Raw genomic sequence first — 230,686 nt, forward strand, 5'->3', positions numbered from 1 at the left:
CCCGGTGAGTTATCTGTATTTGTCGGTGTTGTTGTTCACGATTGGTGCGGCTGGAGTGTTGTTGCGGCACAACGCGATCGTGATGTTCATGTGCGTGGAGTTGATGCTCAATGCCTGCAATTTGGCGTTCGTCACGTTTTCGCGGATGCATGGCCACCTCGACGGACAGGTGGTGGCGTTCTTCACGATGGTCGTCGCCGCGTGTGAAGTGGTAGTCGGGCTGGCGATCATCATGACCATCTACCGCACCCGACGCACCGCCAACGTCGACGACGCCAACCTCCTGAAAGGCTGAGCCGCGATGACCTTGATCTGGCTCATCGTGTTACCCCTGGCCGGGGCAGCCGTCCTACTACTGGGCGGGCGCCGCACCAACGCCTGGGGACATATTCTGGGATGCGCGACGGTGATCGCCTCCTTCGGCTGGGCGGTGATGCTGTTCATCGATCTGGCCCTGGCGCCACCTGCTGAGCGCCTCGTGCACGACACCCTGTTCACCTGGGTGCCCGTGGCGGCCCTCCACGTCGACTTCGGACTCCAACTCGACGCCCTGAGTGTGTGTTTCGTGCTGCTGATCACCGGCGTCGGCGCCCTGATCCACCTCTACTCGATCGGCTACATGCACGACGACCCCGACCGGCGCCGATTTTTCGCCTACCTGAACCTCTTCGTCGCCGCCATGCTGCTACTGGTCCTGGCCGACAACTACCTAGGTCTGTACATGGGCTGGGAAGGCGTCGGCCTGGCCTCCTACCTACTGATCGGCTTCTGGTCCTACAAACCCGCCGCCGCCGCAGCAGCCAAGAAAGCGTTCATCGTCAACCGAGTCGGCGACATCGGCCTGGCCTTGGCGATGATGATCATGTTCACCCACATCGGCACCCTGTCCTTTGCCGGGGTATTCGCCGCCACCGCGGGCCTGTCCTCGGCCACCCTCAACTGGATCGGAGTGCTACTGCTGCTGGCCGCCTGCGGCAAGTCCGCGCAGGTCCCGCTGCAGTCCTGGCTCGGTGACGCGATGGAAGGCCCCACCCCGGTCTCCGCGCTGATCCACGCCGCGACCATGGTCACCGCCGGGGTGTACCTCATCGTCCGCTCCGGACCGGTATTCAATCTGGCCCCGACCGCGCAAACCTTCGTGGCGATCATCGGCGCGGTCACGCTGCTGTTCGGCGCGATCATCGGCTGCGCCAAAGACGACATCAAAAAAGCCCTCGCCGCCTCCACCATGTCCCAGATCGGGTACATGGTGCTCGCCGCCGGTCTGGGCCCGGCCGGGTACGCGGTGGCGATCCTGCACCTGCTCACCCACGGCTTCTTCAAAGCCGGCCTGTTCCTCGGTGCCGGGTCAGTCATGCACGCCATGGACAACGAAACCGATATGCGCCGCTACGGCGGCCTACGCACACTCATGCCCGTCACGTTCGTCACCTTCGGCCTCGCCTACCTGGCCATCATCGGGATCCCCCCGTTCGCCGGGTTCTTCTCCAAAGACGCCATCATCGACACCGCCTTCAACACCGGCGGAATCAAGGGCTGGCTCCTAGGCGGCGCGGCGCTGCTCGGAGCCGGGATCACCGCCTTCTACATGACCCGCGTCATGCTCCTCACCTTCTTCGGCGACAAGAGGTGGCAACCAGAGACCCACCCCCACGAATCGCCGGTAGCCATGACCGCACCCATGATCGTCCTCGCGATCGGATCCGTCGGCGCCGGCGCCCTACTCGCCATCGGCGGCACCCTGGAGCACTGGCTCGCCCCCGTCGTCGGCGCCGTCCCCGACACCCAGCACCCCACCCCCATCTGGACACTGACCACCCTCACNGCCATCGGCGGCACCCTGGAGCACTGGCTCGCCCCCGTCGTCGGCGCCGTCCCCGACACCCAGCACCCCACCCCCATCTGGACACTGACCACCCTCACACTGACCGCCGTCGCCACCGGCATCGCCACCGCCTACCGGATGTACGCCACCCGAACCGTGCCGGAGCTCGCACCAGAGGAGGTATCGGTGTTGACGGTCGCGGCCCGCAACGACCTGTACGGCGACGCGTTCAACGAGGCGGCGTTCATGCGCCCCGGTCAGGTGCTGACCGCAGACCTGGTGGTGGTCGACGACAGGGGTATCGACGGCGTGGCCACCGGCTTGGCGGCGCTCGTCGGCGGTGCGTCGGATCGGCTGCGTGGTCTGCAGACCGGTTTCGCCCGGTCCTATGCGCTGTCCATGCTGGCGGGCGCGGCACTGGTGGTCGCGGGGGTTCTGGTGGTGCGGGTATGGTGACCGACTTTCCCTGGCTGACCGTGCTGTGGGCGGTGCCGATGCTCGGCGCCGCGATCATCATTCTGTTGCCTTCGGGGGCAAGACAATTCGCGAAGTATGCCGGTATCGCCGTCTCGCTGGTGGTGCTGGTGATCGCGATTGTCCTCGCTGTTGCGTTCAAGCCGGGCGGCGAGCAATACCAGTTCGTCGAGGATCACGTGTGGATCCCGACGTTCGGCACCGGTTACATCCTGGGCGTGGACGGAATCGCGCTGGCGCTGGTGGTCCTGACCGCGGTGCTCGTGCCCGTGCTGTTGCTCGCCGGCTGGAACGACGCCCGCGACCAGACCGGGCTGGCCGGGCGTTCGGAGCACAGCTACGTCGCACTGACGCTCGCGGTCGAGGGCATGGTGCTGATCTCGCTGACCTCCCTGGACGTGCTGCTGTTCTACGTGTTCTTCGAGGCGATGCTCATCCCGATGTACTTCCTGATCGGCGGATATGGAGCCAGCCGCGCCGAGTCTTCCAAAGCAGCGGTGAAGTTCCTGCTGTACAACCTGTTCGGCGGGCTCGTCATGCTGGCCGCGGTGATCGGGCTGTACGTGGTGACCGCGAACAGCGACACTTCCGCGCGATCGTCGCCGCGGTCTCCAGCGGCCAGCTCGGCGTCAACCCCGCCATCATGAACGCCCTGTTCCTCGGCTTCATGTTCGCCTTCGCGNTNAAGGCGCCGCTGTGGCCGTTCCACCGCTGGCTGCCGGACGCCGCCGTCGAATCGACGCCCGCCACTGCGGTCTTGATGATGGCCGTCGTCGACAAGGTCGGGACCTTCGGCATGCTGCGCTACTGCCTGCAGCTGTTCCCCGACGCCTCNACGCTGTTCCGGCCCTTCATCATCACGCTCGCGGTGATCGGAATCGTGTACGGCGCCATCCTGGCGATCGGGCAAACCGATGTCATGCGGCTGATCGCCTNAACGCTGTTCCGGCCCTTCATCATCACGCTCGCGGTGATCGGAATCGTGTACGGCGCCATCCTGGCGATCGGGCAAACCGATGTCATGCGGCTGATCGCCTACACCTCGATCAGCCACTTCGGCTTCATCATTCTCGGCATCTTCGTGATGACCAGCCAGGGCCAGTCCGGCTCCACCCTGTACATGGTCAACCACGGCATCTCCACCGCGGCGCTGTTCCTGATCGCCGGATTCCTGGTGTCCCAGCGCGGAACACGACTGATCGCCGCCTACGGCGGTGTACATGGTCAACCACGGCATCTCCACCGCGGCGCTGTTCCTGATCGCCGGATTCCTGGTGTCCCAGCGCGGAACACGACTGATCGCCGCCTACGGCGGTGTACAAAAAGTCGCCCCGATCCTGGCCGGCACCTTCCTGGTCTCCGGGCTGGCCACCCTGTCGCTACCCGGTTTGGCGCCGTTCATCAGCGAATTTTTGGTCCTGATCGGCACTTTCACCCGCTACCCCGCCTTCGCCGTGATCGCCTCGACGGCCCTGGTGCTCTCCGCGATCTACATCCTCTGGCTCTATCAGCGGATGATGGGCGGCCCGGCGAACCACGCCAACGACGGTATGCAGGACCTGCGTCCGCGCGAGATCGCCGTAGTGGTACCACTGATCGCGCTGCTGCTGCTTCTCGGCGTCTACCCGAAGCCGGCGCTGGACATCATCAACCCGGCCGTCGAGCACACCCTGACGACCATCAACCAGCACGACCCGGCGCACCGGATCGCGGAAGGGCCGGTGAAATGAGTCTTCCCACACCGAGTGTCGAATACGGGCAGCTCTCCCCCATCCTGATCGTCCTCGGAGTGGCCGTCGCGGGTGTGCTCGTCGAAGCGTTTCTGCCCCGCAAGGCGCGGTACCGCGCTCAACTCGTACTGAGCATCGGCGGCCTGGCGGCCGCCTTTGTCGCCGTCGTGCTGCTGGCACTTGGCCTGCACGGCTCACCGGGCCGGCTCGCCGTGATGGGGGCAATCGCCGTCGACCCGCCTGCCTTGTTCCTGCAGGGCACCATCCTGTTGATCGGCGTGCTCGGGGTGCTGCTGGTCGCCGAGCGGCGCATCCGGGTGGGTGCTTCCCACGATTCGGAATCTGCCGGGCTGGACGCCTTCACCCCACAGGCCGCCGCGGTCGCGGGCAGCGTCGCGGAAAAACTGGCGACGAAAGCCGGTGTGGCGCAGACCGAAGTGTTCCCGCTGACGATGTTCGCCGTCGGCGGCATGCTGATCTTCCCGGCGGCCGATGACCTGCTGACCATGTTCATCGCTCTGGAAGTGCTGTCGCTGCCGCTGTATGTGCTCTGCGGACTGGCCCGACGCCAACGGCTGCTGTCCCAGGAAGCCGCGCTGAAATACTTTCTGCTGGGCGCGTTCTCGTCGGCGTTCTTCCTCTACGGTGTCGCCCTGCTCTACGGGTACAGCGGCACCCTCTCGCTGACGGGTATCGGGGACGCGGTTCTCAGCGGCGGGGGTGACACGTCGCTCGCGCTGATCGGCACCGGCCTGCTCGCGGTCGGTGTGCTGTTCAAAGTCGGCGCGGTGCCGTTCCATTCGTGGATACCCGATGTGTACCAGGGTGCGCCGACCCCGATCACCGCCTTCATGGCCGCCGGCACCAAGGTTGCCGCGTTCGGCGCGATGCTGCGCATCTTCTACGTCGCACTCCCCGATCTGCGGGCCGACTGGCGACCGGTGCTGTGGGTCATCGCGATCCTGACGATGATCGTCGGGACCGTCACCGCCATCACCCAGACCGACGTGAAACGCATGCTGGCCTACTCGGCGGTCGCGCACGCCGGGTTCATCCTCACCGGTGTCATCGCGCTGAACGACAGCGGACTGTCGGGCACGTTGTTCTACCTGTTCGCTTACGGATTTAGCACTTTGGGCGCCTTCGCGGTGGTCAGCCTGGTCCGCGACCGCAACGGTGAGGAAGCCACCACGATCGCCCAGTGGGCCGGCCTGGGTCGTCGCTCACCGCTGGTGGGGGTGGTGTTCTCGCTGTTCCTCCTCGCATTCGCCGGCATTCCCCTGACCAGTGGATTCGTCAGCAAGTTCGCGGTGTTCAAGGCGGCGGGCGAAGGTGGGGCGATCCCCTTGGTCATCGTCGGTGTACTCGCCAGCGCCATCGCCGCGTACTTCTACGTTCGGGTGATCGTGTTGATGTTCTTCACCGAATCGCCCGCCGATGCGCCCGAGGTCGTGGTGCCGAGTTCACTGAGCATCGCCACGGTGACGATCACCGCGGCGATCACGCTGGCACTCGGTGCGCTGCCGCAGCCGCTGCTGGACTTGGCCGATAACGCGGCACACTTCCTGCGCTGAGGGGCTGCCACGCTAACGTCAGGCCATGACTTCCGTCGTCATTGCCGACCACGGCGCCGTACGCGTGCTGACCATGAACCGGCCGGAGGCGCGAAACGCGTTGAACCGGGACCTGATCGAGGCGCTGTTCGCGGCACTGGTGGAGGCCGACACGTCGGCTGACATCCGAGCCGTGGTGCTGACCGGGACCGACCCGGCGTTCTGCGCGGGCGTCGACCTCAAGGAGGCGCAGCGCCTCGGCATGGAGTACTTCGCGAAATTCCAGACGCAGAATTGCATCACCAAACCGGCCGAGATGGCGACCCCGATCATCGGGGCCGTCAACGGCGCCGCCTTCACCGGAGGCCTCGAGATGGCGCTCGCCTGCGACTTTCTGATCGCCTCTGAGCGCGCGATTTTCGCGGACACCCACGCCAGGGTCGGCATCCTGCCCGGCGGTGGCATGACCGCCCGGCTCCCGCAGCGGGTGGGTGCGGCCATGGCCCGCCGACTGTCGATGACCGGCGAGGTCGTCGATGCACACCGTGCCGAGCGCATCGGCCTGGTCACCGAAGTGGTCGCCCACGATCGGCTGCTGGACCGGGCCGTCGAGCTCGCCACCCAGATCGCCGAGGTGCCCACCCCGATCATGACCGGGCTCAAGGAGATGTACGTCCGCGGTTCGGCCCCGGTGACCGATGCCGCTCTCGCCGCCGAACACGCGATCACGAAAACCATGCGGCCGGACACCGCAGGACTCGACGCCCGCCGGGCCGAGGTGGCCGCCCGAAACAAGAGCCAGTTACTGTAAGTGATTCAGTAGCGGCGACGGAAAGGCGCAGGCATGGGTCAGGCGCAGGTGACACCGTACTTTGAGCGCGAGGGTGAGACCTTCGTGCCCAACGAGATCGCCCAAGGCGGCTGGGGTCCCACCCTCGGCGGCCAGGTGGTCGGCGGATTACTGGCCCGCGAGATCGAGCGCGTCACCGCGGATGCCGAGTTGCAGCCCGCGCGGCTGACCGTCGACATCATGCGCCGGGTCTCGATGGAACCGGTGCGCGCCACCTCCACCGTGGTCCGCTCCGGGCGCCGGATGCAGGCCGTCGACGCCTCGTTGATCCAGGGCGGCGAGGAGGTGGCCAGGGCCTCCGCCCTGTATCTCCGGCGCGGCGAACAACCTGACGAACAGGTGTGGACCACCCCGGTGGAGATGCCCCCGGTACCCGACGAGCCCGAGGAATGGCCGTCGGCGATACCGATGTTCGTCGCGCCCTATGGACGCGAACCCGACTCGAACGGTAAGGGCTTCGCGTGGCAGCACGACGGCAGGCGCTACGCCTGGGTCTACGACTTTCGGGAACTGGTGCGCGGTGAAAAGCTCACCCCGTTCGTGCGCGCCGCGATGGCCGTCGACGTCACCGCGAGCCTGACCAACTTCGGCCTTTCGGGGTTGGCCTTCATCAACGCGGACTACACGATGCTGCTGAGCCGACTCCCGGAGGGCGAATTCATCGGAATGGCGTCACTGACGCACTACAGCGCCGGCGGGGTGGCCATCGCGACGGCAAGTCTGTTCGACCGGCGCGGCCCCATCGGCAGCGGCGTTTCGACCGCGATCGCCAATCCCAACTTCAAACCGACCGGCTCACAAGCGATTCCCTAGAGCGAAGCCGACGACACGTCGAAACCGGCGAAGCTGCCGTCCAACACCTCACGATGCCCGACGGTGCGGCCGGTGACCACGGTCGGATCGACCAGCGCCAGGCGCACGACGGCTTCGGCGAAGTCTTCGTTCACACCCACGTTCGAGTCGAATTCCTTGATGTAATAGGACAATCCGGGCGTGATCATCGGCTGCGACGGCGACAGCGCGTTGACTGCGATGTTGTGCCGCTGCAAATCGTAGGCCGCGCACGACGTGAGGTGCTCCAGCGCGGCCTTCGACCCGCCATACCCAGGCAGGACGCCGCTCGAGGTGTCGCCGAACGGGCCGCTGCCCGGCAGCCGGGAAGCCACCGAGGAGATATTGACGATGGACCCGAGACCAGCTTCGATCATGTCGGGAGCGACCAGTTGCATCAGCTCGTAACCCGCGAAGACGGAGATCTCGAAGTGCCGGCGGAACGCCGATACGGGGATCGCGACGAAGCCGGGCCAGTCCGGTTTGGCATCGCCGTCGGGCCTGGGCGCCTTCGGTCGCGGCGGTGCGTCGGTCCGCGGTGGCCGCCCCGGTGCGGTGAACGCCGCGTTGTTGACCAGCAGTGTGATCGGGCCCAGCGCGGCCCGGGCTTCCTCCACGAGACGCGGAATGTCCTCGGGGTCAAGCAGATCCGCTCGAATCGGAACCGCGGTACCGCCGATCGCCTCGATGGCGGCCACTGTCTCGCCGATGGTCCCTGGCAACCGCTCGTCCCAAACCTGCTCGGTGCGAGCCACCACCGCTACTGCAGCGCCCTCGGCTGCGAGCGCCACCGCAATGGACGCGCCCAGTCCCCTGCTCGCGCCCGTCACGATTGCGGTTCGTCCTGCAAGTCGCTTCACACGTCCTCCTTCGGTGTCCTGACCCCGTGCACGACGATCGCGGCCGTTCCGTTCACCCACTCGTCGTCGAGGTCGGTCTCGGGATCCAGCAGCAGTCGTAGCAGGGTCGCGCCGCCCATCAACTCGACGAGGCGGCCCGGGTCGACATCGGCGTGCACCTCGCCGCGCTCGACCCCTTCGGCGATACGGATCCGCACCGCGTCGAACAGTCCGACGAAGCGACCCATCACGCGCGCGTTGAGTTCGGCGTCGGCGGTCATGTCGGCGACCAGTCCCGGCAGTGCGGCCCGCACCACCGGGCTGGTGAAGACATCCCTCGCAGCGGCGATCATCGCCCGCACATCCATGGCGATATCGCCCGTCGGAATCGCCAGCACACCCGGGCCCGTGGGGAATGCCGCCTCGTGCGCGAGTTCCGCCTTGCTGGACCAGCGCCGATACAGGGCGGTTTTCGTGGTACCCGCGCGCTCGGCGATGGCTGCCATCGTGAGATTCGAATAGCCAATTTCGACAAGCAGTTCCGCAGTCGCGGCGAGTATGGCAGCGTCGATGCGAGGGTCGCGGGGCCGTCCCGCGCCCGATGCCTTGTCAACGATGGATGGGTCTGCTTTCATAACGCTACCCACCGTATCGTAATTACCTCGCGAAGGAAGTACCTGTGGCTACTGAACCGGCTGTCGAAGATGTCGGCCGACTGCAACGCTCAAGCCGCGATGTCACCACACTGCCCGCGGTGCTCTCGCAGTGGTTGTCGACTGTCATGCCCGGCGGTGTGACGCCGGATATCACCGTCGAGAGCGGCGTCGACTCCAATGGGATGTCCTCGGAGACCATCATCCTGACGGGACGATGGACCGAGAACGGCGAAGCGCAGGAACAGAAGTGGGTAGCCCGCGTCGCCCCCACCGAGGCCGATATCCCGGTGTTCCCCTATTACCACCTGCATCACCAGTTCGAGGTGATGCGCCTGGCGGGTGAGCTGACCGACGTGCCCGTGCCCCGCGTGCGCTACCTGGAGAACACCGGCGAGGTACTGGGCACGCCGTTCTTTCTGATGGATCACGTCGACGGTATCGTGCCGCCCGATGTCATGCCCTACACCTTCGGCGGGAACTGGTTCTTCGACGCGCCCGCCGACAAGCAGCGCGAACTACAGGACGCCACCATCGAGGTATTGGCGAAACTGCACTCGATTCCCAACGCCGAGAACACCTTCGGATTTCTGGCCGAAGGCACCGACGAAACACTGACACCACTGCAGCGCCACTTTGAATGGCTGAGATCCTGGTACGAGTTCGCTGTCCCCGGCATCGGCCGCTCGCCGTTACTCGAACGCAGCTTCGCCTGGCTGGAAGCTAACTGGCCCGAGTCGGCCGACGCCGAGACGGTTCTGCTGTGGGGCGACGCCAGGGTCGGCAATGTGCTCTACCAGGATTTCCGGCCCGTCGCGGTGCTGGACTGGGAGATGACGACACTGGGGCCGCGGGAGCTCGACGTCGCGTGGACAATCTTCGCGCACATGGTGTTCCAGGAACTCTGCGGACTGGCCGAAATGCCGGGCCTACCCGATGTGCTGCGCGAGGAGGACGTGCGCGCCACCTACGCCAAGCTCGCCGGCGTGGAACTCGGCGACCTGTCCTGGTTCTACGTGTACTCGGGGGTGATCTGGGCGTGCGTGTTCATGCGGACCGGTGCTCGGCGCGTGCATTTCGGTGAGATGGAGATGCCCGAGGACGTCGAGTCGCTCTTCTACCACGGGTCGTTGCTGAAGAGATTGATCGGAGAAGCCTGATGCTCGGACCGATGGATGAGTACCCGATACACCAGGTTCCGCAGCCCATCGCGTGGCCGGGCTCGTCGGACCGCAACTTCTACGACCGGTCCTACTTCAACGCCCACGACCGCACCGGCGACATCTTCGCCATCACGGGCATCGGCTACTACCCGAACCTGGGCGTCAAGGACGCGTACTTCCTGGTTTCCCGCCGCGAAGGCGGCAAATATGGCGGAAGCGGTGACACCCAGACCGCGGTGCACTTCTCCGACGCCATCGACCAGGACCGGATCAACCAGCATGTCGGCGCCTACCACCTCGAGGTGTCCGAGCCGCTGCACAAGATCCGGATCGCCTTCGACGAGACCGAGGGCATCGCCGCCGACCTGACCTGGGAGGGGCTGTTCGACGTCGTGCAGGAGCAGCCGCACATCATGCGGACCGGCAATCGGGTCACCCTCGACGCCCAGCGCTTCGCCCAGCTCGGCACATGGAGCGGCTCGCTGGCGATCGACGGTGAGGAGATCATCGTCGACCCGGCGACCTGGATCGGCAGCCGCGACCGGTCCTGGGGCATCCGGCCGATCGGCGAAGCCGAGCCCGCCGGTCGGCCCGCCGATCCGCCCTTCGAAGGCATGTGGTGGCTCTACATTCCGATGGCCTTCGACGACTTCGCCATCGTGATCATCATCCAGGAGGCGCCCGACGGCTTCCGGTCGCTCAACGATTGCACCAGGATCTTCAAGGACGGCAGGGTCGAGCAGCTCGGTTGGCCGCGGGTGAAGATCCACTACCGCTCCGGTACCCGCATCCCGACCGGCGCCACCGTCGAGGCGACCGCTGGTGACGGCTCCGCGCTCCGTTTCGATGTCGAATCCAAACTGCCGGTGCCGATTCACGTCGGCGGCGGCTACGGCGGCGACTCGGACTGGATCCACGGGGTATGGAAGGGCGAGAAGTTCACCGAGCGGCGGACCTACGACATGACTGACCCGGCGATCGTCGCCAGGGCAGGCTTCGGGGTGATCGATCACGTCGGGCGCGCGGTCTGCACCGACAGCAGCGGCATCGCCAAAGAGGGGTGGGGCCTGTTCGAGCACGGTGCACTCGGACGGCACGACCCCTCGGGCTTCGCCGACTGGCTGACCGTCGCGCCTTGACATCTCTGCGATTTCGGCGTGCTCCTGACCACTCAGCGGTCGTGAGCACGCCAAAATCGCGAGAGGATGGAGCCGTGACAGACACAGCGGATGTCGTGGTGGTGGGTGCCGGTTTCGCCGGACTGACGACGGCCAGGGAGCTGGCGCGACTCGGGTACAGCGTGCTGGTGTTGGAGGGCCGCGACCGGGTCGGTGGCCGGTCCCATACGGGCGCGGTGGCCGGTCTGCCGGTGGACCTCGGCGGCACCTTCGTCGGTCCCACCCAGGACGCAGTCGCCGAACTGGCCGCTGAACTGGACTGCGAAACCATCCCGACATATCACCAGGGCAAGAACCTGATCAATTGGCGCGGTCGGGTCCGCTCGTATGCGGGCACAGTCCCGAACCTGTCGATCGGCGGCCTTCTCAACGTGTGGCGGGTGCGCTGGCAGTTCGCCAGGGTGGCCCGACAGGTGCCGATCGGCGAGCCGTGGACGGCTCCGCGGGCAGCGGAGCTGGATGCCCAGTCACTGGGTCAATGGCTGCGGTCGGTGCGGGCGTCGTCGACGACCAGGGACCTGCTGGCGATCATGGCGAGAGTCACCTGGGGGTGCGAACCCGATGAGGTGTCGATGCTGCACGCCGCACGCTACGTCCGGGCGGCCGGCGGTCTGGACCGGATGCTCGACGTCACCGACGGCGCCCAGCAGGACCGCTTTCCCGGCGGCACCCAGCAGATCGCGCTGAAGATGGCAGCTGAGCTGGGCGAGCGGGTGCGGTTGAATGCCAACGTCATTCGTATCGAGTACGACGACGACGGTGCCACCGTGGGTTACGGACCCAACACCGTGCGGGCGACCAGAGTCGTCGTGGCCATCCCGCCGCAGCACCGCGGGGCGATCACCTTTACCCCTGAGTTGCCGTCCGAGCATCGACAACTCGTCGAGTGCTGGCCACAAGGACACCTCAGCAAGGCCTATGCGGTGTATGACACTCCGTTCTGGCGCGCCAACGGCCAATCCGGCGAATCACTTTCGGACACCGGACCCGTTTTCATCACCTTCGACGTCAGCCCGCCGTACACCGGCGACGACCCGGGGCCGGGTGTGCTGCTGGGATTTGTCGATGCCAGGGAATTCGACACCTGGCCCGCCGAGCAGCGCCGCGAGCGCGCACTGGCGGGGTTTGCCGCACTGTTCGGCGAGCAGGCGCTGCACCCGATCGACTACCTCGACCACAGTTGGGGCACTGAGCCATTCGCGCCTGGTGGCCCGACGGCGGCAGTCCCACCTGGGTCGTGGACGACGGTGGGCCCGTGGTTACGCCGGCCTGTCGGGCCGATCCACTGGGCAGGTACCGAAACCGCAGACGAGTGGACGGGTTTCCTGGACGGCGCCGTCAGGTCAGGGCGACGGGCGGCCGCCGAAGTGGCTGCGGCCCTGCCAGTTCGACGCTGAGTTACGTTGCGGCCCAGAGCAGGTCGGCAAGAGTATGACGCTGGGGGCGTCGGCACAGCCGACGCCCCCAGTGATGACAACAACTTCTAGGCGAGAACCGCCTCAGCGCTTATGACGCCGCGCCGGTGGCTCCATGCACACCTGCGGTCCCGCCGGCGCCACTGCCGCCGGTGGCGCCTTTTGCGCCGGTGTTGCCCGTAGCACCGGTGGCGCCGTGCGCTCCGGTTGCTCCGGTGGTTCCATTGGCCCCGGCGCTGCCGGCGGTGCCTGCCTTCCCGGTACCACCGAATATTCCGCCGGCACCTGCCTTACCTGCCGCAGCTCCGGTGCCACCCGCTCCACCGGTGCCACCGGCTGCGCCGGTCCCACCGGCCCCGCCTGTCCCGCCGCTGCCTCCGGTGCCACCCGCTCCACCGGCTCCACCGGTGGCGCCTGAGCCACCGACGCCTCCTGTTCCACCGACACCGAGAACACCACCGCCGGTGCCTGCACCACCGGCACCACCGGCACCACCATTGCCGCCGTCGGCACCGGTACCACCTGCGCCGCCGGCCGCCCCGACTCCGCCGGTGCCACCGTTCGCGCCTGCCTGACCAACGCCGCCGGCACCACCGGTGCCGCCCGTGCCGCCGTTACCTGCTGCGCCGCCGGCACCGAAGAGCCCACCGGTGCCGCCATTGCCACCGGCACCTGCGGGTCCGCCTGCGGTGCCGCTGCCGCCGACATTCGTGCCGTCGGCGCCTACACCACCTACGCCACCTGCACTACCGGTACCACCATTGCTTCCGGCGGCACCGACTCCGCCGCTGCCGCCGGCGCCACCGGCGCCACCCGTCGCTGCGCCGGCGGTATTGACCGCCGCACCACCGGCGCCACCGGCGCCGCCCGTCGTGGTACCGGTTCCACCATTGCCACCCGCCGCGCCAGCTCCGCCGACTGCGGTTACACCGGCCGTGCTTGCCGCGCCGCCGGCTCCGGCTTCGCCACCATTGGCGCCAGGAGTGCCGTTACCACCGTTTGCTCCCGCGCCGCCGACGCCGGACACACCTGCGGTGCCACCCGCCCCGCCGAGGCCGCCGGGATTTCCGTCAGTGCCTGCGGTTCCGGCACCACCGGTACCGGCCACCCCCGCTGTGCCCGCATTTCCGGAAGCACCACTCGGTGCCGGGTTTACACCGTTCGCTCCCGTCGTGCCCGCCGTTGTTCCGGCCGTACCAGTGGCCCCCAGTGTCGCTGTGCCCGTGCCCGCCGCACCGATAGTGCCGACTGTGCCTGCGCCACCGACGCCGCCGGCGCCGCCATGGCCGAATAACGCCAAGCTGCCGGCATTTCCGCCGTTACCGCCTGCTGCGCCAGTTCCTCCGGCGCCGCCGGTCCCACCGCTACTGAACACCCCGAGGATGCCGGAGCTTCCACCGTTGCCGCCCACGGCGCCGACCCCGCCGGCGCCACCACCGCCACCGCCACCGAACAGCAGTCCGCCGCCACCGCCGTTACCGCCGACCACTCCGTCGGCGCCCGATCCGCCGGTACCACCGAAGCCGATGAGGAGCCCGGCGTTGCCACCGTTGACCCCGGTACCCGCTGCACCGTTGGTGCCGTTGGCGATGAAGATGTTGACGATCGGAATCTGCCCGGCGAAGCCGATGAGGTTGTAGAGCGGGTCACCGGCGACCGGGCCGATGAAGGCTGCAGCAAGCGCGTTCGGAGTGGGCACATTAGGACTGAGCGCGAAGCTGCTCCCAATCGTGCTTCCGACGGAACAACCGGTGGGCACCAGCAGGCATGCGCTGGCCACCGACGGCGACAGTGACGGTGTGACTGTTGGTGCCGCCTGCGCCGAGCCGGCACCGAGGGCCAAGGCGGCCCCGGCTCCCGCGAGGGCGATACCGACGGCGAAGGGATAGACAGAATTTTTCATTTCAAGCTCCTTTGGCGGCTCACGAAGAGCCGGGACTGCAGATTTTGACGGCTCGCGCCTTCACATCGCTGGCTGTCGCGGCGCTGGCCGCGCATCGCTCCCTCTGGTCTCAGTCCACGTGTATGGATGTAAGCATACTAATATGCGTGCTTACATGCAATACACTTTCTTAGAGCTACGCTCTTGCGATATCAGTCGGTACGCGTGGGACGGAAACAAAGTGACGATTGCTCCCAACCCCGATCGAGGGGCGCAAGTGACCTGGTGGGAGTACGTCGTCACGGTGACCGGCGACACGGCCCAGAAGGATATTGCTGCCGCGACCGGCATCGATCAATCAAGCATCTCGCGATGGCAACGGGGAACCACAAAGCCCCGCGCCGAAGCTGTGGTGGCCCTGGCACGCGCGTACGGCCGATCTCCGGTCGAAGCATTGGTGGCTGCCGGATACCTGGCCAGCGACGAACTCGGCGTGGTGGAACTGACCACGCTCACAGGGGATTTGCGCGGCGCGTCGGTCGATTCGCTATTGAGCGAACTACGACGCCGGGTGCTCGCCGGCAACTCCGAGGACCCGCAGAGCTGGCCGTCCGGCTGGTCCGCCGATGACACGAGAATGGGCCGGGACGAGGATGGCGAGCAGACTGGAAACCTCAGCGGCTGAGAGATCTTCCGGACGGACCCGCGACATCACCTGTCTCAGCTCCCACCGAAGATGCGGTCCGGTCTTGGCAAATTCTGGCTCCGGGACTGTGCCCACTTCTGAGATTTCAGCACTCACATCAAACATCGCCCTTCAACTAGTTCAAGGGCAGACCGGGCCAGTTACCACTCCCGCCCACCCGTCCAGCGAGGTCCAGGCTCGACTCCCTCATAGTGCCACGGGGTGATACTCCTTGCCGGCAAACGCCGATACTGTGAACCGCAGGACCGCCTAGCCCGGCATGGAGTGACGTTCATGCTGCACAAATGGCTACCACTCCCTCTAGAGCCGGAATTGTCATGAGCGTCACTGGCTAATGGCGTTACCATCGGCTTGCGATCCTCGTCAGGCTACTCAACCGCGTCGCGCCCACCGCATCGGCAAGCCTCGGCGTCAGACCGTTTACCAGGGTGGATCGCTGGTCAAGAACTGAGCTTCGTCGCGGCCGAAGCAGATTCGGCCAACGCGCGCAGCGCCGCGTTGACTTCGGCGGGGCATTCCAGGATCGAACAGTGGCCACCGGACAGTTCGAGCAGATCCACCAAATTCGGCGCCCGCTCGGCGATCCGCCGCGAGGAGTCCAGTGGCAGCAGGCGGTCGCGTTCGCTGCCGATGACCAGTGTGGGCACGGTCAGCCCGTCGAGCGGGATATGGCGCTTCTCCAGTGAGTCGATCAGCATCTTCGCGCAACCGCCCCGGCCCGCAGCCGGGGTGGTCGCGTACAGCTCGTAGACGAAGGATCCGATCTCACGATCGGCGTCGCGCCCGACGGCGAGGGCCGCGACGAAACGCCGGCTGGACGCCTCCGCGGCCCGGACTACCGGCATGCCACCGAACCGCTTGATCAGCTGCCGTCCGATCACCTCCCGGCCGCCGGCCAACCGGGGCGTGACGGCCAGGAGTTTCACCTGCCGGATGATCTCGCCGGTGGTGGTGTTGATCAATGCGACGGCGTCGGCACGGCGCGAGACCCGGTGTCGGTAGCGATCAGCCCAGGCGCTGATGGCGATGCCGCCCATCGAATGGCCGGCGATCACAGCACGCTCCCCCGGCGCCAGCGTGGCCTCAAGGACGGCGTCGAGGTCCGACGCCAGGTGGTTGAGGCTGTAGTGGCCGCGGCCGGGGACGCCGCTGCGGCCATGACCGCGATGATCGAAGGCGATGACGCGGTAGTCCCGGGACAGGTCGGCGATCTGCTCGTGCCACACCCGGATGGCACAGGTGATGCCGTGCGCGAGGACGATCGGATAACCGTCCTCAGGACCGAAGACCTCGGTGTGCAGGCGGGTGCCATCGGCGCCGCGCACGATCACCGGACGGCTGGGCGGCAGCTGAACGGGCCGTGCCTGAGTTTGCCGGCGCATGGTGGGGCTCCCCTCGTTCGTCGCCGCAGCACCTTTGCCGCAACGGCTGCGAGCTTAGCCAACCAATCAGTTGGACGGGGCGTCGAGGATGGTGGCAGTGTCGGCGCCGGCGACCACCGAGGCCGACAGATCGGCGAGGCGCTGCTGTGTGCGCCGCGCATGGGCGCGCAGCAACTTGAAGGCGGTGTCCATATCGACGGCTCCGCGTTCGGAGAGCACGCCCTTGGCCTGTTCGATCACCACCCGGGTGTTCAGTGCGGTCTGCAGCTGCTGGTTGACCAGTTCGGAGCGGGTCAGGATCCGTTGGTGCAGGATTCCGATGGTCGCCACGTCGGCCAGCGCCTGACCCACCGCGACATCGGTCGGCGGAAGCGCGCCGGTGTCGGTGCGGAACAGGTTGAGCGCACCCACCCGTTCGTCGCGCAGCCGCAGCGGTAGCGCGGACACCGAACCGAAGTTGTACTCGGCGGCGCGTTGCGAGAACGCCGGCCAGCGTTGCGGATCGACCGACAGGTCTTCGACGAACACCCCCTGCCCGGTCCGGTAGGCCTGCAGGCAGGGACCCATGTCAGCTTCCACCTGAAGTAATTCCAGGAGGCGGGTCTGCTCGCTGCTGGAGGCAAACACGTGGAGTTCGCCCGCCCCATCGCCGAGCAGAATTCCGGCAGCTGCGATCGGCAGCAGAGTCATCGAACTATCGATGAGCTGCTGCGCCAGCTCGACGACGTCGTAGTCGGCGACGAGAGTGTCCGCCAGCCCGACAAATGCTGATGCCAGGCGTTCGTAGCGATCCATCGCAATTCCTTCCAGCCAGATTTTCGCATGTATGTCAGGGCAGATAGAACATTTCCGAGTTCGCTATGCCGGAACCATCGGATCTGGGTCCAAGTCATCGTCGTTATCGGAATCGGAATCGAAACGCAGCCGCCGGCAGACGACGTCATGGGCCACCTCCCGAATTAGGCGGCGGTGCAGGTAGGCATACGCCTGCAATCGAACGTAGGCCTCCCTCGCCCCGACGCCGAGTTGAGCGATGATCATGCCGGTCGCCTGGTGCACCTCACGGCTGCTCAGCGGCTGATCCCACCACGGACCCAAGGGCTCCGCGAGACGACCTGTGCGCCCCACCGTGAGCAGGATCGCGGTGATCAGATCCGCGACCACGACCGCATCGGCGAAGTCGGCGTCGGCCATGGGCTCTTCGGAATCGCGGTACAGGTCGAGCACACCGACCTTGATGGCCCCGACCTGCAGGGGCACCGCGTACAGTGCACCGACCCCCGAGGCCGCGGCTTCCGAAGAGAACACCGGCCAACGCTCGTCGGTCACGGACAAGCTGGCCGCGACCACGGGGCCCCCGGTGGTGATGGCCTCCCACGCCGGGCCCTCGCCAAGACTGACCTGCACCCACTCAACGCGCTCCGCGATGTAGTCGCTGGCGCAGAGGACTTCCAAACCGACATCGCCGACCTGCACAGTGATCCCGGCGTGCTGCACCGGCAGCGCGATCACCGCGGCCTCACACAGGCGGACCGGCGCGTCACCACGATGGGAGGCTTTGTCGATCGCCGCCAGGAACCTTGCTCGGGCACCAAGCGGGTCCGGCGCGCTCATGGCGGTGGGCGCCGACGTGTAACGGGAGCACGACGCAGGTCCATGGGAACGACCACCCTAACCGCGGAGGGCGCCATTGCCTGCATGCCTGCCGGCACACGCGCCACCGTCGACCTTACTGCCGGAACCTGCGGGTGAGGTCACCAAATACGGTACGCAGTCCGCGTCGCCGTTCGGCGAGATAGTCGTTGGGAAGCGCCAATCGGAAGATGGTCCGCAGGGTGAGCAGATACTGATGCGCCAACGGCCCGGTGGTGTAGGGCAGATCGTACTTGTCGCAGAGCTCGCGGACACGCTCGCTGACCTGGGCCAACCGGTTGCTGGGTAGGTCGGGAAAGAGATGGTGCTCGATCTGATAGCAGAGGTTTCCGCTGGAGAACGCCATCAGCCGGCCCGCGTTGAAATTCGCGGCACCCAGCATCTGACGCAGATACCACTCCGGTCTACCCTCCCCCTCGATCGATTCGGGGGTGAAGGTCTCCGCTCCGTCGGGAAAATGCCCGCAGAAAATGACCACGTAGGCCCACACATTGCGAGCCACGTTCGCGGTGACATTGGCCGACAGCGTTCGTCGCCACCGCGACCTGCTCAGCGCCGGAAACAGCAGGTAGTCCTTTGCGCACTGGCGGGCGATCTTCGCCTTGAAGGCACGGGTCTGCTCTGCCCGCTTCTCCGGCGCCTCCACTCGGTCCTGCTCGGAGTAGAGATCGTGCAGCGCGATGCCCCATTCGAAACCGATGGCCAGCAACAGGTTTCGCAGCGGCTGGATGAGGTGTTGCCGCTCCCATGGCTGATCGCGGGTGACTCGGATCACACCGAAGCCGAGGTCGTCATCGACGCCGAGCACATTGCTGAACACGTGGTGGCGGTAGTTGTGCGAGTACCGCCACTGCGCCGAGACTCCGACCATGTCCCACTCCCAGCTGCTGGAGTGGATCTCCGGGTCGTTCATCCAGTCCCACTGGCCGTGGCCGACATTGTGGGCAATCTCCATGTTCTCGACGCTCTTGGCGTAGGCCAGTGCGGCGGTGCCGATCGTCCAGCCGGTGCGTGACCGGCTGGTGGCGATCAGCAGTCGGGCGGCGATATCCAGCGTGCGCTGAAAAAGGATGGTCCCCCGGATGTAGCGCCGGTCCTTGGCTCCGAGCGATTCCTCGACGTCTTGACGGATCAGATCGAGTTCGGCGCCGAGCGCTTCGATATCGGTGCTGCTCAGATGCGTGTACGCGGCGATGTCACTGATTGCCATGGAGGGTCCTCGGCCGTCTGGTCGTTCTGATCAGCGGCGGAGTCCAGGCCACCGTGTGTGCTTGTACGAGCCAGCGTAGTAGCAATTGGTCCTCGGGCGCAGACTACGACTGATCTATCCGGAGGTCCGCCGGCGACAGCACAGCTGCTCGACGCGCCCGGCCGACACCGACGGATCGGCATCGACACGCACTCAGCCACTTCTCAGCACTCTCCCATGTCAGCAATGATGTTGTCAGACACGGGCATTCGCACTCATCAGCACAGGGACTGCTCACCCGTACTGTCGGCGGAGCACCCCGCAGCACCCCGCAGCACCGCGGAGAGCCGCGGAGAGCCGCTGACGTCAGAAAACGATGGTCTGGTTTCCGTAGCGGATGATGCGGTCCTCGCAATGCCACAGCACTGCCCGCGACAGCACGGCCCGCTCGACGTCGGCGCCGAGCCGGACCAGATCGCTGACGCCGTGACGATGGTCGACGCGCACGACATCCTGTTCGATGATCGGGCCCTCGTCGAGTTCGTCGGTCACGTAATGGGCCGTCGCGCCGACGAGCTTGACCCCGCGTTCCTTGGCCTGCCGATACGGTGCGGCGCCGATGAACGAGGGCAAGAATGAGTGGTGGATGTTGATCAGCGGACAACCGACCTCGACCAGGAACCGAGGCGACAGGATCTGCATGTAACGCGCCAGCACCACCAGGTCGACGTTGCCTCGCAGAACATCGAGTTGTCGTTCTTCGGCCTGCGCTCGCACATCTTTGGTGGCTGGAACGTGCAGGAAGGGGACGCCGAATGGGCGAACTCGGTCCGCGAGGTCGGCATGGTTGGAGATCACCATCACGACAGACATGTCGAGTTCGCCGCGGCGGTTGCGCCACAACAGATCCAGCAGGCAGTGGTCGTCCTTGGAGGCCATGATCGCAACCCGTTTGGGCTTGGACGCTTCGGTGAGCCGGAAGTCCATCTCGAACTGCGTCGCGACCTGTTCGGCGAAGTCACGCTCCAACCCGTCTCGCGCGGCGGCCAGTCCGGGGAGGTGAAAAATGGTGCGCTGCATGAACGTTCCGCCCGACTGTTCCGTAGCATGCTGATCGAGCGAGACGATATTGGCACCGGATCGAGCTAGGAAGGCACTGACCGCCGCCACCAGCCCGGGCCGGTCACCACAGCGCAACAGCAGGCGGCCAACGTCTTTGACCGCGCCCCCGTCGAGACGAGGATAGCGCCCGGCATCGGTCTGGATGTCCATGAATCTCCTCCTCCCGCCGCACCTGAGCGGCCATCGAATTGACAGTGTGCAGCATGACAGCCCCTGGACGGCAAATCACCGGGCCCTGTGCAAGCCGGACGCGATGGTCTCACGCCACTCAGAGGTTGTTGTCCGCCCCTGCCCTCGGACGCCTCCGGATCTCTGTCTCAGCCAATTCCTCGACCGGGTCAGCCGTGGCGCGCGTGCGCGCAGCAGCGACCAGCGCAGCGCCGACCTGAGGGCAGTGCATCACCGAAAAGTACTGGCAGACAGACAAAGACGACCCCCGGAACCCGGGGGTCGTCTTTCGGTCGGCTGTCAGTACGTCGGGACGAAAACGCCGTTCACCCAGACGCCCCAATGCTGCCAGCCGGTGTCCCAGACCTGCGGGTTGCCCGCAGCCCAGGCCGGCGGAGCGGGCTGAGGCGGCGCCCACGCGGGTGGCGCACCTGCCTCCGGTCCCGCCGGCGGCAGAGGTACGGGCGGGTACGGATCCGCGCTTGCGGTGGCGGCACCGAGTCCCAGGGCGCCTGCGGTCAGACCGCCGACGACGGCGGCGCTGGCGACGATGCGGTTGAGCTTCATGGGTGGAAACCTCCATTTGGTAGTGGTGCGAACTTCTTCGCTACGACCCAATCGGTCTTCTACCCCGTCCGGCGATATCGGTAAACCCCTGCATGGGCACCGTGAGAGGCGCGTCACACTCGCCGCGATATTCAGGCCGAGTCGTCGTCGACGCCGACCGAGTCACGACGTTCCGCGGCGGCCAATAACGCCGCCCGGTAACCATCAGCGATGTCATCGATGGCCGCCACGGCCTCTTCGGTGAGTTCCTGCCGGATGCCGCTGGTCGCATGCGCGAAGGGCACAAACGCGCGGAGCAGATCAGGGAGGTTGAGCTGTAACTCCAGCTCAACGGCCTCGTTGTCGGCGTCTTCACCCGCCAGCAGTAGCCTCAGGCGCGCCGCACTCCACCTCAGCGGGTCGCCGGTGCCCTGCTCGATGCAGTGCGACAACAGCGTGCGGTGACCGAGCTCTTGGAAAGGCACCCCGTCCGGCGAAGCGAAAAATGATTCGCTCACGTCTGGCTCGATCGCTGAATTCCGATGCGGTGCAGCGGAAGTAGCCCGGGCAACCGGCATCAGCCGGGCCACCCACTGCACCAGCGCACGGCTGCCCGGCCAGGTGTCCGACTCCACCTGCATCACCCTCGGCAGATGGCGCTCGAGCGCCATGGCCAGACTGCTGTGAGCCTCATGCAGCTCGACGCCGACAAAGGTGGTGTCGGGATCGGTGTTGGCCGCTTCGGCGACGGCGAGGATCGAGCCGATCGGCTCCGGTACAAAGAACGCGTCCTTGACCGCCGACATCGAGAGGTGGTCGATGAACACGCAGCACGTCAGGTCCTGCCCGTCGGCAAGTCGAACGCCGAGAAGCAGCTCGTCGCCGTCACCGAGAATGTGCGACATCCGTACCGCCCTGTCCACGCCGGTTTTCCCGAGCTCAGCGAGCCAGCGCGGCAGGTCGTCATCGCGTCGATCGACTTCGCGTCGGCAGCGGTCGCGCAGGTCATCATCGGCGACAAGCTCGCGCAAGACCGCCAGTAGCGCGGTGGTCTCCAGTACCTGGAACTCGACGAATGCCGAGATGAGTTCGTCGAGACCGGTCGGAACCTGCGCCTCGGAGGGTCGCAACAAAACCGGCTGGCGAGGGGCGGTAGCCGCGATCACCATGCTGACCAGCCCCAGCAGTTCGATCGGTTGCCCGGTGTCCAGCGCTTTGCGGACTTCGTCGAGCAAAGGAGCTTCTTGGGGTATCGGCGCCTTTGCCGGTGTTGGCTGCCCAGCCCTGCTGCGGCGGGCGTCCCGCCGCGCTTGTTTGGCTGCGATTCGCTTCCGTCTATCGGTCATTGCCGGACCATACCCGGGAGGTCAGATACCGATTTTGAGGGAACGCGAGGTCATCGACCTCGGGGATTGGCAAGATCCCCCAATAGGTAAGTACATTTTCACAAAGGAATTGCGTACTGCGATTGACTGGTCCAGCCCAGGGCGAGCCCACCTCGATCCGCTGGAGGTTTTTTCCTTGTCCGTCACAGAGCCTGCCGAGCTGATCCCGTGACCGACCGCGACGATCAGCGCAGTGGGAACTCGACGCCGGAGCACGACCTGGTTCCCGTCGGCACCCCCATTGACCTCGACAACTGCGCCCGAGAGCCGATCAACATCCCCGGCAGCATCCAGCCGCGCGGTGTACTCGTGGTCGTGCGCGAGCCAGACTTCGAGGTGCGCCAGCTCAGCGCGAACGTCGAGGAATTGCTGGGCAAATCGGTCGACGAAGTTCTGGGCCGGCACCTGTCAGCGGTAATTGGCGTCGAACAGGCCGCCAAGCTCGTTCAGGCGGCGTCGACATTCGGCAGTTTGAGTACGCGCAATCCGCACGAGTGCCTCATCGACGTCGCCGGCGAGCTGAAGATGTTCGACGCGATCCTGCACCGGGAGCCCGGCGGTGTGTTGTTGATCGAACTCGAGATCGCCGACGGGGAACGGCCCTTCTCGTACCCGAACACCTACCAGGCGGTGCGCAGCTCGATCGAAGAGCTCAACGCGACGGCAACGCTGAGCGAGTTGTACGACACCGCCGCACGCGCGGTCCGGGACCTGACCGGATTCGACCGCGTGATGGTGTACCGCTACGACCAGGAGTACAACGGTGAGGTCGTTGCCGAAGCCAAGCGGGAGGACCTCAACTCGTTCCTCGGTCTGCACTACCCCTCCACCGACATCCCGGCGCAGGCCCGCGCGCTGTACGAGAAGAACTGGATTCGGCTCATTTCGGACGTCGATTACACGCCCGCACCGCTGGTTCCGGCCATCGATCCGGACAGTGGGGCACCACTTGACCTGACGTACGCCACGTTGCGCAGTGTGTCCCCCATCCACGTCGAATACCTCCAGAACATGGGCGTGCACGCGTCGATGTCGATCTCACTGCTGCGGCACGGCCGGCTGTGGGGGCTGATCGCCTGCCATCACTACAGCGGTCCCCATCTCCCGCCGTTCGGTTCCCGAGCGGCCGCGGAGTTCCTCGGCTCGACGCTCTCGCTGCGGCTCGTCGACCGGTTCGAAGACGATCGCCTACACAAGCGACTGCACGCGCAGGCAGTGCTGGGCAAGCTCACCGTCGCCACGCTGAACGACGCGATACCACTCTCGGCAGCGCTCCTCGGCGACCCGAACCTGCTCGATCTCGTGCCCGCCGACGGTGTCGCAGTCCAACTGCAGGGTGAGCACCGGGTGCACGGGTCCGTGCCGCCGCCGGCGGTGGTGGCCGCCGTCGCCGCATGGGCGCGCCGCGCCGACGACGAGATCGCCGGTACCGACCGTCTGTCCACCGAGTTACCCGCACTCGACATCGATCCGCAGTTGGCTGCGGGCGCACTCGCGCTCAACCTGCCAGAGGGTCAGTACGCCATCTGGTTCCGCAGCGAGGTGCTGCGCTCGGTGGACTGGGGTGGCGACCCGCACAACAAGGCGATCGCAGTCGGTGAAGGGGACCACGTCCGGCTCAGTCCACGGAAGTCCTTCGAACGGTGGCGCGAAACCGTGCACCAGCGCAGCGAGCCGTGGTCGCCCAGCGAGGTCGAGTCTGCCGAGTTGTTGCGCGGACACCTCGTCGAGTCGCTGTACCGCCGTACCCGCGAGACGCTGCGGATGGCCGACACACTGCAGCGCAGCCTGTTGCCCAGCTCGATCCCGACGCTCGAAAACTGGCAACTGTCAGCGCATTACGAGCCCGCCGTGGGCGGGCGCGTGGGCGGTGACTGGTATGACGCGTTCACCATTCCCGACGGCCGGTTGGTGGTGCTGCTCGGCGACGTCGCCGGCCACGGCCTGACCGCAGCCGGCACAATGGCGCAGTTGCGCAATGTCCTTCGCGCACACCTGTTCACCGGGGCCGCACCGGCCGAAGCCCTCAACCGGCTCAACGACTTCTGCACGCACATGATGCCGCGGACGTTCGCCACCGTCATCGTCGCGCGAGTCGACCTCCGCACCGGACACGCCGAGGCGGCCAGTGCCGGTCACTTGATGCCGTTCATCACGAATGCGGCACCGACAGCCAACCCTGCCCCGATCGTGCTATCGCCTCCGATCGGCGTCCGGGGGATGACCTACGCACCAAGCACATTCACCGTCGACCCCGGGCACGGGCTGATCATGTACTCCGACGGTCTGGTGGAACGACGCGACTCGACTATCGACGACGGCCTGGACAGGTTGGCCGAAACTCTGCTGGGCTTCGGTGATTCGCCGGCGTCTTGGCTCTCGACGGCGATGGCGTCGAGCGATACCGATGACGATGTCACCATCCTGACGCTGCGTCGCGAGGATTAGCTGGCGCGCCGATACGGTTCCGCTTCGATGACGACCAATTCGTCGTCCGCGGTCAACAGGATGCGGTCGCACGCGTCCCCGGCTGTCGGCGCCGCCCACGAGTGGCCGCCCGGCAGCTGGTAGCGGTAGAAGGTGACGTAATCGCCACGACGTAGCGCGTCGATCGTCGTCGACAGCGCCGCCAAGGCCTCCGGCACCATCGAACCGTACAAAGCGCCGAAGGACTCCGCCTCCTCAAGGAGGTACTGCCGCAGCTCGACCTCATTGCCCCGCCGCTTACCCCATGTCATGGCTCAGCCAGTACCCGGTGGCCGGCTCGGCTAAACCGGGCGATTCTCGCGTCCTACGCGCTATCGCTCATCAGCCCACAACGCACCGGAGACGCGTTCGGCTTCGCGGATCCCGGATTCGAGATCGAGGGTCGCCACGAGAAGCTCCGGAGTGTCGCGCTGTCCCACCCGGGCTGCCTGCACCGCCACCGATCCGTCCGGCGCGATGATCTTGCTCTTGCCGAGCAGGTCCTGGCCGCACTGATTCGCCATCACCCACCACTGACCGTTGAGCAAGGCGTTGGCGGGGTAGAGCACGTCCCACCACGGCTCGGCACCCACTTCGTACGCACACGGTGCGATGACGACGCGTGCACCGAGCTGGTTCAGCTGCCTTGCATACGCCGGACGGTCACCGTCGAAGCACGTGCTGAGCCCCACCGTTGCCACCCCGTCGACGTGTACGACGGTCGGTCGATCACCGGCCGCGAAGACCTTTTCCTCACCCAGCGGCGTGTACAGGTGCACCTTGCGATGCACCGCAGCCAGTCGGCCGGCCGGGTCGTAGACGACCGCGGTGTTGTAGAGGAGATCACCGTCGAGCTCAGGCACTGTGCCGGCGAAAAGCCAGACGCCGTGCGCGCGGGCGGCACCTGACAGCGCGGCGCCTCGGGGGCCGTCGATCGGCTCGGCGGCCTCCCGAGCATCGCGAGCGAGCGTCGCCGGATCGTATCCGCACGGCCAAAGCTCGGGTAGCACAACCCAAGTACAGCCTTGGTCGGCGAGCGCACCGACGAACCCGAGTGCGTCGCGCAGATTGTCCTGATGGGAATTGCATCGCGGCAGCCATTGGGCCAACCCGATGGTGACGGTGCTCGTCATGGCAGCTCCGCCCCGTCCGTCAATCCGCGCCACGGCCGGGTCAGGTTCTCCGGTTGCAGGATCTTCGCCAGATCGGTGGGTGTCAACAACCCCCGGTCCAGGACCAGCGAGGCGATGTCAGTATCGGTGCTCAACGCGTCGGCCGCCAGTCGGGTCGCCGCCTCGTATCCGATGTACGGGTTGAGCGCGGTGACCAGACCGATGGAGCGATCGACCGTCGAACGCATGTGTTCGACGTTCGCGGTGATGCCGACCACGCACCGACGCCGCAGCGTGTCACAGGCCGCGGTCAGGTGCGCCAAGGACTCGAAGAGGCTGTGGGCGATGATCGGTTCGAAGGCGTTGAGTTGGAGCTGTCCGCCCTCGGCGGCCATGCTGATCGCGATGTCGTTACCGACGACTTCGAATGCGACCTGATTGACCACTTCGGGGATCACTGGGTTGACCTTGCCCGGCATGATGCTCGAACCCGCTTGCACCGGTGGAAGATTGATCTCCCCGAAGCCGGCTCGGGGCCCCGATGACAGCAGTCGCAGGTCATTGCAGATCTTCGACAGCTTGACCGCTGTCCGCTTCAGGACGCCAGAGAGTTGCACGAAGGCACCGACGTCCTGGGTGGCTTCGACGAGATTCGACGCGGTCACCAGGGGCAATTCGGTGACGGCGCAGAGTTCTTCACAGACCAGGCCGGCGTAATCCAGATGAGCATTGAGACCGGTGCCGATCGCGGTGCCACCGAGGTTGATCTCGGAGATCAGGACGAGGGCCTCCCCCAGCCGGTCCGCGTCTTCGCCGACCATCACTGCGTAGCTGCCGAATTCCTGACCCAGCGTCATCGGGACCGCGTCCTGCAGCTGGGTGCGCCCCATCTTGAGGTGTCCGCCGAACTCGACTGCCTTCTCGGCGAAGGCCGATACCAACTCGGTCATGGCCAATTGCAGCCTGTGCACGGCGAATTGAAGACCGACCTTGACCGCGGTGGGATAGACATCGTTGGTGCTCTGCCCGAGGTTGACGTGTTCGAGCGGATGCAGGCGGGGGTAGTCGCCACGGGAGTGGCCGAGCAGCTCAAGACCACGGTTGGCGATGACTTCGTTGGCGTTCATGTTCGTCGAGGTGCCTGCGCCGCCCTGGATGACGTCGACGACGAATTGGTCGTGCAGTTTTCCGGCCTTGATCTCCTCACAGGCCGTGACGATCGCGTCGGTTCGCTCAGCGCTGAGCAACCCGAGTCGATGGTTCGTGCGTGCGGCGGCAAGCTTGACGCAGGCCAGCGCGACGATCAGTTCTGGATAGCGCGCGATCGGAGTGCCGGTGATCGGGAAATTCTCCAGCGCACGTGCAGTGTGCACGCCGTAATACACATCGCCAGGCACTTCGTAGTCGCCGAGTAGATCGTGTTCGCGCCGCAGTTCCGTCGAGGTCACGTCGGGCTGCCGATCAGATGTCGCCGGGTATCGGGGTCGGTGGCCGCATCGAGCAGAGTCATTGCCAGGGCACGCGCACCGTCGACCGCGGCGCGATCGGCAGCCGAAGACACCGCGGCAGCGGCGAATTCGGGTTGGTGGTTGACCGCGGGCAACGAATCGATCCCGATGTAGGGGTGGATGGCCGCCACCTGCTGCGAGACATTGCCCATATCGGTCGAGGCACGGTTCATCAACGAATCGGCCCCTGAGCTGAAGCGACGGCCTTGCTGCTCGGCGCGGCGCACGTAGTGGTCGAGCAGTCGTTCGTCGGTGCGGAACTCGGCGTAGGGCTTGCTCTCCGGGGTGACGGTCAGCTCGCAGCCGGTGGCCAGGGCACCGGCCTCGAAGCACCGGTTCACCCGCTGCTCGAGGTCGGCGAGCTCGGCGAGTGACCGGGCGCGGACGTACCAACGTCCTTCGGTGCGTTGGGGAATGGCGTTGGGCGCCTCTCCCCCATTGGTCATGATGCCGTGCACGCGGGTGTCGTGCGGAAATTGTTGGCGCAGCATACCGATGGCGACCTGGGCGATGGTGAACGCATCGGCGGCGTTGATCCCGCGGTCGGGATAGGCCGCCGCATGCGCAGACTTGCCGTCATAGCGGATGTGGCTGTGCGACACGGCATACGGTTCGGCGCGAGCCACATCGACAGGACCGGGATGCACCATCGCGGCGGCGTGCACTCCGGTGAACCCACCGCGGTCGAGCATTTCGATCTTGCCTCCCCCGCCCTCCTCGGCAGGTGTGCCGAACACCGACAGGGTGATGCCGAGATCGTCGACATAAGGTGCGAGCGCCCTGGCCGCCCCGGTCGAGATGGCGGCGATGACGTTGTGCCCGCAGGCATGTCCCATGCCGGGCAGCGCGTCGTATTCGGCACACACCGCGAGATGCAATGGGCCGGTGCCGCGGCGAGCCAGGAAGGCCGTCGGCAGATCCGTGAAGTTCTCCTGCACGGTGAACCCGGCGTCGGCGAGATCGCTGGCGACGCGGGCACAGGATCTGACTTCCTCCCAGGCAATTTCGGGATGTGCGTGCAGATCGTGAGACAGCGCCAGGATCTCGTCGACCGCACGGTCACCGGCAGTGCGGATCGCGTCTTCCAGTGTGGTGCTCACAGGTCTCCCGGTACCCCGTAGGACGGTGCGGCGGTGGGATCGAGTCCACGGGTGCGGTAATCCGCCTTCTGCGGTGCCCACACCGCCCACAGTCGGTGCAGTTCGGCGATCGGGTCGTCGTGCCAGTCGACCCGCAGGTCGGTGACGGGCCACGGCACGTCCTCGGTGACCTGCAGCCCGGCCGAGTGCACCGGACCGGCTTCCCCGCCGGCGGCGAGCGCGGCGTCCAGGCCGTCGAGCAACCGTTGCTCGAGCGCCGACGCCGTCGACGTCGAATAGCCGTCCACCAGAGCCTGAATGACACTCTCGTGGCGCAACATATTGCCCGCTGCCGCAACGCTTTCCGCCCGCACCTCATGGCGGATCCCCAAGGCCTGGGCACCGGTGTGGATCGCGGCTCCACCGTTGCGGTCGACCACGATCAGCTGCCGGTACTCGGGGTGTTGCTCGGCGGCGAGGGCAGCGTCGAGTGCCCTCCGCGCATCCGCGCCCCCGGCCAGCGCTTCCAACGCGACGAATCCCAGGTGCGGGTTGGTCACGTTCTGGCTGGCCACCGCTCCGACCCCGGCCCGCAGATGCACGCACCGCGATGCCACGGCAGGACTCGACGAGCAGACCACCATTCCGAACGTCGTACCGTCGCGAACTACAAGCGAGAACGTCACGACGGGTCCGCGGGTTGGCTGATCACCGCGGTGGCGTCGATCTCCACCAGCCATTCGGGACGGGCGAGGGCGTCGACCACCAGTCCGGTGGAGACGGGGTACACGCCTTTGAGCCAGCGCCCCATGACGCGGTACACCACTTCGCGGTACCGGATGTCGACCAGGTACACAGTCACTTTGACGATGTCCTTGAGGCTGCTGCCCGCTTCGTCGAGCAACATCGCGATGTTGGCCATGGCCTTGTCGGCTTGTACTTCGACGTCGCCGATGCCGACCGATTCCCTGGTGTCGAGGTCTTGGCCGATCTGCCCGCGCAAGTACACCACGCCGCCGGCGACCACCGCCTGACACAGGTCGTTGTCGAGGTTCTGTTCGGGGTAGGTGGCCTTGGTGTTGAATGGCCGGATCCGGCGGTGAGTTGCCCCCGGGGGTGTCGCGTCGCTCATATGTGTGCGCTCCTTTCTGTCAGCGCTCGGCGAGCGCCGGCGCGTCGTAGGTGAGGTAGCCGCGCTGAATCGCGATCTGGTCGGCGAGGTACTTGGCGTCGTGCCACACTCCCCAGATGAAGCTGGATCCGCGGCGCGATTGCCAGGGCAGTCCGAGGAAGTAGATCCCGGGTTCGGTCGACACGCCCCGCTGGTGCACTGGCTTGCCTCGCTCATCGAATGCGTCGACCTGCAGCCAGCCGTAATCGAAGGCGAAGCCGGTGGCCCAGATGATCGACGTGACGCCGGCGGCGTCGAGGTCGAGTTCGCGCAGCGGGTTGCTCAGGCAGTCCGGATCCGGCAGGAACTCACGGGCCTGCGGCTCCTCGGGCAGATCGAGTCCGTTGCGGATGACGTAGGCGTCCGCTTCGTCGAGCATGGACAGGTAGTTGGCGTCCCCGTTGTCGATATTGGTACGCAGGTCATCGGCGAAGTGCATGACGCCGTCGACAAAGGGTCCGGCCAGCCCTGTCAGCGTGACGCCGGTGCCCGCGAGCTCCCGAAAGTCGACGGTGTGTCCACCGTGGGCTCCGCTGACAGCGATCGTGACGTGCTCGGCGCCCAGCGGGGGCGCCGCCAGATCCCACTTGCCCAAAACGCCTAGCCACCAACAGAAATCGCGGCCGCGGTAGCTGCGCGGTGGCCGGTCGTGAGGGCCGACAGCCAGGTAGACCCGCCGGCCCGCTTGCCGAAGTTCGTCGGCGATCTGGACACCGGAGGACCCGGCGCCGACCACCAGGACCGCCCCGTCGGGCAGTTGTTGCGGGTTGTGGTAACCGCTGGAGTGGATCTGGTGCAGACCCGCCGTCTCCGGCACCACCGGCGGGATGATCGGTTTCTGGAACGCACCCGTGGCCGCCACCACATAGCGGGCGTCGATCGTCCCTTCCGAGGTGTCGACGCGAAACCCTGGTTTGCCGTTGATCTTTCGCACCGAGGTCACGTCGACGCCGGTGCGGATGGGGGCGTCGATCCGGTCGGCATAGCTGACCAGATAGTCCGCCACCTCTTCTTTGGTGGGGAAGCCGTCGGGGTCGGTGTCGAATTCCTGGCCGGGAAAGCGGTCATGCCATGCTGGCCCGTTGGCCACCAGGGAGTCCCACCGCCACGAGCGCCAGCGCTCGGCGACCCGGTCGCGCTCCAGCACGAGATGCGGGATGTCCTTGGCTCCGAGGTGCTCACTCATCGCGATCCCGGCCTGGCCGGCGCCGACGATGAGGACCTCGACTTCTTGGTTGGACAACATAACCTCCACGAACTGGGCTGCGTTTACTCGCCTCTCCATCGTTCAACGGCCAGTTGCATCTGTACAGCGCATAGATCCGATGTATGGCATCGGGATAACCGATCCACGCACGTCAGGTGTTCGGTGGGCTCGCGAACAGGTTGCGACACAAGTCGGCGACCACACTGGCCCGCCGGGTGGGCCTGGCCGCGACCGCATCAAGCAGGACAACGGTCAGACTCGGCACAGTGCCACTGATCGGAACAACGGCGACGGCATGCCCGTCCAAGGCTGTCGAGACGGCGGCGCGGAGGTTGAGTACGCAGTAGGCCAGCTCACGGCCCACCAGCGCACGGCAGGTCTCGACGGTCGTGGACCGATAGCGGATGTTCGGACTGACACCTGCTGCGGTGAAAACGCTCTGGAAATAGTCGCGGCTGTGCGGCAGATCGAGCAGGACCATCGGTTCCTCGGCCAGTTCGGCCAGATCGACATGGTCGCGGGTCGCGAAGCGATGTGACCCGGCCACCAGTGCGTAGGGCGGCAGGCTGAACAACGGCCACCGGCGCAGGCGCGCATCATCGACCAGGTCGTAGCCGATGCCGAGCTCGAAGGTGCCGTTGGCAACCCCTTCGGCGAGTTCGGCGAGATCCGTCTCCGTGGTGTGCAGGTACAGCTTCGGCAGCTTCTCGGCAGCGACGGCCAACAGCTCCGGCAACAGGTAGGGCGCCACCACCTGGAAGCAGCCGATCGACAGCGTGCCACTCAGCGACGTGCCAAGCCCCTGCGCGGCAGCCCGCAGATCAGCGGCCGAGGCCAGCAGCCGACGACTCTCGATGAGCAGTTCGCGCCCCGCCGGCGTCAGACTGATACCTCTGGCGTGGTGGCGGACCAGCAGCTGTACCGACAGCGCATTCTCCAGATCGGCCAGCGCCGCCGACATCGCGGACTGGGACAGGTGGACCGACGCCGCGGCGCGGGTGACGCTGCCGGCCTCAGCCACCGCGACGAAGTATTCGAGCTGCCTGAGCGTGTAGTCCGGCATGCCACTCCCTCGCATCGAGAAAACTGATCTTAAGCTTCGGAAACACCGGCTGTACAGGTTAGTGCTGGAGCGGCAGGGTGATGTCGTGACATCTACCGAAGAGACCCCGGCCACGCTGCACGACTGGACTCGACACGCGGCGGCACTGACCCCGCGCGACGGCATCTTCGTCGACGGCTCCTTCCGTCCGGCCCAGTCCGGCGCGACGTTCGACTCCGTCGACCCTTCGACGGGCCGAGTGCTCGCGTCGGTGGCCTCGGGGCAGGCCGAGGACGTCGACGTCGCGGTCACCGCTGCGCGCCGGGCGTTCGACGGCGGCGACTGGTCACACGCCTCGATCTCCGAACGCAAGCGGGTGCTGGTGCGGCTCGCGGAGTTGATCAACGACAACAGCGTCGAGCTGGCGCTGCTGGATTCTCTTGACATGGGCAAGCTCGTCACCGAGGCCCACACCGTCGACGTGCCCTCGGGCGCAGGCCTTTTCAGCTACTACGGTGAGGCGCTCGACAAGATCAACGGCGAGATCGCCCCTACCGAACCCGGCAATCTGGCCCTGGTCACGCGCGAGCCACTGGGCGTCGTCGCAGCCGTCACACCGTGGAACTTCCCGCTGGACCTGGCGATCTGGAAGGTCGCACCGGCACTTGCCGCCGGGAACTCGGTGGTCCTCAAACCTTCGGAGCGAGCACCGCTTTCGTCACTGCGACTCGCCGAGCTGGCATCCGAGGCCGGCCTGCCCGACGGTGTCCTCAACGTCGTCCCCGGCTTCGGCGACACCGCGGGCGCCGCCCTCGGCCTGCACCCGGGCGTCGACGTCCTGGCGTTCACGGGATCCACCGCCACCGGGCGTCGGTTCCTGCGCTATGCCTCCGAGTCGAATCTCAAACAGGTGTGGCTCGAATGCGGCGGTAAGAGCCCCAACCTGGTGTTCGCCGACGCCGACCTGGATCAGGCAGTCGACATGGCCGCCTTCGGCGCGTTCTACAACCAGGGCGCCGTGTGTTCGTCGAATTCCCGCCTGCTGGTGCATAAGTCGATTGCCGAACAGTTCGTCGCCGATCTGATCGAGCGGGCCGCCGCGATGCTCCCCGGCAACCCGCTGGACCCGGCCGCGACGCAGGGCGCCATCGTCGACGAAGCCCACACCGCCCATGTGCTGGGATTCATCGACCGGGCCAGGACCAACGGTGAGATCCGCGTGGGCGGCCAGCGCAGCACCGTCGACGGCCGCGGCTGCTTCATCGAACCGACTATCGTCACCGGCCTCGACTCCTGCGCCGAACTCATCACCGACGAGGTGTTCGGCCCCGTCCTCGCGGTGCAGACGTTCGACGACGAGGACGAAGCCATCCGGATGGCGAACGACACCATCTACGGCCTGGCCGCCTCGGTGTGGACCAACGATCTGCGGCGGGCCCACCGGGTCTCCGCGGCGCTGCGTGCCGGGACCGTCTCGGTGAACACCGTCGACGCCCTGAGCGCACAGACCCCGTTCGGCGGGTTCAAGCAGTCCGGCTTCGGGCGCGACCTCTCGCTGCACGCGCTGGACAAGTACACCGGGCTGAAGACCACCTGGATCAAGCTGTAGTCAGACGCGCTGCGTCGCAGCCGCTTTCACAGGGCTGCGACGATCAGCGCGGATCAGGTCACTGGCACGTTCCGCGACCGTCATGATCGTTCCCACGGGGTTGACCGAGGGAATGGTCGGGAAGATCGATGCGTCGACGATCCGCAACCCGTCGACACCGCGCACCCGCAGTTCCGGGTCGCACACGGCCATGGGGTCGTCGGAGGCACCCATCCGGCAGGTGCCTGACACGTGATAGACGGTCTGATGCGTCGCGCGCAGCGCCACCGACAGGTCCTCGTCGGACGTCAGGTCCGAGCCGGGGAACACCTCTGGTCCGATCCACTGCGACATCGGGGATTCGGCGGCGATGCGCCGTGCCAGTCGGATGGCTGCGATCAGGGTCGCCTCGTCGGCGCCGTCGGCATCGGTGAAGTACCGGTAGTCGATGCTGGGCGCCGCGGCGGGGTCCTCGGAGGTGATCCAGACGCGTCCACGGCTTTTCGGCTTGGCGACGTTCGGTGCGATCGAGACGATCCGGTCTGGGAGCTCGACACCGTAGGTGACGGCGTGATCGGCCACCGCTTCCACCGGGAAGTGCATCAAGACATCCGGTCGGGCCGGGCCGTCCTCGTGCAGGCGCACCGCCGCACCGGCATCCCATCCTGTTGCACAGGTCCCGGGGACCTCGCGCACGGCCTGCCACACGATCAAGCCCTCAGCGTGGTCCATCAGGTTCTCCCCCACCCCGGGGCTGTCGACGACGACCTCGACGCCGGCGTCGAGGAGCACCTGCCGGGGGCCGATGCCGGAGAGCTGCAGCAGTTTCGGGGTGTCGATCGCGCCGCAGCAGACGATCACCTCACGCGTAGCGTCGAACCGGTGCTCGGTCCCGTCGCCGTCGGTGGCGAGCACACCGACCGCGGCCCCGTCCTCGACGAGCACCCGGTTGGCGTGTATACCGTGGCGGACCGTGAGGTTGTCGCGGGTGCGAATCGCCTCATGCAGGTAATGCACCGATGTCGATGACCGGAGATGACTTTCAGGGGTGTAGCCGATCTCGAAGAACCCTGCGCCCCTGCCTGTTCGAGCGAAGTCGTCATCACTGTTCCAGTGTGTCCGCGCCGGCAGGCCCAGTGCCTGCCGTGCCGACTCGACGACATCGGCGACGTAGGGATTTCGGTCCTTGTCCGCCACCGGAGTGATCGGGGTGGCCAGCCGGTCGTAGTACGGGTGAACCGATGCTGGATCCCAGCCCTGGGCGCCGAGAGCGACCCACTCGTCGAGATCGGCGGGCAGGGGCCGCCAGGTGATCATCGTGTTGGCGGTCGAGCAACCACCCAGGATGCGCATCCTGGCCTGCCGGATGTGTGAGTTACCCCGGTCCTGGGCGATGCTGCGATAGTCGAGGTCGTACTCCCCTTCCAGCATCTCCGCCCAACGGCGGATGTCGAGCGCACGTGGCTCACCCTCATCGGTGGGCCCGGGCTCCAGCACCGTCACCGTTACGTTCGGATCTTCCGAAAGTCGGGCGGCGACAATACATCCCGCGGTGCCGCCGCCGACGACGAGGTAGTCGGCCGTCGTCATACGGCGCTTCCGGCCCGCAGGGGGTCATGGCCGGACTGGGCACGCAGCTTGGGCTTCATCAGCACGTAGTACAGCGGGCAGATCACTGCCAGGCCGACGATCCAGGAGATGTCGACCTTGTCCATGCTCTCGGCGATAAAGCCGGTGAACAGGGTCGTCGACAGGAACGGGATCTGCACCAGGATGCCGGCGAAGTAGCAGCCGATCGCGATCCAGTTGAACCGGCCGTATCGTCCGCCGTCGCGCTCGAACAGTGCGTCGATGTCGTAGTCGCCGTGGCGCAGCAGGTAGAAGTCGACGAGATTGACGGCAGTCCATGGGATCAGCACGCACAGCAGCAGAGCCAGGAAGTTGGCGTAGTTGGCCAGGAAGTCCTCGGCGCTGAGCAACGCGGGCACCAGTGTGATCGAGAACAGGACGACGGACACCACGGCCCGGCTGCTGGCGCCGGCTTTCCACTTCGGGAAGAAAGTCTGTCCGACGGTGATCGTGGACAGCGTCCCGCAGTACAGGTTCATCGCGTTGGTGGCGGTGATGCCGATGGCGAAGATCGCGAAGATGCCCGTGCTGACGCCGTGGGTCAGCGTGGACAATCCGGCCAGCGTGTCATCGTCGGGCAGCGCAGCGCCCACCAGGACGCCGAGCAGCATCGGCAGCACCGAGCCGAGCACGCAGCCGGAGTAGGTCCCCCAGAAGGCCGCCCGTTGTCCGGTGTCACGCGGCATGTAGCGGGTGTAGTCCGAAACATAAGGTGCATAGGCGATCTGCCACAGGGCGGCCACCGACAGCGTGGCCATGAAGCCCGCCCAGGTGAATCCGCCCGAGTGCCACGTCTCGGCCGGAACACCGTTCACGCCGATCATCCAGACGAACGCCACGATCAGCGCTCCGCCGGCGACCACCGACAGCACGGCTGTCACCTTGTGGATCAGCCGGTAACCGACGATCGTGGCGACGACGCTGATCACGCCGATGATCACGATGGCGACGTTGGTGGGCAATCCGGTGACCTGGGCCAGGGCCTGGCCACCGAGGACCGCGTTGGAGGCGAAGAACCCGAGGTACATGAACACCACCAGGACGACGACCAGCAGGCTGCCGTAGGACCCGAACTGCGCGCGGGTTTGCAGCATCTGCGGGACGCCCATCTGCGGTCCCTGGGCAGCATGCAGTGCCATCACCACTGCGCCGATGACGTTGCCGAGCACCACCGACAGCGCGCCGGCCCACAACGGCAGACCGAACACCGTGGTGGACAGGGCGCCGGTGATGATCGTCAGCAGCATGATGTTGGAGCCGAACCACACCGTGAACAGGTCACGGGCTCGGCCGTGCCGCTCGTCGAGCGGGATGTGCTCGATGGTTCGACGCTCGATGGACTCCGGAGATGATGCGGGTTCAGTCATGGGCACCGGCTTTCGAGAAGTGAGTCGCTGCGGCGGGTGACCGCGATCACCTCAGTATTGGACCTTGCGTAGGACAGGTAAATCACAAAGAACCGGCACTTTGGATCGGTTTTGACGATGTAGTAGCCGCGCCGTCACCCGGAACCGGTTCGTCGGTGGGCTTGGCCACCCGCAGCGGCCGGGCCACGATGTATCCGACGAGGCCGAGCGCCGCCAGCGCCGCGAGCGTGCCGAGGGTGAACAGTTCGAACACGCCGGCGCTGACCCCCCATATCTGTTCGAAGTCGTAGTCCAGGCCGAACAGCCGGTCGAGCGTGCCGGGGAAGACGGCGACCCAGCTGCCCAGCGCCACCCAGGCGAAGCACAGGATGCCCAGCAGCCGGAATCCGTTGTTCGAAACCGGCACTCTGAATGGCCTTGGAATATCGGGGAAAGCCGTCCGTAGTCGGATCGCCGCGGGGATCGCGAGGAGGTAGCTGAGCAGGAACGTGGAGATCGCGATGGACAGCACCACCGCGAATACCGCGGCCGCGGAGCCACTGAGGGCCATGGCGGCGAGCATGAACACCGTGCCGACCACGCCCGAGAGAAGGTTCACACGCACCGGGGTGCCCAGCTTGGGGTGGAATCGGCCGAAGAAGCCACCGAAGAACGATCCGTCAGCGGCGGCCATCGCCTGCATCCGATCGCTGATGATCATCCAGGCCGATCCCTGCGTCATCAGCACCAGGGCGAACGTGATCGCAGTGAGGGTCAACATCAGTGGTGCCGCCGAACCGTAGACGCCGTAGACGATGGCGACGGCATCCATCAGACCGCCGATACCGGTGATCTGCTCGGCAGGCACGACCAGCAGAATCGCGGCGATCGGCAGGAGATACGCCGCAGCCGCGATGGCAGACGACCGGGCAATCGCGATCGGAACGTCGCGCCCGGGGCGCTTCATCTCCCCCGCGGCGCTGTTCCCCGACTCGAAGCCCAGATAGGAGAACAACAACAGCGGGGTGACGCCCAGCAGACCCGCCAGAGTCGGCGAGAAGTCACTGGCAGTCAGGCCCGCGAAGCCGTGGCGTGCGGCATAGATTCCGGCGGTTACGACGAAGCTCAGCAGGAACACGATTTTGAGGATGGCACCGACGTTGGGGATCCACTTGCCGTGCTTGAGGCTGATGACCGCCGCCAGGACGGTCATCCAGATGAACACCGTCTTGAAGGCGTAGTCGGTCAAGGATCCGTGTTCGAAGGGTGTCACGTACTGACTCCACACCTCCGCGGCGATGAACGTGCACGACCCGCCGACCCAGACCGGCTGCGTCACCCAGGTGAGCAAGGAGGCCATTGCGGCCATCGGGCGGCCGAAGGCACGCCGCACCCAGACGTAGACTCCGCCTTCTTCGGTGAACGTGCTGCCGATCTCGGCGAAAATGAGGCCATAGGGCACGAGGAAGAAGACCGCCAGCACCAGCGCCCAGGTGAAGGTCTGCCCACCGAAGCTGGACACCTGACCCAGCACTTCGATCGACACGACCGCTGCGACGATCAGGAAGATGATGTCCAGCCGGCCGAGGGTCTTCTGAAGGTGCTGGGACTCGCTCGCGGCCCGAGCGGTCTGCTCGCCGGCAGAGACCTCGAACTGTTTGTCTTTCACCATATTTCACTCCTTGCATCATCCGAGTGAGCGGGATCACTCCTGTGTCACGACACTGCGGCTCAGGCGCGAAACTGTAAAGCGCTATTTTCCTGTATCGAAGATCGGAAAATTCGATACATGTTGGTGCGCAATGTATTTGAGTGATGCCATGCCAAATCGCCCGTGGCCCACACTGGGCCACGGGCGAAGCGACATCCGGTTATGACACGCGAGCGGCGAGCTCGTCGAGCACTCGGCGCACCCGACCGACCAACGTGTCGATATCGTTGCGACTGAACACCAATGGCGGTGAGAACTGCATCAATGGGGTGCCTTCGTGGTCCACCGCCGCACGGCAGAGGATACCCGCGTCCAAAAGTGCGGGCTGCAGAATGGAGTAGACGAAATCGTTCGCGCTCGTCTCGGCCGACCACGTGCACCGCGACTTGTCAGTCACCAACTCCAGCGAGTAGTGATAGCCGAGGCCACGGACATCACCGACGAGCGCCTGATCGAGAAGCGTCTCGAGCTGCGCGCGGAAGTACTCCTCGTTGCGCTTCACGTTGCCGAGCACATCTTCGCGTTCCATGACGGCGATGTTCGCCAGCCCGGCCGCGCATGCGGCTGGATGCCCACCGAAGGTGAGTCCGTGCAGGTACATGCCGTCGGGTCCGTTGTTCACCGCGTCGAGGATTCGGGATGTGGTGATCATGCCGCCGAGCGGAATATGGGCTGAGGAAACACCTTTGGCAAACGTGATGATGTCGGGACGAACATTGAACCGGGTCGAGCCGAACCATTCGCCGAGCCGGCCGAAGCCGCAGATGACCTCATCGGCCACCAGGAGGATTCCGTGGCGGTCGCAGATCTCGCGCACGCCTTCGTGATATCCCGCCGGTGGGACCAGGGAACCGCCGGCGTTCTGCAGGGGTTCCAGGAAGATCCCCGCCACCGTGTCGGGGCCCTCCTGGACGATCAGCGTTTCGATCTCGTTGAGCAGGAGTTCGGTGAACTGCTGTTCGGTCTCGTCTGCGCGACGCTTGTATCGCTTGCTGTTCGAGACGTGGCGCGAGCCGTACATCAACGGCTCGAACTGCTTGCGCAGGTTGGTCATACCGTTCAATGACAGCGCCGCGTAGGAGGTCCCGTGATAGGCGACCCGCCGTGAGATGAACTTGATCCGGGAATGCTCGCCCTGCGCCTGGTGGTACTGCCTGATCAGTTTGATGGCGGCCTCGTTCGACTCGCCTCCGCCGGAGGTGAAGTACACCCGGTCCAGTCCAGGTGGAGCCAGTTCGGCGATCTTGGCGGCGAGCTTGACCGCAGGCGGATGTGCGGCACCCCAGTTGGTGTAATACGGCAGTTCGGCCATCTGCTCACGAACCGCGTCGCCGATCTCATCGCCGAAGCTGTAGCCGACGTTGACGCAGAACAGTCCCGCCAGCGCGTCGATGTACTCCTTGCCCTGGTCATCCCAGAGCAGACTTCCGCGTCCCCGCACCATGATCGGCGGAGGTGCGTCGGTGTAGACAGATCCGGCGGTGAAGCTCATGACGAGGTGGCGCTGGGCGAGCTGGCCCAGGTCCTCGGTGGTGGCAAGCGAGGTGTCCGAGTGCGCGATGGTGTCGGTCATGGATGTCCTTCCAGAGTGGCTTTCGTCAGCGGGCGATGGGTAGTTGTCGGGCGATGTCATCGACGATCGCGATTTGGTAGTCGACGACTCGGGCGGTCGGTTGTTGCGCGATGAACGTCTCCTCGAACGGGTCGACGACCTCGGTGTGCACCCCGGAGAGCGTCTCGATGATGGCCAACCCACAGAAGGGCACTGCGGACTCGGCATAGCCACCTTCGTGCACCACGACCAGCCGGCCGTCGCACACGGAATGTGCCACGTCTTTGACCAGCCGGGTCATCTCACGGAACGACCCGGCGTACAGCAGTTGTCGCGCCAGCGGATCCACGGCGTTGGCGTCGAGCCCACTGGCCACCACGATCAGATCGGGGCGGAACTCCTCCAGCGCAGGGATGACGATGCTCCGCACCGCATGCAGGTAGGTCTCGTGGCCAGACCCGGGCGGCAGCGGCACGTTGATGTTGAAGCCCAGCCCTGCCCCCTCTCCACGTTCGGCCACGGCGCCGCTGTCGGTGGGAAAGCAGTTCTCCTGGTGTAGCGAGATTGTCAGGACGTCGTCGCGCTGGTAGTAGATATGTTGAGTTCCGTTGCCGTGGTGAACATCCCAGTCGATGACGGCGACCTTGCCGAGACCGTGACTGGCCTTGGCCGCCTCGATCGCAAGCGGAATGTTGGCCAGTAGGCAGAATCCCATTCCACTGTCGGGCAGGCAGTGATGCCCCGGTGGGCGTGACAGCGAGTATGCGTTGGGCAGTATGCCGTCGAGCACGTCGGCGACGGCCCGCTTCGCCAAACCCGCCGACAGCGCGGCGATCTCGAAGCCGCCGTGGGAGAACAGCGCCTCCGGGCCGATCTCGCCGCCGCGGCCTGCGCTCAACTCCTGAAAGCGGTCGATGTACCCGGCGGTGTGCACGCGCAGCAGATCTTCGCGGGTGACCGGCTCGGCGCTGCTCACCGCCAGCTGGGCGCTCAGGCCCGATACGTCCAGCAGCGACTTGAGGCGCCGCTTCGACTCGGGCGATTCCGGGTGACCGCCGCCGGCCAGTGGTTGCAGCCACCCTCCCACGGGCAGAAAGAGCACCGCCTCCCCCGTGCTGTGCCACAGGCAGCGCTCGTCGTGAAAGAAACCCGATTGCTCAGCCATCGCCGTCCTCATCCATCATTCTTTGCGCTTAGACGCAAAGAATGCACCCGTGGCGATGCCACGTCAAGCCCTGAGGAAGGTTTCGGCTAGAGGTGGACGCCGGTCGCCGAGCGTGCGTAACTGCGCAGCAACCCCGTCGCCGCGGACGCGTCCAGCGAGGAGTTCCCGCCGTTGAGGTACATCCCGAAGGCGTCCTCGAGTGCCACGAAATTCTGCGCAATCGCCTGCACCGGCTCGGTGAGTGTGAAGTCGCCGGATGCACCGCCGGCCTCGAGAACCGCGACGTAGAGCGAGACCTCCCGCTCGAACAGCAGAGTCATCAACGTTCCGTGCGTGGGATCTCGCCCAGCGTTGACCGAGAATTCGTAGAGAGCCCGGCTGAGCACGTCATCGTCGCCGGCCGGTAATCCGGATTCGATCAGATTGGCGAGTCGGTCGACAGGGCTCTCGAGCTTGTTAATCGCCTCCAACCGCTGCCAGTAGTAGCGGTCCACGGCGACGCGGTACACCTCGTCGATGAGGTCGTCGATCTCGGGATAGTAGTAGGCGACCAGGCGCGGAGAGACGTCTGCGGCTTCGGCGATGTCCTTGACGCGAACCGCGCCCAAGCCGCGCTCGGCGATCACGTCGATCGCCACTGCGGCCAGCTGACTGCGCCGCGCGTCCTGATTTCGCACCCGCGCCACGCCACGCTCCTAGCTCTCCCAGTGCCCTGCCTCACCTACGGTACTTCACCCCATTATCGTTTACCTGAAGCGCAAGGAATGGTCACATCAGCGCCAGATGTCGGCGGAGCCGGAACCTGTACAGCAGGCCCGGTCACCGCCTGGGGTGTAACGTTGATCCCGTTGGGAATTCAGCCAGTCCGGGATGAGGACGGCGTCCGCTGTTACCTCGCCGAGCATCTGCTCGTGCCAGTACGTCCGAGACACTGCCTTAGGGAATTCCACGTTGATCAGTCCATCCTCCCTTCGTTGTTCAGCCGCCCCCGCGCGCCGGGTTGCCACTTCTCCGAGCTTCGGCGTCCTCAGCACCTATCCACCGACCCGCTGCGGCCTCGCCACTTTCAGCGCTGCACTCGCCGACGGACTGTCCGTGCACGGCGCCGATATCAGCGTCGTCCGGGTTGCCGACGGATCACCGGCGGCCGACCCGAGGATCATCGGCGAACTGGTGAGCGACTCCCCCGCATCGGTGGCGGCCGCAGCGCAGCTACTGAATCGCAGCGACGTCGCGATCGTGCAGCACGAGTACGGCATCTACGGCGGTCCCGATGGAGACGACGTCGTGGACGTCCTCGCGGGACTGACGGTGCCCTCGATCGTCGTGGCCCACACGGTCCTGAAAGATCCGACACCGCACCAACGTTCGGTCCTCGAAGCAGTCGCCGCCCTGGCGGACCAGATGGTCGTGATGTCCGAGGCAGCCAGCCAACGCCTGCGCCTCGGATTCGACGTCGATCCCCGCAAGGTGGTGACCATCTCTCATGGTGCCTTCGTGCCACCCGATCTGGCTTCGCCGGCACGGCAGGACAGGCCGACGCTGCTGACCTGGGGACTGTTGGGGCCGGGCAAGGGCATCGAGCGAGTCATCGACGCCATGGTGGCGCTGCACGAGCTGCCGTCGCGGCCCCACTATGTGGTCGCCGGTCGAACACACCCGAAAGTACTTGCCGCAGAAGGTGAATCGTATCGCGAGGCCCGCGCCGAGCAGGCCCGCCGGCGAGGAGTGGCCGGTTCCGTGTCCTTCGACGCCGGGTATCGCGACCGCGCGTCGCTGACGCGGTTGGCGCAGGCCTCCGCAGTCGTCGTCCTGCCGTACGACTCCACCGACCAGGTCACCTCCGGGGTACTGGTCGACGCGATCGCCACCGGGCGCCCAGTGGTGGCCACCGCATTTCCGCACGCTGTCGAACTACTGGCCAGTGGTGCAGGCGCCGTTGTCGCCCACGATGATCCCGACGCATTGGCAGCGACTCTGCACACGCTGCTGACGAAGCCGGACATCGCCGAGGCCATGGCCGCCGAGGCGATCCGGCTCGCCCCCACCATGGCCTGGCCCGTTGTCGCCAACGCGTACCTGGACGTTTCGCGCTCCTTACTCGCCCAGCGCGGGGCGCTGGTATGACGACGCTGCTGACTCCTCGATTCGACCACCTGCTGGCGATGACCGACGAACTCGGCACCTTCGAGCACGCATTCTTCGCCGAACCGCGGCCCGAACACGGCTACTGCACCGACGACATGGCCAGAGTGCTCGTGGTGACAAGCCGGGAACGGGAGCCGTCACCCGCCGTGCAATGGCTCGTGCACCTTGCCCTGCGGTTCCTGGGCGAAGCGCAGGCTCCCGACGGCGGCTATCGCAATCGGATGGACGCCAGCGGACGGTGGACCGACGAAGCCACCGTAGAAGATTGCTGGGGACGCAGCATCTGGGGACTGGGCACCGCCGCCGCGCGAAGCGATCTGACCGGTGTCCGTGACACTGCGATCGCCCAGTTCGATCGAGCTCTGCAGCGACGATCGCCGTGGCCCAGGGCGATGGCCTTCGCTGCACTGGGAGCCGCGGAAGTTCTCACTGTGCTGCCGGAGCATCAGGTGGCCCGGCGCCTTCTTGCCGACTACGCGGGCACCGCGACCGAACCGCAGGGCGAATCCGACTGGCAGTGGCCCGAACCGCGACTCCGGTACGCCAATGCCGTTCTGGCCGAAGCACGAATCGTCGCCGGGCGCGCACTGGGGCACCCGGTGTTACTTCAGCGCGGCCTGCGGATGCTGGAGTGGCTGATCGAGGACCAGACCACGGGCGGTCACCTCTCGCCCAGCCCTGCCGCCGGCCGGGGGCTCGGTGATCCACGGCCGGCTTATGACCAGCAGCCCATTGAGGTATCCACTCTCGCAGACGCCTGCGCGCGTGCCGCCGAAGGCGACTCGCGGCAGATCTGGTCGACGGGATTGAAGGCCGCCGTGGGCTGGTTCGAAGGCGACAACGACATCGGGCAGCCGATGTGGGACCCCGCGACCGGCGGCGGCTTCGACGGCCTGCACGCCAACCGGGTGAATGCCAACCAGGGCGCGGAATCCACCCTCGCCCTGCTCTCGACGCTGCAGCACGCCCAACGACTGATGATGACGGCGCAGTGACGTCGTTGCACCCCGCGTTGGCTACCCGGACCCCGGTGCGGCTGGCGGCGGACAAGTCGCGGGTCATCACCCGCTTGTTCGTGCCCGGGCAGGAAGGCTTCGAACTCCAGGACTCACGGACCGGTGCGGTGTTGCGACGCATTCTGGCGCTGGACGACGACGACGTCCGGTCGTCGCTGGCGGATGTCTTCTCGCGGTTCGAGGACCGCCATCGCGATCTGGAAGGCACGTTCCGGCGACACTCCCGCGAACTGGCCGATCGGTTGACCCCGACCGACGACCTCTCTGATCCGCGTTCACTGCTCGTGGGTGCCGCGTTCACCAGCGAGTACGCCATCGAAGGTGCGGCGCTATGCAACCCGAGCATGGTGGCCCACCCTGATCAGTCCGGAATCGACTCGGGCAGTGTCCGCTTCGTGATGAGTGTCCGCGGCATCGGCGAAGGACATCAATCCTCGATCGGATTCCGCACCGGAGTCGTGGACGCCGGCGGCGGCGTCGCGATGGATCAGACCGCGCGATACGCGACCATCGGCGTCACCGAGGGCGCCGAGTTGAGCGCAGCCGTCTTCCGCAGTGAACTCGCCCGGCTGCAGGACGCCGGCGAGGCCGCCGACTATGTGCTCGACGCGCTCGGCGGTCGCTTCACCCGCGACGCTCTGGACGGACAGCTCGCTCGACTCGGAGGTAATCTGCGCACCCGTGGCCGCGGCGCGGCCACCATCGACGTGATCCGCGGCATTGCCGACCGGACGTACCGGGTCAGGTTCCCCGACGAGATACCGCTGACCGAGCGCATTCTCTGGCCTTCGACGCAGGCCGAGGGCGCCGGGATGGAGGATGCGCGCTTTGTGCAGTTGCGCGACGAGGACGGTTCGCTCACCTACTACGCGACGTACACGGCCTACAGCGGTTCGGAGATCAGCCAGCAACTGCTGGCGACCGACGACTTTCAGAGCTTCACCTCAACGCCCCTCGTCGGACGCGCCGCCACCAACAAAGGCTTGGCCCTCTTCCCCCGAAAGATCCACGGACGCTTCGCAGCTCTCTCCCGATCAGACCGCGAGTCGAACGCGATCGCTTACTCCGACGACTTGAGTGTCTGGGCCACGACGCTGCCGTGTCAGCAGCCCGTCGAATCCTGGGAGGCACTGCAACTCGGCAACTGCGGGCCCCCGATCGAAACCGACGCAGGCTGGCTGGTGCTCACACACGGCGTCGGCCCGATGCGGACCTACAGCATCGGCGCCATCCTGCTGGACATCGACGACCCGACGAAGATCCTCGGCCGTCTGCGCACCCCGCTGTTGAGCCCCACCGCGGCCGAACAAGACGGCTATGTCCCCAATGTCGTCTACTCCTGCGGCGCTCTCCTGCACGCGGACACGCTGGTGATCCCCTACGGGATCGGCGACGCTGCCATCGGAATCGCCACCGTCGCTTTACCCGAACTGCTCGAGGCACTCACCGACGGACTACCTCAGCCTGCGGAATAGATCCGCGCATCCCACCCGGCCAAGTGAAGCGACGTCGAGTCCGCCGTGGCGGCGGTGCCGGGCAGGTTGCCGAGCAACAGGTCGGCGGCGATCCACTCCGCAGCGATCTCCACCGTCCTTGGCTCGCGTCCGCAGTTGGCGATCACCAGGAGACAGCCGACCGGGGCGCGCCGGGTGTAGGCCCAGATCTGCGGGTCGTCCTCCAGCAGCGGAGTGAAATCACCGTCTCGAAGGATCGGCCACTCGTGACGCAGCCGGATCAGCGCCTGGTAGTGCGTGAAAACTGAATCACGCTCGGCCAGTTGGGCATCCGCGTTGAGCCAGGCGTGGTTGGGGTTGACGGGCAGCCACGGGTTTCCGGCGGTGAAGCCCGCATTCGGCCCGGCGTCCCATTGCATCGGCGTGCGGGCGTTGTCACGGCTGATCTTGGCAAGCCCGACCAGTGCCGCCTCCGTGTCGCCACCGCGTTCGACCACGTCGCGGTAATAGTTGATGGCCTCAAGATCCTGGTGGTCCTGCGCAGTCCGGAAGGGATAGTTGGTCATGCCCAGTTCCTCACCCTGATAGACGAACGGGGTGCCGCGCATACCGTGTAGAACGGTCGCCAATGCCTTGGCCGACGCCGCCCAGTACTGCGAGCCGTCGTCGCCGAATCGGGACACGACGCGTGGCTGGTCGTGGTTGTTCCAGTACAGACTGTTCCACCCGACCTCTGCCAACGCCAGCTGCCAGCGGTACAGCGCCTTCTTCAGGATCACCAGGTCGAGACCGCGGTAATCGAACTTGCCCGCCGGGCCCTGGTCGACGGATACGTGTTCGAACTGGAAGACCATGTTCAGCTCGCCCCGAGCGGGATCGGTGTAGAGCCGCGCCTGTTCCGGCGTCACTCCCGGCATCTCACCGACCGTGATGAACTCACCCTCGCGCCCACCGAATACCTCGCGACTCAACTCGGCAAGATACTCGTGAACGTGCGGACCATCGGCGAATTCAGCTATTGCACTGACGAATTGCCGATCTGGCACTGCTGTGGCGTCGGGCAGGCCGGCCACCTTGGAGATGAAGTTGACGACATCCATCCGGAACCCGTCGACACCGCGGTCGAGCCACCAGGTCATGACGTCGCGGACAGCTGCCCGCACCTCCGGATGCTCCCAGTTCAGATCCGGTTGTTTGCGGTCGAACAGGTGCAGGTAGTACTGCCCGGTCTTCCCGTCCCACTGCCAGGCCGAGCCGGAGAAGAACGAGCCCCAGTTGTTGGGCTCGGCACCGTCGCGCGCGTCGCGCCAGAAATACCAGTCCCGCTTGGGATTGTCACGCGATGAACGCGATTCGACGAACCACGGGTGCTCGTCGGAGGTGTGGTTGACCACGAGGTCCATCACCAGCTTCATCCCGCGTTCGTGGACGTGGGTCAGCAGCGCGTCGAACTCGGCGAGGGAGCCGAACACCGGATCGACATCGCGATAATCACTGATGTCGTAACCGTTGTCGACCTGCGGAGAACGGTAGACCGGAGACAACCAGATCACGTCCACCCCGAGCGTCTTCAGGTAATCGAGTCGCCCGATGATGCCGCCGAGATCGCCGATACCGTCACCGCCCGAATCGGCGAAGCTGCGTGGATAGATCTGGTAGACGACGGCGGTCTTCCACCAGTCGGCGGTCATCGGCTGACTCACGACCGGTTCGCCATTGCGTCACGGTATACCGCTACGTACTTGTCGACCATCGCGTCAACGCTGAACCGGTCGGCAGCGTGTCGGGCGATTTCGGCTCTGTCGAGGGTGCCGGCGGTCCGCACTGCGGCCACCGCTGAGTCGATATCGTTGACGAGACAACCGGTCACCCCGTCCTCGATGAGCTCGCTCATCGAGCCTCGTGAGTTGGCGATCACCGGCGTGCCGCAGGCCATGGCCTCCGCGACGCTGTAGCCGAACGGCTCGTCGAAGTCGATCAGGTGCAGCAGCGCGTGCGCCCCACCCAGTACTTCGGCGCGCATCGCCGCGTCGACGGCACCGAGGTAGCGCACTCGGTCACCGTCGACGTGCGGTGCCACCTCGGTCTGGAAGTAGCTTTCGTCCTGAATGATCCCGGCGATATCGAGTCGACGGCCACATCTGCGCGCGACCTCGATCGCGGCCGCGGTGCCCTTGTCAGGATGGATCCGCCCGAAAAACAGTAGATGCTCGCCGGGATCTGGATGGATCGCGAAGTCGTCGATGGCGATGCCGTGATGGATGGTCGCGGCGTAGCGCAGGTTCGGATTCCGGTCGGCGTCGCTGATCGACACATAAGTCGTGGTCTCGTCGTAGCGCTGATAGACCGGCACGATCCGAGCCGAGGAGAATCCGTGGATCGTGGTGATCACCGGGGTCGAGACCAGCCCGCTGTAGGTGAGCGGCAGGAAATCGAAGCCGTTGTGAATGACGTCGAATTCCTCCGCACGTTCGAATACCGACGCAATATGCACGCACTCAACGACTTTCGTGTCGATGGTGGTGTCTTCGGACCAGCCGCACGGGGCGGTGGCAGCCAGCGTGGCCGCCGTGAGCGAATCCGCGGTCGCGAACAGCGTTACGTGGTGCCCTGCCGCCACCAGTCCCTCGGTGAGCAGCGACGCGAACTGTTCCCAAGGCCCGTAATGACGAGGTGGCGTTCTCCAGGCAATCGGGGCAAGCACGGCGATTCGGATCGGGTCGGTCGCTGCGTCTTGATGAGGATTATCGATGCGGCCAGTCTACGTGCCAAGGCTTTTCGCAGCGTTCGACAGACTCAGGGCCGAGTCGCAGAATCGGAACGTCAAATTGCGCATCGCTGCCGACGAGCTTGATCGACACCCTTCCGGTTGACACCAGGGCCGACCGCTCCTAAAGTCACGCAAACCGGTTTGCCAAACCGGTTTGCATACGAGAGTGGTTCACATGCCCGTTTCCATCGCCGACGTCGCGCAGTGCGCTGGAGTCAGTCGCACGACGGTCTCGCATGTCCTCAGCGGAAACCGCCCGGTCAGCGAAGAAGTGGCCAACCGCGTCCGGGCGGCGATGACCGAGCTCGGCTACGTCCCGAGCCGGACAGCCCGCAACCTGGCGCGGGGCTCCACACAGACCGTAGGACTGCTGGTGCCCGATATCAGCAACAGCTTCTTCGCCGACCTCGCCAAAGGGGTCGAAGCCGCCTGCATCGAGAACGGCTTCAACGTCCTGCTCTGCAACACCGGTTGGAACCGCGAACGCGAAGTGTTCTACCTGGAGACACTGCGCTCGCGTGCCGTCGACGGCGTCCTCTACGCCTCCGGCGCGACCCCAGCGGCATCGACACTGGCGGAACTCCTGGCCGGGTTACCTGTCGTCGCCGTCGACGAGGCACTGCCGGGCGTCACCGTGTCCTCGGTCTCCTCCGACAACCGCCAGGGTGGCCGCGCTGCCGCCGAACACCTGCTGTCCCTTGGTCACCGCAGCGCCGCCGTGATCGGCGTCAATAGCGAATTAGCCAGCAGTGCAGAGCGGTTGGATGGATTCCAGCGGCAGTGGAAGAAGGCGACCGGCCAGCGCGCCATGGTCATCGAGGGCTCGTTCGACGAGGACAGCGGTGCCCGGGCAGCGCGTGACCTCATCCCTGCGATCCGCGCAAGGGAGGTCACAGCGATCTTCGCGACCAACGACCTCAACGCGCTGGGCGCAATGACGATCTTGCGCGAGGCAGGGATCGGCGTTCCCCACGAATGCTCGGTCATCGGCTTCGACGATTTCATCGCCGCCCGCCACGCATTTCCCCCGCTGACCACCATCCGCCAAGACGCGACGCTGATGGGTACCAAGGCGGCGCAAGCACTGCTGACCCAATTGTCCGGCGAAGGGGCCCGACGACACACCGTGTTACCCGTCGAACTCGTCGTGCGGAGCAGCACTGCCGAATCACCCTCAGCTCAATAGGTTCTGGCCGAAGCAGATCAAGGAGTAGATCATGCGCATCCACAACATCGTGACCGGGGAACTCGAAAGCTCACTGGCGGTGAGCCTGCTCAACGCGGGCGCACACCCCGACCTGGACCCAGAAGCGGTCAAGCCCTTCGGATTCCGCGATGACATCGTGCGACTCAACGGAGACATCACCTCCGGGGTGATGGTCCCCGTCCCGGTGTGGCTGATCGAAGGAGCCGACAAGACGATCCTCGTGGACACCGGACTCGGCGACGTCGACGAGGTCGGCACCATGCAGAGCCGCTACGGAGTCGATTTCGTCGCCACCCGGACCTCCGATCAGGACCTGGTGGCCGGCCTCGCCCGACACGGGGTCACCCCCTCCGACATCGACATTGTGGTCTTGACGCACCTGCACTTCGACCATATCGGCAACAATCACCTTTTCCCGCGTGCCAAGTTCTACGTGCAGCGCGACGAACTCCCGCAAGGCATCGCGCCGCCGTCGTTCTGCATGTTCTATTACCCGGAGTACTCCTACAAGATCACCGAGATTCGCGACCGCCTCGTGGTCATCGACGGTGACGTCGACATCGCCGACGGCGTCCGGCTGGTCAAGATCGGTGGCCACACCCCGGGCTGCATGGTCGTGATGGTCGAGACCGGGTTGGGCACGGTGTGTCTGACCAGTGACGTCATGTACAACTACCGCAACCTCGAGCTCAACTGGCCGATGGGTTCCTTCTGGAACCTGCCCGAGTTGATGCGCGGCTACGACCGAATCCGGCGTGAAGCCGATCTCATTGTCCCCGAACATGACTGGCAGTTCCACCAGCTGTTCACGACCGGAACCATCGAGTAAAGGAAAACAAAACAATGCGCGTTCTGCTCCTAGGCGAATCCTGGCACGTCCACCTCATCCACCAGAAGGGCTTCGACAGCTTCACCAACAGCGAATACACCGAAGGCGGAGCCGAGTTCAAGGAGGCTGTGCGCAACCGCGGCTGGCAGGTGGACCACATTCCCGCACATCGCATCGCCGACGATATGCCGCAGACGGTCGAGGGTTTGGCCGCGTACGACTGCGTCGTCATCAGCGATGTCGGTTCCAATACCTTCCTGCTCACGCCGTCGGTGTTCAAGAATTCCCTTCCTGGGGTCAATCGGCTGCAGCTGATCGCCGACTACGTCCGCCAGGGCGGTGCCCTGCTGATGGTCGGCGGCTACCTGTCGTTCTCCGGGATCGAGGGCAAGGCTCACTACGCGCGCAGCCCCATCAGCGACCTCCTGCCGGTGGAACTGTTGGTCGGCGACGACCGCGTGGAAGCTCCCCAGGGTGTCAAACCCGTAGTGGTCAAAGAGCATCCGGCATTGCCAGCGAGCCGCGACTGGCCCGCCGTCCTCGGCTACAACGCCACCATCGCCAAGCCCGAAGCCGAGGTTCTGGTCACCGTCGACGACGCTCCGCTGGTCGCAGTCGGCACAGCCGGAGACGGTCGCGTCGCAGTGTTCACCTCGGATCTGGCGCCGCACTGGGCGCCGCCCCCGTTCCTGGCATGGGATGGCTACGGCGATCTGTGGCACCAGCTCTTCACTTGGCTCAGCGCCGGCGAATGACCCACAGCTAGGCCCCGATCCCCCCACTCCCGACACGAGACACCAGGACAACCGATGACCAATCAGTTCCTCGAAGATCGCTCGTTCGACTACGTCCCGCCCAATGAACGCACCGGCAACCTCTGGTCCCAGACGCAGCTGTGGTTCATGATCAACGCCTCATTCCTGACGGCGTCGACAGGCGCACTGGGCGTTCTGGCGGGTCTGGGCCTGGGGTGGTCCACCTTTGCCATCATCTCCGGAAGCATCTTCGGGACGCTCTTCCAAGCCTTCCACGGTGCCCAGGGCCCGCGGATGGGTCTGCCGCAGATGATCCAGTCGCGGGCGCAGTTCGGCACCCGCGGGGCGGTACTGCCCCTGGTGGCGGCGACGTTGGTGCAGTTCGGTTTTGCCATCTTCTACGTTCAGACCGGCGCGTTGTCGATCAACGTAGTCACCCCATCCATTCCGCTATGGCCATTGGGGCTACTCGTGGGCGTCGCCGCGCTGACCGTCGCCACCATCGGCTACCGGCTGGTGATGCGGGCAGAGAAGATCGTCTCCTACCTGATGGTGGCAGCGCTGTTGGTGCTGAGCTTCTGCGCCTTCGCCTATCTGCCGATCGGCGACTACTTCTCCGACACCCACTTCGAACTCACCGCGTTCCTGTTGCAGTTCGGCGCGTCGGCCACCTTCCAGATCGCCGTCGCACCAGTGGTTTCGGACTACACCCGGTACCTACCTGAACGTGTGTCGGGCGCCAAGGTGTCAGCGACCGTCTTCGGCGGCACCCTGGTCTCGGCGATCTGGATCGAATTTCTCGGCGCCGTCCTCGCCATCGCCTACCCGGAGGCCAGCACGGTGGCGGCCTTCGACCAACTGGCCCGCACCGCCTCCAGCGGTCTCGCCGTTGCAATCATGATCGTGTCGCTGTTCACCTGCCTGAACGCTGTCGCCGTCGCGTTCTACAGCGGATCCGTCGCATTCTTGACCGCAGTGGAAGGATTCCGCCGCTTCACCTCGACCTTCCGCGTGCGAGCGCTGTGCATCGGGTCCCTCGGATCGCTGGCGATCATCGCCAGTCTGTTCCTGCCTGACAACGCACTGAACACGTTCGGGGTGTTCCTCGCGGTCCTCACCTACTTCCTGATCCCCTGGACCGCGGTCAACCTGACCGACTACTACCTGGTGCGCCGCGGAATCCTCTCCATCTCAGATATTCTCAAAACCGACGGCGGTATCTATGGCGTCTGGGGCAAGACGGGGATGATCAGCTACGCCGCCGGATTCGTCTGCATGATCCCGTTCTTCAGCACCACGGTGTGGGTCGGGCCGGCCGCTGCCGCGATGGGTGGTGCCGATTTCTCCTTTGCGGTGGGGCTGTTGGTCTCGGCGGGCCTCTATCTGTTACTGACCCGAAACTTCGATCGCCAGGCTGAATTCGAGCTCGTCTCTCGCTCGCCGCTGAACACCATCGAAGACACTTCGGCCACTGTTGGAGTACACAAGTGACGACCCTGCGCCTGGAATGGCCCCAGTGGCAAGGAGGCGAGCCGCAGGGCGTCGAGCACTACACCGCGGGGCTCGACCGCGACGAGAGTCGCATGGCCTACGGGATCGGCGGTCAACTGACGGCATTCCTCGCCCCGCCCCACGCCGGACCGACGTCGCGCATCCGGGTGCCCGACTACAGCGTCGACCTGCCCTTGGAGGACGGCATCGTCGGCAAGTTCGAGGTCCTGCGTCAGCATGACGAAGCCCTAGAACTGATGCGTCTAGCAGATGCCGACCGCGTCGTCACTCTCGGCGGGACCTGCGCGGTCAGCCTGACACCATTCGCGTACCTGGCGTCGCGGTATCCCGATGACCTGGCCGTGATCTGGCTCGACAGCCACGCCGACAGCAATCTGCCCGGCGGCCCCAACTGCGGCTTCAACACCATGGTGGTCACACACCTGAGCGGACACGGCGACCCCGAGGTCCTTGATCGTCTGCCGGCGACACTGCCTGCGGAACGCATTCTGCTCGCCGGGGTGCACGGCTGGGACGACCAGGACAGCCACACCCACGAATCCTGGGGTCTGTCTCTCGTACCACCCGCCACGACCGAGGTCTTTCACGGCGCCGTGCTGAAATGGCTGCGCGACAGCGGTGTTCGTCACGTCGCCATCCACTTCGACCTCGATGTCATCAACAGTGACGAGCATGCGTTCGGGATGGCGTGGGAGAAGGACGGCATCTCCAAGGCCACCGCGCTCGGACTGATCGACTTGGTGGCCGCCGAATTCGACCTGGTCGGGCTCACCGTGGCCGAATTCGTTCCCCGGGAAGCGGTCACGTTGCGGTCGATGTTGCAGAACCTGCCGCTACTCAGCCCCGGATGAGCCCACTGGTGGCTGTGGCGGGCAGCATCAACCTCGACTACACCGTGCATGTCGAGCAGCTGCCGAGCCCAGGTCAAACGGTGCTCGGCAGCGATGCGACCCGCGGATTGGGCGGCAAAGGCGCCAATCAGGCTGCTGCCGTCGCCCAGCTGCTGGGCACCTGCCGGATGATCGGCGCTGTCGGGGACGACCCGGAGGGTGCGTGGCTGCTCGAGCGGCTCACCGGCTTCGGGGTGGACGTCGACTCCGTGACGCGCGACGACGCCCACCCGTCCGGGGTCGCGCTCATCGGGGTTAGCGCCGACGGCGAGAACAGCATCATGGTTGCACCCGGGGCGAACGGGCACGTGATGGTGTCGCAGGACTCCACCGCCGATGCAGATGCCCTGCTGCTGCAATTTGAGATTCCTCTGACGACGGCGACCCGGGCTGCCACCGAGTTCGACGGCTTCGTCGCAGTGAATCCATCTCCCGCCCAGCATATTCCGGTGGCACTGCTGGAACGGGCCGATCTCTTCGTGGTCAACGAGGGTGAATACCGCGACCTGCCGGAATTGCGCGACGCGCCCCTGGTGGTCATCACCCGCGGGTCTCGCGGCGCAGATCTCCTCCGCCACGGGCAGGTGAGGCACCACGTCGACGCGGCGCCAGTTGCACACGTGGCCAACACAGTTGGAGCCGGCGATGCCTTCTTCGCCGCGCTCGCCAGCACACTCATCCTCGACATCTCTGCCGAGTCGGCACTGCAGATCGCGTGCCTGGTCGCCGCCGACGCCGTGGCGGCTTCTGGGGCCCAGCCGGAGCTGTCGCGGTTGGAAAGGTATCTCGCGCGAGCGAACCAGGGCGCCAACACCAGTCAGTCGGGGTGTTGACCTGCTCAGTGCACCTTCACTGAGATTCCGACGGTTCGGGGCGTAGCACGCATCGGGTGCCGTCGTAAATCGTGGCCATGCACTTCGTGCAGTGCACACACAGCCCTTCGCTGCGCGTGCCGGCGTGAAACTGGTTGATCAGCTGGGGATCGCGCAACAGAGCCCGCGCCATCGCGACGAACTCGAATCCTTCGGCCAGGGCGGTTTCGACAGTGGGCATGGTGTTCACGCCACCGAGCAGGATCAGCGGCATGGTCAGCGCCTCGCGGAACTGGCGGGCCAACGGCAAGAAGAACGCTTCTTCGAAAGGGTAGGTGCGGAACATCCGACGACCGATGAGCCGCAACCCCAGCCGGGCGATCGCGGGCTGCGAGGCGATGAACTCCGCCATCGGGACATCGCCGCGGAAGTAGTACATCGGGTTGAGCAGCGAGCTGCCACCGGTCAGCTCCAACGCATCCAGATGCCCGTCGGACTCCAGAAGGCCTGCTGTCAGCAGACTGTCGGTCAGCCAGAAGCCGCCCCGCACCCCATCATCCATGTTGAATTTGGCGATGACAGCGACGGTGTCACCGGCTTCTCTACGCACCCGCTCGACGACCCGGCGAGCCAGTTCGGCGCGGCGCAGCGCGTCACCGCCGAAGCTGTCGTCGCGCTTGTTCAGGTTGGGGCTGAAGAACGAGCTGACCAGATAGCCGTGCCCCAAATGTACTTCGATTGCGTCGAAACCGGCGTCGACGGCGTTTCTTGCTGCAGCACCGAAGTCACTGATGACCTCGTCGAGCTGCGCCGTGGTGGCCGCGTGTACCAATCCCATTGCCGGAGCACTGAATCGGGTCGACGGCGCCAGCGTTGGGGCTCGGTTGGACCGAGTGTTGGCGACCAGACCCGCATGTCCGATCTGGGCGGACACCAGCGTGTCGTGGGCGTGTACCGCATCGGTCAACCGGCGCAACGCAACAGCTCTGCGAGCGTCGAGCACCACGGTGTCGCGATGCACGCGCCCCCCGGGTGAGATCGCGCAATACGCCACGGTCGTCATCGCCGCTCCCCCGCGCGCGACCTCGACGTGGAAATCGACCAGGTCGTCGGTGACCTCGCCACGTGGCATCCGGCCCTCGAAGGTGGCCGCCTTGATGAACCGATTCTTCAGCGTCAAGGGCCCGAGGCGAGCGGGCGTGAATGCCTCGGATTTGCGGGTCGCATCAATGGTGACGGGCATGGGAGTTAGTTTCGGTGCCATTGGCATCGTAATATAACAGGGCCGGACCAGCAGGCATAGCCGATTTCGAAAACGGAGGATCACACTGGCTGCCGTGGAGGACGACAGGTCGATAGGACGCCCGCGGGACAGTTCGATAGATGAGCGGGTGTTCGCAGCGACCCGCGCGCTGCTGCTCGAAGTGGGCTGGGACGAGTTGAGCATGCGGCTGATCGCGGCCCGCGCTGGAGTGAGCCGGTCGAGCCTGGACCGCCGGTGGTCGTCAAAGGCGGAGGTCGTTCTGCACGCGATTCTCGGTGCGACGCCGGATCTCGCGCCCTTCGCAGGCACCGACCGCGCCGGCTGGGTGGAGTGGGTGGCCCGCGGCAGCCGCCAACTGTATGCCCGTGCTGAAGTCAGAGCCGCGATACCCGGACTGCTGCTCGCGATGGCCGAAAACAACGAGCTCCGCGATCGGTTGTGGGCCGACTTCAGTGGACCCGCGGTGGCATTGTTCACCAGCGGGCACGACGACAATCCCGTAGCCGCCGAGCGCGACGCCCGGGCCGCACTCGCGATGGCCGCCGGCGCAGCCCTTTTCCTGACCACCATCGCCACCCAGGACGACACCGACGCGCTGCACGCGCGAATCGCTGACATCCTCATTGCTGCCGTGGCGCCGCGGGAATGACCCTCGCTCGGCAGGTCCCTCGGAGCCTGAACTGCCGTTAGCGGACATCGTCGAACGACCCGAATAGGCACGGACGAAACGTGACAGCCCTGGGGACGCGCGTCGTCAGTCGAAGATCTTGCCCGGATTGAGAATTCCGTAGGGGTCGAGCGCGGCCTTGACTGAGCGATGCATCGCTAATACAACGGGGTCGACTTCCTTGGCCAGCCCGTCCTTCTTCAACAGGCCCACGCCGTGTTCACCGGTGACGGTGCCACCGAGTTCCAGCGCGGCGTCGATGATCTCGGCGAACGCCGCCTGAGCGCGAACTCGGGCGGCGTCGTCATCGCGGGGCGTGATGAGCAGCGGGTGCAGGTTGCCGTCGCCGGCATGCGCGATGTTGGCGATCGTGATGCCGTACTCGAGGCCGATCCGTTCGATTCGCGAAAGCATCTCCGCAACATGGCGTTTCGGAACGCACACGTCTTCGGTGAGCACCGGGCCCAGCCGCTCCATGGCGGGGTACGCCAGCCGCCGGGCGGCGAACAGGGCGTCGGCCTCCTCCTGGTCGGTGGACACGGCCGACCAGGAGGCCCCGGCCTCATCGAAACACGCGAGCATCTTCTGCGCCTCCTGCTCACCGGCTGGGTCCGGGGTGTCGACGCGGCCCAGTAGCACGGCGTTCGCGTCCACCGACAGCCCCATGTTCTTCCAGGCGTCGACGGCGAGGAGACACTGCCTGTCCACCAGTTCCAGGGCCGACGGCGTCAATCCCGCCGCGGCGACCGCGCTGACCGCGCGGCCGGCGTCGACGACGGAATCGAAGTAACCGGCGATGGTGCGCTGCGGATCCTGCAGCGGGCGAAGCTTGACCACGATCTCGGTGATGATGCCCAGTGTTCCTTCCGAACCGACCATCAAGCCCGCAAGGTCATAGCCGGCCACGCCTTTGGCGGTCCTGCGCCCCAGTCGGACGACGTCACCGGTCCCGGTGACCACCTGCATTCCCATGACGTAGTCGCGTGTCACCCCGTACTTCACACAGCACAGGCCGCCGGCGTTCGTCGCGACGTTGCCGCCGATCGTGGACCACGGCGAGCTGGCCGGGTCAGGCGGATACCACAGACCGTGCTCCGCGCAGGCCGCGCGAAGATCGTCGTTGACGACGCCGGGCTCGACGACGGCATACCGCTCCAGCTCGTCGATCGTCTTGATCGCCGTCATTGCGTCCAGGGCGATGACGACGCAGCCTGCGGTGGCGTTCGCGCCACCCGAGAGTCCGGTGCCGGCACCGCGGGCCACCACGGGTGTGCGATGGGCGAGGCAGGCCCGGACAACGGCCTGGACTTCCTCGGTGCTGGAGGGACGGACGACGGCGATCGGCGAGGAGTGCGGCGCCCACTCCGCTTCGTCATGCTCGAAGGAAGCCATTACCTGCGGGTCGAGTAGTAGCCGGGCGGCCGGCACGCTGGCCCGCAGCGCAGCGATCAATGGCTCGTTGACTGACACTCATCGACGGTAGCCCCGTAATACCGCAGACGAAATGGGGCACGTACGACGTCAGCGTCCGGCGGAACTCCGCAAACGCTTCGCGCGCCGCTGAGCATCCCGGGATCGAGTTATTTCATCGGAGACATACATCACTTGACAAAGGTGGAATCGCAGCTCAGGGGTCCGGACTTATAGCTACCAGTTGCCACCTCTACACAGAAGCGATGGCACCAGGCGTCAAGAACGGGGACTACCTCATGACAACACCGCAACCGGCCCGCCCGGGTAGCAAGACCGCGCAATCGGCGATCTTCTCGGCACTCGCATTCGCAGCCGTCGCGACCGGTCTGGTGGCCGGCCCCGCAGCAACCGCCAACGCCGCCGACGACTCGTGCGCCAACGTCGAGGTGGTCTTCGCCCGCGGCACATTCGAAGGACCTGGTGTCGGCGCCACCGGCCAGGCGTTCGTCGACTCCCTGAGCGCGCGCCTGCCGGGCAAGTCCATCGACGTCTACGGGGTCAACTACCCCGCATCACTGGACTTCGGCCAGGCCGTCGACGGAGTTGCCGACGCCAGCAACAGGATTCAGTCGATCGCCAACCAATGCCCGTCGACCAAGATCGTTCTCGGCGGATACTCCCAGGGCGCCGCAGTCGCCGGATACACCACCAGCAGCGTCGTCCCGGCCGGCGTGGCGTTGCCGGCCGGCCTGTCCGGCCCGATGCCCGCATCCGTCGCTTCGCACGTCGCGGCGGTGGCCTTGTTCGGGACCCCCGACCCCTGGTTCCTGGGTGTGGCCGACCGCAGCGCTCCCCCGATCACCATCGGCGACCTCTACGCGGCCAAGACCGTCCAGATGTGCGCCGCCGGTGACCCGGTCTGCTTCCCAGGAGGCCTGGATCGCTCCGCCCATAGCTCCTACAAGAGCAACGGAATGACCGATCAGGCAGCCGATTTCGTTGCCGGCAAGCTGGGTGTTCCCGCCCCCGCCCCAGCAGGGACTGTGGTGCAGGCGGCTGCCGAGGTCGCCCCCGCCAACTGATCACGACCACCGCACCAACTATCCGGGCGACACGGGGGGACCCGCCGTAACAGTGATGACGTCACCGTTAGGCCGCTGCAGCTGCCCGGTGTGGCGGTTCAACGGCAGCGGCAACGGCTCCAGCGGATGACGGCGGACGTCGAGAATCTGGTAGCCGACGAGTACCACCAAGGCAGCGACGAGGATCGCCGAGGCGCCGGCGTTGCCCAACCCCACTCCACCGTGGTCGCGGCTCCTGCTCAGGATGTTCCCCACCTCCGCACCCCAGGGGCGCGTCAAGATGAAGGCGATCCAAAACAGCAGCATGGCGTTGATCTTGGTGAAGTAGTGGGCGGCCAGAAGGATCAGCATCGCCGCGGTCAACACGAGCGCGGCGGGGAGCAATCCCACACCTAGCCCCTGGTCGCTCGCCAGGTAATCCCCCGTAGACGTGCCGAGGCTGTTGGAGAAGATGACGGCGACCCAGAACAACACCTCGCCGGTGAGGGTAGCGACGTTCTCGACGTTGAGGGTCTGGCCGCTGCGCCACCAGATCAGCATTACGGCAGCCAGCCCACTCCCAAGGATCAGCGCCCCGGTGAGCTGCCCGAGGCCCGATGTGTAGTTGATGAAGTCCGAGATCGTGGTGCCGAGAGTGCTGGTGAGCACAACCACGATCCAGAACAGCGCCGGGTGAAAATGGCCGGCCCGCAACTGAATTGCCAGAGCGACGAGCAGGACGGCGAGTAACAGCATCGCGGCGCGCAGGGTACCTAGGCCCAGTGTCTGGGAGAAGAAGTCACCCGCCGTCTCACCCAACGTGGTCGCCAGGATCTTGATCGCCCAGAACAACGCCGTGATATGCGGTAGTTTGCGCAGCACATACTTGCCGGGCGTGAGGTGCGTGTCCTGGTAAACCTGAAGGTTGCCCGCCACGTCTGTCTCCTCCGACCGGATGTGATGGTCTGAAGTGTCGCAGGCTGGCGCGCAGCAATTGCCTCTACACAGCGAATTCCCAGTTAGTTGGCCAGCTTTCGCTTCACGGCGTTGGGCGGAAGCTACGCCTACCGGCGCGCCCACCAACGACGTACGGTTTGGGTCACGGGACCGTGCCGGCATCACCCGCTGCGCGTTGTAGGACTCTGCGCCTCTTGTATGGCAGGCGCGCAGACACCAGGGGTGTGGGGGTCCGCGCAAGCACCCCTGGAATCGAACGTATCGAAGCCAAACACATCCGAGCTGTGAGTCTGGCAGGCGGACTGGCTACGATGCGGTGACCTGGGAGAGCAATGAGCATTGTTCGCGTCAACTTCCTGCCTGAGTTCTATCTCGGTGAGGACGCGGTGCTGCTGACGTTGGACGGCAGCGGCGTCGACGAGATGAAAGACGCCGTGGAAGAGGCGAGAAACAACGGCTCGTCGCGGTTTGTGCACGATGGTGTCGACCAGGAGTTTCACATCGAACCCGGCGCAGCGACTGTCGAACTCAGTCCCTCCCGAGTGGTGTGGCGGCTTGATCAGGCAAAAGCGGCTGAGATTTCCCAGGATTTGGTTGCGCTGGGCGTTCCGAGGGACAGCGGTCGAACTGCCGGCCATTTCTATATCGATATGACCAGTCCCGCAGAGACTCTGGTCATATCACGCGACGAATACACCGACGTCGTCTATCCAGGTGTGACGCCACAGTAGGCGCAGTTATTGCTAGCAGCGGCTCAACTTGGCCCCGCATCCGCAGCAGACATCCGCAGTAGATAGGACTGTCCGGGCACCGACACCGCAACTCACTGCAACTCTAGACCGACCTTGTGATCCACCTCATAGTTGGCGCGAGCACACCCCGCCACCTGCAAGGAGCGACACCGATGTCGACAACGCACGTCCCGCCGAGCGCAGACGACGCCGGTCACACTCCCATCGCCGTCCTACCCGACCAGGTGCAGCACAATGCTGACCGCAATCGATGGGTGGCGTTCGGACTGGCCAACCTCGCGGTGGTGGTCGGACTCGCGCTTTCAGGGTGGTATCTGCTCGCCGACCCCGAGACCAGCCCGTGGAACTTCTATCCGCTGCCATTCAACGCGGCGTTATTCTGGGCCATCCTGTTCGTAGTGTTCATCGGATTCAATTCCGAGTTCGCAGGTTTCGACCGCTTGGCACAACCGTGGCGGGGGTGTGCGATCGCGCTGAGTGCCGTCGCGTTCGGGGTTGCGATGACCTGGATACTCGCGGCAGGCCTCGGGAGCATCGACCCCGACTTCGCGCCGGACCGAGCAGGCGGGCTCGGTTACTTCACCGGCGCGCTGTTCGTGTTGTTCGGCTTCGGAACGTTCGTGATGGCCGTGCTGAACTGGCAACACTGGCCGTGGCCACAACTGGGGCTCAAACAACCCGCCGTCGGCCTCGCCGAGATCGCCGCTGTCGCCGGCCCAACCCTGTTGCTGTACTTCGTCATTGGCCTGCCCGCGGCCAGCGTCGGCGACGCACATCCGATGATGTCGCTGGACAGCGTCCTTGGCTGGTTCTACAGCGTCGTCGTATCCGTCCTGCTGACCGGACAGACCTTGGACAACTGGCCATGGCGCCTCGCAGGCGGCCCGGCGCGGGTGGCACTTGCTTCGACGGCGGGAAATCTGACGCTGGGCACCGCGTTCTACTTCGTCGCCGTATGGCTTGTCGAAATACTGTTCGGCTCGGCGACCACTGATTCGCTCGGCAGCGGTGTTGCCCAGTACCCGGCACAACTCGGCGTCTGTTGGGCATTCTGGATCATCTTCTGGGCCAACGCTTTCGGCAATCGCCCCACCAGCATGGGTAACGCTGCGAACTACGCCATCCGCACTGCCGTGACGTTCGGACTCGGCGTTCTGACCTTTGTGCTGTACTACCGATTCGCTGCCGAGCATATTCTTCACGAACCTGCCGTCGCGCCGGGGATCAGCGGTAACGCTCTGGGTTTCATGGACTGGATGGTGCTGATGACGTTGCTCTATGTGGTCGGTTTCGAATCCCTTGGGCTGCGGCGACTCAAGAGTGATGGGCTGTAGCGCGACAGCTGCTCTGCCCGCCAAGGTTATCCGGGCTTTTCTCCACCGCGCGGCCCAAGTTCAATCGCGGGATAGCTGCGATCTCGGTCTATCCCCCAGCCTGACCAGAAGCTAGCCGAGTGGTGATGCGCCACGTGCTTATCCACCGGGTGGTCCGACCAGACATGAAAACGGCCCCCGGAGTAATCTCCGGGGGCCGTCCCATTTAGTAGCGGGGACAGGATTCGAACCTGCGACCTCTGGGTTATGAGCCCAGCGAGCTACCGAGCTGCTCCACCCCGCGACGGGTAAACACAAGGTTACTGGTCAGCCGCGAAGCCTCCAAATCGGGTGCTCAGAGACCGTTTTGCCCCTCGCGAGCGCGCATCGCTGTACGAAACGGGCGATGAATTACGTACCAGGGTGCGCGCTCGCGGGAAGCTGGGACGGCAGGGCGCTCACATCGGATACCTCGCCACCTGCCCGACGCGCAGCACACCAGCCGGGTCGTAGCGCTCGGCGAGGGCAGCCAGCCAGTACAGGGTGTCCTCGTCGTAGCAGCGGGCCAGCCGTTCGGGGTCGGATGAGGCCGCGAAGTTCGGCAGCTGACCGCCGGTAGACCAGGGTGCGAGCGCATCGATAATGGCCGCCGCATTGGCGGGCACCAGGTCGGCGATCGGCGGCACCAGGGCCCCGATTGTCGTCAGCGCGAACGCCGCACCGCGATGGCAGAACGCGCTGCGGTGCTGGGCCGGCTGAGCCAGCACCCCACCGAGCATGCGCAGCTCGACAACTGTCTGCATCGAGCCCGCATCGGGGCCTGCGACGGCCAGCAGCGCCTCGACGGCCTCCGGGGCCAGCTCCCGCAGCAGAGCATGGTTCTCGTGCGCAGGCGTCGGATTAGGGGGGTCCGCATGCACCGCACCGATCGCCGCGTACGGCAACACGGTGACGGCGTCGATCACCGGCTCCGTCACTTCCCGCATCGGAGCCAGCAGTCGCGCCCCCTCAAACGCGCTGCCGAGCGCCACATAGCGCACCGCGACAGTGAATCGGCCAGCCAGCGGCGACGGCACGTCGGGTAGTTCCGGCAGCTGCAGCAACGCGATCGAGGTGCTGACCGACTCGGGCAGTCCAACACACCAGCGTTGCCATGCCCGCAGTACCGCTGCGGCATCGGAGCCATCGAAATAGAGTGCGCCACCATAAAATTCGGTAATCGGAAGGAGCTCAATCTCGACAGCGGTGACGATGCCCAGTGTCGACTTGCTGCCGCGCAGACCCCAGAACAGATCACCGTGCTGCTCGGGCGTCACACGCAGCATCTCACCGGAGCCGGTGACCAACTCGAAGGCGCGGACGTAGTCCGAGGACAGCCCGATGCTGCGGACCAGCGGTCCGATCCCGCCACCGATCAGGAAACCGACCACGCCGACACCGGGAGCCGAGCCGCAGGCGGGCGCCAAGCCCAGCGGGGTGACGGCGTCGAGCACGTGCTGCCAGGTGGCGCCGGCACCAACCCAGGCGGTGCGGTTACGCGAGTCGACGACGCAGCCATTGAGGGCGCCGGTGTGCACCAGGATGCTCTCGGCGCCGATCGGCACCGCACCGTGGCCGGTGGCCTGCACGGCCACCGTCAGGCCGTGGGAAGCAGCCACCCGAACCGTCGCAGCGACGTCGTGCGCAGACGCGGCGAAGACGGCGGCGCACGGGGCGACGGGCACAGCCGCGTTCCACGGCATGATGCGCTGATAGTCGGGATCCTCGGGGAGCGCTACGACACCGGCGATCCCGTGCCGCAGGCTGGCGGCCAGATCACGATCGGTGGCGGGGGCGAGACTCATAGGGCTTCTCTTCCTGGTTGTGCCGTGGGGGTGCCCCAACACTCACCGAACGGCCTTGGCGCATTCTTGGTGCGCACCCATCAAGGCGATCCAAGAAATCTCCAAGAGCGTCAGCGGGCGGCCAGCTCTCGCGCGGCAGCAGCCACCCCGCGCATGCCGACCCGCTCAGCCTCGAGGGCGACCGCCTCGGCCAGCGACCGGTCACCGTCCAGTTCGGCGCGCAGTAGCCGGCAGCGCAGCAGCGCGGGCACTCCCCCGGTCCGCATCGCCATCGCCTCGCCGATGGCGACCTGTTCCCGCGCCAGGTCGATATCGCCGAGTAACACGTACAACCTGGCGATGGCCAACGGAACCGGGCCGACGGTACCGACGTGCCCCAGCATCGCGACGCGGTCTGCGAACGGGGCGAGCTCATCGAGCAGACCGGGCGCGAAGTCGACCAGCCCGTGATCGGCACAGAGGTGCGCGCGAAGCGCAGTGAAGCCCAAGCTGGTCCACACGTGCGGATTCCCCGGACCACGGGAGAGCACCTCGGCGGCCTCGACCCGCGCCGCCGGCCCGGTCTGGACCGTCAGCAGCGCGGCACGCGCGACCTCCAACATGCTCTCTCCCCCGGCGTCGATCTCGTCTCCGAAAAGAGCTGCCACATCTACCGTTTCGCCGGTCTCCCGCAACAGTGCCGCCGCAGCGATGATGCTGCTACCTGCGCCGTAAAGCTCGGTCTGCTCGTGGACCTGTAGCGCGATGCCGTGATGACGCTGCGCCTCGACCAAATCACCACGCCACACCGCCAGGACGGCTTCCATCCAGCGCAACTGCGCCCGCAGCACCGGCAGCCGCAATTGCTCGCTACCTTCGATTCCGGCTCGCAGATGCCGTTCGGTCGCCTCCGCGTCACCGAGGTTCATCGCCGCCATGGTCGCCACCGAGTGCGCGATCACCGCGTCTTCGCGAATTCTATTGTGCTGCAGCATGATCAATTCCTGAATCCACTGCAGGATCTCGGCGCTGCGTTGCGCCACCCCCGAGTAGGTGATGATGCGTCCGACCAGGACATCGGCAATGACGTCGGAATCGCCTGCCTGCTCGGCAAGTTCGGCAGCCGTATCGAGCAGAACGGCGGAGACCGTGGGATCCACCTGGTAGCAGTTGCCCACCGCCAACGCGGCGCGGACCCGCGCGCCCGCGGCGGGATCGTCGTCGCACAGTTCGGCGGCACGGTTGAGTAGCGCCAGCAGCTCAGACGGATCGCCACCCGGAGCCAGCCAGGGCCAGCTACCGCTGACGCGCAGCAGTGCCGCCGCCACCCGGCCTGCCGTGGCCGCCCGACCGGCGCGAAACGCCTCCGCCAGCCCGGTGGAGGCACTGTCGAGAACCGTCTGCCCGCGACCGGCACGGCCAAGCGCCTCCAACAGCTCTACGGTCAGGCCATCACGCGTGGCGTCGTCACGCTCCGCGGGCGGCAGTTGGTCATAGGCATCCAGCGCAGCCTGCCACCAGAGCGCGGCGATATCGGAGCTCCACTGTTCGGTCGCGTGCTCGGCGGCCAACCGGCATGCAGCCACCACCACCGCCGGGTCCACCAACGGCAGCGCGGCGATCAGATGCTGGGCTCGCCGGCTCACCGCATCATGAGAGTTGTTGCCGGCCAAAACCTCCGCGACCTTGGCGTGCAGTCGCTGACGGCGCAACGCGGGCAGCGAGGACAGCAGATGCTCACGCAGCAACCCGTGAGCGAACTCGTAGCCCGCGCCGTCGTGGGCCGAGACAAGGATTCGCGCATCGGCGGCCTCGTCAAGGTAGTCGGCGAGTGTCTCCATATCGAGCCGGGTGGTCTCAGCCAACAATCCGAACGCCGATCCCTCCAAAGTGTCGCCGACCACGGCGGCGGCGCGCAGCACCTGCAGGACCGCTGCATCGAGACCGGCGAGCCGGCGGTCGAGCACCGATTTGATCGCCGACGGGATATCACCAGCACTGCGCTCCTCGCGCGGAAGTCGCGCGTACTCAGAGACGAAGAAGGGGTTTCCGCCGGTGCGGTCGGCGAGGATCGCGGCCTCGGCGTCGGTCAGTTCATCCTGCGGGTCCTCGGCGATATCGTTGGCCAGTGCCGTCACCTCGCTGCGGCTCAGCGCAGGAACATCGATGTGCCGGTTGCGATCTCCGCGCGCGACCGTCCCGAGTAGCCGGGTCAGCTCGGCGCTGTGGTCACCGTCGCGCACTGTCATGATGATCGCGACGGGATGCTCACGGAGGGCGCCGGCGATATAGGCCAGGCAGCTGGCCGACGTCGGATCGGCCCACTGCGCGTCGTCGATCACGACCACCAACGGTGCTTCTGCCCGCCCAGAGTCTTGCAGCAGAGTGTGAATACGTTCGTAGACAAGGAATCTCGCCGTATCAGGATCGGCATCGGCCGGAACCTCGAGCACCGCATCGGCATCCGCGCCCAGAGCGCGGATCAGCTGCCGCATCGGCCACCAGGGCGGGGTGCCGCGCTCGTCAGGGCAGCTCACCCACACCACTCGCCCCTGCGCCGCCGATACCCGGACAGCAGCTTCTTCGGCCAGGCGAGTCTTCCCGATCCCCGGTGGGCCGGTCAGCACCAGCCAGCAGGTGGCTCCACCACCTGCGTCGACGAGAGCTTTTGACAGCAAAGCCAATTCGCGAGCACGACCGATCATCGCACGCCGCGGCAACCCGGCAGGATGCTCCGGTGTCGCCGGGGCCGGGGCGGGCGACGACAGATCCTCGGCTCCGGTCCATGCGGGTGAGCGCGGCCACGCCGCCAGCTCCGGGGACTGCCGCAGAATGGCGGTCTGCAGATCCCGCAGTCCGGCGCCGGGTTCCAATCCGAGCTCGGAGTCGAGGTGGGCGGCGTGCGCGGCGAAGGTCTCGAGCGCCTCCGGTCCGCGCCCGGCCCGATACAACGCCAGCATCAGTAACCAGCAAGCCCGGTCCCGCAACGGATCATCGGCGCGCAGCCGGGCCGCATCGACCAACGCCTCAGCACTACGGCCGAGCGCGAGCAGCGCGGTGACGCGGTTCTCCCGGCACTCGGTGCGCAACTCGTCGACACCGGCCGATTCCTGTCTGACCCAGTCCTCGTCGCGCAGATCCTCCAGCAGCGAGCCCCGCCACAGCGCCAGCGCGGCGTCCGTTGACGACAGCGCGTCGCGCCACTCTCCGGCGCTGATCGCCGCACGCGCAGCCACACAGTGGTCGGTGAACGTGATCAGGTCGACGTCGTCGGCCCCGTTGACGGCAAGGAAATAGCCGGGCGCCTGCCGCACGATGGGCGACGCGGCACCGGTATCGGGCCGTAAAGCCTTGCGCAGGTTAGAAATATAGGCCTGCAGGCTCGCCGTCGCGCTACCGGGCACCTCGTCACCCCAGACCGCGTCGATCAGGCGGTCAGTGGACACCACCCGCCCCTGCGCCAGCAGCAGCGCCCCCAACACGGCGCGCTGCTTGGGCGGACCGATATCCACCGTCGCGGCGCCGTGGGTGACCTGCAGCGGGCCCAGTAACCGGTAGTGCACCGGCGAGCTACTTGGCGGTGCGGTACGCGTTCATGGCGTCATCGAGACGCTGCAACGCCTCGCCGTACTGCGCGAAGTTACCGCTCTGCTGCGCCGCCTGCATGCCGTCCAGCGCCGACTGAACCTCTTGCAGTGCGGTCGCTTTCGCCGTCGAGAGCTGCACGTTGCCACCAGGTGGCGGCGGTACCACGGCCATCGGTGGCGACGGCACCTCCGGCGAATTCGCGGCCGGCGGTGGCGTCCCCGGCGTGGCAGCCGGCACCTGTGCGGCCGGCGGCGCACCGGGCACCGGTGCCGGACCCGTCGCTGCCGCCCCGGCGCCGGCACCGAAGATGCCGTCGAGGGCGTCACGCACCGTCGGGCCGTAGCCGATCTTGTCGCCGTAGAGCATGGCCACCCGGATCAGGCGGGGATATGACGACGCAGCGTCACTGGCACCCGGTGATGCGTAGACCGGTGCCACGTACAGCAGCCCGCCCTGGCCCACCGGCAGGGTGAGCAGATTGCCCCACCGGATGCGGTTCTGGTTGTCGCGACCGATCACACCGAGATCCTGGCTGACCGCGGTGTCGGTACTGATCGCGTTGAACGCCAACTTGGGCCCGTTGACCTGTGTGGGGATGGTCAACACCGTGATCTTGCCGTAGGTGGCAGGGTCCGAGCTGGCACTGATGTAGGCCGCCAGGAAGTCCCGCCGGAACCGGTTCATCGCGCTGGTCAGCTGGAAGGACGCCGAATTGTCATTCTGCGCAATGTCCTTGGCGACGATGTAGTACGGCGGTTGGTAGCTCGATGCGGTGGGGTTCGGATCAAGGGGCACGTCCCAGAAATCCGAGGTCGAGAAGAACGTCACCGGATCGTCGACGTGGTACTTGGCCAGCAACTGCCGCTGAACCTTGAACAGGTCCTCGGGGTAGCGCAGGTGCTCGGCGAGGTCCGGGCTGATATCGGACTTGGGCTTGACCGTTCCGGGGAACACCTTCATCCACGCCTGCAGCACCGGATCGGTCTCGTCCTGCGCATACAGCGTGACCGTGCCGTCGTAGGCGTCGACAGTGGCCTTCACCGAGTTGCGGATATAGGACACCTGCTTGTCCGGCAGCAGCCGGTTCGCTGCGATCTCGTTGGAGTCTGCGGTCGCGCTCGACAGCGACGTCAGCTCCGAATACGGGTAGTTGTCCAGCGTCGTGTAGCCATCGACGATCCAGACCATCTTCTTGTTGACGATCGCCGGGTACACCCCATTGTCGGTGTCCAGCCACGGCGCCACCGCTTTGACCCGCTCGGCGGGATCGCGGTTGAACAGGATCTTGCTGTTGGGCCCGATCACGTTCGAGAACAGGAAGTTGCGCTCGGCGAACTTTGCAGCGAACACGCTGCGCGCCAACCAGTTTCCGACCGGCACACCGCCGGATCCGGTGTAGGTGTAGTTCTTCGTGTCGGTGTTGGTCTCATAGTCGTACTCGCGGTCGGTGCCGTTCGCGCCGACGATCGCGTAGTCCGAGGGCGCCGAGGCGATGATGGGGCCGTAGTAGATCCGCGGCTGATCCAGTGGCGCCGGTCCGGGCGAAACCACGGTGCCATTGGCGCCGACCACGCTGGCGAGGAACTCCGGGTAGCCACCGTTCTGGTTGGGATCGTTGGCGATACCGCGGACGGTGTTGGCCGGCGAAGCGATGAACCCGTTGCCATGGGTGTACACGGTGTGGCGGTTGATCCAGTCGCGCTGGTTGTCGATCAACCGGTCCGGGTTCAGTTCACGTGCGGCGACCACGAAATCACGCAGATTGCCGTCAGCGCTGGTGTAGCGATCGATGGACAGCTGATCGGGGAAGCTGTAGAAGTTCTTGCCCTGCTGGAACTGGGTGAAAGCCGGACCGACGATCGTCGGGTCGAGCAGCCGGATGTTGGAGATCGTGGAGCGGTCCGACGCCACCTGCTGGGCATCGGTGGGCGCATTGCCGCTGTAGTCGCGGTAGGTCACCGACTTGTCGGTCAGCCCGTAGGCCTGTCTGGTGGCCACGATACTTCGGCTGATGTATTCGCTTTCCTTCTGCGCCGCATTGGGTTTGACGCTGATCTGCTCGACCACCAGCGGCCAGCCGGCGCCGACGATCACCGAGCTCAGCAGCAGCAACACCAGACCGATGGCCGGAATCCGCAGGTCCCGCAGTACCAGCGCCGAGAACACCGCCGCGGCGCAGATCAGTGCGATCGCCAGCAGGATCAGTTTGGCGGGCAGGACGGCATTGATATCGGTATAGCCGGCGCCGGTGAACGGCTTACCGCCACGGGTGTGGCTGAGCAACTCGAAGCGGTCCAGCCAGTAGGCCACCGCCTTGAGCAACACCAGGACCCCGACCAGGGTGACCAGCTGGATACGGGCCGCGCGACTGAGCGCACCGCTGCGGCCGGCCAACCGGATGCCACCGAAGATGTAGTGCCCGATCAGGTTCGCGATCAGCGCCAGGAAGACCGCCACGAACACGTACGACAGCAGCACGCGGTAGAACGGCAGATCGAAGGCGTAGAACCCCAGGTCCTTACCGAACTGTGGGTCGGTGATACCGAAATTACCGCCGTGCAGGAACAGCTGGACCTGCACCCAGTACGTCTGCCCGATGACCCCGGCGAAGATGCCGATCGCCACCGGGATGCCGATGCCCACCAGCCGCAACCGGCCGATCACAGCGGTGCGGTACCGCGCGACGGGATCGTTGGGCCCGCTGGAGGGCACGAACACCGGCCGGGCGCGGTAGGCCAGCGCCATACCGGCGAACACGATCGCCCCCACCAGGATCCCGGTCACGAAGAACAGGCTGAGCTGGGTGAGCAGTTTGGTGGTGAACACCGAGCGATAGCCGAGCTCGCCGAACCACAGCCAGTCGACATAGGTGTCCACAAACCTCGGACCCACCAGCAGCAGTAGCACGACGACAAGAGCGATCGCGATCAAAATCCGGCTACGCCTGGTCAGCTTCGGCATCCTCGCGGCGGGCCGCATCCCCACGTTTTAACTCCTGATCGTGTTGGTGCTGCCGCCGGCAGACACTGGCTGTATCGGCCTAACTCTACGCAAACAAAATCCAGCGAACGCGGAGCCAGTGATCAGCAACGCGGTGGTTCGCCACCGGCTGAAACGGCGTGGAGGGCATCGATGGCCCCGGTGAGGGTGCCGACTTTGACCAGTTCGAGGCCGTCGATGCTGCCCGACTTGGCCTCGTCGCAGTTATCGGAGGGCACCAGGAACACCGTGGCGCCGGCGTCGTGCGCGGCCTCCATCTTGTGGGTGATCCCGCCGATCGGGCCCACCTCCCCATCATTGGAGATGGTGCCGGTACCGGCGATGAACTTCGCGTCGTTGAGATCGCCCGTGGTGAGCTTGTCCACCACGGCCAGGCTGAACATCAGGCCCGCAGACGGGCCGCCGATATTGGCCAGGTTGAAGTCGATCTTGAATGGCGCCCACGGCGCGTCGAGCACCGATACGCCCAGGTAGCCGTAGTCACGGTCAGGGTTGGAGCCGAGCGTGATCGTCGCGACGCCGGCCGGGGCGTTCTTGCGGCGGTAGTCGAGGACGATGTCCTCGCCGGCCTTGGTCTTCTTCAGCAGCGCGGTGAACTCGTCGAGGTTCGATACCGGCGTCCCGTTGACCGCGTCGATCGCATCGCCGGTCTGCAGTATGCCTTTGGACGGCCCGGAATCGGCGACGTTCTCCACGGTCACCGCCTTGGCGTACTTCAGGTAGTTCAACGCGGCGTACTCGGCGCTGCTCTCGGACTGTTTGAAATCGGCGTCGTTGGCCTTGTCCACCTCGTCGCGCGATTTGTCCGGCGGGTACACCAGATCGCGGGGAATCAGTTGCTCACTGCCGGACATCCACAACGTCAGCGCCTGCCCGAGAGTCAGCTCGTCGCGCTGCGACACCGTCGTCATGTTCAGGTTGCCCGACGTCGGCTTGGTCTCGGTACCCTCAATGTCTACGACGGGCTTACCGTCGAAATCACCAAGGGTGTTGAACGTCGGCCCCGGCCCCAACGAAACGAAGGGCACCGTCACCACGGCAAGCAGTACGCCGAAGGCGACAATCGGCACGAGCGCCACCATCAGCGTCAGAATCCGCCTGTTCACGCCGCCAAGACTAGGGCAAGGCCGACGGCGGCCCGATGAGCATCGGTTCGCCCGAGCTTCTCTGAGAGCGTGACCGGGCGCCGCGCACCGCCTGCGCGTGGTGAGTACCGTTGAGGTCATGGCTGACCTGCCCTTTGGCTTCTCGTCCGGCGGAGACCCCGACCCCGACAAGCGCAAGAAGGACGAATCCGATTCCGGATCGAGTTCGGGTTCCGGCCCGTCCGGGCCCTCTGACCCGTTCGGCTTCGGCGCCGGCGGCAGCAACTTCGACATGGGCGACCTGGGCCAGATCTTCACCAAGCTGGGTCAGATGTTCAGCGGTGCCGGCGGCGCGATGGGCGGGGGCACCCAGTCGGGACCGGTGAACTACGACCTCGCCCGCCAATTGGCGTCGAGCTCGATCGGCTTCGTCGCGCCCATTCCCGCCAGCACCGTCTCGGCGATCTCCGACGCGGTACACCTGGCCGAAACCTGGCTCGATGGGGCGACCGCCCTGCCGGCGGGCACCACCAAAGCCGTCGCCTGGACTCCCAACGACTGGCTCGACAACACCCTGGATACCTGGAAGCGGCTATGCGATCCGGTGGCCGAACAGATCTCCACGGTCTGGGCGTCCGCGCTGCCCGAAGAAGCCAAGAGCATGGCCGGTCCACTGCTGTCGATGATCACGCAGATGGGCGGGATGGCGTTCGGCTCGCAGCTCGGTCAGGCGCTGGGCACACTGTCCAAAGAGGTGCTGACGTCCACCGACATCGGACTTCCGTTGGGCCCCAAGGGCGTTGCCGCGCTGATGCCCGACGCCGTCGAAGAACTGTCGAAGGGTCTCGAGCTGCCCCGCGCCGAGATCCTGACGTTCCTGGCCGCTCGTGAAGCCGCGCACCATCGGTTGTTCAGCCACGTCCCGTGGTTGGTCAGCCAGCTGCTGAACACCGTCGAGACATACGCCAAGGGCATGCAGATCGACATGAGCGGCATCGAAGGCTTGGCCCAGGGCTTCAATCCGGCTGCGATGGCCGATCCGGCCGCAATGGAGCAGCTGCTCAGCCAGGGCATGTTCGAGCCCAAGGCCACCCCCGAGCAGACCGCCGCGCTGGAACGGCTCGAAACACTGCTGGCCCTTATCGAGGGCTGGGTGCAGACAGTGGTCACCTCGGCCCTGGGCGAACGGATCCCCGGTGCCGGCGCGCTCAGTGAGACGCTGCGCCGCCGACGCGCTACGGGTGGACCTGCCGAGCAGACCTTCGCCACCCTCGTCGGCCTCGAACTGCGGCCCCGCAAACTACGTGAAGCCGCCGCCCTGTGGGAGCGCCTGACCGATGCTGCGGGCATCGATGTCCGCGACGGCGTCTGGCAGCACCCCGATCTGCTGCCCGATACCACCGACCTCGACGAACCGGCCGGGTTCATCGACCGCATTATCGGCGGTGACACCAGCGGCATCGAAGAGGCACTGGCCGAGTTCGAAAAGGACTTCACGACACCGGACACCCCGGAAAAGCCGCAAGACCCACCTGTGGATAGCTGACATCGGGCCTGTCGGCGCCGTGACACAGTCGGCGTATGACAGGGCAATACAGCCTGGACCCGGCGCTGCCGGTGCTGGTTCGGCCCGACGGGGCCGTCCAAGTGGGCTGGGATCCGCGCCGGGCCGTCCTGGTGCGCCCGCCCCGGGGCCTGACGGCTTCCGCGCTGGCCGGGGTGCTGCGGTTGATGCAGAGCACCGTCGATGCCGACGAGCTGGTCCGTGAGGCGATCAGCCGCGGACCAGTCGATACCGCTGAGTTCACGGGTCTGATCGACGCGCTGGTGAAAGCGGGCGTGGCCAGACCGGCGCCGACACACCCGGTGGGACGGACGGCGTCGATCCGGATCCACGGGCGTGGGCCACTATCGGATTTGCTGGTCGATGCGCTGCGCTGCTCCGGCGCGCGGATCAAGCACAGCAGCCAGCCGCACGCCGTCGTGCGACCCGAGGCCACCGATCTGGTGGTGCTGTCGGACTATCTGGTCGCCGAACCCCGGATGGTGCGCGACCTGCACGACGCTGGTATCCCCCACCTGCTGGTCCGAGTGCGCGACGGCGTCGGCCTGGTCGGGCCGCTCGTGGTTCCCGGGGTTACCAGCTGCCTGGGATGCGCTGACCTGCACCGCAGCGACCGGGACGCCGCGTGGCCGGCGGTCGCAGCCCAGCTGCGCGACACCGTCGGCACCGCCGACCGGGCCACCATGCTGGCCACCGCCGCGTTGGCTCTCAACCAGGTCGACACCGTGATCAGTGCCATCCGCGGGCCGGCCGGTAACCCTGGCGACCGGCCCGCACCGTCGACGCTGTCAGCCACTCTCGAATTCGACGTCTCGACGGGCTCGATCGGGACCCGGCGCTGGCCACGGCACCCGCGGTGCCGATGCTGACCGCCGGTGTTGCCAGCTCCCGATGAGGGCCCGGCCGCGCGTCGTGGATGATGGTGTGGTGGCAGATATCAAACGCGGTGGCATGGCGCGGAACGCGAAGCTGGCGTCGTTGCCAGTGGGCTTCGCCGGTCGCGCCGCGCTGGGGTTCGGTAAGCGCCTGACCGGCAAGTCGCGCGATGAAGTGAACGCCGAAATGATGGAGAAAGCGGCCAATCAGCTTTTCTCCGTGCTCGGTGAACTCAAGGGCGGCGCGATGAAAGTCGGCCAGGCCCTGTCGGTGATGGAAGCGGCGGTCCCGGAGGAATTCGGCGAGCCCTACCGCGACGCGCTGACCAAACTCCAGAAGGATGCCCCGCCGCTGCCCGCGGCCAAGGTGCACCGCGTGCTCGACGCCCAGCTGGGCACGAAGTGGCGTGATCGGTTCACCTCGTTCGACGACATGCCGGTGGCGTCGGCAAGCATCGGCCAGGTCCATAAGGCGATCTGGTCCGACGGACGCGAAGTCGCCGTCAAGATCCAGTACCCCGGCGCCGACGAAGCGTTGCGCGCCGACCTGAAAACCATGCAGCGCATGGTCAGCATCTTCAAGCAACTCTCCCCCGGCGCCGACGTACAGGGCGTCGTCGACGAGTTGATCGAACGTACCGAGATGGAGCTGGACTACCGGCTCGAGGCCGACAACCAGCGGGCATTCGCCACGGCCTACAAGAATCACCCGCACTTCGTCGTGCCCGCGGTGGTGGCCAGTGCACCCAAGGTGGTGATCGCCGAGTGGATCGAGGGCATACCGCTGGCACAGATCATCCGCACCGGCACGCAGCAGCAGCGAGATCTGATGGGCTACAGGCTCTTTGAACTGACCGATGATGCACCGCGACGGCTGGAGATGATGCACGGCGACGCGCATCCGGGAAACTTCATGCTGATGCCCGACGACAAGATGGGCGTGCTCGACTTCGGTGCCGTCGCTCCCCTGCCGGGTGGAATGCCAAGAGAACTCGGCTCGATACTGCGCTACGCCGTCGACAAGAACTACGACAAGCTACTGCCGACGATGGAGAAAATCGGCTTCATCCAGAAGGGGCAGCAGGTCTCTACGCGCGAAATCGACGACATGCTGCAGCAGTACGTGCAGCCGTTGGAAGTCGACGAGTTCCACTACACCCGCAAGTGGTTGCAGAGAATGACCACGCTGAACTTCGACCGCGCGGCCGGTCAGATCAAAGCGGCCAGGCAGATGGACATCCCACCGAAGCTGGCGATCCCAATGCGGGTCATCGCCTCCATCGTGGCGATCTCCTGCCAGCTCGACGCGCACGTGCCCGTACGCAGCATCGCCGAGGAACTCGTCCCCGGCTTTTCGGACCCCGCCTGACGTTCGCGACTGTGCGGCCCCTTCCGGGACCGCACAGTCGCTCAGGCACTCAGTCGCTCAGTCGTTCAGGCGGCGACCGCCTGATTGCCTTCTTCCTCAACGGGGCTCGTTCCTCACCCCGCATCGTCAGGCGGCGACCGCCTTACGCGGACGACCCCGCGGGCGCTTGCGCGCAACGATCGTGCCGCGATCGAAGATCTCCCCGCCCCACACGCCCCACGGTTCCTGGCGGTCCAGCGCCGCAGCCAGGCACTGCCGACGAATCGGACAGTCCTCGCACAGCAGCTTGGCGCGCTCCAGGTCACCGGGATTGTCGGCGAACCACAGATCGGGCTCCCCGACGTGGCACGGCAGCTCCGGCAGCTTCGGCTCTTCTTGACAAGCACGGACTGTCAGGGCTGACATGTCCTTCACCTGCTTCCTGGTCTCGTGGCTTCTGTCTTCCAAGAGATCCGGGACCAGGTTTTCGAGGGATTCTCCCTCGAAAAACACTGTGGCCACGGATCCGGGTGACTTCGGGTCCGTGGCCATGTGGCTTGTTTCGCGGGCTGTTAGGTGGAGCCCCGATTCACGGACGCGTCAGTCGCGGTGGCGGTGCGGCGCTTACGCGGCTGCGTAATAGCGGCGACCGCCCATGCGGCATGGGCCGCCTGACCCGCATGCGCGGAGGCAGGCATGGTCTGGGCGACGGCCGAACCGATATTCATCGGTGCGACGCGGAGGAACCCTGCGCTGTATGCCAAACCGGCAACGGATACGGCTTTTTGGCTAGTGATCACAGCGAGCTTCCTCCTTCCATCGTTGTTGTGACGCGACCATGAATGGTGCGGGTTTTAGGGTAACGGGTCGCCGCTGAAGCGACAAGCAATTTTCTGACCTGCGAGTTTTCGGTTTCAGGCCCGGGCGCGGACCAATTCGAGGACATCGGCACCGAACTGTTCGAGCTTGCGGGCGCCGATCCCCGGGATCGCGGTAAGCGCGGCGTCGTCGGCGGGCAGTAGTTCGGCGATCGCGATGAGCGTGTTGTCGGTGAACACCACATAGGCGGGCACCTTCAATTCCTTCGACGTGCGCAACCGCCAATCCTTGAGCTGGATCAGCAGTTCGTCGTCGATCTCGGCCGAGCAGGTTTCACACCGCCGCAGCATCACCGCAGCCGGCGTTTTCAGCTGGTTGTTGCAGATGCGGCACCGAGACGCCGGACCGCGCTGACGTCGCGGCTTGCTGGGACCGGTGTCGGCGTCCGTCTGTGGCGCGATGCCGTTGAGGAAGCGGGACGGTTTGCGGGTCTGCCGTCCCCCCGGAGTGCGCGACAGTGCCCAGCTCAGCGCCAAATGCACGCGCGCGCGGGTGACTCCGACGTAGAGCAGCCGCCGTTCCTCTTCCACCGCTTCGCTTTCGGGGCCGTGCGACAACGCATGCGAGATCGGCAGGGTGCCGTCGGCCACCCCGACGAGGAACACCGCATCCCACTCCAGCCCCTTGGCGGCGTGCAGCGACGCCAGCGTGACGCCCTGCACCACCGGTGGATGGCGCGAATCGGCCCGCACACGCAGCTCGGCGACCAACGCGGGCAACTCCAGCTCTGGGCGCGTCGCCACCTCCTCGTCGACCAATTCGGCCAGCGCGGTCAGCGTCTCCCAGCGCTCGCGCGCCTTGGTGCCCGTCGGCGGCTCGGCGGTCAGGCCCAGCGGTTCAAGCAAGGTGCGGACCACGCCGGGCAGCCCACCTTCCGGCGTCTCGGGTGCCCGCTCGGCTGCGCGTTGCAATGCCAGCAGGGCCTGTCGAATCTCCTGGCGGCTGAAGAAACCCTCACCGCCGCGCACCTGGAAGGCGATACCCGCCGCCGTCAGCGCCTCTTCGTAAACCTCCGACTGCGCGTTGATCCGGTACAGCACGGCGATCTCGGCGGCGGGCACACCGGTCTGGATGAGTTTTTTGATCGATTTCGCGACCGCGGCGGCCTCGGCGACCTCGTCGGGATACTCGGAGAACGTGGGCACCGGGCCGGGATCGCGCTGCCCGATGAGGTGCAGGCGACTACCGGCCACGCGGCCACGCGCAGCCGCGATGACCCGGTTGGCCAGCGACACCACCTCCGGAGTGGACCGGTAGTCCCGCTCAAGGCGCACCACCGCCGCTTCGGGGAACTGCCGCGAAAAATCGAGCAGATAGCGCGGGGTGGCCCCGGTGAACGAGTAGATGGTCTGGTTGGCGTCACCGACCACCGTCAGGTCGTCCCGGCCGCCCAGCCACGCCGTCAGCACACGCTGTTGCAGCGGTGTCACGTCCTGGTATTCGTCGACGACGAAACAGCGGTAGCGGTCGCGGAACTCCTCGGCGACCGCGGCGTCGTTCTCGATGGCGGCCGCGGTATGCAACAGCAGGTCGTCAAAGTCGAGCAGCGTCACCTCGGCGCGGGCCTTCTGGCTTTCATACCCGGCGTAGACCTTGGCGACCCTGGCCGCGTCCAGCGGGATGTCCCGGCGAGCCTCGGCGACCGCGGCCGGATACTGCTCCGGGGTGATCAATGACGCCTTCGCCCACTCGATTTCACTCGCCAGATCTCGCACGTCATCGGTACTAACCTGGAGTTTCGCGCGGCTGGCGGCCTGAGCGACGACGGAGAACTTGGAGTCGAGCAGCTGCCAGCCGGTGCTGCCGACAACCCGCGGCCAGAAGTACGACAACTGGCGACGCGCGGCGGCGTGAAACGTCAGGGCCTGCACCGCGCCCACCCGCGCAGCGGTCTCCGAGGCGGCGTCGATACCGCGCAACCGGCTGCGCATCTCCCCCGCGGCGCGTGAAGTGAACGTCACCGCCAGCACCTGGCCGGCGGACACGTGTCCCGCCCCGACGAGATGGGCAATGCGATGGGTGATGGTGCGGGTCTTACCTGTTCCGGCACCGGCCAGTACGCACACCGGGCCGCGGCCGGCCAGCACCGCTTCCCGCTGTTCGTCGTCCAGGCCGGCGATCAGGGCGGTATCGGTCGGCATGGCGTTCATCATCGCAGGGATGGGCGACAAGCTCCCGATCGGCGGCCGTGGCCCCCGGTGTGTCGATCGCGCAGAATCGGGCACTATTGAAGGCATGACGGTTAGCGAACTCACCATGTACACCACGACCTGGTGCGGCTATTGCGTGCGATTGAAGACGGCGCTCAAGGCCAAGGGCATCACCTGGGACGAGGTCGACATCGAGAAGGATCCCGCCGCCGCAAAATTCGTGCAGGAAGCCAACGGCGGGAATCAGACCGTGCCGACCGTGAAGTTCGCCGACGGCTCGACGATGACCAACCCCAGCCTCCGCGACGTGCAGGGCAAGCTCGCCGAACTCTCGGTGAGCTAGCCCCTTGGGCCTACTCGGCCCAAGCCCAGGACTCGATGATCTCCCTGGCGATCGAAATCGAGCCGGGCAGAAGTAGTTTCGACTGCGTGCCCTCGGCGCTCGACCAGTCGCCGATGCTCAGCGCGGCGCGGACCTCGTCGCGGGTGAACCAGGCTGCCTCGGCGATCTCGCCGTCGTTGAACGAGAACTCCTGCGCTGGATCGGCCTGTGCGTGGAACCCCACCATCAGGGAGCGCGGAAACGGCCAGGGCTGGCTACCGAGATAGCGGACGTCGTGCACGTCCAGGCCGACTTCCTCGGCGATTTCGCGGGAGACACACGTTTCGAACGATTCGCCGGCCTCGACGAAACCGGCCAGCAGCGAGAACATCCGCTCCGGCCACATCGTCTGGCGGGCCAACACCACCCGGTCGGCGCCGTCGTGCACCAGGCATATCACGGCCGGGTCGATGCGGGGGAACTCTTCGAGACCGGTCACCGTGTTCACCCGAGACCAGCCGGCCTTGACCGACTTCGTCGGTGATCCGTCGATCGCACTGAATCTGGCACTGTCGTGCCAGTTCAGCAGCGCGGTCGCCGAGGACACCAGCTGGGCGCTGACATCGTCGAAAACCGTTCCGGCGCGGCGCAAGTCGAGCACGTTGGCGTCGACGCCCTCCTCGGGTACGGGCAGCTCGGCGCGGATCGCCCAGACGTGCCGGCCGCCTTCGATACGACCGAGGAAGACAGCCTCCGCAGGCGGTTCGCCGCCCAGGCCGGTGGTGTCGCTGAGCAAGACCCGTCCGTCGGCGATCAATACCTGGCCGCGACCGTCCACCCGCAGCACGGCGGCGTCAGCCCACCCGGCGATCGCCGCGTCGATATCGGTGCGCAGCTGATCGGAACGGTCGGCGCCGACCCGCGAGAGCAGCGGGACGTTGCGGAGCTGGAAATCAACCACGGTCTTCTCCCGCACTGCGGATGTAGAGCAGCCGGTCACCGGTCTCCAGGGCGTCGACATCAGGATCGTCGACCCGCATCAATTTCTCGTCACGCACGACGCCGAGCACGATATCGGGCAGATGCCGCGGCGAACCACCGACTTCCTTGTGCTCGACTTCCCGTTCGGCGATGGCGAACCCGGCATCCGGGGTCAACAGGTCTTCCATCATCTCCACGACACTGGGCGTGGTGGTGGCGATACCGAGCAGGCGCCCTGCCGTCTCCGATGACACCACCACCGAGTCCGCACCGGACTGCTGCAGCAGGTGCTGATTCTCGGACTCGCGGATGGAGGCGATGATCTTGGCTTTCGGCGCGAGTTCGCGGGCGGTGAGTGTGACCAGCACGGCGGTGGGATCGCTGTTGGTGGCCACGATGATCGCCTTGGCGTGCTGCGCACCGGCCAACCGCAGCACATCGGCTTTGTTGGCGTCACCGCGGACGGTGACCAGGCCGGCCTGGTTGGCCCGGTCGAGTGACGTTTGGTCGGTGTCGACGACGACGATCTCCGCGGGCGGGATGCCGTCGCCGACCATCGCGGCCACCGCCGTCTTACCTTTGGTGCCGTAGCCGATCACGACGGTGTGGTTGCGCACGGAGTTCCTCCATCGCTGGATCTTGAGGGCCTGGCGCGACGCCGCGGTAAGGGTTTCCACTGTCGTACCGATGAGGACGATCAGGAACGCCACCCGCAGCGGCGTGATCACCAGGACGTTGATCAGTCGCGCGGACGGGGTGAACGGGGTGATGTCTCCGTAGCCCGTCGTCGAAAGCGACACCGTGGCGTAGTACAGGCAGTCCAGCAACGAGAGCTGGTTTTCCTGCACGTCGCGATAGCCGTCGCGGTCGAGGTAGACGATGAACACCGCCAGGAAGAGCGCGGCTAGCGCGTACGCCACCCGGGTGACGATCTTGCGCGCTGGGCTGACGAAGCGCTCAGGGATGTGCAGGTAATCGACGAGAGCGGCATCGGGCTTGGCGGTCAGCGTCTCGTCGAAGCTGCGGAGCCGTCGCCGCAACCTACTTTCGGCCACTGTGGACCCGTTCGCCGGCACGCACGACACAATGTAACCATGACCCCGACCACATCCGTCGCCCAGAGCACTGCCAGTCAGCGACCCGCCTACATCACCGGCGCAATACTCGTCGGCATGGGCGTGCTGCACTTCCTGGCCCCAAAGCCGTTCGACACGATCGTTCCGGCCGAGCTGCCTGGTACGCCACGGTTCTACACACACGCCTCCGGTGTGGCCGAAGTAGCGACCGGCGCGCTGATCCTGGCGCCTCAGACCCGGCGGCTGGGCGCGACCGCTGCGGTCGCTTTGTACCTGGCGGTCTTCCCAGCCAACGTCAACATGGTCCGGCTGTGGTGGGGCAAGCCGTGGCCGGTGCGCCTCGGTGCGATCGCCCGCCTGCCCCTGCAGATTCCGATGATCACCACTGCGCTGAAGATCAGGCGGGCTGCTCCTCGCTAACGGGACCAGCGAGGCCTGGATCGGCTGCGTGCAGCAGCGCCTCGAGTTCGGCGCGGTCCGCGAGCACCGGCGGCTCCACAGTGCGACCGCTGCGCACGTAGTGGAAGACCGCGCGCACCGAGGCTTCGGGGCAGCCGTGCAGCCCGGCCCAGGCCTGCCGGTACACCGCGAGTTGCACGGCGGCCTGCCGCTCGGCATCTGCGTCGTGCGGTGGCTCCCCTGTCTTCCAGTCGAGGACCGTGACGCCGCCGTCCTGGTCGGCGAAGACGGCGTCGATGCGCCCGCGGATGACGCGCCCGGCCAGCACCATCTCGAACGGCACCTCGATATCGATGGGCGTGCGTGCCGCCCAGCGCGATGCCATGAACGCGGCCTGCAGCTCAGCCAGGTCGTCGGAATCGGCGCGCGCGATGTCGTGATCGACCGCACCGGGCAGGTCGTCGAGGTCGAAGAGGCGATCGGCACCGTAGAAGCGCTGCACCCAGTCGTGAAAAGCCGTGCCGAGCATGGCATGCGGATCCGGCCGCACCGGTATCCGCCTACGCAGGCGCTGCGCAGCACCGAGCGGGTCACGGCCCAGATCCACCAGGCTGCTCACCGAGAGCTGCGCAGGCAGTGCCGTGGGCGCCGGCGCATGGTCCTGGCTGCGTGCGCGCTCGGCCAGCAGGGCATCGACGTCGGCGGCCCAGCCGTGCGGGTCAGATAGCGGTGCGGACTCCGGTGCTGCCATCGCCGCGGCGACCAGAACGGCACCGCGGCCGATATCGGTGCGGGCGGGCTCCGACAGCCCGGCGGGCCAGATCGCCTCGACCACGTTGTCGCGCAACGGGTTGGGCTCGCCGTCAGCGGGGGCCGGCGCCCAGCACTGCACTTCACCGCAGGGCCTGCCCTCGGCTGCTGACTGTTCGATGATGTCCTTGAGCTCGCACAGGAAATCTGACGGCCCGCGGGGTTTGGTGTCGGTGGCGCCCCAGTGGTGGCCGGACAGTAGCAGCGTGTCCTCGGCACGGGTGATCGCCACGTACAACAGCCGGCGTTCCTCGTCGACCCGGCGCTGATCAAGGAGCTTGCGGTGTTCGGCGATGGTGTCCGACAACTGCTTTCGATTGGTGACCGCAGAGGTGTCGAGCACCGGAACTCCGTGCGGTCCCAGCTGTGCCCGATCGCCACGTAGCAGTGGAGGAAGGTCCGCGGCGTCGGTGAGCCAGGTGCGGTTCGACGCGGTGGACGGGAACACCCGCGCCGACAGGTGTGGCACGGCGACGATCTGCCATTCCAGCCCCTTCGCCGCATGCACGGTCAGCACCTGTACCCGATTCTGCGCAACCGTGACCTCCGCGGGCGCCAACCCGTTCTCGACGGTTTCCGCCGCATCCAGGTAGGCCAGTAATCCGTGAATATCGTTGCGCGCCCGGTTGGCTCGCTGGGCATAGCCGTCGACGACGTCGGCGAACGCGTCAAGTTGTTCGCCGCCGGTCCACCCGTCCGCGGCGGTGTGCAGCGCGCGGACTTCGACGTCGACGCCGAGCACCCGGCGGACCTCGGCGACCAGATCGTTCAGTGGATGGTCAAGATGACCGCGCAGTGCGGTCAGCTCATCGGCCAGAGCGCAGATCCGGCCATATCCAGCAATGGAATACGCGTCAGCGGTACCGGGATCGTTGATGGCATCGGCCAGGCAGGCGGTATCCGCATCGGGCGCCAGCTGGGCCACGATCTGTTCGGCGCTGGCGACCGCGGCGGCGGGGCGGTGGTCGAGGCTGCGCGCGCGACGCCACAACGCGGCGATATCACCTGCACCCAGGCGCCAGCGCGGGCCGGTGAGCACCCGCATGGCGGCGGCACCGGCGGACGGGTCGGCGACCAGTCGGAGCATGGCCACCACGTCGGCGACTTCCTCGACTGCCAGCAGCCCCGCCAGTCCGACGACCTCCACCGGCACCCCGCGAGACCGTAGCGCGTCGGCGATGGGACCGGCGTCGGCGTTGCGCCGGACCAGCACCGCCGCCGTGGTCGGTGAGTCACCGTCGGCCTGGAAGCGGCCGGCGATATGGTCGGCCAACCAGTCTCGCTCTGCTGCCACATCGGGAAGCAGCGCACAGGCGACCGTGCCGGGCTCGGCACCGGGGCGGGCCCGCAGCTCACGCACCGCGACCGAGCGGCGCCGGGCTTCCGCGGACACCGCGTTGGCCACCTGCAGTGTGCTGGGCGGATTGCGCCAGCTGGTGCGCAATTCCAGGGTGGGCGCCGGGTTGCCGTCCGAGGTGGGGAAATCGGTGGTGAATCGCGGCAGATTGGTCGCCGACGCACCGCGCCAGCCGTAGATCGATTGGATCGGGTCCCCGACCGCGGTCAGGGCAAGACCGTCGTCGACGCCGCCACCGAACAAGGCGGACAACGCAATTCGTTGTGCGTGACCGGTGTCCTGGTATTCGTCGAGCAGCACCACCCGGTACTGCTGTCGCAGCTGGGCGCCGACCTGCGGCGCCTGGACGGCGAGGCGGGCCGCCGCCGACATCTGCATGCCGAAGTCCATCGCCTTGTCATCGTGCAGCCGTTGGTGCAGCGCGTCGATCAGAGGCACCAGTTCGGTGCGCTCGGTCTGGGTGGCCAGCATCCGCAGCAGCCATTGGCTGGGCCCGCGATCACGCTGGTGCGGCCCGGCGGGCAGGGCGTGAACAAGCCGTTCCAACTCCAGATGGGTATCACGCAACTGGTCGGTCGTCACGAGGTGTTCGGCAAGCTGACCGGACAGCCGCAGCACCATGGCGGTGACGGAGGCGGGTGTCTTCTCGGTGTCCAGTTCGCCGGGGTACCGGCAGACGACGTCAAAGGCCAGCTGCCACAATTCGGTTTCACTCAGCAGCCGGGTGTCCGGTTCGACCGGCAGCAGCAGGCCGTGCTCACGCAGCAGTGCGCCGGCGAACGCGTGATAGGTGCTGACCCGAACGGTCTCCGAGGCGGCGTCGGCCGCAGGCGGTGTGACTCCGGACAGCCCCGCTCCAGCGAGCCGGGCCAGACGCGACCGGACCCGGCGCAGCAACTGGCCGGCCGCCTTGCGGGTGAACGTCAGGCCCAGGACCTGACCGGGATCGGCGTAGCCGTTGGCGACCAGCCAAACCACCCGTGCCGCCATGGTTTCAGTCTTTCCGGCACCGGCGCCGGCGATCACGACCAGCGGACCGGCCGGGGCCGAGATGACCGCGGCCTGCTCATCGGTGGGCTGATGAAGGCCAAGCGCCGCAGCCAACTCCGCGGGGCTGTAACGAGGTGCGGGTGTCACTGAATCTCCTCGGACGTCGGCGCGGTGTGCGCTGGGCAGGCGGGCCGCACCGGGCAGTGCGCGCAGCCGTCGTTGCGACGCGCTACGAACTGCGGACCTGCGGTCGCCGCCGCGGCGCGCTGCACCTCGCCCCGCCAGTCGGCCAGTGCCTGCGGAGTCAACGGATCCTGGGTCCGCTCGGTGGCGCCGTTCGCACCGGTCTTGGCGACGTAGACCAACCGACCGCCACCCGGTTGATCGCCTTGTGGCAGTAGACCTTCGGCGACGGCAAGCTGGTAGGCCGCCAGCTGGGCGTGGCGTTGCGCATCGTCCTTGCTGACCGGACTCTTACCGGTCTTGACATCGATGATGACCAGCCCACCGGCGGCGTCGCGTTCCAGCCGATCGACCCGCCCGCGCAGGCGCACGTCTGGGCCTTCCGCCTCGCCGCCCTGGGTTGTCACCACGCCGTCGACATCGACCTCGGTGCCCACCTCGGTCAGCTCTGCGCGTGTCTGCTCACGCCACTCGGTGAAGGTCGCCAGCATGAGCTGGTGGCGAGTCAGCTCGTTGCGCGCGAACCAGTCCGATTCGAACGGCAGCTGCTGCCAGAGCGCCTCAAGCTCGGCCATCAGCTGCGACTCGCTCTTACCCCGTTGCGAGATCAGCGCGTGCACCAACGAGCCCAAAGTGGACCGCAATTCGCGGGCATCGGCTCCGCCGTGGCGTTCCATCAGCCAGCGCAGCGGGCAGTCCTGCAGAGTCTGCAACGTCGACGGGGACAGCGAGACAACCGCGTCCGGGCCGTCATCCCACAGCCGCGTTTCGGTGCTGACCGGCACCAAGGAATGCCAGGAGCTCGGGTCAGCGCCGGGCACCCCGGCAGCGGCCAGTTTCGCCAATTGCGCTGCAGCACAATCTCTTGTGGTGTCATCGACGGCGCCGGTCGGTGCACAGACCACACTGCGCAGCTTGCCTACGACGGCGGCGACCGACAGCACCGGCGGCGCCACGACCGGCGCCGGAAGTTCGGCGGGGCGGCCATCTACGGTGGCGAAGCGGGCGATGTCGTAGAAGAACGGCGACGGTACGACCATCTCATCGGAGTCATCCGCGGCACCGTCGACTGCGGTGACCACCAACCGGTCGCGGGCGCGGCCCATGGCAGTGATCAGCAGGCGCCGCTCCTCGGCGACCAACGGCGCCGTCAGCGACACATCGCCGGTGATTCCGGCGAGCACATCGAGTAGCCGCTGCGTACCGAGGATGCCGCCACGCGGAACGGTGTTGGGCCACAAGCCTTCCTGTAAACCCGCGATCACGACGACGTCCCAGTCGCGATCCAGCGCCTGATGTGGACTGAGCACGCAGACAGCCTCCGGCGTCTCGACCGGTTCGCTGGCGGCCGCGGGCAGCTGTAACCCGGCAATATGGTCGGCCAGGCCCGACACCGAGGCACCCGCGGTGCGCGCGGCGAACTGATCGGTGATGTCGAACAGCGCGGTCACTGCGTCCAGATCCGCCGCAGCGCGCAGGCCGCCGGTACCGCTGCGCTCACTCGCGGTCAGCAGGCGCCGCGCCAGGCCGCTGCGCTGCCAAGCCTGCCAGAGCGCTGCCCGGGGATCAGCTCCGGCGGCCGCCGTCGCGGTCAATACCGCCGCGATCCGGCGCAATGGCTTGGCATGCGACGCGGACAGGGCATTCGGGATCCCGTTGCTCAGCGTCCCGACCAGCAGTTCACCGAACTCGCGTGGCGGCTCGGCACCGTCGATGCGGCGCAGCGCCCGCCTAAGCTGGCGCAGCGTCACCGGGTCGATCCGGCCGATCGGCCCGGTGAGCAGCGTCAACGCATGATCGCCGGTGAGACCGGTGGCGGTGGCGTCGAGCACCGTGAGCAGCGCCCGCACCGTCGCGTTGTCCAGCAGTGGACCATGCGTCGTCGACGGCGCCACCGGGACGCCTGCGCCGGCCAATGCCCGCGGCAAGGCCGCCGCCCGCGGAACCGAGCGCACAATCACCGCCATCTGCGACCAGGGCACCCCGTCGATGAGGTGCGCCCGCCGCAGAGTGTCGGCGACCAGGGCTGCTTCGGCATGTTCGGAGGCAGCCAGCAGCGCGCTGACCGCGCCCGGTTCGGTCCCGGCACTGGCGATCTCACGACTTGGTGCCGCGCCCGGCAGCTGGCCGAGAACTCCGGTGATGGCCCGGGCGATCGCAGGGCTGCAGCGCTGGGTGATGCGCAAGGTGACCGAGGGCGGCGAGTCGGCCAACAGCAACGCCGGATCGGCACCGCGGAAGCCGAAGACCGTCTGGTTCGGGTCGCCGGCGAACACCGCCGTCTCCGCTCCGGCGGCGAGTAGGCGGACCAACCGCGCTGCCTGCGGATCGAGATGCTGCGCATCGTCGACCAGTAGCGTGGAGATCCGGGCGTGCTCGGCGGCCAGCAGGTCGGGATCCGTCGCGAACGCCTCCAGCGCAGCACCGACCAACTCGGCCGCACCGAGTGCGGGCACGGTGGCTTGCGGAGCGGCCATCCCTACTGCCGCCCGCAACAGCATGACCTGCTCGTACTGCTGAGCGAACCGGCCCGCCGCGGTCCATTCCGGGCGCCCCGCCAGCTTGCCGAGCCGCTGCAGCTGCGCAGGATCCACACCTCGTTCGGCGCAGCGAGCCAGCAGATCCCGCAGTTCGGTGGCAAAACCGGTGGTGCCCAGCGCCACCCGCAACTCGGGCGGCCAGGCCAGCGCACCGTCCTCGATATCGCCGGCCAGAAGCTCCCGGATGATGCCGTCCTGCTCAGCGCCGGTGATCAGCCGCGGCGGCGGATCCCCAGCGCGTTGCGCCGCCAGCCGCAGCACCGCGAAGGCGAGGGCATGGACCGACCGCACCAACGGCGCACGCACCACCGCGCGATCAGGCGCGACCGGGTGGGCGGCGAGCAGTTCGGTGGTCAGGGAGCTACGGGCGCGCGCGCCCAACCGGCCCGAACCGGTAAGCAGGAGAACCGATTCCGGCTGGGCACCCGCGGCGATCCTGGCCGTCGCCACGTCGATCAGCAGGCTGCTTTTGCCGGTACCGGGACCACCGAGAACGCGGAAGATCCCGCGCGGTTCCGGGTCGAGGACCGCGGATACGTCTTCTCCCCAGCACCGGGCACCGGTGCGGGCTGTCGTGACGGCAGGACTGAGCATGCACGCATGACATCACGGAGGTCCGACATTCGCCCGACCGCGATTCCGGGTGAAAGCTGGCAGGATCGAGGAGTGACCGACGATCTTCAGGTGTACCGCTACGGGCCGCCCGGACCATTGGCCGTATTGGCTGTTCACGGCTTGACCGGCCACGGTCAGCGCTGGGCGCCACTGGCCAACCGGTATCTGCCCGACGTCACCGTCGCCGCCCCCGACCTCATCGGGCACGGCCGCTCCCCCTGGTCAGCACCGTGGACTATCGAGGTCAACGCCACCGCTTTGGCCAAGGTCATCGAGTCCGACCAGCCCGCCGGACCTGTTGTGGTGGTGGCGCACTCCTTCGGCGGCGCGGTCGCCCTGCAGTTGGCGGTCATGCGGCCCGATCTCGTGAAGGCGCTGGTGCTGTTGGATCCCGCGGTGGGTCTCGACGGCGGCTGGATGCGCACGATTGCCGACGCGATGTTGGCCTCCCCGGACTACCCCGATCGGGCCGAGGCGCGGGCGGAAAAGATCAGCGGGTCCTGGGGAGAGGTGGATGCCTGGCTGCTGGACAACGACCTCGACGAGCATCTGATCGCCCTGCCCAACGGTCGGTTCGGCTGGCGGATCAGCCTGCCTGCCGTCATGTCGTACTGGAGCGAATTGGCGCGCCCTATCCCAATACCGCCCAAGGGTATTCCGACCACCGTGGTGCGAGCGACCAGGACCTCGCCGCCGTATGTCTCCGCTGAATTGACCACCGCGCTGCGAGACCGGCTCGGTACCGATTTCGCCCTGCGCGACTTCGACTGCGATCACATGGTGGCGCAGGCCAAACCCGAAGAGACCGCGGCGCTCATCCGGGAAAGCCTGCAGGACTAGCGATGGCCGCGATCACCGACGAGCAGGTCGAGCGCGTCCGCGCTCTCGTCGCATCGATCCCGTCGGGCAAGGTCGCGACGTACGGCGATATCGCCGCTGCGGCTGCGCTTTCCAGCCCGCGCATCGTCGGCTGGATCATGCGCACCGACTCCTCCGACCTACCGTGGCATCGGGTGATTCCTGCGTCGGGCCGCCCGGCGGCACACCTGGCCACGCGTCAGCTCGAGCGTCTGCGCGCCGAAGGTGTCTTGGCTACCGACGGCCGGGTGCCGCTGCGCGGGGACCGGTGCGTCAGGCATGTTTTCGACGACGAGCCGTCAGCCCGCTAGAGCGCCAGCCGCACCAGAGCTGCGGTGCGGGCCAGGCCCGGGAACGCCGACGCCGTCGCACGCGGGTGCAGTGCATGCACAGCTAGCCGGAACATCAAGGCGCGCAAAAGCATCTGCGGAAACTCCGGTAGCGCATTCCAACGCTCGATCAGCCCGTCGTCGGCTTCGCCCCACGCCAGCGAGTCGACGACTACGACGCCCGCCGCCCACGCCGCGGGCCGCCAGTAGGGGGTGATGTCGGTGATTCCCGGCGCAGCCGTGCCCGCGAACAGCACCGTGCCGTAGAGATCACCGTGCACAAGCTGATTCGGGCTCTTCGTCGGCTTACGCAGGACTGCCAGCTGGTTGATCAGATCCACCGAACGTTGACCGTCCGCCGACCCCGGCGATACCCGCGCACCCGCGGGCAGCGAATGCAGCGGACGCTCCTCCCACGCTGCCCGATCGGCGGCGATGAAGACGTCCACGTCCCCCCACGGCGCCACCGGCGGCTGGGTCAGGAATCGGGGCCGCTCTAACTTCGCGGTGGCCTCATGCAGGCGGACAGCCGAGGAGACGACTTCGTCGTGCCTGGGCTCCGGTGTTCCCGAGACGAACGTGTCGCCGCGCCAGCCCGCGACGACATACCGGCCGTCGGTGGACCGCACCGGGCGGGCCAGCCGGACGCCGTCGACGAACAGGGTCTCCCGGACTTTCGCCGACCACGCCGCACGGGCGTGGTCGGCAACCATGGACAACACCACTTCCCCGCAGCGCCAGCCGCCCTCCCAGCCGGCGCCGAGGGCGATCGGCTGCGCGCCATTGAGCCCAAATGCCGCCAACACATGCTCAGGCGGACGCTCACCACTCACCCAGCCACCCTATAGGGGACCCAGCCGGAATCGTGGCGCTGACCAGCTGTGTCGCGAATCCGCCGGAGCCGCTTTTACCCAGGCGACAATATGAAGCAGGTCAGTACATCACCATGTCGGGCTCGTACTGCTCGGCCCACGCGGTGATACCGCCCTGCAAATGCACGGCGTCGGCGAAACCGGCTTTCTTCACTGCCGCCAGCGCCTCGGCGGACCGAACGCCGGTCTTGCAGTACAGCACCTGAAGCCGGTCCTGCGGCAACTTCGACAGGCCGCTGCCCGACTCGAGGCTGGATTTGGGAATGAGCTCCGCACCGTCGATGTGGTTGATGTCCCACTCGACGGGCTCGCGGACGTCGATCAGCGCCAGCTTCCTACCGGAATCGAGCAGTTCCCGCAGTTCCCGCGGAGTGATCGTGGAGCCGGCGGCGGCCGCGGCGGCATCGCCGGAGACGACCCCGCAGAACGCCTCGTAGTCGATGAGGCCGGTGATCTTCGGGGTCGCCGGGTCCTTGCGGATCGTGATCGTGCGGTAAGTCATGTCGAGCGCGTCGTACACCATCAGCCGCCCGAGCAATGTGGACCCGATGCCGGTGATGAGCTTGATCGCTTCGGTGCCCATCACGGAGGCGATCGAGGCACACAGGATGCCGAGCACGCCGCCTTCGGCGCAGGACGGCACCATTCCCGGTGGCGGAGGCTCGGGATAGAGGTCCCGGTAGTTCAACCCCAGCCCAGCCGGGGCGTCCTCCCAGAACACCGAAACCTGACCCTCGAACCTGTAGATCGAACCCCAGACGTAGGGCTTCCCCGCGAGTACCGCGGCGTCGTTGACCAGGTAACGGGTGGCGAAGTTGTCGGTGCCGTCGATGATGAGGTCGTACTGGGCGAAAAGATCGACAGCGTTGTCAGGTTCCAGGCGCACCTCGTGCAGTCGGACGTCGACGAACGGGTTGGTCTCCCGGATCGAGTCACGCGCGCTCTGCGCCTTCGACCGGCCGATATCGGACTGGCCGTGAATGATCTGGCGCTGCAGGTTCGACTCGTCGACGACGTCGAATTCGACGATCCCGATGGTGCCGACGCCGGCGGCAGCCAGGTAGAGCAGCGTCGGCGACCCCAGGCCGCCGGCACCGATCACCAGCACTTTCGCGTTCTTGAGGCGTTTCTGCCCGTCGACACCCAGGTCGGGAATGATCAGATGCCGGCTGTAGCGCGCCACCTCGTCGCGAGTCAGCTCTGCAGCCGGCGCGACCAGCGGAGGCAACGTTCTCGTCGGGGCAGACACCGATAGCTCCTCGATTTCACGGTCAGGGATCTCACCATCAGATCAGGTACCCCTGTCAACGGCAACGAACGTCGAGGCCTTCCTCAGCGGCTCGTTCCTCGCCGCATCGGTCGTCACGCCGGTGCCAGATTGCCCGACTCCTCAGCGGCTCGTTCCTCGCCGCATCGGTCGTCACGCGATCGGATACGGCCAGGGGTTGAACCGGCACGTCCGACCATCGGCCTTGACCCATTCGGGATCGAACTTGGAGGCGTCGTCGTCGGAGGTGGAGAACGTCTGCTGCATCATGACCGGCGCCAGGGCGCCGTTCTCGGGGCACGGCTCGTGATGCTCGTAGCCGATCGCGTGACCGACCTCGTGATTGATCAGATACTGCCGGTACGAGCCGACGTCCCCCTGGAAGGGCACCGCACCGCGCACCCATCTGGCCTCGTTGATGAACACGCGCGGCTGCGCAGCGCCACCATCAGCGGGGCTGTAAGACGGGTTGTAGCAAGAAGATTCAAGTGGAATGTCGTAGCCGCAACCCTCCCGAACCGTCATCGGCGACGTCAGCGACACACGGAAATCCGGTTCCCCACTGTCGATCCGGGTGAACGCGAACTGCGGGTCGTGAATCCAGCTCTTCGGGTTGCTCAGTGTGCGACTGACCATCTGAGCGAAACCGTCGTCGCCACCGAAGGACGTGGTGTCCAGACCGTCCTCGACCTCGACGGTATAGGTGAATACCTTCGCGGTACCCTGACCCGCCTGCGGTTCAGCGCCGGGCACGATATGCCACGTCTTGGCGCCCGCCTCGGTGAACGGTCCGCCGTCGGGCAGGATGCCGGTGGGCAGATTGGCGTCGAACTGCGTCAGGCCGCGCGGGGGTGCCCCGATGATCTTGGTGCCTTGCACGCCGATGGTCGGCGGACCGTGTACCTCGTCGCTCGGCGCAGGCACCAGTGTCTGCGGTCCGGTCACAGTCTGATAAATAACCATTCCGGTGATGACTGCGAGGATCGGCAGCGCGTAGGCGCGCCAACCGTAGGTGGAGATGAACCGCCCCAGCCAGGTCTGTTTCCGCCACCGTTGGTGCTCGTCGCGATTGGACCTGACGCGACCAGAATCGCTGGCCAGCGGGTCGCGTTGGGCGCGTAGCGGCTCTCGCCACTCGTTACGCAGCACCGGTGTGCGGCTCCCCCCGCGACGCTCGGGGTCGTTGGTCACTGACCAAGAATGGCATAGACAACCACACCGGCACTTCTCGGCGCGCCCGGCCATGCCACGCGACCTGCCCATCGATGTTGCAACAGCGTTCAGTAGTAGGGTCAGATCTCATGAGTGGCTGCGTGAGAACGCGACCGGCCTGCTCACACCAATGCAGATAGAGGACTACATGAGCGATCTCGCCAATGCGGCCGGCCGGCGAGGTGCGGGAGGAAACAGGCGCGGCAACCGGCTACCCCGTGACGAACGCCGAGGGCAACTACTGGAAGCCGCCAGTGAGGTTTTCGTCGACCGCGGCTATCACGCCGCGGGAATGGACGAGATCGCCGATCGCGCCGGGGTCAGCAAGCCCGTCCTGTATCAGCACTTCGTCAGCAAGCTGGAGCTGTACCTGGCCGTACTGGCCCGCCATGTGGAGAACCTCGTCTCGGGCGTGCGCCAAGCGCTGCGGACCACCACCGACAACCGCCAGCGCGTCCGCGCTGCGGTCCAGGCGTTCTTCGACTTCATCGAGCATGACGGCCAGGGCTACCGGCTGATCTTCGAAAACGACTACGTCACCGAGCCTCAGGTCTCAGTGCAGGTGAAGGTCGCCACCGAGGCGTGCACTGACGCGGTGTTCGACCTGATCAGCCACGATTCGGGGCTGGATCCGCACCGTGCCCGGATGATCGCCGTCGGACTGGTCAGCATCAGCGTCGACTCGGCACGCTACTGGCTGGACAACGAGCGGCCGATCACGAAGGACGACGCCGTAGAGGGCACGGTGCAGTTCATCTGGGGCGGTCTGTCCCACGTACCCCTTACTCGTTCGTAGCGGTTACTCGGTCGTAGTGGGCGCGGTCACCGGACCACTGCCGATGCCGAACCCGACGCGACGACTGTCGGCGGCACCGATCTCCACATAGGCGATCCTGGACGCCTGTACCAGGAACCGCTTGCCCTTGTCATCGCTGAGGCTCAGCAGTTCCGAACCCTTGGCCAAGGCGGCGCTCACCAGCTTTTCGAGCTCATCGGGTGTCTGCGTGCTGTTGAACACAAGCTCGCGAGGGCTATCCGTGACACCGATCTTGACCTCCACGCGTGACCCTTTCGATTCGTGAGCGCTTACAGCAAGCAGGCTAGTGGACGCAGGGGCCGAGGGTTCGCAGCAGGCGTTCGCGGTCAGCGAATCCCACATCCGACCTGGAGTGATAACAATTCGATTTCCTTCTGCGCGCGCCGCTCCGACACGCCCGGACGGCCACGGCACGGACGAGTACCGCCCGATACGATCGTGAGAAGGAAGTGACAGAAGTGACCAGGGTGAAGAAATGGTCTCGGTGATGACGCAATGAGCAAGCCCTATTGGAGCGGACCAGGCACCCTCAAGGGGTCTGGCGATAGCGGCTACCGCGACCACGCCGATCACCGCCACACCAGCAAAAACACCACCGGCGTCACCGACTCGTACCACGGCTACTACCCCGAGGAAGACCTCAACTACCCGGCCGAGGACTACGAGGACTACGACTCGTATGAAGGTTCGTACGCGTCCTACGACCAACACGACACGAAATGGCGTTGGGTCGCCATCTGCGCGGCGGTCGTCCTGCTGGTCGCCGTCGCCGCCACCGCCGTCCTCATGTACGGCAGCGACTCGTCGACCAAGTCAGCCATCCCCACCCAGCAGGGCTGGCGTGAGCTCACGCCGTCGACCACCCCGCGGACCGTGATCGCCACCGTGCCCCCCAGCACACCCTCGGCAGCGCCGCTACCATCCGAGACCGTCGTCACCGTGACTACGACCCCGGCCGACACCGCGCCGCCGGCACCCCCCGAAACCCCGGCAGCAGCCGTACCGGCGCCCAACACGATCACATACACGGTCACCGGCAGCCGTCAGCTACTCGACCTGGTGAGCGTCATCTACACCGACGAGCAGGGCTTCCCGCGCACCGACGTCAACGTGGCGCTGCCCTGGACCAAGACAGTGGTCCTCAATCCGGGGGTGGAGATCAAGTCGGTGACCGCAACCAGCCTGCTGGGTCACCTGAACTGCGCCATCACCGACTCGTCCGGCGCGATCCTGTCCGTGCAGACCAACAACTCGATGATCGCGACCTGCACGCCCTAACTAGGCCAGCCCGCTAGGCCAGTCCGAGCTGCTGCATCCGCTCGGCGTGCGTGCGCTGCAGACGGTCGAAGAACTCGGTCATGTGACCCAGGCCGCCGCCGGCTCCCGACATCACCAGGTCTACGAGCTCGTCGTGATCGGCCAGCACGTACTGGGCCTGGGTGATGGCCTCACCGAGCAGGCGGCGTGACCACAGTGCCAGCCGGCTGCGTTGCCGCTCGCTGTCCGCGATCGCCGCTCTGACCTCCGCGACGACGAACTGCGAATGGCCTGTCTCGGACAACACGGCGCGCACGACACCCGCGACGTCATCCGGCAGGATGTCGGCGATCTCCATGTAGAAGTCGGCAGCCATTGCGTCACCGACGAAGGCTTTCACCAGGGCTTCGAGCCAGGTGCTCGGCGTCGTCAGCCGGTGGTAATCCTCGAGTGTGGCGGCATAGCCGGACATCGCGGGCACGATGTCAACTCCCCTGCGCGCCAACGCATCTCGCAACATCTCGTAGTGCTGCATCTCGGCGGCGGCCATGCTGGCCATATTGATCCGACCGGCGAGGTTGGGCGCCATCTTGGCTTCTTCGGTGAGTCGGTAGAACGCCGCGACCTCGCCGTAGGCGAGCAACGCGAACAGTTCGTCGACACCCGGATGGTCCGCCGAAATTGTCGACTCCGAGGAGGACGGGTCGGCCGCGGGCTGCGTCGAACTCATGGGCTCACTGTAGTGGGTCCGCTTCCTGGGCCGGAGGATGCGCGTGTGGCGCAGACAGCCGAGCGAATGCGACCAGCTAGTATGGAAGCGGGTAGCGGCGTTTTTACCGCTCCCGGAAGTGTGCGTGCACGCAGTTGGTCCGCCTGGTTTACAGCTTGAGTCTCAGGCGAGGGCCCAACGAATCGGTGTCATCGCAGGGGCCTCACCCGGCGCCTGTGGGTCTCGTTCCTGTCAGAACTCGTGCGCGCGTGTGAGACGCGACGACTGAAATGACTCGGACCGAGACTGAAAGGCATGACCTAGCCGCATGACCGTACTCAAACACAGCTTTGCCACCCTTGGTGTTCGCGAGGAGATTGTCCGCGCACTGGCCGAAGACGGTAAAGAACACCCGTTTGCCATCCAGGAACTGACGATGCCGCTGGCGCTGGCCGGCGATGACCTGATCGGCCAGGCCCGCACCGGAATGGGCAAGACGCTGGCGTTCGGGGTTCCCCTGCTCAACAGCATCACCACCGACACCGAACGGCCGCTGACCGGCGCGCCACGTGCCCTGATCGTGGTCCCGACCCGTGAACTGTGCCTGCAGGTGCACGGCGATCTCTCCGGCGCAGCGAAATATCTGCGGGTCGGAGACCGCGCACTGTCCGTGGTGCCGATCTACGGCGGCCGCCCCTACGAGGCGCAGATCGAGGCCCTGCAGAAGGGCGCCGACGTCGTCGTCGGCACCCCGGGCCGCCTACTCGACCTCGCCAATCAGGGGCACCTCCAGCTCGGCGGGCTCTCGGTGCTGGTGCTCGACGAGGCCGACGAGATGCTCGACCTGGGCTTCCTGCCCGATATCGAGCGCATCCTGCGGCTCACCCCGGACAGCCGCCAGGCGATGCTGTTCTCGGCGACGATGCCCGACCCGATCATCACGCTGGCCCGCACGTTCATGAATCAGCCCACGCACATCCGTGCCGAGGCTCCGCATTCCGCAGCCACGCACGACACCACCGAGCAGTTCGCCTACCGCGCGCATGCGATGGACAAGGTCGAGATGGTCAGCCGCATCCTGCAGGCCAACGGCCGGGGCGCGACGATGATCTTCACCCGCACCAAGCGGACCGCGCAGAAGGTGTCCGACGAACTCGCCGAACGCGGTTTCAAGGTCGGCGCCGTGCACGGCGACCTGGGCCAGGGCGCCCGCGAGAAGGCATTGAAATCGTTCCGGACCGGCGAGATCGACGTGCTGGTCGCCACAGACGTCGCAGCTCGCGGTATCGATATCGACGACATCACCCATGTCATCAACTACCAGTGCCCCGACGACGAGCAGGCCTACGTCCATCGCATCGGCCGGACCGGCCGCGCGGGCAAGACCGGTATCGCGGTCACGCTCGTCGACTGGGACGAGATGGCGAAGTGGACGGCCATCGACAAGGCCCTTGCGCTGGACTGCCCCGACCCGGCGGAGACGTACTCCAGCTCGCCGCACCTCTACGAAGAACTGAACATCCCAACCGAGGTGAAGGGCACCGTCGGCGGGCCGAAGAAGCAGGCACCGCGGCGCCCGGCGCGTGATGAGGCCGGCGCCGACTCGGCGACGGAAAAGCCGCGCACCCGCAACCGCCAACGTCAGCGCACCCGTGGTGCCGCCAAGGCTGGCACCGGACACGTCGAGACGACCACCGAGTCGACCGGGCCGGACAGCAGCGAAGCTCAAGACGGCCAGGCCGATAACGCCGGCGGCGAGGCAGGCCCCGCCGGTCGCCGTCGCCGCCGTCGTCCCCGCAAGCCCGCGGATGCCGCCCCCGGCGCGTCCGTGAACGCTGGCTAAATCGGCGCCATCCATGGTCGCGCCTGAGCGCCGGACCAGGGGCGATATCGTCGCTGCACTGGCCATTGCCATCGTCGTCGCCCTGGCGGCTGGGATCATCTGGTGGACCAGTGATGCCAGGGCGACCATCAGTCGACCGGCCGCGGACCGCAGTACCTCCGCAGTCGCCGCCACCGCAGTCCCTGCGACGCTCAAGCAGCTGTGGACCGCGGCCAGTCCGTACACCACCGCCCCGGTGGTCGCCGGCGGCGCGGTGGTCACCGGAAACGGCAACACCGTGGCCGGGCTCGACCCGACCACCGGCGCGACGCGCTGGACCTTCGCCCGCGACCGCGAACTGTGCGGGGTGTCCTACCTGTACTTCTATGCGGTCGCGGTCTATCCCGACGGCCGCGGCTGCGGCCAGGTCAGCACCATCGACGCGACCGACGGCACCCGTGGCCCCACCCGCTCCGGCTATGCCGACAAACACGTCGAGCTGTCCTCGGACGGAACGACTGTGCTCGCCGCCGGCTCGACCCGACTGGAGCTGTGGCGCTCGGACATGGTCCGGGTGCTGGGCTACGGCGAGGTCGACGCCCGCGTCCTGCCTGTGAGCACTGGCCTGGGTAAGGGCTGCACCCTGTTGTCGGCGGCAGCCAGCACGGCAGCGGTGTCGGTGATTCAGTCCTGCCCCGGAGAACAGAACGTGCGGCTGACGTTGCTCCTGCCTGCCGACCAGGACGACCAGCCCAAGCTCAAAGACATTCCGCAAGAAGGGATTACCGCTGCGTCCGGAGCCCGGGTGCTCGCGGTCTCCGACACCACGACGGCGGTATATCTACCGCTACCCTCCCCCCGGGTGTCGGTCGTCGACGACACCGGAACCGAACTGTCGAGCACGCCCGTTCCCGAGGCCCCGTCCGCGGCGGACGGCCGGCTCGGACCCGCGGGAGACGTGACGCGGGCGGGCGACTTCTTCACCTGGTGGACCGGCGATCGGGTGATGGTGTTCGACGCCGACCACCTGAGCTACCGCTACACCGTGGCAGCAGACGGTCCCGTCGTTCCACTGGGACCCGCGACGATGATGGCGAAGAAGCTACTGATCCCGGTCACCAACGGTCTGGGTGTCTACAACGCGGAAACCGGCGCCCGCGAACGCATCATCGCGGTGCAGCGCCCGCCGGCCGATACCGCGATCGTGCCCGCCGTGTCCGGCCCGATCGTGCTGGAGCAGCGCGGCCGCAACGTCGTGGCGCTGGGCTGAGAAGCTCAGATCTCCGGGGTGTAGGTCGCCAGTTGTTTGCCGGACTTCCAGTGCTTCAGCAGTCCCGCCGCCAACTCCTGGTAGGCGACCGCACCCTTGTTCTTGCGGCCGGCGATCACCGACGACCCCGACGCGCTGGCCTCCGCGAAGCGCACCGTGCGCGGGATGGGCGGCGAAAGCACCGGTAGGTCATAGCGGTCGGCCACGTCCAGCAGGACGTCGCGACTGTGGGTGGTGCGCGAGTCGTAGAGCGTCGGCAGCGCGCCGAGCAGTTTCAGGTCGGGGTTGGTGATCTGCTGGACGTCGGTGACGGTGCGCAGGAACTGCCCCACACCGCGGTGGGCCAGCGTTTCACACTGCAGCGGCACGATGACGTCATCGGCAGCAGTCAGTCCGTTGAGGGTGAGTACACCCAGTGATGGCGGGCAGTCGATGATGACGACGTCATAACCGTCCAATTTGGCCAGCGCCCGCTTCAGCGCGTACTCGCGTCCCGCGCGCATCAGCAGCATCGCCTCGGCACCGGCAAGATCGATGTTGGCCGGCAGCAGTGACATCCCCTCGGAGGTCTCCACCACCGCCGCGCCCGGTTCTACGTCACCGAGCAGAACCTCGTGCACCGATACCGGTAGTTTGTCGGGGTCCTGGCCGAGGGAGAACGTCAAACAGCCCTGCGGATCAAGATCGACCAGCAGTACCCGTCTGCCCTGCTCGACCATCGCCGCCCCCAGCGACGCCACTGTTGTGGTTTTGGCCACCCCACCCTTCTGGTTGGCCACCGCGAGTACATGTCTCCCCGTCACGGTTTCCATCCTGGCACGGTCATGGACCAACGGTAACGCGACGGAGCCTGCACGGGTCGGGCACAATCGGTGACCGTGAGCGTCGACAAGCATCGATTGTTGCTACTGCGGCACGGTGAAACCGAATGGTCCAAGTCGGGGCAACACACCGGCCGGACCGAACTGGACCTGACCGAAAACGGTCGAGAGCAGGCAAAGGTCACTGCTGAGGCGCTCGCGGAGCTCAAGCTCGACAATCCGTTGGTGTTCAGCAGCCCACGCAAACGCGCACTCATCACCGCCGAGATCGCGGGTCTGACCGTCGACGAAATCTCACCATTACTGGCGGAATGGGATTACGGCGATTACGAAGGCCTCACCACTCCACAGATTCGCGAGACCGTGCCGGATTGGATGATCTGGACATACGGCGCCAAGGGCGGCGAGACCGTCGAGCAGGTTTCTGAACGCGCCGACAAGGCTGTCGCGTTGGCGCTGGAGCACATGGCGGACCGCGACGTGGTGTTCGTCAGCCACGGGCATTTCTCCCGCTCGGTGATCACCCGGTGGATCGAGCAGCCGCTGAACGAAGGCATCCGTTTCTCGATGGCGGCGGCGTCGGTAGCCGTGTGCGGCTTCGAGCACGGGGTCCGGCAGCTGACCGCGCTGGGGCTCACCGGGTACTCGCACCCGTGCCTGCCGCCCACGTGACGCCCGAACCCACCTTTGTGCTGGCCGGTCCGACCGGCACGCTGATAGCCGAAGGCATCAGCACCCCGTACCCCTCGGTGTCGGAGGCTGCCGCCGCGCTGCGCGACGACGAGGTGCCGATCATCGTGGGCGCGTTGCCTTTTGATCTGGACGCACCCGCAGCGCTGCAGGCCCCGCAGTACGTGGATTTCAGCCACGGGCTACCGCACTGGCCGATGGAAGCGATGCCTAACGTTCGTCTGGATGCGACGCTGCCGGCACCGGAGGAGCACCGGGCCCGGGTGTCCAGGGCGGTGCAGCAGCTGCGCGCGCCGAACAGCGAACTGCACAAGGTGGTGCTGGCGCGCGCCCTACGGATGGTCGCCGACAGCCCGTGGGACGTCCGGACGATCCTGCAACGCCTGGTCGCTGCCGATCCGGCGGCAAACGCCTACCTGGTGGACCTCTCCCCCGCCGGTCCGGAGTTTGGCGGGGCTGCACTGGTCGGTGCCAGCCCGGAGCTGCTGGTCGCCCGGAACGCCGACCAGGTCACCTGCCAACCGTTCGCCGGATCCGCACCCCGCTCGGCCGACCCCGACACCGACCGCGCCAATGGGGCAGCCCTGGTTGAATCCGGCAAGAACCGCCACGAGCACCAGCTGGTGATCGACGCGATCCGCGCGGCCCTCGACCCGCTGTGTGTCGACCTGCAGATCGCGACCACCCCGCAACTACACGCCACCGATGCCCTCTGGCATCTGAGCACCCCGATCAGCGGACGCCTGCGCAGAACATCAACCACCGCAATCGATCTCGCACTAGCACTGCACCCGACGCCGGCAGTCGGCGGAGTGCCCGCCGACACCGCCGCTGCGCTGATCGCGGAACTGGAGGGCGACCGCGGATTCTATGCGGGCGCTGTCGGCTGGTGCGACGCCGGCGGCGACGGTCGCTTCGTGGTGGCCATCCGCTGCGCCCTGCTGTCGGCCGACCGCCGCACCGCACTGGCCCACTCCGGCGGTGGGATCGTCGCCGAGTCCGATCCCGACGACGAAGTCGACGAGACCACAACAAAACTGACCACCATCATGACCGGACTGGGGGCGAACACATGACCGAAACCATGCCTGAACGTATCCGAAGGGCGGTACCCGGCGACGAGGTCCACATCACCGCGATGATCCGCGAACTGGCCGAGTTCGAGCGCGCCATCGAAGAGTGCGTCGTCACCGAAGAGCAAATCCGCACAGCACTTTTCAGCGAGAAGCCGGTAGCCTATGCCCATATCGTAGAGGTGGACGGCGCAGTCGCGGCCATGGCGGTGTGGTTCCTGAACTTCTCCACCTGGGACGGGGTGGCAGGCATCTACCTGGAAGATCTCTACGTCCGCCCGGCATTCAGGCGCCGCGGTCTGGCGCGCACGCTGCTCGAGGCGCTGGCCCGAGAGTGCGTGGAGCACAACTACACCCGACTCTCGTGGGCGGTGCTGAACTGGAACGTCAACGCCATCGCGCTGTACGACGAGGTCGGCGGTAAACCGCAGACCGAATGGACCACCTACCGGGTGTCGGGCTCGGAGCTGAACTCGTTGGCCTCGTCCGGCGGTTAGCGGTCGTCCGGCCGGATCATGGTGAACATCGCTTCCGGCGACACCTCGGCATAATTGCCAAGACCACCGGCGCGCAGAATCGGGGATGGGGCCGAGGTGTCATAGACCCCGTCCACCAACAGCTCTCGGTCGATATGCACAGCCACCACCTGTCCGAGCACCAGCCAGGTGTCGATATTCTTGTGCTCCATATCGGTGAGCTGAATCAGCTGCGTGAGTCGGCACTCGAAATTGACCGGGCTCTCCAAGACTCGCGGTGCCGAAATGAGCGCAGCGGGAACGGCGGTGACGCCACCGCGGACGAACTCGTCTTCGGACGCGGGAATGGATGCCGATGTCTCGTTCATCGCGTCGGCCAAGAGCCGGGTCGCCAGGTTCCAGACGAAGTTTCCCGTCGCCTCGATGTTGGCAACCGAGTCCTTCCACCCGACCGACGCGAAGCCGACCAGCGGCGGACGGTAGTTGAAGCCGTTGAAGAAGCTGTACGGCGCCAGATTCCTGACGCCGTCCGCGCCGAGGGTCGAGATCCAGCCGATGGGGCGCGGCCCGACGATCGCGTTGAACGGATCGTGCGGAAGTCCGGTGCCATCCGCGGTCCGATAGAAATGTGCATCGTCACGTGCCATATGTGCTCCTAGTGTTATTCGGCCAAGAATGCTGAGCGCCACCTCCTTCCAGCGCACCGGACTTCAGGTCGCAATTCTCGATCGCGACGTGAACTTCCATGTGCAACAGTGAATCCGACGGAGGTATCTGCCAGAACCCCGCTGACAAGACCTTCGACTACCGGCTACCGGGAAATGGCGATTGAGGCTGAATCGCCGTGAGATCTTCCCCGCCGACCGCCGCTGCGGCCCTAACTCGGCGGCTCACCGGCGTCCCGGGTCGACGACGCCCATTGCACGGCAGCCGGGCTGAACAACAAGCCCAGCGCCAACACCGCTGCCACGGCGATCAGCACCGCGTAGACCAGCTGATGGGAGCCGTACACGTAGTAGGCCACGCCCAGCAACAGCAGGTTGGCGAACACCGCGATGCCGCGACCCCAGCGACGGCCGGTGACCAGCGCCCAACCGGCAGCCAGCACACCGCCGCCGACGATCACGAACCAGGCCGCCGTGCCGTAGCCGTTGACGACGTGCTGATCGGCGCCACCGAGCGCACGCACCACGAGCACGACAGCGGCCACCACCGCGAGTACCCCCTGCGCTGCCACCAGATAGCCGGCATACCGGACGGGAGTTGGTGTCACGGGGTGAGCCTGCCCGCCAGGTAGCGCACCGCCATCTCGTAACCCAGCGGGCCCGCTCCCGCGATCACCATCTCCGCGACGGCCGACACATACGAGTGATGCCGGAACGGCTCCCGCCGATGGATATTGCTCAAATGCACTTCGGCAACCGGCAATTCGACCGCGATCAGCGCATCGGCAATGGCAACCGAGGTATGGCTATAAGCACCGGGGTTGATGATGATCCCCGCGCAGTCGGCCCGGGCGGCGTGGATCTGGTCGATCAGCACACCCTCGTGGTTGCTCTGCACTGCGCGCACGGCCAACCCGAACTCGGCGGCCAGCACGGCGACCCGTTCGTCGATCTGCGCCAGCGTGGTGGCCCCGTAGATCTCAGGTTGCCGAGTGCCGAGCAGGTTCAGGTTCGGTCCGTTGACCAGGAGCAGGCGTCGTTCGGTCACCTCCGTACGGTACCGACGCCGCCGTGCTGCGCTGCCAGGCGCACCGGCGAACTCGAAGAACACCGCGCCGACGGTGCACTCGCCGAGCGCCCGGATATCGCTCTGAGCTGACTCTCGATGCAACGCAGTCTCCGCAGACGTCCCGATAGGCTGAGTCCTCGTGCGCGCCGTGCTGATCGTCAACCCCAACGCCACCTCGACCACCTCGGCAGGCCGGGATCTGCTGGCCCACGCCCTGGAGAGCCGGGTGAGCCTGACCGTCGAGCACACCAACCACCGCGGTCACGCCATCGAAATCGGCGAACAGGCCGTCAAGGACGGTGTGGACGTAATCATCGTGCACGGTGGCGACGGGACCGTGAACGAGGTGGTCAACGGACTGCTGGGGCGACCCGGTCCCCTGCCGTTGGGGCACGTGCCCGCGGTCGCGGTCGTGCCCGGCGGGTCCGCCAACGTCTTCGCCCGCTCACTCGGTATCCCGTCGGACCCCATCCTGGCGACCAACCTGCTGATCGACTTGCTCAGCGACTATCGGCGCAACCGAACCTGGCGGCGGATCGCCCTGATGGACTGCGGCGAGCGCTGGGGCGTCTTCACCGCGGGCATGGGCGTCGACGGCGAGGTGGTCGCGGCAGTGGAAGCCCGCAGGCGTAAACACAAAGGCGTCACGGCCATGCGCTACATCTCGGCGGCAGTCCCGACGGTGCTGCGCAGCGCTCGCCGCGATCCGGTACTCACGCTGCAACTACCAGACCGCGAACCCGTTTCTGGTGTGCACTTCGTCTTCGTGTCCAACGCCAGTCCATGGACGTATGCGAACACCCGGCCGGTGTGGACAAACCCGGACTGCACCTTCGAAACCGGCCTCGGGGTGTTCGCGACCACCAGCATGAGTGTCTGGCGGAATCTGGGGCTCGTGCGGCAGATGTTGGCAAAGCGGCCCAAGTTGAACGCGAAGCATCTCATCCGCGACGACAATGTCGATTTCGTCCGCGTGACGGCCGACACGCCGGTCGCCAGCCAGATCGACGGCGATTACATCGGTATGCGAGAAGAAATGACCTTCAGGTCGGTCCCGCAGGCCCTGGCCGTGGTAGCACCACCCCATCGAGACCCTGCCTGACCTGCGGCGATTCAATTGCCAGAGGCAATTCAGGGCGCAGGTGGGTTTAGTGTAGTACAAACGAATGAGGGCTCGGGTAACGGACCTCGCTAGTGACGTTGCACACGTGTTAACTCCGCACTCTTGACATCTGTTCTGCCTGTGAAACGATCAGATGCAACAGTGCAGAAACATTTCGTACGCACGCGTTAACAGCCGAAGACACAAAACCAGGTGCGCATGACTGCGCCCACAGTTAAGGAGTAATAGCCATGGATTGGCGCCACAAGGCGGTCTGTCGCGACGAGGATCCGGAACTGTTCTTCCCGGTGGGAAACAGTGGCCCGGCTCTCGCGCAGATTGCTGACGCGAAGCTTGTCTGTAACCGTTGCCCGGTCACCACTGAGTGCCTGAGCTGGGCTTTGGAGTCAGGCCAGGACGCCGGCGTCTGGGGCGGCATGAGCGAAGACGAGCGGCGCGCACTCAAGCGTCGCAACGCCCGGACGAAGGCACGTACCTCGGTATAAACCCGAGAACAAATTCATAGTCACGGCCCCGACAATTGTCGGGGCCGTTACTTTGCCCACATTTCCCTGTTATTGTGCGGCAAGTCGTGTACGGCGACCAATTGGTACTCGCAGCACGACATCGGTGCCTCCGGTGGCAAGGTCGTGCATTCCCAATGAGCCGTCCAGTTCCGCGGACACCAAGGTACGCACGATCTGCAATCCCAGCCGGTCCGACTTCTCCAGGCTGAACCCGTCGGGGAGGCCCTTGCCGTCGTCGTGGACGACGACGTCGAGCCAGCGTGCCGAGCGTTCGGCACGGATGATCACGCAGCCCTGTTTGGTCACCGGGTCGAAGGCGTGTTCGATGGCGTTCTGCACCAGTTCGGTGACCACCATGACCAGAGCGGTAGCCCGATCGGCGTCAAGCACACCGAGTGCGCCGACCCGGCTGATCTTGATGGGTGCATCCACCGACGCGACGTCGTTCATGATCGGCAGGATCCGGTCGATCACCTCGTCGAGGTTGACTTCCTCGTCCACCGACATCGACAGCGCGTCGTGCACCAACGCGATCGACGACACCCGGCGCACCGACTCGATCAAGGCTTCGCGCCCCTCGGCGTTGTTGGTCCGGCGGGCCTGCAGCCGCAGCAGTGCAGCGACCGTCTGCAGGTTGTTCTTCACCCGGTGGTGGATTTCGCGGATGGTGGCGTCCTTGGACAGCAGCGCGCGGTCCCGTCGCTTGACCTCGGTCACGTCGCGGATCAGCACCGCCGCACCGACCGCACTGCCGTGCACCACCAGAGGCAAGGTCCGCAGCAACACCGCGGCGCCGCCCGCGTCGACCTCCATACGCATGCTGGACCCGCCGGCCAGCGAGTCACGGACATGCGCGGCGAGCTCCTGCGCCTCGAACGGATCCGAGATCAGCGGCCGGGTGATGGCCACCAGATTGTGGCCTTCCAACTCCGAGGTCAGCCCCATCCGGTGATACGCCGAGAGAGCATTGGGGCTGGCGTAGGCGACCGTACCCGTGACATCGAGGCGGATGAATCCGTCACCGACGCGGGGGCTCGATCGCGACATGGCGAGATCACCGACATTGGGGAAGGTGCCCTCGGACAGCATGTGCACCAGGTCGCCGGCACAGTCGAGGTACGCGATCTCCAGTGGGCTTGACTTGCGCATTGCGGCAAGGGCGGTCTGGTGGGTCAGCACGGCGACCACATTGTTGTCGTGACGGACCGGGACGGCTTCAACGTTCAGCCCGGTCTTGCCGATCGCGAACTGCCTCCCGGCGTCGTCTTCGCGTCCGATCGCACCGGACTGGAACGCGGCCGCGACCAGCGGGAGGTCCTCAGCGATGGAGATCGTGCCGACGGCATCGGTCAGTAACACGGTGGGAGCGGTATTGGGCCGGCACTGGGCTACGCACACCAGAGCGCCGTCATCGCGGCGTACCCACATCAGGTAATCGGCGAAAGACAGGTCTGCCAGCAGTTGCCACTCGCCCACCACGGCGTGCAGGTGATCGACCGCGCTACCCGGAAGGATGGTGTGCTCGGCGAGCAGATCACCGAGCGTAGACATAGGCCGCCTAGCTGATCACGGCAATGAGATCGCCGGCCTGGATGACATCGCCGACTGACACGCTGACCTCGGTCACAGTGCCCGCTACCTCTGCCAGTACCGGAATCTCCATCTTCATCGACTCCAGCAGCACGACGGTGTCGCCTTCACCGATCTGATCGCCTTCGTGCACCACCACTTCAAGCACGCTGGCCACGATCTCAGCACGAACATCCTCGGCCATCTTCACCTCATTCGTTCCGGGTCATTCCGGCGCTCCCGCGCAACATCCAGACTGCCGCTCTATCGAACCATAAGGGCGCGGGGATAGAGCACCATCTGCTGCGTGAGACACTAGTGGTAGTGCTCGCCACCGCCTGCCGGTGCGGCCAAAGCAATCGATTCACTCAACTTGGAGGTACCTCATGGCTAAGCGTGGACGTAAGAAGCGCGACCGTAAGCACAGCAAGGCCAACCACGGCAAGCGTCCCAACGCTTGAGCTGAGCTTTAACCCCTGATGATGGTGGTGCGGCTGATCTCCAGCCGTAACCGCTGTCGCAGGCCCTCAGGGGCCCGCTCGCCACTGCATTTGGTGGCAACCAACGTCTTGATCCGCTCCTCGACCCCGTAGTGCCGCAGGCACGTCGGGCATTCGTCGAGATGGTGCTGCAGCTTCTGCTTCGTCTCCGCAGTGCATTCACCGTCGAGCAGAGTCCACACCTCCGCAATCACTGCCGCACATTCGGGGTGATTGGGATCGACGGGACCTACCGGAGGCTTCCAGTTCTCTTCGATACTCACGACGACACCTCCTCAGGCTCGTCTAGTTGGTGGCCTCGGATGAAACCACGCTCCTTGGCCACATCTTCGAGTAATACGCGTAACTGGCGCCTGCCCCGGTGGAGCCGGGACATCACCGTCCCGATCGGTGTATCCATGATCTCGGCGATCTCCTTGTAGGGAAAACCCTCGACGTCGGCGTAGTACACCGCCATCCGGAACTCTTCTGGCAACGCCTGCAGCGCTGCTTTGATCTCCGTGTCCGGCAGTGACTCGAGAGCTTCCACCTCGGCCGAACGCAAGCCCGTAGAGGTGTGCTCGGCGTTGGACGCCAACTGCCAGTCGGTGATCTCGTCGGTCGGATACTCCGCCGGCTGCCGCTGCTTCTTGCGATAACTGTTGATGTAGGTGTTCGTCAAGATCCGGTAAAGCCACGCCTTGAGGTTGGTGCCCTCGCGGAATGACCGGAAACCGGCATAGGCCTTGACCATGGTTTCCTGAAGTAGATCCTCGGCATCTGCGGGGTTGCGCGTCATCCGCAGCGCACCGCCGTAGAGCTGATCCAATAATGGAATCGCGTCGCGCTCAAACCTCGCGGTGAGTTCGGCATCCGTTTCCGCTGGTGGAGGCGGCTCAGCCACGCTCACACCGTTAACGCTATCGATGTCGGCCATCTTGAAAGACACAGTCCCTTCCGTCCCGGTAGAACCGATGAACGCCGGCTGTGGCAACAACGTCGATGACGCCACTGCCACTGGACGCTCAAGGCATACCGTCGACACCAGACTCCCCTGTCTTCCAATCCTATGTGCAGTGACCGACAAGCCCGCGATTGCGGGGCCTGACTTGACTCCAACAACAGCGTTCACGACCCCGCTAATTCCCGACTGTCAACCGATTAACGCCCGGCTACCCTGTTCGTCGTGGCACGAGCGGCAACTCCGGCGATAGCGGCGCTGGTGGCCGCAAACATCCCGCATACCGTCCTGCAGTACGAACACGATCCCCGGAATCAGGCCTACGGCGCCGAAGCTGTCGCAGAACTCAGCGTCGTCGCCGGTGTGAGTCCCGAACAGATCTACAAAACACTGGTGCTGGCGATCCCCACCGGATTAGCGGTGGCCGTGCTGCCCGTCCCCGCCAAGCTCTCGCTGAAATCCGCCGCTGCCGCGCTGGGAGTGGGGAAAGCGGCGATGGCCGACCCGGCGGCGGCCCAACGAGCTACTGGCTACGTGCTGGGCGGCATTTCGCCGCTGGGCCAGCGCAAGGCGCTCCCGACAGTCGTCGATGAGTCGGCCCTGCTGTGGGATCGAGTGCTGTGCAGCGCCGGTAAACGCGGCCTGGAGATCGCTGTCGCACCCGGGGATCTGATCGAACTCGCCCACGCGGTGACCGCCGACATCGTCGCCGCCTAGTGTGACGCCGCCTAGTGTGACGACATGTCCCTCAACGGCAAAACCATGTTCATCTCAGGCGCCAGCCGTGGCATCGGCCTGGCCATCGCCAAGCGGGCGGCCCGCGACGGCGCCAACATCGCGCTGATCGCCAAGACCGCTGAGCCTCACCCCAAACTAGAGGGGACGATCTACACCGCGGCGAAGGAGATCGAGGAGGCCGGCGGGCAGGCGCTCCCGATCGTCGGCGACATCCGTGACGGTGAGTCCGTGGAATCTGCGGTGGCGCAAGCGGTGGCGCAGTTCGGCGGCATCGACATCTGCGTCAACAATGCGTCGGCGATCAACCTGGGTTCGATCACCGAGGTACCGCTCAAGCGGTTCGACCTGATGAACGGCATCAACGTGCGTGGCACGTACGCGGTCTCGGCCGCCTGCATCCCGCACATGTTGGGCCGGGAGAACCCGCACATCCTGACGCTGTCGCCGCCGATCTTGCTCGACCAGAAATGGCTCAAACCGACCGCCTACATGATGGCGAAATTCGGCATGACACTCTGCGGTCTCGGCATGGCCGAGGACCTGCGGGCCGACGGGATCGCGTCGAACACGCTGTGGCCGCGCACCATGGTCGCCACCGCCGCCGTGCAGAACCTGCTCGGCGGCGACGAGGCGATGGGCCGCGCCCGCAAGCCCGAGGTGTACTCCGACGCCGCCTACGTGATCGTGAACAAGCCGGCCCGCGAGTTCACCGGCAAATCTCTGCTGTGCGAAGACGTGCTGGTCGACTCCGGGGTGACCGACCTCTCGGTGTACGACTGCATCCCCGGCTCGGAGCTCGGCGTCGATCTGTGGGTGGAGACGCCGAATCCGCCGGGCTACGTCCAGGATCAGACCTAGCTCACGTGGGACAGCTAGCCCACTTGGTACAGAATGCCGCGGCTGATGGCCTCCCGCACCACCGGCATCGCGGCCTCGGCAAGGGCGCCGGCGTCGACTCCGTGCACCGCCGCCAACAATTCGACGAGGCCGCCCAGCGGTAATTCACCGCGGCAGCCCGCCAGCATCGCGGTGAACACCTCGTCGACGCCGAGTACCGCGCCCGGCCCGCCGGGCCTACGGACCACGGCGCCGACCTCCTGCCAGCCCTCGGCGCCTGGCAGGGAATGCTGCTCCAGGAAGACCGGGGCCGTGGACAGCCTGGCGGCCAGCAGGTCGTCGTCGGTGTGCTCAAGCAGATAGCGGCGGCGGGCAAAGAACGCGTCGACTTCCGGCCCGGTCAGTTCCTCCCCTGCGCCGGTGATCTCTTCGAGGACGTGTTCGGTCCGGCCGCCGGCGGCACGCAGGCAGATCATTCCCATCCCCACTCCGGCGATGCCTTCATCCTCGAACCAGTCGAGCCATTGCGCGCCCCGCTCGACCGCCTGTTCCGCCGTCTCACCGGCGTCGGCCAGCCAGAGCGAGACATAGGTCACCGGGTCGGCGAATTCACGCTGCACCACCCAGGCGTCCAGTCCGTTCCCGGCCAGCCAGCCACCGACCCGCTCACGCCAGTCCTGGCCGGGTCGGACCATCCAGTTGGCCATGATCTGAGCGGTTCCACCGGGTCTGAGATGATCGGGAATCTTCCCGATTATGTTCTGACACAACGCATCTCCAGCCATGCCGGAGTCCCGGTAGAGGAAGTCGCGCGAACCGGCGCCCACGACGAACGGCGGATTGGAGACGATCAGATCGAACCGCTCCCCCGCGACCGGCTCGAACAGGCTGCCCTCGCGAAGATCCCACACCATCCCGTTGAGCCGCGCGGTCACCGCGGCGAGCGCCAACGCGCGGGGGTTGGTGTCGGTGGCGACGACCTCGCCGGCGTGCGCGCTCAGATGCAGGGACTGGATACCGCTGCCGACGCCAAGGTCGAGAGCGCGCGCCACGGGCGTCCGGACGACCGCGCGCGCCAGCGACAACGCCGCCCCGCCGATACCGAGCACGTGGTCATGGCGGACCGGACCTTCACGACCAGAGCTGTCCCGGTCGGACACCACGAGGTAGTCACGGGCCCCGTCGCTGTGCGGCCTGATGTCGAGGAGCGCGCGGAGCTGCCCCTGCGGAGTCAGCTCCACAACGTCGTTCGCGACCAGCGCAGCGACGCCGGCCGAGGGGAACGCGGCTGCCACCCGTTCCGTCGTCTCATCCAGGCCGAGAAGAAATAGTCGCACCAGCGCCGCCCGGGGCACCATGGCGGCGGCAGCGTTACCGGTGGCACGGATCGCCGGCCACACCGCGCCCCTGCTCAGGGCAGCGTCAGCGTCCGCGCCGAGGAGATCCGCCACCCCGTCGACGGTGTACCCGGCGGCGCGCGCGTCGGCGCCGAGTGCGTCGACGACGTGACCATCGGCCAACGGGTGGCGCGCCCCGGTCACAGCAGCGTCCCCTGCTCGGGCTCCGGCTGCGCGGGCTCGATGAGTTCCGGCCCGTTGTTGCGGACACTGTTGACCAGCCTCGACACCTGCCGGACCTCGATTCGGTCCAGATCGCCGTGCCCGCGTAGTAGGCCTTCGTCGATCGGGGCATCGGGATCCAGCCACCGGTCCCAGTCGGCCATGCTGATGGTCAACGGCATCCGGTCGTGGATGTGGGCGAGCTGAGCGGCCGCCTCGGTGGTGATGATGGCGCAGCTGAGCAACGGTTGATCGATCGACGAAGCGTTGTCTCCATCTTTCGGTCGCCAGGTGGACCACAGCCCGGCCATGAACAGCGGCTCCCCGTCACCGCCGTACATGTAGAACGGCGTCTTTGTCGCCTTCTTGCCCGAAGCGAGTTCGCCGTTCGGCCGCCACTCGTACCAGCCGTCCATCGGCACCAGACAGCGCTTGGCCTTGGCGGAACTGCGGAACGCCGGTGACGTCACAACCGTCTCGGCACGGGCGTTGATCAGCAGCGGGCCCTTGCTCTCCGGGCCGCCGTCCGATCCGGTCTTGGCCCAGGGCGGGATCAGGCCCCAGCGCATCGACCGAAGCCGGCGGGTCGACTCGTCGTCGGGATCGGAGTGCCGCTTGACGACGGTGGTGATGGTGGTGGTCGGTGCCACGTTGTAGTTCGGGCCGTTGTAGTTCGGGTCCGAGGCGTCCTTCTGTTCCGCCGCGGCCGTCTCGTCGAGCGCCCTGATCTTTTCGGCAAGCAACGCCGGGTCGGTGGTGACCGCGAATCGTCCACACATAGCCGCCAATGGTTCCAGATCACCTCGGAGGAAGTCAGACAAGGCAGGATGGACCTGTGACTGACCTCAAGGCGTGGATGGCGCCCCGTACCCCGTCGCCCGTCCATGCCACCGTCGCCATCCCCGGCTCGAAGTCACTGACCAACCGCACGCTGGTGCTGGCTGCGCTGGCCGCCGCGCAGGGTCAGGGCACCTCGACGATCAGCGGCGCCCTGCGCAGCCGTGACACCGATCTGATGATCGGCGCCCTGCGCACACTGGGCCTCGATATCGACGCCGTCAATGCCACCGGCACCGACCTGACCGTCTCCGGCCGGCTGTCCCCCGCCGCCGGCGCCACGGTCGACTGCGGGCTCGCGGGCACGGTGCTGCGGTTCGTGCCGCCGGTGGCGGCGCTGAGCGAGGCCGTCGTCGAATTCGACGGTGACGAGCAGGCCAGAGGGCGGCCGATCGCCCCCCTGCTCGACGCGCTGCGCGTACTCGGCGTGGACGTCGATGGCGCGGCGATGCCGTTCCGGGTCACGGGTACCGGCGCGGTCCGCGGCGGCACCGTCGAGATCGACGCGTCGTCCTCATCACAGTTCGTCTCGGCGCTGCTGCTGGCCGGCGCAGCGTTCGACGACGGGCTGACCGTGCAGCACACCGGTACCTCGGTGCCGTCGGCTCCGCATATCGCGATGACGGTGTCGATGTTGCGCCAAGCCGGCATCGACGTCGACGATTCGACCGCCAACCGCTGGCACGTCGCACCAGGCCTGGTCGGCGCCCGCGCATGGGAAGTGGAACCGGATCTGTCCAACGCTGTGCCGTTCCTGGCCGCGGCGGTGGTCAGCGGTGGCACTGTGCGGGTCACCGGATGGCCGTCGCCCAGTCTGCAACCCGCAGAGACCATTCTCGGCATCCTGGGATTGCTGGATGCGACTGTCTCGCAAGCGGATCTGCATCTGGAAGTACAGGGGTCCGCGCTCTACGGCGGTTTCGACGTCGACCTGCACGACGTCGGCGAGCTGACCCCCGCGGTGGCGGTGCTGGCCGCTCTCGCAGCCCCCGGTGCTGTCTCGCGCCTGCGTGGTGTCGCGCATCTGCGCGGACACGAGACCGACCGGCTGGCCGCCCTGTGTAACGAGATCAACGGTCTCGGGGGCAACTGCCAAGAGACCGCCGACGGCCTCGTCATCACCTCTGAGCCGCTGCACCCGGGAACCTGGCACTCCTACGCTGATCACCGGATGGCGATGGCGGGCGCGATCATCGGGCTACGGGTCGACGGTGTCGAAATCGATGACATCGGCACCACCTCGAAGACCCTGCCCGAGTTCCCGCAGCTGTGGGCCGACATGTTGACGGGCCAGATTTGAGCGGTATCGACTATGACGAGTCCGATGTCCGGATCCGACCGGGCAAGGGGTCAAGGCCGCGGACCAAGACCCGGCCCCGACATGCCGACGCCCACGCCGCGATGGTGGTGACGGTCGACCGCGGACGCTGGGGCTGCGTGCTTGACGGAGACCCCCTACAGCCCGTAACAGCCATGCGGGCAAGGGAATTGGGCCGTACCCCGATCGTGGTCGGCGATGACGTCGATATCGTCGGCGACCTGTCGGGTCGCCCTGATGCGCTGGCCCGCATCGTCCGCCGCGGAGAACGCCGAACAGTGTTGCGCCGCACCGCAGATGACACCGATCCGAGCGAGCGGGTGGTGGTCGCCAATGCCGATCAGCTGCTGATCGTGGTGGCATTGGCCGACCCGCCACCACGAACCGGCTTTGTCGAACGCGCCTTGATCGCCGCGTATGCGGGCGGCCTTAAACCCATTCTGTGCCTGACGAAATCCGATCTGGCACCGGCGGAGCCGTTCGCCGCACAGTTCGCCGACCTCGACATCACCATCGCCACAGCTGGCCGCGAGGATCCGATCGAGGTGGTCGAGCCCCTGGTGGCCGGCCTGCTGACCGTGTTGCTCGGGCATTCCGGCGTCGGAAAGTCGACTTTGGTGAATCGCCTGGTCCCGGATGCAGCACGGGCCACCGGTACTGTCTCAGGCGTCGGCAAGGGCAAACACACCTCGAGCCAATCGGTCGCGTTGCCACTGCATGGCGGCGGCTGGGTGATCGACACTCCCGGCGTGCGATCTTTCGGTTTGGCGCACATCGAAACCGACGATGTCCTGTTGGCGTTCTCCGATCTGGCCGAGGTGATCGCGGAATGCCCGCGCGGCTGCGGCCATATGGGGTCGCCGGCCGACCCGGAATGCGCGCTGGACACCTTGACCGGACCGGCCGCTGGCCGGGTCGCCGCCGCCCGCCGGCTATTGGGCGTGCTGAAGGAGGCGGAATCGACACATTCGTGACGCCTGCCGGAATCCCTGTCCGGCGGGGTTTGTTTGTTCTGTTGCCTGACAGGGCACGCCAACAAGTGCCGCAATAATCCAGAGTAAGGAAGTTCACCAGTGAGCAATGTGCCCGCGATCCAACTGAATGACGGGTCGCACATCCCGCAGCTTGGTTTCGGTGTGTACCAGGTCAAGCCGGACGAGACTGCCGGTGCTGTCAAGCAGGCGCTGGACATCGGTTACCGACACATCGATACCGCCGAGATGTACCAGAACGAGAAGGGGGTCGGGCAGGGTGTCCGGGACTCCGGCCTTGACCGCCGTGAGGTCTATGTCACCAGCAAGCTGAACAACGGCTTCCACAAACCCGATGACGCGCGCCGCGCATTCGACCAGACCCTCAAGGCGCTCGAATTCGACTACGTCGACCTGTTCCTCATCCACTGGCCGTTGCCCACACTGTATGACGGCGATTTCGTCTCGACATGGAAGACGTTGGAGGAGTTCAAGAAAGACGGCCGGGCGCGCAGCATCGGCGTCTCCAATTTCCAGACCGCGCACCTGGCTCGGCTCGCGGCCGAGTCCGACACCGTGCCGGCGGTGAATCAGATCGAAGTGCATCCGTACTTCACCAACGAAGAGGTGCGGGCCTACGGCGCTGAGCACAACATCCTGACCGAAGCGTGGTCACCGATCGCCCAGGGCGCGGTCCTCGACGACCCGGTGGTCGAGCGGATCGCCGCCGCGACCGGTAAGTCGCCTGCCCAGGTGGTGCTGCGATGGCACATCGAGCGCGGCGACATCGTGTTTCCGAAATCGGTTACACCGCAACGCATCAAGGAAAACTTCGCGATATTCGACTTCGAGCTCGGCGATGACGACATCGACGCGCTGTCGGCGCTCGACAAGGGCGAGGCAGGCCGCACCGGACCCAACCCGGACACGTTCGACTACGTGCCTTCCTGATACACCACTCGCACAACGACACAGCGGGCCTGCGCATCACGCGCAGGCCCGCTGTGGTTGTCGTGGTCGGTCAGGCAGCGAGCTTGCGGTCGCCCGCTGCTCCGCTTTTCTTTCCGGCGTTGTCGCGGCGCCACTTTCGCACCGTGGCAATGGCGGACTTGAGTCCGCGCCGGCGCCCTGTGGTGGGATCCGTCGTCGCGAAATCCGAGTCCAAATTGCTGAACATCCGCTCGCTGCGAGTCTCCGGTGCATCGTCGGCGGTGTCGCGCAGGTACTTGTCCGGCAACGACAGCTTGGCGATGGTGCGCCAGGACTTACCGTATTGCAGCAGGAACGAACCCGTCGTATAGGGCAGGTCGTACTTGTCGCAGATCTCCTTAACCCGGAACGACATCTCGTGATATCGGTTGCTGGGCAGATCCGGGAACAGGTGATGCTCGATCTGGTGGCACAGGTTGCCGCTCATGAACCGCAGCAGCCAGCCTCCCTCGAAGTTCGCGCTGCCGAGCATCTGCCGGAGGTACCACTGTCCCCTGGTCTCACCCACCATGTCGGTTTTGGTGAACTTCTCGGCACCATCGGGGAAATGGCCGCAGAAGATCACGGCATTGGCCCAGACGTTGCGAATCACGTTCGCGACAGCGTTGGCCTTCAGCGTCGAACCGAAGGTGGCCAACGGGGACAACGACGTCAGCGCCGGGTAGGCCACGTAGTCCTTGGCCAGCTGGCGGGCGGCCTTGATCCCGAACTCGCGCACTCGCACCATGGTGGCGGCACGATCGTCGCGACCCTTGGAGATCTTGCCCAGCTCCAGGTGCTGCAACCCGACGCCCCACTCGAAGCCGACGGCCAGCAGCGTGTTGAACAGGAGGTTCCCGTACAGATTGAACGGGCTCCACTTCTGGTCGCGCGTCACGCGGATGACGCCGTAGCCCACGTCGTCGTCCATCCCGAGGATGTTCGTGTACTTGTGATGCATGAAGTTGTGAGTGAACCGCCAGTGCTTGGAGGACCCACTCATGTCCCACTCCCAGCTTGAGGAGTGAATCTCTGGGTCGTTCATCCAGTCCCACTGGCCGTGCATGACGTTGTGGCCGATCTCCATGTTCTCGATGATCTTGGCCACGCCCAATGTCACGGTTCCCGCCCACCATGCCGAACGCTTGGAGCTGGCGGCCAGCATCAAGCGGCCCGCTACCTCCAGGGCGCGCTGGCTGGCGATGGTGCGGCGGATGTACTTCGCGTCCCGCTCTCCGCGGGAATCTTCGATGTCCTGGCGGATGGCATCGAGCTCAACGGCCAGGCTCTCGATATCAGCGTCAGTGAGGTGCGTAAACGCCGGAACGTCAGTTACTGCCATTGTTCTCCTCCTTGCCGGTACCTACGATAGCGTAACCTACGACGACGTAGGTTACTAGTGAGTAAATGTCACACGTCCAGCGTGCAGTCACCCGATGCGGTCGACACGCACGTCTGAACCCGGGTGCCCGGTTCGTGCTCGACCCCGGTGCGCAGATCGCGGACGTGGCCTTCGACCAGGCTCACGACACAGGACTGGCAGATACCCATCCGACAGCCGAACGGCATCTGCACGCCGACCTGTTCGCCGGCATCCATCAGCGGAGTTGCGCCGTCGGCGACGATCGTCTTCCCGCTGCGCGCGAACGTCACGGTGCCCCCCGCTCCATGGGGAGCGGCCCGTGTCACCGCGAACCGCTCCAGGTGCAGATTGCCTTCGATCCCGGCGGCCGCCCAGACCCGCTCGGCATCGTTGAGCATCGCTTCAGGACCGCAGGCCCAGGTCTGACGAGTGCGCCAGTCCGGCACCTCGTCATCGAGCCGGTTCAGGTCAAGTCGCCCCTGGCTGCGCGTGGTCCGAACCGTCAGGTGGTAGCCGCTGTGGGCGCGGGCCAGCTCCTGCAGTTCCGCACCGAACATGACTTCGTCAGCAGTGGGCGCCGAGTGGAGGTGCTGGATATCGGTGACCTGACCGCGGCGTTCGAGCGTGCGCAACATCGACATGACCGGGGTGATCCCCGAGCCTCCGGTGAGGAACAGCACCGAGGCAGGCGCCGGGTCGGGCAGGACGAAATTGCCCTGCGGCGCGGCCAGCCTGACGATGGTTCCCGGCGCGACGCCCCCGACCAGGTGGCTGGACAGGAAACCTTCCGGCATCGCCTTGATCGTGATCGTGATCGTGCGGGCACCGGTCACCGGACTCGACGTGAGCGAATACGACCGCCACCGCCAGCGGCCGTCCATCAGGACCCCGATGCCGACGTACTGGCCTGGTTCGTAGTCGAAGGTGAAACCCCAGCCGGGCTTGATCACCAGCGTGGCCGAATCTTCGGTCTCCCGGCGGACGTCGAGGATGCGGCCCCGGAGTTCACGCGCGGACCACAGCGGATTGGCCAATTGCAGGTAGTCGTCCGGCAGCAGCGGCGTGGTGATCCTCGCAGCGATCTTACGCAACGCGTGCCAACCCGGATGCTTGTCAGCACCGGCGACGGTGGCCGGAACCGTGTCGACAACCTTGGCGCTGATCTTGATGGTGTTCTTGGCCATGATAGAACCTACGGTACCGTAAGTTACGGTGTCGTATCTACCCTAATCAGAGAAATTCCAGCAGAAAAGGCAGTTCCTGCGTCGCATACCAGGCCATGTCATGGTCCTGGGCATCTCCGACGATCAGCTCCGCGTCCTCGTCCCCCAGATCAGCGGCGTCGATGACGTCGATCGCAGCCCGCACCGCCGGTTCGGCCGCGGCCGTATCGACGAAGGCGGCGACCACATCGTCGAACGCCACCGGGCCGCCGAGCCGGACGACGGCGTCGTCCAGGTCGGGGCGCAGCGTCGCCGATTCGACATCGGCGACCAGCACGGCGCGGCGAACGGGTAAAGCCCCGTCGGCGGGGGCCGGCTCATCGTCATCGAAGCTGAGGAGCCGAATCGACGCCAGGGCCGCTTCTCGCAATGCCACCTCGGCCAGTTCCTCGTCATCGCCGTCGGCGTAGGCCTCCCGCAGGGTCGGCGTCACCGCGAACGCGGTCCCACTGACCGGGAACATCGAACCGTCGGCGACGAACTGCTGCAACATTGCCAGCGTCGCCGGGAGGTAGACCCGCATCAGGCGAGACTAGCCGAGGGTTTACTCCCGATCGCCGATCAACGTGGCGACGTGATCATCGACATAGGTCGACAGCGACCGGGACGGGCGCACGTAGTTACCCGAGAGCACCGGCCGTTCCGGCAGCTCCACCTTCGGCAACTCGACATCGTGGTAGTCGATGGTGGACAGCAGGTGCGACATCATGTTCAGCCGGGCGTGCTTCTTGATATCGGATTCGACCACGTACCACGGACTCAGCGGGGTGTCGGTGTGGACCATCATCTGGTCCTTGGCCCGTGAATAGTCTTCCCAGCGGTAGACCGATTCCAGGTCCATCGGGCTGAGCTTCCACTGGCGGACCGGATCGTTCATCCGGGAGCGGAACCGACGCAGCTGCTCGTCGTCGGACACCGAGAACCAGTACTTGCGTAGCAGAATCCCGTCCTCCAGGAGCATCTGCTCGAACACCGGGGTCTGCCGCAGGAACAGCGTATGTTCTTGCGGGGTACAGAATCCCATGACCTGCTCTACCCCGGCACGGTTGTACCAGGACCGGTCGAACAGCACGATCTCACCCTTGGCGGGTAAGTGCGCGATATAGCGCTGGTAGTACCACTGTCCGCGTTCGCGGTCGGTCGGCGCGGGCAAGGCGGCGATCCGCGCGACGCGGGGGCTCAGATATTCGGTGATCCGTTTGATGGTACCGCCCTTACCCGCGGCATCACGGCCCTCGAAGACGACCGCGACCCTGGCACCCGAATGCCGCACCCATTCCTGAAGCTTCACGAATTCTGTTTGTAGACGGAACAATTCGGCTTCATAGACATCATTCGGGATTTTCTTCGGCTTGCCCTTCGCCGACTTCTTGTCCTTGCCCATCGGCGAATCGTACTCCGAACTGTTTACTGTGCAGCTTCCAACAGTTCATCCAGGGATTCGCGCAGCAGCGCCGGCAACACGTCGACGTCACTCATCGCATCCCGATCGGCATTGATCCCGAAATACAACATGCCGCAATAGGAGGTGACGCCGATGGCGAGCACCTGGTTGTGCAGCAGCGGCGGAACTGCATAGGTCTCCAGGAGTTTGGTGCCCGCGACATACATCTGCGATTGTGCGCCAGGCACATTGGTGATCAGCAGGTTGAAGACCCGGGCGGAGAAATCGGTGGCCACCCTGATCCCCATCGCGTGCAACGTCGGCGGCGCGAAACCCGACAGGGTCACGATGGTGCGGGCATCGACCAATGTGGCCGCGGTAGAATGGGATTCGGTGGCGTGCGCGATCTGTGACAGCCGCACCACCGCATTGCCTTCTCCCACCGGCAGATCGATCAAAAACGGCGCCACCTCACTGACGGCTTGACCGCGTCCGACCATCGTCTCCGACTCCGACGAGGTGTACACCGACATCGGCGCCATCGCGCGCACCGTCGAGGTCGGGGTGACCGGTTCACCGCGGGACAGCAACCAGTTACGCAGGGCACCGGCGATGACCGCCAGCACAACGTCGTTGACATCGCAGTCATAGCGGGCCCGCAGGTGCCGGTAATCCTCCAGGCGGCCGGTGGCAACAGTGAAACGCCGGTTGCGCGACACCGTGGTGTTCAACGGGCTGCTCGGCGCGGTGCCTCTGGCGAAGGTGCGCGCGACGTCGGCAACGCGGCGACCGGCTTCGACGAGCTGGCCGGAATTGGTGACGACGTCAGAGACCGCGGACTGCACGGCGCGCAGCTGCTGACGCGGACGGGACATCCAGTCCCCGACCGCGCCGATCAGCAACGACCCGGTGCCGGGTTCTCGCGCCGGTATCCAGATGTCCTCCCCGAAGGAGGGTGCACGCTGGGTCCGGTCGGCGATGACGTGCCCGATCTCCAGCGCCGACATTCCGTTGACCAACGCCTGGTGGGATTTGGTGTAGATCGCGACGCGATTCTTCGTCAGGCCCTCGACGAGGTACATCTCCCACAGTGGTCGCGACTTGTCTAACGGTCGCGATCCCAGCCGGGCGACCAGGTCGTGCAGTTGGGCGTCGCTGCCCGGCGAGGGCAGCGCCGAACGCCGGATGTGATAGGTGATATCGAACTCGCGGTCATCGATCCACACCGGCCGCGACAGGCCGAGCGTGACCTCCCGCACCTTCTGCCGGTACCGCGGGATCTGCGCCAGACGTTGTTCCACGGTGGCCAGCAGCGCGTCGTAACTGAGGCCGTTGCGGGGCCTGCGCAGAATCGACAATGAGCCGACATACATCGGTGTCGCGGTGTTCTCCAGCTGATAGAACGACGCGTCGGACGACGACAACCGGGTGACCATCGCGGCGTCGTCCCCCTCCCCTGTACGGAAGCTGCGTCAGTCACGGTAACCGGAGCACCTGTGAGCGCGCATCGTGGGTGGAGACGCAGAATTCCGGGATGTGCCATGATCAGGGCCTTCGGCTGCCAATCTCCAGCAGACCCGTCCGTTGAGTCGCGTCCATTGGAGGGCATCAGATGAGCGTTTTCACGTCACATTCCCGCGGGGCCATCGTCAGGCCCGTGGTCGACTACGAACCACCGGTCGTGGGCACCGGGCCGTGCGCCCCGGCACTCGCCGCCTCTTTACACCGCCCCACGAACCGGGCCCGGCACCTGGGCCAGCGCACGCCGGACGTCGCGCCGCCGTCCGACCGGTTCCGGCATGCGGCGGCTTTCGCCGATGCGGCGTTACGGAGCGTCCTCGAAGTGATCGACAGGCGCAGACCAGTGGCGCAGCTGCGCCCGCTGCTGGCCTGCGGGCTCGCCGAGACTGTCGGGACGTTCAGCCGAGCCGCGCAGGTACGCCAGGCCGCGGCCCTGCTGCGCCGGGTGCGGCTGCAGGCCGCCGACAATGAGGAATGCGCATTCGAAGTGTCCGCGTCTTACTCTCGCGGGCCACGTACGCACGCGATCGCCTGCCGTGTCGAACGGGTCACCGCGCCGCGGGGTGAGCGCTGGCAGGTTGTCGCCCTGCACATGGGTTAGTGCTTATGAGGTCCGCACCACCGTCGGTGCTCTCAGGTCAGACGGCGAGGCGTCCTCGGTTTCGGTGCGGACACCCTTGTGCAAGTGACCACTAGCGGGTGAGGAACACGACGCCGCGATATCCGTCCGCTCCCCAGCTGCACATCGAGCCGAGGTCCGCGAGCCTGACGGGAAGGTCATGGGAATCGACCCATGTCTCACCGGCCGGTGTGTCGATCCACGGGTCTTGCACGATCACGACGGAATGACCATCGGAGGCGTGGGCGGTAATCCAATGCGGCTCGTTCTGACCGTGCATCGGGATCTGAGTGATCAGCAGCAGTGCGACCTCACCGCCGGCGATCCGCGCGGCGATCTCCGCGACCTCGATCCGGTCCTCGCGCAACGGGATCTGCAACTCGGCCGCGTGCCGCATCGAGTCGCTTTGCAGCTCCAGGCGGAACTCGCGTTCGAATCCGACGAAATCCTCGACGAGCACTGGGTTGTCGGAGTTGAGCGTGACTTCGACAACCCGCTCTGCGCCGACGTGGCGTTGCAAGGCGACGGCAAGCCCGATCGGCTCACACGCGGGGAAGTTGCTTGCCCCGCGCCAGAAGTCGATTTCCAGTCGGCGGTCGGTGTGATCGCCGGCGAACCCGGGCCGGCCCGCCAGCTCGGCCGCCAGCAGCGCGGCGACGGCGCCGCAGGTGAAGTCCGTCGTTTGGGCGTAGTACCTGGCTTCGGGATGCGGCACCGATTCGAGCCACAGCGCGTATCCGCGAACCGACTCGGAGCCCCTGGCAGATGTCGGCGGTCGCATCGGAACGAATCCCCGCGTCAGGGCGAACGGCGGCAGCTCGGCGCCGGCAGGTACCTCCCATTTCGCGACCACCGCTGCCTGTGTCCGGGCCAGCTCCACCACCGCGTCCAACAGCGCCGCACCGGCCACGCCGTCGTCATCGCACCACAGATCGACGATCTTGCACGCTGCGGTGGCGGGGCGACCGGTCACCAATGCGGCAGCCACCGTTGCGTCGTCGTGCGACAACGTGACAACGCAGGGACGGTAAGGTTCACGGTTTACCTCCCACCGCGAGACACGCTCGGGGCCAAGGGTTTCGCCTAGTCCGGCGCCGAGAAGTTGACCGATGGCGTCGGCGCCGACGGTGATCGATTGTTGCAGCTGTGTCATATCAGTCCTGTTCTGAGCCTGCGACCGCTACCGCGTTTTCGCGCTGAGCGGCCGTTACGAGCGTGCGAGTGTATTCGTGGCTGGGAGAATTGAGCACGTGATCGCAGCTGCCCTGCTCCACCACGCGGCCGTTGCGCAGCACGACGACGTCGTCGGCGAGTAACCGGACGACGGCGAGGTCATGGGAGATGAACAGCAGCGTGAGACCGAGCTCGCTGCGCAGGTTCAGGAGCAGGTCAAGAATCTGCGCCTGGACCGAAACATCCAGTGCTGAAACAGATTCATCGCAGATCAACAGCCGCGGCCGAGGTGCCAATGCGCGGGCGATGGCGATGCGCTGCCGCTGCCCCCCGGACAGCTGCGCAGGCCGTCGGGCGGCGAAGTCCGCGGGCAGCCCGACGATATCGAGCAAGGCCGACACCTCCTCGGCCGGACGTCCCGCGATGTGGAGGGCCTCACGCAAGATCGCGCCCACCGTCATCATCGGATTCAGCGAAGAGTAGGGGTCTTGGAACACGATCTGCATCTGTTGCGGCGTGCGAGAGCCTCGACCGGGCGCCAGCACGGCCCCGTCGAACTCGACCGTGCCGTGGTCGTGCCGCTCCAGACCCGCGATACAGCGCGCCAAAGTTGACTTACCCGAGCCGGATTCGCCGACCACGCCGACGATCCGGCCGGCACCGACGTGAACGTCGACATCCTGCAGTACAGCCCGTTCACCGAACTTCTTGCCGAGTCCTGATACGCGCACCAGGTCCTGGGCCGGTCCGCCGGAACGACTGGGGGCAGAGTCCATCCGCAGACTCGGGTCGGCGTCGATGAGCGCGCGGGTGTACTCATGCTGCGGCGCGCCGAGAACGGCTTTCGTCGGTCCGCGTTCGACGACCGCGCCCATCTGCATGACGAGCACCTCGTCTGTACGTCCCCGAATCAGACCGAGATCGTGGGAGATCAGGATTATCGAGAGCTGGCGAGACAATTGGACCGAACGCAATAGATCGAGTATCTCGGCCTGGTTGGACGCATCGAGTGCGGTGGTCGGTTCGTCGGCGATCAACAGCCGGGGATTCGCGGCCAGCGCGGCCGCGATGGCGACCCGCTGCCGCATCCCGCCTGAGAGCTGATGGGGGTAGGCGCGCGCCACATGCGGCGGCAGCTTCACTTCCGCCAGCCGTTCGGCAATATCCGAATCACGTTGGCGACGACCGATCGAGCGGCCCTGAGCCGCCCGCAACGTCCACGCGATCTGATCTCCGCACCGGTGGACCGGCGACAGGCTGGTGAACGGATCCTGCAGTAACAGCGACACCGTGGCACCACGCACCGATCGCCACAGCTTCGCGCCGGCGTCCAGCGCAACAACGTCGGCACCCACCCGTAACGATCCCTCGGCGCGGAATCCTCGGGGAAGAAGCCCGACAAGGCTTTTCGCCGTGAGCGTCTTGCCCGATCCAGACTCGCCGATGATCGCCAGGGTGCAGCCCGGCGCGATCGCCGCATCCAGCGGCGCCACCACCGGGCCGCCGCGACCGATCACCGTCAGTCCCTCGATACTGATCCCGTTCACATGGTCTCCCCGTGCTGTGCAAGGCGTTGCCCCAGCCAGTCACCCACGAGGTTGACGGCGCAGGCAACGACGACGATCAGAAGTGCCGGGACGAACACCGCCGCCGGATTGTCGAACATGATCTCCCGGTTGGCGGCCAACTGGGCTCCCCAATCGGCGGTGCCCTGCGGTACTCCCACGCCCAGGAATGACAACGATGAGAAGGCGACGAGAGCGAATGCGACGTTCAACATCACATTGGTGACGATCAACGTCGACACGTTCGGCAGGATGTGCCGGAACATCACCCGCCATCGGGACAACGAAAGCATTTGTGCCGCTTCGACATAGGAACGCGCGGACTGTTCGAGCACGCCGGCTCGCACAATCCGGGTGTCAGAAGGCGAAAACAGGATGACCAGGAGCACAACAGTCACCCAATAGCCGCCGCCGAGCACGCCGCCCACCACGATGGCGGCCAAGAGCAGCGGCAGCGCCAGCAGCAGATCGGTCCATCTGCTGATCACAAAGTCGATCGGTCCGCGTTCGTAGCCGGCAAGGGTGCCGAGCAGGACACCGACCAGCATCGACCCCACCGCGACGCAGACCGGACCCAGTAGGGCTGACCCGGCACCGGCCACCGACATGGCAAGAACATCGCGTCCCAATTCGTCGGTGCCCAACAGATGTCCGACCGAGCCAGGCGGGACCAAGCCGGTCATGATGTCTTGGTGCATCGCGTCAGGAAACAGGAGCCGACCGAACACCGCGGCCAAGCTGGCCGCGATGAGCACTGCCATACAGGCCAACGTGGACAGCGTAATGCGTTGGCGCCAAACGAGGAACGGTCGGCGCAGGGCAGGCGCGGTCATGCGGGGATCCCGCTCTGTCGCACCCGTGGGTCGAGTAACAGATAGGCGAGATCAACCAACAGTGATATGGCCGTGATGACACAAGCGACCAGCAACGTCAGCGACTGTACGACAGCAATATCCTTGAACAACACCGAATCTCGCAGCAGCGTACCCAGCCCGGGCAGCGCAAAGGTGGTCTCCGCCAGGACGGTGCCACCGACGAGGAAGGTGAGCAGCAATCCCGCACCCGTGGTGATCGGGATCGCCGCGTTGCGCAGTGCCAACCGCAACACCGTTGCCTCGGAGAGTCCACGCGCCCTCGCCGAGGTGACGTAGTCGGTCTCGAGTTCCCGCAGCATCGCGGTACGGGTCAGCTTCACCACGATGGCTCCCAGCCCGAGCGCCAGGGTGATCGCCGGCAGGGTCAAATGCAGGACGGTGTCGAGTCCCCCGTCGCCGACGCCGTAAACCGGAAGGATCGGCACCAGATAGGCGAAGACGGTCAGCAGGAGTAACCCGAGCGCGAAGGTAGGGGCGCTGAGTCCGACCACAGCCAGCGCACTGGCGCTCCGGTCGATCCAGCCGCCGGCCCGCACCGCACTGAGCACACCCAGCGGGATGGAAACCACCATCGCCAGTACAAATGCGAATCCGCACAGCAGGGCGGTGATACCGAGCCGCTGGGAAATCGCCTCACTCACCGGCACCTGCAAGCGCACCGACTGTCCGAAATCTCCGTGCACGAATCCGCCGAGCCAGCGCAGATACTGGTCGAGCGGGGATTCGTCGAGGTGGTACTGGGCACGGATGGCCGCGACTGCTTCCGGTGTCGCGGGGCGGTTGCCGAGCAGATTCTTCACGACATCGCCGGGCGCCAGGTACAGCAGGGCGAAAATCAGGATCGACAGCACGACGAGCACAGCGAGAGTGCCAAGGGCGCGCAGCGCCAGCAGGCGGGCGGCAGGCCACCCGAGGCGTGTCGCCCGCCGCCGCACGGATAGCACATCGGTCACGACTGCGCCCGGTAGAGCTGGGCGGGCCACGAGGAGAGGAACGTGAACGGGGTGTTGCTCCGGATGCCCAGGTTGTCCGCGAAGGCGGTCGCCGACTGGCCCCACCACAACGGCACGTTCACGATGTCCTTGGCCTGCAGCGTCTCCGCTTTCAGCAGCAGATCGATGCGCTTACCCGGATCCGGCTCCGCGCCGGCCTGGGCGAGCAGTTCGTTGATCGCGGGGTTGACGTAACCAGCCGGGTTACCAGCGCCGAGCAAGTAGTTCGGCACTTCGGCGGGGTCTCCGGAGGTGGAGAAGTACCACATCAGCCCGATCCCGTGGTCCGACGATGCGTCCAGGCTGGCGAGCCACTCCTCAATAGGCACCTCGCGCACGTTGAGCACGATGCCGATCTCTTTGAGATTCTGGGCCAGAGCTTGAGCTGCCTTACCGAGCTGGGGACCCGTACTGGGAGTGAGGATTTCGGCCTCGAACCCACCTGGGTGTGTCGATGCCGCGAGCGCCGCCTTAGCAGCATTCATGTCGAAATCGTGCTGCGGCACCGTGGCAAGCTTGTCGCGGGCTTCGGAAGCCGACAACGTGCTGGTCAGGGATTCCGGCGTCATGATGGCCGTCGCCGCCTCGCCGTGTCCGCGCAGCAACTTCTCGACATAGGCCTTTCGATCCACCGCGTGAGCGAAGGCCTCGCGGACCTTCGGATCGTCGAATGGCGCTATGTTCGGATTCAGGTAAAGGCCCACATACGACAGGTCGCTGACATAGTCGACGTGCATGTTCGGCAGCTTTTCCCACTGTGTGGTCTGCGCGAGTGGGACGTTGAATGCCATGTCGAGGTTGCCGGACTGAGCCGCGACCAACCGGGTCGAATCGTCGGAGATGAAGTTGATGGTGATGTCCTTGACCTTCGGCTCCTGACCCCGCCAGTTATCGACACGCTCGAAATTCACGTGTGAATCCGGGACGAATTCGGTGACCTTGTAGGGGCCCGTCCCCATCAGCAGCGCACCGGGGGTGCCCACCTTGCCCTGGTTGCGCTCCCAGAACGCCTTTGAGGTGATGAAGGCTGCTCCCGCGGCACTCATCGTCTTGGCGAACGCGGCGTCTGGTTTGGCCAGCCGGACCGTGACCTCGTGATCGCCGGTCTTCTCGATGGACGAGACTGCGGCCATCTGGCTCGAAATACCGGGTGAGGCCGTCTCACTGCGAGCTTGGTCGAGGCTGAACACGACGTCTTCGGGGGTTACGGGGGTGCCGTCCTGGAACTTGGCGTCGTCGCGCAACTCGTAGACGTAGGTGACCTCATTGGGTTGTGTCCAGGACTCGGCCAGCCCCGGCTTGACCCGACCCGTCTCATCGAGGGAGACCAGACCTTCCTGAGCGATGGACGCCACGTAGTAGTTCAGGATCCCCGACTCCTGCCCGACGTAAAGGTTGGACAGCGACCCGGGAAGAGCGACCGTGATGTGCTCGATCTGCTCGCCCGTATCGGTGGCTCCGGCCGATTGGCGAGAGTCATTACCGGCGCACCCGACCAGCACGAGTGCGCCGGTGGCAAGGACAGCGGTTGCTCGAGCTGCACGGCCCGATTGAATTGACGGCATGTGTGCACTTTCTTCGTCGGGAAACAGGCGAGATCGGACAGAGATGGGGAATCGGGCGCGGTGACTATCGCTTCGGCGTCGTGCGGCAACAAGTTCGTCGATGCCGACAGTCGCCGGGCGGTACGAGGCCAAACCCCGCAGCGCGACGCTGATGGTCGGGCTCGCCGCGGCGTCGGCAAGGGTCACCGCGGTGACGCGGCGCGTGATCGGCGGATCGAGTGCGAGCGTTCGAACTCGGTCCGCCAGAGCGGATCCCTGTAACGCGCTTTCGGCCAGGAAGACCGTGCCGTGTCCGCAGTTGGCAAGGGCGAGAGCAGATTCAGTGCGAGTAACGAGGGTGTCACCCGCGTCGACCACCCGCCCGATGGACGCCGCGACGGCGTCGCTGTAGGTCCCGGGACCCAGGATCCAAGGTTGATCGGCCAGTCCCCGTGGGTCGACACGCACCCCGTCGGCGTCAACGTCGGCCGTCGTCAGGGCGACAACCTCCTCGGCGAACAGAAACGTCGATCGCGTACCGGCGCGCCGGCGGCCGGTCCGGCGCCGTCCGGCGGCGACGGTGCCGAACACGATCGCCAGATCTGCGCGGCCGCCCTGCACCATGGCGACTGCCTCATCTGAGTCGGCGGCCTCGGCAACGCTGATATCAAGGCTGGGGAAGTGCGCAGCGAGCCAACCCGACACCGGCGCTACCACGAGGCCGATCGACTCGGGAGGCCCTGTCAGGCGGACGGCGCCGGCCCGCCTGCCGAGCAGGCGTGCCAGCTCTGTTGCGGCCGCGGTCATACTCGCATCGATCCGCGGCGCATGTTGGGCAAGCAGCGTCCCTGCCGGGGTGAGACGGGCGGCGCGCGCCGACCGTGCCACCAGCGGGGCGCCGAGTCGCGTTTCCAGACGCTGCACGTGCTGAGTGATCGTGGGCTGGGTGTAGCCGAGAGCGCGGGCGGCGGCGCTGATAGATCCCGTCTCGTTGATAGCGACCAAGATTCTAAGGGAGTGAAGGTCAAGTGCACGCGTAAGCGCCTCGATCTCGCCCTGTGCTTCATCCACGGGTAGCACTATGACATAGCCATAGGGTCTAGCAATCGATTTTGACGATTCCATTGCGTTACATGATGTGAAGCGCGAGCGGATGACATACTTCGGCGATGACCTCAGACAATGCGCTGACATCGGTAGAGGCGGCCGTCCGACGCCGCAGCGGAGATCTCGTCGAGCTGTCGCATTCGATCCACAGCGAGCCCGAACTCGCCTTCGCCGAGCACCGGAGCTGCGCCAAGACAAAGGCACTGGTCGCTGAGCGCGGGTTCGATATCGCTGCCGGAACCGCCGGGTTGGATACCGCGTTCAGGGCCGTCTACGGCGCCGGATCACTGGCAGTCGGCATCTGCGCGGAGTATGACGCGTTGCCGGAGCTCGGCCACGCCTGCGGTCACAACATCATCGCGGCATCGGCCGTCGGGACCGCGCTGGCGCTAGCCGAGGTGGCCGACGAACTGGATTTGACCGTCGTCCTGCTCGGCACGCCCGCCGAGGAGGCCGGCGGCGGCAAGGCGCTCATGCTTGAGGCCGGCGCGTTCGACGACGTCGCCGCGGCCGTCATGATGCATCCCGGGTCCTACGACATGGCCAACGCACGATCACTCGCGCTCTCACAGGTGGCGGTCGAGTATCACGGCCGAGAAGCACACGCGGCCGTTGCCCCCCACTTGGGGCGCAACGCCGCGGATGCGGCCACCGTGACTCAGGTCGCGGTTGGCCTGCTGCGCCAACACCTGAATCGTGGCCAAATGGTGCACGGAATCATCAGCGAGGGCGGGCAAGCCGCCAACGTGATCCCGGCCCGCTCGGCGATGGACTACATCATGCGCGCCGACGACACCTCCTCGCTGCGCGAACTACGGGACAGGATGTCGGACTGCTTCCGCGCGGGCGCCGTGGCGACGGGCTGCGACTTTGAGGTGCGAGAGACAGAGCCGACGTACCTTGAGTTGACACCCGACCGTTGGCTCGCCGACTTGTTTCGAAAAGAGATGCAGCGCCTGGACAGGAATCCGGTCACCGCGCAGATCGAAGCCGGCTCCCCCTTCGGTTCCACCGACATGGGCAACATCACGCAGGCCATGCCGGCCATTCACCCGATCGTCGGAATCGACGCCAACGGGGCCTCTATTCACCAGCCGGTATTCGCGAAGGCGGCAGCCGGGCCCAGTGCCGACAAAGCCCTCATCGAAGGCGCCGTGATGCTCGCGCGCACCGTGGTCGGCCTGGCGCAGTGTCCCACCGAGCGAGATCGGGTGCAGGAACAGCACCTGGCCCGGTGAGGCTTCCACCCGGATAGCGGCCAACGACCCAAATGGCTTCCCCGGCAACGGATTTCGGCCGAGCCCAGCTCTCCCTGTGACGCAGGCCTTGCCCGCGACTTTGGGCACCCCGCCGGGGCGCAGCAGCAGCTGGGCCCAGCGGGTGCGGCGTCAGCCCTTCTTGGCGCGGCGGGCCGCCTCGCGGCGCTCCCGCCGGGTCCCCGTCGGAGCAGCGTGCGCCCCGCGGCCGTTGCGACGCTGCACCTGGGCGTCGCCGTCCTCGGACGGGCCGGTGTAGGTGAGCGCCTTATCCGAGTCGTCGTCCGCAATTCCCTTGGCACGCAAGCCCGAAGCCGGCGGGCGGGGGGTATCGGAGCCGGCGGCACGCTGGGCCTGAGCGTTGGCGGCCGCCGCGGCGGCGAACTGGGCCAGCCCCTCCGGCGTCGCCACCGGAGCGACCGTCGGCGCTTGCGGCGCCGCCTCGACCTGAACGTTGAACAGGAAGCCGACGGACTCTTCCTTCAGGCCGTCGAGCATGCCCATGAACATGTCATAGCCCTCACGCTGGTACTCGACCAGCGGGTCGCGCTGTGCCATGGCACGCAGGCCGATGCCCTCTTTGAGGTAGTCCATCTCGTAGAGGTGCTCGCGCCACTTGCGGTCGATCACGGACAGCAACACGTTGCGTTCGAGCTGCCGCATCGCGCCCTCACCGGCGAGGGCTTCGAGCTCTGCCTCGCGCTTGGCGTACGCCGCCTTCGCGTCGTCGACGAGAGCCTCCAGAAGTTCTTCTCGGGTCAGTTCGCCCGCTTCTCCGACCGCGTCGGAGTCGATCAGGTGCTCATGATCGATGCCGACCGGATAAAGCGTCTTGAGCGCCTCCCAGAGCTTCTCCAGGTCCCAGTCCTCGGAATAGCCTTCCGCGGTCGCGCCATCGACGTACGCCGTGACGACGTCGACGAGCATGTCCTCGGCCTGCTTCTGCAGCGATTCGCCTTCGAGGATGCGCCTGCGCTCCTCGTAGATGACCTTGCGCTGCTGGTTCATCACCTCGTCGTACTTGAGGACGTTCTTGCGGACCTCGAAGTTCTGCTGCTCGACCTGGGTCTGTGCGCTCTTGATCGCGCGGGTGACCATCTTGGCCTCGATCGGCACGTCGTCGGGCAAGTTGAGGCGGTTCAGCAGCGCCTCAAGTGTTTCGCCGTTGAAGCGGCGCATCAACTCATCGCCCAGGGACAGGTAGAACCGTGACTCGCCCGGGTCACCCTGTCGTCCGGACCGACCACGCAGCTGGTTGTCGATACGACGTGACTCGTGGCGCTCGGTGCCGAGCACGTAGAGGCCGCCGACTTCACGGACGTCGGCCGCCTCCTCGGTGGCCTCGGCCTTGATCTCGGTGAGCACCTCATCCCAAGCTGCCTCGTACTCGTCGGGAGTCTCGATGGGGTCGAGGCCGCGCTCACGCAGGCGCTTGTCCGCCAAGAAGTCGACGTTGCCGCCGAGCACGATGTCAGTGCCTCGGCCGGCCATGTTGGTGGCGACCGTGATCGCGCCGAGCCGGCCGGCTTCGGCGATGATGCCGGCTTCCTGCTCGTGATACTTGGCGTTGAGGACGTTGTGCGGGACTTTGCGCTTGGTGAACTGCCGCGACAGATACTCCGAGCGCTCCACGCTGGTGGTACCGATCAGGACCGGTTGGCCCTTTTCGTAGCGTTCGGTCACGTCGTCGACGACCGCGATGTATTTGGCTTCTTCGGTCTTGTAGATCAGGTCCGACTGATCGGTGCGGACCATCGAGCGGTTGGTCGGGATCGGGACCACACCGAGCTTGTAAATCTCGTGCAGCTCCGCGGCTTCGGTCTGGGCGGTACCCGTCATCCCGGAGAGCTTGTCGTAGAGCCGGAAGTAGTTCTGCAGCGTGATCGTGGCCAGCGTCTGGTTCTCGGCCTTGATCTCGACGTGCTCCTTGGCCTCGATGGCCTGGTGCATGCCCTCGTTGTAGCGGCGCCCGACCAGCACGCGGCCGGTGAACTCGTCGACGATCACGACTTCGCCGTTGCGGACGATGTAGTCCTTATCGCGCTGGAACAGCTCTTTGGCCTTGAGCGAGTTGTTCAGGTAGCTGACCAGCGGTGAGTTGGCGGCCTCATAGAGGTTCTCGATGCCGAGCTGATCTTCGACGAACTCCACGCCGAGTTCGTGCACACCGATGGTGCGCTTGCGGATGTCCACCTCGTAGTGGGTGTCCTTCTCCATCAGCGGAGCCAGGCGGGCGAATTCGGTGTACCAATTCGAGGCACCGTCGGCGGGACCCGAGATGATCAGCGGGGTACGAGCCTCGTCGATCAGGATGGAGTCGACCTCGTCGACGATGGCGAAGTTGTGGCCGCGCTGAACGCGCTCTTCGAGAGAGTGCGCCATGTTGTCGCGCAGGTAGTCGAACCCGAACTCGTTGTTGGTGCCGTAAGTGATGTCGGCGGCGTAAGCGACGCGTCGTTCGTCGGGCGTCATCCCCGACAGGATCACGCCAACATCAAGGCCGAGGAAGCGGTGCACGCGACCCATCCACTCGCTGTCGCGCTTGGCCAGGTAGTCGTTGACGGTGACGACGTGGACGCCGTCGCCGGAGATGGCGTTGAGGTAGGCGGGGAGCACACAGGTCAGGGTCTTGCCCTCACCGGTCTTCATCTCTGCGACGTTGCCGAAATGCAGCGCCGCGCCGCCCATCAGCTGGACGTCGAACGGGCGCTGACTCAGGACCCGCCAGGCAGCTTCACGAGCGACGGCGAAACCCTCGGGCAGCAGCTCATCGAGGCTCTCGCCGTCGGAATAGCGCTTCTTGAACTCGTCGGTTTTGGCGCGCAGCTCCTCGTCGGAGAGCTTCTCGACGTCGTCGGACAAGGTGTTGACGTAGTCAGCCACCCCCTTGAGGCGCTTGACCATGCGACCTTCACCAAGGCGCAGCAACTTCGAAAGCACGAATTTATCCCCTACAGGATTGGAGTCTTTGCCTGCTCCATCCTAGGTGACGCCGGAAGACGGCCCCTCCAACGTCGACTTATTGTGTCGCGAGCCCCGCCCAACCGCGGCGGTCGGGCGGGGTCTCGAGACAAACTGCAGGTCAGGCCGGTCGGGTCAGGCCAGCCGAATCAGTCCGTAATCGTAGGCGTGTCTGCGGTAGACGACTGTCGGGCGGTCGGTGCTCTCGTCCTGGAACAGGAAGAAGTCATGCCCGACCAATTCCATTTCATAAAGCGCGTCATCCACGGTCATCGGTTTGGCTGGGTGCTCTTTGGTGCGCACCACCCGACCGGGTTCGTGGTCGTCGAGCGGCGTGGCGTCCAGTTCGGCCGCAACGGCATCGAGCGCCTCGGCCGGAGCCGAGAAATCGGCGGTCATCGCGGTCGCTTCGGCCAGGGATACCGGCGTCTTGTCGCCGTAGTGGATTTTGCGGCGGTCCTTGCCACGGCGCAGCCGTGCCTCAAGTTTGGCGACGGCGGACTCGAGCGCGGCGTAGAAACTGTCGGCGCAGGCTTCGCCCCGGACGACAGGACCGCGGCCGCGCGCGGTGATCTCCACGTGCTGGCAACTCTTGCGCTGACGCCGATTTTTCTCGTGATCGAGTTCGACATCGAACATGTAGATAGTGCGGTCGAAGCGCTCCAGACGGGCGAGCTTCTCGGAGACGTACAGGCGGAAGTGTTCGGGGACCTCGACGTTGCGTCCCTTGACGACCACTTCGGCATTGGGAGCCGGTTCGGAATGATCGTCGACTTCGCGGTAGGGGGTCAGCGTTTGGGCAGTATCCACGGATTGGGTTGACATGCTTGACAACTCATTTCTGTTGCACGTCGCACGCGCACTGGCGTGCCTGACTCGTGAAGGACGTGCGCCGAGAGCTCTGGGAACCGATTCGAATGGGCAGCCCCGCGGCGCCAGGTGTCGAAAGCTCACCTCCTACCGCAGTCGGCCGAAGTGGGGCCTCACTGTCTGAAGCCCGCCGCGATGGAATCGCGGATCGTAGGAACCGACGGTAGTCCGCGTTCACCCAAACGTGCCACCTTTTTCGCACACCTGTTGCCAGTTCTTTCGACGCTCGTTACACGGACCGTGGTCCTTCCCCCGGGAGCGCTACTTACGCGGCAGCCAGTGTCAGCACACCCGCCACCCGCGCTCCCGCAGTTTGCAGGACACGGACAGATTCCCGAGCCGTCGACCCGGTGGTGATGATGTCGTCGACGACGAGGACGTCACGGTCACACGGCAGGTCCTTAGCTGTCATAAGCACCCGACCTGCGATATTGCGTTCCCTGGCCGAAGTGCTGAGGCCGACGGAATCGCGAACCAGCGCTTTCATCCGCAACGCCGAGACAACCACGATGTCCGGGTGGGCAGCGACGGCGGCCGTTGCCACTCGGGCGACCGGATCACCGCCGCGTCGGCGAGCTGCCTGGCGACGCGTCGGGGCCGGGACGATCGTCAGCGGAAGGTCGAGCAGGCCCCAGTTGTGGAGGTGGTGGATGCCCGTTGCCAAGACATGCGCAAACGGCGCGACGAGGTCGGTGCGACCGTGTTCTTTGAGCGCGACGATGGCCTGTCTGCGACTTCCGGCGTAGCGGCCCAAGCTGAACACCGGGACGCCCGGATCCAGCCGCGGGGTGGCGAGGTGCGGCTCGTCTTGGGCGACTTGGATTGCTGCGGAACAGGTTTCACACCATCGAGTGGACGGCGCCCCACAGCCACCACATTCCAGCGGCAGGATGAGATCGAGCATGGTGTGAGTGTGGTCGCGGGGTGTGACAGGTTGCGGGGGGCGTGCGGGTGGCCCGGCGGCGAGATCGACGTGAGGGTCGTTGTGCGCGGGGATTCACGACCCTGGTGTGAATCTCGGTGACTTTGGGCCCGTAGCGCCGATTTCGGCCGCCGACAGGGCAATTGTGGGTCCCGACGGGTTGATAACAATGCCACCGTGGCCTTCATTGCGGATCATCTCGACCACAGCGCGGGTGGTGAACGCGGTTACCGCGTCCGACGGTCTGAAGGCAACCACCTCGGGAGCGCTGGTAAAGCCGAGAAGTCCAGTGGAACCGTCTGGCAAGGTCGTTGATCCGACGCTCACGTTGTCGGGCGTGGCGTCGTCGAGGCCGAGCAATAGTGGGCCGTCCTCCAAGAAAGCCGCAAGGACCGCCTTACGGTCGATATCGCCTGCCGCCAGTGCGGCCAGGGCTGCCTTCAGCGGCTCATTTCGCGGATTGCGCAGCGCGAAGTCGACCTCTGCTGCCGAGATCGCACATGTAGGGCCCGCCGGGTCGATGTAGAGCCACGAATCATGCTGGCGTCGCACCAACTCGAGTGCGCCGACCGCGGGCGTCACCATCGACCGAATACGCGTCCCCGGCGGGTACATCCGCGCGATTTCGTCGTTGCGGGTGTATGCAAACAACGCCCGGCCGCCTCCCGGCCCGGTGCCGCCGCCGATCTGCATTCGTGCCCCAGCCTCGAACTGCCCCGTCGCCGAGAGTTCCGAGCCGGTGATATCGAACAAGAGGTCACCGAACATGCACGTCCTCAGGACCTCGAGAGCACGTCGTTGTCCAGGCTCGGCGGCGAATGCGGCGACAGCCTGTCGGACGATTGTGTTGTCAACCAGTGTGTGGGCTTGGTCGCTCTGCCGCGTTTCGCCTTCGGTCAGATTGCTCGGCGTCGGTTCGGGGACCGCGTCGGCGAACCCGACTGCCGCGAATTCGACTTTGGCGAAATCCAACCGCTCATCGTTTCCAAGCGTGTTGTCGATGACGAAGGCGATATTGATCGGCAACGACCGCATTTGGGCATGAAACCGAGTTCCGACCAATCGCGCACACGCCACAATCACGTAAATCCAGACGAACGGTCCGTCCTCGTCGGTGGCCAAGAAATCATGCTGCGCCCTGGCCGTGTCGAACGCGTCGGGATAGTGGTATTTGATCGGGCGCTCCAGGCGCGCCACAAGGTAATCGTCGCGATCAGGACCAGGCATCTGGCGCAGGATGTTGGCACGAACCGGAAGTTGGCCCCCGAAGTCGGATGGGCCAAGGTCCAGACTACGAATGACAAACGTTGCCATTGCTCACCCTTTCAGTGACTTTCACTGTGTGCGTACGGATCTCGAAGCCGACGCCCGATGTTCACACCCGACCCGACGCCACTCAACGTGGCAAACCTCGGTCGGGCCAGTCGCCAAGACGTGCAAGGACGGACTCAGGTGGGCCGTCCAAGAGCAACTCATCCAATTCACCGTATGTCAACGGCAATAGCCGGTTCTCCGGCTGCATCCCGCCAACCTGAAGCACAAGATATCTGGTCGGATCTTCTCTTAGTTCGAACTTGGAAATATACCGACCCAGGGACGTCTGAACTACGCGTGGATCAAGTCCTGAGTCCTCCCACGCCCAGTAGATCGGGTCGATTCGGAGCTCGATCCTGAGGGAATCACCGATATCGGCTATTACATATTTTCCGGCATTATCGAGTGAGGTAAAGAATCCACGCAAGCTTTCGAACGGCTCGTTGCGATGCTCGGTGGTTGACCTGAGGACGTCATACCCACCGCCTTTTGCTTCGATGATGTACGCAGTCCAAGCCGGGGAGGGGTAACCGGCCCGCAAACTCAAACGGCCGCCCTCCCAGCACGGTTCATCCATCGGAGACTTCCCTGCATATGTATAAATCTGACGCCACTTCTCATAGTGGCCAAGTAACTCTTCGAGTCCTGCATCACGTCCGATGTCACCCGAAGTCATGTCGGCCTCCCGGTTCCCGTCCATCTGATTATCGTTCCCTGACTCCCCTCGCTGCATAAATCACCGCCGTCAACGGCGTTTGCGACACCAATCGGACAGACTCGGCCACGGCGAACACCTACCAAGGGTTTTCAGGTCGACGTAGCTAGCCGCGATTCTCCGGTGATGCGTAGCCAGGCGTGAACCCCTTCTCGTCAACGATCAGGTTCAACGCGCCCAGGTTGAACTCCTGAATATCGCCGAAGGTGATCTTGCTAAACCTAACCATTATGTCCTCGGCGCCCTGCTCCAGGGTTTTGCCATCCCAGTCGATGGGTATCGATACCGCCGCTTGTACGAGTGTCGATACCTAATCGGCCAATAACTCGCCGCGATCTTTCCCATAGACTTCGACAAGTTTGGCGGCGTCTACCCTGGGCACGGCGGTGTCCCTGATCGCCGCGATCACGGTAGCCTTCAGATGATCGTCGTCCACCTTCGCTCCTTATAGTCGTTGAAATATAACTCTTTCAGTGTCGGTTTGCGGATCAGCAATCACGATTCGAGTGACATTGGAATTATCCAGAGGTCTCGGTAGTTCTACCGTTTCCCGTACGTTCCCCGGTCTCAAGTTCGACCCAATTACAGCGTGCACTTCTCCAGCGACGCTATTGGCATAAGTTGCTGATACTTGGTCCCACCACCAGTCAGCATCAGCGTCCCGTGGAGACCATTTAGGCGGCACGATCAAACTGCCTAAATGACGTAGGAAATCATTGGGGCGGGGTAAATCGGCCAGGAGAATGTACGACAACTGGCAGCAAGGTCAGCGCGTTCGCAACTTGGGCTCGCACAGCTTCGCGCAACGCTGTTGAATTTTCAGGCAGCCTAGGTGCATCACCCGGTTCAGCCAGCAGCGCAACAGGTTTCGCCAGACCATCGACAGCCACTGAGCCAACGGGCTGAAGAATAGTGCCAGGAAGAAGCGCTATCTCCCGCTCATCAGGATGGCGGGCCAACTGAGCGATGCTGCGTCCGGTCATCGTCACAATCGCCACCAGTTGCTCGGCGGCGAAGTTTTCACTAGCAACCCTTGGATCAGCTGAGGTCGGTAAGACTTCCTGCAGAGTTATCACTGAAGTCATGCCTGCGCCAGTGGTTCCTCAATAGGTCACCCCAGGCGTGGCTGGAAGCGCGAGGATCGCGTCTATGAAACTCTGTGTCATCGTGTCGACCTAACCTCCTCGATCGCGGTGAGGGTGGCTGCGGCAGCTCGCCGCACAAACTCGGCGCCTCGCGCCTTTCCGTGCACATCCCACTGCCAGCTACCGACGTACGTCAATTCTGATTCCGGACGGCCTGGAAATCCAACCTCGATAATGTCGCTGTCAACCAGCAGTGGCGAGGGCGCTGCAACTATGGAGTATCCCCACGACGATCTCAGGGGAATTGCCGGTATAGTCCGGAAATTCGCTTCGATTCCCGAAGAAAGAATAAGCGTCGTGGTCGTCGGCGACGAGTCGATCCTGGACAGTGTCGTCGCGGAGGGTGTCGTCGTTGTCGATGACGATCGGTTTCATATGCCCGCTCCCAGCGTTGTCACTTGTCCCAATCGAGTAGTCCTGCCGTCTGCGGGGACCTTCATCACGATTGAGCGCATGGAGACTTGGTCGCCGAGTCGAACGCACTACAACTTTAACGTGGGATGCCTCGGTCAGAACCGGGGCGGAGGAATAGACGATCGTCTTGTTCGTGGCGGCGACATGATTCGGCGAAATCGATCGCTTGTTGCTCATCAGCCATAAAGTTTTCGTATTCTTCGTCGCTGATTTTGTAAGCTTCGATGTAATCGACCATGCTGTTACTTACCGGAATTGCCTCGAAATGTACGCCAGTCTCTCTATGGATACCCAACAGGTAACGATGTTCCCTCGAAATGTAGGTGTTATCGAATGTCACTTCGGCGCTCCATCATCTGGCTGGTTGTCATCAGGTCGTTTCGCTCCGCCTTCTGTCTGCGTCTCCCCAGTTAACGAGCCCCCGTTAGAGCCTCCGTCTCCAGGCAGTTCGGTCACCCTATAATCACTCCGGGGCACATCCCCGCCGGCGATCACGGCCTCCGGCATGCCCTTTGGCAGGAATCCCCCTGGAAGCCACTGCGAATTGGCACCCGCTTCGTTCCCGGATGGCACACGCAAATCATAGCTTCGTGGGTCGTCGATATCGACCCTCACGATATCGTATTCCTTGAAGAATCCATCGGGAAGGCCCAACGACTCTTCGATACGCCTGAGATCACCACCGGTTGCCGACATTAAATTGTCGAGCTCGGCGCTCGGAAAGACGAACGACGTACCATCCGTTTGCCCAATGCCCCATTGTTCCAAGTTATCTCTAACCATAAATCGCGTAACACCCTGATCAAATCGCTCAAGATGTCTCTCGATCTGGTCCGGTGACAGATATTCGCTGGGATCCGGCCTGTGCCCCTTCTCTGTTGCCAAAATCTGGTCGCGAAGCTCGTCGGTGAGGCCATGACCGGGTTGGTCGTCATGCGAGTCGTTCCGATCGTGGGGGTCATGCGGATCGTGCGGATCGCTGGAGTCATGCGGACCGCTAAGGTCACGGTCGCCAGGCGGTGTGTGGTCACCGCCGGAACCCGGTCCATCACCGCCCATGCCCGGACCGTCACCACCCGAACTGTGCAAGCCTCCAGATCCCTCACCAGAACCGTGTCCCGGACCTTCCCCACCCGGCCCGTGGCCATGCGAGGCGGCCCCGTCAACAGCTTCGGCACTGTGTGCGCCGACGCCTGCGGGAAGGAGGTCGTCCCCGGCGCCGCCGGCCGAGGACGCCATCCCGCCCAAGTCGGGCAGCTTCGGCACGCCTTCCCCAGCAGAACCTGCCGCCGAGGCCATCCCGCCCAGATCAGGCAACTTGGGTGCACCGGCCGCTCCCGCGCTCGGGCTTGTCACGGGCACCTCATGGCCACCCGGGCTCGGGCCGGCTGTCGGCGCGGGGGCTGTTTCTGGAACTCCGTGGCCGCCTGGAGTCGGCGCACCCTCACCCGAAGCTGCCGGTGTCGACGGCGCCTCGTGCGGAGCAGTCGAAGGGGCCGCAGGCGGCCGGCTCTCGGTCGGCGAAGTCGGTCGCGGAGCTTCCGGCGGCAGTGACGACGGCTCAGCCGGACGCGGAGCGGGTGCCGGCGTGGGCTCGCCCGGGCGCGGAGCAGGGGCTGGCACGGGTTCTGCGGGTCGAGGAGCCGGAACTTCTGGAGTCGGCGGTCGAATTTCGGGCGCTTTAACTTCTGGCACCGCACCCGCAACCCGGTCTGCCACACCGGGAAGGTGGTCCGCGACGTTCTCGAGCGCCTTCGTGGCGTTGGCGACCTTGGCCTCCGCCCCGCCGGGAATGAAGAAGCTCCCCACATCGGTGACCGTGCGCCCCAACGCCTCGGCGGGATTCGTCGACCACATGTCCCAGTGCGACACGTCTTTGCCGACTTGTTTCCACAGGTCCAAGACCCCGGGAGCACCTTCACCGCCCAGGCCCACCAGCGGGGCCACACCCTCTACTTCTTTATTGAGGTCGCCGAAGAAGCCCTTGGGGTCGACCAGGGCCCGGATCTGGTTGTACTTCCAGGCATCCTCGGCAAGGCCGCCGACAATTTCGCCGGCCTCGAGTCCGACACCCTTGAACGCCTGACCCACCTGATTGATCGCCCGGCCCACATCTGTGCCGTGCAGGAACTGGTCCCACACCTTGTCGGCGACAGGGGCCAGCCCCGACATGACGTTCTCGACCGCAGACACCTCGGTGGAGATCTGCGTCGCCAACGCCGACGCTTCGGCAGAAAAGCTGTCGACGACGGTCTTGATGTCGTCGGCGATCTGCTTGATCTCGTCTTCATCCTCGTCGGTGAGGATGTCCCAGATCTCCTTGATCCCGGTCATCGGATCGCAGATGCGCGAAAGGAGGTCGACGATCGCGGCATGCGTGGCGTCGATCTGCCCGGCGTAGGTTGTCAACGTCGATGCCAGACTGGCGGTGGCGGACATGATTTGACTGGCGGCTGAGAGCGACGCCGGGAACATCTGCCCCATCATCTCGCCTTCGGGAATCTGTTGGGTACCAACGATTCCCAAGGGTCCAGCGGCACTCGCCTCAGTCACCAGCAGCTGCGTGCCGGCAGCCACCCAGGCGCCGGCGGCGCTGCGCAGTTTCGCCGAGTCACCGTTGGGCCAGATCATGCCGATGTACTTGGCGACCCACCCCCACCCCGCGGGCGCGGAGTCTCCGGCACCGACCGACGACGGTGCCGACGACGCCGAAATCTTGCCGTTCGCCGTCGGCGCGGGCAACGGCTGGGCCCGCCCCGAGACATCTGACTGCGCCTCGGCTATCGAGTAGTTGAACGCCGACATCCGCACGCCGTCACCGAGATTGACCAAACCGTTGCGGGCAGTGGCCATGCCTTTGAGCAGGGCGTCGGCCGACCGGTCGTAGGCGTTACCCATAGCTTCACCGACCGGGTCGTTGCCGCACATCGACCCGCAACCCGACAGGGTCCCGCTCAGCGTCGACAACGTCAGACCGATGTCCTTGCCGACATCGACCAGGGAAGCCCCCGCGCCGTCGAGCGCAGCGGGATCAACGATCAGCGGAGCCATCGCCTACGTGGACCACATCTTCTGATTCGCCGCGATCACAGCCGTGTAGTTGCCGTGTGCACCCGAACCGGCCTTGTGCAGCTGGTCGAGCGCCTCACGCATCATCGCCGCTCCCCTGGTCCAGCGATCGTGGGCTTCGGTGTGAGCCGCCGCTCCCTCTCCCGACCACCTGACATGCAGGTTCTTGACCGTCGTGTCGATCTCGCTGAGCAGTGCTTCGGCCGTGCGCTGAAAGTCGGTCATCCGGTCCAGCGCGTCGGCGATCACCTCTGGATCCACAGCGAACTGCTCAGCCACGATAAACCCCGCGCAGGTTCTCCCCCGAAGCCTGTTCCTGGTCCTCGTAGCCTTTGCCGGCCTCGCCCAACAGATGGGCCATCGCCGCCAGGCCCTTCTCCACTTCGTCGGCACCCTGGTGCCACTTGGTCCAGACATCTGAGTAGGAACCCCCCGACGCGCCCTGCCAGGTCGCCAACATCGAGGTCACGGTGCCGTCCAAGGACTTCAGCTGCGCAAGCAGGTGGTCCGACGCCGCCGACAGCGCTTCACAGGTCGCCGCCAGAACGGCGGGGTCTACCTTCAGTTCTTCCCCGCTATCGGCCATAACGCGAGGCTAGCTACCCGACCGCATCATCTCAATTCACCTTTGCCGCGTGACCTGACTCGGCCGCCGGGGAGGGCGCGCGGCCACCCGGCCGTCCAGCGAAGCCACCTCAGCCTGGTAACACCGGCTCCGCACCGGGAAGCAGGAACGGTCGCACCTCCGACCAAGCCTGGTCGTCTTCGGCACCCGAACCCGAAAGTTGTTTGACGCCACGCTGATCCGCGACATACACCGTCGAAGGACTGGCCGCCACCGTCGTCACGGGCATCTGCAGATTGCGGCTGGGACCGTCGGAGTTGACCCCGTCGAGGTTCACATACGACACGGGGTGGGTGGGGTCGTTGCGGCTGACCACGATGTCGTCGCCAGTCCGCCACGACAGCGATACCACCGAGGAACCCAGCCCATATCCGAGGCGGCGCGGATAGGTCAGCGCGAATTCGCCGCCAGAAGTCTGCGCCACCCCAGCCAGAATCACTTGGCCCTCGACGACCATCGCGGCACGCGTGCCATCACGCGACAATTGCAGGTCGGCGATCGCACCGGGGAACTTCGTGGACACCGCGGTCGAATCGACCGGAATTCTGGCCGGCTGACCTGACGCCGCCTCTCTGATCACCCGCACCACGTTGTTGCCGTCGACCACCAGCCACACCGCCTGGTCAAGCGCCCAGGTTGGACGGGAGAGGCTGCGCGCATCGGTGGCCGGCACCGCTACTCCGCCGCTGTCACCGATCCACAATTCCGACGCCATATCCGGGGCACCGGCCCGCAGCGTCACCACCGAAGCCACCTGATGCCCGTCGCGCGAGAGCGCCGCCAAGATCTGGTCCTGCATCTGCCCGAACGTTCCCGGCACCCGGGTCGACCGCTGACCGTCCAGGAACATCAGGAATCCGCCGACCAGCGCATGCAGCCCGGCCGACGCACCGTCGGCCGCACCCGGATCCGTGGCTGCGACGTCGGAGGTGTCCCAGCCGTCGGCGAAGCGATCGTCGAGCGCGGCGCCATCGGCGCTGATGACATACGGACCCTTGATGTCGGCACGCGCGAGCGTCCAGATGATCTGCGCGGCAAGCAGTTGCCGACTATGAGGATCGGTGGTGGACAGGTTCTCCAGTTCGATCCGCGCGCCCCCGTACCCGCGTCCGATCCCGGTCTTGCCGCCATCGGCGCGGGTCACCGGTCCCCGCAGCCGCAGCGGCGGCCCCAGCATGTTGCGCACCGTGTCATTCATCTCCGGGCGCGGTCCGGTAATCAGTTTCGACACCAGTTCGGTGGCCAGCTGATCAGGGTCGGAGACTGCAACGTAACGAGGATCGGGCACCACCGTCTTGCCCGTGGGGTCGACGAAGTACAGCGTGTGCCGCTTATAGGTTTCCTGGAACTGTTGCCAGTCCAGGAAAACGCCGTTGGGTAATTTGTCGATCCGCCAGCCGTCGGTGGTTTTCACCAACTCGATTTGGCCCGGGTCGGGCAGTGCCCCCTCGGCGGTCTCGAAGACGCCGATATCGGAGAGCGAGCCGAGCATATCGGCCTGCATGGTGACCGAAACCCGATCAGCACCGCGAGTCTCGACAAACACCACCTGATCGATCAGCAGGGCGCTACCGGCATCGTCCCAGGCGTTGGACGCCGACTCGGTGAGGAACTGTCTGGCCGCCAAGTGCCGGTTACCGGGATCAGCGGTGGCCTTGAGGAATTCACGCAGCAGCAGATCGGGATCCATCCCCGGTGTCGGCTTGGGCAGGCTCGGCGGCGCCGGCAGATCCACGGTGCCGATCGCTTGCGGTGCAGACGAACTGGGTACGCCCGCACATCCAGCCAGCGACGTCGTGCAGAACGCCAGCACGCCAACCACCAGCAGGGTCAGCCAGCGCTTCACACGGTCTCCCCTGCGGGTTCGCGGTCGCGTTGACGCACCTGGTTGGCGGCTTTCGCCGAATCCCTGCGGTCGTTGCGCTCCGCCGCAATGGGTTTCATCGGTAGCGGACTCGTCGTCACTTTGTGCCCACGGACCAACGGCAGGGTGAGCCGGAAGCAGGCGCCTTTGCCTGGCTCGCCCCACGCCTCGAGCCGGCCCTGGTGCAGTCGCGCATCCTCGATGCTGATCGCCAGGCCCAGACCTGTGCCCCCCGAGCGGCGGACCCGCGACGGGTCTGACCGCCAGAACCGGCTGAACACCAGCTTCTCCTCGCCGGGACGCAGCCCGACACCGTAGTCGCGGACGGTCACCGCGACGGTGTCTTCGTCGGCAGCCATCCGGATCCGCACCGGCCTGCGCTCGGCATGGTCGATCGCGTTGGCGATCAGGTTGCGCAGAATGCGCTCGACGCGCCGCGCGTCGACCTCGGCGATCACCTCGTCCTCAGGCATCTCGACCAACAACTCGATGCCGGCGTCATCGGCGAGGTGCCCCACATTGCTCAGTGCGCTGTTGACCGTCGAACGCAGGTCCACCGCCTCGACCGACAGCTCGGCCACTCCGGCGTCGTGCCGGGAGATCTCCAGCAAATCAGTCAGCAGGGTTTCGAACCGATCCAGCTCGTTGACCATCAGCTCGGTGGATCGCCGCAACGCCGGGTCGAGCTCTTCACTGTGGTCGTAAATCAGGTCGGCCGCCATCCGCACCGTCGTCAGCGGGGTGCGCAACTCATGGCTGACGTCGGAGGTGAACCGGCGCTGCAGGTTCCCGAACTCCTCAAGCTGGGTGATCTGCCGTGACAGGCTCTCAGCCATGTCGTTGAACGAGACCGCCAGTCGCGCCATATCGTCCTCGCCGCGCACGGGCATCCGCTCGGTCAGGTGTCCTTCGGCAAAGCGCTCGGCGATCCGCGACGCCGAACGCACCGGCAGCACCACCTGCCGCGACACCAGCACCGCGATGCTGGCCAGCAGAACCAGCAGCACCAGGCCGCCGGTGGCCATCGTGCCGCGCACCAGCGAGATGGTGCTCTCTTCACTGGTCAGCGGAAAGATCAGGTAAACCTCGAGGTTCATCACCCGCGAGGACGTCGGGCTACCGATGATCAGCGCCGGCCCGGAGAAGCCGTCGGTGCGCACCGTGGCGTACTGGTAGCTCACCTGCCCGGCTTTGACGAAGTCGCGCAACGTCTTCGGCACCTCGTCGATGGGGCCGGCGGCGGTCGCAGCCCGCGGTCCGTCGCCGGGCACCGCCAGCACCGCGTCGAACGTTCCGGCCAGGCCACCGCCGGCGGCGGGATCGGTTTTCGACGTCAGTGTGTTGCGCGCCAGTTGCAGGCTGCTGTCCAGTGAGCGGGTCTCCTCACCGCCGACGATGCCGCTGACGGTGTTGCGGGCACGCTCGATCTCCTCGGTGGCGGCGCGCACCTTCACTTCGAGGATGCGGTCGGTGATCTGGCTGGTCAGGACGAAGCCGAGCACCATGATCACGGCGAGCGACAGCCCGAGCGTCAGAACCACCACCCGCAGTTGCAGCGAGCGCCGCCACGCTACGCCGACAGCTCGACTCAGCGCACTCAGACCGCGCAGTAAAGGTGCCGACCGCCGGTGGATGCGCCGATTCGAGCGGAGGATCATTTACGGCGGCCCGGCCTTGTAACCAACACCTCGAACGGTCAGCACGACCTGGGGGTTCTCCGGGTCCTTCTCGACCTTGGCCCGCAACCGCTGCACGTGCACGTTCACCAACCGGGTGTCGGCGGGGTGCCGGTATCCCCACACCTGTTCGAGCAGCACATCACGAGTAAACACCTGGCGCGGTTTGCGTGCCAGCGCCACCAGCAGGTCGAACTCCAGCGGGGTGAGCGAAATCTGCTCCCCCAGCCGGGTCACCTTGTGGGCGGGAACGTCGATGTCGACGTCGGCGATGGACAGCATCTCCGCGGGTTCGTCTTCGTTGCGGCGCAGCCTGGCCCGGACACGGGCCACCAGTTCCTTCGGCTTGAACGGCTTCATCACATAGTCGTCGGCACCGGACTCCAGACCCAGCACGACGTCGACGGTGTCGGTCTTGGCGGTCAGCATCACGATCGGCACGCCGGAGTCCGCCCGCAGCACCCGGCACACGTCGATGCCGTTCATGCCGGGCAACATCAGGTCCAGCAGCACCAAGTCGGGTCGCAATTCACGGACCGCGGTGAGCGCCTGGGTGCCGTCACCGACAACCGCGGTGTCGAAACCCTCTCCGCGCAAAACGATGGTGAGCATCTCGGCCAGCGACGCGTCATCATCGATGACCAGAATCCTTTGCCTCATGGAGTCCATGGTGTCACCAGAACGCGACAAAACTCCGGTACCACACGGGCGTTTCCCCGCAAAACCGGGCCCGACCATCCCGGCAACGGTCCCAAGCGCCGAAAATCGGGCCCAAGAGCGGTCAGCACCCGCCTGGTGATGGGGTCGACGCCGGCTGCGCGGGTCCGGTTGATGCGCCGAGGTGTCGTCGTCGAGGTGGTCGCGCTGAGTCCGAGCGACGGCAGTGATCCGGACCGGCTGGAGGTGACGGCTTCGGCGATGCGGTCCACGGCAGGCGACCTCTTCACGCCCCGGGCAGCGCCTGCCGTTGTCGCCGAACCGGTGACGATCTAGCGGTCGAGAGCGGTGAGAATCTCCTCGGCGGTCGCGCCGGGTGCGATCCTCAGCCACGGCCCGCCCCAGTCGGTGTCGACCAGCCCGGAGTAGACCGCGGCGGTGCGCTGCTGCAATTCGTCATCACGTTCGTAGGCGTCCCGCGCGCGGCCCACCTCCTGCTCAGCACGCTGACGCGCTCGCTCCCCGGCCAGTTCGGGCGAAACATCAAGGAGCAGTTGCCAATCCGGCATCGGCAGCTGCAGCCGCCGGTATTCCAGGCGGAACACCCAGTCCACCACCTCGCCGTGGGCGTCCTGGCCGAGCCGCGCCGCACTGTAGGCGGCATTCGAGGCCACATAACGGTCGAGCAGCACCACGTCGTAGTTCAGTCGAAGGTCGGCGATCTGGTCGGCGGCACCCGCTCGATCCAGCGCGAACAGCATGGCCATCGCATACACCGAACCGGCCAGGTCGCCGTGGTCACCGTGTAGCGCTTCGGCCGCCACATCGGCGGGCACCGACTGCCCGTACCGCGGGAAGGCCAACGTGGCCACCGACTTTCCCGCACTCTCGAGCCGTGATCGCAGGCCCTCGGTGAGCGTGCGTTTGCCTGCACCGTCGAGGCCTTCAATGACAATCAGCACGGGCGGCAGCCTAACTGCGTTCGCCGACCAGACACAAAGTGCCCCAGATCCTTACGGAAATGGGGCACTTTGTGTCTGCTCGCGAAATCAGTAGCGGTAGTGCTCCGGCTTGTACGGGCCGTCGACGTCGACGCCGATGTACTCGGCCTGTTCCTTGGTGAGCTTGGTCAGCGTGCCGCCGAGAGCTTCGACGTGGATACGAGCGACCTTCTCGTCGAGGTGCTTGGCCAGGCGGTAGACCTCGTTGTCGTACTCGTCGTTCTTGGTCCACAGTTCGATCTGCGCGATCACCTGGTTGGAGAAGCTGTTGCTCATCACGAACGACGGATGGCCGGTGGCGTTGCCCAGGTTCAGCAGTCGGCCCTCGGACAGCACGATGATCGAGTGGCCGTCGTCGAAGACGAACTCGTCAACCTGCGGCTTGATGTTGATCCGACGGACGCTCGGATCGCGCTCGAGGCGGGCCATTTCGATCTCGTCGTCGAAGTGGCCGATGTTGCCCAGGATCGCCTGGTGCTTCATCGACTTCATGTGCTCAAGGGTGACGATGCCCTGGTTGCCAGTGGCGGTGATGACGATGTCGGCCCAGCCGATCGCCTCCTCGACCGACTTGACCTCGAAGCCGTCCATCAGCGCCTGGAGCGCGTTGATCGGATCGATCTCGGTGACGGCGACGCGCGCGCCCTGCGCCTTGAGCGCCTCGGCGCAGCCCTTACCGACGTCCCCATAGCCACACACCAGGGCAGCCTTGCCGCCGATCAGGACGTCGGTGCCCCGGTTGATGCCGTCGATGAGCGAGTGCCGGGTGCCGTACTTGTTGTCGAACTTGCTCTTAGTCACCGAGTCGTTGACATTGATGGCCGGGAACGCCAGCTCACCAGCGGCGGCGAACTGGTACAGCCGCAGCACACCGGTGGTGGTCTCCTCCGTGACGCCCTGGACCGACTCGGCGATCTTGGTCCACTTGTCCTTCTCGGTCTCGTAACGCGCCCGGACCAGCCCGAGGAAGACCTTCCACTCATCGGAGTCGTCGTCCTCGGTGGGGGGCACCACGCCGGCCTTCTCGTACTGCGCGCCGCGCAGCACCAGCATGGTGGCGTCGCCACCGTCGTCGAGGATCATGTTCGCCGGTTCGCCGGGCCACGTGAGCATCTGCTCGGCCGCCCACCAGTACTCCTCCAGCGACTCACCCTTCCACGCGAAGACCGGGGTGCCCTTGGGCTCCTCGGGAGTCCCGTGCGGCCCGACAACCACTGCGGCCGCCGCGTGGTCCTGGGTGGAGAAAATGTTGCAGGACGCCCAGCGGACCTCGGCGCCGAGGGCGACGAGGGTCTCGATCAGGACGGCGGTCTGGATGGTCATATGCAGCGATCCGGAGATGCGCGCACCCTTGAGTGGAGCGACCTCGGCGTATTCGCGGCGCAGCGACATCAATCCGGGCATTTCATGCTCGGCGAGCCGGATCTCTTTCCGGCCGAATTCCGCGAGTCCGAGGTCGGCGACCTTGAAGTCGATCCCGTTTAGAACGTCGGCGGTCAGTGTCGGTGCAGTCATGTAGAGCCCCTTTTCATTCGTCAATTGCTCATGAGCGCACAGATGCGCGTGGCGACACCCATGCAGATACCCATAGCCTGCGGGCTCGCGGGACAGGCGCTAAGGCGCACTGACAGCTACGGAGTATCTATAACACCGTAGCGTTCGGCGAACGGTGTCATCAATCTGGCCAGGTCCCGCGCGACGTCATGGTCGGACTCCGGCGGCATCGAGACATAACTCATGGCCAACCGCACGATGGCTCTGGCCAGGACGCCGGCATCGTCGGCGCTGCACTGCACCCAGCTGTGGGTGAAGGACTCCGTCAGCCGCGACGACGCCCGGGAAATGATCGGCGCGCTGTCGGTGGTGATGATCTGCAGTAGGTCGGGTTTTGCCGCACCGGTCAGCAGAGAGATCACCAACGGGTCCGACGCGGATTCGGCGAAGAAGGCACGGAAGCCCTCCAGGAACGCCGCTTCGACATTCCCGACATTGGAGTAGATGGCGTCGTCCACCGCGTCGACCAGGCGGTCGGCCAGGCGCAGGGCGTATCCCTGCGCCAAACCCTGCCGTGAGCCGAATTCGTTGTAGATCGTCTGCCTGCTGATCCCGGCCACCGTGGCGACGTCGGCCAGGGTGATCGACGACCAGTCCTTGGTGCCGAGGAGATCGCGCATCGCGTCGAGAACCAGGTCACGCAACAGCACGCGCGACGCCTCGGCGTAGGGAACCCGTACGGGTCTACCCTCGCTGCCTGTTCTGTCCCTGCGGGCCCTTGCCACAGGGGCGACACTGACACCAACCAGGGCAGGCGTCAACAGGGCAGGCCCGTCATGGCCGGGCAACTTCGATCATCTCGAAGTCGGATTTGGCGGCGCCGCAGTCCGGGCAGCTCCAGTCTTCGGGGATGTCGTCCCACCGTGTGCCAGCGGCAATACCGTCTTCGGGCCAGCCTTTGGCCTCGTCGTACTCGAACCCGCACTGGAAACAGCGGAACAGTTTGTAGACCTCGTCCGATGTCGTCATGCGCTCACTCCTGTCATCTCGAAATCGATCTTCTCGCGCACCCCGCAGTCGGGGCAGCACCAGTCGTCAGGAATCTGGGCCCACGGGGTACCTGGCGGAAACCCTTCCCGCGGAGCACCTTTGGTCTCGTCGTAGACGTAGTCGCAGACAGGGCACCGGTAGCACGCCATCAGCTGACCGCCCCATAGCGAGCGAGGATCTTCTCCCGCCGACGGGGATCGATGTTGACCCGCGTGATGTCGCCGTCGTAGTGGTCAAGAACACGGTGATCCATCACCTTTCGCCAGAGCGGCGGGAAGTAGGTGAGGCTGATCATCGATGCGTAGCCGCTGGGCAGGTTGGGCGCACCGTCCATGCTGCGCAGCGTCTGGTACCGACGCGTGGGGTTGGCGTGGTGGTCACTGTGCCGTTGCAGATGATAGAGGAACAGGTTGGTGACGACGTGGTCGGAGTTCCAGCTGTGCTGCGGTGAGCAGCGTTCGTAGCGGCCACTTTCCATCTTCTGGCGCAGGAGTCCGTAGTGCTCGAGATAGTTGACCGTCTCCAGCAGGCCGAATCCGTAGATGGCCGAGATGACCATGAACGGGATGACTCCCCAGCCGAAAATCGCGATCAGCACTCCCCAGAACACCGCTGACATCGCCCATGCGTTGAGCACGTCATTGCTGGGGTGCCATACCTTTTTGCCCTGCCTGCGCAACCGCGCCGCTTCGAGCTCCCACGACGACCTCAGACTGCCAAATACACTGCGGGGCAGGAATTCCCAGAATGTCTCACCGAAGCGGGCCGAGGCCGGGTCCTCCGGAGTAGCGACGCGGACGTGATGGCCGCGGTTGTGTTCGATGTAAAAGTGGCCGTACCAGGTCTGAGCCAGCGTGATCTTCGAGAGCCAGCGCTCCAGGGAGTCCTTCTTGTGCCCCAATTCGTGTGCGGTATTGATCCCGATGCCGCCGAGGGTGCCCACCGACAGGGCCAGGCCGATCTTGGCCACCCAACTCAGGCCACCGTCGTAGCCCAGCCAGCTCAGGTCTGACGCCGTGAACAGATAAGCCCCGACGATGACGCTGGCGTACTGGAACGGGATGTAGATGTAGGTGCACCGTCGGTAGTACTTGTCGTTCTCCAACCGCTCCATCACCTCATCCGGTGGGTTCTGACCGTCCGGGCCGAAACGCAGGTCGAGCACCGGCAGCAGGACATAGACCAGAGCCGGCCCGATCCAGAAGAAAGCCTGCGAGGCCGTGGTCCAGCCGACATGGTTCAGTGCCCACACCAGGGGCATCACGGTGAACAGCGCGGTGGGTGCGATCAGCCCCATCAGCCACAGCCGGCGCTTTTTATCCCGCCACTGCTCGGCCGCTACCGGTCCGTTGTGTTCGTCCAACTGCGATGTCACGACTACCACCTTCTGGAAGATCCGCCTTCGAATGAACTTGACTATAGATAAGATTTTGTCGACCGTCTAGACACAGAGGCATTATTTGTAAAGTAGACGGTGACACCGCCCGACGAATGACTGGAGGTCATACTCCCGTCACCGTTGCCCAGCCGATTCCCAGCAAATGTGGGCGGTACCGCGCGTAACGTCGCGAGCATGGGGAGGACCAAGGAACAAGACGCCGTGGTCATCGGCGCCAGCATCGCCGGGCTCTGTGCCGCACGGGTGCTTTCCGACCACTATCGACAGGTCATCGTGTTCGAACGCGACGAACTGCCCAGCGCTCCCGCGCAGCGCGCGGCGGTACCTCAGGGCCGGCACGTGCACCTGCTGATGGCACGCGGCGCCGCCGAATTCGACGGCCTTTTCCCCGGCCTGCTCGACGACATGGTCGCGGCCGGTGTGCCCATGCTGGAGAATCGCCCGGACTGCATCCACTTTGGTGCAGCCGGCCACGTACTGGGCACCGACCACACGCTCCGCAACGAGTTCACCGCCTATGTACCGAGCCGGCCGCATCTGGAATGGCAGATCCGGCGGCGGGTGGAGGCCATCCCCAATGTGCAGATCCGGCACGTCGGCGTCGCCGAACCCTGCTACTCCCCCGCCGAAGAGCGAGTGACCGGTGTTCTGCTGGACGCCAACGATGTCGAGTCCGCCGAGGACACCGCCGTACCCGCAGATCTTGTGGTCGACGCCACCGGTCGCGGTACCCGCTTGCCGGTGTGGTTACAGCAGTGGGGTTTCGAGCGGCCACCCGAGGAGACCGTCGACGTCGGGATCGGATACGCCAGCCAGCAGGTGCGAATTCCGGCCGGACTCATCGAGGAAAAGGTGGTGGTGGCCGGCGCCTGCCGCGAGCAGCCACTCGGCCTCGGGATGCTGTACTACGAGGACCACACCTGGACCGTTACCACCTTCGGGATCGCCAAAGTTGAACCACCACAAAGATTTACGGAGATGTGCGCGCTGGCCGACGATATCCTGCCTGCACACGTGAGCGCCGCGCTCCGCGCCGGCACCCCGGTCGGCGACGTGGCATTTCACAAATACCCGGTCAGCAGGTGGCGCCGCTACGACAAGCTCAGCCGCTTCCCAACCGGGATCATTCCGTTCGGCGACGCCGTGGTCAGCTTCAACCCGACCTTCGGCCAGGGCATGACGATGTCGTCGATCCAGGCCCGCAACCTGCGCACAGTACTGGAATGCGGTGACTCGGACATCGCCACCCGGCTGGCCAAGGCCACCGCGAAGACGACCTATCCGGTGTGGACGATGACGGCCATCGGCGACCAGGTCCTGCACCTGGCGCCGGGCCCGAAGCCGTGGTGGTACGGCCCGGTCGGCGGTCTGTTCGACCAGTTTCTCGGTGCAGCGGAGACGGATCCCGTTCTGGCCGAATGGTTTCTGCGGCGTTTCAGCCTGCTGGACAGCCTCTACATGGTCCCATCACCGACATTGGTCAGTCGGACGGTGCGGCACAACATGCGGCTGTGGTGGGCGCAGCGAGCCCACGCCAAAGCCGGTTAGCCGGTCAGCGCCCGGTCCAGATCCGGTTCCAGGTAGATCACCCGCGCGGCGGGAACAGCGGCGCGGACGGCGGCCTCCGCAGCGTTGATGGTCGCTGCCACCGTGGATAACTCGGTGGTCGGCGCGAGCGCGATCTTGGCGGCCACCAACAATTCGTCGGGTCCCAGGTACTGGGTGCGGATGTGGATCAGCCGATCGACGTGCTCGGTCTGCTCCAACGCCTGCCGAATAGCCTGGTCCTCCGCACTGGTGGCACCCTCGCCGATCAGCAGGCTATGCATCTCGACCATCAGGATCACCGCGATGACACCGAGCAGGACGCCGATGGCCGCGGTGCCGATACCGTCCCAGACCGGGTTACCGGTCAGCACCGTGAGACCGACACCGGCCAACGCAAGGACGAGCCCGATCAGCGCGCCGGTGTCCTCGAGTAGCACGACCGGCAGTTCCGGGTTGCGGGAAGTCCGGATGAACCGCCACCAACTGCCGTCGCCTTTCAGCGGCCGGGATTCGACCATCGCGGTGCGAAAGCTGTACGACTCCAACAAGATTGCAACCACCAGTATCACAACGGCGACCAACGGCGAGGTGAGTTCCGCGGGGTGCGAGATCTTGTGATACCCCTCGTAGAGGGCGAATACCGAACCCAGGGTGAAGAGTACGAGCGCCACCACGAAGGAGTAGAAGTACCGGCTGCGACCGTACCCGAACGGATGCAGGGCATCGGCCTCCCGGCGGGCCTGGCGCTGCCCGAACAGCAGCAGCGCCTGATTCGACGTATCGGCCACGGAGTGCACCGCCTCAGCGAGCATCGACGAGCTCCCGGTGATCAGGAAGCCGACGAATTTCGCGACGGCGATGCCGGCATTGGCCGCCAGTGCGGCCACGATGGCACGGGTACTCCCGGCAGTCGACATGGTGGCGCTCCTCGCTCAAATACCTACGGTCGCCCGAAACAGTTGGGTCGGGCGGTCTGCGACCAGTCGGATGGGCCCGTCGTCGGCGGATACCCAGGCTGCCGCGCCGCGCTCGAGCGTCAAGGTGTCCGACTTCGCCCGCACGACGGCACCGCCCTCCGCGCACACCAGGATCTGCGGTCCATCATGACGACAGGGAGCGTCCACTTCGTGGCCGAGGTTCTCGCCGTCGAGCCGCAGCACCGAAACAGCGAATTCTACTGCCGGGGTGAGGTATTCGAGATCGAACCCCTCCTGGTCGAGTCGTGGATGCAGCGACTCCGCCGAGGCCGGCGTGAAGTCCAGCACCCGCAGCAGTTCCGGCACATCGACGTGCTTGGGGGTCAACCCCCCACGTAACACGTTGTCGGAGTTCGCCATCACCTCGAAGCCCACACCACGCAGGTAGCTGTGCAGATTTCCGGCGGGCAGGTAGATGGCTTCGCCAGGGGCGAGCTGCAACCGGTTCAGCAGCAGGGCGGCCAGCACGCCCGCGTCGCCGGGGTAGCGCTCACCGAGTTCCAAGACCGTCCTGGCTTCGTCAGCGAATTCGGTTGCACCCGAACGCAGATAGTTCACCGCCCCGTCGAGGACGGCGGGCACCAGCGCATCGAGGTCAGGTTGCGGCGCGGTAATCCAGGTGGTGAACAGCGTCCGAAGACCGTCAGCCGCGGACTGGCCGACCAATAGCTCGACGAAGGGATCGAGTTCCGGCACCGCCAGCGCCCGCATCAGCTCCACGGTCCGGGCCACCGGCCGGAATCCCGCCAACGCTTCGAACGGCTCGATCGCGACGAGCAACTCAGGTTTGTGGCTGCGGTCACGGTAGTTGCGGACCGGCGACGACAACGGGACGCCCATCCGGTCCTCGTTCTGGTATCCCACCACCGCTTGTTCGGTACTCGGATGGGCCTGCAGCGACAGCGGCTCGTCGGCGGCCAGCACCTTCACCAAAAACGGAAGCACGTCGCCGAATCTGTCCCGGACCGACGGCCCGAGCTGTCCCTCGGGATCATCGCGCAACACGTCCAGCAGCGAACGTTCGCCGTCTTCGGTCTCCACGAACGCCGGGTCTGCCGGGTGAGCTCCCAGCCACAACTCTGCTTCCGGATGCGCGGTGGGCGCCGGACGGCCCGTGAAATCGGCGATCGCCGTGCGCGATCCCCAGGCGTAGGTGCGGATAACTCCGCGTAGCAACTCCACTAGCTCTTCCCCGTCATCCCCGCGCCAGCCGTAGGTACACGGCTGCCATTTCCACCCGCACCGCGAGCATCGCCAACTGCTGCTCGGGCCGGCCGGTATCCACCGGAGCCGATATCGGATCCGGCACATCTTCCACCCCGACCACATCGACGTCCCCCAGGCCGGCGACTCGCGCCACCACCACCTGACGCTCCGCGGCCATTGTCAACGCCAACACCCGCAGCCGGTCAGGCAGCGGGCCGTCCAATTCCTCGTCGTGGAACAACGCCTGCACAGAATCGACATCTCCGGAGTTGTCCGACCGCAGGGCGACCAAGGCATCGGCCAACCCGGCGGCACCGACCGCCTTGTGGGCGATCCGCAACAGCACCGCGGCACCGTGTCTGGCCAGAGCGAGCGTGGCCGCGCTGTCCCCGGTCAGCACTACGCTGCGGCCGGTCATCCGGTCGGCGAGGGCCTTGGCCGCGTTGGTGAACACCTCACGACCGGCACTGTTGCGCAGTGCTTCCGCGTCCAGCTGATCGGCGAGGGACATCAGGTCCACCGCAGCTGCCGACCGGGAATCCAGCGCCTGCATCGTCGCCAATCCCGCGGCCAGATAGCGGCACAGACCGAAATCATCGGGTACCCACAGCCGCGGTGCCAGCACGGCCGCCCGGCCCGCCGTCACATCGCGCAGCGGACCTTCGTGTGGCGCCGCGATGACGACGCTGGATCCCCGCCGCACACCGGTGGCCGCCGCGGCGACCAGCGCTGGGTCGGCAGGATCATCGCCGGCGATGACGAGGACGTCGAGGGGGCCGATCCACGGCGGCGTCTCGGCGGCCACGACGATCGGCTCGGCGGCAGACCCACCGAGGACTGCAGTGAGCATGGCGCCGGCCGAAGCGGCGGCGCCCCGGCCGGAAACCCAGATAACCGAGCGCGGCCGTTGATCGCTGCGCAACGATTCCAGCGCGCCTTCGGCGACGGCGGTGGCGGTGGCCCGTACCTGGGCGCCTGCCATCGACGCCGCGCGCAACAAGCCCTCGCGGTCCGCGGCGATGAGCCCCTCGGTGTCGTCGAGATCTATGCCGGCGCGCAGCGCACTCATGGCACCGCCTGCCTGCGGGCGTTCGTCTCGACGATCTCGGCTGCCACCTGCTCGACGAGTGCATTGACTTCGTCAACGGTGCGGGCCTCGACGTTGAGCCGTAACAGGGGTTCGGTGTTCGACGTCCGCAGGTTGAACCAGCTGCCGTCCCCGAGGTCGACCGTGACGCCGTCCAGGTGGTCGATCGAATGAATCCGGGTACCAAAGCTTTTCAGCACTGCCTCGACGCAGGCCGGGGCGTCGGCGACGGTGTAGTTGATCTCACCGGATGGCTCGTAGCGCTGGTAGTCGGCTGTCAGTTCCGACAGTGGCCGGTCCTGCCCGCCGAGTTCGGCCAACACATACAGTGCAGCCAGCATCCCGGAGTCGGCCCCCCAGAAGTCGCGGAAATAGTAGTGCGCCGAGTGCTCGCCGCCGAAGATGGCTCCGGTCTCGGCCATCAAACCCTTGATGTACGAGTGGCCGACCCGCGACCGAATGGCCGTGCCGCCCCGTTCGATGACCAGCTCGGGTACGGCGCGCGAGGTGATCAGGTTGTGGATGATGCTGGCGCCGATCTCACGATGCAGCTCGCGCGCGGCGACCAGGGCTGTCACCGCAGACGGCGAGACCGGCAGGCCCCGTTCGTCCACCACGAAACAACGGTCGGCGTCGCCGTCGAAGGCCAGGCCGATATCGGCGCCGGTTTCGACGACGAACTTCTGCAGATCGACCAGGTTCGCCGGATCGAGCGGGTTGGCCTCGTGGTTGGGAAACGAGCCGTCGAGCTCGAAGAACAGCGGGAGCACCGTGAGGGAAGGAATCGCCCCGAGCACTGCGGGCGCGGTGTGACCGGCCATGCCGTTACCCGCGTCGACAGCCACCCGGAGCGGGCGCAGATCGGTGACGTCGACCAACGACCGCAGGAACTGGCCGTAGTCGGCTAGCACGTCCTGGTCGGAAAGCGTGCCTGCCGGGCCGTCGAATTCGGGTACGCCCGCGACGACTTCCTCACGGATGGTGGAGAGGCCGGTGTCCTGTCCGACGGGCTTGGCGCCCGCTCGGCACAGCTTGATGCCGTTATAGGCAGCCGGGTTGTGACTGGCGGTGAACATCGCCCCCGGACAGTCCAGATGTCCCGACGCGAAGTACAGCTGGTCGGTCGAGGCGAGCCCGATGCGGATGACATCCAAGCCCTGAGCCGTGACACCGGCAGCAAACGCCGCAGCCAGAGCTGGGGAACTCTCCCGCATGTCGTGGCCGATGACCACCCGGTCGGCGCCATGGGCCTCGTCGCGCACCAATCGCGCAAACGCGCCACCGACCTCGGAGACGAAGGCTTCGTCGATTTCCTCGCCGACGAGACCACGCACGTCGTAGGCCTTGATGACACGGGCAACCGACTCAGCGGACCTCACGGACAGCGACATCAACAGCACTCCTGACGGATGGACTTTGCACGCCAGCCTAGCCGTTCGACCCGTCGGGTTACGCCGTCAAATCCGCGCACTGGGCTTTACCTCGGTACAACCTCGGGGGTGCGAACGAGTCGACCGCGGCTCAGTCGGTCAGGTCGGGCAGCACCCGGAGATGACCGCGCCTACGGCCGGCACCGCCAGGCCGGTGTGCTGGCGCCGCCAGCACACCCGCGCCGGTCACGGACGCATGCACCGTCGGGTGGCCGACCGGATCGGAGAAGCCGTTGACGGGAGGACCCGAGGGCAACCCGTCCCGGCCTTCACGCACCGCGTCCGCCAAGGCCACCAGGTCATCCTCGTCGGGATGAGTGGGCAGGGGGCCGGCGTGGCGCACCAGCTCCCACCCGCGGGGGGCGGTGATCCGGCCGGCGTGGGTGACACAGAGATCCCAGGAGTGGGGCTCGCGGACGGTGGCCAACGGGCCGACGACGGCCGTCGAATCCGAGTAGACGAACGTCAGCGTCGCCACCGCATAATGCGGGCACCCGGGCCGGCAGCAGCGACGGGGAACATTCACGTTCGTGAGGCTATCGTGCGGAAACCCCCGCAGAGTGCCGGACACGCGCACCTGTCACCGTGGCGATGTCGAACCGTTACGATCGCCCGGTGGCTGATTCCCCCAGCTCTCGACGCGGCCGCGCAGGCATCCGGTCGGCATCCCGGCACGGTCGCGAAGTCCGAGGCCCGCTGCTGCCGCCGACGGTGCCGGGCTGGCGCAGCCGCGCCGAGCGCTTCGACATGGCAGTGCTGGAGGCCTACGAGCCGATCGAACGGCGGTGGCAGGACCGGGTTTCGACACTCGATGTCGCCGTCGATGAGATTCCTCGCATCTCGCCGCGAGATCCCGAGAACGTGCAGTTCCCGCCGGAAGTGGTCGCGGACGGGCCGATCGCGCTGGCCAGACTGATCCCAGCGGGTGTCGATATCAGGGGAAACGCAACGCGGGCGCGAATTGTATTGTTCCGCAAGCCCATTGAGCGCCGAGCCAAAGACTCGACCGAACTGACCGAACTGTTACACGAAATCCTGGTTGCTCAGGTCGCCACATACCTTGGCGTCGAGCCGTCCGTTATCGACCCGACGATCGACAACGACTGACGGCTCAGGTCAGATAATTCCGCGCTTGAGTCGACGACGCTCCCGCTCGGAGAGTCCACCCCAGATGCCGAAGCGCTCATCGTGGGCCAGCGCGTAATCGAGGCACTGGTCCTTCACCTCGCAACCAAGGCAGATGCGCTTGGCCTCACGGGTGGAGCCGCCCTTCTCGGGAAAGAAGGCCTCTGGATCCGTTTGCGCGCACAATGCGCGGTCCTGCCATTGGTTCTCTTCGGATTCCGGTTCCAGTTCGTAGCTGTCGGCCACCAAACTCAAATGCGGCCGGGCCGGAGTCTCCGGGGTCAACGGGATCATGTTGGTATGGGCCGTGTTTCCGATTGCGGCACTACCAATTGCGCCAACAAGGTGCTCATAGGACATGTTCCGCCTCCTCACCTTGGTTTCATCAATGCTGAATGTGCCCCACTATTAATCTCCGGTCATTCCAATTCGAACATACGATCGAATCTCGGTCTGCGACACCGGAACCGGCAGCCCAACCGGGAAATGACACTGATGTGATTAGACACGGGTTAGCTGCAGAGGTCAAGGGGGAGAACTGGAATTCATACCATTGACCGCCGACAATTCCGTGTGTCGGTCCCTGGGCGTGTCGGGACTGTGATCTTACAGTGACCCCGAGGGGCTACCAACCGGTGATTGAACCTACCGGGTCGCCAGGGCCGCGCGCGACACACCCCCACTCCGCCGTCCATGGTTCGAACTCCTCCACCCTGCTCGTTCCTCGCAGCGCATCGTCGTCCGACTAGTGTCATTCGGTGTGAAGGTGACCGTTCTCGTCGGCGGCGTCGGCGGCGCACGCTTCCTGCTGGGCGTCCAAAAGCTACTCAGGCAGGGCCAGTTCGCCGACCCGGTCGGTGCGCAGCACGAACTGACCGCCGTGGTCAACATCGGCGACGACGCCTGGATGCACGGAGTGCGGATCTGCCCCGACCTGGACACCTGCATGTACACCCTGGGCGGCGGAATCGACCCCGAGCGAGGCTGGGGCCACCGGAACGAGACCTGGCACGCCAAGGAGGAACTGGCCGCCTACGGTGTGCAACCCGACTGGTTCGGCCTGGGCGATCGCGACCTGGCCACGCATCTGGTGCGCAGCCAGATGCTGCGGGCCGGTTACCCACTGTCCGCGGTGACCGAGGCGCTGTGCTCGCGCTGGACGCCCGGCGCGCGGCTACTCCCGGCCAGCGACGACCGCAGTGAAACGCACGTCGTCATCACTGATCCCGAGAGCCACGAGCAGCGGGCCATCCACTTCCAGGAATGGTGGGTGCGGTATCGCGCCGGGGTGCCCACCCACAGCTTCGCCTTCGTCGGCGCCGAAAAAGCCACCGCGGGGCCGGATGTCGTCGACGCCATCATGGCCGCCGATATTGTCTTCTTCGCCCCGTCGAACCCGGTGGTCAGCGTCGGCGCAATCCTCGCGATCCCTGGTATCCGGGGCGCGCTGCGCTCGACCACCGCGCCCGTGGTCGGGTACTCACCGATCATCGGGGGAAAACCGTTGCGCGGGATGGCCGATGAATGCCTCACCGTGATCGGCGTCGAGTCGACATCCGAAGCGGTCGGCCGGCACTACGGTGGCCGATCGGGAACGGGCCTGCTGGACGGCTGGCTGATCTCCCAAGACGACCATGCCGAGATCGACGGTGTCGCAGTCCGTTCCATCCCCCTGCTGATGACCGAACCGTCCGCCACTGCGGCGATGGTGCGCGCCGGCCTCGAGTTGGCCGGCGTCTCGACGGAGGGCCTGTGAACAGCCTCGGCCCTCAAGGCGGCAACGAACACGGGGCCGCGGCGGCCATCGAGATCCTGCCGGTGCCTGGCCTTCCCGAGTTCCGCCCCGGTGACGACCTGACGGCGATACTCGCCGCCGCCGCGCCGTGGCTGCGCGACGGGGATGTGGTGGTGGTCACCAGCAAGGTGCTGTCCAAATGCGAGGGCCGGATCGTGGCGGCGCCGTCGGATCCCGAGGCCCGCGACGACCTGCGGCGCAAGCTGATCGACGGCGAGGCGGTGCGGATACTGGCCCGCAAGGGCCGAACCCTCATCACCGAGAACAACCTCGGCCTCATCCAGGCCGCGGCCGGTGTCGACGGTTCGAATATCGGGACCTCCGAATTGGCGCTGCTTCCGGTCGACCCCGACGGGAGCGCCGCCCGGCTGCGCAGCGGGCTCCGCGAAAGCCTCGGCGTCTCAGTCGGGATCGTCATCACCGACACCATGGGCCGAGCCTGGCGCAACGGTCAGACCGACGCCGCCATCGGCGCGGCAGGCATTCCGGTGCTGCATGGCTACGCCGGCGCGGTGGACAAACACGGCAATGAACTGTTGGTCACCGAAGTCGCCGTCGCCGACGAGATCGCCGCGGCGGCCGACCTGGTCAAGGGGAAGCTGACCGGCATCCCCGTCGCGGTGGTGCGTGGACTCACCCTGACCGACGACGGCTCCACGGGACGCAATCTGCTGCGCCCTGGCGAGGACGATCTGTTCTGGTTGGGCACCGCCGAGGCCATCGACCTCGGCCGTCGGCAGGCGCAATTGCTGCGGCGCTCCGTGCGGCAGTTCAGCCCGGCGCCCGTCGAACCGAGCGTCATCGAGGGTGCTGTCGCCGAAGCGCTGACCGCGCCAGCGCCGCACCACACCCGTCCAGTACGATTCGTCTGGCTACAGTCCCCGCAGCGGCGAACCGCGTTACTCGATCAGATGAAACAACAGTGGCGCACCGATCTCCGCGGCGACGACACACCGGCAGAGGCGATCGAACGCAGGATCGCCCGCGGCCAAATCCTCTATGACGCACCAGAAGTGGTGATCCCGTTCATGGTTTCCGACGGCGCCCACAGCTATCCGGACGCGGTCCGCACCGCGGCCGAGCACACCATGTTCACCGTGGCGGCGGGCGCGGCCATCCAAGGTCTACTGGTGGCGCTGGCGGTCCGCGGGGTGGGTAGCTGTTGGATCGGGTCCACCATCTTCACCCCCGATCTGGTGCGCTCCGAACTCGACCTGCCGCTGGACTGGGAACCGTTGGGCGCCATCGCCATCGGGTATCCGCCCGAGGAAGATGCGGCCGGCCGGCCCCGCGAGCCTGCGGTGGTGGACAACCTGCTGCTACGCCGATGACGTTGCGCGACTCGGTGATCGACACCCTGACCGAATGGTCGGCCCCCGACCCCGGCCAGGATTCAGTGCGCCACGCCGTGTTGGCGTTCGTGATGGCCAGAGCGGATTGCTGTGCACGCGAATGTGAACCGGGGCACGTCACCGCATCGGCGGCGGTGCTTGACGACAGCGGTACCCGGGTACTGCTGACGCTGCACCCGCGGTTGGGCCGTTGGGTTCAACTCGGCGGACACTGCGAGATCGGCGACGCCGACATCGGCGCGGCCGCACTCAGGGAGGCCACCGAGGAATCCGGTGTCGCCGGCCTCACGTTGGGGCGCCTGGCTGCGGTTCATGTACACCCGCTGACGTGCTCGCTGGGTCTGCCGACTCGGCATCTGGACCTGCAGTTCGTTGCCTACGCGCCGCCGAGTGCCGAGATCGCGATCAGCGATGAGTCACTGGATCTGCAGTGGTGGCCCGTCGACGGATTGCCGCCGGGCACCGATGCCGCACTGGAGTATCTGGTCGGTCGCGCAATCGCCGCAGCGTGATTCGCGCCGAGGTCAGATATCGCTGGAGTAGCGGATACCGAGATCCGGCACCTTGACGCCCGGCCATACCCGCGCGCCGCGCAGCAGCTCGCAGCGCGCGCCGATATCGGCACCGTCGCCGATCACGCCGTCGCGGATCAGCGCACGCGGACCGATGCGGGCACCGAACCCGATGATCGAGCGCTCGACCGTCGCGCCGGCCTCGATGTGTGCGCCGTCGAAGATCACGGCACCATCGAGCCGAACGCCCGGGCCGATCTCTGCGCCACGGCCTACCACGGTGCCGCCGATGAGCAGCGCACCGGGAGCGACAGACGCACCGTCGTGGACGAGGAACTCACCGCGGGGCTTGGTCAGCGCCGGTGAGGGCGCGATACCGCGGACCAGATCCGAGGACCCGCGGACGAAGTCTTCCGGAGTGCCCATATCGCGCCAATACGAGGTGTCGACGTAGCCGCACACCTTGAGACCGTCGGAGAGCAGTGTCGGGAAAACCTCACGTTCGACGGACACCTCACGATCGCGTGGGATCCGGTCAATGATCTCGCGGTTGAAGACGTAGCAGCCGGCGTTGATCTGGTCGGTCGGCGGATCCTGGGTCTTCTCCAGGAATGCCAGCACCCGGTTGTCGCCGTCGGTGGGCACGCAGCCGAACGCCCGCGGATCGCTCACCCGCACCAGATGCAGCGTCACATCAGCCTGGTGGCTGGCGTGGTGATTGAGCAGCTCACCTAGGTCGGCGCCGGAGAGCACATCGCCGTTGAAGATGATGGCAGTGTCGTGGCGCAGTTTGGGGGCGACGTTGGCGATACCGCCGCCGGTACCGAGTGCCTCCTCTTCGAAGACGTACTCGATCTGCAGCCCCAGCTTGGATCCGTCGCCGAACTCGGCCTCGAACACCGCGGCCTTGTACGACGTGCCCAGGATGACGTGTTCGATACCCGCGGCTGCGATCCTGGCCAAAAGGTGGGTCATGAACGCCAGCCCGGCAGTCGGCAGCATCGGTTTGGGCGCCGACAGGGTCAGCGGACGCAGCCGCGTGCCCTTTCCGCCGACCAAGACGACGGCGTCGACCTTCTTGGGATCCAGCGTCGCACCGGTATCTGCCATTTAGTGCCCCCCGTTCATCCGTTCGCGGCGTGCTTTGCGGACTGCCAATCGACTGCGAGCGACAAGCGCGATTTTCATCGCAACCCGAAGAGGGGCCCTTTGCCAACCCGCATGTCGATCCGACAGGTAAGTGTAGGTACTGGTGTGATGGGCCGCGAGGTTTCGTGCGGGGTCTTTGCCGGTGGAGTGACCTTTGTCATGCAGGATCTCCGCTGCAGGAACATAGATGTTTTGCCAACCGGCCCGGCCGAACCGGTCACCGAGATCGACGTCTTCCATGTACATGAAGTAGCGCTCGTCGAATCCACCTATCGACTCGAATGCCGCGCGCCGCACCAGCAGGCACGATCCCGAGAGCCAACCGACCGGTCGTTCGCTGGGTTCGATGCGTTCCTGACGGTAGGCCGCGGTCCACGGGTTGCGTTTCCACACCGGCCCGACGACAGCGTGCATCCCGCCACGGATGATGCTGGGCAGGTGTCGCGCCGATGGGTAGACCGAACCGTCGGGGTCCCTGATCAGCGGTCCGAACGCCGCGGCCTGCGGCCAGCGCTCGGCCGCCTCCATCAGGGCGTCGATGCTGCCCGGACCCCACACCACATCCGGGTTGACGATCACCACGAACTCCGAAGCACCGGCCGTCGATGTGGCGTCCAGCGACGCCACTGCGAGGTTGACCGCACTGCCGTATCCGAGGTTGGCGCCGGTGCGCAACAACCGGACATTGTCAAAACGCTCGACGGCGGCCTCCGGCGCGCCATCGGTGGAACCGTTGTCGGCCATCACCACATGCACGGGCCGATCGGTCGCCAACGTCAACGACGACAGAAACCGCTCCAGGTGCGAACCCGGTGAGTACGTCACTGTCACCACGGGCAGGTCATCGGGGTCGGACGCGCTCACGGCGTAGAGGTTAACGGTCCCCCGCAGCGGCGACGGTCAGGGCTGCGTGCAGGGCGTCCCGCCAGGGTCGCGGTGGCGCGATCCCGGCCGCCGTCGAGAGCCGGCTGCCCAGCGCCGAGTAAGCCGGCCGGGCGGCCGGCCGCGGGTTGGTCGCAGCGCTGACCGGCCGAACCAGGTCCGGGTCGGCGCCCACCGCCGCGTAGACGGCCCGCCCCTGTTCGAAGCGGCTCGTGCTGCCGTCGCCTGCGGCATGCAGGATCGGTTCGTGGATATCGCCGCGCGCGATGCGCAGCAGCGCGGTCACCAGGTCTCCGACGTAGGTCGGCGTCCCGATCTGATCGTCGACGAGTTCGACGGGCTCGCCCCGAGCGGCGCGCCGTCGCATCATCGCGACGAAATCACCACCGGCACCGCCGGTATACACCCACGAAGTCCGCACCACAGTCGCCTCGGGCAGGGCTCGCAGCACCGCCAGCTCACCGGCGAGCTTTGTGCGGCCGTACACCGACAACGGCCCGGTGTCGTCGTCGGGTTCGTACGGTCGCGCGGTGGTGCCGGGGAACCTGCCGCTGAACACGTAGTCGGTGGACAGGTGGATGAACCGGGCGCCAACCCGGGCGCAGGCCTGCGCAAGGTTCTCCGCACCCGCGACGTTGACCTGATACGCCCTGGTCTCATTGCTTTCGGCGGCATCCACATCGGTATAGGCAGCACAGTTGATCAGCACCGTCGTCGCCCCGGACACGGCGTCGACGACGCGGTCGATGGCCACGGGATCGGTGATATCGCACTGCGCTGAGGTCAGGGCGACGACAGTGCCGCCACGGCGCGCAACCTCTGCCGACAGGAACCGGCCGACCTGTCCGCCGGCACCCGTGACGACGATCCGGTCGGCGATCAGCTGGTCTTCTGGCACACCGCAGAGTCTGGCACGCCGCACCCGGCTACCCGGTTACTGGCGGTCTCGCCAGTAGCCTGGTCTGATGCCTGCCCGGGTCCTCCGAATCGTCGCCACCGTGGTCGCACTGTCGATCGTGCTCGTCACGGGTGTCGCGTGGAGCAAGATCCGCTCGTTCGAACAAGGGATCAACCACATCAGCGCTGCCGCGCTCGGCGGCGGTGGAGACGACGGCGCCATCGACATCCTGCTGGTCGGGTTGGACAGCCGGACCGACGCGCACGGCAATCCGCTCTCGGCCGACGAGCTCGCGGCCCTGCATGCCGGTGACGACGTCTCGACCAACACCGACACCATCATCCTGGTGCGTATCCCCAACAACGGACAGTCTGCCACCGCAATCTCGATCCCCCGCGACTCCTATGTCGAGGCACCGGGATTGGGCAAGACCAAGATCAACGGCGTGTTCGGCCAGATCAAACTGGAAAAGATGAAGCAGCTCGTCGAAGACCAGGGCGTGGACCCGGCGGTGGCGGAACCGAAAGCCACCGAGGCAGGACGCGAGGCGCTCATCAAGACGGTCGCCGACCTGACCGGTGTCACGGTCGATCATTACGCGGAGATCGGGCTGCTGGGCTTCTCACTGATCACCGACGCCATCGGCGGTGTCGACGTGTGCCTCAAAGACGCGGTGTACGAACCTCTTTCAGGCGCGGACTTCCCCGCCGGCTGGCAGCGGCTGAACGGGCCGCAGGCGCTGAGTTTCGTCCGGCAGCGCCACGACCTGCCGCGCGGTGACCTGGATCGCGTCGTGCGCCAGCAAGTCGTGATGGCTTCGCTTGCCCACCAGGTGATTTCAGGCAAGACGTTGTCCAGCCCGGCGACGCTGGACCGGTTGCAGCAGGCCGTGCAGCGGTCGGTGGTACTCAGCGACGGCTGGGACATCATGGCCTTCATCGACCAGCTGCAGAAGCTGGCCGGCGGTAGCGTCGCCTTCGCGACCATTCCGGTCCTCGACGAGGCCGGCTGGAGCGACGACGGCATGCAGAGCGTGGTGCGGGTGGATCCCCTGGCGGTCAAGGACTGGGTGACCAGCCTGCTCCATGACCAGGCCGAGGGCAAGACCGAGCAGTTGGCGTATTCACCGGATAAGACCACCGTGGAGGTGGTCAACGACACCCAGATCAACGGCCTGGCGGCTGCGGTCTCAGACGTGTTGTCCACCAAGGGGTTCGGTAGCGGAAATGTCGGAAACAATGAGACCGGGCCCGTCTCCAACAGTCAGGTACAGGCCTCGGCGTCCGACGATCTGGGTGCCGTTGCGGTAGCCAAGGAGTTGGGCGGCCTGCCGGTCGTCGCCAATGACTCGGTCCCTCAGGGCTCGGTGCGGGTGGTGCTGGCCGCGGACTACACCGGGCCCGGGTCGGGCTTGCAGGGCGACAGCCAGATGCTGAGCGGCGACACCGCCGACCCGGCCGCCGCCACCTCCGATGTGACAGCTCCCCCGCCGTCACCGATCATCACCGCAGCGTCCAACGACCCGCAGTGCGTCAACTAGCGTGCCAGTCAACCTCTCCAGCGCGCTGCTGGATCCGCTGATTCGCGACGACCCCATGGGTCCACGGATCACCTATTACGACGACGCCACCGGGGAACGGATCGAGGTCTCCGCGGTCACACTGGTCAACTGGGCGGCCAAGACCGCCAACCTGCTGCGCGACGAGTTGGGCGCCGGTCCGGGCAGCCGGGTTGCCGTGCTGCTGCCGGCTCACTGGCAGACCGCCGCGGTGTTGTTCGGAACCTGGTGGGTCGGCGCCGAGGTGGTGCTTCCGGCCCCCGGCCAAGCTGTGCCGGAGGGCTCAGCCGATATCGCCTTGTGCACGATCGACCGACTCGACGAGGCGGACCGGGCGGCAGGTCTGGGTGAAATCGCCGTGTTGTCGCTGGATCCGTTCGGCAAGCCGGTACCGGATCTGCCGATCGGGCTGACCGACTATGCGACATCGGTACGAGTTCATGGCGACCAGGTCATCCCGGAACGATCACCGGGCGACGCGCTGGCCGGTCGATCCGCCGAGGACCTGTTGGCCGCCGCCCGCGCGGCCGCGGGAACGGCTGAACTGACCGCAACCGACCGAGTGTGGTCGGCCGGAGGGTGGGAAACTCCCGAGCTGTTGGTGGGTAATCTGCTGGCGGTATTCGCCGCCGGAGCGTCGCTGGTGCAGGTCGCGAACCCGGACCCCGCCGCCCAGGACAGACGTAGGACGACCGAGAAGGTCACTCGCACTTTGCGATGACAGCGCAAACTTAGCAAAGGAACCCTGGCAAGGCTTAACCACCGATTTGCATGCAAACAACTGCAAAACATATGTATTTTGTCGCAAAAGTGCCTCAGATCGGCCAATCTCAGCGACGTTTCAGGGTTTACCAGCCAACCACCCAGGTATGGCTGTTAGCTTCTTCTGACGTAGTTTCGCTGGTGCCGCCGGATCGTTAGCCCAGCTTCAGCGCACAGCAGAAGTAACTACGCCGCCGATGATGCCGGGAGTTCGGATGGGCGTGACCTTCGCCGCGATCACCACGGTCATTGTCCTGTCGGCTTGGCACCTCCGAATTCGACGCCACCCCAGTTGGTCAGTCAGCGGCGACGGCCGGTTCTACATCATGAGCGGCTATCCGATGATGGCGCTCGCCGTGTACTGGCTGACCGCTTCACCCACCTCAACCGAGTGGGAGTGGGCGCTGGGCAATATGTGGGCACTCGCCGCCATGATCTCGTTTGTCTACGGCGTCAACGCCCTGGACAGCGCGTCGCACCGGCGGCGCGCCGCCGCCCACACCATCGAGTCCATCCCGCAGCGACTCCCTGACGGTGCCCATGACGCCGTCAACGGCCACCGGACAGGTGCCTAGATATTGGGTGGAATGATCTACCCGGAGTGTTGCGGCAGACACCCCCGCAGGCGCAGAATGCAAGCAGACTGTGGCCACTTTTTGGCCACCGCAGCCTGGGGGGTTGTTGACGAACACGACCGTACTCGGGATCGCAATGGTCATTGCGCTCGGTGCGTGGCACCTCCGCATCCGCCGGCACCCCAACTGGTGCCACAGTCGCGACGCCCGGTTCTACATCACGCTGGGCTATCCGCTGGTCGCAGTCGCGGTGTTCTTCCTGGCCAATACCATTGGGCACACGGACGTGAACTGGCTGATCGGCATGGTGTGGTCGCTGGTGTCGGTGTCGCTGTTCGTCTACGGCTTCCAGGCGCTGCAGACACCCGTCACGCCGGGCCGTGCCAATCCCGCCGTCGTCACCGTGGGGATGCAGTTGCACCAGACCCCACCGGCCGCGAACGTCACCCGGCCGGACGTAGATGCGTGACGTCTCCGGCGGCGACCGTCACGCGTTCGTCCGCGGTGTCGATCAATAGCCTGCCCAACTGGTCAACGTCGCGGGCCACCCCGATGACCTGTTTGTCACCCGGCAAGATCGCCCGGACATCGCTGCCCAACGTCACGCTGCGGCGGCGGTAGTCGGCGGCCAATGCTTTGTCGGCGCCGTTCGCAGCCCGCCAGCTGTCGATCCTCGAAGCCAGGTGTCCCAGGATGGTGCTCAACAACTGATTTCGATCCACGTCCGGCACTCCCAACATCGCCAACGATCGTGCAGCGGGATCAGGCGCTTCGGCCTCGGTCAGTGTGACGTTGAGTCCCAGCCCGACGACGATCACCTGCGCAGGTGCGGCGACCTCGGCGAGGATGCCCCCGAGTTTTCCACCAGGGACGAGAACGTCGTTGGGCCACTTGAGCCCGGCCTGCACACCGGTCACCTCGGCGACCGCGTCCACCACGGCCACCCCGGTGGCCAGCGGCAACCATCCCCAGCCCGAGGGTGGGACCGCGGCGGCGTCGATCCCGACAGAGACCGAGATCTGGGAGCGCGCCGGCGCCGACCATACCCGCCCGTGGCGTCCCCGCCCGGCGTTCTGAAATTCCGCGGCCAGCACTGCACCGCGAATATCCTCGCCCGCGCTTGCCCGGGCCAGAAGGTCGGCATTGGTCGAGCCGGTCTGCGTTACGACGTCGATGAGACGCCAACGGCCCGCCGGCTCGACGGCGCTGGCGCGGAGTTCCGCGATGTCGAGGGCGGGTCGTGAGGGTTCGGTGTTCACCGGCTGAGATTACTGGCCGCTGCCGCGATCAGTCAGTAGGCACCGTCGCGGTTCAGCACTGCCCGGGCGGTGCGCCACACGATGACCAGATCCTGGACGCAGGACCAGTTGTCGACATAGGAATGGTCGAGCCGGATTCGTTCCTCCTCGGACACATCCGAGCGACCCGAGACCTGCCACAGACCGGTGATGCCGGGCTTGACGAGTGCCCGTCGCGCCACGAAATCCTCGACAGACTCACCCTCTCCGGGGACCAGCGGTCGCGGGCCCACGATGCTCATCGATCCCCCGAGGACGTTGAACAGCTGAGGTAACTCGTCGACACTGGTAGCCCTGATCAACCGACCGACGCGAGTCACTCGGGAATCCGAGGCCGATTTGAAGAACACGCCAGCGTTGCCGCCCTTGGACTGCTCGGCACCCTTGCGAATCTCGGCGTCGACCGACATGCTGCGGAACTTCAGGATCCGGAAAAGCTTTCCGTGTTGGCCGACACGGTCCTGCCGGAAGAACACCGGTCCGCCGTCATCGCATTTGATCGCTAAGGCGGTGATCACCATCGCGGGCAGGAGAACGGCCAGCGCTGCGGTACCGAAGATCAGATCGAAGGCGCGCTTTCCGTACATGGACGGCCCACCGTGGTTGGGTCGGGCGATGTGGAACAGCGGAAGGTTGTCGATGGGCCGCAGTTTGAGCCGAGGGCCGGCAATATCGGTCATCCCGGGCACGACGATGATGTCCACGCCGAGCGAGTCCAGCCTCCAGGCCAGCTTCCTCATCTTCTCGTGACCCAGTTGCTCGACAGCGGTGACGGCCAGCGCATCGGCCCCGGTCAGCCTGAGCGCGACTTCGACCGAGTTCTCGTCACCAAGGATAGGTAGGGCGCCACTGGAGGTGATCAGCTGCTGACCGACTGCGCCGTCGTAGTCCGGTATGCAGACCCCTGCCACCGAGTAGCCGACCTCCTTGGACCGGTCGAGGCTGGTGCACAGCACCGCGGCCTGCTCCGGCTTGCCCAGGATCAGCACCCGGGTGACGAACTCCCCACGCAACCGCTTCTTCGCTAGATTCCGTCGGATGGCGTGCCGCCCGGCCAGCAGCCCGACCAGGCCGATCGGCAGGGCGATCATCAGGTAGCCCCGCGACAGCTGGGTCTGCAGGATCAGGCTGGTGACCGCGGCCAACCCGAACACCCATGCGGTCGCCGACACGACCCGCCGATACTCCTCGCTGCCGATGCCAACGAGCGAGATGTCTCGCGATTGGAGAACACCCAGGGCCACCAGCCAGGTGAGCGCCAACCCGACCGAGAGAGCCGTAGCCCGTTCCCAGCTCACATAACCGCTGGACTCGGTCCCGAAGAGATCGAACCTGCCGATCTGAGCCAGCACGACGGCGGCGATGACGACGATCGAGTCGACGGCGAGGACCTGCCGTCGATACGACCGTTGCCATCGTCTGCCTTCGGAGGTTCGGGCCGTGGCGTCATCCAACAACTGGCTGACAGGCGTCGGCCCGAACTCCGCGGTGGCGTGATCATCACTGCGACCGGAGCCCAGCGGAAACGAGTTCGACGGGCCCCGGACCGGACCCACTACATCCGGTCCCACTAGATGAAAAATTGATCGCTCGACGGCCCCCGCGCCTGAGCGGACGGACGGCGCGGAGAATTCCGCTTCCGCCTCGTCTGAGGGATGCGCAGCTGACATCTTCGTGAGGCCACTTTCGTTAGCTGTAGGAATTTCTAGCTAATATTTTCACGTCTGTAGCCCGAGTGCCACGTTTCAAACCCATCCAGTGACATAGATCACAGTATTGACTCGATCGTATATTTGCCGTGATTGCTCGATATTTCGTGTCCCGCTCGATCAATAGTGCTTGAGCTCGATCTATCAGACATCACATCCGCGCGTGTCGCCTTAATATGTTTGCTGTAATGAATGCAAATTATTGACGGTTGGGCCCCACTCGGCAGTGCCATCCGACACTGGCATCGTTGCTTTTCGCACGGATTCTGAGTTCCAGCACTTTTTCGTCCTGATGCCCATTTCATGGGTGCCGGACGCAAACCTGTGGGGCTACGACACCCGGCAGTTGGCTCGAATACAAGCGTCAGTTGGCCAGAACGCCATCGACCACGTCACGAATCCGCCTCCGGAAATTCTCCCGTGAGAAGTTCTCCGCCCAGACCCGGACCTCACCGTGGTGATAGTCAGCCGGCGTGAACGAGCGCATGGCAGCCGCGAAACCAGCCACCACCTCGTCATCGCTACCGGTGTCTACCAGCACTCCGGACCGCTCAGGCACCACGGTGTCCACCGCTCCGCCCGCTCCGAGTGCGATCACCGGCAAACCGGTGGCCATCGCTTCCACCGGCACGATGCCGAAATCCTCGATTCCCGGCATCACCAGGGCTCGCGCGCGGCGATACAAATCGAGCAACTCCTGGTGAGAAACGCGTCCCACAAACGTGGTGTCGGGACCAGCAAGTTCCCGGCACGCGGTCATGGCCCGGCCGTCGCCGACCACCACCAGTCGCTTGCCGGCTTGTTTCGCGGCGCGAATCGCCAGATCGGGCCGCTTGTAGGGCACTAACCGGCCCGCCAGGAGAAAGAAATCCCCGCGCTCGACCGAATCGTCGGGGGTGAAGCCCTCGGTATCCACCGGCGGATGCACAACGACCGCATCACGCCCCCACCAGCGGGAGATCCGATCGGCCACCGCGGTGGAATTGGCAACCACCTGCTGCAACCGGCCAACAGCCGCGAGTTCTCCACGCCGCGCAATTCGGGACAGCCCTGAGAGCACCGCAGCGCCGGCCGGCCCGCCGGCCTCCTGCGCCCGCAAGGCGGGATCCCAGGCCCAGCGCGCTGGGCTGTGCACATAGGCGATGACGGGCGCGTCGGTGGCGAAGGCCACCTGAGTGGCGAACGCATGATGACTTGCGATGACGACGTCGACCTCGCCCAGTCGCATCCCACGGAAACTACGGGGCATCAACGGGGTCAGCGGCGCGTACGAGCGCTGGCCGAGCATGCGGTAGGGCGAGTCCAGCCACGTCGTCACCGGAGGCGCCGACAATCCGTTGGGTATCCCCACCGCCCTGGCCAACGGGACGTGTACATCCGCATCGGGCCACTGCCGCGCCAGTTGTTCGACGACATGTTCGGAACCGGCGATCTCGGTGAATCGCTCGTGCACGATCGCGATACGGGTTGCCGACATCGTCAACACTTGCCGGACATCGCGGAAACCACGGCGTAGGCGGGCTTTTCAGAGAAATCGAGCCGCAAAAGCCCGAAGTGGTCCTCGACATCGTTCGGGTCGGCGCCACGGTCTCGGCTCTGATGGATGAACAAGGGGCCGAAGTAGGACGCGCCCCGCATCCGATCGATCCCCTGGCTGATCGCAGTGGCCTGCGCGTCTTCGGATACGGCTTGGTCAGGGGCGCCGCCGGTGGGCGCTCCGAACTCGGTGATCCAGATCTTCTTTCCACCATCGCCGTTGTCGACCATGGTGTTTCGGATGATCTCGATACGTTGGAAGGTGTTCCAATCACCGGTGTCTGGATCATCAGGAAGCGCGGGATAGGTGTAGGGATGGATGCCGACCGCATCCCAGGAGCCCTTGTCTGCGACGTTGTATAGCTGATCGACGAACGTGGTCGGAGCGATACTCAGGCCATCGTCACCCGCGGGCGCAAGCCCGGCGGTGATGATCTGGGCACCGGGCGCGCGGGCTCGGATCTGAGCCGAGGCGGCCTCGATCATGGATGCATAGACCGCGACATCTGGCCGTGGTTTAGCGAAAATGGGGTTGTTCGGCTCATTCCAGATCTCCCACGCGCCTATCCGTCCGGCGTACCGAGCGGCGGCGTCGCCGGCGAACCGGCCGAATTCCTTCACATCCGCTGGTAGAGCGAACGTCTCCCCCGAGGCGTCAGCAGGGCGCGCCCACTGCGGTGTGGACAACACGATCCCGAGGAGGCGAAATCCGCGCGCCAGTGCGAAATCCACCACGCGGTCCGTCTGGCCCCAGTTCTCCTGCCCCCGGGTCCCCTCCACCACCGCCCAATCGGCACCGACCCGCAGCCAACGAACGCCGGCGGCGCGCATGAAGCTCAGCTCCCGGTCCAGGTCGTCATCGGACAGGCTCATCAGTTCGGCCCCTCCGGCGATACCGATATCCTCGCCGGCGGCACAATTCACCGGCTCCGCAGTCGATTCCGGCGCGGGTCCCATCACGCCGACCAGCGCGACTGCCGCGACCAGGATCACAACATGACAGAACACCAGCACGCGCGTCGTCCACGGTCGTCGAGCTTCCATCATCTCAGCGCTCCGACGGCTGGAGCCGCATCCAATCCCTGCTCGGTCCGAACAAGGTTGTTAGACAGCGGTATAGAGCCGACTGCACCGAGCAACAGCCAGGTGTAGTAATCCATCGGGAAGATCTCCAAATATGTCGAGACAAACGATGCGACCATCGCGGCAGCGAGCACCGCGCCCACCCCGATCGCAAAGCTGGACTCAATCCGATCTGCAGCCTTGCGAGCGACCTTGAGAGTGGACACAAGTGCCGCCACCACGAACATCAAGAAGAACCACAGGCCCACCGGGCCGAGCTCGATCAGTATCTTCACGTAGTAGTTGTCAGGCTGATACGGCACCCCCATGGAGTAGGCCGTCGCGCCGTCGATGCGGTTGGCCAGGCTATCCGGCAACCGGATGGGGTCAGTCACGAGCTTGTCCGCGGCTGACCCCGCTCGTCCGAGGCCGGCGCCCCATGGTTTGTCCAGGATCATCAACCATGACACCCGCCAGCCTTCGGCTCTGGTACCGAAACTATCGGGCGAGAAGACGGTCGCGATGGCACTTTTCGGAATCGCAAGGAGAATGACGGGCACCGCGACGACACCCGTAATTGCTAAACCGGCCAACACCTTTCGGTATCGGAAAACGCCGATCCAGAGCAGCCCGACGGCCAGACCGACGTAGCTGGCTCGAACCACAGAGAGCACCATCCCTGCCACCAGCACAGGAAGAAGGCACAAGAAGACCTGATTGCGCCGCCGACGCGGGTCGCCGAGTGCGACGGTCAGACCGATCAGGATGGTCAGCATCAGGAAAAGCCCATACCCAAAGGGCTGATTGAATGTCCCGAAACTCCGCAACATATCGCCGGCGGTACGGACCTGGTCTCCGAACTTGTAGCCCAGATCGACGAGGAATTGCTCACCGAGGAACTGTTGCGCAATCCCCCAACTGGCGTTGATGGTACCGACTGCGAGCACTATGGTGACGAGCTTGTCACGGTCGGCAGCGGTGAACGGCGCCAGCCAGAGCGCAACCACGACCAGCAGATAGAAAAAAGTAATCTTGATCGGTATCAAACTGAGCACGCCTAAGGTGACAACGGCTGAAGCACAACCGAATACGGCAAATGCCGCCATCGCGGGCCACCACGGAACATTCAAGCGCCGCGGGACCCGACCTCGGGTGGCATACGCCGCGGACAACAGCGTCAACAGCACCATCGCTTCTTTCCACCACGGCGGGACGCTGAAGGGGAGAATCGGCAATAGACCATTGAACGGGGTGAGCGCGGCCAGCAGTAGCAGGCCCCGCTGCGCGCGGTGAAAGATGAAGTACGCCGCCACACCGAGTGCGGCTACGGCAATCAACACCGCAACGCCAACTGCTCGAGATAGACGTCGATGTAGTCAGCGCTCATCCGGTCCACCGAGAATCGCTCTATCCCCTGTCTCGACTTCTCGGCGAGATCTCTTCTCAGCTCCGGCGACTGCAATACGCGACGGATCAAGTTGGCCAATTCCGCACTGTCACCGACGGGGAAGAGCAAGCCAGAGTCGCCGCCGTCAAGAGCTTCAGGAATACCGTCAACCGCAGACGCAATGATCGGCACACCGGCTTCGCGAGCTTCCGACACCACGAGCGGATATGGATCGCGCCTCGACGCCAAGACCATGACGGTGGCCGCATTGAGGTACTTAGCGGGCTCACGTTCGAGGCCAACAAAGTGGATTCGGTCACCACAGGACAGCTCCGCTGCCCTCGTGACCACTTCTTGCCAATCCTGATTTCCGACAAACCACACAGATAGATCGGGAAACTCGGACGCGAGCCGTTCGAACGCCGCCACGACAACATCAGCACCCTTGCGCTCCGACACCGCGCCGAGTACCACGATGGACCTGTCACCGAGGCTCATCGCTGGGACCTCAGCCGCCGGGCGCCGGCGCGGAGTACCGATGGTGCCGTTGTGCACCATCTTCCTTCGGGGCGCGGGAATTCCGCGCTTCGCCATGGCTTGACTGACCGCATCGCTGACGCTGACAGTCGCATCACTGAGCCCCATCAGCAGTGCGCCACGCTGATACTCATTGTGCACAGTGGTCACCAGGCGATAGTCGGCAGCGCGCCGTTTGACGGTGCTTTCGAATCGCACGAGATACGACAGCAGCGCAGGTGTCAGGGTGTGCGAATGCACGATGTCGGGCTCGAACTCGGCAAGAAGAGTTTTCAGGCCGTGCCGGGCGGTCCGAAGTGAGCCCGGACGACGGTCGAAGCGCAACATGCGATGCTGAACTCCAAACGTCTCAACCAGTTCTACGTAGCCGCCGCCGGACGAGATCACCATGACCTCGTGCCCATCGGCAGCCTGCATACAGGCCAGATCTACCGCCACATTGACAATGCCGTTCCCGGTGTCGCACAGCTCGCTCAACAGGTGTGCGATCCTCACGAATCGACGTCCACATCGTTGCTTTCCCGGCTGGCGGTGACGGGCTCGGCAGCGGAATCGTTGGCCAGTGCCTCCGTTGCGGTGTCCGTCGTGGCTGACGCGCCCGGCACCGGGATCAACACCATCCGGCTCGGAATGCCAAGACTGGACAAGGTTTTCGCGGTCTGGGCGACAGCACGGCGCGCGTTCTCACCGACGCATGCCATCACGATCACCAGCCCGATCTGATCACCAAGCTTCGCTGCCCAATTCGAGGTCATGAGTTCAACCTCGATGAGTTCGGGGTGCACTTCTCCGGCCAGCCAGGTCCGCAGTGTGCTCTCCGCGCGAATCGTGACGATCACCATCGTCCGCTGATCTCGGCTGGCTCTGCGGGCGATCAACCCCGCAGTCACCGGAGGGAACCCGGTCGATGTCGACTCCCTGGTCTCGATGGTCATCGAGTTCGCGCTAGTTATCCGTTCCGCGCTGGGCATGGTGAGGCGGCGCCCGAAGCGACCGCGGGTGAACGCCAGGGCTTCGGCGGTAACGATGAACGCCAGCAAGGCCGCGAACAGTGCGACAGATTTAGACACAGGGGCGGTCGCAGCGATACTCCCCGCGTCAGGCGCGGCCAGCACTGACAGACCGTTCACCCCGCCTTCGCGAATGCGGTTGATCTGATTGACGAGATCTTGGATCCGCAGAACCAGATTGGCGCGTACCGGATCACCGTCTGCGGTCGGATCGGAGTAACCGTACTTTTCGGTGAATGCCTCATCGATCGCCGCAACCTGTTGTTGCAGCGACTCGAGCTCCGCACTCGGCACCGCCACGGCGCGGTCAAGCTCTTGGAGACGCTGAGCGCGGGACTCCTTGTCGAGACTTTGCACCGTCAAGGTCGCCAACATCAGAGCCTGTTGTCGGTCCGGCGCGGTTCCTGTGACGTCTAATAGGAGTGGGGATTTCGAGACCTTGACAACGGCGTTTTCGCCGACCCGATCGGCATCCCAACCGATGCCCATCTCGTGCGCCGTCGCCTGACGAACCGTCTGGGATTGCGCCAACGCCAAGTAGGGCGCGGTCATCTGATAGAGGTAGGCATCGCCGCTGACCACTGGTATCTGAGCGTCGATCTGGGCGGTAACGGTGGCCGTGTAGGTGGGTTTGATCTGGGCCAGCACAAACTGGGCCAACAATCCAACGAGTAGAGCCACCGCAGCGGACGGAATCGAGACCTTCAGCAGCCTCCTGAGGTGGCCCATGACGTCAGGGGTCCTGCCGTCGTCTAGCGGGTTGATAAGCACGTCAGGTATTCACTTTCTCACGGGTCACCCTTGCTGAACTACACAGCACTGTGAATTCAGCGACTTCACATCGGGTCAGTTTTTTACGATCTGTGCAGATTTGGCAAATGGAAACAATGTCAAAGTCCCCACCGTGTCCTGACCACGGCTTCCCGAGCTGACCACAGGCGCTCCACCGGGTCCGGAGGCGAACCCAAAACGCACCCACCTGCTAGTCCGATGATCGCCCCAGGGGCCGACCACAGTCCGATCCGTGGAATTATCTGCCGTGACCGAAGCCGGGACCTGAATCTTTCGCTTCGCCACGGGCAAAGTCTAACCTATTGCAAGACGCAAGGTACGGCTGCTCGTCAGCGAAGAGTTAAGATCGACCAGCGCCAACGGTGGCACCAGACAGTTCAGCTATGTGAGACACGCTAAGTGAGATAGGAGTGCGGCCACGTGACGACTTCCGGGGACGCGATCGCTTTCGGCGCGCTCGCCTTGCAGCCCGGAAGTGGCGGCGTCAGCACGTATGCCCGGGAATTCTTGCGCGCAGTCGCCCCCCGGCTATCCACGACCGGCGAGGCATCTGCCCTGGTCCAGCGATCGGCTGAGGCCGATCTTCCGACCGGTATCAAGGCTGTGACCGTGCGCAACAGCCGCGGCGCGGTCAGGGCCTTACAGGCGAAACTGCCGGTGGGACACTCCGATATCTTTCATAGCCTCGACGTCGACCTGCCGATTTCCGGACCACGCATGTCAGTCGCGACCGTGCACGATCTCTCGGTCTTCGACGTGCCGTGGGCGTTCGGGAAGGTGCGTGCGCTCGGAGAACAAGCATTGGTCACTGACTCGTTACGGCGGGCCGACGTCATCATCGCCGTCTCGATGTTCACCGCCGAACGAATCCGCGATATCAGTGGACGACAGTCCGTGGTGACGCCTCTGGCGCCTGGCCCGTGGGCGACGCCTCCGCTGCCAGGTGCTGTGGACGCCGTCCGGGCGAAGTATCAGTTGCCGGATGAGTTCATCCTCCAGGTGGCCACAGTCGAACCGCGGAAGCGACCGCACCTGGTCGCCGAGGCGGCCCGTGCGCTCGGCATTCCATGCGTGCTCGCCGGCCAGGGCTCGACGGGCCGGTTCGCGCCTGCTTCGGCCATCGGTCTCGGCTACGTGCCGATCGAGGACCTTCCCGCGATGTACTGTGCCGCCACGGTGGTCGCCTACGCGTCGGTCTATGAAGGTTTCGGGCTGCCTCCCGTCGAAGCGATGGCGTGCGGTGCCGCAGTGGTCGCCAGCAAGGTCGGCGGCCTACCCGATGTCGTCGACGACGGCGCCGTTCTGGTAGCGACGAACCGGTTGGCTGATTGGACCGAAGCTCTTCGCTTGTTGGTCAACGATTCCGACGCCAGGGCGGAACTGAGCGTACGCGGACAGCTCGCGGCGCAGAGGCTGTCCTGGACTCGGACTGCCGAGCTCACGATGAACGCCTACGGCCTGTCCGGAGCATATTTGTGACAGATCAGGCCGAGCGACAGGCCGAGCGCTCACCTTCCGAACGTGCCGTTCGCAACACGTTCTCGCTACTCGCCAGCCGCGTGGCTATTGCGGCTATGGGTTGGGCCGGAACAGTAATCATCGCCCGGATGATGTCGCCGGACGAGTGGGGCAAGTTCTCCTTCATTTTCGGAGTGCTCGGCCTGATGTCGATTGTCACCGATCTCGGCGTCGGACGTGTCGTACTGGCCAAGCTCGTCGATGACGATGAAGACGAACGCGCCAGAGTCGCTACGTCTTTCATCCTGTTGCGGGTGGCGTTAGGGTGCATCGGCTACGTGGTAGCGATCCTGTTCGTCGTCATCTCCGGATACTCCGCTCACGTCGTGTGGGCGACCGCGGTGGCAGGGATCGTGGTCGTGATCGCGACACCTAGTCATGCGCTGACGGTCCTATACCAGAGCCGGTTGCGGCTGACCTACGTGGCCGCTGCCGAGATGCTCGGCCAGCTGGCTCAACTCATCTTCACCATCCTTGCCGCACTGCTGGCACCGATACTCATCGTGTTCGTGATCCCGGCGATCGTCAACGAAGTGGTGAGTATTGTCGGCAAGATCCGCGGAGTGCGCCGCGGACATGTGGGCACGGCCACCATCTCTCGACCAGAGATATGGCGCTGGAAAGAGATGCTCCTGGAAGCCGTGCCGCTGAGCATCGGCTTTGCCTTCATCGAAATGACCTCGAAGATCGACCTGGTCATGCTGGCGCGCCTGGACAGTTTCGACGCGGTTGGGTTGTACTCCGTCGGATACAAGTTCGCCGATTTCGTTCTCGTCGCCGCGGTCGCCGTGGTCACCCCGTTCACCACCTTGATGGTGTCGGCATGGCCTGACGATCCTGCTGCGTTTCGCAGGGCTATCCATCGTGCGGCATCCATCATCGCCGTCCTCGGCGCAGCAGGCCTGGCAGCGTTCTGGCCCGCCGCCAACCACCTACTTGCTCTGCTCTACGGCGAGCGTTTCGAGGCCGCGGCATTCTCAACCAACTTGCTGGTGACCGGCGCTTGCCTCTCCGCGCTCTCCCAGCTCGGGCTGATGGTGCTGGTATCAGCGGGCAAGCACAAGGTGTACCCCTGGGTGTCATTGCTGGTGTTGCTACTCAATGTCGGCCTGAACCTTGTCCTGATCCCACGCTTCTCCTATCACGGCGCAGCGTGGGCCACGCTCATCAGCGAGGCCGCGCTGCTGGCGGTCGTCTGCGTGGTCGTGTTGTTCAGCGTCAAGATTTCCGGGATGCTGCCGGCAGGCGCTGTGGTCGGGCCGGCCTTACTTGCCGCGGCCGTCATCGCCATTACGACACTGGTGCCGGGCCTGCATTCGGCACCGTGGGTACTTCTTGCCTGTGTCAACCCCGCGGTCACGCTGCTCGGGGCTCACCTACTCGGGCTGACCGGCGGCCTCAGCCTGCGGCGCACATTCAGACGCACAACGGCGAGAGTCAAGCCGTGACCTGTCCAGCGGAAGCCGGGCGCCGAATCGTCTTCGTATCGCATACCGACGCCGTATCCGGCGCTGAACGGGTGTTGATCGCGCTGGCGACGGAGGCCTTGGCTGATGGCCGACAGGTGGTGGTCGCATGCCCGACGGGGGTGCTGAGCGCACAGTTGCCCGCGAACATCCGACACATACCGATACCGAAGCTCGGGTTCTCCGCCGCGAGCGGGATCGACCGATACTTCGCGATGGTCCGTCTGTTGATGAACTGGGTACGCGCCGCGGTCATCCTGCGTCCGCTCACCACTGACAGCCACACCAGCGTCATCGTGAACTCGCTGTTCGCTCTACCCGCCCTGCGGTTGACGCTGCGCAAGCGGTGCTGCGCCTGGTTGGTGCATGACACCGTGACGATGCGTAAGCAGCGGATGGTCGTGCGGTTCAGCGGTCCAGCCATCCGACGCGCCGTGGCCGTTTCACACACCACCGCAAGGCAATTGGAAGATTTTGATTTTCCGGTTCTGGTGTCCTTCAACGGTGTGCACCTCAAGGCCGAACCGGCCGATATCGCCACGCTGGAACGTCCGGTGGTCGGGATACTGGCCAAGCTCACTCCATGGAAAGGTCACCGGGTAGCCCTGGAAGCGATGAGACTCGTACCCGGCGTTGACCTGGAGATGGCCGGCGATCATTTTCCCGGCGAGGACGACTACGTCGGCGAACTTCGTTGCACCGCAAACGACCCCGAGCTCATCGGCCGGGTCCGATTCCTCGGACATGCCGACTCGACGCAGTGTCTTGGCAGGTGGACCGCCTTGATATCACCGAGCGTGGGGCCCGAGGCCGGCCCGTTGGGGATCCTCGAAGCGATGTCGGCCGGTGTTCCTGTGATCGCCACCGACCATGGCGGATCCGCGGAATACCTCGATGGCGATGTGGGTCTTCTGGTCACCCCGGGCGATCCGAAGGCGCTTGCTGAGGCGATCACATCGCTCATCTCCGAACCGGGGTTGCGTCGAGTGATGGCACAGCGCGGGCGGGAGAAGGTGGCCAGACTGCACGACGTCACGGTCACTGTGCCGCGCATGCTGCGACTGCTCACCGAAGACTGACCGGACCCGGCCTACTTCGCCGATATTGGCATGCGCCGGTGCCCTCTGGCGATATCGGCAGTTTTGATGCCCAGGCGGCGCACTGCCGCCCGCGCGACCCTCAGATCTCCTGTGGCGACATCGAGCAGTCTGATCCTGTCCGAAAGTTCCTGTCCCATAGCGTGATTGAATCGGATGATATCGACAAACTTGCTCACCGTGCTGGTTCGGCTCGACACGTTGTAGGACGACGCACGGTTGGATGCCAGCGATACCGACTGCCCGTAGAACGCACCCCTGGCACACAGTCTGACCCAGAGATCGATATCCAGCGCATACATGAAATTCGCCCGGAACCCCGCCGTCTTGGCGATGTCAGCGGTGCGGAACATGAAAGCACCGGTGGGCCCCACCTCATCGGGAAGCTTGCGGACCAGTGTCCGGACGGCCTGCTCCGACGTTCGATACCCCTGGAGCTCGTGAGCCCCGAGCTGGCGCGCAATCACTGCGCCGTCGTCGTCGACGACGTCGAACAGCGACGAGGTGGCCGCGATACCGTCGTCACCCATCGTGTCGACTTGGATCGACAGGCACTGCGGTGCAATGAGGTCGTCGGCACAGACCAGTTTGAACAACTCGCCCCGAGCATGGCGAACCGCAGTGTTCCAATTCTCAGCCATCGGAAGCGTGGTCTCGTTGTGGTAGAGGCGGATACGCGAATCCTTGATCGAGTTCACGATGGACCGGGTGCCGTCGCTGCTGTTGTTGTCGATCACGACGATCTCGAAGTCGTCGAAGTCCTGGGCGAGAATGGACTCCAGCGTGGCAGCGATGGTCCGTTCAGCGTTCAACGCTGGCACACAGACAGAAACCCGCGGATTCACGACATCTCCCACACCGTCACCACAGATCACCGGTTGTTGATTCGCGGAGCCACTTCGGACCGGCGGCGTTTGGCAAAGGACGGCGTCTGGACTATGTACAACTCCGCGACATCCCCTCTATTCGCCGAACCAATCTCAGCTAATAACCGCGTTGACCTTACCACCGCTCCTGACGCCTCGACAGTTATCGGGGTTCGTACCCACACGCGGGATTTGAGGACTAGCGCGCCGATGCATGTTCACCGGGCTTTATCTGCAGATATGCGCTCAGGCCGCGGACACTGGCCCGGAGTCGCGGCGTCGGAAACAGCATGCACAGCCGGCGCAATCTGCAGACGCACTTCCGCATTGACAAGCGCTTTCAGCACTTTTCAACGTAGGTGCCAGAGCTCTTTCAGCAATGGATGTAGACGATTCCGCAAAGTGGACCTCGGCTGATAGGCCATGAGTAGTCGTTGGGCGGATTCTCGTAGGAGGTCCGGTTCGGAGGAGGCTACTCATGTCGGTGTTGGAGGTTGCGCTTGATCCGGCGACGGTGATCGTCGCGATAGATCCGGGTAAGGCATTCCATCGGATGTGGATCAGCAACGGCTCGGGAACGCTGGTCGATCAGATGTCGTTGTCGGTCTCGCGAGAAGGCATTTCCCAGCTGGAGCTGGCGCCAAACTCACCATCATTCGCCGAGCGGGATGCGCAACTGCGGGCCCGTGGCATGGCCCCGATCCAGGCCCGCGTCGCGCTTGCCCGCCACGCGTGCCGCCTGGCCTACCGACTACTGCGAACCCATCAACCCTTCGATGAACAGCGCTATCGTCAAGGAAGGCTCAGCGGCGAACGGTGACGGCCTTGTCGGCTATGCCGCTCGACAGCGCAACCTAGCTTGCCGCCCGCTCGCCCTGGGCCGCCATCACGGCGCACACGAAAGCCTGCCGGAACTCGACGACCCACCAACCAACACAGACGCACTGTTCATCGCGTTGAAAGCCGAGCATCCCGCCCGGCCGGTCAACCACGCCCAACGTCAACCTTGACTGCCAGCGCGAAAGCTAGTGCGCAGGCGGCGCGCCGCCCTGTTGCGCGCAACCGGGCGGATACCGCGCGAACACCTACGTGATCGTTCCGCCACGAGAAGTCAACTGCCGACTGATGGACCTGCTCGGCAGTGTCCACCTGCCCCTCGCCGTGGCGCTGTGGGCGCTGCGGGCACGGAGATCGGCGCCACCAGCGCACAGACTCGGCTGGAGTCCAAGCGTCAACAAGACGTAGCCCGACCAGATCAGCTACTTGCCTTTTGCGTGGGGGCGACGCCAGCACGCTGGGCAACCTCCCCATATTGCAATTCTTAGCGAATTTCGCCATTGTTTCAAAGAAATTTCTGAATCGGCTGGGCGCCCAAACACATAGCAGCAGTGCGCGATTAATAGACCCTCGATGATGGCCGGTCACGCAACGCATCGTTACCAAAGCGATAGGCGTTTCCATTGCAATTAAAGTGACGGAAGTGAAAAGTGTGCTCTCAGATTCCCCCCGTTTTAGGAGCGCACCCCCGATGCGGAAGATCCGTTTAGGCATTGCACTGTTCGCGCTTCTATCCACGCTCCTGTCGATGGTTGCCTTTCAGCGCGCGCCCCGTGCTGCCGCCGACGACGCCGTACTTGTCGCCAATTCGATGGCGGTAACCCCATCCTCCGCCGCATCCGTTTACCCTGACAAGACTGCCACCGGTGGCTCATCACTTCTGCTGCAGTCCAATTCCATTGCCTCCAAGACGATCTCGCTTCCCGCATCAACTTCGGTTACCGTGCGAGTCAAGGGACAGCAGTGCTTCGGTGCACCGACCATGAGCGTCGCCGTGGACGGAAAGACCGTGATTTCCACGGCGGTCAGTGCGACATCGTGGACGACGTTCACTGTGCCGGTCACCATTCCAGCCGGCTCGCACAGCTTTTCCGTTGCCTTCACAAACGACTTTGTTTTCTTCTGCGACCGGAATCTTTTCGTGGACAGTATCACTGTCACCCCCGCGGTGGCCTCGAACCCACCCACAACAACCCCACCTGTGCAAGTGAACTTTCATGGTCTAGTCGGGGGTAATCAAAGCGGTGCGTTGTTCCAAATGTCAGATGCCGACCTGGGGCGCGAGCTCGATATGGCCGCCGCCGCAGGGGTGCGCCTCATACGCCTTGGCGTGGACTGGTCGTCCATTGAATTCAACAAGGGTGTCCGCGACTGGTCGGGCACCGACCGCGTCGTCAACGCCGTTGTCGCCAGAGGCATGAGCCCGCTGGGGCTTGTCACCTACACACCGCAGTGGGCCAGTGGCTCGTCAGACAGTCACACTCCCCCGACGGATCCGAACACCTTTGCCTCCTTCGCCAAGGATGCGGCGACGAGATACTTGGGCAAAATCGCGGCCTGGGAAGTGTGGAACGAACCCAACATCGTGGCGTTCTTCAAACCCAAACCCAATATCGCCACCTACAACAAACTGTTGGCCGCCAGCTACACCGCCATCAAGTCGGTCAGCGCCAATCTGACGGTCGTCTCGGCTGGACTCTCGCCCGCCGGCGACAACGGCACCGATATCGCTCCGTTGACGTTCGTCAAGGGGATCTACTCGGCAGGCGCGAACAAGTACCTGGACGCTCTCGGCATGCACCCCTACACTTTTCCGGCGTTGCCTAACGATCCAACGACGGCGTCCTGGAGCGCATTTCAGCTGATGACCCCGATGCGCGCCGTGATGGTCGCCGGCGGTGACACGGCGAAATTGATCTGGCTCACGGAATTCGGCGCCCCGACGGGAACCGATCCGGCTGCCGTCACCGAGAGCGTTCAGGCACAGACCATTTCGATCGTGCTCCAGACCGCCCGCGATACGGCATGGCTAGGCCCGGCATTCCTCTACTCGATCCGCGATGCGGGCACCGACCCGTCGGACCGTGAACAGAACTTCGGCGTCCTGCGCAAGGATTTCTCCGCCAAGGCCGGCTATGCAGCCCTCAAGGCGATCGCCACCGCATCGCAGTGAGTACCCCAACTACTGACCGGTTCGGGTCAGCGCAGGAGGGCGCGTGACATCACGACCCGTTGGATTTGGTTGGTGCCTTCATAGATCTGGGTGATCTTGGCATCGCGCATCATCCGTTCCACCGGGAAATCAGTGGTGTAGCCGGCACCACCGAAGAGCTGCACCGCATCGGTGGTGACCTCCATCGCCACATCGGAGGCAAAGCATTTCGACGCCGCCGAGATGAAGCCGAGATTGCCCTCACCGCGCTCGGCACGCGCAGCGGCCGAGTAGACCATCAGCCGGGCCGCCTCGACCTTCATCGCCATATCGGCGAGCATGAACTGCACTCCCTGGAAATCAGAGATCGACTGTCCGAACTGCTTGCGGTCCTTGGTATAGGCGATCGCGGCGTCCACCGCGCCCTGGGCGATGCCCACCGCCTGCGCACCGATCGTCGGACGCGTGTGGTCCAGCGTGGCCAACGCCGTCTTAAAACCGGTGCCCGGCGCACCGATGATCCGGTCACCGGGAATGCGGCAATTCTCGAAGTACAACTCGGTGGTCGGCGAGCCCTTGATCCCGAGCTTGCGCTCCTTGGGGCCGACGGCGAAGCCCTCGTCGTCCTTGTGCACCATGAACGACGAAATGCCGTTGGCACCCTTGTCGGGGTCGGTCACCGCCATCACCGTGTACCAGGTCGACTTGCCCCCGTTCGTGATCCAACACTTGGCACCATTGAGAATCCAGTCATCCCCGTCGGCCTTGGCCCGCGTCCGCATCGAGGCAGCGTCACTGCCGGCCTCGCGCTCCGACAGCGCATAGGAGGCCATTGCCTCACCAGAGGCCAACGACGGCAACACCTGCTTCTTCAGCTCGTCGCTGCCCCGCAGGATCAAGCCCATGGTGCCCAGCTTGTTGACCGCCGGGATCAGTGAGGCCGACGCATCGACGCGCGCCACCTCTTCGATGACGATGCACGCCGCCACCGAGTCAGCGCCTTGCCCGTCGTACTCCTCCGGCACGTGCACAGCGTTAAAACCCGAGGCGATCAGCGCCTGCAAGGCCTCGTCAGGGAATCGTGCGTGCTCATCGACGTCGGCTGCGTGCGGCGCGATCTCCTTCTCCGACAGTGCCCGGATCGCGGCCCGGAGCTCGACATGCTCCTCCGGCAGTTGAAACAGATCGAACGACGAATTACCGGCCCAACCAGCCATCATGGTCTCCTTGCTACTCGCCGGTAACTTTACCCGGCTGTGTCGTGTCCGAGAAGTCGGTCCCGAAGCGCCCGGTCTTTCTCTAGCACCATCGCTTCCAGATCGGCTTGGAACTGGATCATCCGGCCACGCAGCGCGGGGTCGGATGCGCCGAGGATTCGCGCTGCCAGCAGTCCGGCGTTGCGGGCCCCGCCGATGGACACCGTCGCCACCGGCACTCCGGCCGGCATCTGCACGATCGACAGCAGGGAATCCAGACCATCCAGTCGGACCAGCGGTACCGGTACGCCGATCACCGGCAGCGGCGTCGCCGATGCCACCATCCCAGGTAGATGGGCCGCTCCACCGGCACCGGCGATGATGACCTGGATGCCCCGCGCAACGGCGCCTTGCGCGTAGTCGAGCATGCGGCCGGGTGTGCGGTGTGCGGACACGACCCCGACCTCGAACGGAATCTCGAATTCGGCAAGCGCTTCGGCTGCGTCGGACATCACCGACCAGTCGCTGTCGCTACCCATGATGAGCCCGACGAGGGGTGTGCTCATGAGTGTTCGTCCCATCCGTCGGTCCATTCGGCGTGCGACAACCAGTGTGCGGCCCGCATGGCACGCTCCCGAAGGGCAGCCACGTCTGGGCTTCTGCCGCCGTTTGGCGGCGCGACAATATTGACATGCCCGAGCTTGCGTCCCGCTCGCTCGCCCTTGCCGTACAGGTGCACCTTCGCGTCGGGCATCCGGGCGAACAGATGGTGCACCCGTTCGTCCACCGACATGGCGGGCGCCTGCGGGGCGCCGAGCACATTGCCCATGACGGTCACGGACCCCGTGGCCGACGTATCGCCAAGCGGGTAATCCAGAACAGCCCGCAAGTGTTGTTCGAACTGGCTGGTCACCGACCCGTCCATGGTCCAGTGACCGGAATTGTGCGGCCGCATCGCGAGCTCGTTGACCAACAGCGTGCCCGCCGTGGTCTCGAACAGCTCGACGGCGAGGACCCCAACCACGCCGAGTTCGTGCGCCAGCCGTAGGCCGAGTTCCTGTGCCGCCGCGGCCAGTTCGTCGGAAAGATCCTGCGCCGGGGCGATCACCTCGACACAAATACCGTCCCGTTGCACGGTTTCGACCACGGGCCACGCCGCGCCCTGCCCGAACGGGGACCTCGCCACCAAGGCCGAGAGCTCGCGGCGCATCGCCACTCGTTCCTCCACAAGCACCGGCACGCCACGATCAAGGTAGTCACTCGCGATCGCCCTGGCTGCCGTCGGGTCATCGGCCATGCTGACCCCACGCCCGTCGTAACCGCCACGGATCGTCTTGATGACCACGGGGCCGCCGATCTCCTCGGCGAACGCCACCACATCGTCGGCGGTCTCCACCGCAGAGTAGCGCGGCACGGGCGCGCCCAGCGCAGCAAGTCTCCGACGCATGATCAGCTTGTCCTGGGCATGGATCAGCGCACCGGGCGGCGGCGCGACGTTGACGCCCTCGGCGACGAGGGTGTCGAGCATCTCGGTCGGCACGTGCTCGTGATCGAACGTCAGGGCATCGGCGCCCGCGGCAACCTTGCGCAGGGCGTCCAGGTCGGTGTGCGAGCCGATGACGACATCGGGACTGACCTGCGCGGCCGGATCGGCGGGGTCGACGGCCAGAACCCGCAGGGTCTGACCCAGGGCGATCGCCGCCTGGTGGGTCATCCTGGCGAGCTGACCGCCGCCGATCATCGCGACGACAGGGTTTGCCCTTGGGGGCCGGGTGGGTGAGGTGGGTGCCACGGCCATCATGGTGTCATGACCGCAATGCGAGGGGTTGACCTGCGGCGCGACAGCGCTTTCGCGGCGGAACCGTTGCATACGTACACTAAGGAGTCGTGTCCTTCGCTGATGCCACGATCGCGCGCCTGCCGCGACCGGTCCGTCCATTTGCCGAACGGCACCATGAACTCATCAAGTTCGCCATTGTCGGCGGCACCACATTCATCATCGATTCGGCGATTTTCTACACGCTCAAGCTGACGATTCTCGAGCCGAAGCCGGTCACGGCGAAGATCATCGCCGGTGTCGTCGCGGTCATCGCGTCCTACATCCTCAACCGCGAGTGGAGCTTCCGCGATCGCGGCGGCCGGGAGCGTCATCACGAAGCACTGCTGTTCTTCGGTTTCAGCGCTGTCGGCGTGCTCCTGAGCATGGCGCCGCTGTGGTTCTCCAGCTACGTCCTGCAGCTTCGGGTGCCGACTGTGACGTTGACCATGGAGAACATCGCGGACTTTTTGTCGGCCTACATCATCGGCAATCTGCTGCAGATGGGGTTCCGGTTCTGGGCGTTCAAGCGGTGGGTATTCCCCGATGCGCTCGGTGGCGACTCGGAGAAGGCCCTGGAATCCGCGCTCACCGGTGGCGGTATCGCTGAGGTATTCGAGGACGAGTTCGAGGCACACCCCCCCAAGGTCACCCCGCTACGCCGGCCGAGCCGGCGTTCGCCCGATCAGCTGGGCGATTCTTCAGACCCCAAGGTGTCGAAGACTTCGTGATAGAGCAGCGCATGCACCTGCTCGACCCGGGGAATATCGTAGAAATCCAACGGGTCCTGCGACGCTGATTCGATGATCAGGGTGCCGGTGCGCAGCATCCGGTCCAATAGTCCGTGCCTGAACTCCACGCTGTTGATCCGGGCCAACGGAATATCGATACCGGTGCGGGTCAGTAAGCCGTGCCGGAACATCACCCGGCGGTCGGTGATCACGAAATGCGTTGTCCACCAGGTGAAAAACGGCCAGAGCGTCAGCCAGCCGATCAGCACCAGCCAGATCGCCAGAATGACAAGTGACACCACCGTCTTGGCGGTCCGTTCCCAGCCCAATGAGTTGACGTAGGCGGCAACGAACGATGCAGCGGCGGTGGCAACGATGAGAACCAACACCGGCCCGATGAGGCGTTTCCAGTGCGGATGGCGATGCAGGACCACCTGCTCGTCCTTGGCGAGAACATTTTCCGGGTAGCTCACGATGGCACTGTACGCAGCCGTAGGGCTCGCGAGCAGTCCAACCGGGGCAGCGCCACCAGCGGTTCTGGCAACCGATAATTCTGCGGCGACGATCCATTGTCCGGGCGATTGCTGGCCGACATTTGCCGCGATGTCAACAAGTGGCTGAATTTGGGTTGCTGAATCCCTTTTCCAGTCGGCCGTCGCGCGCGGTCAGCGTCGTAATGCCCTCACCACCGTGCGCAGATCGGCCATCATCCACCACACCGGGAGGCGACCACCAGGTCGATCCCGCTTCGCTGACGATACGATCGCAGCACTACCTCGGCCGGTGCATCCATTGCCGAGCGGCACCGTGAACGCATCAAGTAGGAGCATCGAAACGGCCGCGCCGGGCCGCCTCGAGGAGTTCGTCCTCGCGGCGGCGGTTAGCAGTCAGCAACGTTCTGAAGGTATAGTTGGCACACGTGTGCACGCATCGCATCCAGAGCGCATCACATTTGCCAGCATTGCGATGCCCCCCGGGGAATCGGGAGAGGAACGGTCGTGCGCGCACTGTTCATTAACGAGAACATCGGCGGCCATGCCACCGTTCATCATTCGCTCCGTCGAGCATTTGCGCAGCGTAACGATATTGACGTTGAGTTCATCGACGCCAACGAGCCTCAGCTCATCGCAAAGGTCCTGCGCAAACCGGTGCCCGTGCTTGGCCGTTGGGATGTCGACCTGCAACCGTTGCGAAGCCAGTTGCTGCACTCCTGTGCGCTACGTCAACGGGTGGCGGACCGGCTACTCCAGGGCGACATCGACGTCATGCACGTCTACACACAAAACTGCATGCTTGGCTCCCATCGGTTGCTTCAGCAGGTACCTACCGTCGTCACCACCGATAGCACCAACGAGCTGAATGCCTACTCGCTCTCTTACCGCACCGCGACCAGGTTCACGCCATGGGCGGTCCGGGCCTCGTTGCCGTTCGAACGCCGTGTTCTCGAAGCCGCAAGAATGGTGGTCTCCAACGCCGATCGAGTCACAACGTCATTGACGGGTCCCGCTTACCACTTGGCGCCCGAGAAGGTGATAACCCAGCCGATGGGGATCTGGTCGCCATTCCTGGATGGCTCGCGCCGGCTACCAGAACCGCCGGCCGATCGGCGTCCGACGATCGTCTTCGTTGGCGCCCAGATGGAGCCCAAGGGCGGGAATACCCTGCTGGATCTTCATCAGCGGTATTTGGCCGACAGATGCGACCTGCTGCTCATCACCAGAGATGCGGTCGGAACGCACCCGGCGGTCACCGTCGTCAACGACCTGAGTTCCGGCGATGACCGGCTCTGGGATCTTCTCGCGGGCGCCGACATGATGTGCTTTCCGTCGGCAATCGACCAATCACCGAATGTCATCCTTGAGGCCGGCGCCGCGGGCCTTCCGGTCATCGCCTCACGAACCGGTGCGATACCGGACATGGTGGTCGACGGCCGCACGGGAATCCTGGTCGACCATCTCGATCAGGCGAACATCCTGGCCGCCCTCAGAATGCTCCTCGACAACCCCGCCAAGCGGCGTGACATGGGCCGCGCGGCACACGCGCATATCGCCGAACACTTCGACATCCAGCACAGCGCCGCCATGTTGACCGCACTGTTCGCTGACATCACCACGGCGGCTCGTCGGTGATCCTCAGCCCTCCCGGGGCAGTCGTACTCGCCTACCACGACATCCTGCCCAATGGGCACGAGCCCTTTCAGTATGCGGTGTCGCTCAACCACTTTCGACTCCATCTTGATCTGTTGTCGCGCCTGCGGTTCGCGATCGTGCCTCTGAGTGAAATCACCCGACGGCACCGCGACGGCCGTTCACTGAGGGGATTGGCGACAGTCATGTTCGACGACGCCATCATCGGCGTTCATCAACTCGCCATCTCCGAGCTCACCGACCGTCGCCTGCCATGGACGCTGGCGGTGGTAACCGATCGACTCGGGGTCGAACCGCAGTGGTGGCCGGGTAGCCGGCGAACGATGACCCGGCAGGAACTCGACGATGCGGTCGCCGCCGGGGCGGAGTTAGCAGTACACACCGAAACTCACTGCAACCTCACTGGACTTGATGACCAAGAGTTGGACACCGAGATCCGCCGCAGCAGGCGGCGCCTCGAAGACTGGACGGGAAAAGCCGTCACCGACGTCGTCTACCCGGGTGGGTGCCACACCCTGCGGGTGCGGACAGCAGCCCGCGAAGCGGGGTTCGAGGCTGGCTATTCCTTCACCAACGGGCGAGTCGGCCATGCCATCGATCCGTTCATGCTGCCGCGACTGACCATGCACGACGGGATGACCGCGGTCCCGACACTGCGGTCGCTGCTGCGACCGGCCTTCACGTGGCCACGACTCGCCACCGAGATGCTCGGCGACACCGAGTTCCCCTAGCCCTCACCCGGCCCAGTTCAGCCGGACCCGGCCGTTTCCCCGATGGCGTCAGCAAACGCTCTGCACTCCGCCGTCGCGCCTTCATCCGGCGCCACGGACGGCAATTAAGTAACCGCTAAGAAAACGGCACCACACGCCCGATACCATCGACACCATGACCAGTGTCACCGAACCTTCCGCGGCGAACGACGTCGACATCCACACCACCGCCGGCAAGCTCGCCGACTTGCGGCGGCGGACCGAGGACACGTTGCACCCGGTCGGCGAGGCCGCCGTGGAGAAGGTGCACGCCAAGGGGAAACTGACCGCCCGCGAACGCATCTACGCACTTCTCGACGAGGGATCCTTCGTCGAACTCGACGCGCTGGCCAAGCACCGCAGCACCAACTTCGGGCTGGAGGCCAACCGCCCCGTCGGCGACGGCGTGGTGACCGGTTACGGCACCATCGACGGCCGCGACGTCTGCATCTTCAGCCAGGACGCCACGGTGTTCGGCGGCAGCCTCGGTGAGGTCTACGGCGAGAAGATCGTCAAGGTGCAGGAACTGGCCATCAAGACCGGACGCCCGCTGATCGGCATCAACGACGGCGCCGGCGCCCGCATCCAGGAGGGCGTGGTCTCACTCGGCCTGTACAGCAAGATCTTCCGCAACAACATCCTGGCCTCGGGTGTCATCCCGCAGATCTCGCTGATCATGGGTGCCGCGGCCGGCGGCCACGTCTACTCCCCCGCGCTGACGGACTTCGTGATCATGGTCGACCAGACCAGCCAGATGTTCATCACCGGCCCGGATGTCATCAAGACCGTCACCGGCGAGAACGTCACCATGGAGGAGCTGGGCGGCGCCCACACCCACATGGCGAAATCCGGCACCGCGCACTACGTGGCCTCCGGCGAACAGGACGCCTTCGACTACGTCCGTGACCTGCTGTCCTTCCTGCCGCCCAACAGCGCCGCTGAGCCACCGCGCTACCCGGCCCCGCCACACCCGGGCGCGATTGAGGACAACCTGACCGAAGAAGACCTCGAGCTCGACACACTGATCCCGGATTCACCGAACCAGCCATACGACATGCACGAGGTGATCACCCGGATCCTCGACGATGACGAATTCCTCGAAGTCCAGCAGGGTTACGCCACGAACATCCTGGTCGGGTTCGGGCGGATCGAGGGCCGGCCAGTCGGCATCGTCGCCAACCAGCCCACCCAGTTCGCCGGCTGCCTGGACATCAACGCCTCGGAGAAGGCCGCCCGGTTCGTCCGCACCTGCGACTGCTTCAACATCCCGATCGTCATGCTGGTCGACGTTCCCGGCTTCCTGCCCGGCACCGACCAGGAGTACAACGGCATCATCCGACGCGGCGCCAAGCTGCTGTACGCCTACGGCGAGGCCACGGTCGCGAAGATCACCGTCATCACCCGCAAGTCCTATGGCGGCGCCTACTGCGTGATGGGCTCCAAGGACATGGGGTGTGACGTCAACCTTGCCTGGCCCACCGCCCAGATCGCGGTGATGGGCGCCTCGGGCGCCGTCGGCTTCGTCTACCGCGGCCAGCTCAAGGAAGCGGCGAACAACGGCGAGGACGTCGACGCGCTGCGCCTCGAACTGCAGCAGGACTACGAGGACACGTTGGTCAATCCCTACGTGGCCGCCGAGCGTGGCTACGTCGATGCCGTCATCCCGCCCTCGCACACCCGCGGTTACATCGCGACGTCGCTGCGACTGCTGGAGCGCAAGATCAGCCAGATCCCCCCCAAGAAGCATGGGAACATCCCGCTCTGATCGAGCTGTGCCCCGCGACAACCTGTTAAGGACTGCCGAATGAACCACGATGCCGACATCACCGAGGTCAGCGACCCGCGCGAGATGACGATCGACGTGCCGGCACCGACGTCGGCACCGGAGATCCACGTCCTCAAGGGCCAGCCGTCCGACGAGGAGGTGGCCGCACTGGTCGCCGTTCTCAGCGCCGCCGGTGGCGGCGCAGCCGAGCCAGGCCCGCAGGAACTCAACCCGTGGGGCCATCCCGTCGACAAGCTGCGCTACGGCCTGACCAGTTGGCAGCACGTCACCCTGCTCGAACGGACCCACATGCGCCGATGACCAGGCTGGTCCTGGCTTCGGCGTCCAGCGGGCGGCTCAGAGTGCTGCGCGGTGCCGGTGTCGAACCGCTCGTCGTCGTCTCCGCCGTCGACGAGGACGCGATCATCTCCGCGCAGGCAGGGGCGGCTCCCGACACGATCGTCACCGCGCTGGCCGTCGCCAAGGCTCGCGACGTCGCCAGTCGGTTGCCGACGGACGTCGCGGCGGATTGCGTTGTGGTGGGCTGTGATTCGATGCTTTTCCGCGACAGTGAGCTGCATGGGAAACCGGGCACCGCGACGGCAGCCAAGGCTCAGTGGCATTCCATGGCAGGCCGTTCCGGCCAGCTCTACTCCGGACATTGCCTGCTGCGCCTGCGCGAGGCCGCGATCGTCACGCAGAAATCGGCAGCCGCTCTAACCACAGTGCATTTCGGAACGCCGACAGCCGAAGACCTCACCGCCTACATCGACAGCGGCGAACCTCTCGGCGTCGCGGGAGCGTTCACCCTCGATGGTCTCGGCGGCTGGTTCATCGACCGAATCGAAGGCGATCCGGCCAATGTCATCGGACTCAGCCTGCCCCTGACACGTTCGCTTCTGGCAGCCGTGGGAGTGTCGATAACGGACCTGTGGGCGACAAATCGGGTCGGTAAAGCTACCTGATCCGGCGATTCCCGCAGCCAATCCGGCCAAACCGGAGTCGGGACCACCGGCTTCCCCGCTCCACACCGGTAGGCTCACTTTCGTGCCGATACCTGCAGATCCGAGCCCCGCACTGGCGGACTACGCCCACCCTGAACGTCTGGTGACCGCCGACTGGTTATCCGCCCATCTGGGCACGAAGGGCCTGGCCATCGTCGAGTCCAACGAGGATGTGCTGCTCTACGACGTCGGCCATATCCCGGGCGCAGTGAAGATCGACTGGCATACCGATCTCAACGATCCCGAGGTGCGGGACTACATCAACGGCGAACAGTTCGCCGCCCTGATGGACCGCAAGGGCATCTCGCGTAGCGACACGATCGTCATCTACGGCGACAAGAGCAACTGGTGGGCGGCCTACGCGCTCTGGGTCTTCACGCTGTTCGGGCACGACGACGTCCGCCTGCTCAACGGCGGACGTGACCTGTGGATCTCCGATCACCGCGACACCACATTGGATGTCCCCACCCGCACCTCCACCGGCTATCCGGTGGTCGAGCGCAACGACTCCCCCATCCGGGCGTTCAAGGACGATGTCCTCTCGACGCTGGGAACCCAGACCTTGATCGACGTCCGCTCGCCACTGGAGTACACCGGCGAGCGCACCCACATGCCGGATTACCCCGAGGAAGGCGCGCTGCGGGGCGGCCACATCCCGTCAGCGATATCGGTGCCGTGGGCCAAGGCTGCCGAGGACAGCGGCCGGTTCCGCAGCCGCGCCGAACTCGACGCGGTCTACGAGTTCGTCACGGCCGCCCCGGACAAGCCCGTGATTGCCTACTGTCGCATCGGCGAGCGGTCCAGCCACACCTGGTTCGTCCTGACACACCTGCTCGGCGTGCCGGGCGTGCGCAACTACGACGGTTCCTGGACCGAGTGGGGCAACACCGTGCGGGTCCCCATCGCTACGGGTGAAGCACCAGGAGACGCGCCCACCTGATGACCGAGACCAGCCGTCTGCCGGCAGCTCTTTCCGAGGTGGTCGCCGAATTCGCCGAGATGCAGGGCCAGGACAAACTTCAGCTGCTGCTCGAATTCGCCGGTGAGCTCCCCGAGCTGCCCGCCGAGCTCGAAGAAGCCTCGATGGAGCCGGTCCCGGAATGCCAGTCGCCATTGTTCCTCCATGTCGACGCGAGCGATCGAGGATCCGTCCGGCTGTACTTCAGCGCACCCGCCGAGGCACCCACGACACGCGGCTTCGCCTCGATTTTGGCGGCCGGTCTCGACGGTCAGTCCGCCGCCGACATTCTGGCCGTGCCGGACGACTTCTACTCCGCTCTCGGCCTTGCGGCGCTGATCAGCCCGCTGCGACTGCGTGGAATGTCGGCGATGCTGGCGCGCATCAAGCGGCGGCTGCGGGACCCCTAGCCCTCCCTACCGAGCAGTAACCGAGACCGCCTGGCTCCCCCGGAAGGCGTGGCGCTTAAACTGCCCAACGAAGATTCTTAAAGTAATTTCTTAGAGACATTCCATCAGGAGGCGCAGTGCCTAGTCATGCCAGCTCGAGCATCTCCAAGGTTCTCGTTGCCAACCGCGGCGAGATCGCGGTTCGGGTCATCCGCGCGGCCAAGGATGCCGGCCTGGCCAGCGTGGCGGTGTACGCCGAACCCGACGCTGACGCCCCCCACGTGCGGTTGGCCGATGAGGCGTTCGCCCTCGGCGGCCAGACCTCGGCCGAGTCCTACCTGGTGTTCGACAAGATCCTGGAGGCTGCCGCCAAGTCCGGCGCCAACGCGGTTCACCCCGGCTACGGGTTCCTTTCCGAGAATGCTGATTTCGCCCAGGCTGTCCTCGACGCCGGGCTGATCTGGATCGGGCCCAGCCCACAGTCCATCCGCGACCTCGGCGACAAGGTCACCGCCCGCCACATCGCCGCCCGCGCGCAGGCACCGCTGGTCCCCGGGACCCCGGACCCGGTCAAGGACGCCGACGAGATCATCGCCTTCGCCAAGGAGCACGGCCTGCCCATCGCCATCAAGGCGGCCTTCGGTGGTGGCGGGCGCGGTATGAAAGTCGCGCGCACCATGGAGGAGATCCCCGAGCTCTTCGACTCCGCCACCCGTGAGGCCGTCTCGGCATTCGGTCGCGGTGAGTGCTTCGTCGAGCGCTATCTGGACAAGCCGCGGCACGTCGAGGCCCAGGTCATCGCCGACACCCACGGCAACGTCGTGGTGGCCGGTACCAGGGACTGCTCGCTGCAGCGTCGCTTCCAGAAACTCGTGGAGGAAGCCCCTGCTCCGTTCCTCACCGAGGCCCAGCGCAAAGAGATCCACGAGTCGGCCAAGCGCATCTGCAAAGAAGCCGGCTACTACGGCGCGGGCACTGTCGAGTATCTCGTCGGACAGGACGGTTTGATCTCCTTCCTCGAGGTCAACACCCGCCTGCAGGTCGAGCATCCGGTCACCGAGGAGACCGCGGGTATCGACCTGGTGCTGCAGCAGTTCAAGATCGCCAACGGCGAGGCGCTCGACATCACCGAGGATCCGACGCCGCGCGGCCACGCGTTCGAGTTCCGTATCAACGGCGAGGACGCCGGCCGCGGGTTCCTGCCCGCACCCGGCCCCGTCACCAAGTTCGAGCCGCCGACCGGCCCCGGTGTGCGGCTGGATTCCGGTGTCGAAACCGGTTCCGTCATCGGCGGTCAGTTCGACTCGATGCTCGCCAAGCTGATCGTCGTCGGCGCCACCCGCGAGGAGGCGTTGGCTCGGTCCCGCCGTGCGCTCGCCGAATTCAACGTCGAAGGCCTGGCCACCGTCATCCCGTTCCACCGCGCAGTGGTGTCGGACCCCGCCTTCATCGGCGATGACAACGGCTTCACCGTGCACACCCGCTGGATCGAGACGGAGTGGGACAACACAGTCGAGCCGTTCACCGGCGGTAGTGCCGTCGAGGCCGAAGATGATCAGCCACCCCGCCAGACCGTCGTCGTCGAGGTCGGCGGACGCCGTCTCGAGGTGTCGCTGCCCGGTGACCTCGCCGTCGGTGGCGGCGCAGCAGCACCGTCCGGAGTCATCCGGAAGAAGCCCAAGCCGCGCAAGCGTGGTGCCCATGCCGGTGCCGCCGCGTCCGGCGACGCCGTGACCGCTCCGATGCAGGGCACCGTGGTCAAGGTGGCCGTCGAAGAGGGCCAGGTCGTGGCCACTGGCGATCTGATCGTCGTGCTCGAGGCCATGAAGATGGAGAACCCGGTGACCGCGCACAAGGACGGCACCATCACGGGTCTGGCGGTGGAGGCCGGTGCGGCCGTCACCCAGGGGACCGTCGTCGCCGAGATCAAGGACTAGCGCCGCCGGCGACATGGAGCCCGTCGAGATCAACAACGGTCAGTGGTACCTGCGTGCGCTGCGCTACGACGATCGCGTCGATGACCGACCCGCGCTGGCCGACCTCGGAGAAGTCGACCTCGACTACGTGCATGACGCCGAGGACGGCTGGGCCGACGACACCCGCTACACGTGGGCCGTCTGCGAACCCACCACCGGTGAACTACTCGCCGAGGTGACCCTGGATCCGGTCACGGCGTACCTGCACAGCCGGGCGCGGCCAGGATTCCAGGACGCCGCGGCAATGTCGGAGGACACCGTGCGCCGGTGGGCCTCGGCTGTTCTCGGGATCACGGTGCACACCTGACTCGGGTGCATACCTGGCTCGGGCCGGGGAGATGGTTTTGCGCACGATGAATGGCACGGAATACGCAGGCCCCGAACCAGATTGACCGCGCGGGTATCCGAGGAACCGAGCTGGTCCGGCTACGGTTTTCGAATGCCGGCCCCGACAGCTGACGAAGTATTCGCCGACCGCAACATCGTCCTGATCGGCGGTGGATCGGGTATCGGTCTGGCGACCGCCCGACGGGTGATCGCCGGTGGCGGCAGCGTCGTCCTGGGCGGGCGCTCGGCCGACCGTCTCGCCGACGCCGCACACGCGCTCGGCCCACGGGCCGGCTGGCATCGCGTCGACACCACGGATCAGCTTTCGGTCGACGAGTTCTTCGGCGGAACCGACACCGTCCACGGCCTGTTCACCACCGCCGCCGATTACGTCACCGGACCGATGTCCGAGCTGACCGTCGCCCAGGCGGCCTCCGCCTTCGACTCCAAATTCTGGGGCCAGTACCGGGTGGTCAAGTCGGCGCTTCCGAAGCTGGCTCCCGACGCCGCCGTGGTGCTGATGTCAGGCGCGGCCGGCGCACGTCCGGCGGCGATGGCCCCCGCCTACAGTGCGGCCAACGCCGCCATCGAGGGGCTGGCCCGCGGACTTGCAGTCGAACTCGCGCCGATCACGGTCAACGCCATCGCCCCGGGAACCGTCGACGGCCACCTCTGGAATCAGCGCGACCCTGCCGTCCGTGAGGCCGCGTTCGCGGCCTATCGCGCCGCCTCCGCGGTCGGGCGGCTGGCCACCGAGGACGACATCGCACATACCGTGGCCTACCTGTTGACCAGCCGCGTCACGACCGGATCCACCGTCTTTCCCGACGGTGGGTACGCCTTTCACTGAGATTGCCGAGCGTTCCCTCAGCCTTCGGGCGGGAAGTCCCGGTCTGTGCCGGTGGCCAGATCACCGCATTCGACGACGACGACGTCCGCGGAGTGGGCCGAGAGGAACCGGCGGGCGCCCTGATCGCCGGATAGCGATCCCACCAGCTCCGGCCAGTGCTGCGCGTCGATCACCACCGGGTGTCCCGGCGTTCCGTCATAGGTCGTCCGAACCAGCCCCGACGGGCTGCGATCCACCGCCGCCAGCACCCGGCGCACGACGTCGGCGCCGACATCGGGGGTGTCCACCAGATGCAACACCACCCGCTGCGCCCCGGCCGCCGCGGCGAGTCCGGCCCGCAGCGAAGCACTCATCCCGTCCGACCACCGCCGCGCGATCACCGCGCGCGCGGGTGCGGGCACGTCCACCACGGCAGCGCCCAGCACCACCACGACATCGTCACAACCGCCCTCGACGAGCGCAGCGACCGCGAGCCGCAGCCACTCCCGTTCTCCGACAAGCACTTTCGGCATGCCATAGCGAGTACCGGCGCCCGCGGCCAACAGCACGCCGACAGTCTCGCCCGGTTTCGACATGCGAACAGTGTGAACCTGGTCGATTCTTTACTGATGTCGGCCCCGCCATCCACACCCCAGAAGAAGCGTGTGCATCCGGTTGACGAGGTGCTGCCCGCCCCCAAACTCGCCCTCTACGGGTTCCAGCACGTGGTGGCGTTCTACGCCGGCGCGGTCCTGGTGCCGATCATCATCGCCGGCGCGATCAAGCTCCCTCAGGAAGATCTGGTCAAGCTGATCACGGCCGACCTGTTCACCTGTGGCATCGCGTCGATCATCCAGGCGGTGGGGATCTGGAAGATCGGTGTCCGACTCCCCCTGCTTCAGGGCGTCACCTTCGCCGGAGTCTCGCCGATCATCGCGATCGGACTGGCCCATGGCGGCGGCGCGTCCAGCCTGCTGTACGTCTACGGTGCGGTGATCGTCGCTGGCGTCTTCACCTTCCTGATCGCGCCGATCTTCGTCAAACTGCTGCGGTTCTTCCCGCCGGTGGTCACGGGCACCCTGATCACGATCATCGGCTTGTGCCTGGTCCCGGTGGGTGCGGGTGACGCCGTCACCAATCCCCATACGGGAGAACATGATCCGACGAACATCCGCTGGCTGCTCTACGCATTGGGCACCATCGCCATCATCGTCGGGATCCAGCGATTCTTCCGCGGCTTCATCGCCACCATCGCGGTACTGCTGGGCCTGGTGATCGGATGTGCCGTCGCCTTCGCGCTCGGTGACATGACCTTCGACAAGGTCGGCGACGCTGCCGCGATCGGCTTCACCCAGCCCTTCGTGTTCGGCTTCCCCAAGTTCGACTTCGTCGCCTGCATCACGATGATCATCATCTTGTTGATCACCGCGGTCGAATCCACCGGCAGCACCATGGCGACCGGCGAGATCGTCGGCAAGCGCATCAAAGCCTCCGACATCGGCAATGTGCTGCGCGCCGACGGCCTGGCCACCGTCATCGGCGGCGTCTTCAACTCGTTCCCCTACACGGCGTTCTCGGAGAACGTCGGCCTGGTGCGACTGACCGGCGTGAAGAGCCGCTGGGTGGTGGCCGCGGCCGGCGTCATCATGATCGTCCTGGGCTTCCTGCCCAAGGTGGCGGCCGTCGTGTCGTCGGTGCCCAACCCGGTACTGGGCGGTGCGTCGCTGACGCTGTTCGCGACGGTCGCCGCCGTCGGCATCCAGACGCTGGGCAAGGTGGACTTCACCGACCACCGCAACCTGATCATCGTCACCACCAGCCTGGCGCTGGCCCTGTGGGTCACCGCCTATCCCGACGTCGCCAAGTCCATGCCGACCGGTGTCGACCTGCTGTTCGGCAGTGGGATCAGCATCGGCGGCATCGCCGCGATCCTGCTCAACGTGCTGTTCTTCCACCTCGGCATCAGCAAGGGACCTAGGGTCGCGGGCGGGGGCACCATTACGCTCGACGAGGTGAACTCGATGACCAAGGAACGCTTCACCGAGGTATTCGGGCATGTGGTGCAGGACATTCCGTGGGCAGTCGAGCGGGCCTTCGAACAACGTCCGTACTCCGATACCCAGGCACTGCGCGAGGCGTTCCAGGACGCGGTACTGACCGGCTCGTCCGAGCAACAGCTGGAGCTGATCAACCGATTCCACGACCTGGGCGCCGAGGACGAGACCGGGCACGCCCTGGCCGTCGACCACGTCGCCTTGAGCAACCTGGCCGAGGAGGACCACAACGACGTCGTCGAGCTCGCCAACGCCTACCGCGAGCACTTCGGCTTCCCGTTGGTGATCTGCGCGCGCGAGACCGAACACTTCGACCGGGTGCTCAAGAATGGCTGGTCGCGAATGGACAATTCGACACCGGCCGAGAAGGCGTTCGCGCTGATCGAGATCGCCAAGATCGCCAACTACCGATTCGACGATCTGGTGGCCGATGCCAATCCGATCGCCGCGGCCCGGTTCAGCCGGCTCAACGAACTGCAGTAGATGCCCATCCAGGGATCGTTGGGTCTGGACGGTTTCACCCGTCTGACCGACCGGCAGCGGATGAACCTGCTGTTCGGTGTCTGCTCCTCGCCGATCTGGGCGCGCCGGGTGCTCGCCGGCGGCCCGTTCCGCGACGTCGACGCCCTGCTGGACCGCGCCGATCGGGTACTCGCCGAGCTACCCGACGCCGAGATCGACGCTGCGCTGGACGGCCACCCGCGCATCGGCGCTTCAGTGTCGCTGGTCGACAATGCCTCCTCGGCCCGCGAGCAGGCCGCCGTCACCACCGCCGCCGACAGCGTCAAAGCCGAGCTGGCCGCGAAAAACCTTGAGTACGACCAGAAGTTCGGCTATGTCTACCTGGTGTGCGCCAGCGGGCGCTCGGCCGAGGAGCTACTCGACATTCTCGCCGACCGGCTACACAACGACCCGGACACCGAGCGTCGCGTGATGCGCAGCGAGCTGGCCAAGATCAACCGGCTACGGCTCGAACGACTACTCAGTGAACCCCCCACCGATGTGGGCGTCGATCCGCCCGCCGAGACCAGCCCCCCGAAGGGATCCGGTACGTGACACATCTGAGCACGCATGTCCTCGACGCCGTCACCGGGCAGCCCGCGGTCGGCGTGCCGGTCGCCCTGACCGATACCACCGGCACACTGCTGACCCAGGCTGTCACCGACAAGGATGGCCGCATCGGCAGCCTCGCCTCCCAGGAGCTGTCCGGCGTGCACCGTCTCACGTTCGACACCGCGGCCTACTTTGTCGCCCAGGGCATCGTCGGCTTCTATCCAGAAATTGTGATCGCGTTCGACATCACCGACCCCGCAGGTAAATATCACGTTCCCGTGCTCTTGTCCCCCTACGCGTACTCAACCTACAAAGGAAGCTGAGGTTCCCTTGAAGGCGATGATCATCGGTGCCGGCATGGGCGGTATGAGCGCAGCCATCGCCCTTCGCCAGATCGGCTTCGAGACCGAGGTCTACGAGCGGGTGACGGAGAACAAGCCGGTCGGGGCCGCCATCTCCGTCTGGTCCAATGGCGTCAAATGCCTGAATTACCTTGGGCTGGAGGCGAAGACCGCGGCCATCGGCGGCATCGTCAACTCGATGAGCTATGTGGACGGACACACCGGTGAGACGATGTGCCGGTTCTCGATGCAACCCCTCATCGACGAGGTCGGCCAGCGGCCGTACCCGATCGCCCGCGCCGAACTACAGTCGATGCTGATGGAGGCCTATGGCCTGGCCGACATCAACTTCGGTATGAAGATGGTCAGTGTCACCGACGGTGCCGAGCAGGCCACTGCGACTTTCACCGACGGCTCGACGGCGACCGCAGACGTGATCATCGGCGCCGACGGGGCCGCTTCGATCACCCGCGAGTACATCCTCGGTGCGCCGGTCACCCGCCGCTACGCCGGCTACGTCAACTTCAACGGCCTCGTCGAGGTCGACGAGGAGATCGGGCCCGCGACCGAATGGACCACTTATGTCGGTGACGGGAAACGGGTTTCGGTGATGCCGGTAGCCGACGGCCGGTTCTATTTCTTCTTCGACGTCGTGGAGCCTGCTGGAGCGCCTTACGAAAAGGAAAGCGCCCGTGAGGTATTGCGCAGCCACTTCGGCGGCTGGGCGCCCGGGGTGCAGAAGCTGATCGACACACTGGACCCGACGACCACCAACCGGGTGGAGATCCTCGACCTGGATCCGTTCCACACCTGGACCAAGGGCCGGGTCGCCGTACTCGGCGACGCCGCGCACAACACCACCCCGGATATCGGTCAGGGCGGGTGCTCGGCGATGGAAGATGCCATCGCCCTGCAGTGGGCCTTCACAGACCACCCCGACGACGTGCATGCGGCGCTGGCTGCCTACCAGGGGGCGCGCACGGAACGTGCGGGCGAGCTGGTGCTGCGGGCCCGTAAGCGCTGCGACGTGACACACGCCAAAGACCCGGTCACCACAGCCGACTGGTATCAGGGTCTACGCAGCGAAGACGGCAGCGGCATCATCCGCGGCATCGTCGGCAACATCATGGGCGGGCCACTGACACCGGTGGTCTGACGCCGGAATACCATGGGCCGCTTGGCTGTCGGAAAGCCGGCCGACTCACTCCAGCTGGTCGCGCAACCGGCCCAGCGCCCGCGCCAGCAGCCGGGACACGTGCATCTGCGAGACCCCGATCCGTTCGGCGATCTGCGTCTGGGTCAGCGACTCGAAGAACCTCAGCACCACCACGGCGCGCTCCCGGTCCGGCAGCGATTCCAGCAGCGGACGCAGGGCTTCGCGATTCTCGATCTGGTCGAGGGTGGTGTCGACATCGCCCAGAGTATCGGCGATGGCCGGGGCGTCCTCGTTTCCACTGCCACCACCGCTGTCGATCGACAGGGTGTTGTACGAGCTGCCGGCGACGAGGCCCTCGACCACTTCGTCTCGGTCCATCCCCAGCAGCTCAGCCAGTTCGGTCGGTGTCGGTGCGCGGCCGAGACGTTGCGACAGCTCGGCGGTCGCCGCACCGAGCTGCAGGTGCAGTTCCTTGAGCCGCCGCGGCACTTTGACCGACCAGCTGTTGTCACGGAAGTGCCGTCGTACCTCACCCATGATCGTGGGGACGGCGAACGACACGAAATCCGAACCGGCGTCGACGTTGAACCGGATAACCGCGTTGACAAGACCGACGCGGGCAACCTGAACCAGATCGTCATGCGGTTCGCCGCGGCCGTCGAAACGCCGGGCAATGTGATCGGCCAGCGGCAGGCATCGTTCGACGATGCTGTCGCGCTGGCGTTGGAATGCCGCCGAACCGTCTTCGAGGGTCGCCAACTGCCGGAAAAGATCCGGCACGTCGGCGTATTCAGAACTCGATCGTGAGGACGATCCGCGGGACGCAGGTGGCGTCACCTGGCTGGACTCACTCGTCTCGTCGTCATCGAGATCCCGAATACAGGCCCAACACCGTCGAGCTCTGCACCGTCCCGAAAGGTGCGGACTTCGTCGGTCAGGGAGGTCAACACATGCCAGCTGAAGCTGCCCGGCGTCAGGATGTCCTCGGCCTCGGATGTCGTCGAGACGTCGATGACGACCTCGCTGTCGCGCGGATCGATCACGAGCACCAAGGTGGCCTCGGGCGATGAGGACCGGATGAGGCGAGTACATGCCTCGTCCACGGCCAGCCGAAGGTCGGCGACGGCGTCGAGATTGAGATCCTCGAAGGTGGCGACAGCGGCTATCAACGTGCGAACGACAGCAAGATTTTCCAGCTGTGCGGAGACCCTGACTTCGACCGCCCGCGGGCTGCGAGCATCGGCGTGGTCAGTGTGGTGAGCGTCGGACATGTGCATGCCTCCCGGCGATATCGGACCGAGGTTACCCCAGTGGTCAGGCTGGCTAACCAAGGCGGTGCCCTCGGTATGAGTGAAGTCGGGCGTGATGCCGCTGACGTCCGGTCAGCCGACCGATATGCCTGGCGGTAGCGCGACGGCTGTCCCGGTGTTCGCGGTGGCGGTCGACACGCTCGGTGTCCTCGCTCTCGGTCACCTGCCGGCGTGCGGCACTGAACTGTGAAGTCATTGTGCGAGGCTTCATACCCACATCATTGCCACGGCAAAACAGTGGCTGGACAACGCCAGACGCCGCCGACGGCATCAGTGCGTCGGCGAGGACGTCGAGGGCACACAAAGAGCCCAGTCGGATATTCCGACTGGGCTCTTTGTGGCGCGCGAGGCGCGGTGTCATCCGCGACGGTGGGGCAAGCGCCACCGTCGCGGGACTTGATTCACGTCTTAGGGGTGTCCACGGGTCGTGGTCGGGAGTAGCTAGCCGAGAGCAGGTCCGGCGAGCGTGGGGAACCCGATAGTCAGAGCAAGCAACATCAACGTCATCAGGAACCAGCCGGCTCCCTGCCAGCCCCACCAGGTGCGCTGTTCGCGCCATACCCGGTAGGTGCGGATGAACGCCCATACCCCGCCGCCGAGCAGGATCGCGGGCGCGCCGAGACCGAGCAGAGTGCGTTGGGGCGCGCCACAGGCGACGGTGTCGATGTCGGTACTGCTGCAGGTGCTGACCCAAATCGCGGCGAATACGAGGAATCCGACACCGGCGACCGAGGCCACGACGGCGAACCTGATGGCTGCGCGGACATCATCGTCCTCGCGGCCCAGGTGGTCGTCTCGGGAGCGCTGTGGTGAACTGCGCGTGGTCGCCATCGTCCTGCCCTTCGTAAGTTCTCCAGTGTTCCCCGCCGGCGGCGACGACAAACGCGAAAGTTGAAATAGACCGTCAGCAGGAGCCGATCATCTGTCTCTCGCGCGCCGCGATCAATCGATTTCTTCGGCGATCCGCTTGATCGCGGCGAGGCGCCGATCCCAGCGCCGGCCGACGGCTTCGAGCTCGTCGGCCAGGGCGCTGAGCCGACCGCCGAGCGCGCGATAGCGGATTTCACGCCCGACGCGCAGCGATTCGACCAAACCTGCGTCAGCGAGAGCGGTCAGGTGCTTGGCAATCGCCTGCCGGCTGACCGGCAGCCGGCCCGCCAGTGCACTCGCCGACAGATCCTGGGCGCCGAGTTCGGTCAGGATCTGCCATCGGGTCTCGTCGGCGAGGATTCCGAAAACCGCGGGGATACCGTGCTTGGAGACTGCGGTCACGCCGGTGCCGCCTCCGCCGACTCCAGGAACTCGACGAGCTCACCGAGCTCGTTGCGCCAGCCCGTGGCGTTGCCGTCGTGAGCGCCCTGCGGGTCGGCCAGCTCCTCGAAACCGGTCTCGATCACCGTGAGCCGGGTGCCCTGGGCGATCTCCTCGAGATCGAAGCGAACCAACGTGGAGTTACCGGCAACGGGGTCGACGTCGAATTCGCGGGCCCAGCGGTACACCAGCGTCGTGGGCTCTTCGACGTGTTCGACGAGGATCCGGAAACTACCGCCGTGATCGACCCAGCCGAACTCCCCCTTGGCGCCCGGCTCGGCGATGAATTCTGCTGTGTCACCGAACCATTGGGTTATCAGCGCGGGGTCGGTGAGCGCCGCCCACACCTTCTTTGCCGGGGCATGGATATCGATGGTTCTGGTGATGTCCAACGTGTTCATGACGACCTCCTCGGGAGTGAATTTTCGATCTGCAACTCCAGCATTGCATATAGCCTCACGCTAGTGCAACCGATGAGTTGCATTAATGGTCGCGGTGCGCCCCCACCCCTGGTTGGCTAGCGTTGCGACATGGACCTCAACACGGTCGAGGTGATCGACGTGCCGACGCGGCGCGCCGACGTCTGGCCGTTGGGGCCTGACGACGCAGTACTGGCGGGCGGCACCTGGCTGTTCTCCGAGCCGCAGGTGCACCTGCGCAGGCTGGTCGACATCACCGCGCTCGGATGGCCACCGATCACCCTGGACGACAGCGGCATTGAGCTCGCCGCGACGTGCACCATCCAACAGGTGTCGACCTTGTCCGCCGAGCTTCCGACCCTGCGTGGCGACTGGACCGCGGCACCGCTGCTGCATCAGTGCTGCACCGCGCTTCTCGCGTCGTTCAAGGTGTGGCGGACCGCCACGGTGGGCGGGAACATCTGCCTGTCCTTCCCTGCCGGAGCGATGATCTCGCTGGCGGCCGCCCTGGACGGGATCGTCACGATCTGGCGCGCTGACGGCTCGGAATACCAGTTACCGATCACCGACTTCGTCACCGGTTCGGCCACCAATGTGCTGGCGACCGGCGATGTCCTGCGGGCGGTACACCTGCCCGCCGAAGCCCTGCGTGCCACCACGGCGTTCCGTAAATTGGCGCCGTCCCCGCTCGGGCGGTCCGGGATCGTCGTCATCGGCCGTCTGGACGACCCCGCCGATGGGGGCCGCTGCGCCGTCTCGATCACGGCAGCTACCGTCCGCCCCTACGTGTTCGAATTCCCAGGGGTTCCCGACCATGCGGCGCTGCGGGCAGCCCACGCCACCATCCCCGACGATGCGTGGACCGTCGACGCCCACGGCGATCCGGACTGGCGCCGCGGCGTCTCCCTGGTGCTGGCGGGGCAGATCTGCGCGGAACTGCGATGAGCATCCGGGTGAACGGTGCCGACCTACCCGGTGAGCCGCGCAACGGTCAATGCCTACGCACGTACCTGCGCGAACACGGCTATTTCGAGGTCAAGAAGGGGTGCGACGCGGGTGACTGCGGGGCCTGTTCCGTCCTGGTCGACGGCGCCGCAGTGCATTCCTGCATCTTCCCCGCCTACCGCGCCGACGGGCATGACGTGACCACGGTCGCGGGGCTCGGCACGCCGGAGGATCTGCATCCGGTGCAACGACAGTTCCTGGAGGCTGCGGGTTTCCAGTGCGGCTTCTGCACCGCGGGCATGGTGACGACCACCTCGACGTTCACTGCCGAACAGCTCGCCGACCTCCCCCGCAATCTCAAGGGCAATCTGTGTCGTTGCACCGGATATCGCCCGATCACCGACGCGCTGGCCGGTCGGGCGAATACCGAAAAGCCGGCACAGGCAGCCGATGTCGGGCGCTCGATCGGAGCGCCCGCCGGGCTCGGTGTGGTGACCGGCACCGAGCAGTACACGATGGACTTCTGGCCCGACGACACCCCGTCGAGCCTGCTGCACCTGGCAGTGCTGCCCAGTCCGGTACCGCACGCGCGGATCCGGTCGATCGATACCACTGCCGCAGAAGCTATTCCAGGCGTACGGCTGGTTCTCACTCATCGCGACAGTCCGGCGACAGCATTCTCGACCGCCCGCCACGACAACCGACTCGACGACCCGGACGACACCTTTGTGCTCGATGACACAGTCCGCTTTGTCGGTCAGCGAGTGGCCGCCGTCGTCGCCGATGACCTCGCCACCGCCGAACAAGCTTGCCGGGCAATCGTCGTCGATTATGACGAACTGCCAGCGGTCTTCGACCCTGACACCGCGCGTCAGCTCGGCGCGCCGATGGTGCACGAAGGCAAAGGCCCGGCATCGCGCATCGTCGATGTGTCCCGCAACATCGTCGCCGAATTGCGGGGCGGGGTCGGCGATATCGCGGTCGGCGTCGAGGCCGCCCGATCCAGTGGTGGCGCCGTCGTCACCGGCCGGTGGCATACCCAGCGGGTCCAGCATGCCCACCTGGAAACCCACGGCTGCACAGGATGGCGGGACAACCAGGGCCGGTTGGTGATCAGGACCAGCTCGCAGGTGCCGTTCCTGATCCGTGACGAACTGTGTCATGTCTTCGGGCTCCCCCGCGACGACGTGCACGTGTTCACCAAGCGCGTGGGCGGCGGTTTCGGCGCCAAACAGGAGATGCTCACCGAGGACCTGGTGGCACTGGCCGTCCTGCGGCTCGGCCGCCCGGTGCGCTACGAATTCACCCGCTCCGACCAATTCACCCTCGCCCCATGCCGGCACCCGTACCGGACCGATATCACCATCGCCGCGGATGCCGACGGGATTCTCACGGCACTGGGGGTCGACGTGCTGATGGACGCCGGCGCGTACGGCAATCACAGCCCCGGCGTGATGTTCCACGGCTGCGGTGAATCCATCGCGGTGTACCGCTGTCCGAACAAGCGGGTCGATGCGCAAGCGGTGTACACCAACAACCTTCCTTCTGGGGCGTTCCGCGGCTACGGCCTGGGACAAGTGATCTGGGCTGTCGAATCGGCCATCGACGAACTTGCCGAACAGCTCGGAATCGATCCCTTCGACATGCGTCGCCGCAATGTGGTGGTGCCCGGCGATGATTTCGTCGACTCTCATGTCCTGCGGGACGACCTGACTTTCGGAAGCTACGGGCTCGACCAATGCCTGGATCTCACCGAGGCTGCCCTGTCCAGCGGCAACGGGATCGCCGCCCCGGAGGGTCCGCAGTGGAAAACCGGTACAGGCGTTGCGTTGTCGATGATCGCAACCATTCCGCCGCGCGGACACTTCGCTGACGCGCAGATCAGCCTCTCTGGCGACGGCGACTACCTGCTGTCGGTGGGTACCGCCGAGTTCGGCAACGGCACCTCTACGGTGCACACCCAGATCGCCGCCACCGAACTGCAGACCACCGCAGACCGAATCACGTTGCACCAGTCCGATACCGACGTCGGCGGCTACGACACCGGGGCATTCGGCTCGGCGGGAACCGTGGTGGCGGGTAAAGCGGTGCAGAACGCGTGCCGGGACCTACGTACGGCGATCATCGATGCCGCTGCCGCGCTGATACAGATACCGCATCACAACTGCGAGCTGGGACCCCACGGGGTGCAGTGCGGTGACCGATTCGTCGATCTCGCCGAACTCTGCGCCAGGGGTCCGCTCACCGGCACCGGTCACCACGATGGCACGCCCCGGTCAGTCGCCTTCAACGTCCAGGGATTTCGCGTCGCGGTCAACGTCGAAACGGGTGTGGTGATGATCCTGCAGTCCGTGCAGGCCGGCGACGCCGGGGTGGTGATCAACCCGCAGCAGTGTCGCGGTCAGGTGGAAGGTGGTGTGGCACAGGCGATCGGCACGGCCCTCTATGAGGAAATGCTGATCGCACCGAACGGCGCCGTCACCACCGATGTGCTCCGCAACTATCACATTCCACAACTGGCCGACCTACCGGTGACCGAGGTCTACTTTGCGGACACCTATGACGATCTGGGCCCGATGGGCGCGAAGTCGATGAGTGAGTCGCCCTACAACCCCGTCGCTCCCGCGTTGGCTAATGCCGTCAAGAACGCCGTCGGAGTACGGCTACGTCGACTGCCGATGACACCCGCGCGGGTATGGCGATCGCTCACAGACCCCGCTGAGCGCCTTTGACCGCCGAGATCACGTCGGGGTCGCCGCTGAAGTCAGCATGCACGGCATTGCGACCGAATGTGAACAACAACAGCTCTGCGGGATCGGCGGTGATCACCACTTCCGGCCCCTTGCCCGTGGTCAACACCGAATGGCCGTCCGGCGTCTGCAGCGCCAATCGGGCGGGCACCTTGGTCAGGCCGATGCGGCCGAGCACCGGTAACGGCCGGCTCACTGCCGACAGGGTGGCCGCGTCCAGCTCCCGCGGCTCCCAGTCGGGCTGTGCCCGTCGCACATCCTCGTGGTGGACGAACATCTCCGTCGCATTCACCAGCGGATCGAGCAGTTTGAACGGCGAATAGATCGGCGGGCCCGACGCGATCTGGTCCAGCAGGGTCTCCCAGGGCGTGTTCGCAGCGATCTGGTCCTGCACCTTGGCGGTGTAACTCGCCAACGGCTTGAAGGAGATACCTGCGGTGGCGTCGAGACGACGTTCCCGCAGGACGAGATGGGCGGCCAGATCCTTGGTGGTCCACCCTTCACACAGGGTGGGGGCATCGGGGCCGACGGCACGGAGAGTAGCGACGATGGCGGCGCGTTCACGCTGGGCAACGGATGTGCGCTTGCGCGAAGACTCGGATGAGGTCATAGGCCTCACCATAGGCGCTGGTGTCGGCGGTGGGATCTACGATCGGCGCCGTGCGGGTGAAAGTGTGGATTCCGGTCGGCCTTGTGGCCGGCAGCGTGGCATTCGTTCTCGGTGTCCCGCCATGGTGGAGCGTGGCGCTCGGCGCGGTAGCACCCGCCATGCCTCTGCTCACTTTCCATTTCCTGCGCGGAGCCGTCAGGGGCGCGCGCACACCGGGTGCGCGGGAGTTTCCTGCCGCGGCGATGTCGGGCACACAGTTCGAAGAGTACGTCGCTCAGATCGCGCGAACCTGCGGCGTGCCGGTGATCATGACTCCCCTCTCGGGGGACTGGGGCGTCGACCTGATCGTCGGCAATCGGCCGAATCGCCTTGCCATCCAGTGCAAACGGCTCGGTCGCCCAGTCGGCCCCGGTGCCGTCCAGGAGGTCGTCGCCGGCGCACCGATGCAGGACTGCACCAAGACGATGGTGGTGACCAACCACGATTTCACGCCTGCGGCACGCAAGCTCGCCGAGCTGCACGGCTGTGCACTGGTCGGCGGCGCTGAACTGACCCGGTTGCGGTCGATGATCCGAAGCGCACTCGGCTGAGCCGGTTGGTCAGCCGCGGCGGAATCTAATCCCTCGGTCAGTACGCTTCCGGATCGTTCTGCACCTCGACCGGCACCGGGTGACGGTAGAGCCGGGCAGCGTTCTCCCAGGTGATCTTTCGGATCGCCTCGGCGGGCAGGTCGCCGATTTCGTCGTGGATGGTGTCCTGGGTGTGCGGCCAGGTCGAGTCGCAGTGCGGATAGTCCGCTTCGAGCATGATGTTGTCGATCCCAATACGCTCACGCTGGACGAATGACGACTGGTCCTCGACGGCGCAGAACCAGAAATTCCGCTTGAAAACCTCAGCGGGAGTCAGGGTTTCACCGAGATCTCGCCAGGTGCCGTACATCTCGTGATAGCTGAGCATGTGATCGAGGCGATCGAGCAGGCCGGCGACCCAGCCGATGCCGCCTTCGGAAAGGCAGATCTTCAGATCCGGGTAGCGGCTCGGCAACCCGGAGTACAACCAGTCGACTGCCGCCGATATCGCATAGGCGAAGAAGAGCACACCTTGGACGTCCGGGGGTGCGTCGTCGGTGGTCGAGGGTGACGTGCCCGACGATCCGATATGCAGATTCACCACGGTGCCCGTCTCGGCGCACGCGGCCATCATCGGCTCCCAGTAGCCGGAGTGAATGCTCGGAAAGCCGAGCATCGCCGGATTCTCGCTGAAGGTGACGGCGTGGAATCCGCGGTCGACGTTCTCGTAGATCATCTTGGCGCCGAGTTCGGGATCGAGCAGCCAGGGCAGCTGGCAGGGAATGATCCGGTCGGGATAGGACCCCGCCCACACGTCGAAGTGCCAGTCGTTCCATGCACGCACCGAAGCCAGCGCCAGGTCGCGATCCTTGGTCACCTGCTGCAGCCGCTGCCCCGCGAAGCCGGGCAGGAAGGACGGGAAGTTCAGCGAGGCGTAGACGCCGTTGAGATCCATATCCTTCACCCGTGCGTGAATATCCCATGCCCCCCTTCGCATTTGATCGAAGCGGACGGGCTCGAAGCCGTATTCGGCGACGGGCCGGCCGACGACGGCGTTGAAGCCGACGTTGGGCAGTTCCTGCCCGTCGTAGACCCAGGTCTGCCCGCCCCTGTCAGTGTCCACCACCTTGGGTGCACGATCGGCGAAGCGCTGCGGCAGGCGCCCGGTGAAGGTGTCGGGTGGTTCGACGATGTGATCGTCCACCGAGATCACGGTGTACCGACGCGGGGAGCGTTGCGGCTCGGGCAGGAACGTCACCGTCCGTTCCTCACCCGTCCCAGCGGTGGTGAAGTTCAGGTTGGCGGCCATCTCATCGATCGACTTCATCGTCGGCGATCTCCTTCTCTAGCTCAGTACATCCGGATCAGCTTTGATGGTCATCCGAGCGGCCCCCGCCCAGTACACGTCGGCGGCCCGCTCGACGAGCGACTTCTTCATGCCCGCCATATCCGACCATGACATCTGCGATGGCTGCCGACCCGTGAGCATGACGTCATAGGCCAACTTGCACACCCGCTCGATCGAGGCGGCGCGATAGACCGCTTCCGCCAGGGAGCGGCCCGTCACCAACACACCGTGATTGGCCAGGATGGTCAAGTTGGCGCTACCGATGCGGGTCGCGAGATCTGCTGCGCGCGAAGGGCTGTCGACCTCACCGTCATATTCCGGGACCAGGCACATGTCGTCGAGGAACAATGCACCGGTCTGATGCACCAACTCGGGGAGCACGCCGAGCGCAGCGAGCACGCAGACGTAATACGGATGGTTGTGGATGACCACCCTGGCGTCCTCGCGGAGCCGGTGCAGTTCGGTGTGGATGTGAATGGCCGGGGTGACGTCCCACCGGCCGCGTATCACCGAGGCGTCGGAGTCCACCACGCAGATATCGGAGGCGGTGAGTTCCTGCCACCACAGTCCCCACGGGTTGACCAGCATGTCGGTGCCGCCGTCGAGCTGCCAGGTGATGTGCCCGGCCATGTTCTCCGCGAATCCGCATGCGGCCAGGTGCCGGAACGCGATGGCCAGTGCCTGCTCATGGGTGAGGTCGACGCCGATGGGTGGCACCACCGATGGCGCCCACACTTCCAGTCCGCCGCGTCGTGCACTAGGAGCGTTCATGATCGGTCCCCATCCTGTCCCTGATATCGGATCGAAGTTGGCCTTTGGCGATCTTTCCCCCGGACGACCGGGGTAATTCGTCGAGCACGATGAGGCGCTCGGGCAGCAGTTCTTTGGAGACGCCAAGCGCCAGCAGAAAGTCGGTGAGCTCGGCCAGGTCGACGGTGCGGGAATCGGCGAGCTCGATGTAGACGCAGACCTTCTCGCCGAACACCGGGTCGGGCATGGCGACCGCAGCCGCCAGCGCGACGGCGGGGTGGGTGATGACGGCATCCTCGACCTGCGATGCACTGATGTTCTTGCCGCCACGAAGGATGAAATCCGAGGTCCGTCCGGTAACGCTGAGGTAGCCGTCGTCGTCGATCTCGCAGATATCGCCCATCCGCATCCACCCGTCGGCGGTGAACAGCGTGTCGTGGTCGGTACCGCCGAGATAGCCCAGGCTGGTGGCCGGCCCTCGGCAGGCCGGCTGACCATGGCCGCTATCGGTCACGTCGTCATCACCGTCGAACAACCGGACCGCCATCTCCGGCACGATGCGGCCACCGGTGCGCAGCCGGTGCGTCAGCGTGTCGTCAAGAGTGGTGCCGCTGAGCAACCCGGTTTCGTTGGATCCGTAGAACTGCAGGATCTTGGCGCCGGTGAGTTCCTCGAACGCGGCGGCAGGGCGATACGGCAACGCCTCACCGCCGGTGAACACGACACGCAACGAGCTGAGGTCGTGACTGCGGGACGCGCGATCGGCCATCAGCATCGTGAGTTGGGTGCTGACGCAGCACAACACAGTGACCCGGTGCCGGGCTATCGCCTCGCACGCAGCCGCGGGAGTGAACCGCTCGAGGAGCACCGCGGTGGCGCCGAGGTGGATCGGAGTGGTGTGGGTGGTCCAGATCCCGAAGCCGAAGGGCGTCGAGATCACCGGCATGAAGATGTCGTCGGGGCTCAACTGCCCGTTGGCCACTGCTTGCTGATGGAAGTAGTGCCAGCGGTTCTGGGTGTGCACGACGCACTTGGGCATCCCGGTGGTGCCCGAAGTGGAATTGATCAGGAAGACGTCGTCGGGGCCGAGGGCGGCGTCGGCAGGCACCGGTGTGAACGGCGCGGCGGTGTTGAGCGAAAGATCTTCGAGAACCAGGACACCGACGGCGTCTGCCACGCCGCTCGCGGCGGTGCGCGCCGGGTCCCCGCGTGGCCGGTCACTGACGATCAGTCGAGGCTGCGCGCTGCGCAGGAGCTGGGTGACTTCGCGCGTGCCGGCGCGCGCACCGATGCCCACCACCACGGCCCCGCACCGCTCGGTGGCGACATACAGCGCGTGGATGGCAGCCGTGTCGCCGTGCCAGACGGCGACGCGGTCACCGGTACCAACACCGCATCCCGCCAGTTCCCCAGCCAGAAGGTCTGCGGCAGTATCGAGTTCACGCCAAGTCAGCGAGCCGTCCGGATAGTCGATATAGGCGGTTCCGTCGGGCGTGTGCGCGGCGTTTCGGCGCGCGGCATCCGAGATCGTCGAATCGATCCACCAGCCTTCGGCGCGGTAGCGGGCTGCTTCCGCGGCGGTGAAAGCCGGCGTTGCCGCGACGCTCAGCTCCGGTGCCTGCACCACCCGATGATAGGGAGGTATGTGCCGTTCCGGTCAGGATTGGCACGGACTGTCGGCCGGGGTCAGCGCAGCGCGTCGCGTACCGCGTCGACCGCGATGTCGAGCTCCGCACGTGACACCGTCAACGCGGGCCGGAACCGCACGCTGTTCTCCCCGCTGGCCAACATCACCACCCCGCGATCCCAGAGCCGCGCGATCAGGTCGTCGCGCACAGCGGCGGTCGGCATGCTGAACGCACACATCAGGCCGCGGCCACGGACCTCGAGCACCACTGCCGGAAATTCGCCGGCGAGTTCGTCCAGCCGAGCCAGCAGATACCGGCCCTGCTCGGCCGCACGATCGAAAAGCCCTTCGCCTTCGATGGTTTCGAGGATCCGGCGCGAACGCACCATGTCGACCAGGTTGCCGCCCCAGGTGGAGTTGATCCGCGAGCTGACATGGAAGACATTGTCGGCGATCTCGTCGACCCGGCCACCGGCCATCACGCCGCACACCTGTGTCTTCTTACCGAAGGCCACCACATCGGGCGTGACACCGAGCTGCTGGAAAGCCCACGGGGTGCCGGTCAGGCCGCAGCCGGTCTGGACCTCGTCGAAGACCAGCAGCGCGTCGAACTCGTCACACAGTGCGCGCATCGCGGCGAAGAACTGCGGCCGGAAATGCCGGTCGCCACCTTCGCCCTGGATCGGCTCGGCGAGGAAGCAGGCGATATCGTTCGGATTGGCCTCGAAGGCCACCCTGGCCTGGCGCAGCGACTCTGCCTCCAGCTCAATGCTATTCGCACCGGTCCGGCAGTAGGGCGCATCGATGCGGGGCCAGTCGAATTTCGGGAACCGGGCCACCTTGTTCGGGTCGGTGTTTGTCAGCGACAGCGTGTAGCCGCTGCGGCCGTGGAATGCGCCGCGCAGATGCAACACCTTGGTGCCCAGTTCCGGATCGATGCCGCGAGCCTCGTTATGCCGACTCTTCCAATCGAAGGCGACCTTGAGTGCATTCTCGACCGCGAGTGCCCCACCGTCGACGAAGAACAGGTGCGGCAGCGCCGGATCGCCGAGCACGCGCGCAAAGGTGTCGACGAAGCGCGCCATCGGCACGGTGTAGACATCGGAGTTGCTGGGCTTGTTCACTGCCGCTTCGGCCAGTTCGGCGCGGAACGCCTCGTCATCCGCCAGCGCCGGGTGGTTCATGCCCAGCGCGGACGAGGCGAAGAACGTGAACATGTCCAGGTACCGCCGACCGTTCCTGGCGTCCACCAGGTAGGACCCGCGCGAACGGTCGAGATCGAGCACCAGGTCCATCCCGTCGGCCAGGATGCGGCGGCCCAGCACGTCGTGGACGTGGGCAGGGGCGATGTCAGTGGAAGCCGGACGTGAAGGCAGGACAACGGTCATGCGGCAATGCTAACGGATTTTTTACGGTCCTGTCACGCTCAAACAGGAACTATTCCGGTATGAAGTCTCTACCTGCGTAAAAAGTCTGTAAGATGATGGTGCTTCGCGTCCGAACGTTCGCCGCGGTCCTGATCTCTTGCAGCAGCTCCTCCAGCGCCCGCCCGGACTCGACACGCACCAGCAGGATGTAGCTCTCCTCGCCTGCCACCGAGTGGCACGCTTCGATCGACTCGATGTGCTCAAGGCGGGCGGGGGCATCGTCGGGTTGAGAGGGATCGAGAGGAGTGATGGCGACGAACGCTGACAGCAGGTGCCCCACGGACTCTGGGTTGATCCTTGCCGTATATCCGGTGACCACACCGCGGGTCTCCAGCCTGCGCACCCGCGATTGCACCGCCGACACCGACAGGCCCGCAGTGGTGGCCAGATGTGCCAGCGTGGCGCGGCCATCGGAGACCAGTTCACGCACCAGGATCCGATCGATATCGTCGAGGTGTTCGGCATCGGCCATGGCCGGAGACTATCCCAGGAGCATTCTGTGACCAGGTCCAGGACGCTGGAAACGTGGCAGCTTCGTGCCCGGTTCGCCGCCGCACTGTCGGCGATGTACGGCGCGGAGGTACCCGCCTACACCACGCTCGTCGACGTCAGCAGCGACGTCAACCGTGATTACGTCGCCGCACACCCGGATGCCGAGCGGCTCGGCACGCTCGACCGGGTGACCGCCGAACGCCACGGCGCCGTCCGCGTCGGCACACCTGCTGAACTTGCCGAGGTGGCCGACTTGTTCGCCGCCTTCGGCATGTATCCGGTCGGCTTCTACGATCTTCGCGACGCCGACTCCCCAGTTCCCGTGGTGTCCACCGCTTTTCGGCCCGTCGATGCCACCGAGCTGGCCCGTAACCCCTTCCGGGTGTTCACCTCGATGCTGGCCACCTCCGATCCGCGATTTTTCGACAGTGATCTGCGCCCGCGGGTCGAGCGCGCACTCGCCGACCGCGCGCTTTTCGAACCGGAGTTGATCGCGCAGGCCAGGGCCATCACCGCGGCCGGCAGCTGTGACGTAGAGGATGCCGAGGAGTTCATCGTCCGCGCGGTCGACGCCTTTGCCTTGTCGCGTCAGCCGATCGACCGGAGTTGGTATGAGGAGCTGTCGACCGTCTCGGCAGTGGCGGCCGATATCGCCGGGGTGGGCCGGACCCATATCAACCATCTGACGCCCCGGGTGCTCGATATCGACGATCTCTACGTCAGGATGGCCGCACGCGGAATCGCCATGATCGACGCCATCCAGGGTCCGCCGCGCTGGTCCGGTCCAGATGTGCTGTTGCGCCAGACCTCATTTCGCGCACTCGCCGAACCGCGACGCTTCCGCGAAGCGGACGGCCGGGTCACCGACGGCTCGTTGCGGGTGCGGTTCGGCGAGGTCGAGGCGCGCGGTGTGGCGCTGACGCCGGCCGGCCGGGAACGTTACGACAGCGCTTATGCAGAACTCACCGGGGCCTCCGATCCTGCCGCGGTGTGGAGTCGGCACTTCCCGGCCAGCGACGAAGAACTGGCCGCCGCGGGTCTGGCGTACTATTACGGCGGCGATCCAGCGAAACCCGTTGTCTACGAGGACTTCCTACCCACCTCCGCGGCCGGCATCTTCCGATCGAATCTCGACGCTGACGCCACCGCCGCAGAGGTCACCGATGACTCCGGGTACAGCAACGACTGGATGGCCGGCGCAATCGGCCGCGACCTTCTGGACCCCTACGCGCTTTACGAAGCAGCAGCCCAGCAGACACAGGAGATATCAGTATGAGCAGGCCCACCGATGTGACCATCCAGGCCGCGCTTCCCACCGCCGATGAACTTCGGGCCAGCGCCAAGGCCGCACTGGCGGCGATCGGCGTGAGCGACGAGCTCGGCGCTCCCGGTGCGCATGGGGTGATCGCCAGTACTCCGTTGACCGGTGACGTGCTGTTCACCGTGCCGGAGAGCAGTCACGAGGACACCGAAGCCGCGATTACCGCAGCCGCGCAGGCCTATTCGATCTGGCGCACCACCCCGGCGCCGGTGCGAGGTGCACTGGTCGCCCGACTCGGCGAACTGCTCGTCGCGCACAAGGCCGACCTCGGAACCCTGGTAACCATCGAGGCCGGCAAAATCACCTCCGAGGCCCTCGGTGAGGTGCAGGAGATGATCGACGTCTGCCAGTTCGCGGTCGGCCTGTCGCGTCAGCTCTACGGTCGCACCATCGCCTCGGAGCGCCCCGGTCACCGGTTGATGGAAACCTGGCATCCGATCGGCGTCGTCGGCGTCATCACCGCGTTCAACTTCCCGGTCGCGGTCTGGGCGTGGAATACCGCGGTCGCGCTGGTGTGCGGCGACACCGTCGTGTGGAAACCCTCGGAGCTGACCCCGTTGACCGCGCTGGCCTGCCAGACGCTGATCCACCGCGCGGCGCTGGACGTCGGTGCACCCGTGGACGTTGCGCGCCTGGTCCAGGGCGGCCGCGAGGTCGGTGAACAGCTGGTCGATGATCCCAGGATCGCGTTGCTCAGCGCCACCGGGTCGGTGCGGATGGGCCGCCAGATCGCTCCGCGCGTCGCGGAGCGGTTCGGCAAGGTGCTGCTGGAATTGGGTGGTAACAATGCCGCGATCGTCACCCCGTCGGCCGATCTCGACCTGGCCGTGCGCGGCATCGTCTTCGCCGCGGCAGGGACCGCCGGACAGCGCTGCACGACGCTGCGCCGGGTGATCGCGCACTCGTCTGTGGTCGACACCCTGGTCGAGCGGATCGCCACCGCCTACCGCAGCCTGCCTGTCGGTGATCCGTCCGCCGACGGCACCCTGATCGGTCCGCTGATCCACGAGACCGCCTACCGCGACATGGTCGGCGCACTGGAGCTGGCCCGCGCCGACGGCGGCCACGTCACCGGCGGCGAGCGACAGGAGGTCGGCGGTGAATCTGGCGAAGGTGCGTACTACGTCGCGCCTGCCGTGGTCCGCATGCCCGCCCAGACGGCAATCGTGCACACCGAGACGTTCGCACCGATCCTGTATGTGTTGACCTATGACGATCTCGATGAGGCCATCGCCATGAACAACGCTGTGCCACAGGGTCTCTCGTCAGCAATCTTCACCACCGACATCCGCGAGGCGGAGCGGTTCATGGCTGCCGACGGCTCGGACTGCGGCATCGCCAACGTCAACATCGGCACCTCGGGCGCGGAGATCGGCGGCGCGTTCGGCGGCGAGAAGCAGACCGGTGGCGGCCGCGAATCCGGCTCGGATTCGTGGAAGGCCTACATGCGGCGGGCGACCAACACGGTCAACTACTCCTCCGAGCTACCGCTGGCCCAGGGCGTCCAGTTCGGCTGAATCGCCCCCGTGCCGCGCTCAGGCATGCTGGTAGATATGGACGACGTGCGAGAACGTGGACCCGGAACCTTCCTCGACCTCGATGAGATCAACGCATTACGCGATGAGTTCTCCCGCTTCATGTTCTCGTACAAATTCGGCATGGAGGAGGTCACCACCAAGGTCGGGATTCTTCAGCAGGAGTTTCAGCACCTACAGAAGTACAATCCGATCGAGCATGTGACCAGCCGCCTGAAGACGCCGGAGAGCGTGCTGGACAAGATCGCGCGCAAGAACTGCGAGCCTCGGTTCGAGACGATCCGCGAGACGATCACCGACATTGCCGGTGTTCGCGTCACCTGCTCGTTCACCTCGGACGTCTACCGGGTGTTCGAGGCGCTCATCCGGCAAGACGACATCACCGTACTCGCGGTGAAAGACTATGTTCGTCAGCCTAAACCGAACGGCTACCGCAGCCTTCACGTCATCGTGGAGGTCCCGGTCTTCCTCTCGAACGGGGTTGTCGCCGTTCCCGTCGAGGTGCAGCTGCGCACGGTGGCGATGGATTTCTGGGCCAGCCTCGAGCACAAGATCTTCTACAAGTTCAGCGGTGAGGTTCCGCTGGATATCTCCCGCAGCCTCGAGGATGCCGCGGCGACAGCAGCCCGCCTGGACGAGGAGATGGAACGCCTGCACCGCGACGTGCACGGTGATCTACCACCGGTTCCGGTCGAGCTGGCCCGGGGCGCGATTCCGATGTCCGACGATGTCGTGGCTCGACTCGTGCACCAACGGGGTGCGTTCTCGGGCCTCTAAGTCCACCCGCCTGCGTGGACCGCACGCGCTGGAGGTAAGCACGTCGGCATGGACATTGACGGCACGGTGGCCGTGGTCACCGGTGGAGGTTCAGGTATCGGCCGGGCGCTGGCGGAAGCGCTGGCCGGAGCCGGTGCACGCGTAGTGGTGGGCGACCTCGACGAGGGCGGTGCACGCGAGACGGCCGCGGCCATCGGTGCTGCCGCCGCCGCGGTGCGCGCGGACGCCAGCCTGTCGGCCGATATCGAGACGCTGTTGTCCACGGCCGAAAGTGATTTCGGGCCGGTGGACATCTACGTCGCGAACGCCGGCATCATGGGCCCCAGCGGCCTGGGCACGGACGACGACTGGGACCGCATCCTCAACGTCAACCTGCTGGCGCATACCCGGGCTGCCATGCTGCTGGTGCCGCGATGGCAAGCCCGTGGCGGCGGGTACTTCGTATCGGTCGCGTCCGCCGCGGGCCTGCTGACACAGCTCGGCGCCGCCGGATATGCGGTCACCAAACACGCCGCGGTCGGATTCGCCGAGTGGCTGACCATCACCTATGGCGACGACGGCATCGGCGTCACCTGCGTGTGCCCCCTCGGTGTCGACACCCCGTTGTTGCAGGCGGTCACCGCCTCCGACGATCCGGTCGGACGGCTCAGCGGTGCATCAGTGGTGCGCTCGGGTGCGGTGATCAGTCCCGACGACGTCGCCGAAACGACGATCGAGGCCATCCGGGCCGACAGATTCCTGGCGCTGCCCCATCCCGAGGTGCTCGACATGTATCGGCGCAAGGGGTCCGATTACGACCGCTGGATCGCCGGTATGCGCCGCTATCAGCGCAGCCTGGACTAGCCGCTGAACTGGTGATTTCGGCGTGTGCACCACCGCTCAGCGCTACTGGGCACGCCGAAATCGCAGGAATGTCACACCCGGTTGGCACCATGGAGAGGTGGCCCGGACCAAAGACCCGCTCGCCCGCTTCAGCGCGCTGACGCGGGAGTGGTTCGCCGGCACCTTCGTCGAGCCCACGCCGGCGCAGGCACAGGCCTGGGCGGCCATCGCCGACGGTGACAACACGCTGGTCATCGCACCTACCGGCTCCGGCAAGACTCTCGCCGCGTTCCTGTGGGCTATAGACGGGTTGGCCCGCCTCGACGTCCCGGATGAGCGGCGGGGCACTCGGGTTCTCTATGTATCTCCGCTGAAGGCGCTCGCCGTCGACGTCGAGCGCAACCTGCGCACCCCGCTGACCGGCATCAGCCGCATCGCCGAGCGCCAGGGCGCGACCCCGCCGAAGATCAGCGTCGGAGTGCGTTCCGGGGACACCACGGCCGCGCGGCGACGCGAGTTGATCAGCAAGCCGCCGGACATCCTGATCACCACCCCCGAATCCCTGTTTCTGATGCTGACCTCGGCGGCCCGGGAAACCTTGACCGGTGTGCACACGGTGATCGTCGACGAGGTGCACGCCGTGGCAGGCACCAAGCGCGGCGCACATCTGGCGCTGTCGCTGGAACGCCTCGATGCGCTGCTGCCCACTCCCGCACAGCGGATCGGCCTGTCCGCGACGGTCCGCCCACCCGAGGAAGTCGCGCGGTTCCTGTCCGGGCAGACACCGACGAATATCGTCGCCCCGCCCGCGGCCAAGACATTCGAGCTGTCGGTGCAGGTGCCGGTGCCCGATATGGCCAACCTGGAGAACAACACCATCTGGCCCGACGTCGAGGAACGCATCGTCGATCTGATCGAAGCGCACCGCTCCACCATCGTGTTCGCCAACTCGCGGCGGCTGGCTGAGCGACTCACCTCACGAATCAACGAAATTCACGCCGAACGCATCGGGGTTCCCCTGCCCGAGGGCGGCAACCCCGGTGTGGGCGGCGGTGCGCCCGCCCACATCATGGGTAGCGGGCAAACCTACGGCGCTGACCCGATCCTGGCCCGCGCCCACCATGGCTCAGTGTCCAAGGAAGCGCGCGCCGACGTGGAGGATGCGCTCAAGAGTGGCCGGCTCAAATCGGTTGTCGCCACGTCCAGCCTGGAACTCGGCATCGACATGGGTTCGGTCGATCTGGTGATCCAGGTCGAGGCGCCGCCGTCGGTGGCCAGTGGGCTGCAGCGGATCGGCCGGGCCGGGCACCAGGTCGGCGAGATCTCACGCGGAGTGCTGTTCCCCAAGCACCGCACCGATCTGATCGGCTGCGCGGTCAGTGTGCAGCGCATGCTCGGCGGCAAGATCGAGACCATGCGGGTGCCGGCCAACCCGCTCGACGTACTGGCCCAGCACACGGTCGCGGCATGTGCGCTGGAACCCCTCGACGCCGACAAGTGGTTCGACACGGTCCGGCGCAGCGCCCCCTTTGCGACGTTGCCGCGCAGCGCTTTCGAAGCCACCCTGGACCTGTTGTCCGGTAAGTATCCGTCCACTGATTTCGCCGAACTGCGTCCCCGGGTGGTCTATGACCGCGACTCCGGCACCGTCACCGCTCGCCCCGGTGCGCAACGACTCGCCGTCACCTCAGGTGGAGCCATCCCCGACCGCGGGCTGTTCACCGTCTACCTGGCCTCCAGCGCGGATACCGACAAACCCTCCCGCGTCGGCGAACTCGACGAGGAGATGGTCTACGAGTCCCGCCCCGGCGATGTCATCTCACTCGGTGCCACGAGCTGGCGGATCACCGAGATCACCCATGACCGGGTGCTCGTACTGCCGGCTCCTGGTGAGCCGGCGCGGCTGCCGTTCTGGCGTGGCGATGCCGTCGGCAGGCCCGCCGAGCTCGGTGCCGCTGTCGGCGCCTTCACCGGAGAACTGGCCCGCCTGGACCGACCTGATTTCGACGAGCGTTGCCGTGATATCGGTTTCGACGACTATGCAGTAGCCAACCTGTGGCAGCTGATCGACGACCAGCGGCAAGCGACCGGCGTGGTGCCCACCGATGCGACGCTGGTGGTCGAACGGTTCCGCGACGAACTCGGCGACTGGCGGGTGATCCTGCACTCCCCCTACGGATTACGGGTACACGGACCACTGGCGCTGGCGATCGGGAAGCGGATCTTCGAACGCTACGGCATCGACGAGAAGCCGACGGCGTCCGACGACGGCATCATCGTGCGACTACCCGACACGCTGTCGGACACCAACGACGTGCAGTTCGCCGACCTGTTCGTCTTCGACGCCGATGAGATCGAGCCGCTGGTGACCGCGGAAGTCGGCGGCTCGGCGTTGTTCGCGTCACGGTTCCGCGAATGCGCCGCGCGGGCACTGCTGCTGCCGCGGCGGCACCCGGGCAAACGGTCTCCGCTGTGGCATCAACGCCAACGCGCTGCACAGCTCCTCGATGTCGCCCGCAAGTACCCCGATTTCCCGATCGTGCTCGAAGCGGTGCGGGAATGCCTGCAGGACGTCTACGACGTACCCATGCTGATCGACCTCATGAAACGCATCGCATCACGACGGGTCCGCGTCGTCGAGGTCGAGTCCGCGACGCCGTCACCGTTCGCCGCTTCGCTGCTGTTCGGCTATGTGGGCGCGTTCATGTACGAGGGCGACAGTCCGTTGGCCGAAAGACGCGCCGCTGCACTGTCTTTGGACAGTACCCTGCTCGCGGAACTACTGGGCCGGGTCGAGCTCCGCGAACTGCTCGACCCGGATGTCGTCGTAGCCACCGACCGGCAACTGCAGCATCTGACCGAGGAGCGCTCCGCCCGCGACGCGGAAGCCGTCGCCGACCTGTTGCGGTTGTTGGGACCGCTGTCCGAGGAGGAGATCGCGCAACGCAGCACCGCCAGCGATGTCGGCAGTTGGCTGGACGGACTGCGCGCGGCCAAGCGCGCACTGACCGTGGCGTTTGCCGGGCGATCGTGGTGGGTGGCGATCGAGGATATCGGGAGGCTGCGCGACGGTGTGGGCGTCGCCGTGCCGGTCGGGGTGCCTGCGAGTTTCACCGAATCGGTGACCGACCCGCTGGGCGAGTTGCTGGGCCGCTTCGCCCGCACCCGTGGCCCGTTCAGCACCGCCGACGCCGCGGCCCGGTTCGGCCTCGGGCTGCGGGTTGCCGCCGATGTACTGGGCCGGCTGGCGATTGACGGCAAGCTGGTGCGCGGCGAATTCATCGATGCGCCAACCGGTGTGGTCGGCGGCGAACAATGGTGCGATACCGAGGTGCTGCGTATCCTGCGCCGGCGGTCGCTGGCGGCGCTGCGGGCACAGGTCGAGCCGGTCAGCACCGCCGCTTACGCCCGGTTCCTGCCGTCATGGCAGCAGCTCGGGCAAGCCGCCGGTATCGACGGGCTGGCGGGAGTTATCGAACAGATTGCCGGCGTGCCGATTCCGGCGTCCGCCGTCGAACCCCTCGTCTTCGGTCAGCGCGTCCGCGACTACCAGCCGGCGATGCTCGACGAACTGCTGGCCACCGGTGAGGTCACCTGGTCGGGCGCCGGTCCGATCTCGGGCGGCGACGGCTGGATCGCCTTCCACCCGGCGGAATCCGCGCCGCTGACCTTGGTCCCACCCACCGAACTCGACTTCACCGATACCCACCGCGCGCTGCTCGACACGCTCGGGCGCCCGGGCGACGCCAGGGGGGCGTTCTTCTTCCGCCAACTCATGACCGACGGCACCAGTACCGAGACCCTCAAACAGGCTTTGTGGGAACTGATTTGGGCCGGCTGGATCACCGGTGACACGTTCGCTCCGGTGCGCGCACTGCTGACCGGTGGTCGACGCCCCGGCGGCCGCAAATCCGCAACACCGGCGCACCGGCAGCGGCGCGCGCCCAGGATGAGCCGGTATAGCGTGGCACACGCCCAGACCCGCAGCACCGATCCCACGGTATCGGGCCGGTGGTCGGCGTTGCCTGCCGCCGAACCGGATTCGACCGTGCGCGCGCACTTCTCGGCGGAGCTGCTACTGGGCCGCTACGGCGTACTGACCAAGGGGCCGGTGATGGCCGAGAACATCCCCGGCGGCTTCCAGATGCTCTACAAGGTCCTTTCGGCATTCGAAGACACCGGCCGCTGTCAGCGGGGCTATTTCGTCGAGTCACTGGGTGGGGCGCAGTTCGCCATGTCGGCTACGGTAGATCGGCTGCGGACCTTTGCCGACAACGTCGATCCACAACAGGCCGATGCCGCCGCAGCCCAGGGCATCGCGCTGGCCGCAGCTGATCCCGCCAACCCGTACGGCGCGGCACTGCCCTGGCCTCGCGCCGGGGACGGTGAAAGCGAGAAAGCCCACCGGCCGGGCCGCAAAGCCGGCGCACTGGTGGTCCTCGTCAGCGGGGCGCTGGTGTGGTTCGTCGAACGGGGTGGACGATCGCTGCTCACCTTCACCGAGGACGGCGAAACCCAGCACGCGGCGGCCGCCGCGCTGGCTGAGCTGGTCACCAGCAGGCGCATCGACGCGTTACTGGTGGAGCGGATCAACGGCGTGCCGGTGCTCGACATTCGCGATTCGCCGGTGGTATCCGGGCTCACCGATTCCGGTTTCTCCAGGACTCCGCGCGGCCTGCGACTGCGTTGAGCGCGGATACCAGATGAGCCACTTTTGTTGTTGCACAACGTTTTATGACAGTCCTTCCGGAAGTATCGCAGCGCCACCACTCCGAAGCGATCCAGGACGTCGGTGTCACCCGGTTCCGCTCGTTGCGCAAGGGCTTTGAGCCCACCACCTACTTCTGCGGTTCTGACGGATCGACTGTCTGGCCACGGTGCGGCCAGCTACGCTCTAGCGCGGCGACGCCCCTGTCGACGAGAATTCCGCGAGCGATAGGCGAGACGAAAAATACATGCGCACAACACCGATCATTCTGTCCTGCGTCGCCCTGCTGGCGGGCTGCTCCTCTCCGCCGACGCCGGCTCCAGCCATTGCCGCCGACAGCCGTGGCGGTGTTCTGCCCGGGTACCCGCTGGACATCGACGTGGTCGCGCCCTTGGTCTTCACCACCCTCGGCCCGGACCCGATTCCGGTGCAGGGCACAGACGGAAAGTTTCACGTGGCCTATGAGGTCGCGGTGCTGAACGCGGGCCCGCGGCCGGTGTCGATCACGCAGGTGGAGACCCTCGCCAATGGGCCCGACGGCGCCACCGTCGCCCGGATCGATCAGAAGGAAACCGTCGCCCGCACTCTTCTGATCCCCAACTACTCACCCGCACCCATCACGGAGATCCCCGTGGGCCGCACCGCGGTATTGGTGCTCGACGACACCTACGCCGACCGCGCCGAGGTGCCCGCCGAGGTGACGCACCGACTGACCGCCACACTCGGCCCAGCAGGATCTGACACTGCGAAAGAGGGGGCCAGATATCCGGACGCGATCACGCAGATCGGTGGTGCAGTCCGCACCAGCACGCAATCACCCGTGGTGATCGGGCCGCCGCTCGCCGGCGACAACTGGGCGGCCCTCAATGGCTGCTGCTCCATCACCTCACACCGGGGAGCGGTGATGGCGGTCGCCGGGCGACTCAACGGCAGCGAGCGCTATGCCATCGACTGGGTGCGCTTCGATCCCCACAGTCATCCCCTGTCCACATTCACCGGCGCCGGGACGAACAACGCGGATTACCGAGCTTATGACGCCCCGCTGCTCGCCGTGGCGGACGGCACCGTATCAGCAGTGGTATCCGATATGAAAGAGGCTGTGCCCCATATTGTCCCGACCGATCTCACGTTTCCCCAGCTCGGCGGAAACTATCTCATCATTGATATCGGGGATGGCAACTTCGCGTTCTACGCGCACATGATCCCGGGATCGGCAGCAGTCAAGGTCGGCGACAAGGTCACCCGCGGCCAGGTCATCGGTCGCCTCGGAAACTCCGGCAACACCAGCGAGGCGCACCTACATTTCCACGTCTCACGAGCTCCGCTGCCGCTGTCCAGCGACAACGTGCCCTACCTGATCGACAAGTTCGCCGTCGTCGGTTCGATCGTCGGCCAAGACGTCGAGGCAGAACCGAAGCCCAGCGAGCGCACCAACCAACTCCCGCTTGACGGGAGCGTCGTCAACTTTCCGCCCGCTCAATAGCGGCCGAACTGCGGTCACTCGGCCTGCGAACGCTCCGAAGCTCGACGGACGCCGTCACGGATCTCGAACAGGTCCGTCGCCACGCCGCCGATGGCGCCGGCGACATCTTTCACGGCGGTGGTGATGATCGAGGCAACCTCTCCAACGGCAGAGGCAACCGACACGACCGTCTCCTGCAGGGCGTCCTTGCCGATCTCTGTCTTGCTCAGCTGTTCATCCATCGCCTCAGTCTTGCTGGTCAGCGCGCCAATGTCGAGGTGTAATAGGTGACGCCGTTCATCGTGGGCTGGTCGTCCCCGGTCTCCGGGATTCCGTCGAAACCGTTGGCCGCCAACAGTTCCCCCATGGGGGTGCCGACGGAAGTCCAGCCGCGCGCAGCGAGGTACGCACCCACGTCATGGCGTTCGCCGTCGAAGCCGAGCTCGCTGAAGTCAAGGTCGAATCCGTGCTTGCGCCACTTCTCGGTCGCCTCGCGCATCTTCTCCCTGACCGCATCCAGATCGAACTGTGGATTGTTGGGCACCGCCTCGGTCGCGATCCGACTGCCCGATACCCCCAGCTCGGTCACGGCGTCGAGCAGCCGGTCCTGCGCTTCCGGCGGCAGATATCCGAACAGACCTTCGGCGATCCACGCTGACGGCTTCGCCGGATCGAACCCCGCGCTCTGCAGCGCGGCAGGCCAATCGTTGCGCAGGTCGACCGCCACAGCGCGGACATCTGTTGTGGGCTCGGCACCCAAGCCGGCCAGCGTGGTCTGCTTGAACTCGATGACCTCGGGCTGGTCGATCTCGAAAACCACCATATCGGCGGGCCAGCTGAGCCGGTAGGCGCGCGCGTCCAGCCCAGAGGCGAGAATCACCGCCTGCCGAATACCTGCGGCTGCGGCGTCGGCGAAGAAGGTGTCGAAGTAACGCGTCCGGGCTGCCATCGCAGCAGGCATCTGCGCCAGCCCGAAACCGGAACCCGCCACGTCGAGGTCTACGCCGACGAACTCCCCCGTGGCCCACTTGGTCAAGAAATCGACACCGACGGCGCGGACCAAGGGTTCAGCGAAGGGGTCGTCGATGACCTTGTTCTTGGTGGCGATGGCGCGTGCAGCGGCCACCATGGTGGCGGTTGCACCCACACTGGACGCAAGATCCCAGCTGTCGTCGTCGGTCCGTGCCACGAAACTCTCCTCTGATGGTCGCTCTGCTTAGCTCACTTAACTAATCTGGTGCCGCGAGAGTTCCCCGGCCGGAAAAGACCGACTCTGTGACCTTGCCCACGCGCAACGGTCCGATCGCCGAAGGTACCGTCGTATCCATGCCCGAAGGCGACACCGTCTTCCGCACGGCAGAGAAGCTTCGTACCGCCCTGGTGGGCAAGGCATTGACGCGGTGCGACGTGCGGGTCCCGCGCTACGCGACCGTCGATCTGACCGGTGAGATCGTCGACGAGGTGGTCAGTCGCGGCAAACACCTGTTCGTCAGGGTGGGTCCGGCCAGCATTCATTCGCATCTGAAGATGGACGGCAGCTGGCAGCTCGGCGCGCTGCGCGTCCCCCAGCACACCGTGCGGATCATCCTGGAGACCGCTGATTGCCGGGCATCCGGCGTCGATCTGGGTGTACTGGAAATCCTCGACCGCAAAGCCGACATGGACGCTGTCGCTTACCTCGGGCCCGATCTGCTCGGCGACGACTGGTCGGCAGCGACGGCCGTCGAGAACCTGTGCGCCGACCCGGATCGACCGTTGGCCGAGACGCTGTTGGACCAGCGGGTGATGGCCGGGGTCGGCAATGTGTACGCCAACGAGCTGTGCTTCGTCGTGGGACTGCGCCCGACCACTGCGGTGACGGAGGTCAAGAATCCGCTCCGCCTCGTGACCCGCGCACAGCAGATGTTGTGGGCCAACCGATCTCGGGTCAACCGGACCACCACCGGGGACACCAAACCCGGCCGGGAACTATGGGTGTATGGCCGGGCAGGCAAGCCATGCCGTCGATGCGGGACGCCCATCGAGACCGACAAGGGCGGTGACCGGGTGACGTACTGGTGCCCGTCCTGCCAGCGCTGAACATCAAGTTTCGTCAAAAGTGACAAAACTTTTCTGAGTCCGACGCATACTGCAGACCATGATTTCGTTGATCGTCCACGCCGTCCTCGGAGTACTGACCGCCGTCTGGATCGTTCGCTCGAATCCGCAGATCTTTGCCAAACCCGCCACTGGTCCCCTGTTCTCGGGACTCGAAATCCTCTACCTGCTGACGGGACTGCTGGTGATCCCGATCTGCTGGTACTTCAACTACCAGTTCGTCCTGGAGTACAAGACGGGCGCCGACAACCCGATCTGGGGTCCTGGCAGCTGGCAGCAGTTCATCGTGCTGGGATACGACAATCCGGCGGCCGCCTCCGCCAGCGTCGACTACACCGTGATGAGCCTCATCCTCGTGCCCGTGTTCACCATCATCGACGGGATGCGGCGCGGTATCCGGCGCCCCTGGCTGTTCTTCGGATTCATCCTGTTTGCCACCAGCGCAACGGCTTTCGCGTGGTATTTCGCGGTTGCCGAGCGACAGCAGCGGCACCAGCGGACCCAGGTTGGCAACCTCAGTCACCTCTGAGTGATCGGCCACTGACGAAGTGCCGCCGCCGGCCACTGATCGGATCGTCGAACTCCAGCGTGTGCGCCAGTAGCTGCAGCGGCGCGCTGAAGTCCTCGGCGGCAATATCTTCGACCACCGGATACCACGGGTCGTTGACGATCGGCGCACCGATGGCGTTCATGTGCACCCGCAGCTGATGCGTCCGGCCGGTGCGCGGGGTCAGCCGGAACTGGTTGCCGCCCAGATAACAGATTTCGGTTTCCGCATTGGGTTCACCCAACTCTTCCAACGCCTGCAGCGTCCCGCGATGTTTGACGATGCGGCTGCGGACCACCGCGGGTATCTGCTCCGGAACCGTCTGCGCCACCGCCAGATACGTCTTGCCCACCTCCCGTCGCGCGAACAGCGTCTGGTAGCGGCCCCGCAACTCTCGCCGGGTGGTGAACAACAGCACCCCCGCGGTCAGCCGGTCCAGGCGGTGCGCCGGACTCAGCTCGGGCAGCTGCAGTTCTCGACGCAACCGCACCAATGCCGTCTGCGCCACATGACGTCCGCGCGGCATCGTGGCCAGAAAATGGGGCTTGTCCACCACCACGATGTCGTTGTCGCGGTGGAGGACCGGGATGTCGAACGGGACAGGAACCTCCACCGGCAGGTCGCGGTACAGGAACACGACGCCGCCCGGCGCCAGTACCGTCGTCGCATCCACGACCGTGCCGTCGGCGCACAGTACCTCTCCGCCAAGGACTTTCGCGCGGGCATCCGGCCCGAACCGCTCGGTCAGCTCGGCCAGCACCGGGCCGCCGTGCACCCGCACCCGCGCCGGCCCCAGACCGTCCCGGACCGGAAGCGGGGGCTCTCGGCGGCTACTTGAGCGGGACCGG

Annotated in this window: 214 protein-coding genes, 1 tRNA gene and 1 pseudogene (2 of these 216 running past the window's edge); 92 read left to right on the forward strand and 124 right to left on the reverse strand. The window is 65.6% G+C overall.

All coding sequences use genetic code 11. The features are described from left to right. The 6 genes and pseudogenes from nuoK to H7J73_RS13505 form a co-directional block, all read left to right on the forward strand. Nucleotides 1-295, forward strand: a 295-nt coding sequence (nuoK, locus tag H7J73_RS13480; protein WP_435405489.1) for an NADH-quinone oxidoreductase subunit NuoK, incomplete at its 5' end; no start/stop codon positions are given. A gap of 6 nt (nt 296-301) precedes the next feature. Beyond that, nucleotides 302-2,281 (forward strand): NADH-quinone oxidoreductase subunit L, encoded by a 1,980-nt coding sequence (gene nuoL, locus H7J73_RS13485; RefSeq protein ID WP_264067937.1) that lies wholly within the window; start codon nt 302-304, stop codon nt 2,279-2,281. Further along, nucleotides 2,275-4,029: pseudogene (locus H7J73_RS13490) on the forward strand (NADH-quinone oxidoreductase subunit M). Before nuoL ends, H7J73_RS13490 begins: the two are co-directional and overlap by 7 nt. Next, the gene (gene nuoN / locus H7J73_RS13495) at nt 4,026-5,603 is read left to right on the forward strand and encodes an NADH-quinone oxidoreductase subunit NuoN (RefSeq protein WP_264067938.1); all 1,578 of its coding nucleotides are present in this window, start codon (nt 4,026-4,028) and stop codon (nt 5,601-5,603) included. Before H7J73_RS13490 ends, nuoN begins: the two are co-directional and overlap by 4 nt. A 25-nt stretch (nt 5,604-5,628) precedes the next feature. Further along, nucleotides 5,629-6,393, forward strand: a complete 765-nt coding sequence (locus H7J73_RS13500) for an enoyl-CoA hydratase (protein ID WP_264067939.1) — start codon at nt 5,629-5,631, stop codon at nt 6,391-6,393. A gap of 33 nt (nt 6,394-6,426) precedes the next feature. Beyond that, nucleotides 6,427-7,245, forward strand: coding sequence for a thioesterase family protein (locus H7J73_RS13505; RefSeq protein ID WP_264067940.1), 819 nt, complete (start codon nt 6,427-6,429; stop codon nt 7,243-7,245). Here the strand turns inward: H7J73_RS13505 and H7J73_RS13510 are convergent. Beyond that, complete coding sequence (locus tag H7J73_RS13510; RefSeq protein ID WP_264067941.1) at nt 7,242-8,123, reverse strand: SDR family NAD(P)-dependent oxidoreductase; 882 nt, start codon at nt 8,121-8,123, stop codon at nt 7,242-7,244. The two genes, H7J73_RS13505 and H7J73_RS13510, sit on opposite strands and share 4 nt — an antisense overlap. Further along, nucleotides 8,120-8,737 (reverse strand): TetR/AcrR family transcriptional regulator C-terminal ligand-binding domain-containing protein, encoded by a 618-nt coding sequence (locus H7J73_RS13515; protein WP_264067942.1) that lies wholly within the window; start codon nt 8,735-8,737, stop codon nt 8,120-8,122. Before H7J73_RS13515 ends, H7J73_RS13510 begins: the two co-directional genes overlap by 4 nt. Nucleotides 8,738-8,781: 44 nt before the next feature. Between H7J73_RS13515 and H7J73_RS13520 the strand changes: the two genes are divergently transcribed. From H7J73_RS13520 to H7J73_RS13530, 3 genes are all read left to right on the forward strand, one after another. Next, nucleotides 8,782-9,915: a phosphotransferase family protein gene (locus H7J73_RS13520; protein ID WP_264067943.1), complete on the forward strand. Its 1,134-nt coding sequence runs from the start codon at nt 8,782-8,784 to the stop codon at nt 9,913-9,915. Then, complete coding sequence (locus H7J73_RS13525; protein WP_264067944.1) at nt 9,915-11,057, forward strand: Rv3169 family protein; 1,143 nt, start codon at nt 9,915-9,917, stop codon at nt 11,055-11,057. Before H7J73_RS13520 ends, H7J73_RS13525 begins: the two co-directional genes overlap by 1 nt. A gap of 74 nt (nt 11,058-11,131) precedes the next feature. Beyond that, the gene (locus H7J73_RS13530) at nt 11,132-12,493 is read left to right on the forward strand and encodes a flavin monoamine oxidase family protein (RefSeq protein WP_264067945.1); all 1,362 of its coding nucleotides are present in this window, start codon (nt 11,132-11,134) and stop codon (nt 12,491-12,493) included. Nucleotides 12,494-12,602: 109 nt separating this feature from the next. On the opposite strand, the gene H7J73_RS13535 is transcribed toward H7J73_RS13530, so the two are convergent. Continuing rightward, the gene (locus H7J73_RS13535; protein WP_264067946.1) at nt 12,603-14,414 is read right to left on the reverse strand and encodes a PE family protein; all 1,812 of its coding nucleotides are present in this window, start codon (nt 14,412-14,414) and stop codon (nt 12,603-12,605) included. A gap of 142 nt (nt 14,415-14,556) precedes the next feature. Between H7J73_RS13535 and H7J73_RS13540 the strand changes: the two genes are divergently transcribed. Then, a complete protein-coding gene (locus tag H7J73_RS13540) occupies nt 14,557-15,078 on the forward strand; it encodes a helix-turn-helix domain-containing protein (RefSeq protein ID WP_264067947.1) in 522 nt (173 codons plus the stop codon). Between the two features lie 461 nt (nt 15,079-15,539). Here H7J73_RS13540 and H7J73_RS13545 read toward each other — a convergent pair whose 3' ends face one another. The 7 genes from H7J73_RS13545 to H7J73_RS13575 all read right to left on the reverse strand — a co-directional run bounded on the left by H7J73_RS13545 (nt 15,540) and on the right by H7J73_RS13575 (nt 22,505). Then, a complete protein-coding gene (locus tag H7J73_RS13545; RefSeq protein ID WP_264067948.1) occupies nt 15,540-16,481 on the reverse strand; it encodes an alpha/beta fold hydrolase in 942 nt (313 codons plus the stop codon). A 66-nt stretch (nt 16,482-16,547) separates the two neighbouring features. After that, the gene (locus tag H7J73_RS13550; protein ID WP_264067949.1) at nt 16,548-17,276 is read right to left on the reverse strand and encodes a GAF and ANTAR domain-containing protein; all 729 of its coding nucleotides are present in this window, start codon (nt 17,274-17,276) and stop codon (nt 16,548-16,550) included. Between the two features lie 63 nt (nt 17,277-17,339). Next, nucleotides 17,340-18,095, reverse strand: a complete 756-nt coding sequence (locus tag H7J73_RS13555) for a GAF and ANTAR domain-containing protein (protein ID WP_264067951.1) — start codon at nt 18,093-18,095, stop codon at nt 17,340-17,342. 115 nt (nt 18,096-18,210) lie between these two features. Then, nucleotides 18,211-19,344: a fatty acid desaturase family protein gene (locus H7J73_RS13560; protein ID WP_264067953.1), complete on the reverse strand. Its 1,134-nt coding sequence runs from the start codon at nt 19,342-19,344 to the stop codon at nt 18,211-18,213. Nucleotides 19,345-19,689: 345 nt separating this feature from the next. Further along, on the reverse strand, nt 19,690-20,595 hold the full coding sequence (gene purU, locus H7J73_RS13565) for a formyltetrahydrofolate deformylase (protein ID WP_264067954.1): 906 nt from the start codon (nt 20,593-20,595) through the stop codon (nt 19,690-19,692). Nucleotides 20,596-20,913: 318 nt separating this feature from the next. Next, nucleotides 20,914-21,180, reverse strand: coding sequence for a hypothetical protein (locus H7J73_RS13570; protein WP_264067955.1), 267 nt, complete (start codon nt 21,178-21,180; stop codon nt 20,914-20,916). A gap of 131 nt (nt 21,181-21,311) precedes the next feature. Further along, nucleotides 21,312-22,505: a hypothetical protein gene (locus H7J73_RS13575; RefSeq protein ID WP_264067956.1), complete on the reverse strand. Its 1,194-nt coding sequence runs from the start codon at nt 22,503-22,505 to the stop codon at nt 21,312-21,314. Nucleotides 22,506-22,712: 207 nt separating this feature from the next. Here H7J73_RS13575 and H7J73_RS13580 point away from each other — a divergent pair, with 207 nt between their 5' ends. Then, nucleotides 22,713-24,992, forward strand: a complete 2,280-nt coding sequence (locus H7J73_RS13580) for a SpoIIE family protein phosphatase (protein ID WP_264067957.1) — start codon at nt 22,713-22,715, stop codon at nt 24,990-24,992. Here the strand turns inward: H7J73_RS13580 and H7J73_RS13585 are convergent. The 8 genes from H7J73_RS13585 to H7J73_RS13620 form a co-directional block, all read right to left on the reverse strand. Beyond that, a complete protein-coding gene (locus H7J73_RS13585) occupies nt 24,989-25,282 on the reverse strand; it encodes a hypothetical protein (RefSeq protein WP_264067958.1) in 294 nt (97 codons plus the stop codon). The two genes, H7J73_RS13580 and H7J73_RS13585, sit on opposite strands and share 4 nt — an antisense overlap. A 60-nt stretch (nt 25,283-25,342) precedes the next feature. Then, nucleotides 25,343-26,143: a carbon-nitrogen hydrolase family protein gene (locus H7J73_RS13590; protein WP_264067959.1), complete on the reverse strand. Its 801-nt coding sequence runs from the start codon at nt 26,141-26,143 to the stop codon at nt 25,343-25,345. After that, nucleotides 26,140-27,570: an aspartate ammonia-lyase gene (locus H7J73_RS13595; RefSeq protein WP_264067960.1), complete on the reverse strand. Its 1,431-nt coding sequence runs from the start codon at nt 27,568-27,570 to the stop codon at nt 26,140-26,142. Before H7J73_RS13595 ends, H7J73_RS13590 begins: the two co-directional genes overlap by 4 nt. Further along, complete coding sequence (locus H7J73_RS13600; RefSeq protein ID WP_264067961.1) at nt 27,567-28,730, reverse strand: M20 family metallopeptidase; 1,164 nt, start codon at nt 28,728-28,730, stop codon at nt 27,567-27,569. Before H7J73_RS13600 ends, H7J73_RS13595 begins: the two co-directional genes overlap by 4 nt. Then, nucleotides 28,727-29,395, reverse strand: coding sequence for a DUF1028 domain-containing protein (locus tag H7J73_RS13605; protein ID WP_264067962.1), 669 nt, complete (start codon nt 29,393-29,395; stop codon nt 28,727-28,729). The genes H7J73_RS13600 and H7J73_RS13605 overlap by 4 nt, the downstream gene beginning before the upstream one ends. After that, nucleotides 29,392-29,841: a RidA family protein gene (locus H7J73_RS13610; RefSeq protein WP_264067963.1), complete on the reverse strand. Its 450-nt coding sequence runs from the start codon at nt 29,839-29,841 to the stop codon at nt 29,392-29,394. The genes H7J73_RS13605 and H7J73_RS13610 overlap by 4 nt, the downstream gene beginning before the upstream one ends. Nucleotides 29,842-29,860: 19 nt before the next feature. Continuing rightward, nucleotides 29,861-31,126 (reverse strand): flavin-containing monooxygenase, encoded by a 1,266-nt coding sequence (locus H7J73_RS13615; protein ID WP_435405490.1) that lies wholly within the window; start codon nt 31,124-31,126, stop codon nt 29,861-29,863. 112 nt (nt 31,127-31,238) lie between these two features. After that, nucleotides 31,239-32,150: a LysR family transcriptional regulator gene (locus tag H7J73_RS13620; RefSeq protein WP_264067965.1), complete on the reverse strand. Its 912-nt coding sequence runs from the start codon at nt 32,148-32,150 to the stop codon at nt 31,239-31,241. An 85-nt stretch (nt 32,151-32,235) separates the two neighbouring features. Between H7J73_RS13620 and H7J73_RS13625 the strand changes: the two genes are divergently transcribed. After that, entirely contained in the window at nt 32,236-33,738 is a 1,503-nt protein-coding gene (locus tag H7J73_RS13625) for an aldehyde dehydrogenase (protein ID WP_264067966.1), read from the forward strand. Here the strand turns inward: H7J73_RS13625 and H7J73_RS13630 are convergent, their stop codons facing one another. From H7J73_RS13630 to H7J73_RS13655, 6 genes are all read right to left on the reverse strand, one after another. Next, the gene (locus tag H7J73_RS13630; RefSeq protein WP_264067967.1) at nt 33,739-35,307 is read right to left on the reverse strand and encodes a GMC family oxidoreductase; all 1,569 of its coding nucleotides are present in this window, start codon (nt 35,305-35,307) and stop codon (nt 33,739-33,741) included. Beyond that, the gene (locus H7J73_RS13635; RefSeq protein WP_264067968.1) at nt 35,304-36,713 is read right to left on the reverse strand and encodes a purine-cytosine permease family protein; all 1,410 of its coding nucleotides are present in this window, start codon (nt 36,711-36,713) and stop codon (nt 35,304-35,306) included. The genes H7J73_RS13630 and H7J73_RS13635 overlap by 4 nt, the downstream gene beginning before the upstream one ends. Before the next feature lie 82 nt (nt 36,714-36,795). Then, a complete protein-coding gene (locus tag H7J73_RS13640; RefSeq protein ID WP_264067969.1) occupies nt 36,796-38,364 on the reverse strand; it encodes an APC family permease in 1,569 nt (522 codons plus the stop codon). Between the two features lie 199 nt (nt 38,365-38,563). Further along, complete coding sequence (locus H7J73_RS13645; protein WP_264067970.1) at nt 38,564-39,976, reverse strand: aspartate aminotransferase family protein; 1,413 nt, start codon at nt 39,974-39,976, stop codon at nt 38,564-38,566. A gap of 25 nt (nt 39,977-40,001) precedes the next feature. Then, nucleotides 40,002-41,120, reverse strand: coding sequence for a histone deacetylase-like amidohydrolase (locus tag H7J73_RS13650; RefSeq protein ID WP_264067971.1), 1,119 nt, complete (start codon nt 41,118-41,120; stop codon nt 40,002-40,004). 86 nt (nt 41,121-41,206) lie between these two features. Then, entirely contained in the window at nt 41,207-41,806 is a 600-nt protein-coding gene (locus tag H7J73_RS13655) for a TetR/AcrR family transcriptional regulator (protein ID WP_264067972.1), read from the reverse strand. A gap of 265 nt (nt 41,807-42,071) precedes the next feature. On the opposite strand from H7J73_RS13655, the gene H7J73_RS13660 reads away from it, so the two are divergent. From H7J73_RS13660 to H7J73_RS13670, 3 genes are read left to right on the forward strand one after another with little or no spacing between them, the layout of a single operon-like run. Then, nucleotides 42,072-43,247 carry a glycosyltransferase gene (locus H7J73_RS13660; protein ID WP_276031258.1) on the forward strand — a complete coding sequence of 392 codons (1,176 nt, stop codon included), beginning with the start codon at nt 42,072-42,074 and terminating at the stop codon, nt 43,245-43,247. After that, the gene (locus tag H7J73_RS13665; RefSeq protein ID WP_264067973.1) at nt 43,244-44,263 is read left to right on the forward strand and encodes a glycosyltransferase; all 1,020 of its coding nucleotides are present in this window, start codon (nt 43,244-43,246) and stop codon (nt 44,261-44,263) included. The genes H7J73_RS13660 and H7J73_RS13665 overlap by 4 nt, the downstream gene beginning before the upstream one ends. Further along, nucleotides 44,260-45,759 carry a glycoside hydrolase family 130 protein gene (locus H7J73_RS13670; protein ID WP_264067974.1) on the forward strand — a complete coding sequence of 500 codons (1,500 nt, stop codon included), beginning with the start codon at nt 44,260-44,262 and terminating at the stop codon, nt 45,757-45,759. Before H7J73_RS13665 ends, H7J73_RS13670 begins: the two co-directional genes overlap by 4 nt. Here the strand turns inward: H7J73_RS13670 and H7J73_RS13675 are convergent. Both H7J73_RS13675 and H7J73_RS33695 read right to left on the reverse strand, forming a co-directional pair. Continuing rightward, on the reverse strand, nt 45,744-47,441 hold the full coding sequence (locus H7J73_RS13675; protein WP_264067975.1) for an alpha-glucosidase: 1,698 nt from the start codon (nt 47,439-47,441) through the stop codon (nt 45,744-45,746). The genes H7J73_RS13670 and H7J73_RS13675 overlap by 16 nt on opposite strands. Beyond that, the gene (locus tag H7J73_RS33695; RefSeq protein WP_264067976.1) at nt 47,438-48,442 is read right to left on the reverse strand and encodes a glycosyltransferase family 4 protein; all 1,005 of its coding nucleotides are present in this window, start codon (nt 48,440-48,442) and stop codon (nt 47,438-47,440) included. The genes H7J73_RS13675 and H7J73_RS33695 overlap by 4 nt, the downstream gene beginning before the upstream one ends. Nucleotides 48,443-48,683: 241 nt before the next feature. On the opposite strand from H7J73_RS33695, the gene H7J73_RS13685 reads away from it, so the two are divergent. The 6 genes from H7J73_RS13685 to H7J73_RS13710 are packed head-to-tail and all read left to right on the forward strand — an operon-like array spanning nt 48,684 to nt 54,534. Next, nucleotides 48,684-49,694, forward strand: coding sequence for a LacI family DNA-binding transcriptional regulator (locus H7J73_RS13685; RefSeq protein ID WP_264067977.1), 1,011 nt, complete (start codon nt 48,684-48,686; stop codon nt 49,692-49,694). A 31-nt stretch (nt 49,695-49,725) separates the two neighbouring features. Then, on the forward strand, nt 49,726-50,544 hold the full coding sequence (locus tag H7J73_RS13690; RefSeq protein ID WP_264067978.1) for an N-acyl homoserine lactonase family protein: 819 nt from the start codon (nt 49,726-49,728) through the stop codon (nt 50,542-50,544). 14 nt (nt 50,545-50,558) lie between these two features. Continuing rightward, complete coding sequence (locus H7J73_RS13695; protein WP_264067979.1) at nt 50,559-51,299, forward strand: glutamine amidotransferase; 741 nt, start codon at nt 50,559-50,561, stop codon at nt 51,297-51,299. Nucleotides 51,300-51,353: 54 nt separating this feature from the next. Then, the gene (locus H7J73_RS13700; protein WP_264067980.1) at nt 51,354-52,790 is read left to right on the forward strand and encodes a purine-cytosine permease family protein; all 1,437 of its coding nucleotides are present in this window, start codon (nt 51,354-51,356) and stop codon (nt 52,788-52,790) included. Further along, nucleotides 52,787-53,662, forward strand: a complete 876-nt coding sequence (locus H7J73_RS13705; protein WP_264067982.1) for an arginase family protein — start codon at nt 52,787-52,789, stop codon at nt 53,660-53,662. The genes H7J73_RS13700 and H7J73_RS13705 overlap by 4 nt, the downstream gene beginning before the upstream one ends. After that, nucleotides 53,659-54,534 carry a ribokinase gene (locus H7J73_RS13710; protein ID WP_264067984.1) on the forward strand — a complete coding sequence of 292 codons (876 nt, stop codon included), beginning with the start codon at nt 53,659-53,661 and terminating at the stop codon, nt 54,532-54,534. Before H7J73_RS13705 ends, H7J73_RS13710 begins: the two co-directional genes overlap by 4 nt. 16 nt (nt 54,535-54,550) lie before the next feature. Here H7J73_RS13710 and H7J73_RS13715 read toward each other — a convergent pair whose 3' ends face one another. Next, nucleotides 54,551-55,756: an NADH:flavin oxidoreductase gene (locus tag H7J73_RS13715; RefSeq protein WP_264067985.1), complete on the reverse strand. Its 1,206-nt coding sequence runs from the start codon at nt 55,754-55,756 to the stop codon at nt 54,551-54,553. A 94-nt stretch (nt 55,757-55,850) separates the two neighbouring features. Here H7J73_RS13715 and H7J73_RS13720 point away from each other — a divergent pair, with 94 nt between their 5' ends. Next, nucleotides 55,851-56,426, forward strand: a complete 576-nt coding sequence (locus tag H7J73_RS13720) for a TetR/AcrR family transcriptional regulator (protein ID WP_264067986.1) — start codon at nt 55,851-55,853, stop codon at nt 56,424-56,426. A gap of 105 nt (nt 56,427-56,531) precedes the next feature. Here the strand turns inward: H7J73_RS13720 and H7J73_RS13725 are convergent, their stop codons facing one another. After that, nucleotides 56,532-57,914, reverse strand: coding sequence for an FAD-binding oxidoreductase (locus H7J73_RS13725; protein ID WP_264067987.1), 1,383 nt, complete (start codon nt 57,912-57,914; stop codon nt 56,532-56,534). A 239-nt stretch (nt 57,915-58,153) separates the two neighbouring features. Here H7J73_RS13725 and H7J73_RS13730 point away from each other — a divergent pair, with 239 nt between their 5' ends. Continuing rightward, nucleotides 58,154-58,939 (forward strand): cutinase family protein, encoded by a 786-nt coding sequence (locus tag H7J73_RS13730; protein WP_264067988.1) that lies wholly within the window; start codon nt 58,154-58,156, stop codon nt 58,937-58,939. An 18-nt stretch (nt 58,940-58,957) separates the two neighbouring features. On the opposite strand, the gene H7J73_RS13735 is transcribed toward H7J73_RS13730, so the two are convergent. Continuing rightward, nucleotides 58,958-59,854 carry a COG4705 family protein gene (locus tag H7J73_RS13735; protein ID WP_264067989.1) on the reverse strand — a complete coding sequence of 299 codons (897 nt, stop codon included), beginning with the start codon at nt 59,852-59,854 and terminating at the stop codon, nt 58,958-58,960. A 353-nt stretch (nt 59,855-60,207) separates the two neighbouring features. On the opposite strand from H7J73_RS13735, the gene H7J73_RS13740 reads away from it, so the two are divergent. Together H7J73_RS13740 and H7J73_RS13745 are read left to right on the forward strand one after the other, a co-directional pair. Next, the gene (locus tag H7J73_RS13740; protein ID WP_264067990.1) at nt 60,208-60,606 is read left to right on the forward strand and encodes a hypothetical protein; all 399 of its coding nucleotides are present in this window, start codon (nt 60,208-60,210) and stop codon (nt 60,604-60,606) included. Between the two features lie 173 nt (nt 60,607-60,779). Beyond that, nucleotides 60,780-61,961, forward strand: coding sequence for a hypothetical protein (locus tag H7J73_RS13745; RefSeq protein ID WP_264067991.1), 1,182 nt, complete (start codon nt 60,780-60,782; stop codon nt 61,959-61,961). Nucleotides 61,962-62,170: 209 nt separating this feature from the next. Here the strand turns inward: H7J73_RS13745 and H7J73_RS13750 are convergent. From H7J73_RS13750 to H7J73_RS13770, 5 genes are all read right to left on the reverse strand, one after another. Then, nucleotides 62,171-62,244, reverse strand: a tRNA-Met gene (locus H7J73_RS13750). Nucleotides 62,245-62,398: 154 nt separating this feature from the next. Further along, nucleotides 62,399-63,784: an FAD-binding oxidoreductase gene (locus H7J73_RS13755; RefSeq protein WP_264067992.1), complete on the reverse strand. Its 1,386-nt coding sequence runs from the start codon at nt 63,782-63,784 to the stop codon at nt 62,399-62,401. Nucleotides 63,785-63,894: 110 nt separating this feature from the next. Then, nucleotides 63,895-67,326, reverse strand: a complete 3,432-nt coding sequence (locus H7J73_RS13760; RefSeq protein ID WP_264067993.1) for an ATP-binding protein — start codon at nt 67,324-67,326, stop codon at nt 63,895-63,897. A 7-nt stretch (nt 67,327-67,333) separates the two neighbouring features. After that, nucleotides 67,334-70,336, reverse strand: a complete 3,003-nt coding sequence (locus H7J73_RS13765; protein WP_264067994.1) for a UPF0182 family protein — start codon at nt 70,334-70,336, stop codon at nt 67,334-67,336. A 98-nt stretch (nt 70,337-70,434) separates the two neighbouring features. Then, nucleotides 70,435-71,457, reverse strand: a complete 1,023-nt coding sequence (locus H7J73_RS13770; protein WP_264067995.1) for a YlbL family protein — start codon at nt 71,455-71,457, stop codon at nt 70,435-70,437. A 118-nt stretch (nt 71,458-71,575) separates the two neighbouring features. Between H7J73_RS13770 and H7J73_RS13775 the strand changes: the two genes are divergently transcribed. Genes H7J73_RS13775 through H7J73_RS13785 form a run of 3 tightly spaced genes read left to right on the forward strand, consistent with a single transcriptional unit; the run spans nt 71,576 to nt 75,244 of the window. After that, entirely contained in the window at nt 71,576-72,982 is a 1,407-nt protein-coding gene (locus H7J73_RS13775; RefSeq protein ID WP_264067996.1) for a zinc-dependent metalloprotease, read from the forward strand. 35 nt (nt 72,983-73,017) lie between these two features. Further along, nucleotides 73,018-73,869, forward strand: coding sequence for a bacteriocin biosynthesis cyclodehydratase domain-containing protein (locus H7J73_RS13780; RefSeq protein WP_264067997.1), 852 nt, complete (start codon nt 73,018-73,020; stop codon nt 73,867-73,869). Nucleotides 73,870-73,912: 43 nt separating this feature from the next. Continuing rightward, nucleotides 73,913-75,244, forward strand: a complete 1,332-nt coding sequence (locus H7J73_RS13785; RefSeq protein ID WP_264068507.1) for a macrolide-binding ATPase MABP-1 — start codon at nt 73,913-73,915, stop codon at nt 75,242-75,244. 126 nt (nt 75,245-75,370) lie between these two features. Here H7J73_RS13785 and H7J73_RS13790 read toward each other — a convergent pair whose 3' ends face one another. Together H7J73_RS13790 and H7J73_RS13795 are read right to left on the reverse strand one after the other, a co-directional pair. Next, nucleotides 75,371-75,649, reverse strand: a complete 279-nt coding sequence (locus H7J73_RS13790) for a WhiB family transcriptional regulator (RefSeq protein WP_264067998.1) — start codon at nt 75,647-75,649, stop codon at nt 75,371-75,373. A 488-nt stretch (nt 75,650-76,137) separates the two neighbouring features. After that, nucleotides 76,138-78,252 (reverse strand): ATP-dependent DNA helicase UvrD2, encoded by a 2,115-nt coding sequence (locus H7J73_RS13795; protein ID WP_264067999.1) that lies wholly within the window; start codon nt 78,250-78,252, stop codon nt 76,138-76,140. 85 nt (nt 78,253-78,337) lie between these two features. Here H7J73_RS13795 and H7J73_RS13800 point away from each other — a divergent pair, with 85 nt between their 5' ends. Continuing rightward, the gene (locus H7J73_RS13800) at nt 78,338-78,595 is read left to right on the forward strand and encodes a mycoredoxin (protein ID WP_264068508.1); all 258 of its coding nucleotides are present in this window, start codon (nt 78,338-78,340) and stop codon (nt 78,593-78,595) included. Nucleotides 78,596-78,605: 10 nt separating this feature from the next. On the opposite strand, the gene nudC is transcribed toward H7J73_RS13800, so the two are convergent. Both nudC and H7J73_RS13810 read right to left on the reverse strand, forming a co-directional pair. Continuing rightward, a complete protein-coding gene (gene nudC / locus H7J73_RS13805) occupies nt 78,606-79,550 on the reverse strand; it encodes an NAD(+) diphosphatase (RefSeq protein ID WP_435405491.1) in 945 nt (314 codons plus the stop codon). After that, complete coding sequence (locus H7J73_RS13810; protein ID WP_264068509.1) at nt 79,528-80,610, reverse strand: potassium channel family protein; 1,083 nt, start codon at nt 80,608-80,610, stop codon at nt 79,528-79,530. The genes nudC and H7J73_RS13810 overlap by 23 nt, the downstream gene beginning before the upstream one ends. 39 nt (nt 80,611-80,649) lie before the next feature. Here H7J73_RS13810 and H7J73_RS13815 point away from each other — a divergent pair, with 39 nt between their 5' ends. Next, nucleotides 80,650-81,051, forward strand: coding sequence for a DoxX family protein (locus H7J73_RS13815; protein WP_264068001.1), 402 nt, complete (start codon nt 80,650-80,652; stop codon nt 81,049-81,051). Here the strand turns inward: H7J73_RS13815 and H7J73_RS13820 are convergent. Both H7J73_RS13820 and H7J73_RS13825 read right to left on the reverse strand, forming a co-directional pair. Then, nucleotides 81,029-84,400, reverse strand: coding sequence for an ATP-dependent helicase (locus tag H7J73_RS13820; RefSeq protein ID WP_435405506.1), 3,372 nt, complete (start codon nt 84,398-84,400; stop codon nt 81,029-81,031). The genes H7J73_RS13815 and H7J73_RS13820 overlap by 23 nt on opposite strands. Next, the gene (locus tag H7J73_RS13825) at nt 84,331-87,504 is read right to left on the reverse strand and encodes an ATP-dependent helicase (RefSeq protein ID WP_264068004.1); all 3,174 of its coding nucleotides are present in this window, start codon (nt 87,502-87,504) and stop codon (nt 84,331-84,333) included. Before H7J73_RS13825 ends, H7J73_RS13820 begins: the two co-directional genes overlap by 70 nt. 72 nt (nt 87,505-87,576) lie before the next feature. Here H7J73_RS13825 and H7J73_RS13830 point away from each other — a divergent pair, with 72 nt between their 5' ends. Together H7J73_RS13830 and H7J73_RS13835 are read left to right on the forward strand one after the other, a co-directional pair. Next, a complete protein-coding gene (locus tag H7J73_RS13830) occupies nt 87,577-88,365 on the forward strand; it encodes an alpha/beta fold hydrolase (RefSeq protein WP_264068005.1) in 789 nt (262 codons plus the stop codon). Nucleotides 88,366-88,367: 2 nt separating this feature from the next. Beyond that, entirely contained in the window at nt 88,368-88,694 is a 327-nt protein-coding gene (locus H7J73_RS13835; RefSeq protein WP_264068006.1) for an MGMT family protein, read from the forward strand. On the opposite strand, the gene H7J73_RS13840 is transcribed toward H7J73_RS13835, so the two are convergent. The 3 genes from H7J73_RS13840 to H7J73_RS13850 form a co-directional block, all read right to left on the reverse strand. Then, a complete protein-coding gene (locus H7J73_RS13840) occupies nt 88,691-89,545 on the reverse strand; it encodes a TIGR02569 family protein (RefSeq protein WP_264068007.1) in 855 nt (284 codons plus the stop codon). The genes H7J73_RS13835 and H7J73_RS13840 overlap by 4 nt on opposite strands. A gap of 100 nt (nt 89,546-89,645) precedes the next feature. Then, nucleotides 89,646-90,812, reverse strand: a complete 1,167-nt coding sequence (moeZ, locus tag H7J73_RS13845; RefSeq protein ID WP_264068510.1) for an adenylyltransferase/sulfurtransferase MoeZ — start codon at nt 90,810-90,812, stop codon at nt 89,646-89,648. A gap of 192 nt (nt 90,813-91,004) precedes the next feature. Next, nucleotides 91,005-92,042 (reverse strand): DUF3152 domain-containing protein, encoded by a 1,038-nt coding sequence (locus H7J73_RS13850; RefSeq protein WP_264068008.1) that lies wholly within the window; start codon nt 92,040-92,042, stop codon nt 91,005-91,007. Nucleotides 92,043-92,211: 169 nt separating this feature from the next. Between H7J73_RS13850 and fasR the strand changes: the two genes are divergently transcribed. Beyond that, nucleotides 92,212-92,859 carry an HTH-type transcriptional activator FasR gene (fasR, locus tag H7J73_RS13855; protein ID WP_264068009.1) on the forward strand — a complete coding sequence of 216 codons (648 nt, stop codon included), beginning with the start codon at nt 92,212-92,214 and terminating at the stop codon, nt 92,857-92,859. 3 nt (nt 92,860-92,862) lie between these two features. Here fasR and H7J73_RS13860 read toward each other — a convergent pair whose 3' ends face one another. Beyond that, entirely contained in the window at nt 92,863-93,123 is a 261-nt protein-coding gene (locus H7J73_RS13860) for a DUF3107 domain-containing protein (RefSeq protein ID WP_264068010.1), read from the reverse strand. Nucleotides 93,124-93,375: 252 nt separating this feature from the next. Between H7J73_RS13860 and H7J73_RS13865 the strand changes: the two genes are divergently transcribed. Next, the gene (locus tag H7J73_RS13865; protein ID WP_264068011.1) at nt 93,376-94,158 is read left to right on the forward strand and encodes a hypothetical protein; all 783 of its coding nucleotides are present in this window, start codon (nt 93,376-93,378) and stop codon (nt 94,156-94,158) included. Nucleotides 94,159-94,171: 13 nt separating this feature from the next. Here H7J73_RS13865 and H7J73_RS13870 read toward each other — a convergent pair whose 3' ends face one another. Then, nucleotides 94,172-94,867 (reverse strand): ferritin-like fold-containing protein, encoded by a 696-nt coding sequence (locus H7J73_RS13870; protein WP_264068012.1) that lies wholly within the window; start codon nt 94,865-94,867, stop codon nt 94,172-94,174. Nucleotides 94,868-95,174: 307 nt separating this feature from the next. Here H7J73_RS13870 and H7J73_RS13875 point away from each other — a divergent pair, with 307 nt between their 5' ends. Beyond that, on the forward strand, nt 95,175-96,689 hold the full coding sequence (locus H7J73_RS13875; RefSeq protein WP_264068013.1) for a DEAD/DEAH box helicase: 1,515 nt from the start codon (nt 95,175-95,177) through the stop codon (nt 96,687-96,689). 13 nt (nt 96,690-96,702) lie between these two features. Further along, a complete protein-coding gene (locus H7J73_RS13880) occupies nt 96,703-97,938 on the forward strand; it encodes an Rv3212 family protein (protein ID WP_264068014.1) in 1,236 nt (411 codons plus the stop codon). A gap of 5 nt (nt 97,939-97,943) precedes the next feature. On the opposite strand, the gene H7J73_RS13885 is transcribed toward H7J73_RS13880, so the two are convergent. Beyond that, entirely contained in the window at nt 97,944-98,750 is an 807-nt protein-coding gene (locus tag H7J73_RS13885; protein WP_276031262.1) for a ParA family protein, read from the reverse strand. Nucleotides 98,751-98,816: 66 nt separating this feature from the next. On the opposite strand from H7J73_RS13885, the gene H7J73_RS13890 reads away from it, so the two are divergent. From H7J73_RS13890 to H7J73_RS13900, 3 genes are read left to right on the forward strand one after another with little or no spacing between them, the layout of a single operon-like run. Next, nucleotides 98,817-99,431 carry an acid phosphatase gene (locus H7J73_RS13890; RefSeq protein WP_264068017.1) on the forward strand — a complete coding sequence of 205 codons (615 nt, stop codon included), beginning with the start codon at nt 98,817-98,819 and terminating at the stop codon, nt 99,429-99,431. Continuing rightward, nucleotides 99,413-100,525 carry an isochorismate synthase gene (locus tag H7J73_RS13895; protein WP_435405492.1) on the forward strand — a complete coding sequence of 371 codons (1,113 nt, stop codon included), beginning with the start codon at nt 99,413-99,415 and terminating at the stop codon, nt 100,523-100,525. The genes H7J73_RS13890 and H7J73_RS13895 overlap by 19 nt, the downstream gene beginning before the upstream one ends. An 8-nt stretch (nt 100,526-100,533) precedes the next feature. Further along, a complete protein-coding gene (locus H7J73_RS13900; RefSeq protein WP_264068512.1) occupies nt 100,534-101,019 on the forward strand; it encodes a GNAT family N-acetyltransferase in 486 nt (161 codons plus the stop codon). Here H7J73_RS13900 and H7J73_RS13905 read toward each other — a convergent pair. The 3 genes from H7J73_RS13905 to aroQ form a co-directional block, all read right to left on the reverse strand. Then, nucleotides 101,016-101,645 (reverse strand): flavin reductase family protein, encoded by a 630-nt coding sequence (locus H7J73_RS13905; RefSeq protein ID WP_264068018.1) that lies wholly within the window; start codon nt 101,643-101,645, stop codon nt 101,016-101,018. The two genes, H7J73_RS13900 and H7J73_RS13905, sit on opposite strands and share 4 nt — an antisense overlap. Before the next feature lie 230 nt (nt 101,646-101,875). Further along, a complete protein-coding gene (locus H7J73_RS13910; RefSeq protein ID WP_264068019.1) occupies nt 101,876-102,271 on the reverse strand; it encodes a hypothetical protein in 396 nt (131 codons plus the stop codon). Beyond that, nucleotides 102,268-102,711, reverse strand: coding sequence for a type II 3-dehydroquinate dehydratase (aroQ, locus tag H7J73_RS13915; protein WP_264068020.1), 444 nt, complete (start codon nt 102,709-102,711; stop codon nt 102,268-102,270). Before aroQ ends, H7J73_RS13910 begins: the two co-directional genes overlap by 4 nt. A gap of 160 nt (nt 102,712-102,871) precedes the next feature. On the opposite strand from aroQ, the gene H7J73_RS13920 reads away from it, so the two are divergent. Further along, the gene (locus H7J73_RS13920; RefSeq protein ID WP_264068022.1) at nt 102,872-103,834 is read left to right on the forward strand and encodes a diacylglycerol/lipid kinase family protein; all 963 of its coding nucleotides are present in this window, start codon (nt 102,872-102,874) and stop codon (nt 103,832-103,834) included. Between the two features lie 251 nt (nt 103,835-104,085). Continuing rightward, the gene (gene whiB1, locus H7J73_RS13925) at nt 104,086-104,340 is read left to right on the forward strand and encodes a transcriptional regulator WhiB1 (protein ID WP_029373613.1); all 255 of its coding nucleotides are present in this window, start codon (nt 104,086-104,088) and stop codon (nt 104,338-104,340) included. A gap of 69 nt (nt 104,341-104,409) precedes the next feature. On the opposite strand, the gene H7J73_RS13930 is transcribed toward whiB1, so the two are convergent. Then, entirely contained in the window at nt 104,410-105,912 is a 1,503-nt protein-coding gene (locus H7J73_RS13930) for a two-component system sensor histidine kinase PdtaS (protein WP_264068023.1), read from the reverse strand. 7 nt (nt 105,913-105,919) lie between these two features. Further along, nucleotides 105,920-106,135, reverse strand: coding sequence for a biotin/lipoyl-binding carrier protein (locus tag H7J73_RS13935; RefSeq protein ID WP_264068024.1), 216 nt, complete (start codon nt 106,133-106,135; stop codon nt 105,920-105,922). A 181-nt stretch (nt 106,136-106,316) separates the two neighbouring features. Here H7J73_RS13935 and H7J73_RS33985 point away from each other — a divergent pair, with 181 nt between their 5' ends. After that, nucleotides 106,317-106,391, forward strand: a complete 75-nt coding sequence (locus H7J73_RS33985; RefSeq protein WP_011728008.1) for a 50S ribosomal protein bL37 — start codon at nt 106,317-106,319, stop codon at nt 106,389-106,391. Between the two features lie 8 nt (nt 106,392-106,399). On the opposite strand, the gene rsrA is transcribed toward H7J73_RS33985, so the two are convergent. Together rsrA and H7J73_RS13945 are read right to left on the reverse strand one after the other, a co-directional pair. After that, a complete protein-coding gene (gene rsrA / locus H7J73_RS13940; RefSeq protein WP_264068025.1) occupies nt 106,400-106,693 on the reverse strand; it encodes a mycothiol system anti-sigma-R factor in 294 nt (97 codons plus the stop codon). Continuing rightward, complete coding sequence (locus tag H7J73_RS13945; protein ID WP_264068513.1) at nt 106,690-107,346, reverse strand: sigma-70 family RNA polymerase sigma factor; 657 nt, start codon at nt 107,344-107,346, stop codon at nt 106,690-106,692. Before H7J73_RS13945 ends, rsrA begins: the two co-directional genes overlap by 4 nt. Nucleotides 107,347-107,595: 249 nt before the next feature. On the opposite strand from H7J73_RS13945, the gene H7J73_RS13950 reads away from it, so the two are divergent. Next, a complete protein-coding gene (locus tag H7J73_RS13950) occupies nt 107,596-108,087 on the forward strand; it encodes an aminoacyl-tRNA deacylase (RefSeq protein WP_264068026.1) in 492 nt (163 codons plus the stop codon). A gap of 24 nt (nt 108,088-108,111) precedes the next feature. After that, nucleotides 108,112-108,966: an SDR family oxidoreductase gene (locus tag H7J73_RS13955; RefSeq protein WP_264068027.1), complete on the forward strand. Its 855-nt coding sequence runs from the start codon at nt 108,112-108,114 to the stop codon at nt 108,964-108,966. A gap of 14 nt (nt 108,967-108,980) precedes the next feature. Here the strand turns inward: H7J73_RS13955 and H7J73_RS13960 are convergent, their stop codons facing one another. After that, nucleotides 108,981-110,486, reverse strand: coding sequence for a DUF7782 domain-containing protein (locus tag H7J73_RS13960; protein WP_264068028.1), 1,506 nt, complete (start codon nt 110,484-110,486; stop codon nt 108,981-108,983). Beyond that, the gene (locus H7J73_RS13965) at nt 110,483-111,283 is read right to left on the reverse strand and encodes an SOS response-associated peptidase (RefSeq protein WP_264068029.1); all 801 of its coding nucleotides are present in this window, start codon (nt 111,281-111,283) and stop codon (nt 110,483-110,485) included. Before H7J73_RS13965 ends, H7J73_RS13960 begins: the two co-directional genes overlap by 4 nt. 77 nt (nt 111,284-111,360) lie before the next feature. On the opposite strand from H7J73_RS13965, the gene aroA reads away from it, so the two are divergent. The 3 genes from aroA (at nt 111,361) to H7J73_RS13980 (ending at nt 114,581) form a co-directional block, all read left to right on the forward strand. Beyond that, a complete protein-coding gene (aroA, locus tag H7J73_RS13970) occupies nt 111,361-112,641 on the forward strand; it encodes a 3-phosphoshikimate 1-carboxyvinyltransferase (protein WP_264068514.1) in 1,281 nt (426 codons plus the stop codon). Beyond that, nucleotides 112,638-113,633: a ribosome small subunit-dependent GTPase A gene (gene rsgA / locus H7J73_RS13975; RefSeq protein ID WP_264068030.1), complete on the forward strand. Its 996-nt coding sequence runs from the start codon at nt 112,638-112,640 to the stop codon at nt 113,631-113,633. Before aroA ends, rsgA begins: the two co-directional genes overlap by 4 nt. Nucleotides 113,634-113,732: 99 nt before the next feature. Then, complete coding sequence (locus H7J73_RS13980; RefSeq protein WP_264068032.1) at nt 113,733-114,581, forward strand: aldo/keto reductase; 849 nt, start codon at nt 113,733-113,735, stop codon at nt 114,579-114,581. Between the two features lie 70 nt (nt 114,582-114,651). Here the strand turns inward: H7J73_RS13980 and H7J73_RS13985 are convergent, their stop codons facing one another. The 5 genes from H7J73_RS13985 to H7J73_RS14005 form a co-directional block, all read right to left on the reverse strand. Next, a complete protein-coding gene (locus H7J73_RS13985) occupies nt 114,652-115,941 on the reverse strand; it encodes a fatty acid desaturase family protein (protein ID WP_264068033.1) in 1,290 nt (429 codons plus the stop codon). A gap of 68 nt (nt 115,942-116,009) precedes the next feature. Further along, nucleotides 116,010-117,146, reverse strand: coding sequence for a ferredoxin reductase (locus H7J73_RS13990; RefSeq protein ID WP_264068034.1), 1,137 nt, complete (start codon nt 117,144-117,146; stop codon nt 116,010-116,012). Between the two features lie 46 nt (nt 117,147-117,192). Beyond that, the gene (locus H7J73_RS13995; protein WP_264068515.1) at nt 117,193-117,711 is read right to left on the reverse strand and encodes a DUF6912 family protein; all 519 of its coding nucleotides are present in this window, start codon (nt 117,709-117,711) and stop codon (nt 117,193-117,195) included. Nucleotides 117,712-117,729: 18 nt separating this feature from the next. Next, nucleotides 117,730-118,569 carry a polyphosphate kinase 2 gene (gene ppk2, locus H7J73_RS14000; RefSeq protein WP_264068035.1) on the reverse strand — a complete coding sequence of 280 codons (840 nt, stop codon included), beginning with the start codon at nt 118,567-118,569 and terminating at the stop codon, nt 117,730-117,732. 23 nt (nt 118,570-118,592) lie between these two features. Next, on the reverse strand, nt 118,593-120,005 hold the full coding sequence (locus H7J73_RS14005; RefSeq protein WP_264068036.1) for a WS/DGAT/MGAT family O-acyltransferase: 1,413 nt from the start codon (nt 120,003-120,005) through the stop codon (nt 118,593-118,595). Nucleotides 120,006-120,181: 176 nt separating this feature from the next. On the opposite strand from H7J73_RS14005, the gene H7J73_RS14010 reads away from it, so the two are divergent. After that, a complete protein-coding gene (locus H7J73_RS14010; RefSeq protein WP_264068037.1) occupies nt 120,182-120,691 on the forward strand; it encodes an Rv3235 family protein in 510 nt (169 codons plus the stop codon). A gap of 91 nt (nt 120,692-120,782) precedes the next feature. Here H7J73_RS14010 and H7J73_RS14015 read toward each other — a convergent pair whose 3' ends face one another. The 5 genes from H7J73_RS14015 to H7J73_RS14035 are packed head-to-tail and all read right to left on the reverse strand — an operon-like array spanning nt 120,783 to nt 127,929. Continuing rightward, on the reverse strand, nt 120,783-121,862 hold the full coding sequence (locus H7J73_RS14015) for a peptidase C39 family protein (protein ID WP_264068038.1): 1,080 nt from the start codon (nt 121,860-121,862) through the stop codon (nt 120,783-120,785). Between the two features lies 1 nt (nt 121,863). Next, the gene (locus H7J73_RS14020) at nt 121,864-123,429 is read right to left on the reverse strand and encodes a dipeptide ABC transporter ATP-binding protein (RefSeq protein WP_264068040.1); all 1,566 of its coding nucleotides are present in this window, start codon (nt 123,427-123,429) and stop codon (nt 121,864-121,866) included. Beyond that, nucleotides 123,426-124,280: an ABC transporter permease gene (locus H7J73_RS14025; protein WP_264068041.1), complete on the reverse strand. Its 855-nt coding sequence runs from the start codon at nt 124,278-124,280 to the stop codon at nt 123,426-123,428. Before H7J73_RS14025 ends, H7J73_RS14020 begins: the two co-directional genes overlap by 4 nt. Then, a complete protein-coding gene (locus H7J73_RS14030; protein ID WP_264068042.1) occupies nt 124,277-125,275 on the reverse strand; it encodes an ABC transporter permease in 999 nt (332 codons plus the stop codon). The genes H7J73_RS14025 and H7J73_RS14030 overlap by 4 nt, the downstream gene beginning before the upstream one ends. Next, nucleotides 125,272-127,929, reverse strand: a complete 2,658-nt coding sequence (locus tag H7J73_RS14035; RefSeq protein WP_264068043.1) for an ABC transporter substrate-binding protein — start codon at nt 127,927-127,929, stop codon at nt 125,272-125,274. Before H7J73_RS14035 ends, H7J73_RS14030 begins: the two co-directional genes overlap by 4 nt. 98 nt (nt 127,930-128,027) lie before the next feature. On the opposite strand from H7J73_RS14035, the gene H7J73_RS14040 reads away from it, so the two are divergent. Further along, complete coding sequence (locus H7J73_RS14040) at nt 128,028-129,203, forward strand: M20 family metallopeptidase (RefSeq protein ID WP_264068044.1); 1,176 nt, start codon at nt 128,028-128,030, stop codon at nt 129,201-129,203. A gap of 150 nt (nt 129,204-129,353) precedes the next feature. Here the strand turns inward: H7J73_RS14040 and secA are convergent, their stop codons facing one another. The 16 genes from secA to mtrA all read right to left on the reverse strand — a co-directional run bounded on the left by secA (nt 129,354) and on the right by mtrA (nt 145,465). After that, entirely contained in the window at nt 129,354-132,161 is a 2,808-nt protein-coding gene (secA, locus tag H7J73_RS14045; protein ID WP_264068045.1) for a preprotein translocase subunit SecA, read from the reverse strand. Between the two features lie 156 nt (nt 132,162-132,317). Beyond that, nucleotides 132,318-133,007, reverse strand: a complete 690-nt coding sequence (gene hpf / locus H7J73_RS14050) for a ribosome hibernation-promoting factor, HPF/YfiA family (RefSeq protein WP_264068046.1) — start codon at nt 133,005-133,007, stop codon at nt 132,318-132,320. A gap of 310 nt (nt 133,008-133,317) precedes the next feature. Continuing rightward, nucleotides 133,318-133,956, reverse strand: coding sequence for a ComF family protein (locus tag H7J73_RS14055; RefSeq protein ID WP_264068047.1), 639 nt, complete (start codon nt 133,954-133,956; stop codon nt 133,318-133,320). Nucleotides 133,957-134,049: 93 nt separating this feature from the next. Further along, the gene (locus H7J73_RS14060) at nt 134,050-135,201 is read right to left on the reverse strand and encodes an SseB family protein (RefSeq protein ID WP_264068048.1); all 1,152 of its coding nucleotides are present in this window, start codon (nt 135,199-135,201) and stop codon (nt 134,050-134,052) included. A gap of 169 nt (nt 135,202-135,370) precedes the next feature. Beyond that, nucleotides 135,371-135,988: a hypothetical protein gene (locus tag H7J73_RS14065; RefSeq protein WP_264068049.1), complete on the reverse strand. Its 618-nt coding sequence runs from the start codon at nt 135,986-135,988 to the stop codon at nt 135,371-135,373. Nucleotides 135,989-136,109: 121 nt separating this feature from the next. After that, the gene (locus H7J73_RS14070) at nt 136,110-136,232 is read right to left on the reverse strand and encodes a hypothetical protein (RefSeq protein WP_264068050.1); all 123 of its coding nucleotides are present in this window, start codon (nt 136,230-136,232) and stop codon (nt 136,110-136,112) included. A gap of 81 nt (nt 136,233-136,313) precedes the next feature. Next, on the reverse strand, nt 136,314-136,439 hold the full coding sequence (locus tag H7J73_RS14075) for a hypothetical protein (protein WP_264068052.1): 126 nt from the start codon (nt 136,437-136,439) through the stop codon (nt 136,314-136,316). A 277-nt stretch (nt 136,440-136,716) separates the two neighbouring features. Then, nucleotides 136,717-137,088, reverse strand: a complete 372-nt coding sequence (locus tag H7J73_RS14080) for a hypothetical protein (protein WP_264068053.1) — start codon at nt 137,086-137,088, stop codon at nt 136,717-136,719. Nucleotides 137,089-137,331: 243 nt separating this feature from the next. Next, on the reverse strand, nt 137,332-137,523 hold the full coding sequence (locus tag H7J73_RS14085; protein WP_264068055.1) for a hypothetical protein: 192 nt from the start codon (nt 137,521-137,523) through the stop codon (nt 137,332-137,334). A 115-nt stretch (nt 137,524-137,638) separates the two neighbouring features. After that, nucleotides 137,639-137,902: a hypothetical protein gene (locus H7J73_RS14090; RefSeq protein WP_264068056.1), complete on the reverse strand. Its 264-nt coding sequence runs from the start codon at nt 137,900-137,902 to the stop codon at nt 137,639-137,641. Next, nucleotides 137,899-140,613 (reverse strand): NAD(+)--arginine ADP-ribosyltransferase, encoded by a 2,715-nt coding sequence (locus tag H7J73_RS14095; RefSeq protein WP_264068057.1) that lies wholly within the window; start codon nt 140,611-140,613, stop codon nt 137,899-137,901. The genes H7J73_RS14090 and H7J73_RS14095 overlap by 4 nt, the downstream gene beginning before the upstream one ends. A gap of 3 nt (nt 140,614-140,616) precedes the next feature. After that, a complete protein-coding gene (locus tag H7J73_RS14100; protein ID WP_308207415.1) occupies nt 140,617-140,910 on the reverse strand; it encodes a WXG100 family type VII secretion target in 294 nt (97 codons plus the stop codon). Then, nucleotides 140,903-141,217 (reverse strand): WXG100 family type VII secretion target, encoded by a 315-nt coding sequence (locus H7J73_RS14105; RefSeq protein ID WP_264068059.1) that lies wholly within the window; start codon nt 141,215-141,217, stop codon nt 140,903-140,905. The genes H7J73_RS14100 and H7J73_RS14105 overlap by 8 nt, the downstream gene beginning before the upstream one ends. Nucleotides 141,218-141,326: 109 nt before the next feature. Further along, nucleotides 141,327-143,102: an MtrAB system accessory lipoprotein LpqB gene (gene lpqB, locus H7J73_RS14110; RefSeq protein WP_264068060.1), complete on the reverse strand. Its 1,776-nt coding sequence runs from the start codon at nt 143,100-143,102 to the stop codon at nt 141,327-141,329. Beyond that, entirely contained in the window at nt 143,099-144,778 is a 1,680-nt protein-coding gene (mtrB, locus tag H7J73_RS14115) for an MtrAB system histidine kinase MtrB (protein ID WP_264068061.1), read from the reverse strand. The genes lpqB and mtrB overlap by 4 nt, the downstream gene beginning before the upstream one ends. Next, the gene (mtrA, locus tag H7J73_RS14120) at nt 144,779-145,465 is read right to left on the reverse strand and encodes a two-component system response regulator MtrA (protein WP_264068062.1); all 687 of its coding nucleotides are present in this window, start codon (nt 145,463-145,465) and stop codon (nt 144,779-144,781) included. A gap of 129 nt (nt 145,466-145,594) precedes the next feature. Here mtrA and H7J73_RS14125 point away from each other — a divergent pair, with 129 nt between their 5' ends. Then, nucleotides 145,595-145,789, forward strand: a complete 195-nt coding sequence (locus H7J73_RS14125) for a hypothetical protein (protein WP_264068063.1) — start codon at nt 145,595-145,597, stop codon at nt 145,787-145,789. Here H7J73_RS14125 and H7J73_RS14130 read toward each other — a convergent pair. The 6 genes from H7J73_RS14130 to H7J73_RS14155 all read right to left on the reverse strand — a co-directional run bounded on the left by H7J73_RS14130 (nt 145,786) and on the right by H7J73_RS14155 (nt 150,373). Continuing rightward, complete coding sequence (locus H7J73_RS14130; RefSeq protein WP_264068064.1) at nt 145,786-146,415, reverse strand: dTMP kinase; 630 nt, start codon at nt 146,413-146,415, stop codon at nt 145,786-145,788. The two genes, H7J73_RS14125 and H7J73_RS14130, sit on opposite strands and share 4 nt — an antisense overlap. 87 nt (nt 146,416-146,502) lie before the next feature. Next, nucleotides 146,503-147,969, reverse strand: a complete 1,467-nt coding sequence (gene ahcY / locus H7J73_RS14135; RefSeq protein WP_264068066.1) for an adenosylhomocysteinase — start codon at nt 147,967-147,969, stop codon at nt 146,503-146,505. Between the two features lie 116 nt (nt 147,970-148,085). Then, nucleotides 148,086-148,757: a TetR family transcriptional regulator gene (locus H7J73_RS14140; RefSeq protein WP_435405507.1), complete on the reverse strand. Its 672-nt coding sequence runs from the start codon at nt 148,755-148,757 to the stop codon at nt 148,086-148,088. Between the two features lie 25 nt (nt 148,758-148,782). Further along, nucleotides 148,783-148,977: a rubredoxin gene (locus tag H7J73_RS14145; protein WP_264068069.1), complete on the reverse strand. Its 195-nt coding sequence runs from the start codon at nt 148,975-148,977 to the stop codon at nt 148,783-148,785. Next, nucleotides 148,974-149,147, reverse strand: a complete 174-nt coding sequence (locus H7J73_RS14150; RefSeq protein ID WP_264068070.1) for a rubredoxin — start codon at nt 149,145-149,147, stop codon at nt 148,974-148,976. The genes H7J73_RS14145 and H7J73_RS14150 overlap by 4 nt, the downstream gene beginning before the upstream one ends. Further along, complete coding sequence (locus H7J73_RS14155) at nt 149,147-150,373, reverse strand: alkane 1-monooxygenase (RefSeq protein WP_264068071.1); 1,227 nt, start codon at nt 150,371-150,373, stop codon at nt 149,147-149,149. The genes H7J73_RS14150 and H7J73_RS14155 overlap by 1 nt, the downstream gene beginning before the upstream one ends. Nucleotides 150,374-150,571: 198 nt before the next feature. Here H7J73_RS14155 and H7J73_RS14160 point away from each other — a divergent pair, with 198 nt between their 5' ends. After that, the gene (locus H7J73_RS14160; protein WP_264068072.1) at nt 150,572-151,945 is read left to right on the forward strand and encodes an FAD-dependent oxidoreductase; all 1,374 of its coding nucleotides are present in this window, start codon (nt 150,572-150,574) and stop codon (nt 151,943-151,945) included. Here the strand turns inward: H7J73_RS14160 and H7J73_RS14165 are convergent. From H7J73_RS14165 to H7J73_RS14185, 5 genes are all read right to left on the reverse strand, one after another. Beyond that, nucleotides 151,942-152,862, reverse strand: a complete 921-nt coding sequence (locus tag H7J73_RS14165) for a cation diffusion facilitator family transporter (protein ID WP_264068073.1) — start codon at nt 152,860-152,862, stop codon at nt 151,942-151,944. The two genes, H7J73_RS14160 and H7J73_RS14165, sit on opposite strands and share 4 nt — an antisense overlap. Before the next feature lie 15 nt (nt 152,863-152,877). Then, on the reverse strand, nt 152,878-154,104 hold the full coding sequence (gene manA / locus H7J73_RS14170; RefSeq protein WP_264068074.1) for a mannose-6-phosphate isomerase, class I: 1,227 nt from the start codon (nt 154,102-154,104) through the stop codon (nt 152,878-152,880). Nucleotides 154,105-154,117: 13 nt separating this feature from the next. Further along, on the reverse strand, nt 154,118-155,197 hold the full coding sequence (locus H7J73_RS14175; protein ID WP_264068075.1) for a TobH protein: 1,080 nt from the start codon (nt 155,195-155,197) through the stop codon (nt 154,118-154,120). Then, a complete protein-coding gene (locus tag H7J73_RS14180; RefSeq protein WP_264068076.1) occupies nt 155,194-156,606 on the reverse strand; it encodes a phosphomannomutase/phosphoglucomutase in 1,413 nt (470 codons plus the stop codon). Before H7J73_RS14180 ends, H7J73_RS14175 begins: the two co-directional genes overlap by 4 nt. 130 nt (nt 156,607-156,736) lie before the next feature. Further along, nucleotides 156,737-157,171, reverse strand: coding sequence for a DUF3499 domain-containing protein (locus H7J73_RS14185; protein WP_264068077.1), 435 nt, complete (start codon nt 157,169-157,171; stop codon nt 156,737-156,739). An 89-nt stretch (nt 157,172-157,260) separates the two neighbouring features. On the opposite strand from H7J73_RS14185, the gene H7J73_RS14190 reads away from it, so the two are divergent. Beyond that, the gene (locus H7J73_RS14190; RefSeq protein ID WP_435405493.1) at nt 157,261-157,752 is read left to right on the forward strand and encodes a metallopeptidase family protein; all 492 of its coding nucleotides are present in this window, start codon (nt 157,261-157,263) and stop codon (nt 157,750-157,752) included. Nucleotides 157,753-157,761: 9 nt separating this feature from the next. On the opposite strand, the gene H7J73_RS14195 is transcribed toward H7J73_RS14190, so the two are convergent. After that, the gene (locus H7J73_RS14195) at nt 157,762-158,130 is read right to left on the reverse strand and encodes a WhiB family transcriptional regulator (RefSeq protein WP_435405494.1); all 369 of its coding nucleotides are present in this window, start codon (nt 158,128-158,130) and stop codon (nt 157,762-157,764) included. Between the two features lie 400 nt (nt 158,131-158,530). On the opposite strand from H7J73_RS14195, the gene cofD reads away from it, so the two are divergent. The 3 genes from cofD to H7J73_RS14210 are packed head-to-tail and all read left to right on the forward strand — an operon-like array spanning nt 158,531 to nt 161,429. After that, nucleotides 158,531-159,526 carry a 2-phospho-L-lactate transferase gene (cofD, locus tag H7J73_RS14200; protein WP_264068078.1) on the forward strand — a complete coding sequence of 332 codons (996 nt, stop codon included), beginning with the start codon at nt 158,531-158,533 and terminating at the stop codon, nt 159,524-159,526. Next, nucleotides 159,523-160,896 carry a coenzyme F420-0:L-glutamate ligase gene (locus tag H7J73_RS14205; RefSeq protein ID WP_264068079.1) on the forward strand — a complete coding sequence of 458 codons (1,374 nt, stop codon included), beginning with the start codon at nt 159,523-159,525 and terminating at the stop codon, nt 160,894-160,896. Before cofD ends, H7J73_RS14205 begins: the two co-directional genes overlap by 4 nt. After that, nucleotides 160,893-161,429 carry an NUDIX hydrolase gene (locus tag H7J73_RS14210; protein WP_264068080.1) on the forward strand — a complete coding sequence of 179 codons (537 nt, stop codon included), beginning with the start codon at nt 160,893-160,895 and terminating at the stop codon, nt 161,427-161,429. The genes H7J73_RS14205 and H7J73_RS14210 overlap by 4 nt, the downstream gene beginning before the upstream one ends. A gap of 12 nt (nt 161,430-161,441) precedes the next feature. On the opposite strand, the gene manB is transcribed toward H7J73_RS14210, so the two are convergent. The 3 genes from manB to rfbD are packed head-to-tail and all read right to left on the reverse strand — an operon-like array spanning nt 161,442 to nt 164,340. Next, the gene (gene manB / locus H7J73_RS14215) at nt 161,442-162,539 is read right to left on the reverse strand and encodes a mannose-1-phosphate guanylyltransferase ManB (protein WP_435405495.1); all 1,098 of its coding nucleotides are present in this window, start codon (nt 162,537-162,539) and stop codon (nt 161,442-161,444) included. Next, nucleotides 162,540-163,442 (reverse strand): glycosyltransferase family 2 protein, encoded by a 903-nt coding sequence (locus tag H7J73_RS14220; protein ID WP_264068081.1) that lies wholly within the window; start codon nt 163,440-163,442, stop codon nt 162,540-162,542. 10 nt (nt 163,443-163,452) lie between these two features. Further along, complete coding sequence (rfbD, locus tag H7J73_RS14225; protein ID WP_264068520.1) at nt 163,453-164,340, reverse strand: dTDP-4-dehydrorhamnose reductase; 888 nt, start codon at nt 164,338-164,340, stop codon at nt 163,453-163,455. 85 nt (nt 164,341-164,425) lie between these two features. Here rfbD and H7J73_RS14230 point away from each other — a divergent pair, with 85 nt between their 5' ends. The 4 genes from H7J73_RS14230 (at nt 164,426) to H7J73_RS14245 (ending at nt 167,722) form a co-directional block, all read left to right on the forward strand. Then, entirely contained in the window at nt 164,426-165,898 is a 1,473-nt protein-coding gene (locus H7J73_RS14230) for an LCP family protein (RefSeq protein WP_264068082.1), read from the forward strand. Between the two features lies 1 nt (nt 165,899). Beyond that, nucleotides 165,900-166,637, forward strand: a complete 738-nt coding sequence (locus H7J73_RS14235; protein ID WP_435405496.1) for a TIGR03089 family protein — start codon at nt 165,900-165,902, stop codon at nt 166,635-166,637. 256 nt (nt 166,638-166,893) lie between these two features. Then, nucleotides 166,894-167,253, forward strand: a complete 360-nt coding sequence (locus H7J73_RS14240; RefSeq protein WP_264068083.1) for a hypothetical protein — start codon at nt 166,894-166,896, stop codon at nt 167,251-167,253. Between the two features lie 103 nt (nt 167,254-167,356). Then, the gene (locus tag H7J73_RS14245) at nt 167,357-167,722 is read left to right on the forward strand and encodes a hypothetical protein (RefSeq protein WP_264068084.1); all 366 of its coding nucleotides are present in this window, start codon (nt 167,357-167,359) and stop codon (nt 167,720-167,722) included. Here the strand turns inward: H7J73_RS14245 and H7J73_RS14250 are convergent. From H7J73_RS14250 to H7J73_RS14280, 7 genes are all read right to left on the reverse strand, one after another. After that, a complete protein-coding gene (locus tag H7J73_RS14250; protein WP_264068086.1) occupies nt 167,697-168,512 on the reverse strand; it encodes a biotin--[acetyl-CoA-carboxylase] ligase in 816 nt (271 codons plus the stop codon). The genes H7J73_RS14245 and H7J73_RS14250 overlap by 26 nt on opposite strands. 32 nt (nt 168,513-168,544) lie before the next feature. Next, entirely contained in the window at nt 168,545-170,122 is a 1,578-nt protein-coding gene (locus tag H7J73_RS14255) for a sugar transferase (protein ID WP_264068087.1), read from the reverse strand. A gap of 502 nt (nt 170,123-170,624) precedes the next feature. After that, nucleotides 170,625-171,737, reverse strand: a complete 1,113-nt coding sequence (locus H7J73_RS14260) for a glycosyltransferase (protein ID WP_264068088.1) — start codon at nt 171,735-171,737, stop codon at nt 170,625-170,627. Between the two features lie 2 nt (nt 171,738-171,739). Beyond that, nucleotides 171,740-172,843 (reverse strand): glycoside hydrolase 5 family protein, encoded by a 1,104-nt coding sequence (locus tag H7J73_RS14265; protein WP_264068090.1) that lies wholly within the window; start codon nt 172,841-172,843, stop codon nt 171,740-171,742. Then, a complete protein-coding gene (locus tag H7J73_RS14270) occupies nt 172,840-173,964 on the reverse strand; it encodes an O-antigen ligase family protein (protein WP_264068091.1) in 1,125 nt (374 codons plus the stop codon). The genes H7J73_RS14265 and H7J73_RS14270 overlap by 4 nt, the downstream gene beginning before the upstream one ends. Nucleotides 173,965-174,191: 227 nt before the next feature. Continuing rightward, complete coding sequence (locus tag H7J73_RS14275) at nt 174,192-175,277, reverse strand: glycosyltransferase family 4 protein (protein WP_264068092.1); 1,086 nt, start codon at nt 175,275-175,277, stop codon at nt 174,192-174,194. Continuing rightward, complete coding sequence (locus H7J73_RS14280) at nt 175,274-176,521, reverse strand: GumC domain-containing protein (protein ID WP_264068095.1); 1,248 nt, start codon at nt 176,519-176,521, stop codon at nt 175,274-175,276. Before H7J73_RS14280 ends, H7J73_RS14275 begins: the two co-directional genes overlap by 4 nt. Before the next feature lie 483 nt (nt 176,522-177,004). Here H7J73_RS14280 and H7J73_RS14285 point away from each other — a divergent pair, with 483 nt between their 5' ends. Genes H7J73_RS14285 through H7J73_RS14295 form a run of 3 tightly spaced genes read left to right on the forward strand, consistent with a single transcriptional unit; the run spans nt 177,005 to nt 180,647 of the window. Then, nucleotides 177,005-178,063, forward strand: a complete 1,059-nt coding sequence (locus tag H7J73_RS14285; RefSeq protein ID WP_264068096.1) for a glycosyltransferase family 4 protein — start codon at nt 177,005-177,007, stop codon at nt 178,061-178,063. Then, on the forward strand, nt 178,060-179,550 hold the full coding sequence (locus H7J73_RS14290; RefSeq protein ID WP_264068097.1) for an oligosaccharide flippase family protein: 1,491 nt from the start codon (nt 178,060-178,062) through the stop codon (nt 179,548-179,550). The genes H7J73_RS14285 and H7J73_RS14290 overlap by 4 nt, the downstream gene beginning before the upstream one ends. Further along, entirely contained in the window at nt 179,547-180,647 is a 1,101-nt protein-coding gene (locus H7J73_RS14295; RefSeq protein ID WP_264068098.1) for a glycosyltransferase family 4 protein, read from the forward strand. Before H7J73_RS14290 ends, H7J73_RS14295 begins: the two co-directional genes overlap by 4 nt. Nucleotides 180,648-180,658: 11 nt before the next feature. Here H7J73_RS14295 and H7J73_RS14300 read toward each other — a convergent pair whose 3' ends face one another. Further along, the gene (locus H7J73_RS14300) at nt 180,659-181,540 is read right to left on the reverse strand and encodes a glycosyltransferase family 2 protein (protein WP_308207417.1); all 882 of its coding nucleotides are present in this window, start codon (nt 181,538-181,540) and stop codon (nt 180,659-180,661) included. Nucleotides 181,541-182,009: 469 nt separating this feature from the next. Here H7J73_RS14300 and H7J73_RS14305 point away from each other — a divergent pair, with 469 nt between their 5' ends. From H7J73_RS14305 to H7J73_RS14315, 3 genes are all read left to right on the forward strand, one after another. Further along, on the forward strand, nt 182,010-182,351 hold the full coding sequence (locus H7J73_RS14305) for a hypothetical protein (protein WP_264068101.1): 342 nt from the start codon (nt 182,010-182,012) through the stop codon (nt 182,349-182,351). Next, nucleotides 182,308-182,541 (forward strand): hypothetical protein, encoded by a 234-nt coding sequence (locus H7J73_RS14310; protein ID WP_264068102.1) that lies wholly within the window; start codon nt 182,308-182,310, stop codon nt 182,539-182,541. The genes H7J73_RS14305 and H7J73_RS14310 overlap by 44 nt, the downstream gene beginning before the upstream one ends. A 470-nt stretch (nt 182,542-183,011) precedes the next feature. After that, nucleotides 183,012-184,541 (forward strand): carbohydrate-binding domain-containing protein, encoded by a 1,530-nt coding sequence (locus tag H7J73_RS14315; protein WP_264068103.1) that lies wholly within the window; start codon nt 183,012-183,014, stop codon nt 184,539-184,541. A 26-nt stretch (nt 184,542-184,567) separates the two neighbouring features. Here H7J73_RS14315 and H7J73_RS14320 read toward each other — a convergent pair whose 3' ends face one another. Genes H7J73_RS14320 through H7J73_RS14330 form a run of 3 tightly spaced genes read right to left on the reverse strand, consistent with a single transcriptional unit; the run spans nt 184,568 to nt 187,517 of the window. Continuing rightward, nucleotides 184,568-185,737, reverse strand: coding sequence for an acyl-CoA dehydrogenase (locus tag H7J73_RS14320; protein WP_264068104.1), 1,170 nt, complete (start codon nt 185,735-185,737; stop codon nt 184,568-184,570). 29 nt (nt 185,738-185,766) lie between these two features. Further along, the gene (gene purE / locus H7J73_RS14325) at nt 185,767-186,282 is read right to left on the reverse strand and encodes a 5-(carboxyamino)imidazole ribonucleotide mutase (RefSeq protein WP_264068105.1); all 516 of its coding nucleotides are present in this window, start codon (nt 186,280-186,282) and stop codon (nt 185,767-185,769) included. Next, nucleotides 186,279-187,517 (reverse strand): 5-(carboxyamino)imidazole ribonucleotide synthase, encoded by a 1,239-nt coding sequence (locus H7J73_RS14330; protein WP_264068523.1) that lies wholly within the window; start codon nt 187,515-187,517, stop codon nt 186,279-186,281. Before H7J73_RS14330 ends, purE begins: the two co-directional genes overlap by 4 nt. Before the next feature lie 86 nt (nt 187,518-187,603). Here H7J73_RS14330 and H7J73_RS14335 point away from each other — a divergent pair, with 86 nt between their 5' ends. Continuing rightward, on the forward strand, nt 187,604-188,263 hold the full coding sequence (locus H7J73_RS14335) for a GtrA family protein (protein ID WP_264068106.1): 660 nt from the start codon (nt 187,604-187,606) through the stop codon (nt 188,261-188,263). Here the strand turns inward: H7J73_RS14335 and H7J73_RS14340 are convergent. Beyond that, a complete protein-coding gene (locus tag H7J73_RS14340) occupies nt 188,218-188,736 on the reverse strand; it encodes a PH domain-containing protein (protein WP_264068107.1) in 519 nt (172 codons plus the stop codon). The two genes, H7J73_RS14335 and H7J73_RS14340, sit on opposite strands and share 46 nt — an antisense overlap. 525 nt (nt 188,737-189,261) lie before the next feature. Between H7J73_RS14340 and H7J73_RS14345 the strand changes: the two genes are divergently transcribed. The 10 genes from H7J73_RS14345 (at nt 189,262) to H7J73_RS14390 (ending at nt 198,428) form a co-directional block, all read left to right on the forward strand. Next, a complete protein-coding gene (locus H7J73_RS14345; protein ID WP_264068108.1) occupies nt 189,262-190,392 on the forward strand; it encodes a glycosyltransferase family 4 protein in 1,131 nt (376 codons plus the stop codon). Next, nucleotides 190,389-191,141 carry a polysaccharide deacetylase family protein gene (locus tag H7J73_RS14350; RefSeq protein ID WP_264068109.1) on the forward strand — a complete coding sequence of 251 codons (753 nt, stop codon included), beginning with the start codon at nt 190,389-190,391 and terminating at the stop codon, nt 191,139-191,141. Before H7J73_RS14345 ends, H7J73_RS14350 begins: the two co-directional genes overlap by 4 nt. A gap of 154 nt (nt 191,142-191,295) precedes the next feature. Continuing rightward, nucleotides 191,296-192,924, forward strand: coding sequence for an acyl-CoA carboxylase subunit beta (locus tag H7J73_RS14355; protein ID WP_264068111.1), 1,629 nt, complete (start codon nt 191,296-191,298; stop codon nt 192,922-192,924). Nucleotides 192,925-192,963: 39 nt separating this feature from the next. Beyond that, entirely contained in the window at nt 192,964-193,245 is a 282-nt protein-coding gene (locus H7J73_RS14360) for an acyl-CoA carboxylase epsilon subunit (RefSeq protein ID WP_264068113.1), read from the forward strand. After that, nucleotides 193,242-193,889, forward strand: coding sequence for a Maf family protein (locus H7J73_RS14365; protein WP_264068114.1), 648 nt, complete (start codon nt 193,242-193,244; stop codon nt 193,887-193,889). The genes H7J73_RS14360 and H7J73_RS14365 overlap by 4 nt, the downstream gene beginning before the upstream one ends. 82 nt (nt 193,890-193,971) lie before the next feature. Further along, nucleotides 193,972-194,868: a sulfurtransferase gene (locus H7J73_RS14370; protein ID WP_264068115.1), complete on the forward strand. Its 897-nt coding sequence runs from the start codon at nt 193,972-193,974 to the stop codon at nt 194,866-194,868. After that, entirely contained in the window at nt 194,868-195,296 is a 429-nt protein-coding gene (locus tag H7J73_RS14375; protein WP_264068116.1) for a SufE family protein, read from the forward strand. Before H7J73_RS14370 ends, H7J73_RS14375 begins: the two co-directional genes overlap by 1 nt. Nucleotides 195,297-195,412: 116 nt before the next feature. Next, complete coding sequence (locus H7J73_RS14380) at nt 195,413-197,212, forward strand: acetyl/propionyl/methylcrotonyl-CoA carboxylase subunit alpha (RefSeq protein WP_264068118.1); 1,800 nt, start codon at nt 195,413-195,415, stop codon at nt 197,210-197,212. 13 nt (nt 197,213-197,225) lie between these two features. Next, on the forward strand, nt 197,226-197,558 hold the full coding sequence (locus tag H7J73_RS14385; protein ID WP_264068119.1) for a hypothetical protein: 333 nt from the start codon (nt 197,226-197,228) through the stop codon (nt 197,556-197,558). Between the two features lie 132 nt (nt 197,559-197,690). Further along, complete coding sequence (locus tag H7J73_RS14390; protein WP_264068120.1) at nt 197,691-198,428, forward strand: SDR family oxidoreductase; 738 nt, start codon at nt 197,691-197,693, stop codon at nt 198,426-198,428. 17 nt (nt 198,429-198,445) lie between these two features. On the opposite strand, the gene H7J73_RS14395 is transcribed toward H7J73_RS14390, so the two are convergent. Then, nucleotides 198,446-199,003, reverse strand: coding sequence for a nucleotidyltransferase family protein (locus tag H7J73_RS14395; RefSeq protein WP_264068121.1), 558 nt, complete (start codon nt 199,001-199,003; stop codon nt 198,446-198,448). Between the two features lie 33 nt (nt 199,004-199,036). On the opposite strand from H7J73_RS14395, the gene H7J73_RS14400 reads away from it, so the two are divergent. From H7J73_RS14400 to hpxO, 4 genes are read left to right on the forward strand one after another with little or no spacing between them, the layout of a single operon-like run. Further along, entirely contained in the window at nt 199,037-200,944 is a 1,908-nt protein-coding gene (locus tag H7J73_RS14400; RefSeq protein WP_264068123.1) for a PbuX/PucJ/PucK family nucleobase permease, read from the forward strand. After that, nucleotides 200,945-201,517 carry a 2-oxo-4-hydroxy-4-carboxy-5-ureidoimidazoline decarboxylase gene (uraD, locus tag H7J73_RS14405; RefSeq protein WP_264068124.1) on the forward strand — a complete coding sequence of 191 codons (573 nt, stop codon included), beginning with the start codon at nt 200,945-200,947 and terminating at the stop codon, nt 201,515-201,517. It begins immediately after the preceding gene. Beyond that, the gene (gene uraH, locus H7J73_RS14410) at nt 201,514-201,837 is read left to right on the forward strand and encodes a hydroxyisourate hydrolase (RefSeq protein ID WP_264068125.1); all 324 of its coding nucleotides are present in this window, start codon (nt 201,514-201,516) and stop codon (nt 201,835-201,837) included. Before uraD ends, uraH begins: the two co-directional genes overlap by 4 nt. 7 nt (nt 201,838-201,844) lie before the next feature. Beyond that, nucleotides 201,845-203,011, forward strand: coding sequence for an FAD-dependent urate hydroxylase HpxO (gene hpxO / locus H7J73_RS14415; protein WP_264068127.1), 1,167 nt, complete (start codon nt 201,845-201,847; stop codon nt 203,009-203,011). A 45-nt stretch (nt 203,012-203,056) separates the two neighbouring features. Here hpxO and H7J73_RS14420 read toward each other — a convergent pair whose 3' ends face one another. Together H7J73_RS14420 and H7J73_RS14425 are read right to left on the reverse strand one after the other, a co-directional pair. After that, on the reverse strand, nt 203,057-203,848 hold the full coding sequence (locus H7J73_RS14420; RefSeq protein ID WP_264068128.1) for an RNA polymerase sigma factor SigF: 792 nt from the start codon (nt 203,846-203,848) through the stop codon (nt 203,057-203,059). Continuing rightward, entirely contained in the window at nt 203,845-204,282 is a 438-nt protein-coding gene (locus tag H7J73_RS14425) for an ATP-binding protein (RefSeq protein ID WP_264068129.1), read from the reverse strand. The genes H7J73_RS14420 and H7J73_RS14425 overlap by 4 nt, the downstream gene beginning before the upstream one ends. A 79-nt stretch (nt 204,283-204,361) precedes the next feature. Between H7J73_RS14425 and H7J73_RS14430 the strand changes: the two genes are divergently transcribed. Continuing rightward, complete coding sequence (locus H7J73_RS14430; RefSeq protein ID WP_264068131.1) at nt 204,362-204,511, forward strand: hypothetical protein; 150 nt, start codon at nt 204,362-204,364, stop codon at nt 204,509-204,511. A gap of 251 nt (nt 204,512-204,762) precedes the next feature. Here the strand turns inward: H7J73_RS14430 and H7J73_RS14435 are convergent, their stop codons facing one another. The 3 genes from H7J73_RS14435 to H7J73_RS14445 form a co-directional block, all read right to left on the reverse strand. Continuing rightward, the gene (locus tag H7J73_RS14435; protein WP_264068132.1) at nt 204,763-205,152 is read right to left on the reverse strand and encodes a hypothetical protein; all 390 of its coding nucleotides are present in this window, start codon (nt 205,150-205,152) and stop codon (nt 204,763-204,765) included. Nucleotides 205,153-205,263: 111 nt separating this feature from the next. After that, nucleotides 205,264-205,593: an ArsR/SmtB family transcription factor gene (locus H7J73_RS14440; protein ID WP_264068133.1), complete on the reverse strand. Its 330-nt coding sequence runs from the start codon at nt 205,591-205,593 to the stop codon at nt 205,264-205,266. Beyond that, a complete protein-coding gene (locus H7J73_RS14445) occupies nt 205,590-206,033 on the reverse strand; it encodes an SRPBCC domain-containing protein (protein WP_264068134.1) in 444 nt (147 codons plus the stop codon). The genes H7J73_RS14440 and H7J73_RS14445 overlap by 4 nt, the downstream gene beginning before the upstream one ends. Nucleotides 206,034-206,162: 129 nt before the next feature. On the opposite strand from H7J73_RS14445, the gene H7J73_RS14450 reads away from it, so the two are divergent. Beyond that, a complete protein-coding gene (locus tag H7J73_RS14450) occupies nt 206,163-206,996 on the forward strand; it encodes an FAD binding domain-containing protein (RefSeq protein WP_264068135.1) in 834 nt (277 codons plus the stop codon). Next, complete coding sequence (locus H7J73_RS14455; RefSeq protein ID WP_264068136.1) at nt 206,993-209,728, forward strand: molybdopterin-dependent oxidoreductase; 2,736 nt, start codon at nt 206,993-206,995, stop codon at nt 209,726-209,728. Before H7J73_RS14450 ends, H7J73_RS14455 begins: the two co-directional genes overlap by 4 nt. Here the strand turns inward: H7J73_RS14455 and H7J73_RS14460 are convergent. Continuing rightward, the gene (locus tag H7J73_RS14460; protein ID WP_264068138.1) at nt 209,703-210,356 is read right to left on the reverse strand and encodes a TIGR03085 family metal-binding protein; all 654 of its coding nucleotides are present in this window, start codon (nt 210,354-210,356) and stop codon (nt 209,703-209,705) included. The two genes, H7J73_RS14455 and H7J73_RS14460, sit on opposite strands and share 26 nt — an antisense overlap. A gap of 50 nt (nt 210,357-210,406) precedes the next feature. Between H7J73_RS14460 and H7J73_RS14465 the strand changes: the two genes are divergently transcribed. After that, nucleotides 210,407-210,946, forward strand: coding sequence for a restriction endonuclease (locus H7J73_RS14465; protein ID WP_435405497.1), 540 nt, complete (start codon nt 210,407-210,409; stop codon nt 210,944-210,946). Between the two features lie 37 nt (nt 210,947-210,983). On the opposite strand, the gene H7J73_RS14470 is transcribed toward H7J73_RS14465, so the two are convergent. From H7J73_RS14470 to H7J73_RS14490, 5 genes are all read right to left on the reverse strand, one after another. After that, complete coding sequence (locus tag H7J73_RS14470; protein ID WP_264068139.1) at nt 210,984-212,252, reverse strand: amidohydrolase family protein; 1,269 nt, start codon at nt 212,250-212,252, stop codon at nt 210,984-210,986. An 18-nt stretch (nt 212,253-212,270) separates the two neighbouring features. Then, a complete protein-coding gene (locus H7J73_RS14475) occupies nt 212,271-213,044 on the reverse strand; it encodes a class II aldolase/adducin family protein (RefSeq protein ID WP_264068140.1) in 774 nt (257 codons plus the stop codon). Beyond that, entirely contained in the window at nt 213,031-214,647 is a 1,617-nt protein-coding gene (locus tag H7J73_RS14480) for a class I adenylate-forming enzyme family protein (protein ID WP_264068141.1), read from the reverse strand. Before H7J73_RS14480 ends, H7J73_RS14475 begins: the two co-directional genes overlap by 14 nt. 62 nt (nt 214,648-214,709) lie before the next feature. Continuing rightward, a complete protein-coding gene (gene lat / locus H7J73_RS14485; protein WP_264068143.1) occupies nt 214,710-216,038 on the reverse strand; it encodes an L-lysine 6-transaminase in 1,329 nt (442 codons plus the stop codon). A 49-nt stretch (nt 216,039-216,087) separates the two neighbouring features. After that, entirely contained in the window at nt 216,088-216,549 is a 462-nt protein-coding gene (locus tag H7J73_RS14490; RefSeq protein ID WP_264068144.1) for an Lrp/AsnC family transcriptional regulator, read from the reverse strand. 27 nt (nt 216,550-216,576) lie between these two features. Here H7J73_RS14490 and hglS point away from each other — a divergent pair, with 27 nt between their 5' ends. The 6 genes from hglS (at nt 216,577) to H7J73_RS14520 (ending at nt 227,215) form a co-directional block, all read left to right on the forward strand. Then, the gene (gene hglS / locus H7J73_RS14495) at nt 216,577-217,845 is read left to right on the forward strand and encodes a 2-oxoadipate dioxygenase/decarboxylase (protein WP_264068145.1); all 1,269 of its coding nucleotides are present in this window, start codon (nt 216,577-216,579) and stop codon (nt 217,843-217,845) included. After that, the gene (gene amaB / locus H7J73_RS14500; protein ID WP_264068146.1) at nt 217,842-219,407 is read left to right on the forward strand and encodes an L-piperidine-6-carboxylate dehydrogenase; all 1,566 of its coding nucleotides are present in this window, start codon (nt 217,842-217,844) and stop codon (nt 219,405-219,407) included. The genes hglS and amaB overlap by 4 nt, the downstream gene beginning before the upstream one ends. A gap of 36 nt (nt 219,408-219,443) precedes the next feature. Next, nucleotides 219,444-220,202, forward strand: a complete 759-nt coding sequence (locus tag H7J73_RS14505; protein WP_264068147.1) for a GTP pyrophosphokinase — start codon at nt 219,444-219,446, stop codon at nt 220,200-220,202. A 48-nt stretch (nt 220,203-220,250) separates the two neighbouring features. Further along, nucleotides 220,251-221,045 (forward strand): SDR family oxidoreductase, encoded by a 795-nt coding sequence (locus tag H7J73_RS14510; RefSeq protein ID WP_264068148.1) that lies wholly within the window; start codon nt 220,251-220,253, stop codon nt 221,043-221,045. 97 nt (nt 221,046-221,142) lie between these two features. Next, a complete protein-coding gene (locus H7J73_RS14515) occupies nt 221,143-225,714 on the forward strand; it encodes an ATP-dependent helicase (protein ID WP_264068149.1) in 4,572 nt (1,523 codons plus the stop codon). A gap of 265 nt (nt 225,715-225,979) precedes the next feature. After that, a complete protein-coding gene (locus H7J73_RS14520) occupies nt 225,980-227,215 on the forward strand; it encodes a M23 family metallopeptidase (protein WP_264068151.1) in 1,236 nt (411 codons plus the stop codon). A 14-nt stretch (nt 227,216-227,229) separates the two neighbouring features. On the opposite strand, the gene H7J73_RS14525 is transcribed toward H7J73_RS14520, so the two are convergent. After that, nucleotides 227,230-227,436, reverse strand: a complete 207-nt coding sequence (locus H7J73_RS14525) for a hypothetical protein (protein WP_264068152.1) — start codon at nt 227,434-227,436, stop codon at nt 227,230-227,232. A 17-nt stretch (nt 227,437-227,453) separates the two neighbouring features. After that, nucleotides 227,454-228,383, reverse strand: a complete 930-nt coding sequence (locus H7J73_RS14530) for an SAM-dependent methyltransferase (protein ID WP_264068153.1) — start codon at nt 228,381-228,383, stop codon at nt 227,454-227,456. A 137-nt stretch (nt 228,384-228,520) separates the two neighbouring features. Here H7J73_RS14530 and nei2 point away from each other — a divergent pair, with 137 nt between their 5' ends. Together nei2 and H7J73_RS14540 are read left to right on the forward strand one after the other, a co-directional pair. Then, on the forward strand, nt 228,521-229,273 hold the full coding sequence (gene nei2, locus H7J73_RS14535; protein WP_264068525.1) for an endonuclease VIII Nei2: 753 nt from the start codon (nt 228,521-228,523) through the stop codon (nt 229,271-229,273). A 58-nt stretch (nt 229,274-229,331) separates the two neighbouring features. Further along, nucleotides 229,332-229,820: a DUF2834 domain-containing protein gene (locus tag H7J73_RS14540; protein ID WP_264068154.1), complete on the forward strand. Its 489-nt coding sequence runs from the start codon at nt 229,332-229,334 to the stop codon at nt 229,818-229,820. Here H7J73_RS14540 and H7J73_RS14545 read toward each other — a convergent pair. After that, on the reverse strand, nt 229,807-230,686 hold the 3' portion of the coding sequence (locus tag H7J73_RS14545) for a pseudouridine synthase (protein WP_264068155.1). The gene runs 5 nt beyond the window's last position; only the last 880 of its 885 coding nucleotides appear in the window; its start codon lies off the right edge, out of view; it ends in the stop codon at nt 229,807-229,809. The two genes, H7J73_RS14540 and H7J73_RS14545, sit on opposite strands and share 14 nt — an antisense overlap. After that, nucleotides 230,669-230,686, reverse strand: partial view of a glycerol-3-phosphate dehydrogenase/oxidase gene (locus H7J73_RS14550; RefSeq protein WP_264068157.1) — the 3' portion only. It continues 1,707 nt past the right edge of the window; only the last 18 of its 1,725 coding nucleotides appear in the window; the start codon falls outside the window, past its right edge — the gene reads right to left on this strand; the stop codon is at nt 230,669-230,671. Before H7J73_RS14550 ends, H7J73_RS14545 begins: the two co-directional genes overlap by 23 nt.

Source organism: Mycolicibacterium komossense (assembly GCF_025822605.1).
GTDB lineage: Bacteria > Actinomycetota > Actinomycetes > Mycobacteriales > Mycobacteriaceae > Mycobacterium > Mycobacterium komossense.

What these genes read in the sequence shown, in the direction of transcription:
- nuoN (WP_264067938.1), top strand. Translation starts at nt 4,026, where the DNA reads ATGAGTCTTCCCACACCGAGTGTCGAATACGGGCAGCTCTCCCCCATC.
- H7J73_RS13500 (WP_264067939.1), top strand. Translation starts at nt 5,629, where the DNA reads ATGACTTCCGTCGTCATTGCCGACCACGGCGCCGTACGCGTGCTGACC.
- H7J73_RS13505 (WP_264067940.1), top strand. Translation starts at nt 6,427, where the DNA reads ATGGGTCAGGCGCAGGTGACACCGTACTTTGAGCGCGAGGGTGAGACC.
- H7J73_RS13515 (WP_264067942.1), bottom strand. Translation starts at nt 8,737, where the DNA reads ATGAAAGCAGACCCATCCATCGTTGACAAGGCATCGGGCGCGGGACGG.
- H7J73_RS13525 (WP_264067944.1), top strand. Translation starts at nt 9,915, where the DNA reads ATGCTCGGACCGATGGATGAGTACCCGATACACCAGGTTCCGCAGCCC.
- H7J73_RS13535 (WP_264067946.1), bottom strand. Translation starts at nt 14,414, where the DNA reads ATGAAAAATTCTGTCTATCCCTTCGCCGTCGGTATCGCCCTCGCGGGA.
- H7J73_RS13540 (WP_264067947.1), top strand. Translation starts at nt 14,557, where the DNA reads ATGCGTGCTTACATGCAATACACTTTCTTAGAGCTACGCTCTTGCGAT.
- H7J73_RS13545 (WP_264067948.1), bottom strand. Translation starts at nt 16,481, where the DNA reads ATGCGCCGGCAAACTCAGGCACGGCCCGTTCAGCTGCCGCCCAGCCGT.
- H7J73_RS13550 (WP_264067949.1), bottom strand. Translation starts at nt 17,276, where the DNA reads ATGGATCGCTACGAACGCCTGGCATCAGCATTTGTCGGGCTGGCGGAC.
- H7J73_RS13555 (WP_264067951.1), bottom strand. Translation starts at nt 18,095, where the DNA reads ATGAGCGCGCCGGACCCGCTTGGTGCCCGAGCAAGGTTCCTGGCGGCG.
- H7J73_RS13560 (WP_264067953.1), bottom strand. Translation starts at nt 19,344, where the DNA reads ATGGCAATCAGTGACATCGCCGCGTACACGCATCTGAGCAGCACCGAT.
- purU (WP_264067954.1), bottom strand. Translation starts at nt 20,595, where the DNA reads ATGGACATCCAGACCGATGCCGGGCGCTATCCTCGTCTCGACGGGGGC.
- H7J73_RS13570 (WP_264067955.1), bottom strand. Translation starts at nt 21,180, where the DNA reads ATGAAGCTCAACCGCATCGTCGCCAGCGCCGCCGTCGTCGGCGGTCTG.
- H7J73_RS13575 (WP_264067956.1), bottom strand. Translation starts at nt 22,505, where the DNA reads ATGACCGATAGACGGAAGCGAATCGCAGCCAAACAAGCGCGGCGGGAC.
- H7J73_RS13585 (WP_264067958.1), bottom strand. Translation starts at nt 25,282, where the DNA reads ATGACATGGGGTAAGCGGCGGGGCAATGAGGTCGAGCTGCGGCAGTAC.
- H7J73_RS13590 (WP_264067959.1), bottom strand. Translation starts at nt 26,143, where the DNA reads ATGACGAGCACCGTCACCATCGGGTTGGCCCAATGGCTGCCGCGATGC.
- H7J73_RS13610 (WP_264067963.1), bottom strand. Translation starts at nt 29,841, where the DNA reads ATGAGCGACGCGACACCCCCGGGGGCAACTCACCGCCGGATCCGGCCA.
- H7J73_RS13615 (WP_435405490.1), bottom strand. Translation starts at nt 31,126, where the DNA reads ATGTTGTCCAACCAAGAAGTCGAGGTCCTCATCGTCGGCGCCGGCCAG.
- H7J73_RS13620 (WP_264067965.1), bottom strand. Translation starts at nt 32,150, where the DNA reads ATGCCGGACTACACGCTCAGGCAGCTCGAATACTTCGTCGCGGTGGCT.
- H7J73_RS13630 (WP_264067967.1), bottom strand. Translation starts at nt 35,307, where the DNA reads ATGACGACGGCCGACTACCTCGTCGTCGGCGGCGGCACCGCGGGATGT.
- H7J73_RS13635 (WP_264067968.1), bottom strand. Translation starts at nt 36,713, where the DNA reads ATGACTGAACCCGCATCATCTCCGGAGTCCATCGAGCGTCGAACCATC.
- H7J73_RS13640 (WP_264067969.1), bottom strand. Translation starts at nt 38,364, where the DNA reads ATGGTGAAAGACAAACAGTTCGAGGTCTCTGCCGGCGAGCAGACCGCT.
- H7J73_RS13645 (WP_264067970.1), bottom strand. Translation starts at nt 39,976, where the DNA reads ATGACCGACACCATCGCGCACTCGGACACCTCGCTTGCCACCACCGAG.
- H7J73_RS13650 (WP_264067971.1), bottom strand. Translation starts at nt 41,120, where the DNA reads ATGGCTGAGCAATCGGGTTTCTTTCACGACGAGCGCTGCCTGTGGCAC.
- H7J73_RS13665 (WP_264067973.1), top strand. Translation starts at nt 43,244, where the DNA reads ATGACGACGCTGCTGACTCCTCGATTCGACCACCTGCTGGCGATGACC.
- H7J73_RS13685 (WP_264067977.1), top strand. Translation starts at nt 48,684, where the DNA reads ATGCCCGTTTCCATCGCCGACGTCGCGCAGTGCGCTGGAGTCAGTCGC.
- H7J73_RS13690 (WP_264067978.1), top strand. Translation starts at nt 49,726, where the DNA reads ATGCGCATCCACAACATCGTGACCGGGGAACTCGAAAGCTCACTGGCG.
- H7J73_RS13695 (WP_264067979.1), top strand. Translation starts at nt 50,559, where the DNA reads ATGCGCGTTCTGCTCCTAGGCGAATCCTGGCACGTCCACCTCATCCAC.
- H7J73_RS13700 (WP_264067980.1), top strand. Translation starts at nt 51,354, where the DNA reads ATGACCAATCAGTTCCTCGAAGATCGCTCGTTCGACTACGTCCCGCCC.
- H7J73_RS13710 (WP_264067984.1), top strand. Translation starts at nt 53,659, where the DNA reads ATGAGCCCACTGGTGGCTGTGGCGGGCAGCATCAACCTCGACTACACC.
- H7J73_RS13715 (WP_264067985.1), bottom strand. Translation starts at nt 55,756, where the DNA reads ATGCCCGTCACCATTGATGCGACCCGCAAATCCGAGGCATTCACGCCC.
- H7J73_RS13730 (WP_264067988.1), top strand. Translation starts at nt 58,154, where the DNA reads ATGACAACACCGCAACCGGCCCGCCCGGGTAGCAAGACCGCGCAATCG.
- H7J73_RS13740 (WP_264067990.1), top strand. Translation starts at nt 60,208, where the DNA reads ATGAGCATTGTTCGCGTCAACTTCCTGCCTGAGTTCTATCTCGGTGAG.
- H7J73_RS13745 (WP_264067991.1), top strand. Translation starts at nt 60,780, where the DNA reads ATGTCGACAACGCACGTCCCGCCGAGCGCAGACGACGCCGGTCACACT.
- H7J73_RS13755 (WP_264067992.1), bottom strand. Translation starts at nt 63,784, where the DNA reads ATGAGTCTCGCCCCCGCCACCGATCGTGATCTGGCCGCCAGCCTGCGG.
- H7J73_RS13775 (WP_264067996.1), top strand. Translation starts at nt 71,576, where the DNA reads ATGGCTGACCTGCCCTTTGGCTTCTCGTCCGGCGGAGACCCCGACCCC.
- H7J73_RS13780 (WP_264067997.1), top strand. Translation starts at nt 73,018, where the DNA reads ATGACAGGGCAATACAGCCTGGACCCGGCGCTGCCGGTGCTGGTTCGG.
- H7J73_RS13790 (WP_264067998.1), bottom strand. Translation starts at nt 75,649, where the DNA reads ATGTCAGCCCTGACAGTCCGTGCTTGTCAAGAAGAGCCGAAGCTGCCG.
- H7J73_RS13795 (WP_264067999.1), bottom strand. Translation starts at nt 78,252, where the DNA reads ATGAACGCCATGCCGACCGATACCGCCCTGATCGCCGGCCTGGACGAC.
- H7J73_RS13800 (WP_264068508.1), top strand. Translation starts at nt 78,338, where the DNA reads ATGACGGTTAGCGAACTCACCATGTACACCACGACCTGGTGCGGCTAT.
- H7J73_RS13815 (WP_264068001.1), top strand. Translation starts at nt 80,650, where the DNA reads ATGACCCCGACCACATCCGTCGCCCAGAGCACTGCCAGTCAGCGACCC.
- H7J73_RS13825 (WP_264068004.1), bottom strand. Translation starts at nt 87,504, where the DNA reads ATGCTCAGTCCTGCCGTCACGACAGCCCGCACCGGTGCCCGGTGCTGG.
- H7J73_RS13835 (WP_264068006.1), top strand. Translation starts at nt 88,368, where the DNA reads ATGGCCGCGATCACCGACGAGCAGGTCGAGCGCGTCCGCGCTCTCGTC.
- fasR (WP_264068009.1), top strand. Translation starts at nt 92,212, where the DNA reads ATGAGCGATCTCGCCAATGCGGCCGGCCGGCGAGGTGCGGGAGGAAAC.
- H7J73_RS13865 (WP_264068011.1), top strand. Translation starts at nt 93,376, where the DNA reads ATGAGCAAGCCCTATTGGAGCGGACCAGGCACCCTCAAGGGGTCTGGC.
- H7J73_RS13870 (WP_264068012.1), bottom strand. Translation starts at nt 94,867, where the DNA reads ATGAGTTCGACGCAGCCCGCGGCCGACCCGTCCTCCTCGGAGTCGACA.
- H7J73_RS13875 (WP_264068013.1), top strand. Translation starts at nt 95,175, where the DNA reads ATGACCGTACTCAAACACAGCTTTGCCACCCTTGGTGTTCGCGAGGAG.
- H7J73_RS13880 (WP_264068014.1), top strand. Translation starts at nt 96,703, where the DNA reads ATGGTCGCGCCTGAGCGCCGGACCAGGGGCGATATCGTCGCTGCACTG.
- H7J73_RS13885 (WP_276031262.1), bottom strand. Translation starts at nt 98,750, where the DNA reads ATGGAAACCGTGACGGGGAGACATGTACTCGCGGTGGCCAACCAGAAG.
- H7J73_RS13900 (WP_264068512.1), top strand. Translation starts at nt 100,534, where the DNA reads ATGCCTGAACGTATCCGAAGGGCGGTACCCGGCGACGAGGTCCACATC.
- H7J73_RS13905 (WP_264068018.1), bottom strand. Translation starts at nt 101,645, where the DNA reads ATGGCACGTGACGATGCACATTTCTATCGGACCGCGGATGGCACCGGA.
- whiB1 (WP_029373613.1), top strand. Translation starts at nt 104,086, where the DNA reads ATGGATTGGCGCCACAAGGCGGTCTGTCGCGACGAGGATCCGGAACTG.
- H7J73_RS13930 (WP_264068023.1), bottom strand. Translation starts at nt 105,912, where the DNA reads ATGTCTACGCTCGGTGATCTGCTCGCCGAGCACACCATCCTTCCGGGT.
- H7J73_RS13935 (WP_264068024.1), bottom strand. Translation starts at nt 106,135, where the DNA reads ATGGCCGAGGATGTTCGTGCTGAGATCGTGGCCAGCGTGCTTGAAGTG.
- H7J73_RS13945 (WP_264068513.1), bottom strand. Translation starts at nt 107,346, where the DNA reads ATGGCCGACATCGATAGCGTTAACGGTGTGAGCGTGGCTGAGCCGCCT.
- H7J73_RS13955 (WP_264068027.1), top strand. Translation starts at nt 108,112, where the DNA reads ATGTCCCTCAACGGCAAAACCATGTTCATCTCAGGCGCCAGCCGTGGC.
- H7J73_RS13965 (WP_264068029.1), bottom strand. Translation starts at nt 111,283, where the DNA reads ATGTGTGGACGATTCGCGGTCACCACCGACCCGGCGTTGCTTGCCGAA.
- aroA (WP_264068514.1), top strand. Translation starts at nt 111,361, where the DNA reads ATGGCGCCCCGTACCCCGTCGCCCGTCCATGCCACCGTCGCCATCCCC.
- H7J73_RS13985 (WP_264068033.1), bottom strand. Translation starts at nt 115,941, where the DNA reads ATGGCAGTAACTGACGTTCCGGCGTTTACGCACCTCACTGACGCTGAT.
- H7J73_RS13990 (WP_264068034.1), bottom strand. Translation starts at nt 117,146, where the DNA reads ATGGCCAAGAACACCATCAAGATCAGCGCCAAGGTTGTCGACACGGTT.
- ppk2 (WP_264068035.1), bottom strand. Translation starts at nt 118,569, where the DNA reads ATGGGCAAGGACAAGAAGTCGGCGAAGGGCAAGCCGAAGAAAATCCCG.
- H7J73_RS14005 (WP_264068036.1), bottom strand. Translation starts at nt 120,005, where the DNA reads ATGGTCACCCGGTTGTCGTCGTCCGACGCGTCGTTCTATCAGCTGGAG.
- H7J73_RS14010 (WP_264068037.1), top strand. Translation starts at nt 120,182, where the DNA reads ATGAGCGTTTTCACGTCACATTCCCGCGGGGCCATCGTCAGGCCCGTG.
- H7J73_RS14015 (WP_264068038.1), bottom strand. Translation starts at nt 121,862, where the DNA reads ATGACACAGCTGCAACAATCGATCACCGTCGGCGCCGACGCCATCGGT.
- H7J73_RS14025 (WP_264068041.1), bottom strand. Translation starts at nt 124,280, where the DNA reads ATGACCGCGCCTGCCCTGCGCCGACCGTTCCTCGTTTGGCGCCAACGC.
- H7J73_RS14040 (WP_264068044.1), top strand. Translation starts at nt 128,028, where the DNA reads ATGACCTCAGACAATGCGCTGACATCGGTAGAGGCGGCCGTCCGACGC.
- hpf (WP_264068046.1), bottom strand. Translation starts at nt 133,007, where the DNA reads ATGTCAACCCAATCCGTGGATACTGCCCAAACGCTGACCCCCTACCGC.
- H7J73_RS14055 (WP_264068047.1), bottom strand. Translation starts at nt 133,956, where the DNA reads ATGCTCGATCTCATCCTGCCGCTGGAATGTGGTGGCTGTGGGGCGCCG.
- H7J73_RS14060 (WP_264068048.1), bottom strand. Translation starts at nt 135,201, where the DNA reads ATGCCTGGTCCTGATCGCGACGATTACCTTGTGGCGCGCCTGGAGCGC.
- H7J73_RS14065 (WP_264068049.1), bottom strand. Translation starts at nt 135,988, where the DNA reads ATGGACGGGAACCGGGAGGCCGACATGACTTCGGGTGACATCGGACGT.
- H7J73_RS14070 (WP_264068050.1), bottom strand. Translation starts at nt 136,232, where the DNA reads ATGGTTAGGTTTAGCAAGATCACCTTCGGCGATATTCAGGAGTTCAAC.
- H7J73_RS14080 (WP_264068053.1), bottom strand. Translation starts at nt 137,088, where the DNA reads ATGACTTCAGTGATAACTCTGCAGGAAGTCTTACCGACCTCAGCTGAT.
- H7J73_RS14085 (WP_264068055.1), bottom strand. Translation starts at nt 137,523, where the DNA reads ATGAAACCGATCGTCATCGACAACGACGACACCCTCCGCGACGACACT.
- H7J73_RS14095 (WP_264068057.1), bottom strand. Translation starts at nt 140,613, where the DNA reads ATGGCTCCGCTGATCGTTGATCCCGCTGCGCTCGACGGCGCGGGGGCT.
- H7J73_RS14105 (WP_264068059.1), bottom strand. Translation starts at nt 141,217, where the DNA reads ATGGCCGATAGCGGGGAAGAACTGAAGGTAGACCCCGCCGTTCTGGCG.
- mtrB (WP_264068061.1), bottom strand. Translation starts at nt 144,778, where the DNA reads ATGATCCTCCGCTCGAATCGGCGCATCCACCGGCGGTCGGCACCTTTA.
- mtrA (WP_264068062.1), bottom strand. Translation starts at nt 145,465, where the DNA reads ATGGACTCCATGAGGCAAAGGATTCTGGTCATCGATGATGACGCGTCG.
- H7J73_RS14125 (WP_264068063.1), top strand. Translation starts at nt 145,595, where the DNA reads ATGGGGTCGACGCCGGCTGCGCGGGTCCGGTTGATGCGCCGAGGTGTC.
- ahcY (WP_264068066.1), bottom strand. Translation starts at nt 147,969, where the DNA reads ATGACTGCACCGACACTGACCGCCGACGTTCTAAACGGGATCGACTTC.
- H7J73_RS14145 (WP_264068069.1), bottom strand. Translation starts at nt 148,977, where the DNA reads ATGACGACATCGGACGAGGTCTACAAACTGTTCCGCTGTTTCCAGTGC.
- H7J73_RS14150 (WP_264068070.1), bottom strand. Translation starts at nt 149,147, where the DNA reads ATGGCGTGCTACCGGTGCCCTGTCTGCGACTACGTCTACGACGAGACC.
- H7J73_RS14160 (WP_264068072.1), top strand. Translation starts at nt 150,572, where the DNA reads ATGGGGAGGACCAAGGAACAAGACGCCGTGGTCATCGGCGCCAGCATC.
- H7J73_RS14165 (WP_264068073.1), bottom strand. Translation starts at nt 152,862, where the DNA reads ATGTCGACTGCCGGGAGTACCCGTGCCATCGTGGCCGCACTGGCGGCC.
- H7J73_RS14175 (WP_264068075.1), bottom strand. Translation starts at nt 155,197, where the DNA reads ATGAGTGCGCTGCGCGCCGGCATAGATCTCGACGACACCGAGGGGCTC.
- H7J73_RS14180 (WP_264068076.1), bottom strand. Translation starts at nt 156,606, where the DNA reads ATGTCGCTGTCCGTGAGGTCCGCTGAGTCGGTTGCCCGTGTCATCAAG.
- H7J73_RS14195 (WP_435405494.1), bottom strand. Translation starts at nt 158,130, where the DNA reads ATGTCCTATGAGCACCTTGTTGGCGCAATTGGTAGTGCCGCAATCGGA.
- H7J73_RS14210 (WP_264068080.1), top strand. Translation starts at nt 160,893, where the DNA reads ATGACGTTGCGCGACTCGGTGATCGACACCCTGACCGAATGGTCGGCC.
- manB (WP_435405495.1), bottom strand. Translation starts at nt 162,539, where the DNA reads ATGGCAGATACCGGTGCGACGCTGGATCCCAAGAAGGTCGACGCCGTC.
- H7J73_RS14230 (WP_264068082.1), top strand. Translation starts at nt 164,426, where the DNA reads ATGCCTGCCCGGGTCCTCCGAATCGTCGCCACCGTGGTCGCACTGTCG.
- H7J73_RS14240 (WP_264068083.1), top strand. Translation starts at nt 166,894, where the DNA reads ATGGGCGTGACCTTCGCCGCGATCACCACGGTCATTGTCCTGTCGGCT.
- H7J73_RS14260 (WP_264068088.1), bottom strand. Translation starts at nt 171,737, where the DNA reads ATGTCGGCAACCCGTATCGCGATCGTGCACGAGCGATTCACCGAGATC.
- H7J73_RS14265 (WP_264068090.1), bottom strand. Translation starts at nt 172,843, where the DNA reads ATGATGGAAGCTCGACGACCGTGGACGACGCGCGTGCTGGTGTTCTGT.
- H7J73_RS14270 (WP_264068091.1), bottom strand. Translation starts at nt 173,964, where the DNA reads ATGGCGGCATTTGCCGTATTCGGTTGTGCTTCAGCCGTTGTCACCTTA.
- H7J73_RS14280 (WP_264068095.1), bottom strand. Translation starts at nt 176,521, where the DNA reads ATGGGCCACCTCAGGAGGCTGCTGAAGGTCTCGATTCCGTCCGCTGCG.
- H7J73_RS14305 (WP_264068101.1), top strand. Translation starts at nt 182,010, where the DNA reads ATGTCGGTGTTGGAGGTTGCGCTTGATCCGGCGACGGTGATCGTCGCG.
- H7J73_RS14310 (WP_264068102.1), top strand. Translation starts at nt 182,308, where the DNA reads ATGAACAGCGCTATCGTCAAGGAAGGCTCAGCGGCGAACGGTGACGGC.
- H7J73_RS14320 (WP_264068104.1), bottom strand. Translation starts at nt 185,737, where the DNA reads ATGGCTGGTTGGGCCGGTAATTCGTCGTTCGATCTGTTTCAACTGCCG.
- purE (WP_264068105.1), bottom strand. Translation starts at nt 186,282, where the DNA reads ATGAGCACACCCCTCGTCGGGCTCATCATGGGTAGCGACAGCGACTGG.
- H7J73_RS14330 (WP_264068523.1), bottom strand. Translation starts at nt 187,517, where the DNA reads ATGATGGCCGTGGCACCCACCTCACCCACCCGGCCCCCAAGGGCAAAC.
- H7J73_RS14355 (WP_264068111.1), top strand. Translation starts at nt 191,296, where the DNA reads ATGACCAGTGTCACCGAACCTTCCGCGGCGAACGACGTCGACATCCAC.
- H7J73_RS14360 (WP_264068113.1), top strand. Translation starts at nt 192,964, where the DNA reads ATGAACCACGATGCCGACATCACCGAGGTCAGCGACCCGCGCGAGATG.
- H7J73_RS14365 (WP_264068114.1), top strand. Translation starts at nt 193,242, where the DNA reads ATGACCAGGCTGGTCCTGGCTTCGGCGTCCAGCGGGCGGCTCAGAGTG.
- H7J73_RS14375 (WP_264068116.1), top strand. Translation starts at nt 194,868, where the DNA reads ATGACCGAGACCAGCCGTCTGCCGGCAGCTCTTTCCGAGGTGGTCGCC.
- H7J73_RS14385 (WP_264068119.1), top strand. Translation starts at nt 197,226, where the DNA reads ATGGAGCCCGTCGAGATCAACAACGGTCAGTGGTACCTGCGTGCGCTG.
- H7J73_RS14390 (WP_264068120.1), top strand. Translation starts at nt 197,691, where the DNA reads ATGCCGGCCCCGACAGCTGACGAAGTATTCGCCGACCGCAACATCGTC.
- H7J73_RS14395 (WP_264068121.1), bottom strand. Translation starts at nt 199,003, where the DNA reads ATGTCGAAACCGGGCGAGACTGTCGGCGTGCTGTTGGCCGCGGGCGCC.
- H7J73_RS14400 (WP_264068123.1), top strand. Translation starts at nt 199,037, where the DNA reads ATGTCGGCCCCGCCATCCACACCCCAGAAGAAGCGTGTGCATCCGGTT.
- uraD (WP_264068124.1), top strand. Translation starts at nt 200,945, where the DNA reads ATGCCCATCCAGGGATCGTTGGGTCTGGACGGTTTCACCCGTCTGACC.
- H7J73_RS14425 (WP_264068129.1), bottom strand. Translation starts at nt 204,282, where the DNA reads ATGTCCGACGCTCACCACACTGACCACGCCGATGCTCGCAGCCCGCGG.
- H7J73_RS14435 (WP_264068132.1), bottom strand. Translation starts at nt 205,152, where the DNA reads ATGGCGACCACGCGCAGTTCACCACAGCGCTCCCGAGACGACCACCTG.
- H7J73_RS14445 (WP_264068134.1), bottom strand. Translation starts at nt 206,033, where the DNA reads ATGAACACGTTGGACATCACCAGAACCATCGATATCCATGCCCCGGCA.
- H7J73_RS14450 (WP_264068135.1), top strand. Translation starts at nt 206,163, where the DNA reads ATGGACCTCAACACGGTCGAGGTGATCGACGTGCCGACGCGGCGCGCC.
- H7J73_RS14455 (WP_264068136.1), top strand. Translation starts at nt 206,993, where the DNA reads ATGAGCATCCGGGTGAACGGTGCCGACCTACCCGGTGAGCCGCGCAAC.
- H7J73_RS14460 (WP_264068138.1), bottom strand. Translation starts at nt 210,356, where the DNA reads ATGACCTCATCCGAGTCTTCGCGCAAGCGCACATCCGTTGCCCAGCGT.
- H7J73_RS14470 (WP_264068139.1), bottom strand. Translation starts at nt 212,252, where the DNA reads ATGAAGTCGATCGATGAGATGGCCGCCAACCTGAACTTCACCACCGCT.
- H7J73_RS14475 (WP_264068140.1), bottom strand. Translation starts at nt 213,044, where the DNA reads ATGAACGCTCCTAGTGCACGACGCGGCGGACTGGAAGTGTGGGCGCCA.
- lat (WP_264068143.1), bottom strand. Translation starts at nt 216,038, where the DNA reads ATGACCGTTGTCCTGCCTTCACGTCCGGCTTCCACTGACATCGCCCCT.
- H7J73_RS14490 (WP_264068144.1), bottom strand. Translation starts at nt 216,549, where the DNA reads ATGGCCGATGCCGAACACCTCGACGATATCGATCGGATCCTGGTGCGT.
- amaB (WP_264068146.1), top strand. Translation starts at nt 217,842, where the DNA reads ATGAGCAGGCCCACCGATGTGACCATCCAGGCCGCGCTTCCCACCGCC.
- H7J73_RS14505 (WP_264068147.1), top strand. Translation starts at nt 219,444, where the DNA reads ATGGACGACGTGCGAGAACGTGGACCCGGAACCTTCCTCGACCTCGAT.
- H7J73_RS14510 (WP_264068148.1), top strand. Translation starts at nt 220,251, where the DNA reads ATGGACATTGACGGCACGGTGGCCGTGGTCACCGGTGGAGGTTCAGGT.
- H7J73_RS14520 (WP_264068151.1), top strand. Translation starts at nt 225,980, where the DNA reads ATGCGCACAACACCGATCATTCTGTCCTGCGTCGCCCTGCTGGCGGGC.
- H7J73_RS14525 (WP_264068152.1), bottom strand. Translation starts at nt 227,436, where the DNA reads ATGGATGAACAGCTGAGCAAGACAGAGATCGGCAAGGACGCCCTGCAG.
- nei2 (WP_264068525.1), top strand. Translation starts at nt 228,521, where the DNA reads ATGCCCGAAGGCGACACCGTCTTCCGCACGGCAGAGAAGCTTCGTACC.
- H7J73_RS14540 (WP_264068154.1), top strand. Translation starts at nt 229,332, where the DNA reads ATGATTTCGTTGATCGTCCACGCCGTCCTCGGAGTACTGACCGCCGTC.